The organism is Hyphomicrobium facile (genome assembly GCF_900116175.1).
In the GTDB taxonomy this organism is placed as follows: domain Bacteria; phylum Pseudomonadota; class Alphaproteobacteria; order Rhizobiales; family Hyphomicrobiaceae; genus Hyphomicrobium_B; species Hyphomicrobium_B facile.
Genome location: NZ_FPCH01000002.1, coordinates 855935 through 1086620 on the forward strand (window position 1 = coordinate 855935; position 230686 = coordinate 1086620).

A 230686-nucleotide genomic window follows, 5' to 3' on the forward strand; every position below is an offset into this window, starting at 1 on the left:
CGCGGCCCTGGACTTCCTCGAAAGCGCTGGTTTTGAGGTTATCGAGGCAAGTTGCGCTGACGAAGCTATACGAGTTCTGGAATCGCGCCCCGAAATCCATCTTGTCTTCACCGACGTCGAAATGCCTGGTTCGATCGATGGTTTAAAGCTGTCTCACTACATCAAGGATAGATGGCCCCCGATAAAGTTGATCGTGGTGTCAGGCCGGACTTTCGTTGAGCAGGGCCACCTGCCCCTTGGAGCAAGATTTTTCCCGAAGCCCTATAACGAAAACGCAATAATCGAAGCTATGCGCAGGATGCTTTCGGAAACGGATTAGCAGGCATTACTGGCTATCTTGGCTGCCGATATCTGATGCAATCGCCGAGAAGAAACGATCAGCGGCGTCGTCGAGTTCGCGGTCGGTTGAGCCCTCCGCCGTACGGCCATGAAAGTACTTTTTGACGTCCTCGCCGAAAGCGAGGATGTCCGTCGCGCCCTTGCCCGCTTCAAGCATGCGGTCGCGTAACATCAGGCCAACGACGCGCTCAAGAACCGTCATTCTTGCGACCATCTGAGCGCGTTGATGATTAGTAGAGTTGGGCATTGAAGTGTCTCCTTCTAACCCCAGTATAGTATGGCCAATCGTGTCATCGATGCTAATTCGATCCAGCGATTGTGGCCGCCGAACAAACTGGCTCTCGCATCATTGAGACCCTTTATGCATCCCAAAGGAGACGTACGAGCCGGCCACAGTGGCAGTTAGGACTTGCGAAGCCATTCGCGCCGGTCTTTCGACACCCCTCTGGTCCTTCGGAACAGCTCGACGCAATCGCAGTTTTCGGCCTGGAGGACGTGCCGGCCGCCGCGATCATTAATGATCCTGGATTGAGATCGTTGACCCTGCCCGGGGAACATATTCCGCGCGCGATCCGTTTCGTCTATGCACGCGTTCGGTGGCAACCGGCCGCAATAGGGATCGATGGACGTGGTCATTTTGCCGGTTTCTGATCGCGACAGCAACGCATTGGTACGCGTAGCAATCTAACCTATTCCGCGCGCGTGCCCTCTCCTCCAAGACCTGCGAGGATTAGCCCCTGGGACCTGATGGAAGAAATTGAAAAACAAACGCGCGATTATCTCAGAGCTCTTTACGGGCTCGGGAAGCCTTCAGTCGAGATTCTTCCTGTTCAAAACCTCCCCGCCGTTTTAGCTTTTGCTCGCTTAAAGAGGTGGATCGTTGAGGGTCCAGAAGGCGGCCACGGACTTTCGCCGCTCGGTGTCAAGGAGATCGGCGGTTAATATATTCGTTCCTACACCGCGCATCGCGTTGATGCGATGCCACGGCCGATTGCTGCCCGTGGCTGCGGACGTAATCGCGGCGCACATAACGTGACTTGGCCGGATCGAGCCCAATGCTGGCCACCCACTCGTGTACAAGCCGGGCATCTTGGCGAGTGGCGAGCCCACTTGAGCCATCGCCTCGACCCGCGAACAGAAACTGACCCGGCTTTTGTCCCGTCCATCGCAGATACTCATCAATCGCTAGACGGGTCTGGTCGGTTAGCTCGAAGCGCACTGGCCCGCCGGTCTTCTTCTACTTGATGGTCGCGCGGTCCAGTGCAAAGCCACTCGGCGCAACGTCATCGACGCGGACGGCTACGACGTCACAGCCACGCAGAATAAAGCCGATATCGAGAGATATCTCGGCGAGACGGCCGCTCTCGCCCGAGCTGTCAGCAGCATCAACACCGCCATCGAAGCCAAAAAAACGCAGGTGGCCTCGGTCACAAGCGAAATCGCGACACTTGAACGTTCCATCACTAGTGTCGAACCCACGGTCACCGAGATCAACGCTATCCTTGCCTCGTTCGGGTTCACGAGCTTCAGGCTTGCCACGGCAGGCGATCGCGGCAGCTTCTACAAGCTCGTGCGCCACGAAGGCACCGACGCGCTCAAGACCTTGAGCGAGGGGGAAAAGAGTTTCATCACCTTCCTCTACTTCTACCACCTGATCCGGGGCAGCGTGTCTTCGAGCGGCATGTCGGCTGACCGGGTCATCGTGTTCGACGACCCCGTCTCCAGACTCGACAGCGACGTCCTCTTCATCGTTAGCTCGCTCATCAAGCGGGTGCTTGAGGATGCCTGCGCCGGCAATAGCTTGGTGAAACAGGTCTTCGTCCTGACGCACAACATCTACTTCCATAAGGAAGTGACTTACGACGCAAAACGCAAACAAGACCTCCGTGCGCATAAAACCTTCTGGATCGTGCGCAAGCAGCGAACGATAGGAGGGTTTGAAGTCGACACACCCGACGACGCTGCAGCTGCCCCGGGCGTCATCATGCCGGACGCAATCGCATGAGCCGCCCTGCCGAGTGACCGGCTGAACTTCGCCAGCATACCGGTGCGGGCGAGTAGTTCATGGCATACTTTGTTGGGAAACTCATCGAACTCAGGTTCGAAGCCATCATGAGTATTGGGAGTGCGGTCGTCGAGAAAATGAATTCAGCGAACATCGCATATGTTTCAGCCATCGCGAGAAATGGCAGTCGTCTCGTTGGTTATCTCGGCTGGAATGACATTATCGGATCCCAAATATCCCTCCGTACACGCGACACTTGAATGGCGCTCCATACGGGAGCGTGCGCCTCGCCCACGAGGCCGGGAATATTGAACGCCTGCACATCACTCAATCTATCTTCTCCCGTTACTCGCCATACACCAAACGGTGAAACGATGAATGTTCAGTCTTACGATTTCTGACATCATACATTTCACTGCAGAATTCCGGAGCCTAACGCCATGATCGGCGGCAGCTTTGCGACAGCACAAACCGTATACGGAAGAATTGTTCGTGTCTCAGGCGCACCGCAGCATTCTTCCGCCGCGGCACCAAGAGTTCTCGCGCTGAGGCAAACGCCGTGTTTCTCTAAACGACGGTCAATCGCCGTAGCGGGCGCGCTGGCGACGGCCCAAGAGTTTCGGCAACGCAACCATCGAGCCAAAATCTCGGAGGCACCACGGCAATTGCCCGGCAGCTTTGGTTTGAACGCCCGCGGGTCCGAGCCGGTTTTGAGAAGACCGCCGGTAAACTCGCTGGGGCGGCCCGCAGGATTCGAGACGACGAAACATCTCTCGCTGAACTATTCGGAACCGACGCTAAGGAACGACTACGGATCTGTCGACTGACGGCCGTGCCAAGCCTTTCTGCGGCGGGCCGGGTCCTCAGTCGCGAGTTTGAGAGCCGGCAATCATGATCAATCGCGCAAATCTTCCGACCGACGCATCTGTCGCGAGTGAAAGCTGGCCCTCATTTCTCAGACGAACGCTTGCATTTGCATTTTATGGGGCGCGCGACGCCGTTCGAAACTCAGCGCTCGCGCCGGGTTTGGCTGCCGCACTCGTTATTCTGGCCCAAGGCGTAGCTCTTGCCGAAGATCCCGATCGCATCTTCGATAAGCGAAATGCGTTAGGCCTGAAAGACACGTCGTTGGTAGGCGGTCCCGGCGGCGGCGCATTCCGGGATATGTGTGCAACCGGCCAATATCTCACCGGGTTCGCCGTGCGTTCGGGTTCCGTCTTTGATGCGGTGATCCCGTTCTGCGGCACCTTCAATGACCGAACCGGCCTCATCGGAGCGCCCGGCGTCCCGGGCGATCGCCACGGCGGCAACGGCGGCGGCCTGCAAGGACCTGTGACATGCAATAACGATCAATACGTATCGGGTGTGATGTTCGGATATACGACCGAGCGCGATGCAGCGAAATACATCGCATCAATTTCAATGACGTGCGCGCCGATCAAGCCGGGCGGGCGCAGTAGTAAGGTGGATATCAGGTCGGCGGCCGGGCGCATCGGCCATGGCGGCTTCAGTTGCGGTGATGACAGAGCGGTCATGGGCATAAACGGCCGCGCGGGCATCTATGTCGATGCTCTTGGCCTGATTTGCGGTCAACGGCCCATCCAAACAGTTGCACCACAAAGACCTGCAGCCAATACGCAAGCTTGCAACACCTATGCGGCGATCGCGGCCCAGAAATCACAACTGAATGTGGAGCTTGCCTGTGGGGGGGCCGGACCTCGCTGGACCACAAAAAAGAGCGATCACTACAATTGGTGTCTCACACAAAACGGCAACATGACTGTCGCCAACTCCGAAGCACAGGCTCGTCTGCAGTACATCGCAAATTGCCAAAAGAGCAAACCGCCAGCCGGGCATACTTCTGGCGCCTCTCTCACCCCATGTCCGCCACCACGCATTCGCTACGACAGCGGCGTTTGCGGGTGCCCGCAGGGAACCACTGGCGCCAACTGTGAGAACCCGGTCGTCCACTGAATGTCTCGGGCACTCGTCGGCTCGATGAAGTGAAAAGGTAGGAGGACAACATGCAAGCACGGCAATGGATGATTGCTTTCTGCTGTTTGATCGGGCTTGCAACACTACCGAGCGCACCTACCCGCGCGGAGCAAACTGTCGAGAACGGCGTCAACCGGCCCGGCCGTGACTACAAGGACTTCGAGATGGAGCCCTCGATTGCTGGCTTCGCTCCGTGCCAGTCCGCGTGCACAAGCGATCACTGGTGCAGGGCTTGGACCTTTGTCGCACCGGGAATTCAAGGCCCAAAGGCCCATTGCTGGCTGAAGAAGAGTGTGCCGGACCCCGTAAAGAACAAGTGCTGCGTGTCGGGCCTCTCCGGCGTAATTGCCGGTCTCGAGTTCGACACCAACCGTATGGGAAGCGACTACCGCGATTTCCCCATCAGCAACGTTGAACTAAGGGATCAAGCGGAGTTGCTGTGCAAGACTGCTTGCGAAAAGGAAAGCCAATGTCAGGCTTGGACCTACGTCAAGCCTGAAAAGGAATTCGCCAACGCCCATTGCTGGCTAAAAAACGCGGCACCAAACAAGACGAGGAACAACTGCTGCATCTCAGGCGTGGTGGCACGCATGGATCCGCAGGAGGTGGCGGACCGGGATCCTACCGGCAAGACCGTCCAGCAGTGTCAGGCCGCCTTCGGCCGCAACCAAGCGCGCTGCCTGCAACGCTTCAATCCGATGCAAGTGGCAATTTGCTTGCAGCCCTATCAGCAGATACTCGCTGCGTGCGTCAGCCTAGCGGCGGCGAATGCCGGTGGCGGTGCCACAAGCCCGGTTCCTGCCATATGGCAGGAAATGCTCAAGGCGCACAACGACTTCAGGGCGCAGCATTGTTCGCCGCCGCTGCAGTGGGATGCCGCTTTGGCCGCCGCCGCTCAGGCCTACGCCGAAACCTGCCCCGAAGGGCACGGCGCGTCGAACGAAAACCTTGCCGCTGGTTGGGGTGTCATGAATGGCGTCGACACACAACCGGCCATGTCGGATTCCGACGCGTTCCAGAAAACCTGGGCGTGTGAGGAAAAATACTACGACTATACGGACCCGAGAATCTGTCCCGGATTCAAGTCGAGATGCGACGAGCCCAAGCCCGACTGCAAGAATAACAATCCAGTGACAGGGCACTACACCCAGGTCGTTTGGAAGTCGGCAACCTCAGTGGGGTGTGGGCGCGCCAAGTGCCCCTTTAAGGACAGCAGCACTGGGCAAACACACCAAGGCACGAAGTGGGTATGCCGCTACAGCAATGGCAATGAAAACATTCCGGCCGTACTGCGCCAGAACGTAATGCCACTCGGGTGCAAGCAATGAACGAAACGCTTTGTCTCAGGGAACATTCCGCATGCGATCTTTGTCCGAACTCAGTTGAAGGCGTATTCGATGGAGAGTTCGACGTCGGCGAAACAAAAGCGCGCCCTGCTCGCGAGCCTCATGGGCTTGACCGGGATCACCACAAGCTTGTCAGCACGTGCAGATTTCGTACAGCACGCCGCCGTATGCAGAAGCTACGCATCGAAGGCCGTCGAGCAGCAGAGGCGCAATCTCAACTCTGCCTGTGGATACAGGGGCATTGCCTGGAACCTTGATCACAAAGCCCACTACGGATGGTGCCTTACTCTACATGACGCTCCATATTTTTCGGGAGCATCGAATGAATCGAGCAAGCGTGAAAAGGCGCTCAAGAAATGCAATGCCGGAAAGGATACGACCGGCGGAGGCTCAATCGGCGGTTCGCGCTGTCAGATGTATGTGGCGGACGCACTCTTGAAAGCAGCCGCGAATATTGAGCACCATTGCGGCTATGCCGTCAAAGGGCGGTTCACGCAAGATGCCAACGCGCACCGCCGCTTCTGCGAGAACAATATGAAAGCGAACAATCTGGCCATTATCAACTCCGAAGAAGCAGCTCGGACAGCTGCTATCGATCAGTGCATCAAAAAGTGAGGAGCAGACGATTTCCGAAGTGCGGCTGGATTGTTTTTAGCCAAGTGCATCCCGATGTCCGCCGCTTCTGTGCTATGCCGACAAACTAGAACGCTACGATGTTCTCAGGCTGCTGCTTGACACAATGCTGGGCCGGCATCAGCTTCAGCCTAATTTGTCGTGGTTTTTTCAAGCCCAGAATGTTGGGGTATTCAAGCGCGAGTGTGCTCCATGCCATTTCAGGCGCTCGATTCAAGCCTACCTCTGAAAGACAAAATTTCCTGCTTGAAGGACAACGGCATTACCGCCGTAGGGCGATACTACACAAGCAGTAAGACCAACAAAAAGCTTCTGAAACCCGACGAAGCAAACGCCTTGAGTCGAGCTGGCATTCAAAGCAAAAAGGCTGCAGCCCCTTTCTTCCAAGACACGCTGCACGACAGACTCTCAGCCTCGGCGCAACCCACAGTCGGCGCCTTTCGTGCGTCGGAGCACCTTCCCGAGGCCGCCCCCACCCCAAGCTGATGCCCAATAGCTCCAGCGCGGCATCGGTGAAATCCCGTTGAGCGCAAATCGCAGCGCTCGACAATCGCTCGATCTCGCTTTCATCGAGGTCATCGCTGACGCGCTGATACCAGTTGAGCGGCGGTCGATGATTAAGAGGCTTTTTGGTCTGGCGATCTCTTCAAGCACCCGGCGAACGACTGGCAACAGCGCAATGGTCAGTCGTACAGCTATATGCGCTTCTCATCGAGGAGATGATTCTCGACGAGGTTTTCCTCTACTGCGTCTACTTTGCTCGGAAAGAGCGACTTCAAGAGCTGCGCCGTCATTACGACTTGGGTGAAATTTGTGCCGTCGAGGAGAGCGCTCCTGCACTTTTGAGTTCGCAACAACTCAGCCTTAGCGACGCCGGTCGCTTTCAGCGACTTTCCTGCCGTCCCAATCGCAGACCGCCGTCGCAACGGCCCCGACTGGAATTCCATCGCTCGCAAGGATCGAAAGCAGCGCGCTGCCCTCATCGAGCGGGCCTTTGAGAGCGCTGATAGTCCAGCAGCCGTCGTATTCTGCGCAGGCATCTTCGAGCCAAGGCCTTACGACCGGCCACGATGCGGCGTTGAATCCGGTTGGCGCTTCTCAGCGGAGACGTCAAGCGGCTGCGGTGCCAGCGGCAGCCGGATAATACGGCTTCAAACGAAGCTTTCTGGCAAGTTCGCCGCCAAGTCGGTTTGCTGGCGCTTCGATTGCTCGATGGATCAGCCAGCACACTGCAAAGCAAGCGACGATGTACAGAATGGCGATCGTATTCGAGGAGAGTCCGACCTCCCATAGCATCCGCATGAAGCACCAGCCCGCGTAACAGTGGAGGGCGTAGAGCGGATAACTTATGTTCGCTAGAAATGTGGTCGGTACGGTTGCCCGGAAGTGGTCTCGCAAGAGATAGCATGCCCAAAACACGGCGACCGCAGCAACGTACGACCACACGACGTAACGCGGCGATAGAATCGCGGGATCCGATAACAGATTCATCGCAACGAAGATCGAAAGCATCGCCGACACGATGGCGCAGAATGTTTTGTTGCCGATCTTGCGGGCATGATGAAATTGGAACGCGACGCCCACCATAAGGATAAGCAGAAAGTCGCCAAAGAAAACCAAAGACCAGAGCGTGCGAACGCCAAACAGGCCAAGATCATTACGGTTCGGGTAGAAATGCCATAAGAGGTATGGGCCAACGCTAACGGCGACCGCGATGGCGAACACCTTCAAATCAGCGCGCCGGAGTAAACCCGCGCACAAAGCGGCGAAGATATAAAACTTGAGCTCAACCGATAGTGACCACGAGATTCCGTCCAAGTACGGCACGCCGAAAGTTTCGTTTAGCCCGGGCCACAGATGAATGAGGAGTGAGAACTCGTCGAAGGGGAAGGCTCTGCCAAAATACCAGCCCGTCGCATTGATCGACAGCAGCATGATCGCGAAGCACGTGAGATACGTCGGCCACAAGCGGAAAAAGCGTCTTACGGCGAACTCGCCAACTGACGTCTTGGCGAGAGATATCGATATGACGAAGCCGCTGATGACGAAGAAAATGCCAACGCCGAATGAGCCGAGATCCAGGCCGATCGCATGAAGGTTGTGGCCCACGAACCAAAGCGCGCTCGGCATTTCGACAGGCGGGACGATTGCGTCGGCGTTGATCGTTTGCGCGACGAAGGCCGGTTCGCCCCAAAATCCGATCATGTGAGTCACCATCACACAAAGGGCAGCGATTCCGCGCAATGTATTTGCGAACTCGACTCGATCTTCCCGCATCCGCTTTTCTCCCCCGGCGGTAGATGTCAGCGCTGCTCCGTTCGATCAATGCAAGCCGCGCCGTTTTCCACGTCTTCGTGCTGCAGCCTCGCTGCAGGCAGCTTGCGCGGCTTCGGATCTCGCGAGAAGCGCGTCGTCGCGCCCGACACCTGCCGGCCGAACAGCCCCGGCGGCGAAACCGCGAGGGCTTCGGGACTAGGGCTCGTCGTCATGCAGGATCTTGGCGTCGAGAGCGGCTTCATCGACGCGCTTTTGAATCTCGCCGACAGTTGATGGCCGAGGATGTCTTCAATCCCGTCGCTGGAAACTCATCGAGGGTGTCACAACGCTGTGGATCACTCGATGTTATGTGCGCAAGACATGTCAGCATCGGCTACAAACGCCGTTCAGTTGAACTAACCGAACCGAGTCACGCACCAAAGCATGTTCCTTCACGCACTGTCTTCCTGGCGGCGCAAACAACGCCGCCGGTATCAACGGCGGTTAGTCCAGGGTGACGCTCTCGCCCGTACATGGCCCAAGAAATGCGCCGAATTCGATCCCCGCTCACAGCTGCGTTTCATCGGCGACACTGAGACAATCAACGGATTATCTCGTGCCTATCGATACGAGGTGAGACGTCAAATTCTGAAGCAAGGCACGGCTCACGCCGGCAGCAATCAGGTTCTGATTCTTGGCCAGCCGTGGGACTATCCACGACTGCTGGCAGAACCTCCGGACTGGTTCCACGATGCATATCGGATCGGCCTTTGGGTGTGGGAACTAGATCAATTTCCCGGCGACTGGAAGTTCGCCCAAAAGATCGTCCACGAGATTTGGACTCCTTCGTCATTCAGTGCAAAGGCCCTGCGGCGCGGTACCGACTTACCGATCAGAGTCGTTCCTCACGCCGTCGATTGTCCTGAGGTTTCTCCTCTGTCGCGCGCAGAGTTTGGAGTGCGAGAGGATCAGTTCCTCGGGTTGGCGATTATGGATCTTGCCGCCTGCCCGGATCGAAAAAATCCTTTGGCCCACGTTCGCGCGTGGACGCTCGCCTTCGGACACGACACGTCCTCCCATCTCTTGATGAAGGTTCGATTCAAGAAGAATACGACCTTCGCACGCCGAGAACTCCTGAGGGAAATAGGGAACACGAAAAACATAACTCTCGTGGAGCAGGTCTTCAGCGACAGAGATATGGCCGCATTTCAACGCATGGCCGACGTCTACCTTTCGCTGCACCGCGCGGAGGGCTACGGGTTGAATATCCATGAGATGCTCGAACTCGGTGTCCCGACTTTAGCCACGGCCTGGTCCGGAAACATGGACTATATGGAGCGCTACCCGCATTCCGTGCCGGTCCCCTATCGTCTGGTTCCTTACAAAGACAGAACCTTTGCCTATCAGGGAACGGACCTCGCTTGGGCGGAACCGGATATCAAGTTTTCCGCCGGCGCCTTACGTGAAGTCAGGGCGCGCTGGCAGGAAAAGCGTGCAAGTACGATGACCTCAGGGGATCCAAGCGATCTACCGCGCAACGTCATGTACGCTTCAAGGGGCAACAGCGCCACTTCTCCAAATATCAATCAGGGTCTCACGGCATGACTGTCGCTCACGACCGATACTGGCGAGACGCGGCGGCATTTGTTGCCAGCTGCGATATCGACGACAAGCTTGCAGTGGGACCTGCAGAATTCCGAACTTTGGTTTCCAGCATTCTTCCATACGATCAGCTGCCTGGTATCGGCACGCCGGATCTGCTCGTCGTTCATAAAGGTCAGATGGACCTTATCGGCGCAGATAGGTTGGAGAAATTGACAAGGGATCTCGGGCCCGCGTTTGCAAACGAGGTTTTTGTGATATTCGCTCGCGGCGGACACGATCGTTCGGTTATGAAATCCGATCACTTCAAAGCGTTTCGGCAAACGCTGTCCGCGATGCTCCGGCCGAAGGCGACACCAGTCGCGCAGGAGACGCGGCCAGCAGTTTATCTGGGACAGAACGTAGCGCTCACAAAAACGATCTATGGGCACAAGATCTACGTCGACACGCGCGACTGCTCATTAACGCCCCATCTTTTGCTCGATGGATATTGGGAGCAGTGGATCACGAACGTATTCCGAACTTTGGTACGGCCCGGGATGAAGGTGATCGACGTCGGTGCGAATGTCGGATGGTATTCGCTTCTAGCAGCCGATCTCATTGGCCCATCGGGGCGGCTGGTATCGTTTGAAGCCAATCCCGAACTGTCGGAGCTGACGTACAGGAACCTGATGGTGAATGGCTTCATGGATCGAAGCACGATCGTGCCTTCGGCTGTATTCAGCGAGTGCAAGCAAATCGACTTCAAAATTTGCAATCGCAACATTGGATCAAGCGGCATCTTTGTAACGCCCGAATCTGCTGCGGCATTTAATGACTCAGTCAGAGTGTTGTCCGTCAATGCAGTGACGCTGGATTCTTACTTTCCGGCAGGCACCAAAATTGATTTCATCAAGATCGACGCCGAGGGCGCAGAGCCGTTTGTATTAAAAGGCGCGACGCGTCTTCTTCGTGAAAACCCGCACATCCAGATCATGATGGAGTTCGCGCCTGCCATGATAACCGGCGCTTACGGCTCGATCGAGAAGTTCTACGATGAATTGAAAGCGTACGGCTTCACGATCTTTCGAATCGAGCATGACTCGTCTCTCGCGCAGGCCTCTCTGGAGGAATTAAGCGCCACGTCTCACTGCGATGTCGTTCTGAAACACTGATGCTTAGTCAAATGCAAAGCCGGCGGCCTCTTGTTCATCTGCACATCCAGAAAACCGGAGGGCAAACTTTTGGATTACGGCTAGCAACTGCTTTCCCTCCCGAAAGCGTTCGCTACATGGAGCCCGACCTCAGCGTATCTTCGGACGCCGAAACTTTTAAAGCACTGCTCAAGTCGAAGCAGTTCATTTCTGGGCATGTGCACGGTCATCTCCTTCAAGGACATACCGATTTAGATATCGTTTGCTTGGCACGCGAGCCCATTGCTCAGATCATTTCCTACTATCAGCACATCCGGAGAGAGCCCGCGCATCTGTTGTATACCGCGTTGAACAAGCTGTCCTTCTCCAGGGCTCTCACATTGTTGGACGATAGGTTCTTCAACTTCCAAGCGCGAAAATTGGTCGGCGCCTTTCACCCGTTACAAGAGCGCGATCTGGTAAAGCCTCTCGAACATTGGCTGTTGCCCCGCCTTTATGAGTCTCTCGACCGCATTAGATGGGTTGCTCCGACGGATCACCTGGATGACATGGTGGATTTCATTTCCATCGAATTGGGCCTGTCCTCGGGAGGAAAGCGAGCAAACATCAATCAGGCGCCAGACACGGATGCCGCTGAACATCAGAGGATGCAAGAGTGGCTGCGACGCCGCGCTGACCTGTTCGCCGTGGATCTCCTCTTATATTCCGAAGTGTGCCGAAGATTCGAGGCCTATCGCTGTGAGTTCATTCAGCGCTTATGTGCTCGCGACGGAGTTCCGGCCTATGATTCAAACGTAATACACAACGACAATGGAAGCACACTTCGTCTTGTATCTGGCTGGTACCCGCCGCGGTCGACCCCGAACTGGGGAACTGAAATTCGAATGGGCCCGAGCAAGGTTGCGTCAGTCGCTTATCGCCGGAATGAATCGCAAAAGTGCATCGCATTCAAGGCAGCATTCATTGCCGGGATTGCCGCAGAGTCTGTGACTTTCATCGATGGCCAAAGTCTCGAGAGATTAGACGCCAAAGTGCAATCCGGCGACCCTGTGAGAATATCCGTTTCACTTCCTCCTGATCGCCGGGAAGGACTGCTGATGATTGCAGTTCCTGAAATTTATCCGCTCTGCATGTATTCCAATGATTATTTAGACAATGATCGCGTGGCGTTTTCGACGGGCGACTGGTGCTTCTCAACCGGAGTTGAATGAAAGTTAAATGCTGAGTTCGCCAGAAGTCCGGCACGTGAGCGCGTCGCGAAGAATCGTTATCGACATCACCGACTGGAACCGGTTCCTGTTTGCCGGCAAGCCGATTTCCGGAGTTCACCGCATAGCCCTTGGGCTACTACGCGCGTGGAAGAAACTTGGATTGCCGTTTGTGATCATCCGGCACGATCCCGAAACTAACCGCCATAAGATCATATCGCACCGGTTTATCGAGGAAGATTTTTCAGAGCCGGTCCACATTGGTGGAAAAGGAATAGAGTATTCCTATAACAAGTACGCACAGCGCCGGACTCACTATTTCACCGAATTAGCAAAGGCGAAATTTCGCAGATTTGCGAAAAAAAAGGAGATAATGCACGAGGATTTCATCGAAGGAAATTACTACCCGCAAGCAGATGACGTGCTGTACTTCTGTGGAGCCGGTTGGGATGCTCCAGAAACGATGCATGCCGCACGCAAATGGAAAGCCCAGTATCCTGGCTTCCGATTTGTTGTGCTGGTCCACGATTTCATCCCTCTCATAAGGAAGGTCTACAGAAATCGGCTTGGCACCAGGCAGTTTCGGCGCTGGCTGCGGGATGCGGCAGGCTCTGCGGACGAGTTCATTTGCATATCCGACAACACTAAAGCGGACTTCATGCGGTTTTGGTTGCAGTACGGAGCGCAAAGCGCCCCACGGTGCCGGGTCGTAACCAATCCTCATGAATTCCTTTCCGTGTCCGAAACGCGTAAGCAACCGCTGCCGAACGAGGAGTTTTCTGCGGAGACGTTCCTTGCAAATAGAAACAGGCGCTATCTGCTGACTGTTGGTACGCTCTCCTCACATAAAAACCTCGAGCGCCTTTTGTCTGCCTGGAATGCGCTGAATTTTTTTCGCGATCCTGAAGCTGATCTCGTGATCGTTGGAGATAATGATCCCCGGCATGTAAAATCGCTATCTCCGCTCCGGCGCAACGTCATCGTTTTTCGAAAGCCGCCCGACGACGTTCTTAAATTGCTCTATATGAATGCGTTTTGCAGCATCTTCCCCAGTTTGTACGAGGGGTGGGGACTTCCTGTCGGCGAAAGCTTGTGGTTCGGAAAAGTGTGCCTGTGCTCAAGCAGCTCCTCGATCCCAGAGGTGGGCCGAGACATGTGCCCTTACTTCGATCCTTACTCTACAGAAGATATTCTGCTTGCCGTAACGAAGGCACTTTTTGAAAAAGACTACATTCCTTCCTACGAAAAGCGTATTGATAGGGGAAGGATGAAGTCGTGGGCTACTTATGGTTCCGAAATCCATACTGCACTATTGAATGTGACGTAGGGTTCGCTGTTCACGGAGCACCAGCTCACGTCGCACACATCTCGACGATCGAAATGAGGAAAGCGCTCCTTAAGGGAAATCGGCTTAGCGAGTTACCAGAGTACGCGCACTTTGGATCGTCCTTAGTTTGACTCTTCCTTTTTGGCGCGCAACGGTTGGGTCGTTAAACCGGCCGGCCGACCATCAAAGGCGGTCGCTGGACGGGTTGGGCTCGCAAGCCGCGTAGGGCCAAAAAGCCTCATTCTACGCCCTCATGGGCTGGCTCGCTCCGGCTCTGGCCCAGCCGGTAGGCAAAAAAGCGCCGGTGACGCTGAACTTCCGCGCAAGATTTTGATTTCTTTTACACGAGGTGGTTGGGGGCAGCGTTAGCCCAGGAAGACGTATCCAAAAATGTATGTATCAAACGAAAAGCGGCGTCAGTTCGTTGAAACACAAATCGAAGGCCGAGGGGTTCGTGACCCTCTCGTCCTCGACGCGATGCGAACAGTGCGGCGCGAAATGTTCGTTCCGCACGAACTCGCGGCGGCGGCGTATGATGATGCGCCCCTGCCGATCGGTTCGGGACAAACAATATCCCAGCCCTATATTGTGGCCTTCATGATCGAAGCCTTAGGTCTGCGTGGTGGCGAGAAGGTCTTGGAGATCGGTGCGGGCTCTGGCTATGCCGCGGCCGTATTAGCGCAAATTGCGGGCGAAGTTTACACGATCGAACGCGTCGGCGAACTGGCGGCGCGAGCTAACCAGAATCTGGCGGACGCCGGCTGCGCCCATGTGCACGTGCGGCACGCCGACGGTACGCAAGGATGGCAGCAGGAAGCGCCATTCGATGCCATTCTGGTGTCGGCTGGCGCGCCCGATGTGCCGACCACGCTGCTTCATCAACTAAAGACCGGCGGCCGGATGGTCGTACCCATCGGGGACAATCTGCGTTCCCAAGAACTGGTGCGCATTACGAGAACGGGCGAAGAAGATTTCGAACAGGAGGATATAGCCGACGTACGCTTTGTGCCGCTGATCGGAAAGGAGGGATGGGAGACTACGGAGGACGAATGGGAGGTGAAGCCACCGCGAGTCATTCGTGCGCGACCCGCCGTGAGCATCTCGGTGCCTTCCCTGATCGCCAAGAACGCGGAGATCTTCACGCAGATTCGAGACGCGAAATTTGAGCCGCTTCTCGATCGCATCGGTAATTCGCGCATCGTCCTGATCGGCGAAGCAAGTCATGGCACTTCCGAGTTCTACCGAATGCGGGCACGCATTACGCAGCGCTTGATTGAAGAGAAGGGATTCAGCTTTGTCGCCGCCGAGGCGGACTGGCCCGATGCGGCGCGCATCGATCACTATGCGCGGCATCGAGACGTGCCGCCGTCAGAATGGACGGCGTTTGCGAGATTCCCGACGTGGATGTGGCGGAACGCAGAAACCCGCAACTTCGTCGATTGGCTCCATAAGCACAACGCGACGCGCGCATACGATCAGCGAGCGGCTTTCTATGGGCTGGATCTCTACAGTTTATATAACTCGGTTCGGGTGGTCCTTACTTATCTCGACTCTGTCGATCCAAACCTCGCAGCGATTGCTCGCGAACGTTATGGGTGCCTTAGCCCTTGGGAGGCGGACCCGTCTGCTTACGGTCGCGCGGCACTGACCGGGGCTTATCGAAAGTGCGAGCAAGAAGTCTCGCATGTCTTGGTGGATTTACTCGAAAAACAACAGGCCTACGCGATGACTGACGGCGAGCGCTTCTTCGACGCCGCTCAGAATGCGCGTTTGATTTCGAATGCCGAGCGCTACTATCGCACGATGTATTATGGCTCGCGCGCATCGTGGAACTTGCGCGACAGCCACATGTTCGAAACCCTGAACCAGCTGCTGAATCATCATGGCGCAAGTTCGAAGGCGATCATTTGGGCCCATAACTCCCATATAGGCGATGCATCGGCGACGGAGATGAGCCGGCGTGGCGAATACAATATCGGACAACTCTGCAGACGAGAATTTGGGACCGATTGCTTCAGCATAGGCTTCGGCACGAACGACGGTACCGTTGCAGCTGCCTCGAATTGGGACGGGGCGATGGAGGTCATGAACGTACGGCCGGCGCACGCCCAAAGCTATGAGCGGCTCTTCCATCTGACGAACGCGCCGGGATTGATGCTTTCGCTTCAGGAAGAGACGGAGCTTCGCGAAAAGTTGATGCGACCACTCCTCGAAAGGGCGATCGGCGTCATCTATCGTCCCGATAGCGAGCTCGCGAGCCACTACTTCGAGGCAACCCTGCCCCTCCAGTTTGACGAATACATATGGATCGACCGAACAAGCGCCGTTAAGCCGCTGGCAAGCATCGAACTCGAAGGTATGCCCGAAACTTATCCGTTTGGCGTCTAGAAGGCGGACAAGAGGACACTGCACGTTTAACCGAGGCGGGTGATGCGTGATGAAGGCACTTGTCTATAAAGGCCCCGGCCTGAAGGCCGTCGAAGATCGGCCTATCCCTGAAGTTAAAGAACCGAACGACGCCATCGTCAAAATTTCCAAGACGACGATTTGCGGAACGGATCTTCATATCCTGAAGGGTGATGTTCCAACTTGCAGCCCCGGCCGGACACTTGGTCACGAGGGAACGGGAACTGTCGAGAAGATCGGCGCAGGCGTCACTGCTTTTCGACCCGGCGACCGTGTACTCATCTCGTGCATCTCAGCGTGCGGCCGTTGCGAATATTGCCGTCGGGGCATGTATTCACATTGCACGACGGGAGGTTGGATTCTGGGCAACGAGATTGACGGAACGCAGGCGGAGTTCGTGCGGATTCCGCATGCGGACACAAGCCTCTATCGGATCCCGGAAGGAGCTGACGAGGAAGCGCTCGTGATGCTCAGCGATATCCTGCCGACAGGATTTGAGTGCGGTGTCCTAAACGGCAAGGTCGCACCAGGCAGCACAGTCGCAATCGTCGGCGCGGGTCCGATTGGACTGGCCGCCCTGCTAACGGCGCAGTTCTATTCGCCAGCCGAAATCATCATGATCGATCCCGACAACAATCGCCTCGAAGTGACCAAGCGTTTTGGGGCAACGGCAACGATCAACGCGGCAGGCGTCGCGGCGGCAGAGACCGTCATGAAAATGACCGGTGGGCGCGGCGTCGATACTGCGATCGAGGCTGTGGGTGTACCCGCTTCATTTCTGACCTGCGAGGATATCGTCGCGCCAGGCGGAACGATCGCCAATATCGGTGTGCATGGTGTCAAAGTCGATCTGCACCTTGAGCGCCTCTGGAGCCAGAACATCAGCATCACAACTCGGCTTGTCGACACCGTCACCACACCGATGCTGCTTAAAACAGTTCAGGCCCATAAAATAGATCCGGCCAAGCTAATTACGCATCGTTTCAAGTTCGACAAAATCCTCGATGCCTACGACACTTTCAGTCGCGCAGCCGAGACGCGCGCACTCAAGGTCGTGATCGAAGCCTGAAAAAGCGCATTACGTACAATCGGGTGATTATCGCCCGCCGACCTTGGCTCGAATGTGCCTTAAGCGGTTTTGCATGTCCAAAGAACGAGATCCGTGATGACCTTGGCGAACACTTGATTGAGAGCCGCCACGGCGCTCGCTTCGTCCACGATGTTCGAAGGCATACGAGCTTCAAACAGCTTAGCACCGAGGATGTTGCCATTTTCGCCGATGATCTTTGCCGAAAAAGCGATCTCGGCAGTGGGCGTCGCCGACATCACGACCTGGAAGCTCCGCAAATCTATCAGCAGCTGGTAATCGATTTTGAGCCCTTCGGGCTGGCGTCCAAGGGTTTTCAGATAGCCGGCATTCTCGAAGCTTTGAACCACACGCGATTGCACGAGGCGGCTCAATGTATCCGGCCATTTGGCCTGGAACGCTGTGGAACGGTCGCCGGACGGCGTTACGACGGCAACCTGATCGTTGAAGACGCTGCCGACAACGTCCGGTTCGGGAATGACCAGCTGACCTTGCGGAATTCTTGCCAGTGCCGGAAACCCCTCCGCGGCTTTGAGATCAAAAACATGAGTCGAGGCTTTCTGCGTTCCTCCGCCGGTCATTCGCTCGAGCCCCGAAAGAATTCCGTCAACGCGATCCGAATTGCGGGCAAGCGCGCCGGAGAAGGTATTGATGTTTGCAATCAGCGAACGCAACGGCTCGGCATTATCAGTTACGACAGCGTCGATGTGGCGAAGAACGCTTCGCGCTGAGTCCGTCATGTTTTGACCTGCATCCGGATCGGCGGAAAGAAGCGGCGGCTGATTGTCGATCGATGTCACGGGCGGCGCGTTCGCCGCTCCACCGTCTAATGAGAGAACTGGTGAACCCGTGAGCCCCTGAAATGCAATCGCGACCTTCGTGTCGGCTCGAACGGGCGTATCGTGGTCAATAGACATGACCGCCGTCACCTCCTTTGGCTTTTCTGGGTTCAATTGCAGCGCAACGACTTCTCCGACGCGGATGCCATTGAACTGCACACCAGAGCCCTTCAGAAGCCCGGAAACCGTATTTTCAAATCGCACCCGGTAGAGCGTTTGCCTTGTCAGGCCACCGGCATGGTTCAGCCAGTAGACAAACGCAAAAGCTGCTGCGACAGCGAAAAGCGTAAAAATCCCGATCAACGTATAGCGCGCGCGGATTTCCATCCAGGTCCCCTCAAACAGACAATCGTGCGGATCCGTGTTCGAGCAGCCGCCCTCGCTGCCCACGGAAATAGGACATAACCCAGGGGTGCTCGCTGGAAAGCATTGCGGACATCGGACCATCCGCCACGATTTTACCCTCTGCCAGGACGGCGATACGATCGCAGACCGCATGCAAAGTGTTCAAGTCGTGGGTGATCATGAAGACCGTCAGACCGAGCGTCCTTTGGAGCGTCCGGATCAAAGCATCAAACTCGCCAGCCGATATGGGATCGAGGCCGGAGGTCGGTTCATCGAGAAAAACCAGTTCCGGATCGAGTGCCAGGGCGCGGGCCAGTGCCACGCGCTTCGTCATGCCACCGGAGAGCTCGGAAGGAAACTTGTTCTCGTCCTTCCTGGATATCCCGACCATGGCAAGCTTCGTCGCCGCCAACTCTTCGAGCATGGCTTCCGGGAGACGCAGGAATTCACGCATCGCAAATTGTACATTCTGAATGACCGTCAACGATGAGAACAACGCGCCGTTCTGAAATAGGACGCCCCAGCGCCGCTGGAACTCACGACGAGCCTCGTCATCGAGAGCATCTTGGTTTTGCCCCAGAACCTCGATCGTACCAGAGCGCTTCGGCAGCAGTCCTATGATCGTGCGAAGGAGAACGGACTTGCCGCTGCCCGATCCGCCGACGAGACCGAGAATCTCGCCGCGTCTGACGTCCAAAGAAATATGATCGAGGACGATCCGATCGGAGAAGCCGACGACCAAATCGCGGACACGGATCATCGGTTGGACTGCGGCAGCTTGCATGGCTCACATACCAATCGATGCGAAAAAGATTGCGAATAGTCCGTCGAGAACAATGACGAGAAAGATGGATGTCACCACGGAAGCCGTCGTCTGAAGCCCGAGAGATTCTGCGCTACCTTTGACTTTGAAACCCTCTGTGCATGCTACGATGCCTATGACGAGCGCCATGAAGGGTGCTTTGATCATTCCCACTTTGAAGTGCGTGATCGAGATTGCCTCCTTCAGCCGGGCAACGAAAATTTCAGGACTCATCCCACCGTACAACCAGGCGACCAGTTCGGCTCCGTAAAGAGCCGACATCGACCCGAGGAACGTCAGGATCGGTAACGCGATCACCAGGGCAATCACCCGAGGCAGAATGAGAACGTCTATGGGATTGAAGCCCATAGTCCTCAGAGCGTCGATTTCTTCCCGCATTTTCATCGACCCGAGCTCGGCCGTGTAGGAGCTTCCCGAACGCCCCGCCACCATGATGGCCACGATGAGCACGCCGATTTCGCGGAGGACGAGAATGCCAACCATATCGACGACGTAGTCGTCCGCGCCGAATTTCCGGAAATGGAAAAAGCCCTGCTGGGCAATGATCGCGCCGATCAAAAACGTGATCAGAAGGATGATCGGTACGGCCTGCCAACCGACCCGATCAAGATGGTGTACCGTCGATGTGAGCCGAAATTCCGACGGCCTGAGCAGCGCTCGCAGCGTTGATACGGACACCGCGCCAAGCATATTGAGGAGCAACAAGAAATTTTGCCAAGCGCGCGTCAACGCCTCGCCGACTGCCGCAACCCCTGAATATTCCAAACGCGCCTTTGGCTGCACACGATCGGCTTCGTCGCTCGATTTTTGCACGGCATCGAACAAGACGGCGAATTGGCTCTGAAGCCCGATAATCGTCACTTCGCGTCCCCGCGATTTCAACTCGCGAGCTATACGCGCAAGTTGCCACGCTCCGAAAGTGTCGAAGGCACGGACACCGCTCATGTCTATGGACGTAGCAACTTGTTGATCGGCTTCCGCCAACAAGGAGCTTACGATTTGATCGAGCGTTTTTGCACGCTCCGCGGTCCATTCGTTCGCTGCGGTAATCAGCGACGAATTCGCGTCTCTAACGGCCGTCAGCAGGGACGTGGAATCTCCGCTCAAGACACAGGTTCTGCCGGTTGCGATTGCTCCTTATCGTCAGGCGAATACACGACTAGGCCAGAGACCGGATCGACCCACGCGAGATGATTTCGAACCTCTTTGACGCCCGGAACATTTTCCGCGGCCACCACGGCTGCCCGGTCTTGCTGATAGGCCGTAAATGAGCCCCAAAGGTCGACGATTCCGTCCTTCACAGTGGGGGTGATGAACTCAATGGCCATCCACGGTAGCTTGCGCAGTTCCGCGCGCACCTGGTCTCGGATGGCGGTATCGTCCTCGCGAACGGGACCACTCCCGCGAGCCAAGCCTGCCAGCGCCTGCACGATATTGGCGCGGCTTACAATCCCGACGACGGCGTCGTCCGTCACGACAGGCAAGCGCTTGATCTGATGCTTCTCCATGAGATGAATGATCTCATCGAGATCTGTATCTTCGCCGATTGTGATCGGATCTGGCGTCATTACGTCGGCGACCTTGCGACCATGAGAACGAATGTATTCTCCAGCGAGCGTTGCGGGCGCCGCCAGAAATGAACGCCAGCCCGATCTCTTGGCCTCGGTGCCTGTCTCAGCGCGGCGCAGGCAATCTCCTTCGGTGACGAGGCCAACGAGCGCCCCGCCGGCGTTGATCACGGGCAAACCACTGACGCGGAACTTCTGCATCGTCGCCGCCATGTCAACGATCGAACACTCCGGTGTGACCGACACCACATTTTTGGTCATAATATCCCGCGCTTTCATGGTTCAACTCCTTGGAGCTATGAGCGGCAGACTTGTGCGCAGAGCACGTCCCACACTATTGGCGTTTGTCTGAGGAGAACGGCGCCAGTGGCCCGCGCGCTGCTTGCCAAGCCGTATCGGCGATAGCGGTAAAGCCCTTCCCATAATCATTGGCCGCCTGCTGCCAGAACTGCGCATAGGCCTGATAGACGTCGCCGACTGTCTTGCAGCTTGCGAGCTGCTGCGGGAAAGCGGCGTCCTTTGCAATGCGGTCGCCGACGAACCGGAGCCAGCTGTGCGCGATTTCTTCGGTAGCGTGCTGGACGTCTGAATTCCAAGCTCCGACATTTCCGGCCATCGGGTTCCACACTGACAGTAGGGGAAAAATGCCAACCACAGAGGCCGCATCGGGCGTCGCCCTGGGTTCTGAATATTGTTGACGATCAGACATATCAGTATCTCCTACGCAAAAAATGAACCCTCCCAACTTATTTGCTTCGCCCCACCTGTCATTTCCGCTTTGATCAAAATCAATAACTGTCACCCAGAGATCTTAACGCTGATAGACGTAGGTCCCCGGAGCATTTTCGAGGGGCTCAAGTCCGTCTCGCGATGCGCCCATTAATGGGGGCGCAGACTTTTTAGACGAACGCTCGCCGAGCCAATCCGTCCACGCCGGCCACCAGGAACCTTCAAATTTGGGCGCATTCGCGTGCCACTCGTCGGGACTTTCGAAGCTATCGTCTTCAAACTTCGTCGCCATCCGATAGCTGCGGCCTGGCGATCCTGGAGGAGACACGACGCCAGCATTGTGACCTCCGCTGGCCAGCACAAACGTCACATCCGTGTCGCTGAGGATGTTGAACTTGTAGACCGATCGCCATGGCGCCACGTGGTCGGTTTCGGTTCCGAGGGCGAATATCGGCATGTGCAGATCGGTGAGCGCAATCGCCCTGCCATCGACCGTGTAGCGCCCTTCCGCGAGATCATTGTTGAGAAAAAGGGAACGCAGATAGTCTGAATGCATGCGGTAAGGCATGCGTGTCGCGTCCGCGTTCCAAGCCAATAGATCGAATGCGGGCTTACGTTCGCCCAGGAGGTAACGATTGATGACATGAGACCAGATGAGATCATTCGAGCGTAGAAGCTGGAAGGCCCCTGCCATCTGTGTGCTATCGAGGAACCCCTGCTCCTGCATCATGTCTTCGAGGAATGAAATCTGGCTCTCGTCGATGAACAACGTCAATTCGCCGGCTTCCCGGAAATCCGCTTGGGCAGCAAGGAACGTCACCGTTTTCAGACGATCATCATTGTCGAGCGCCATGGCCGCCGCGGCAGTCGCCAGCAGCGTCCCGCCGAGGCAGTAGCCGGCGGCGTGAATTTTCTGTCCTCCCACAACTTTGCTGACCGCATCGATCGCGGCCATCACGCCAAGACGGCGGTAATCTTCGAAGCTCGTATCGCGATCCTCTTGCCCTGGATTTCGCCAGGAAACCATGAACACGGTGAAGCCTTGGTCCGTGAGATACTTGACCAACGAGTTTTCCGGCCGGAGATCCAGAATGTAAAATTTCATGATCCAGGCGGGAATGATGAGTATGGGCTCGGGATGCACTTCAGGCGTTGCCGGCGTGTATTGGATGAGTTCGATCAGGTGATTTCGAAAGATCACCTTTCCGGGCGTCACGGCGACGGTTTCACCGACCCTATAATTTTCTGAGCCATCGGGCCCCTCTCGGTCACGGAGTCGCTTCAGATCTTCGAGAAAATTCCATAGACCACGAACGAGATTGAACCCCGCTTCTGCCTGGGTACGGAGCAGGACATCCGGATTGGTGAGTAGAAAATTCGTCGGAGCATAGACGTCGAGCACCTGCCTCATCATAAAATCGAGACGCTCGGCGTTCTGCTTTTCCACGCCGCGCACTCCGGTAACCGCGGAATGCCACCACTCCTCCCAGAGTAGAAACGATTGGCCATAGACGTTGAAGGGAAATTCCTTCCAGCGCTCGGAGCGAAAGCGCTTGTCATTCAACCGTGGCAGAATGCATGGCGTTGCATCGGCACCCGCCAATGCCGCAGCTTTTGCGAAGTCCGCAAGCCGGGTCCATTGATGGACGGCTTCGCCAAAAAGCTCGAGTTGACGTCCCGGCGACGTCGCCAAGTGAATGGCCCAATCGAAGTAAGCATTGGCGCATGCTGCAGGGGACACGCCCGCGGTCGTCCGCGCGAGAAGGTAGTGCAAATGACGGTCAAGGTTATGATAAAATGCATCGTGATCGTGCGTGCGCAATGGTTCCGCGGCGCCGCTCTCAGATTTGGTCGTGCACGCGCTTGCGGGAGCACTCCTCAGCTCGGGCCTGCCGTCCTCCACCTTGGTCAACACGGCATCTTCTCCAGAGTGACTTTTTATCAGAATACAGAATAAGAACGCCCATGGCCAATGGAATTGACCCACGTCAAAGTGCCTAAGCGCGGCGTTCAGGTTTGATCCAAATCAGCTGCTGGCCGATCGTACCGACTAAAAGTCGGCCAGAACGCGCAACTGGCGAAGGAACGGGATGACCATACGCAACCTCACTCACATGATGGCTCCAAAATCGGTTGCATTGATTGGCGCCAGCTCAAAGCCAGGCTCGGTGGGGCTCACGGTGATGCACAATCTCTCGGCTGCTGGCTTTGCTGGGGGCATCAGCCTGGTTAATCCAAATCACTCCGAGATCGAGGGGCGCCAATGCTACGGCTCGGTGAATGATCTCCCCGCGCCCGCAGACCTAGCGGTCATCGCTGCGCCACCCGCCGCAGTGCCTGGCATAATTGCCGACCTTGGCCGCAATGGAACGCGCGCTGCCGTCGTTTTGACTGCAGGTGTCGGTCCAAGATCGAAAGAGATGCTCGAGGCGGCTCGTCCCTATTGTCTGCGCATCCTCGGACCGAACTGCATTGGCCTCATGGTTCCACAGATCGGCCTCAATGCGAGCTTCGCACATCGCGCTCCGCTAGCCGGAGATCTGGCTTTCGTATCGCAATCCGGCGCGCTGATAACTGCGATCATCGACTGGGCGGCAGCTCGTGACATCGGCTTCTCGCACGTGGTGTCACTTGGAGAAATGGCAGATATCGACCTTGGCGATATGCTCGATTATCTTGCCACCGACCGGTCCAGCCGCGCCATTCTTCTCTACATCGAGGCCGTTACGCACGCGCCAAAGTTTCTCTCTGCCGCGCGCCATGCTGCAAGATTGAAGCCCGTTGTCGTCGTCAAGAGCGGACGCCACGCTGGAGGAGCCCGCGCCGCCCTTTCGCACACGGGCGCGTTGGCTGGCTCAGATGCTGCCTATGATGCGGCGTTCCGCCGTTCGGGCTTGCTCCGGGTCAAGACGCTCGATGAACTTTTCGCAGCCGCCGAAATCCTCGCCCACGCACCAAAACTCAGCGGCGAAAGGTTGGCAATCCTGACGAACGGCGGTGGCGCTGGCGTCCTCGCTGCGGACGAATTGCAGGATGCCAAGGGCGTTCTGGCGAAGCTCGATATGAAGACGACGGCGGCGCTCGACAAGGTGCTTCCGGCAACCTGGTCACACGGCAATCCTGTCGACATCATCGGCGACGCCACAGCGAAGCGGTACACCGATGCGCTTCACGAGCTTCTCCGAGATCCGCAGTCCGATGCCGTCCTTGTCCTGAACTGTCCAACCGCGATCACGCCGGCGCGAGATGCAGCGACTGCCGTGATCAACGAAGTCAATCTCAATCGGCGCGACAGAAGCCCGTCAAAGCCTGTCATCACGTGCTGGCTCGGAGAGGCGGTTGCGAAGGAACCGCGCGAGCTTTTCAGAGCAAATAATATCCCGACATTCGCGACGACGTCGGAAGCCGTTACCGGTTTCATGCAGTTGGTCGACTATGCGCGAGCACAGACCGAGCTGATGCAGACGCCTCCCGTCGCCGCGGGTGAGCGGACGTACCACGCGGAAGACGCGGCTGAGGAAATTCAACATATCCTCAAAGCCGGACGCACGGTGGCGTCCGCACTCGAAACAAAGACGATACTCGCGGCCTATGGCATCCCAACCAACAAGGCCGTGCTCGCCAAGACCCCAATCGACGTTCGAAACATTGCTTCCGACGTGCTGAAGCAGGCGCAGGCATGCGTGATCAAGATCGCTTCGCCCGATATCTCGCATAAATCCGACGTCGGCGGAGTACGCCTCGGACTGGAAAGCGCTGCATCTTCGGAACAGGCGGCCGTGGAAATGCTGGCGCGCATAAGGACCAAGCTGCCGGACGCGCGCATCGATGGATTTACCGTTGAGCCCATGATCAGCAGGCCAAATGCGCGCGAAATCATCGTCGGGATGAACGTCGACGAGACATTCGGTCCGATGATGCTGTTCGGCGCCGGCGGCGTCGCGGTTGAAGTCATCGGCGACAGTGCCCTCGCCTTGCCGCCGCTCGATATGCTTCTCGCCCGCCAGATGATCGCGGAGACCCGCATCTCTCGCCTGCTCGCCGGATATCGGGACCGGCCTGCAGCCGACGTCAACGCCGTCGCTGATGTGCTGGTACGCGTGAGTGATCTCATTATCCGCCACCCCGAAATCCGCGAATTGGATATCAATCCGCTGTTGGTCGACGAGAACGGCGTGATCGCGATCGACGCCCGCCTCAAGCTCGCTGATGAGCGGGTCAGCCCAAGACAGGAGCTCGCTATCCGGCCCTATCCCTCAGGGTTGCAGAGGACGATCACCGTTGATGGTATTGGCGAGATTACGCTCAGACCGGTCCGGCCAGATGACGAACCGCGCTACGGACCATTCTTCGCGCGCATATCACCAGATGATATCCGCCTGCGTTTCTTTACGGGCCGGCGCGCGTTGCCGCATACGTTCTTAGCCCAGCTGACACAGATCGACTATGCAAGAGAAATGGCATTTGTCGCGATAAAGAAGGATTCCGGTGAACTGCTCGGTGTGTCACGCCTCATTCTGGAACCTGACCGGACCCGAGGTGAGTTCGGCGTGATCGTAAGATCCGACCTGCATAGCCACGGCCTTGGCCGGAACCTCATGAACGCGCTGATGAGCTACGCGCGGTCCGAAGGGGTGACGGAGGTATTTGGGCTTGTGCACATCGAGAACCGGCAGATGCTCGCGATGGCGGACGAACTCGGATTCAAGTTGCGCATAATCCCGGACGATCCGTCTGTTCGCGAAGTCGTCTGGCATCCCCAAGACGTCACGGCTCATGCGAGTCTGTCCTAGGCGGTCGAGAAATCGATATTCATTTCTCTGTTTCGGCTAATTCAGTCTTCGCGGACTGTGCAGCCTTGAAATTTCGTAGCAGCGTCACCAGCAGTGGCAAGACGACCGCCGACACAAACGCTTCGCCGATTGTAAATGCAGAGGCATCAGCTCTGCCGGCCGTCGGTGAAACGTCCTGCTCCAGTGACTGGATTGCCGATTTTCGCACGGTGAGCGCGAATGAAAATTCGCGGCCAGGTTTGAGCAATACCGCAACTGCAAAAACCAAAAGCGCCACGAACACGTTGACGGCGCCCAGAACAGCCACGGCTCCAGCCGGACTCAAGGTTGGCTCAAGAAGCCAAAACGAAGCGAGCTCTAACAATCCGAGGCCGCAAATCGCTATAAATGCGGCGAGCGCGCAGAGGGCGGATTTTCTCAAGATATAACGCGCATAACTGTTTAGAACGACAGCGTCAGCTGCCGACAGCTTATCGATATCCTGAGTGAGACTTCGCAGGTTCACGGGACACAGACCTTCGATTTTGCAACGCTCTCATCTCTTTAAAAGATGGGCCACTCCGACACTAGAGCCTTCATCCGTGTTAACCGGCACTGCTCCTCGATAACCTTAAGCGGATTTCTTCGGCCGTTGGGGCGAGACAGCGGCGTGCTTCAACGCTTCTGCGCTCGCAAGATAGAGCAGGGTCACGCCGGTAATCGCGGCAAGAATTGAAGCCGGCAGGGGCACGAAGCCGACGATGCCGCCCAGCGGTGTCAACGCCACGACGAGGGCCACGGCCAACGCCCCAAGCGACGTGGCGACGAGGACCGGATGAGGCCGACTCGCCCAGAAAGGCTGCGCCGTGCGGATGATGAAGATGACAAGGATCTGTGTCGCGATCGACTCGACGAACCATGCCGTCCGAAATTCGCTGACGTTCACATTGAAGCCAATCCGCAACAGCGCAAAAGTCGCCGCATCGAATACGGATGATAGAAGGCCCATGATCAGAGTGAAGCGGAGCACGGCATTCATATCCCAGGTCTTCGGCCGAGCGAGATCCTCTGCGTCGGCGGAATCGAAGGGGATACCGATTTCGGAAAAGTCATAGATGAGATTGTTGAGAAGAATCTGCACTGACGCCAGCGGGAGGAATGGCAAGAACAGCGAAGCGAAGGCCATCGACAGCATGTTGCCGAAGTTCGAACTCGTTCCCATCCGGACATATTTCATGATGTTAGCGTATGTGCGCCGGCCTTCGGCCACGCCGTCCGCAAGCACGCCAAGGTCGGGCGCAAGCAGGATGATATCGGCAGCTTCGCGGGCCACTTCCGTTCCGCCTTCGACTGACAGACCGACGTCGGCCGCATGAATGGCGGGCGCATCATTTATTCCGTCGCCGAGGAAACCAACCGTATGGCCGCTGGAACGTAAGGCCTGAACGATACGGCTCTTCTGTTCCGGCGAAACCCGAACGAAAAGATCGACTTCCTTCGCCTTCGAGATAAGAGCCGCTTGGCCCAGGGCAGCTATCTCTTCGCCCGCGATCATGCCGCGAGCCGGAAGCTTCAATGTTTCGACGAGATGCTGAACAACGGGCGCTGCGTCGCCCGAGATGACCTTTACGCGTACGCCTGCCTCTGCGAGACGGGCAACGGTCTTCGTCGCCGACAACTTGGGCGGATCGAGGAACGCGGCACATCCGACGAATATGAGATCGGCCTCATCGGTGAGATCGATATGATCGCGATCCATCGCCATAGACTGCCGCGCCACGCCAAGCAGGCGGATACCTTCCCGGCCCTTGGCCTCCATGAGGTCGATGATTTTCGCCCTCAACGGGGCATCGAGCGGAACGATAGCACCCTCTGCAGTCTCCGCTTGGCTGCACAGCGAGAGGAGCGACTCCGGGGCGCCCTTTGTGATCATCTCATGTTCGTTGCCGCGAGCGATCAGGATCGAGCATCGGCGCCGGTTGAAGTCGAACGGAAGATCGTCGACGTGGCGCCAGTCTTGGACGGAAACGCACGTGCCTGCCACGAGAGCATCGTCCAAAGCACTGCGCATGCCACTCGCGAAGTGACTGTTAAGCCGTGCCAACTCGGTGACACGATTGCTTTCTGCACCGTTGATGCCAAAGCTGCCGGCATGCGCGATTTTCGCCTCCGTTAGCGTGCCGGTCTTATCAGTGCAGAGGATGTCCATCGCGCCGAGATCGTGGATAGCCGACAGCCGTTTGACGACGACCTTACGGTCAGCCATCCGCAACGCCCCGCGCGAGAGCGTGACAGTGATAACCATAGGAAGAAGCTCCGGCGTCAGACCAACGGCCAGCGCCACAGCGAATAAAAAGCTTTCGAGAGACAGCCCGTGTTTGACGAGCTGGGTTAGCAGCACAAAGAGGACAAGAAAGCCCGTCAGCCGCAGGATCATCATGCCGAGCGCATGAACCCCCTGCTCGAAGGCCGTCGGCGTCTCCATCTCTTGGATCGAAGCCGCAATAGCGCCGAAGCGCGTCGCTCCGCCCGTCGCCACGACGAGCATGACGGCTTCACCACCGACGAGGCTGGTTCCGCCAAACAGCGCATTGAAGGCGTCCGCGGGCGAGAGGCCGTCGCATGGTCCGAGCCGCTTCTCGACGGGATAAGGTTCCCCTGTCAGAATAGCCTCGTTGGCGAGCGCTGCCCGGGTGCCGATAATGATACCATCCGCAGGCACAAGATCGCCGGCATGAAGTTCGACCACATCGCCAGGGACGATATCCGCAACCGGCAGTTCAACCGTGCGTCCGTCGCGACGGACGGAGGCCCGGACGGCGACCGAGCGCTTCAGCGCGTCGACTGCGAATTCCGCCTTCTGCTCTTGCACCATGTCCAGACTGACGGAAAACAAGACGATGACTAGGATAATGGCGAAGCTTTGCCAGTCTCCTATCGCACCCGAAATCGCCCCTGCGATGAGCAGAATTGCGATCAGTGGCTCAGTGAGCCGCCTCACGAACTTGAGGACGAGGCTCCGTCGTGTGCTGGCGACCGCGATGTTTGCGCCGTAGCGCGCGAGCCGCTTTTCGGCTTCTGCCGAGGTCAGGCCTTCAGGACGCGCACCAAGCGTGCGCAAAACGTCATCACTGGGAGAGGTCCAAAAACTCGGCTGATCGCCCCTTCGATCGTCCCGAGGTACCCGTTCATGCCTCACGTCCGTTTCTCCGTCCAGCGCTCTTCACCCGTTGACTATAGCTGTTGGCGGTGCGGCTCAATTGGTTCCATGACAATCATCTGTTAGCCGACTAACAACAGAGTTGCACAGACGAGCAAGTGACGAACACTGCCGGTGTAAACAGGTGATCTCCCTCTGGCTTCGCGCCCCGAGGTGCCCCGGCAATGTTGCGCGCGCGGTTCGCACTCACCGGCGCGCGTAGGAAGAGTTCTAGTTACGCGTGATGCGCGGATACGACCATTATGACTTCGCTAGAGACGCTACGAGGCACCGCGTGAGAAACATCCGCGAGGCAGAGCATGCGCGACCACGTCGACCAAATTCACGACGAGACGGTCAAGCGGTCATCGACCCATAGGACTCCCGGGACTGACCACGCAGCATTCTCGACGATGTCGTGATCTTCCCAACTGTCGACAATACCTTCGAGGCTCACTCGATTACCGTTCGAGACGTTGATGCGAATGGCGTTGGCCTCAACCTGCGCGCTTCTGGCCAAGGCGGCCTCGATCTTCCTCTTGATATCCGCCGGCTGAACCGACGTCTTGATGGATATGGAATTGGTGATACCGATGACGCCCTGTAATTTCCTAATGGCGTCTTCGACGGCTTTTTTCTGATAGTGCCAGTCCACGGTGCCGCCGAGGTTTACCCATCCTTTTTCGACGGTCACCTTCACTTCGTCGTGCGGGATCATTGCGTGCCATTTCAGAACACTGAGGACGCGCTTCGCAATTTCCTCATCCGACGTCGTGTCCTCTCCGGGATAGCGGACCTCGATTTCCTGTGCCACAGCTCGCACACCTTTGACTCGGCGTACGGCCCATAGCGCGGCAACCTTCTCGGCATAGCTTCGCACGTAGCCGGTCAAAGTCACGATACCGTCGTGAGCAGCGACTCCAATATTTGTTGCGTCGATGCTGGGTTCGAATTCGAGCTCGTCGATGACGAACTGCCGAAGCTGAATATCATTCATCGAAGTATCCTCCTCAAGGCGCTTGATGCTTTTGAAGATAGTACGTGACGTTGTCGATTACCTCGTCTGCGTGTTCCGGCGGGGTGTCTTGCCGGAAATAGCGCTCCCACGAGAGCAGACGCATTGTGCCGTGGCCGCTTACCCCGCCATCGCGAATGATGGCTTTGACGCGCTCCTCGGGAAACATTCCGCCATTTCTCTTGGCTATTTGGGTAAGATCAGGCGCGGGCTTTTTCAGCGCGTCGGCGAATAAGCCGGTATCTGGGGCCATGCCGTGACACAAAGCACAATACGTTCTGTACGTCATTTTGCCGAGTTCGACGCGATAAGCGTCAGCATCCTCGGCACCGACATCGGCCGCGGGAAGAAGTACAAGTGAAACAAATATCAACGATAATACGCGCACAGTCGTCATCTTCAGAATTAAAACTAAAAACGATTTTTACAAACGATTTCGGCAAGGCCGGAGCGAGCCAGAACGGGCTCACGCAAAAACACACTTTCATCTACCGCGTTGGACATTGCCTGAAACAAGCGAAAATCGGTTTGATCTAGCGCAAGGTGTGCAGAAACGGCGAACTTGCAGATAAGGCATCAAGAAGGAATGGTCCCATGCAGCCCAAAGGAACCTCGATACTTGTCGCCGATGGTGGTCGTGCGTGCGTACTCGAAGCAACCGGTGTAGGTCACGGACTACATGATGACGACGCAAGCGAAGCGGACAATCCCGTGCCGCCAACGCACGAGTTAGGTCGCGCACCGCCGGGCCGCGTCTATGAGACCGTTGGTCATCAGCGGCGATGTCAATGATGGCTCGGCAAGATCAGAGCGAGGTCATTGCGTTCCTCTCAAGTCTATCGGATGTCGCCGAACGACACGACACTCATATCTCCATCATCATCCTGAGTGGTCGACGCGCCTATAAGCTCAAGCGTTCGGTATGCTTCCCCTATTTGGATTTCTCTACCGCCGGCCAGCGACTGGCTGCATGCCAACGAGAACTAGAACTTAATCGGCGCACCGCACCCTCCCTTTATGTCGCCGTGAGACGCATTACGCGCGAAGATGGCGGCCGCCTGACATTCGACGGGAGCGGAGAACTCGTCGATTCCGTTGTTGAAATGGTGCGCTTCGATCAGCGCGATCTCTTCAGCCAAATCGCGGAGCGGAACGAACTCGGCCCTGCCCTCCTCACCAAGACGGCACTCGCGATCGCCGACTTCCATCGAGAAGCCGCAATCGATCACCGGCGACCCGGTAGCGAGATCATGGCGACTGTCCTGCGTATGAATTCCGAATCTATCAGGGCCGCCGGAATATTCAGCGCTGACGAGGTGCATGCCCTTGAAATGGCGTTCAAGGCGACGCTTGATCGATTGGCGTGGTTGCTGGATGAGCGGGAGAGATCGGGCAAAGTGCGTCGTTGCCATGGAGATCTGCACCTCCGAAACATCTGCTTGCTCGATGGCTATCCCACACTTTTCGACTGCCTGGAATTCGACGAGGATCTCGCCACCATCGACGTGCTCTATGATCTCGCTTTCCTGCTCATGGACTTATGGAATCGAGGGCTTCGTGCTGAAGCCAACTGGGTGTTCAATCGTTATTTCGATGCCGCCGATGAAGACGACGGTGTTGCTCTCTTGCCTTTCTTCATGGCTGTTCGCGCGTCCGTTCGCGCGCATGTCTGCGCCGTCCAAGTCACGGATGGAAACGCCGCTGCATTCAAGGAAGCCGGCGCCTATTTTGAGCTTGCAGGCGATCTCTTGAAATTCGGTCCACCGCAGCTCGTTGCGGTCGGTGGCCTGAGCGGTTCCGGCAAGTCATCCGTTGCCGCAGCGGCCGCCCATCGGTTGGGAAAGCCACCCGGGGCCCGCGTGCTTTCGAGTGATCGAATTCGCAAGCGCTTATACGGCGTCGCGGCAGAGACGCGTTTACCGCCTGAAGCATATCAACCGAGCGTGTCGGAACGCGTTTATGCCGAGCAAGCCAGGACAGCGGCAACGTATCTGAAAAGTGGTCACTCTGTTATCGCCGACGCCGTCTTTGATCGCCCTGAAGACCGGCAACGGATTGAAGCGGCGGTTCCCGACACCGTTCCCTTCAATGGCTTCTGGCTGGATGCGCCGCTCGAGCTGCTTATTGATCGTGTGAGTCATCGGGTTGGAGATCCCTCCGATGCAACGCCGAGCGTCTTACGACAACAGGCAAACAGGGCAACGCAGACGGAATGGCAATCGCTCAGCTCCGGTGAAGCAGTATCGAATACGGCTGAGATGTTGATCCAGCGCGTGCAAGCCGCGCCGGATATGGCGGAGCGTTAAGCCCGTTCCTCAACTTCATCGACAGATCAAGACCGACGTCGCGCTCTGCGTCACGACGCGATGAGCTTGGCTGCCGAGCACGAGGCGCATCAAGCCCCTGTGGCCATGCGATGCCATCACGATCAAGTCGCAGCCGCGCGCGCTCGCAGTTTCGACAATGCCCTCGGCGGGATATTGGTCTTTGACATGAACCGTCTCGCAGGCAATTTGTAATTTCATCCCAGCGGCGGCTGCATCGTCCAAGATCTTTTTCGCGTTCGCCGCGGCAGCCTGCTCGTATTCGTGGACCGGATAGACCACCGCGACTTCGGGGGGAACATTCATTCCCCAGGCCTCCGTCACGGTTACGATTGTCACTTTTGCATCGACAGCTTTCGCCAAGTCGAACCCCTGTGTGATAGCCTTTTGCGCGAGATCGGAACCATCAGTCGCAATAAGTATATGTTTGAACATGTTGCTTCTCGTAGCCGAAACAGATCACCGATTAATCATCGTGCATCGTATCCATCGGATCGGCGGTCGCCAATACAGGCGAGGCAGGCTTTGGCAAAGAAAAAGGCGGTGATCGAAGTTCGAATTCGAGAGCTTGCGTAGCTCTTCAATTCGCTCGATCCCCTCCTTCTTAAAGGACTGACGCAATGAGACCAGCCAGAGCAAGCAGGCCGACGACGCTCCAGCTAGGCAGCTTCCAAACCGTCAGCAACAAGAATCCCGCTGCGGCTATCGCGAAATCGCGCGGCGAAAGCACTGCACTGGTCCACACCGGATTGTAGAGCGCGGCGGCAAGAATGCCGACGACGGCAGCATTGGCGCCTTTCATGGCGGCCTGCGCGCCGGGCTTGGAGCGAAGGTCGTCCCAATAGGGGAGCGTTCCGTAGACCAGCAGCAGGCCCGGAAGGAAAATGGCGACGAGCGCCAGGACGGCTCCGGCAATTCCATTAGGCCATTGGACAGCTACCGCGCCGAGGTACGCCGCAAAGGTGAAAAGCGGTCCAGGCACCGCCTGAGCCAGGCCATACCCGGCGAGAAAATCCTGATTGTGCACCAACCCCGGTGCGACGACAGCGTTCTGCAGTAACGGCAGGACCACGTGGCCGCCGCCGAACACCAAAGCGCCGGAGCGGAAGAACGCGTCAAAGAAGCCGACCGCAGGGTCGCCCGTTGCTGCTGCGATGACCGGTGGCACGACGAGAAAGCCGGCAAAGAGCGCAAGCCCGATCGCGCCACTGCGGCGCGATACTGGAAAACGCAGCGCACCTTGAACCGTCTTGCTGTCGTCCCTGCAAAGCCAAAGACCACCGACTGCGCCAAGCGCGATCGCGGCGATCTGCGCGAAGGAATTGTTGAGAAGAACGACAAGGAAAAGCGCGCACAGTGCGATGGCGGCACGGCGGCGATCAGGCGTCAGGCTCTGGGCCATGCCCCATACTGCCTGCGCAACCACCGCGACCGCCACGAGTTTCAATCCGTGAATAAAGCCTTCCGCCATAGGCCCCGTGAAGGCATTAGCGCCAAGTGCAAAGGCTAGGAGGATGAGAGCCGAGGGCAACGTGAAGGCGGCCCATGCAGCCAATCCTCCCAAGAGACCGTTGCCGCGCAACAGCCCGAGCGAAAAGCCTACCTGGCTCGACGCCGGTCCCGGCAGAAACTGGCATAGGGCAACAAGCTGGACGTAGGTTTCCTCGTCGATCCAGCGCCGACGCACGACCAGTTCATTATGGAAATATCCCAGATGGGCAATGGGTCCGCCAAACGACGTCAGGCCAAGCTTCAGGAAGACGCGGAAAACCTCAAAGGGCGAACCGGTTGCGTTGGCTTTTTCGACATCGCTCACTGCAGACATCTTCCCCCAACCCTTCGGCCATCGGATAACGCTATCGCATATCGACATTGAGGGTCGGTCGCAAGTTCACGGCGGCTGCGGCTGGGCCGTATAATATGGCCAAGTCATCAAGCCCACAGTGCCGTTCCACCTGGAGATAGCGAACGTCAAGCTGAATGTGTTCGCATACCCCGATCGCCGCGCGATGTCGTTCCCCAATATTCTTGGGATAGCCGATCTCGCTGCGTTGATATGTTGCGCTGCCGGGCGTACCGTCCACCCTCATTGTCAGGGGAGTAGATTGAACCCGATCGATGCCGCCGCCTGACTGAGATCGCCGCCCGCAGCTTCCGCGAAGCTTCATGCCTCGCGCTTATAGTGCGCAGGGCTTTTTCGATTTAGAGCACGGACGCTACGCCAACGGAATGAGCAATGGGCGCTAATCGGCCAAGAGCTTCGGAATCTCGCACCGCTAAATTGGCTTCAGGACGATCACCTCGAATTCGGCGTTTTCTGGAAGATAGTCGGACGCTATTTTCCGTTGCGGCGCCATCAGAACTTGTGCCAGCGGAACATTTTGTAGGCACCGATGTCCTCCGAAATCGTTTCAGCTTCTATGGCGAGAGCATCGAGCTAGGAGACGGTATCGATTGGGATCGCAATCCCGGATCGCCACACTGGGGGCACGACCTCAATCGCTTCGGCTTTCTAGTTCTCGACGACCAGAACCCAAGCCAAGCGCGGGCGATGGAAGGCCTCATCCTCGATTGGATCCGCAAGAACGATCAGCCTCGTTACCGGTACACACCTTATGCGTGGCAGAATCTGCTCAATATTGCGATCCGCATCGAGAACTGGTTTCGGTTCCTTGCGGCTCGCTCGCAATCAGGAACATCCGAACTCGATGCCGAAAACTGGATACAGATAAAGAGCAGCGTTTTTCGTCAGCTCATCGTCCTTTTGAGACTTATCCGCAAGCGCGGTTTCGAAAGCAATTGGGCGCTGATCGGCCTCCGTTCCGCTTTGTATCTGCTGTTTTCCATAGATAGCTTTCCTCATCGCGAAAAACTCATTCAGATCGCTTGGCATGATTTGCGCAAAGCCATCGAACTGCAAATTCTCCCGGACGGAGTTCAGCAAGAGCTTTCCCCTCACTATCATTGGGTAGCGCTTGAGATTATTTGGTCGATCAGCGTCATGGCGAAGCAGTCGGGAAGGCCCGAACAAGACGATCTGAGCGCGACGATCGCATCCATGGCTGATTTTTTGAACGCCCTGATCCTCCCTGATGGAGGCATTGTCTCGTTGGGCGACAGCGACTTCGATTACGGCCCGCGCATTCGCAACTTCTTGTCTCAGATCGATTCCGAAAACGACACTCAGCCAAATACGACATCCGTGAAAACGTATCCCTACGCCGGTATCGCGATCGTGCGGGATTTGAAGGCTGGGCACGTCCTCGCATTCGATGCGGGCCCCCTGGGCACGGCTCATCAACATGAGGACGCGTTGTCCTTCTGGCTGACGGCATTCGGCGAACCCTGCTTGATCGATCCGGGACGATATCTCTACGATTACAGCGCCGGCAGCATGTATTCCTTCCTATGTTCGAGCGCTGCGCATTCGACCATTCTTGTCGATGACCAAGGGCAGAATGCAAAGCGGCATCCGGATCGTTGGCGACGCCGCGCGGGCGGAATGCCGGTGGTCGACCGCGAGAGCGACCTTATTCGGCTGGTTGGCCGGTATAGCGACGGCTACGGAAAGAAGACGGCAGATGTCGAGCATCAGCGCACAATACTTTGCGACATGAAAAATGCGGCGTGGACGATCGTCGATCGCATCGAAGGGACCGGTCTGCACTCCATTGAAGCGCGCTTCCAATGCGCACCTTGCGCGTGGTATCGGGGCGATGGCTTCATCTCGCTTCTACGCGGACACACGAAATTCCGCATTGAGTATTCGAGTGACTGGAACGATGTCACCGTATTGGAAGGTTCCCGCTCGCCGATGGGTGGATGGTTCTCTCCTGGAGTGAACAAGCTCGTTCCCGCGCCCTGCCTTTCGCTCAGGGGGAGTTTTGCACTCCCCTTCGAGACACGGACGGTCATCCGGGCGAGCCGCGATTTGGCGTAGCCTGAGATTTCGCTTAAGAGATTTCGCAGAAACCACCCAAAGGCAGCCGACCGCATGATCGAATTTTCGATTGTAGTTCCATTCTATAATGCAGAGGAAACGCTAGACCTCTGCCTGCAAAGCCTCAAGAAACTGGAATATCCAAGTTCGCAGTACGAGGTGATCCTCGTCGACAACAATTCAACCGACGGTAGTGCAGCTATCGCTCGAGAGTCGGGATTTCGATGCCTAAGGGAAGTCGACTATCAAAGTTCATACGCTGCCCGCAACACAGGCATCAGGGCCTCAAAGGGCACCTTCATTGCCTTCACGGATGCTGATTGCATCGTCGATCCAAAATGGCTTACTGCGTTTCACGAGCAAGTGCACAAGGATTCCGCAGGCTGCTTCGCAGGCGAAATACTTCCCTATGAACCCGGTTCGCTCATCGAGCGTTTTTCCGCCCGCATCGGCCTCTTGCGCCAGAAGGGCCCGTTGTCCGGTTGGCATTTCAAGCCATTCGCCCAGACGGCCAATGCAGTGTACCGGCGCAAGGTTCTGGATGAGATTGGATACTTCGACCCCCAGCTGAAGTCTGGAGGGGATGCAGTACTTTCCTGGAAGATGCTAGACAGCACCTCCTATGGCATCGAGTTTGTGCCGGATGCGATAATCCATCACAAACACCGGACCGATATTGACTCGCTGTGGGAGCAATTTCGCAAATACGGGACCGCAAAGGCCCGATGGCGGGACGCTCAGAAGAAATTCGTTCCACCTGTCGTCACCGAGTTGGAACGCAATATTTTGGCGCAGGCCACTCAAGCGATTGAGCAGTTGCAGTCGGCAAAACTGGACGAGAGCAAACACATCGACCCGGTTCTGAAAATTGTCACGCAAGCCGCTCACCTCAACGGTTACCTGCAGGAACTTCTGCTTCGCGCCACTGGGACATCGGATTTAACCTCGGCAGTCAACGAAGCTCTCAACAAGCCAACGCATGGCCAACAAGGCGGCGAGGTCAATTTCTGGCGCTCAATATCGCAGAGGATCAGGGGCGACCGCTGAGTCGCCCAGATCGGATTGGAGCTCAAGAACTGATGAGTTTCAGGAAGGCAATTGTGAGAAAGTCATCTCTCAATCGCTCCAGACGATCGGCTTGATGAGGCCCGCTTCGACGAGGCTTTGGCTTCCGGAAAACTCCCGGCTGACTTCGCTATGAAGCGTTAGTTTTGGGTCTTTCTCGAAAGCCGACAGATAGCAGTGATATTCTATACTGTCGTTCCAGTAGCTCTTCTCCCTGACAGCCGTCTTTATGCGATCAGTGACACCCGGAAGAAATTTGAAGTGCAGAATTCCAATATAGCAATCCGAGACGAAGTTTTGCTCATAAGGCCAAAGGTAATGCGGATTGGCAAAAAGCTCACTCGCCGACATCTTGAACAACGGATATTTGGTAAGCTCGGGATTGAAGTTCACATCGATGTGCCCGAATGCGCGCTTCCGCGGTCCACCTTTCTGCGAGATTATCTCCGGATATTTTGCTTCTTTATAGGTTCCCGCATCGAAATAGGGAGAGTGCGTCCACAATTCCCCCTCTACCGAAGACGTATTCTCCAAAACTGGCCCGGCGGGATACATATCGATGAGCATGCCACGGCACCGCCTGATGCCTTGCAAATCCATTTGCCGCGCAAGATCTCCGAAATTCTTAGGGCCAATGCCGTCAAAGATCATGAGTTCATCGGCATCGGCATATAGAATCCAAGCCCCTTCTGGCCCGGCATCCTCGATAACACGATTGATCCAACCCTGCTTCCGTCGCCAGTCGAATGGCCCTGGGGCTTGATAGAGCTCCACATCGTGCTGTTCCCGAAGGAATTCGAACGTCCCATCTTCAGATCCGTTATCAATGAATATGAAGTGTTGGATGCCCGCAGCCCGGTAGTGCTGCACAAAGGCTCGAATCGTCAGAATTTCATTCTTCAGAACGCAAACAAGCGAAGGGACGCTAGAATCCCGGGCACTCTCCGAGTTCCGGATCTTGACGAGTTGCGCATCGGACATCTCGCGTCGCACACGGACCACATACTCCGGAGCGTAATCCTTCATATTCCAACGGTGCACTTTGGCTATTTCATCGATCGACCGATCTTTCTGAAATGCGGACGTTCCAATGTCCGTATCCGTCAGCGACTGGATCGCCAAGTTCGGAAAGGTAACGAAGCACCGGGTTGAGAAATCGCGCGTGATGGCACTGAGCGCGCCAATATCGAACGGCATCTCCATCATCTTCAAGCGGTCAAGGAGGTAGACCATTGCCTCAAATCGGAGGCCGACCGCATGTGAACCAACGGCTCCGCAAGAAGAGTAAAGTGTTGGTGAGCGCCACGCTACCCATGGCTCATTCCAGTTGTATTGAAGAGTGCCAAGCTGCAGCACGAGCCAGTCGCTGGGCAATTCTTCGATCAAGCGGCCGAATATATCTTTGGTACCGCGATGAAGGAGAACGTCGTCGTCGAAAACCAAAAGCGTTTCGATGCCATCTTGTATGGCCCGTTCGAGAATCTGTTCCCAGCCTCGTAGATACGCCCATGCACCGGCCGACCGTATTGCTTTCGCGCCATGCTTTTGTTCGAGTCTAGCCACTCTCGAGGCTTGGCTCTGATAGTGCAGATAGAAATCCTGCTCGTACCGCAACGTCCGCACTTCTTCCGAGACCGTACGTAGCGGCTGCTTGACATAGGCTTCATACTCGGCGCGGACGGCTGGATCGTTGCCATCGATTGCTGCGAAGCGTTCGGCACGAATGCCATGAAATGCCAGCTCCGCTTCGATAGACGCGCGCCTGTCGCTACGCCGGTCGAGATTGATATAGACGATGCGGTCGAAGAGATCGTTCAACGTCTTATGCTCGACCGTTTTGACCTCTGGCTTCGTGTCAACGGCCAGCGTGGAAGCGTCGTTACAATGAACCCATTGAGCGTTCATGCCTGCCAGCTTCGGAAGGCCCGAAGTCGACTCGCCGTTGGACGAAATGCCCTCCGCAAAAAGTCTGCTGCCCTGTTTCGCGAAGCTACGGAGACCAGCGAGTGTCGCTGTACACTCAGCGTTGTAGCCGATGCAGGCGATCTTCTGATTTCCCGGCCCTCCGCCAGTATCCGCGCCAACGGCAAGAAAGCCTGCCCCCCCAGGATACCGGGATAGAGAGGCGATGATATCGCTGTCCCATCCGGCGCCTGCGAAGCATAGATCATTTTGCGCCACGAAGACGTAATCCGGCGATATCGAACGCACGAAAGCTGCCGCCGCTTCCAACGCCGAAGCAAACTTTTCAGAGGCAGGCAGCACATGGATTTCGTGTTCTACCGCGAGAGCCTGCGCGGCACTGGCTAGTTCCTCGCAATTGCTTGCCGGCTGAACCACGAGCACCCAGTCGTAGCGAAGAGAAAGCGTTTGCTGCCACTTCTTTGCAAATTCGTTGAGCTCGTCGGCGTTCTGCACAACCGCAATCATGCAGAGCTTCGGGAGCAAACCTCGCTGCACTGTGAGCGGCTGGGCTCTTCTTATCGTCGCGTTTTGCACCAAAGAACTGTCAAACCGCGACCCGGATTTTTTGAGAGAGTGGGCATAAATTGTTTCCGTCTGCACGTCGCAAGTATTCTCACGGACCCAATGCTGCGGCCTTGCCGGCGTTATCATTGGAATGCGATGCCGCTGGGCGTAAAGCGCCAGCCAGATATCAGCTGAGTTGCAATAAAGGAAATCCGCCGATCTCATCTTGACGGCGGAGCTGTGAAAGCACAGCACGCCCGTACCTAAGATATGTACGGTCCGCTCTTCGGCGAGCGCATGAGCGAAATGGAAGGTTCGAGCCCGCGAAGTTTGCTCATGATAGGACCTCATTGGCTGCCGGATTAGAACGCCGTGCAGGCCAACGAGCACCCGATTATTTTGCTTGGCAACGCGGGTTGTAAGGACGCGCGCGAAGTCCGGCGGATAGATCAGGTCATCGTCGACGACAAGCCGATATCCATCATTTTCGACGGCATCAAGCCAGAAGAATTTCCCCGCATCGCCACGATCATCCCAGTCTTGGGAACGGCGAACTTCGATGCGTTCGTGCTTGAGAAAGTCAGGAACGGTATCATATCCGTTCAAGAAAACGCGGATTTTGTCGGATTGATGCAGCAGGCTCGCTACACAGTCCGCCAGCATATCGCGCCGGCTAGGGAGGCTGGCGAGCGAAGCGAATGTGACAGGTAGTCCCGCTGCCTTCTGCTCTAAAAAGACGGCATCCGAGTCGAGATGTTCGAGAGTGATCGAGTTAACCCGCCACGTCGCAGTGTTGCGCGTATCCTGAACCGCCAACCGCGCGGATATTGCGCGCGTCCTGAGCGGAGCGAAGGCAAGGATTTCATTCTTGCCCTCGCGGAGTACTTCTACCGGACCAAGAACGCGGGCGTCCCCGTCGAGCAAAGTCAAGATCAGGGGTTGCGAAGCCAGAACCTCGATTTCTATCGCAACTCGAACGAGCCCTCCTCGTTCTACTTCGAACTGGCCGATAACGTTGCCGGCATTTTTGCCGGGCATCGATGTGATCCACCCGTCCTTCCTTCTTCCGTCGATGACCGGCGGAATGTGCGTCGAAGGTACCGGCGCGGCAGTCGGAGGAACCATCGCGAGGGCCGACGCAGGCGATCGCAATACCGACCATTGGACGGCACTCAAGCTTCTAAGCCGCTTCAGCAGACGGCCCGATCGAACTTCGGATCGGGGTCCTCCGCTGTTCATTTTGCTTAAGAGAGGGGGCAATTTTTGGCCCAGCTTGAAACGCCGCCGCTGCCAGTGCTCCAGCGAAAGCGGGCGCATAATTTCGCGGCTTATTTTCGTATAGAGACGCTTTCGATGATCCCGTTTGAAAGGGCGCACCGCTTCGCGGATCAGCTTTCGCCGAAGTCGCTTCAACCGCCGTTCCGGCCGGACTTCGTCAGGCTTGGAAGCAAGAGCGGAAAGGCCCTGGAGCTGCATCTCCAATTTCTTGATCGAAGCCGCATGTGCCTCAATGGCTTTTGTCCACGCTCGTTGTTCCGCGAAGTGGTGACGAGCAGTGTTATCCAGACCGGTCACCGCGGCGCGTAGTCCCTCATAACGATCACGCAGTGCAGCTGTCTCAGTCGCAATCGATGCTTCGACCAGGTCGACCAGTTCTTTTTGGGCCGTCGCCGCCACCGTTTGACTGGCGATCTGATCATCGAGCCGCTGCGAAAACCGCTGCATTTCGCGGTTCCAAGCAGCTGTCTCACTCGCAATCGATGCTTCAACCTGGTTGACCAGTTCCTTTTGGGTCGTCGCCGCCGCCGTTTGACTGGCGATCTGATCATCGAGCCGCTGCGAAAACCGCTGCATTTCGCGGTTCCAAAATGAGTGTTGGGCGGCAAACTCACTCGAAAAAATGCCATTCGCCTGAGCGAGGTCGGCAACTTGAAAACGGAGGGTTTCAGTTTCCCGCGCAAGATCATCGTACTTCGCCGCCGCGGGAAGTAGCTCAGCGAGAGCGCTGACCTCGTCGCGCAGCCGATCGATTTCCGGAGCTTCGGTCGCTACCGGTAGCGCGAGTCGGCTTTCCAATCGCTCTATCCTGCCCAGCAGCTGCTCATGCGCCGCCGCGGCCGAAGCTTGCGCTGCGGCGATATCGCGAAGCTGGCGTTGAGATCGATGAATTTCGTGACCGGTAGAAATATATCGAGTAGCAAGGTTGCAACACAGGGCTGCGATCTCTGTATAACTTGCAATCTCTACGGGCACAAAAATGTGCGTGGCCGTATAGTTATGCGATCCTGTGACGATGTATTTGAACTCGGCTAAGTAGTCGAAAATTATGCGGAAGCTTTCGACGTCATCGCACTCCACGCAGACCACGGGACGGTCTCGTCGAATAATCTCGCGTGCCCCCAACAGGACATCGAGCTCCATGCCTTCGACATCAATTTTCACGAGTTTGACGGGGCCGCCAACATCGACCTTGTCCAAAGGAACGGCCCGAATAGCGCCTTCCTGAGCGGGTCGAATCCGAAAGGCTCCGAGGTTGTTCCGTGTCGACGAGGTATCCGCCGAAAAATGACGATCCTCAGGGCCAACGGCGACTGGCAACACATCGATTCGCCCGCCAAGCCCATTAGCGAGAATGTTGTGCCGAAGTAGTTTCACCGCCTCCGGGTTCGGCTCGAAGCATTTAACCCGGCACCCCACAACTCCCGCGAAGAACAGTGCATGGTTTCCGATGTTGGCGCCAACATCAAGTACGAGATCGTCTTCCCTCAAGAGCTTTGAAAGCGCTCTTAACAGCTCTATTTCGTAAAATTCGCCAGTTTTACTGATTGTCAGAAAAATATGGTCGTCAGCGTTGTCATGGAATACGTCAAAATCTTTGTTGGCCGACAAGAACCGATGATGCGCCAACGAAGCCCGCGCAACAGGGTTGGATCGACAATCATTCATAAGCTCTGCCCCTTCGAGCTTTGGTCCGCAAAATTATAGCAGTGCCCGCAGCCTGGGGGATTGTGCCGCAGGTGCCCAACGATGAGGAAGTTCAACCCCTTCATTTTGGATTGTGTACTAAAAAGCAGCGGCCATCAATTTGTCAATCTTCAATATCGTCCGGATAAAGACCATCCGAATACGTCCATATTGCCCTGAAGCTGCTCACGTCGATGAATGGCAGGACAGCAGTCGATTGTCTGGCACACAATAGCCGGCGGATAATTGGCGCAGATTTCGGTTGAAGTCTTAGCTCGGGCGGGCCCAATAGCATCTTTGGAAAACCACCGGATGCCGCGCTCTGAAGCGATCGACGCTCCGAATGCGAGGCATTTTCGCTGTCTCACTACGTCGACTCGCAACTTTTCGCGGCGGTTATATATGGCTCCCAACGTCGATGTGGTTCTCCCTGTGCGCAACGGCGCGAGGTATTTGCAGAGCGCTATTGAAAGTCTTCTCGCCGAAATAAAAATGATCTCGCGCATTATCGTTATTGATGATGGCTCAACAGACGACACCCCTGCCATTCTCTCCGGACTCGCTCTTTCGCCAAAAATCCACGTCATACGGCAACAGACTTCAGGGCTGATAGCCGCACTCAATCGCGGGCTCGAAACGTCTGACGCTCAGTTTGTAGCTCGCATGGATGCCGATGATGTTTCTTTAGTTGGGCGCCTCGAAAATCAAGTGCGGTTTCTTGAAACAAATCCGGGCGTCGCGGCCGTGGGCTGCCAAGTGGACTATATCGACGAGGACGGACATTCAACCGGCAGCAGAACTCATTACCCCACTGACCCAAAAGACATTCGAGAACAGCTTTGCAAAAGCTGCGTCGTTTGCCATCCGACCGTCCTAGCAAGGCGTGACGCTTTATTGTCTATTGGCAGATACCGGAACGTCTTCCAACACGCCGAGGATTATGATCTCTTTCTGCGATTGAGTGAGCAGTTTCAAATAGCGAATCTACCGGAGGTGTTTTTCAAATATCGGCGACATGGCGATCAGGTATCCAATTCGGGAAATATTCGCCAGTCGTTTTCACGAGACTTGGCCCTTTACGCCGCAAAAGAGAGACGGGCTGGCCGATTGGACCCGACAATAGGATGGACCGAGCCTCCGCGCTATAATGATGAGATTTTGCGGGGTAGCGCAGACCCAATGCTCCGCGATTTAGGGATTACGTATGAGGCAATCGAACAAATAAGCCACAAGCGCCCGGAACTGGTTTCCCGGGATGCAATTCTCAAGGTGCTTGATCTCGCGCGGCGGCGATATCTTGGCGAAGGTCGAAAGCAGCGCTACGGACTTGTCCGCAGGGTGGGGCGCCTCGCCTTCGAGCGTAATCATCTCTTATTGGCCGGCTATGCCACATGGGCGTTGTGGCAAATCCGAATAGCCGATAGCCGATGGTTTCGGCATGAGGGCCTCAAAATTTTATCCGCCGTGACGGCGTACTTTTTCTGCGATGCCTTCTTGGATGTTTCGGCCTGAACCCTGACAGCAGGTCACGGTCACCCCGAGCTTGATGATGTGCCCGCCTCCAGGATCGAGACGATCGAGAACAGCGTGAAGCACACCGCGCCGAGTCCGACCATTACGCGCGAGGGCACGAAGTAGCCGGCATTGGCATCCGTCGCTTCGAACAGGAATGCTGCGGCGAACAGACAGGTCAATGCGGTCAGAATCGGCAGCAGGGGAATGCGATTGGCCAGCGGAAAGCTTCGGCGCCAGACGAGCGCCAGAAGAAGCGCCTTCGACAGAATGCTGTAGCAGATGAGGCCCAGTCCGATCAGCACGATGCCCGGAGCGAGGCGATAGTCGTGATCGTTGCTGATCAGCACATAGATGCCGAGCAGGATGTTGACCGAGCCCATGACGACCACGATCCAGCTCCACATCATGCGCTCGCCCTCCGTGAACTCGTTGCGGATCTGGCGGACGATGGTTGCGACCAGGGCGGTCAGACTGAGGCAGATCGCAGACAGGCCAAACATCACATGGCCGGCTACATAGCCGGGCTGATCGCCTCGCATCAAAAGCCAATACGTCAACACGAATCCGACGATCGCGCAGATCACAGGAATGGCGATCAGCTGCAAGGCTACGTGTTTGGTGTGCGCGCCTTCGGGGGGCCCATCTTCCGGCTTTCGCCCAGCACTGACCGGAATAAGCGTGAAAACTGTGGACGCCGTGGCGACGGTGCTTACGCAGATCGCGACCAATCCAACTCCGATAGCGATGTGTCCGGCGACGATATGTTCTCCTGAACCGATCGAAGCGGTTAGGGCAATGCCATAGGCGACGGCGACGAGCGAAGCGATATATCCGGATGCCGGCAGGGCCAGGCGCCAGAACTCGCTGTAGCGATGTATCAGCTGGCGGATGATCGTCGCCGCCGTGGTGAACAGCGCGTAGCAGATCGCCGTCAGCGCAATATTGACGTGACCTGCAATGAAATGATTGGAGTCTGTCGCGCCGGACAAAATGTAAAGGCCAAATGCGAGACAAATCGCGCCCATTATCAGCGGGATGGCGCGGAACAGCACGCTAATCTCGAGGTTCATGATGACCTCTCGGGGTATCGTGGCGGAAGTGATCTGTAGGCGTCGTATTACAACATCATCCGCAAGCCGCAGTTCCTGCGCTGCTTAGCCCCCGCCAACTCGATTTTCGAATATGTCTACGATGACGAGATCACCCCGACCTCGCGGATAAGACACGAGCATGTCTGAGCACGTGGGTATGCGGCCGCACTCAGTGGCTGAAGACTGCCAATAAGCTCAGCGTTTTGCGAATAATTGACCTATACTGACTTCAAGTGCGCAGCTGGGGCTACGGGATCGGGCTTCATCGGTCTCGCGGCGGCACTCGCCACCAACGGCACGATAGGCGTGAACGCGATGGCGATCATATTAGGCATCGATCGCTGCAGGCCTTAAGCGCGCGCATTGACTTACCTTATCAGCGTCCGTCGCGTCGACGCGTGGTTCGGAAATCTTGATGCGAAGCTCCGCGCGCAAGCCGCCCTCCGAGCGGTTTAAAAGTGCGAAACTTCCCTTCGCGCGAGAAAGCGCAAGATCGACGATCGTGAGGCCGAGCCCGCTTCCGATGGCAGTCCGATTTCGCCCTCGAAAAAAGCTATCCCTCACATTGGGAAGCTCGTCGACGGGTATCCCGGGCCCCTCGTCATCGATGCGGATTACCGCGACGTTACCCTCTCGCTCGGCCGAACACCGCACGATGCCGGAAGGCGGTGAATGCAGGATCGCGTTCTCGAAGAGGTTACGAGCAGCCATCGCAAACACGATGGGATCAATGTTCAGCCGAATGCCGTCGAGGCTGCGATCGAAATGCACCTGCGCCGATTGCGATAGCTGGTAGCGTAGTTGCTCATCGACGAATTCCAAACTCTTGCGAAGCTCAATGCCATCCTCCGGCGGATAGACTTCACTCGATTCCGCCGCCGTTATATCCATCAGCTGGCGAAGCAGGCGGGATGTGCGATCGACACCGAAAGCAACCTGCCGAAGCGCATTATTGCGCACGGCCGCATCTTCGCTCGAAAGCGCTATTTGTGCTTGCACTTTCAAGCCCGCGATCGGCGTTCGCAACTCGTGGGCGGCGAATGCCGTAAAGTTTCGCTCGCGCTCGCGCGCCGCGGTGACGCGATCAAACAGGCCGTTGAGCGATTTGTTGACCGGCAGGATTTCGGACGGCGCTCCATTCTCGTCGAGCGGACTGAGATCAGACGCACTGCGAGTCTGAAGTGCGCGAGCCATCCGGTTCAAAGGGTCAAGTCCCCGGCCAACGCTCAGCCAAATGAGGGTGGCCATGATGGGGGCGATCAGCAAGAGTGGAATCAACAGCCCTTTTATTACGCCAGCGACGAGCCGCTCCCTCACCCGCACGTTGTCGCCAACAAGCACCCTAATTCCTGCCGCCTGGTTCTCGACGGCATAGACACGCCAGCGTTCGCCACCGACGCTGTTTTCCGAAAATCCCGACGCATCTCCAGTCAGCGGCGCCTCAGGTGCATCATCCGATCGCCCGACGAGCGAGCCGTCGAGGGCCCAAATCTGACAAGACAGCTGCCGCTCATACAGCGTGCGGTTTGCGGCTGGGTTGAGCAGGCTTTGCCCAGGACGATCGGAATGCTTCTCCTGATTGGTGATCAACGAACTCACCATTCGCGCCGCTTCGATCAGGCGGGCATCAAGCGCCCGCTCCACCTCGGCGCTCGTGCTGAAATAGATCCAACAGGCTGCACCCGTCCACGCGCCGCCAGTCGTCAGCATCAGAATGAGGAACAAGCGCGCGCGGATGGACCTCATGATGCGTCCTCATACAGCCGATAGCCGATTCCACGCACGGTCTCGATCACGTGATTGCCGAGCTTGGCGCGCAGGTGATGAATGTGGACTTCGACCGTGTTGCTTTCGACATCCTCCTGCCAGCCGTACAGCTTTTCCTCTAGCTGGCGTTTCGACAGGATTTGTCCGGGTCGATCCATCAAGACTTTCAGAATGGAAAACTCGCGCCGGGAAAGCCGCACCTGATCTCCGGATTTTCTGACAGTCATCGACGCGGGCTCGATCACAATATCCCGCCAGGCAATGGCTTCCGTCGCGCGCCCCGCGGCGCGCCGGATCAGCGCTCGCAAGCGGGCGGCCACTTCGTCCAGGTCGAACGGCTTTCCGAGATAATCATCGGCGCCGGCATCGAGACCCGTGATCCGGTCGACGACAGTATCTCGCGCCGTCAGCAACAGCACGGGAACGGTATTCCCGCGTTGGCGCAATGATCCCAACAGTTCCAAACCGGAGCCGTCCGGCAACATCTGATCGAGCACGATCGCATCGAACTCGCCAGCGCGCATCGCCGTCTCAGCGTCAGCGTAGTTCGCCGCGATCTCCACGGTGAAGCCGCTGAGATTCAATCCCACCTGCAAACCATCGAGCAGAATGGCATCATCCTCAACAACGAGGATCCGCATCGATCTTCCCATCCTCTGCTTCAGCGCAAAGCGCTCAGGTGCCGCTCGCCAAGGTCCCGGCAAGACCATCATCATGGCATCAGTTAGACGCCGCTTAAGGCTGGCTTAAGAAGCGAAAGATCTGCGACGTTTTCTACCCTCCGCGCGAAACGCGACATCAGCTGACACCTTGGCTCTTTGTCACTTGGACATCGACCTTATCACCCTCCCGCAAAAGCGCATTCGGACTGATAACAACACGATCTCCGGTAGTCAGCCCTGACGTAACGACGACGCGCTCGCCCAGATCGCGATCGACGACAATCGGCTTGACGCGCACCACGCCCTGATTGTCGACGACGATAACCGCCTGACGACCTGCGCGCGTAACGATCGCGTTGGTCGGCACCAGCACGGAACCCTTGGCGTCACTCACATCAATCTTCACTTGGCCGATCAATCCGGCGGGGATGCGCCGCTCAGGATTCGGCATGAGAAATTCCACCCGCATAGTGCCCGAGGACGGATCGATGAGACCCGACGCACGCCCGACGCTGGCGGCAAACGTTTCGCCGGGCAACTCCGCAAACGCGACGCGAGCACGAGTCCCCGCGCCGACCTTGAGCGAGGACGATTGCGGGACGTCAATTTCAAGCCTCAGTTCGTCGAGCCGACCGATCCGAAGCAGATAGCCTTCGGATTGGGTTTGATTGGCCGTAACCTTGTTGCCGCGCTCAACCTGGCGCGCGATGATCGTGCCGGCGAAGGGTGCGCGCACGGTCTGGAAACTCTGAATTTCCTCGAGCCGTTTCACCTCGGCGTGCGCCGCTGCAAGATCTGCCTCGGCCGTCAACTTTGCTGCAAACCGCTCATCGCGTATCTGCACCGAGACATGCCCTTTCGGCGTCAGGACCTCTGCACGCTCGAATTCCAATGTTGCGAGGGTAAGCCGTGCTTCGATCTGGCGGACAGCCGCGCGGGACCGCATCAGCTCCTGATCAACCTCCGGCGCGTCGATGCGCAAGAGCACGTCACCTGCTTCCACGCGATCGCCGATGTCGACTTTCCGCTCGGCGACGACGCCGCTCACGCGCGATAGGATGTAGGCCTGCTCTGCGGGCGCAGTCCGCGCAGACAGTGTGAGCGTGGATGTCTCGGCAGCGGGCTCGGGTTTGACGATACGGACCGAGCGGAGGGCTGGGCCTTTTCCGTCGCGCGAGGCGCCATTGGCAGCTTCAGCCGCACGTCCCAAACCGACCAGTCTCTTGGCCTCCGCGAGGAAGCCAGCGCCGCCCTCCCGGGACATCCAGACGCCAACGCCTGCGCAGGAGGCAAGGAGAATGGTCGCGGCGATAAACTTCTTCGGGGCCATTCAATGTGCTCCTGCACTTTTCGCGATGGATAAGGAAGCGCCACTGTCCGCATCAGCGACGGGCCGATTTCTCGTTCGGCGTTGACGTAACGAGATCAGCGTCGCGAAGAGAAACGGCACGAACGTCAACGTGGCGCCCGTCCCAAACAAGAGCCCGCCAACAACAGCGCGCCCGAGCGGCGCATTCTGTTCTCCACCTTCGCCGAACCCGAGCGCCATCGGGAGAATGCCGACGATCATCGCCGTCGCCGTCATCAGCACTGGCCTCAGCCGCGTTCGCACGGCATCGAGCGCCGCCTGAGCGGGCGTTTCGCCCTCATGCAAGCGATCGCGCGCGAAGCTCGTGACCAGCACGCTGTTTGCCGTCGAAACGCCGATGACCATGATGAGCCCCGTAAGAGCCGGAACAGAAAGCGGTGTGCCCGTCACGTAGAGCGCAAACATTGCCCCGGAAATAGCAACCGGCAGACCGCCCATGGCGATCAGCGGCATCAGCCACGATTGGAAATTCACGACCATCACGAGATAGACGAACACTGCCGCCATCATGAGACCGGAAATCATCTCGCCGTAGGCCTGCGCCATCGACTGAGCCTGACCGGCGATTTCGATACGATTGCCGGGCTTCAGGCGCGGCCTCACCGCGTCCACCGCGTGTCCCACGTCTTGGTAGACGCCGCCGAGATCGCGCCCCTCGGTGTTGGCCAACAGGGTCGTCATGGGTTGCAAGGTGACGCGGTCGATGTTGGCCGCCAATGTTCTAAGCTGCAGGGAGGCAAACGATCTGAGCGTGACCTGCTGGCCGTTGATCGCAGTTTTCACAGGCGTATTGAGCAGCTGCTCCAACGAGCTGAGATTTGCGGGCGGCGCGACGACCTGAACCGTATACGACATGCCCTGACTGGGATCGCTCCAGAAGTTCGGCGACACGGTTCCGGAGGCGCCGAGAACAGCCAACAACGCCGTCGCTGCATCCTGCGGCGTTACACCGAGCTGCAGGGCGCGCACCCGGTCGATTTCGAGGTAATAGGACGGCAGGTCGCGCACTTGTCGTGGCGTGACATCGACTGCGCCGGGAATCTCCTTCATGCGCGCCGTTAGATCCCGAGCGATCTCGGCGTTGCCGGCAACGTCGCGTCCAATCACGCGCACCTCGATCGCGGTCTGGGTGCCGGCCGCGAGCGTCTGAGCCGTCGCGTCCGCCGGACGGAAATAAAACGCCAGTTCAGGGAAGCGCTCTTTGAGTTTCTGGCGAATTTGGCTGACGTATCCTGCGGTCGGCGCGTGCGCACCGGCAAGCTGCACGAGGATCTCGCCGTCGAAGGAGCCGATGACGCCGCTTTCAACCCACGCGAGATTGATCGGCTCCGGACTGCCGATGGTCTCGGCAATGAAGCCGACTTCGCCTTCGGGAATGATGCTGCGAATCTCGTGCTGCACGTCGGCGAACTTGCGCGCGGTTTCTTCAAGTCTCAGTCCGGTTTGCGCGCGGACATAGAGCCTGATCATGCCGGCATCGGCTTCCGGAAAGAACTCACGGCCGACGTTCGTGCCAGCGAACGTACCGAGTGCGAGTGCGAAGACAAGGCCCGCAACGGGAAAGACTTTCCAGCCAAGCAAAAACTTCGCGATGCGCGTTATTCGCCGTTCGAGGCAGGCGAGGCTGCCTTCAACGGCGCGTGAAGCGAGGCCAGGATGATGGGGCTGATGCGGGTCATGCGCGCTCAGCATGAGCGAAGCGAGTGACGGCACCAGAGTTCTCGATAGTATGAAGGATGCCGCCATCGCGAACACGACGGCGAGCGCCAACGGAACGAAGACGAACGCCGCGATGCCCGTCAGCAGGAAGAGCGGCGAGAAGACGATGCAGATCGCAACGGTCGAGACAAATTCCGGAAACACGACCTCGCCGGCGCTCTTCAGGATTGCATCTCGCAACGGAAGTCCTGCTTCGAGGTTCCGGTTGATGTTCTCGATCTCAACGAGCGCATTGTCCACCAGGATGCCGATGGCCAGCATCAAGCCGCCGAGCGTCATCAGGTTGAACGTATTGCCGGTCAGAGCCAGCCCTGCGACGGAGGCAAGAAGCGCCAGCGGGATGGACGTGAGAACGATCAGCGACGACCGCCAGCTCCCTAGGAACACCAGGACCACAAAGGCCACCAGAAGGCCGACGATGATTGCCTCGATCGCAACGTTATCGATCGCGCGGCTAACGAATAGCGACTGATCGAATACCGGCGCGATCGTCACGCCCTCGGGCGCCGCTGCCTGCAGCTCTCCCATGCGTTGCTTGATCTGCTGGACGATGCCGAGGGTCGACGCATCTCCAAGCTTCAAAATCGAGACAATGACGGCGTTTTGTCCGTCAAGGCGGGCGATATTCGTCTGCACGGCCTGTCCGTCTCGTACGCTCGCCACATCGGAGACGCGGATCACGCGGCCATCCACGGACCGCAACGGAAGATCGGCGAAACTCGCGACCTGCTCGGGGCTCGCGTTCGTCGTGATGGCAATTTCGCGAGTATCGATACGCAGCGCGCCGGATGGAAGCGTCAGGTTCTGCGTGGCCGTTGCCCGCGCGACCTCGCTCGGCGAAATGCCATAGGCTTGCAACGCCTCCGGCTTCAGATCGATCATGACTTGGCGCGACGCGCCGCCATAGGGCAGCGTCAGCCGGATGCCGGGGATGGACTGAATCTGCGCGCGGAGTTGAAGCCGCGCATAATCGTAGAGCGCGCCGTCCGACAGCGTATCGGAAGCGAGTACGAGTTGTAGGATCGGCACGCTGGAAGGAACATAAGGCACGATCAACGGCGGGCTCGTTCCCGGCGGCATGCGCCTAAGAATGGTTTGGCTCACCGATGTCACCTGAGCGAACGCATTGGTCACATCGGTGCCCGGCTGAAAAGAAACCCGGATGATTGCGACGCCGTTGATCGTTTCGGAGCGGACCTCGCGAAGATTATCGACGTTGTTCATGATCGCGAGTTCGCTGAAGGAGGTCAGCTTGCTCGCCATCTCTTGCGGATTGAGTCCCGGATACGTCCAGATGACGTTGATCGCTGGAATGTTGACCGCGGGGAGAATGTCGGTCGACATGCGCCGGGCAGCCATACCGCCGACAAGCAGCAGAAGCATGGCGAGCACCCCGATGCTGTGGCGATGGCTGATCGCGTAACGAACAATCCACATGCGTTCCTGCCCTCTGACGATTTTCCAGGGCAGCAACCCCGTGCAGCATCCCCCATGCCTCTCCAATCCGGTGTACCTTAAGCCAAGCTTAAGTTCGTAATCTCAGGACTTGGAGCGGCTGCGTCATTTTCGGCGGTAAACTTCAACGTGCCATTTGCTGACCGGTCAGGCGCGGCAGCTCACAACAAAACATAGCCGACGGGCTGTAGTTCATCGGGCAACGGACCCATGCCGAGAAAGTCCATTGTCTCTCGCTCCATCGTCCTGACCAGCGCCCGAATAGGAAGGCTGTTGTCGGCCGATCCGAAGGGTTCGGCCAAATCATCGCCGATCGCATCCAGGCCGAAGAACGTATAGCTGATGAATGCGACGATGACTGGCGTGCCCCAACCAAGCTGCGGCGCAAGAGCGAACGGCAGCAGGGCGCAAAACAGATAAACCGTTCGATGAATGAGGAGTGTGTAGGCAAATGGCAACGGCGTTGTCTTGATGCGTTCACAGGCTGCTTGCACATTGGAAATTGCATTCATGCGGGTAGCGACAGATGTATACCGCCAGTCCGAGAGAACCCCTGTTTTGTTGAGAGCGAGGAGCTCGGCTCCAATCTGCCTGAGAATGGCATCGCAGACGTTCGGACCAGCTGAGGGGATTATCCCCCAAGTCCGCGCTGCGGCAATCTCATCTTCATCGCGAAGGCGCGCCGAAAGAGCGTGCACGAAGGCTATCAGCGGGACGAAAATGCGTTTCTTGGCCTCATCGTCTAAATCCGACAATTCTCGGCTGAGCGACCGGACCTGCACCAGAAGCTCACCCCACTGCTTGCGTCCCTCCCACCAGCGATCGTAAGCCGCACTGTTCCTGAAACTCATGAATACGGATATCGCGATCCCAATCAGACCAAACGGGGCTGTGCCGAGATGCGATAGCGGCTCGAAGTGAAAATTGCCGACGTAGACGACCAAACACGCCAACACTGTAATGAACAGGCATCGCCAAGCGACCCGGCCCGCGATCGAACCGCGAACCGCGAAAAGAATATCGAACAACGATGCTTTCGGTCTGACGATCAAAGCAATTTCTCCTTGGATGGCAAGCTTGTCGCGAGAGACCTAGCGGCCGCATGGATCCGTGTCTGTGTTTAGAACATTTCCCGGCGCGCGGACGTGCCGATTCGACTCATCGGCCGGAACTTGGCCTATACTCCCCGAAAATCCAAAGCCTTTGGGGGAGTTCGAAACGATGTTGCTGACTGCGCCGCCAGGCGATGAGCTGCCTGAGGCTTCGTCCAATAGGCCTTTCTATTCCCACCTCTACGTGCAGGTGCTGAGTGCCATCGTAGCCGGCGTTCTGCTGGGTCACTTTTATCCCGATATCGGGGTACAGATGAAGCCGCTCGGGGACGCTTTCATCAAGCTCATTAAGATGATCATCGCGCCGGTCATCTTCTGCACGGTGGTGCATGGCATCGCGTCGATGTCGAACCTGAAGGCCGTCGGCAGTGCGGGTATAAAGGCACTCGTCTACTTCGAGATCGTGACGACGCTGGCGCTCATCATCGGCATGACCGTCGCGAATATCGTTCGCCCAGGCGCGGGCATGAATGTAGATCCGAGCCAGCTCGATGCTTCCGCGGTGGCGAGTTACGTCACCAAGGCGCAGGCGGAAGGCACCGTCGAGTTCCTGCTCGATATTATTCCGAAGACCGCCCTCAGCGCCTTCGTCGACGGCAACATTCTGCAGATCCTGTTCTTTGCGCTGCTGTTCGCCTTCGCGCTCCAGGCCATGGGCCAACGCGGCAAGCTTGTGCTCGATCTCGTCGACCAGACTTCGCATGTGCTCTTCGGCATCGTCGGCATCATCATGAAGGCGGCGCCCATCGGCGCTTTCGGCGCCATGGCCTTCACGATCGGGAAATACGGCGTTTCGGCCCTCGGCTCCCTCGCAGCCTTGATGGGCACGTTCTATCTGACGTGCATCATTTTCATCGTTTTCGTTCTGGGTTCAATTTCCTGGTTCGCGGGATTCAGCATCTTCAAGTTCATCCGCTACATCAAGGATGAGCTGCTGATCGTGCTTGGCACCTCATCCTCCGAGTCTGTTCTGCCCAGGATGATCGCTCGGATGAAGCGGCTTGGTTGCGATGAGTCCATCGTCGGGCTCGTCATCCCGACAGGCTATGCCTTCAATCTGGATGGCACCTGCATCTACCTGACGATGGCAACGCTGTTCCTCGCGCAGGCGACCAATGTCGATCTATCGTTGGCGCAACAGCTCGGCATTCTCGGAGTCCTGCTGCTGACGTCGAAGGGCGCCGCCGGGGTTACGGGATCGGGCTTCATCGTGCTCGCGGCGACGCTTGCCGCTAGCGGTACGATAGACGTGACCGCGATGGCGATCATACTCGGCATCGATCGCTTCATGTCGGAAGCGCGCGCATTGACCAACCTCATCGGCAACGGAGTTGCGACGGTCGTCGTCGCGAAGATGGAGGGAGCGCTCGATCTCGAACGGATGCATGCCGAGCTTGATCGACACGCAGGGCCGAGCGTGAACCAGGACGGCCAGGGCCTTGAGCCGTCCCGAGTGTCGTAATCCCGGCAAGGCAAGGGGCCCCAAGTCCGGATGGGGTTTGGCAACAAGTCCCTTGCTTGGATTGACGATTGATCATTGTGCCTGCGGATCAGGCGGCCGGATCACAATGTGGTTCCAGTCAAGGGCTCACCTCCGGGTGTTGGCGAAAAATTGCCATTGCGGTAACTGGGCCGCTTTGCTTTATCTGTCAGGAAACTTCATTCACTACTAAGATCGATCGCCACGCCACTCGCCACACCACTGGGGTTAAGGATACAGACCGGGAATCCTGTTTGCACAATGACATTGAGTTCCGTTCGGTCACCAAGAACTATGGTGCCGTAACGGCGGTTTCGGATGTCGATCTGCAAGTGCCGAAGGGGGCGTTTCTCGCGCTCCTCGGCCCTTCGGGTTGTGGGAAGACGACGTGCCTAAGGATGATCGGGGGCTTCGAGCAGCCCACCTCCGGTACGGTATTGATCAGCGGACGGGAAATGAACGGCATCGCGCCGTACCGCCGGCCCGTCAACATGGTGTTCCAGCACTACGCTTTGTTTCCGCACCTCAATGTCGAGCAGAACGTCGGCTACGGCCTGAAGCAGATGCGCCCTCGCATCGAGGCATCCGAGATTGCACGGAAGGTGGCCCTGGCGCTGGAGATGGTGCGCCTTGGCGGCTTCGCGCAGCGGCGCGTCCATGAGCTATCCGGCGGCCAGCAGCAGCGGGTTGCGCTGGCGCGGGCCATTGTGAACAAGCCCGCCGTTCTCTTGCTCGACGAACCGCTGGCGGCGCTCGACAGAAAGCTCAGAACCGCCATGCAGATCGAGTTGCAGACACTGCAGCGCGAACTCGGCATCACCTTCGTCCTCGTCACGCACGACCAGGAGGAAGCCTTGTCGATGGCGGACCTGGTTTGCGTGATGAATACCGGCAGCATCAGGCAGCTCGGTACTCCGCAGGAGGTTTACGACCGCCCGACCGACCTGTTCGTGGCGGATTTCGTCGGCAAGACCAATCGCGTCACGGCGATGCTTGAAGCCGACGGCCGAACCTTGCGGCTCGCGGACGGCTCGGCACTCAACGTCGGTGAGCGGCGCGGCCTGGCGGCTGGCGATGCGATCCTGGCCATTCGCCCTGAAGCCATTCGTGTCGATCGCCATGCCAAGCCTGGGGCCACCGGGTTCCAGGGCACCGTGACAAACCGGATATTCCTTGGCTCGACGGCCGAGTATTCAGTCGCCGTTCCGGGCCTCGGCGACTTCCTGATCACGTCCGACCGCCGCAACCTTCACGAAAGCGAACTTGTCGAGCCGGGGCAGACGGTCTTCCTCGGCTTCGATCCCACCACTGCTCATCTCTTTCCTGTTTCAAGCACCGCCTGACCAGAAGGGAACACGCACATGACCAAGAAGCACAGGGAAAACCTGCCGATCTCGCCCGACGACTTCATGCACGAGTTCATGCGCTTCAAGCGTGGCTCGGTGACCCGGCGCCACTTCCTGGGCGTTACCGGTCTCGGCCTTGCAACAGCTGTGATGGCGCGTAGCCCAGGCGCGTTTTCGACCGCCGCATATGCAGCGGAAGACCTTGGCACGAAGATGTCGATCGCCACATGGCCGAACTACCACGATCCGGCGACATTCGAAAACTTCAAGGCCGCGACCGGCGTCGCGGTCGAGGTCAATGTCTTCGGTTCGAACGAAGAGATGTTGGCCAAGCTGCAGGCCGGCGCTACCGGCTGGTCGCTCTTCGTACCGACCAACTACACGATTTCGACCTATCACAAGCTGGGCCTGATCGACGAACTCGAACTGTCGAAGCTGCCGAACTTCAGTGCGGCGACCGAGAACCCGCGCTTCACCAAGGAAGGGCAGATCGACGGGAAGACCTACGCCCTGCCGAAGAACTGGGGCACCACGGGCTTTGCCGTCAACACCTCCAAGATCAAGACGCCGATGAAGACCTGGAAGGATTTCTTCGAGGTTGCTCAGACCGAAGCCGATCATCGCGCCATGGTGCACGATTACCAGCTCACCACGATCGGCAGTGCGCTTGTGGCGCTTGGCTATGGCTTCAACTCGATCAAAGCCGACGAGCTCGCCAAGGCGGAAGAACTGCTCATCAAGGTCAAGCCGCATCTATTCGCGATCAACAGCGACTACCAACCCGGCATGCGCGCGACCGATGCCTGGATGACCATGTGCTGGACCAACGACGGCGCGCAGCTCAATCGCGACGTACCGGCTATCGCGTACATTCTGGGTACGGACGGCGGCGAGATCTGGACGGATTACTACGCTATCCCCAAGGATGCCCCGAACAAGGCGGCAGGCTATGCGCTGCTCAATTACCTTATGGATCCGCAGAACGCGGTGAAGGAGCATATCGCCAACGGCGCTCCAACCACCGACAGCCGCGTGATCTCGCTGCTGCCCAAAGATATCGTGTCGAACAAAATCGTCTATCCGGATGAAGCCGCGTTGACGCCGCTCGAATTCGGCGCTGCCGTGACGCTGACCGACCCCGGCCGGGCCGAGCTGATGGCGCGCTTCAAGTCCGCCTGAGCAAGCCCGACCTAGTTGCCTTTGAGACCACAGTCCGGTCCTCGCCATCCCAGCGAGAACCGGACGGCCTCAGGGAAAGCACTTCCCGAAAGCCAAGATCACATGGCGGTTTCAGCCGAGAACAAGCGAAGGTTGGTGACCGCGGCCCTGGTTGGGCCAGCAGCGGTTTGGCTATTTACTTTTCTCGTGCTGCCCTTCACCGCCGTCGTCATATTTGCATTCGGCGAGCGGGCACCGGAGGGCGGCTATCAACCTGCTTTCACTCTTGCGCAGTTCGCCAATCTCGGAGCCCGCTCCGCAGCCTTTACAAATACGCTGACGCTCGCTCCGATCGGAGCCCTCGCCTGTCTGCTGATCGCCTATCCGGTCGCGTATTATCTGGCGATCAAGGCCGATCAGAAATACCGAATGTTCCTCATTTCGCTGATCGTCATACCGTTCTGGACGAGCATGCTCGTGCGCACCTATGCCTGGATGTATCTCCTTGGCGCGCGTGGAATTCCTCATCTTTTCGAACTCGCGGGCATCGACGATGTGCGGCTTCTGAACACGCCGGGCGCGGTGCTGCTCGGCATCGTCTACGGCTACCTGCCGCTGATGATCCTGCCGATCTACGTCAGTCTCGAAAAGCTCGACCGGCGTTTGCTCGATGCCTCGGCCGATCTTGGCGCAACGCCCCTCTCGACCTTTTTCGGTGTCACGCTGCCGTTGTCGCTGCCGGGCGTGATGACGGGGGTCGCGCTGGTCACGATCCTCCTGCTCGGCGAATATCTGATCCCTCAGCTCCTCGGGGGAGGCAAGGTTTTCTTTATCGGCAATGCGCTGGTCGACCTTTTCCTGCAATCGCGTAATTGGCCGTTCGGATCGGCCATTGCCGTCACGCTTGTCGTGGTCGTCGTCGCGGTGCTTCTGGTGGCCATGCGCATCGCGTGGCGTGTCTCCGGCTCACGTCAGGTGGATCTGATCTGATGCGTGCTCTGGTTTTCGCCCTGTATCTGTTCCTCTACGCGCCGATTGCACTGGTGGTGCTGTTCTCGTTCAATTCGGGCCGCAACGCGAGCGAGCTCGTCGGCTTCTCGACGCAATGGTACGGCCGGGCGCTTTCCAATCCATTTCTCATGGATGCCCTTCAAACCAGTCTCATTGTCGCCTTCACCAGCGCGAGCCTTGCCGCGATTTTTGGCACCATGGCGGCGATCGGCCTAGAGCGCCTCGGTCAACGGACGAGAGCCGTCTTCGATGGCCTCCTTTCGGCGGCCATCGTTGTACCGGGCGTCGTCATCGGCATCGCCACGCTGGTCGCGCTTGTCGAGCTGTTCTCGTTTTTGAATCCCGCGATCGCAGCCGTCTGGCCCGGTACCGATCCACCGAAGCTTGGCCTCGGCTATGGTTCTATCGTCGCGGCGCATGGGCTGTTCACCATGGCTCTCGTTACGATGATCGTGAGGGCGCGCCTCGCGAGCCTCGGCCGGGACATCATCGACGCGTCGAGCGACCTCTACGCGACCCCGCTGACAACCTTCCGGGAGATCGTGCTTCCGCAGATCGCTCCGTCCATCCTTGCCGGGTTTCTGCTCGCCTTCACATTTTCCTTCGACGATTTCATCATCGCGTTCTTTGTGGCCGGCTCAAAAACAACGCTGCCAATGTATGTTTTCGCCTCGATCAGGCGCGGTATCACGCCCGAGATCAATGCCATCGCAACGATCGTTCTCGTCGCCTCGCTCGTCCTCATCGTCATGGCCCGCTTCCTGACGCGCGAGAAGAAGCTCAAATCCGGCGATGTGGCTCAGAAAGCCTGAGGCTCAGCCCGGCCGCGAACCATACTTACGTGGCTCTCTGCGGCGCCCTCGCCTAACTCGATGGAACTGACGCAGGAAGATCAGCCAGACCGAGCACTTCTCTCACCGGCGCGAATGAACGGCGATGGATGGGGCAAGCGCCCAGCCTCTTGAGAGCAGCGAGGTGCTCGCGAACCGGATAGCCCTTGTGTTTCGAAAAGCCGTAACCCGGGTGTTCGGCGTCGAGCTTTTCCATCAACTCATCCCGTGCCGTCTTGGCGAGAATGGATGCCGCGGCGATCGTCAGACTTTTCGCATCGCCCCCGACGATGGCCTGCTGATCGACATCGATTTCCTTGATACGCCGCGCATCGATCAGAAGATGCTCGGGAGCCGATTGAAGCCCTTCGACGGCGCGGCGCATCGCGAGGATGCCAGCCCAGTAGATATTTATTGAATCGATTTCGGCGACCTCGGCGAAGCCTACCGACCAAGCGAGAGCGGACTCCTTGATTTGCACGGCAAGCCGGCCACGGGCCGCAGCGCTGAGCTTCTTCGAGTCATCGATGCCAGGGATCCGCGAGCCGGGTTTGAAAATTACGGCAGCTGCAGCGACAGGGCCTGCGAGAGGGCTCATACCCGCCTCGTCGACGCCGGCGACGTGCACGACGCCTTTCGTCCACAGCGCATTCTCGTACCGCAGCAAGTTCCGAAGACGCTGGCCCTCGGAGCGATTTGCAGAACGGCGCCGCGCAATGGCATCCAAGATGGCTTTGGCGCCTGGCCGCGGGTCAGCCGCGAGCGCCAACTCGGTGACTGCATCAAGAGGTTGCGCTTCGATCAAATAGCGCTGTCGTATGTAGGCGAGTGAGATGGTCATAACCAGATAAACATACTCAGAACGAGGGCCACGAGTTTAGCGTCATTTGGCTGCAAATTTCGGTCAAGTTTTGTTCTCCGGAGAAGTCTCAAATGCCTTATCCGAACAATAATAGCCTGCCACCGCCGGTTCGTGATCACCTTCCTGAACACGCACAGGATATTTATCGCGCCGCGTTCAATCATGCGTTCGAGGCGCACGTCGGTGATCCGAGGCAGGAGGAAGCCGCGCACCGCATAGCTTGGGCGGCCGTCAAGCGTGATTACGTGAAGGTCGGGCCCCGTTGGGTTGCGCGAAGCGATGTGGATTGACCGCATGCTCTCTTTCCCACGCCTGCCGCGCCGGAAAACCGATCGACACGCCGCGATGCATCTTCCCGGTGCGGACATCGAGAGATCAATTGTTCGAGACGCTAGCGTTTGCCATGAACGATGCGCGGTTTCGGCAGTTCTTCAATCAAGTTCCGGCCCAGGAGGCGCATCGTCGTGGCGATTACGCGCGATCAGCCGATCAAGAGATTTAGAAACTCGATGCATGAAGGGAGTTTACTGCCATGAAAGTGATGGAGGCAATGCACAAAGGTGCGGAATGGGTCAGCCCAGAAACGCCGCTAACCCAGATCGCGCAGATGATGAGAAACCTCGATATCGGCTGTCTGCCCGTCGGGAAAAACGACCGGCTCGTCGGCATGGTGACCGATCGCGACATCATATGCCGAGGGCTTGCCGACTCTTCGAATCCGTCGAAGCTCACCGCTGAAAGCGTGATGACCAAGGGCATCGTCTACTGCAAGGCGGAAGAGGACCTCGAGGATGCACTCCGCATCATGGAGGAGAAGCAAATCCGGCGCTTGCCCGTCATAGACGACAACAAGCGGATGGTCGGGATGTTGAGTATTGGTGATATTTCGCACTCTGTGCCTCGCGATCTTTCCGGCGAGGTCATCTCTGCGGTGTCTGCTCATCACCAATGATGGGCTCATCCGGCCCGCGACGCTGCGCGACCGGCCGACGCTTGGCACATATGATTGAGATTCCGCCGGTTGGCCGCCGTCAGATCGCGCTTGTTCTTGCGATTAACTCGTGCCGCGACTTATAGGGCTCTGAAATTCCCGCAACGCCTGAAAGTTTTTGCAGAGATAGTTGAGTTCGGAGTCCGCGATATAAAAATTCAAAAGCTTGCAAAGATATTGATTGCTGCGGGCGGCGTTCGGTCCCCTCGCCTGGCGGGTCAGTAGGAATGCACAGTCCTTGCACGTACCGAAGGGACGGCGCGGTTGCTCTCCGCCGATATTCGCCAACAGATAGCGCAGAACATCGCGAAGATGCAGCAAGTCAGCGCCGCTTAGATCGTCAATCTCCTGCCCGAGGTGCGCGAGCGGGTCTTCTTCCATGACCGCAAGTCCCGCTTCGGTAATCGTAAATACCGAGCTTCGCGCATCGCGTGTAGAGATATCGCGCTCAACGTAGCCAGCTTGTTCGAGATATTTGATCGTCTGCGAGGCCGTGCCCGCAGTTGTCGCCTGATACTGAGCCAGCCCCGTGAGGGTACGGCTGTACGCGTTGGATCGCGAGAAATAGCGGAGGGCGATCCACTGTGCAGCCGTCAATTGGTCTCCGTCGTTTTCTGCAAGCAGCGCACGACTCAACTGCAAAAGGACGTCAACAACCTCTTTCGCAACCATTCTTCCCCCGAACCAGCACAGCCTTCATACGCGAATCCTGCGTCCAAAAGTCAACAAAAAATATGGAGAAGAAACTGCGATCGAATTGGCCGCAACGAAAGCAACTTGTTTCGCATCGAAAGCATCGTCTTTCGTGCTGGTTCGATATGTCCAGCCGATAGATAGCGTCGACGCAAATTGCTCGCCGATTTAGAATTTGCTTCACCATATCACTCTCACACTGCACGTGGACTGCTTGCAGTGGGAATTGCCAAATGAGCTTCGATCCCGGAACAGAGCACCATAAGAAGAATAGAAACGTTCTCTCCTCCGGCGCATTGCCGAGCGATCTACAGCTTACTGTCGAGCAAGAACTCGCCGCGACGATCCTTTCGTGTACGCACGAAGCTGTCATCATAACCGATGCCAGCGGCACCATCATCAGCGCTAATGCGGCATTCTCGCGGATAACAGGCTACTCGGCTGACGATATCCGCAACCAGAACATGCGCGTTCTTCAATCCGGCATGCATCCAAAGTCGTTTTATGAAGGCATGTGGAATTGCCTCAAGGCAAACGATTATTGGCATGGCGAGATTTGGAACAGGAAGAAGAGCGGGGACATTTATCCGGCGCTGCTCACAATCAGTGCCGTCCGTTCCGAGGATGGCCAGCTGACGCACTATGTCGGCAGCAGCGCGGACCTCACTCCAATCAAATCATCGCAGCGGGAACTCGAGCGCCGTGCGCAACACGATGACCTGACCGGACTTCCAAATCGGCGCCTTCTCGCGTCGCGACTTGATCAAGCAATCGCGCGAGCACACGCCAATCAGTCAACGGGGGCCGTCATTTTCGTCGGTCTTGACCGATTTAAACTCGTCAACGACAGCCTCGGGCATTCCGCCGGAGACGAGGTTTTGATACGTGCGGCCGAGCGCCTTTCATCCTGCGTGCGAACCTCGGACATGGTTGCCCGGTTCGGCGGCGACGAGTTTGGGTTGCTTTGCGAAGGGACGCCACGCTCAATGCTCGGCGATCTCGTCAGCCGGATTTTAGATCAGCTCTGCCAGCCGTATTTTCTTTCCGGAGGACGGCAGGTGTGGCTCGGAGCGAGCGCCGGGATCAGCCTATTTCCAGATGACGGGCGGGATGCCGCGTCGTTGATACAGTACGCAGACGCGGCGCTCTATCACGCAAAGCGCGCCGGAAAGGGCACGTATCGCTTCTTCTCGACCCGCCTGACGGAAGCAGCCAACACACGGCTTTCGGCCGACCTGCAATTGCGGCAAGCGCTCGAGCGCGAAGAGTTCATTCTCCACTATCAGCCTCTCGTTTCGATGCCCGGCGGCAGGGTGACGGGTTTTGAGGCTCTCGTCCGCTGGAAGACTCCGGATGGCAAGGTCGTGCCGCCGGGGGATTTCATCCCGGCTGCCGAAGAGACGGGACTTATCGTTCCTCTAGGCGAATGGGTGCTTCGGACCGCGTGCCGCGATATGAAAGAGCTTCTTGCCGGCGGTGCGGACCTCAAGACGATGGCCGTCAACGTGTCGGCTCAGCAGCTTCGCCACGCCGGATTTGTCGATACGCTTCAAAGCATCCTGAAGGAATTCGATCTCAACCCTTCCGTCGTCGAACTCGAGATCACCGAAGGCACGCTCATGGGCCAAGGCAAAGCCCCTGTGGCCATCCTTCATGCTTTAAAGGCCTTGGGATTGCGCCTCGCCGTGGACGACTTCGGCACCGGCTATTCGTCGTTGGCGTATCTTCAAAAGCTGCCGATCGACAAGCTCAAGATCGACCGCAGTTTCGTTTCGGATTTGGAATCCGGAGGTGCCGCGCAGGCCATTGCCGCGGCCATCATCGGCCTAGGCCGGAGCTTGCGCCTCGAGGTTCTCGCGGAGGGCGTCGAAAACCGCTTCCAATTGGACTTTCTCGTGAAGAACGGATGCAGAGAAGCACAGGGATATTATTTCGGACTTCCTGTTCCCAAGGACGCACTGCCTGCCTTAGCCGCGATCAAGTGGAGGCGAGAGGCGACCGCTATGCGGCGTGCTGATTCACCGCCGGCAACACCGTATTCAAAGCAAGAAGGCTGATCATGCGGCCGTCGATCGGGATGACGCCACGCACGAACGACTTGGCCATGTCGGAGGCGACTTCAGGCGTAGGCTGAACTTGCGCCAAATCAATCGTCAGAATGTCGGAAACGCCATCAACGAGCAGGCCGATCACCTGCTCGCCCTGCTGAGTGACGACGATGGCGTGACGTGCGGTTGGCTCGGCAGGCGAAAATCCCAGCCGGGCCGCGAGATCGACTATTGGCAGCACGATGCCACGTAGGTTGACCACGCCGCACAGGAAACTCGGGGCATGGGGCAGCGGAGTTGCCGGTGTCCAGCCACGGATCTCCCGCACCGCCACCACGTCGATACCGAAGTCCTGGTTGCCTACGCGAAACGCCAGAACCTCGAGAGTTTTTGTTCCCTCAGTCATTTGGTTCTCGATCATTGTTCAGCCTCGGATCGGACTTCGATCAATCATGGTCATGCGTCGAGAAGAGTTAAAATTCCTCCCATCCTTCATCAGGCTTGCGCGCCGCGGATGAACCGCCAGGCGAGGACGGCGTTTTCAAAGCTGTCGCCCGGGCGTCGCGCCTCGACTTTGCCGCCCCGGGCTTCATGCTCGATTGCCGGGCCGCCGTCATTTGAGCCGACGTTTGCCTCAGCGCCATGATCGACGAGTTTTGATTGACCTTGAACTCGCTCATGAGGTCTGAAAGCTGGTTCGTCTCCTCCGTCAGCGAGTGGCAAGCCGCCGTCGTTTCTTCCACCATCGCCGCATTTTGCTGCGTGGTCTGATCCATGCTGGTGATCGCGGTGTTGATTTGCTGCAGACCGGTGGCCTGCTCTTCAGAAGCGCCGGCGATTTCGGCGATCATCTGATTGATGCCGACGACGTGGGAAATAATCTGCTCGAGAGTCTTGCCGCTTTCGGAAACGTAGCGTGCGCCCTGCTCGACCTGCCCACTCGATGTCGAGATGAGCGTCTTGATCTCCTTCGCGGCTTCGGCCGAACGCTGCGCGAGCGCGCGAACCTCAGAGGCAACCACAGCAAATCCGCGTCCTGCGTCGCCTGCGCGCGCGGCTTCGACGCCCGCGTTCAGAGCGAGCAGATTTGTCTGAAAGGCGATTTCATCGATCACACTGATGATCTGAGTTATCTGCCTTGAAGATTTCTCGATGTTGCCCATCGCATCGACCGCTTGGCGGACGACTTCGCGGCTCGATTCGGCGGCGTTCTTGGCTGCTGCGGCCGTATCGCGGGCATGGGCTGCGCCCTCCGACGACTTTTTGACGGTCATCGTGATCTCTTCGAGAGCCGCCGCGGTTTCTTCGAGGCTCGCCGCCTGCTGCTCCGTGCGGCGAGAGAGGTCGTCGGCGGCCGCCGCTATCTCGTGGGTTCCCGACGTCATCTTCTGCGAGCTTGCGATGACGGATTGCAAGGTCACATCGAACTGCTCGAGAGCGGCATTGAATTCTCTCTGCAGCTTGCGATAGGCGTCCGGAAGATCGTCGGTCAATCGGAACGACAGGTCCTTTGCGGCGAGTTTGGCGACAGCGGCCCCAATTGAATTGGATACCATGGCGCGTTCGCGTCCGATCGCCTCCTCTTCGGCCTTTCGCTCCGCCTCGCGTCTCGCCTGCTCTGTCCGAATGCGCTCGGCTTCGGCGTCCTCCTCGTACTTGCGTCTCGCTTCTTCGGCGGCCTCGGCATAGACCGAAATGGAGAAATCCATGTCGAGCATCATTGCCTTGACGAGCGCGCCTAGGCATCGCCCGACATCGTCGGCGTCGTTTTTCTTCCGGCCAAGCGAAAAGCCGGTGGGCCACATCTCGTTGACGACCGAACGAATGAGGTGTTCGACCACGATCGCATAGCCGCCGATATACCACCGGGGCTCAAGACCGATGCGGGCGTGCGTCTGGCCAACTCTACGCACATTGGAAACGTAGCGCGCATCGAAATCCGCATTGCTTATGGTTGCCCAGTGGTTGACCTGGGCCGTCTTGGCCGCAACCATGTGCGTGTCACTTTTGAAGAATTTCCGTGTTTCGGGAGTCTTGCGGATCGTTTCGTAAAACATGCCGAGCGCCACAGGCAGCTCGCGGTCGATGATGTGCTTAATACTGCGGATGCTTTTGCATCTCTGTTCGTCGAGTTGAATAAAGGACATGCGTTCGGCCAACCCGCCATCAGTTGCAGAAGCCGCGTTGTTATGCGCACCGTGACTCATATCGCCCCCCGGGTTTATGCCCAATGTCCGTTTGCAGTTCTCAATCTGATATCGCGCTCTATTGCCTTGTGGCTTCCCTCGCCCCGTGCATCAACAATTCGCCACGCATCAGTCGATTAGCCTCAGCACACGGATTGTGCGCTGATTTGCCCTTGAGCGCGTGCCGATAATGAGGATCGATAATATTTTGGTGGCGTTCGTTTGCGCCTGAAATGGAAGCCTGCGCGTTACGCAATCAGATGCTTTTTATTCGAAACTAACAGTAGGCGGAAAGAGGGGAGCGCAAGCACCTGCAGTCGCACAAACCCGCGAATCCATTCGCGGTGCGGTCCAACGGACCCGCGCCGCATTGCATGCGCGACCGAGACGCCCCGCGGCCAGTGTGGCCCTTGTCGAAGGCACTGACATCCGCCGCTCAATTTCCGGACCGCGCTCACCCGGCTTGTATGAGATCGCCTAGGCTGGAATGGCGCTTCGCTCGTGACGCAAACGGTTGCCGAGCGATATCCACCAGAAACCGTGGAGCAAAAGGTCGATTCCAACCACGAGGCCCAGAACCCACAAGCCGCTGACCGGCCATTTTGAAAGAATGACAAGGCCTGCTGCAATGCCGACTATCCCCGAGACCAGGAGCAGCCAACCGAACCATTGCCAGTACTCGACCGCCTGGACGATACGTACGGCGCCAGAGGCGATGAGCGACAGCGCGAATACCAGAGTGAGTATGATGGAGGCGCGTGCAGGATCGGTTACGAGCATCAGGCCGCAGAGGGCGTACAGAACGCCGATGAGGATCCTGAGAAAGAAGCCACGCCAATGCGGTGCCGAGAATGCCTGGATTGCCTCTGACACACCGGCGATGAGAAGCACGATGCCGATGACAACAGCGCTAATCACCGTGGCGGCAACGACGTCTCCCAACAGAAAGAGGCCGGCCACAACGAATACGGCGCCGAGAAGCATCGCTCCCCACCAGCTTGGAGTTTCTGTTCCCGAATGAGACTCTAGAGTTGGCCTGAATGTCATGGCTATCTCCTACGAACGAATAAAAAATGCCCGGTCGCGACCGGCGTCCCTGCTCGGCAGGAAACGCCGATCGCGTTCTTCAAAGAACGAACTCAATGGAGCGCGATAACATCCTACTTGTCCGGCGTGTCCGGGCTTTTCGGGCTAGTCATTTTCGGCACTTCGTTGCTCATTGAGTTCGTGGCGGGAAGTTTTCCTTCGTCGCCCATTCTATGAGACGTGCCTGTGGTGCCCGAGCTTGTGCCGGTACCAGCGCCCATTTCTGGAACTCGACTATTGACTGCGCCACCTGGCGGAAGCTTGCCTTCCTCGCCGAACGTGTGGCGCGCTCTGTCTGTGGTCGACTGATCTTCGGCAATTGCCAGTGTTGTCGCCGCGGATAAACAAAGTGCGGCGAATGCCGGAGCGATAACGTACTTCATCATATCTGGACTCCTTGGTGATCGGCGATTCCTCCAAGCGTCCCCCGTCTACTCACAGCATAGCGCGCCATGTACGCAAGCTGTCTTATGTTTGTATTTAAAAATCGCGATAATTTTTGATCAGTGCGGAGCGCATACCATTCCAAATCACGCGTCTCGGGCTGCATCGCTGATAGCGGCGAATTGTTAGCGTTAATCCAGTGAGCGGTTGGCAAATTAAAACAGCGAGCGTAATTCTCGCGTTATACGAGACTCTTTTTTCGTCAGACTATTTCGTCGAATTAGAGCGGCTGCCCAACTGCACTGACCGCATCTCGACTGACCGAATCCTACGCTTCCCAGATTTCTAGCCGATCCACGCGCTTGTTCTCACGAGGTGTCTCCCCAACCGCGAGGTATTCAAATGGAACGAAGAGCCTTCTTAGTCGGCACTGCGACTGCTGCTACCGGATTGGCTGCTCGGCCCGCCGCGTCTCAATCTCCTCCGGCTGCCGGCCAACCGCTTGCACCCAGTGACATCGAGGCGGCCGTCGCGCGATTGCGCAAGCAATACCTAGCCCAGTTCGATCCCGCGTACGTCGAGAATGTCATCGTTCCACATTTTCTCGTGAGCACATATCAGGGCGAGCGGCTGCATCTACCGATGATCGACGTGAAATTCACGAAGGAAAACGCCCTTCCCTATGACCTCTGGGGATTGCTGAGCGAAAGCTGGAAGCCTGCTCCGCAAGACGGCGTCACCGTCTTTCTTCAGGGACTTGAAAAGCGAGGCCCAGATAACCGCCGCAAGCGCATTTACATGTCGGCCCTGACTCCCGATTTGTATGGGCCGATGTACAGCGAGAAGGTCGACGCCTTCTTTGACAAGCTGCTCGACGAGCGCAACGCGAACCGGCCTCTCATGCGGCCGTATCTCGAAACGTATTTCGACCTCTACTGGGATTTGCATCTGGGCGTTAAGGGCGACGCCGTTCCGGCAAGAGTTCGCCAGATCGGAGAGAGCTTCAACACCGTTCTGGCGTATCGCGATCCGACGCAGAAGATCGTCTACGACAACTACATGGTCGTGCGTGAAAACCTCGCCTTTCTGAAATCGTGGATCGACCAGAAGATCACCGATCTCAACAGCGGCGCAACGGCCAATCCTGAGAAGACGTTCACCTACTATTGGATCAAGAACGCCGGCGACGGAGAACATTTTGCGCACCAAGATGTCGTCTTCGAAGTCTTTCACAACTTCGTGGCGCTGAGCCAATGGGGCAACACGCTTTACAACATCATGCTCAGGCTCGCGAAGGACAGCGGCGATCCTAATACTCAGGCCTGGTTCAAGAAGACGATGGAAGGTGATTTCGACAACGCCGGGAGCAACGCGTTCACACCGCTCGAGCGGTTCGTCATGGAATTATTCCGCACGATCACGCCGAACGGCGGAAGCATCTCGGCCATGAACGAGGTGAGGACGCCGCCCTATCAGCGATTTGGGTATGTCGTCAGCCCGCATTGGGACACGAGCTTCGATCCTGTGCAGTGGAAGAATCCCGATAAATTCGACCCCGATCGGTATATCGACGCGCCGACGAGTCATCAGATCAACGAAGCCAAATCCGAGCAAATTGGCTTTGCCAAATGTCCGTTCGACAGGACATCGTTCGAAGTTCGCGATGGCCGAAAGGCCACCATAAACAACAGCGCGTTTGGGACGGTCTACGGCATCGTAGAAAACAAGCCGCTGCCTGTGTGCGACCATGCAGGCTTTGCACCGTTTGGATTCGGCTATCGGCGCTGCCCCGGCGAGCAGCTGACCATTCAAGTCTTCGAGGACTTTCTGCGGAAGGTGTGGAAGAAGCGGATCGATTTTCAAAAGCTGGACGTCGCCAATCCGGAACCGCTTCCTATCGGTCCCACCACGGTCATCGCGGACAACGTCGGGTTTACCAGGATGGTCTAGCTCGAGGTATTGCAGGACATCGAGCGTTCCAACCATGTTAGTTTCGCGGCGCCACCGGTTCCTTACACGTTCGTATATGAAGAACGTCTAAAGGATGAACTGATTATCCGTCCGTGCGCGGAGGCGCGAATGCCGTCAGCACCGCGTGCGGACGGCATTCCAAACAGTCGATGCCAGGATGTTCAGCTAAAGGTCGGCCACTCGGAGATCAGCTGTCAACCGATGCGGTCATCGCCCAATTCCGGGGTCTGCTTTCCACCTCTTACTCCGCGGATGCATGTAAGCCCGGAAAATCCCGGGGACGAAGCGCGATACTCGCCAGCGTGTGCCGATCGAGTTCGTCAAGGAAGGCCTTTAGGGCATTGCGCAGCACGCGCTGCAGCTTGCAGCGTTGAGTAATGACGCACTGATTGCTGGTGCCAAAACATTCGACAAGCGCGAAGTCCGGCTCCGTCGCGCGCACGACATCACCCAATATGATCTCTGCCGGGGGCTTGCCAAGCCGGACGCCTCCCGAGCGTCCGCGCACGGGTTCGAGGTAACCGCTGCGTGTCAGGGCGCTCACGACCTTCATCAGATGCGCGCGCGAAATACCGTACGCGCGGGCCATCTCCTCGACTGTTACAACGCGCGCATCAGCGGCGTGCGCGAACATCAGCACGCGAAGCGCATAATCCGAGAAGAGAGTCAGCTGCATTTCGAGGCCTCACCAATTATTGATATCCCTTGATAGCATCTTTCGTTGACGTGCGATTGCTAAAAGATGCATTTTGCATGCATCTTAAAACAATATAATTGGGAGACAAGCAATGTTGAGATTTTTGTTCATAGGGACTGTCGCCGCACTTGCGGGAATCGCGCCAGTTCACGCCGACACCACCGCATCCAGCAAAGAGACTACGCCTGCTTACGCGCCTAACAAGACCTCCGATCGCACGCCGGATAACCGAGCTCCGGATCGCACTCCTGGGGCCTCCGCTACGGGTGCTGTCGGAACGGAGATCGCAAAGACGCCGGACGGCACATCCGACCGGACGCCCAGCAATCACTACAAGCCGCATGCTTTCTGAACCGTCGAGCGTGAACGCTGCACACTGCCTCTCCGCAGCGTTCATTCCGCCGAGTCTGGACGCAGTCAGAAAGACGAGACGCCAATGTCCAAACAACATGACTCCCGACGGAAAACTCGCACAGTGGAGAAACACAGTGACCTACAATCAAGCCCTGAAGTCCGAAGCTTTCCGACGGCGCTAAGTCGCTTCCCGGAGTTCCGGCTCAGGTCACCATTCCACTGGCCTGCGGCAAGATCGAGGTTGTGAAGTAGCTCCACGAGGTGTGCCATCGATGACATATGTCGTCACTGAGAACTGCATCAAGTGCAAGTACACGGACTGCGTGGAAGTGTGTCCCGTCGACTGCTTCTACGAGGGAGAGAACATGCTTGTCATTCATCCAGACGAGTGCATCGATTGCGGCGTGTGCGTGCCTGAATGCCCTGCCAACGCCATTTTTTCGGATGCCGAGCCGCAAGCAACCGAGGCATGGCTCTCACTCAATCGGCAGTACTCGGACGTGTGGCCGAACATCATAGCAAAAAAGCCTCCACTGCCCAACGCTGATGACGAAAACGGCCGCTTAGGAAAGCTCGCCGAACTGTCGCCAGAGCCGGCACCCGAGGCGGTTGGATGACGCTTGGGACATTGTTGTTGCCGCTGGAACGTAGCGGCTCAACAGCGTACTGTTCCTTAAATGGTCATAGCTGCGTTCGCGAGACGGAGGTGCGTCCCGGCAGGAACTATTCTATTCCGATTAGCGCTACGATAACTTCACGTTCTGACAGATGCGGAGGTTGATGCGATGTCCGAAACAGCGCAGCCAAGTGGGCCGGACTTAACGAAGGGCATCGCGGCCTCGGAGTTGCCCACCGGCGCGATGCTGCTCGGCCATGTCGGTGACGATGCGGTTCTGGTCGCTCGCCAGGGCGAAGAAATCTTCGCAATCGGCGCAATTTGCACGCATTACAATGGCCCCCTCGCCGATGGCCTTCTGGTCGAGGACACGGTCCGCTGTCCGCTGCATCACGCCTGTTTCAGCTTTCGCACTGGGGAGGCATTGCGCGCGCCGGCGCTCAACCCCGTTTCTTGCTGGCGCGTCGAGCGCGATGGCGACATGCTATTCGTGCGCGAGAAGATGAAAGTCGATCGCAGGCATGCGCCAAGCGGCGCCGACTTGGGCTCGGTCGTCATCATCGGTGGCGGTGCGGCCGGCAATGCCGCTGCGGAGATGTTGCGCCGTTACGGATATGACGGACGCGTCACCATGCTGAGCGCGGACGATGCGTTGCCTTATGACCGGCCCAATCTGTCGAAGGATTTTCTCGCCGGGACCGCCCCTGCAGATTGGATCCCGCTACGCTCGGCCGACTTCTACGAGAAGAGGAAGATTGACGTGCGCCTCGGTGCTCGCGTCGCTTCGATCGATACGACTGCCCGCATCGTGACGCTGGAGGATGGCGGACGCATCGAGTTCGATGCCCTGCTACTCGCGACCGGCGCCTCCCCGGTTCGACTCGATATTCCCGGCGCGGATCTCGCGAAGCTGCGCTACCTGCGCACGTTCGATGACAGCGTCGCACTGATCGACGAGGCAAAGACTGCTAAACGCGTCGCGGTGATCGGCGCCAGCTTTATCGGCTTGGAGACCGCAGCGGCGCTGCGCGAGCGCGGCCTCGAGGTGCATGTGATCGGGCCGCAATCGCGTCCGCTGGAACGTGTTCTCGGGCCGGAGCTCGGCGACATGATCAAGGCCATTCACGAGGAGCACGGCGTCAAATTTCACTTTGGTACGAGCGCGGCGGCAATCAACGAGAGAGGCGTCATTCTCAAGAGTGGAGAAGCCATCGAGGCGGATCTCGTCGTCGCCGGCATCGGCGTTCATCCCGATGTCGCGTTGGCGTCGCAAGCGGGCCTTCGTGTCGATAACGGTATAGTTGTCGATGAGTATCTGCGGACATCCGCGGACGGCATCTTCGCCGCCGGAGACATCGCTCGCTGGCCCGACCCGCATACGGGTTCTCCCATTCGCGTCGAACATTGGGTCGTGGCTGAGCGGCAGGGGCAAACGGCTGCGCGCAACATTCTCGGACAAAACGAGCGATTCGACGCCGTGCCGTTTTTCTGGAGCCAGCATTACGATGTTGCGATCCGCTATGTGGGTCACGCCGAACGCTGGGACAAGATTGAAATCGACGGCAACCCTGCGGCCCGCGATTGCATGGTCACGTACTTTCAAGCAGGGCGAAAGGTAGCGGTCGCTACGGTATCGCGCGATCTCGCGAACCTTCGTGCCGAGGTAGAGCTGGAGCAGGAAATCTTTTAGCGCGGCTAGCCGCAAGTACAGTCGATCTAACCCGTCAGTCCGGTTTTGCGTTCGATGACATCGATCGGGTTAGAGGAACCTTCCACAGCTCTCTCCTTGGCGCTGCGGTCAGCTTCATCATCCGCATAAAGGTTCTTGACCGCCTCTTCCTGAGCCTTGCTGACAGCAGCCTGCCGCTTCCGAGTTCGTTGAACTCCGTAGAATATCATAATGCCGAGAATGATAGGCGCCACGATGTAAGCCAAGACCTGGAACAGGTTGCTGACGCCTTGACTGGGTACGTCGGTCATTGCTCTGACTTTCGAAAGCGGGGCGATTTTGGGTAACCGTCGCTGGTGCCATGAGTTCCGTCATTATCGTCGACGCCCAGAGCGAAGCGTCACTGTTCAGCATGGACCGACCAGCATCCGGCGCGAAATGCATGATCGCGTGCTGAGCAAAAATCTCCAGGTTTTATTCAGAAAACATAAAGATGCTTGGCTAACACTGACCCCTCGCTTAAAGGCCCGGCACTCTGCGACAGGCTGCCGAACAGGCGGTACGCCAATCAGCGCCAAGAAGGGTGCTCGATCAGATTCAACCGAGCCAGAAGCCAAAATCGCGGCGCGGTACGAAGAGGCGAGCGCATCGCGAGATATGCTGTCCGGCCGCCGACCCGAAAACCATCGGATCAAAGCAACGAAAGGATCTCGTCATGAAACTGAGACACCAAGTTCCCTCAACACTGCGCAATGACATAACCCGCTCAGGCGCAGTCCTCTTCGGCCCCTTACACCGCGAGATCGATCGCTTGTTCGAAGATTTCTCGCAGGGTATCGCCTCGCAGCAGAAAATGATGCATCTGCTGCCAAACATAGATGTTGCCGAAAACAATAAGGAAATCGACATTTCCGTCGAGATGCCCGGACTAGAACGCAGCGATGTCGACATTTCACTCGAAGACAACGTGCTGACGATCCGAGGCGAGAAAAAGATGGAAACCCATCGCGACGACAAGAATGTTTATGTCAGCGAGCGGGCCTACGGAACGTTTCTTCGAACAATCGAACTGCCGGCTGGCGTCGATTCATCAAAGGTCAATGCGACGATGTCAGATGGTGTATTGAAGATCACCATTCTGAAGCCCGCCAACGTTGAAGCCAAGAAAATCGAGGTGAAAGAGGGCAAGAACGGCAAGCCATCTACGCGCGCTCAGTAAGTCACGCAAGTATACGACTACAGCGTGAGCACCTAAGCCCTGCCGCATTCCGGCGGGGCTTTTTCCCGGCAAGCGCGTGTTACGGAGCCGCCAACACACTGCCGACGTCGGTCTTCTTGGATCCTGGCGGCGGCGAAAATACAAAAGTATCCGGAGTGATATTGGGTGCCTTTTCCCAAGTAAATTCGTTGACCTGCGATGTCGCGGATGGATCGTCCACGTCGCCACTAACGAGCTTGCATGGCAGATGAGGCGCCGGCATTTCTAGCGACACATCCCATTTCTCAACCATCGATGTCATAATGAAGCGATCGCATTCGCGTCCGCCGACGGTTCCTGCACCCTTGGCGGTAATCTGGATAGAAGCTAGCCCGTCCGACGCCTGATCGAGCGCTGCGAAGAAATCGAAGATGCGCGCCTGAAAGCCCATGAGACCGGCAATCAAGGACATGTTTCCTTGAACTGTCGCGCGGGCCGCGACCTGCGCATACGTCTTCTGAGGAATGTTAAGAATCGTCAATACGGTGCCATCGGAGACGTATTCATAGGACGCGTTCTGGGCCGAAACCTCGATGCGAAACTGATTGGGCTTGCGGACCAGAAAGTGTGCCGACCCTTGCGATTCGATATTCAGGACATTGCTGGATGTGTGGAACGCAGTTTTAAAATCCATCGTCTGTTGGGCATCGATATAAGCTCGAAGCTCCTTGAGTGCCGGCGGAAGCGATGACGCGTCGCCTGGAGCAGACGGAACGTCTTTTACCGCCTCCGTCGCCGTCTGCGCCCCGGCCGGGGATACGATTAAGAAAAACACGACATAAACGAGCACGCGACTAAACATGGAACGACGCCCCAAATCTCTTATTGATATTTGCGCCAATTGCGAATTCAGCGCAGCTGCTCTGGCTACTCAAGAATGGCAGATGCGCATTAACATCGCTTAGATTTTGATTGTCTTCCGCAAACTTCTCGGCTTGTCGTCAATGCGATGTGAAAATCGCGCTTTACTATTAATCTGCATGCGTTCTTTTTAACCCCGACACCAAACGAACGCTCACGCGCGGGCCGGAACGCGGCGGCGGTTGCAGCATTAACAAGAGTTGGTTCTGCGCCCGCTCGGAGGGAACATGCATTTCCCAAAGATGCCTGTTCCCAGTCCTGATGTCTGGAAAGCCGGCCTACGCACGGCGGTCGCCGGTGGGCTCGCTTATGGTGTTGCGGAACTCTTCGCCCTACCCCAGGGCTATTGGGCCGTTGTAACGGCCGTTGTGCTCATGGCGCAGCCGCGGCTCGGCGCATCACTCAAAGCCGGCGCCGATCGCTTTCTTGGCACGATCGTCGGTGCATTGGCGGGCTTTTTGGTTGCCACGATAACTCCGTCGACGGTTCTCGGCACGGCGAGCGGCTTAGCCGTTTCCATTGGCATTCTCGGGATGCTGGCAGCGCGCGATTCAAGCTTCCGTGTTGCGCCAATGACTGCTGCGATTGTGCTCATTAGCCCAGCCAGCCATGCCGTGGCCTGGATCTCTGCGTTGCATCGCGTGATCGAGATTTTGATCGGCTGCATCATCGGCATCCTCGTGTCGCTCTTCGTCGCGCCGGCGCGGTCGGATACGGCAATGCGAGACGAGGCAAACCAAGCGCTGACCCTTCTCGCTAAACTGATATCGCTTTCCGTCGATCGCCTGGAAGGCAAGCCGGTCGACAACGAGATTTGGAAGGCGAAGAAAGATATCGACGGTTCCTATCGGAAGATTGAGACGCTCACGAAGGAAGTCGCGGAGGAGGAAGCCACCCATATTGCGCGAACCACTCTCGATCCCGCGCGCCTGCGGCATACTCTGATGGATCTGCGCTCGGCGGTATTCGTCCTTCGCAGCCTCTCGCGGAAGCCGTGGCCGGCGACGCTCGGCGACGCGATGATCGCCCCAACCCGCATGATCACGACTGAGATCTGTGACTACATGCTGGCGCTCGGAGCAGCCATTACCACCGCTCAGTCCGCGCCCTCCAAAGAAAATTTGAATACTGCATTTGTTACGTATTCTTCGGCCGCAGCTGCAGCTCTCGATGCGTGGCGAACAAGCGCCAGCGCGGAAGCGTCCGGTAAGGCCGGCAAATCCGCCCTGGCCGATCCGCCAGCTCTCGGCAAGTCCGGCCCCGACTACATTTCGAACGTCTCCTTTGCGCTGGAGCAGATTCGCTACGCGCTCGACGCGCTCGCCGACTGCGTCGATGGCCGTTCCGAAGAGGCGGCAAGTACATAACCACACGATAGTCCGAAGGAGATCACAATGACGGCTCTGGACGTGATGTGGGTTGGTCTTGGCGGCGGGATCGGATCATTACTGCGTTGGTGGGTTGGGCACGTTACTGGGCGCGTTTATCACGGCTCCTTTCCGCTCGGCACTTTTCTGATCAACATTACGGGTGCCTTCATCATCGGCTATCTGTCGGAACTCTTCTCCGTCGACTGGCGTGACCGGTACGGAGCAGCTTTGAATTCCGGTGTTCTGACAGGATTTCTCGGCGGCTACACGACCTTCAGCAGTATGGAACTCGATGCCGCCAAGCTCAACGGATCGAAAGGCGCGGGCTACGCCACGTACTATCTGGTGCTGTCGACGATCATTGGCCTGATCGCCGCGTGGTGCGGGTTCGCGCTCGCGCGTCTACAGGGATAAGGGAGACTGGCAATGATCAATGCCATCATTCTCGTATTCGCCGGTGGCGCGTTGGGCGCCATGCTTCGCGAGTTCATCATGTTGATGGTTCCACATGTGGAGGGCTTCCCGCTCGACATTCTGGTGGCCAATCTCATTGCTGCGTTTCTGCTCGGGTTGGTGACCGCGCTGCACAAGCGGGCAGTTTTAAACGGTGACGTCAACTCGATGCTCGGCACGGGCGTCATGGGTGGGCTGTCGACCTTCTCGAGCATGGTCTATGGCGCGCTCATTCTGATGATGACGTCGACGTCGGATCTGACGGTTGCCATCCTTTATCTCTTGGCCAACCTGATCCTAGGCTACATCGTCGTCATTCTCGGTTTGAAGCTCGGCGGCGACGGCGTGACACCAGCTCCGCGGCCCCGCATCGGGTGAGCGGCGTCACGCGGGTTTCGGCGGAGTGGGATCAGGCTTGGTATGAGCGTGCGGGAGTATCCAGGGCTCATCGACCGGCATGCATGTCGATTTGGCGATCAGGCGAATGCTCTCTTCGAATTCCGCGCGCAGCCTGACGAAATGGGAGCGGCACTCATCCCTATCGCTTTTCACCGGCAATCCTATTTCGACAAGCCTGTCGTAAAGGGTGTCGAAAGCCGCGATAAGCTTCGGATCGACACTCTGGGTCGACCAGGCATCAGCTGGAGTATGCGGATTTAGCTCCACGGCAATGTATTTGAGGCAGACGGTGCCGATCCGCCTGCAAATGCGCGCCGATTCCGTATCCTTGTCATGGAGGCAGGCCGCGAAGAGAGATGCGGAATCGAGTACGGCGGCGGCGGCGCCAACCCAACTCGCCCCGCGATAGATCGATGGTACGTAAGCAAGTATCGGCGCGATCGAATGCGTTTCAAAGACGCCGCGAAACCAGCTCTCCCATTCTTCCCAGACGCTGTCGTCCTTGAGGTGGCCGGTGCGATGCAGTGCTTCAAGCAGGCTGGATGTCGTGGGCCGGCGACCCGTCCGCGCGTAGAGCCAGCCGACCTTGCGCTCGCGGGCCTGGACGGCAGCCTGGTAGCCCGGAACGAAGGTGAACAAGAGGATGACAACGGCGAGCCCAATGCCAGCTTCGAAGATTGCGAGGTACTGACCGGGAAGATACGACGGTGTCTTGTAGCCAAGCGTGCTCAGGGCCGAGCCGCTGGAGCTAAAGTCTTCCGGAAATCCCGGCTCCAGCCTCAGCCCCCAGAGAATGAAGGTGAACGACATCTGGACAAGAAGGAACCAGCACACGACACAGATGAAGATGAAGACCGGCAGCACCCAGGCTTGCAGCCGTTGCGTTCGCGCATAGTCGCTATCTTTCCCTATGAGACTATAAATAAACGACACCGCCGCGGTGCGGGCGCTGATCTCAACGAAATCCGGTTCGCGCCGGTTGATGAGCATCACCCGGACGATCGAGCGAAAATAATAGAACACTCCAAGGGCGCCGATAATGACGGCCACTACGCGGAATACTGTATCCATCCGGATGCTCCGTGAACCGGACCGGCTCTTCCATTGGACCGTAGCGGGCCTAGGTTGGCGGCAGGTCCTGGGCCACCGGGTGTTTCGTGAAGATGCCGTTCTTGATCTCTTCGTGGGGGTGCGGTTTCAGCTTGGCCTTGGGCAGCAGGAACAGCCAAGTCGCGAAGACGAACGGCGCAGTAAAAGTCGGTATGCCGATCGGTGTCATCGCCGTATCGAGGGCGGCCTGAACGATGACGGTGAATATCGTTCCCAGCAGAGCATAGAGGGTGACGCGCCAAGACGGCGCGTAGAAGACGCAACCGAGCGCAACGGCTGTCAAAACGGGGCTGAAGCCATAGAGGCCATTAGCGATCGAACTCGGGCTGCCGCCGAAAATCAAGGCTATGATTATGCCGACTGCGGAGCCAACCAGGGCGAAGATGGCGGCGGCGCGGGAATTGATGAACAAGCCGATCACGACAAGAAGTCCGCTGATCGCATTGTTGATCAGGAAGACTTGCGCCGGTCCTTTGAACAAATACTCGAGGTAATTTCCCACCGTCGCATGAAGGTCTGTGACGTTGGCTGCTTGGGGGAGTGCTGGAGGCGACAAGCCCGCAATCGGAAGGCGATGGAAGGCATAGGCACTCAGCATCAGAAACCACGTTGTGAGGACGAACGGGAATGTGAGAGCCGGCACTCCCCATGTCTTCATGATGTTGGAAATCGCTAGCATAACGATAGTCGAGACAGCGGCGCCGATGATGAGCAGCAGCCACATCGTCCAATCGGTCCCGATGAAACTCGGCACGGCGGCTCCCACCAAAATTCCATTGAAGCCGAACAGCCCCTGCTTCAGCGATGGCTCATCGACATCGAGCAGGACCGCGGTGTAGGTCGCGATTATGAGTGCGATCGTGGCACCCACTGCGACCGCAATCTGCCCCGCCACGATTGAGCCCCACCAGATACCCGCCAGGAAGAATAATCCCGTCAGCGGATTGTTCTGGAAAATGACCTGGCCTGCACCGCGGAGGCATTGATCGATGAACCCAACGACGGGGCTGCGGTTCGCCATGTCATCCCACGCATTGATGTTCGTCGCGTTGGCCATGATCCACCTCTACGCCCAGAGGAATTTTTCCGGCGCGGGCACGCCGACGACTTGCTGGCGGACGCGCGACCAGAACTTCCGAATGGCTGCATTGACCGGCGCCGTCTCCATGCCGAGAACCTTGAATACCAGACCGGCATCGTTCGGCAGGCGACTGGCTCCGATTGCCAGGCGCTCCGCCTTGTCAAAGGCAGGATCTATGGCGTCGAGCAGGCGATCGGCGTGCTCCTTCGGGGTCAACACGATGACGTTTCCGAACACGTCGAACGAGCCCATCGCGCCTAAGCGCGAGACATTGGTCAGGACCGGCTCGATGATGAATTTTTCGGTGAAGAGCGATGTGCCGTCGGGGCGCGCCGCCGAGACAGTGGACGAGAATACGTCATACTGGAACAGCTCGCTCTTATGATATTTTCGCCCAGGCATCAGCACTTCCGAATAGATCAGCGTCGCCGTCGGATCGACCGAGATATGTGTGCGCTGAACGAAGCGGGAGTGCTTGTGAGGGATGATGGGAAACGGCATGTATTCGAGATAAGAATCTGCGCCCAGGGTCAGGTTTTGCGTCTGGGTCGCGTAGTTGGCATCCATCTCGTGAATGCGCGTCGCCGCCTGCGTATTGACGTGAGCTTGGGTTTTCGGCGCCATTTCGATCTCGACGAGATAGCGATCTCCCTGGAGGACGCCACCTGCATTGGAGGTGATGCTGACGCAGGGAAGCGCCGGCATTTCCTCATCCCAGTAGAGGGCCTGCTGAACGATCAGCGGCGCCCGCCGATGCAGTGTCGACAGCACCGTTCGTTCCGGGCGCGGCTCGAACCCAAGCCGCACCATGCCGACCTTACCGAAAGAGCCGCTGCGGAGCTGCGGTGGTTCGTTCTGGTAATTCGCCAGTTCACGCGCGGTGTCATGCACTTGCATCAAGCGAGCTGCTTCTGATCATTGACGTCGAACAGCACATTTTCCCGGATCAGTTCGACGAGGCCGGCGATGCCCTCATTGGTCTTACAGTTCGTGAAGACGAAGGGCTTTTTGCCCCGCATCATGCGGGAGTCGTCTTCCATCACTTGCAAGCTGGCGCCGACGTATGGAGCCAGATCTATCTTGTTGATGATGAGGATGTCCGACTGAGTGATGCCCGGACCGTTCTTGCGCGGGATTTTGTCACCGGCGGCCACGTCGATCACATAGATGAAGAAATCCACGAGCGCCGGGCTGAAGGTCAGGGTCAGATTATCGCCGCCGCTCTCTATCAGCACTATATCGGAGTCGGGAAACTTTGCTTCCATCTCCTCGACGGCGGCGAGGTTCATGCTGGGGTCTTCGCGCACGGCAGTGTGCGGGCAACCGCCCGTTTCCACGCCAATGATGCGCTCTTCCATCAGGATGCCGCGGAGGGTGCGCTGCACGTGCTTGGCATCTTCGGTCGTGACCACGTCGTTCGTGATGACCAGAACGCGGCTGCCCAATTTGACGAGAGCCGGCGTGATCGCTTCGATGATCGCGGTCTTGCCGGAGCCTACGGGGCCGCCGATGCCGATGCGGGGAATTTTTTTCATATTATTCGTTCCAATCTAATTCATGAACATGCGGACGTGGCCTTTGACGTGCACGGCGGCGAGGATGTCGACCATCGGCAGAAAGCTCGCCATGTCGTTCAACTCGGCGTCGAGAACCTTCTCATAGGCGGGCGCCACCGTTCCGGTCGCTTCGAGAAGGATTTTCTGGGTATCGACGAACGACAGGCGCATCAGGCGCAAGGCCGCGCCGAGAATTGTGGTGGCGATGCCGTATTGCTGTGCGCCGAATGCGTCCCTCGCTTCGACGCCGAGCGCTGCAAGCACGAGCGCGAGACTGACCGGATGCGTACCGGCGGTTTGCGCCCGCTTGATCCGGCCGAGCCATTCGTGATTGAGTGGGTCCGCCATGATGGCATCGGCAAGCTCAGTCAGCTTGCGCCCCATCCGCACGGTCATCAACCGCGTTTCCTCGTTGAGTTTGCGCTCGAATGTTGCCCGGTCGACGATCATCAGAGTTTCGATATCCCTCGACCTTGCGGCACGATGGGCGCAGAGCAAGGCGACGCCGTCGGACGTCGCGGATTGATGCATCACGGTCAGAACGAATTCCCTGAGACTGGGGGCGTCGCTCACGATCCCTTCCTGGATCGCCGACTCAAGGCCGTTCGAAAATGAAAAACCGCCGATGGGAAGTGCGGAATCTCCGAACTGCAGCAGATGCAGCACCTCCGGAAGGCGCCGATATGAATCCGTCAGGTCAGTGACCGTGGACGTGCGGTTGTTCGTGAGTATCGTCATGGCCGTCATGGTGATTTACCTCATGCTCATGACTGTGCGAATCGGGACCGTGCGAATGGGAGGCCTCGGTCGCGCCGCCGAAAAGCCGCCGGGCTTCATGCGGCGCCATGTAGGGGATGACCTCGGCGCCCGGCATGAATTCGTAGCGAATGCCCGGCAAAGCATGCGTTTTCATGACCGATGCCATCACCTTGCGATCGACGGTGAGCGGCACAAACACCCGAGAGCTTTTGACGACGGCCGGCCAATGCTGATTGCCAAGCGCATGGCCCAGTTCGAACATCGTCCGGAGGGCGGTCTCGGTCGGCTGTTCCATGATGGCTGTCAGGTCGATGACCATGACCTCTTTCAGATTTATCCGCGCGATGATCGCTTCGTGGTCCCGCTCGTTCCAGAGTAGGATGTCTCCGTCGTGAAGGTGGGTATTGCGATCCAACGATAGCGCGAGTTCGACATCGTTTTCGGTTGATTTGCGCAGCCGGCTCTTTTGAGCTTCCCATTGATCGAGCACGAGCCAGTCAACACGTGCACCTTCGAGACGAGATGCCCAATCCGGTTCGCCTGAATTGCCGACGATACCCTCAATGATAATCATGCTCAGTCTCCGTGTTGCAGGGCCTATTCCAATTCAACTGAAGAAATAGAGCTGGTTGAGTGCGATCGACCTTGGTGGGTCGACCGTGATGTGGACATCATCGACCATGACGGCGAAGGTTTGAGGATTGACCCAGATGTTCGGGAGATAGTCGTTGCGCACCATATGTCTCTTGCCGAGGACGCGGGTCTGCGAAACTGGGATGACCATGCGCTCGAGGCCGTAACGCTCAGCGATGTCGTTGTCATACGAGGCGCGCGAGACGAACGTGATCGAATTCTTGATTCCGGCCTTCCCGATTCCGCCGAACATCGGCCGGTAGTAACAAGGTTGCGGTGTTGGCAACGATGCGTTTGGATCGCCCATATTGGCCCAGACGATAAAGCCGCCCTTCAGAACCAATTTGGGCTTGGCGCCGAAAAATCCCGGCTCCCACAAAACGAGATCGGCGATCTTTCCAGTTTCGACCGAACCGATCACATCGGACAGGCCGTTCGTTATGGCGGGGTTGATGGTCACTTTGGCGAGGTAGCGCAACACGCGGAAGTTATCGTTGCCGTTGTTCTTGTCCTCGCCCAGCGGGCCGCGCGCCTTCTTCATCATATCCGCGGTCTGAAATGCGCGCAGGAACGACTCGCCGATGCGACCCATGGCTTGCGAGTCGCTACCGATCATCGAGATCGCGCCCATATCATGCAGAACGCTTTCCGCGACGATCGTTTCAGCACGGACGCGGCTTTCGGCGAAGGCAACGTCGGATGGTATCTTCGGATTGAGGTTGTGACAGACCATGATCATGTCGAACAGTTCGGCGACGGAGTTCACGCCGCAGGGAAGCGTAGGGTTCGTCGAACTCGGCAACACATTGCTCTGGCCGACGACCTTCAACAGGTCAGGCGCATGTCCGCCGCCGGCGCCTTCGCTGTGGTAGGTATGAATTGTGCGGCCGTTGAATGCAGCGATCGTATCTTCGACGAAGCCGGACTCGTTCAGCGTATCCGTATGGACCGCGACGGATACATCGTAGTCGTCCGCAATCTCCAGGCACGATCGGATAGCAGCCGGCGTCGAGCCATAATCCTCGTGCACCTTGAAGCCGGCGCAGCCGCCCAAGATTTGCTCGACGAGCGGGTCTTGAGCTGAACAGTTGCCCTTTCCACAGAGACCAATGTTGATTGGAAGGCCCTCGATTGCGCGCAGCATCATCTCGAGGTTGCGCGGGCCATTGGTCGTCGTGACGCCGTTCGTTCCGTCGGTCGGGCCTATGCCGCCGCCCCAAAGCGTCGTGATCCCATTCGATAATGCGGCGTAGACTTGCTGCGGCGATATCATATGCACGTGGACGTCCATGGCACCCGCGGTCAGGATCAAGTGCTCGCCGGAAATCGCGTCCGTTGCCGTTCCTGTTACCAGACCTGGCGTAACGCCCTCCTCGGTCGAAGGATTGCCCGCCTTGCCGATGCCGGCGATATGACCGTTGCGAACTCCGACATCGGCCTTGATCACCCCGAGCAACGCATCGACGATCGTGACGTTGGTGATGACGAGATCGAGACAACCGGCTTCCTGCGTCAGCAGGTTGTCGGATCCCATTCCGTCGCGCAGCGTCTTGCCGCCGCCGTACTGAATTTCTTCACCATAGACGCGAAGATCCTTTTCGATCTCGACATACAGATCCGTGTTGCCAAGGCGTATTTTATCGCCAACGGTTGGACCATAGAGGTCCGCATATTGTGCGCGCGAAATCTGTGTCATGGTCATATGCCTCGATGTGTCACCTGAACGACGGAGCCTGCGAGACTTGTCTGCGGGTCTTCACTTCTGCGGTGTCCCGGACTTGAAGCCGCGCTTTCCGGCGCGCCTGATGGCCATGTCGAAGTTCGGCCGATAGTCCGGGGTTGGACCGTCGCCGACCCATCCGTCGACCAGATTGTTGAAGCCGTACGCAAACTTCTTTCCTGCGAAAGGCACGAGCGTCACTTCTTTCTCATCGCCCGCCTCAAAGCGTACGGCTGTGTTTGCCGGGATATCGAGGCGTTTGCCGAATGCTTGCGCGCGATCGAATTCGAGATAGCGGTTGGTCTCGAAGAAATGGAAATGCGAGCCGATCTGCACGGGCCGATCACCCGTATTGCGAACCTTCAATTTCGTGCGGGGCCGGCCGGCATTTATTTCAATTGGGTCCTTCGCAAGAACGTAGCCGCCGATCGGCCTTACCGACTTGTGTTGAACATCGGTATGTTCAGGCTGTGGATGGACGGGTGCTTGCTGTTTGCTCGGAGTTTTAGCCACTGACGCCTCCTATGTTTGCGTCGAGCTGCAATTCGAATTCGGATATGGCTGTTGCCAATCAGGTAATGGGATTGTGCAGGCTGACCAGCCGGCTACCATCGGAGAAGGTCGCTTCGACCTGTATGAGCGGCAGCAGACTCGGCACGCCTTCCATCACATCGTCCGCCTTGAGGACATTGCGCACATTATCCATCAGCTCTTCGACGGTTTTTCCCTCGCGGGCCCCCTCCAGAACCCAGGCACAAAGCACTGCGACGGTCTCCGGATGGTTGAGCTTGATGCCCTTGGCTTTGCGCTTCAGCGCAATTTCCGAAACCATATGAATTATGAGCTTGTCGAACTCTCGGGGGGTGAAATGCATGATCAAAACCTCCGGTCGGATAAAAATACTTGCCGACGGCATCCAATGAGAAACTGACGAGGCCGGATTGGCATCGCGCAAAATCAGATTGGCAATTGCGTAAAATCAGATCGTGCGTATGGGAACAAAGAACGTGTTGCGTAAAATCCAGTCGACTATCGGACGTTCCACGCGGCGCCAAAAAAAGTCGATTGCGTTGCGCGTTGAGTGGCGACGCGGGCGGAGAACCTACAGAGGGGCCTTTTCTCTATCTCCCGCAGTCCTTCAACTTCGTTAGGCCCGAGTTACTGAGTGCGCGAGTGTGAGCGGTTCCGTTGCGGTGCAATCCGTCGGAGCGGGTCATTGGCGCGGCACGATCATCTCGAAGTCTCTATTCGTGTTTCATCGTGTCGGCTTTTTCACCAGCGGCGCACGGCTCGAAGGAGAGAAGCTTTCCTCGACATTCAGCGCGTCATATCCCATGGCACGATAGAGCACGGTCGATATGATCCAACTACCGATGAAGATACCGACCACGACGAATCCAAAATTCGTCAGGTTGTCGTTCAGGTCTCCGACAACGGCCCAAAGCCCTTCCTTGAGACCCAACTTGTCACCGATCAATCCGAGAGCTTCGATCCCGCCAATGAAAATCGCGACGACAACAGAGGCTGCGGTGATCGTCAGATTGTACCAGAGCTTCCGTAGCGGATTGACGAAAGCCCATCCGTACGCCCGCGTCATGAGAATGCTGTCTGTCGTGTCCATGAGCGCCATGCCGGCGGTAAAGAGTGCCGGGAACACCAGTATCGTCAAAAAGGACATCCCTTGTGCGGCCTGAGCCGCCGAGATGCCGAGCAATCCAATTTCGGTTGCCGTGTCGAAGCCGAGCCCGAATAGAAATCCGATCGGGTACATTTGCCACGAGGATGAGACAATACGGAACAACGGGCGAAAAATGCGAGCAAGAAGCCCCTGCCCCGCGAGCAACGTATCGAGATCCTCGTCGACGATCTTCTCTCCGCGCTTCACGCGCGTGAAAGCCGCCCAGACGCTCTTGAGGATGACAAGGTTGATGATGCCGATAATGAGCAAGAACAGGGACGACACCATCGTGCCGAAGACGCCGCCGATGTCGTGAAACTCCTCCAGCCTGCTCTGCATGGCTGCAGCGGCAATGGCGATGGCGATGGCGATAGAGGCGAGAACGACGACCGTCGAGTGACCGAGCGAGAAGAAAAAGCCCGCGGAATACGGCGCTTTCCCGTCCTGCATCAGCTTCCGAACGACGTTATCAATTGCCGCGATGTGATCGGCATCGAATGCATGCCGGAGCCCAAAAACATATGCGAGAAGCGCCGTTCCGAGCAGCGCCGGCCGATCCGAGAAGGCGATGAAGGCCCAGACCCAAGCGCCGATGTTGGCCACCGCCAGCACCGCGTAAATAAGCGCTGCCTTTGCATTGTCGCGATCCGGCTGGTCGTCGAAGGGATTTAGAGCGATGATCCGGAGTGCACCTCGATACAAGCTTGCCATGAGCGGGATGTCCTCAAGCGGTTCGTGCCGCAGCAAGCCGATGTCCGCCCGAAAAGCATGAAGATCTGATCTCCAGAATTGGTTGCAATATCGATTTCTGCGTACATCGAAATGAGCCGCGGGGCAGCAACGTGCTCCATTATTAGAGGACGTTGGCTTCGAAAAAATCCCAGCGCCCATGTTCCGCAGTCTCTTCTCTGGCCCTTATCCGGACCGGAGCAAATTTGCTGCTATTTTGCGGGGCATTGCGGCGTTCGCGGTCGAGAGCGCGCGGCAACGGTCGAGGCCCCCGACTGAACTGGGGCGTCATCTCATCAATCGGCGTCTGCGGTCACGATAGCTCGGACGTTTGGTCCGGCGTGATCGCGAAGGGTCTGCGATCGATCGGAAAGGGCATATAAATTTCTTCCGCGGGCACGGACTTGTGCCACGCCTTATAGGCTTCGCGATATTGCACGCGTGGCGACGCAAATTTCAACCACGACACCTCTGTCTCGGGACTTCCAGTCAGCGTGGTTCCGGAGAATTGTCCTATGGAAAGTATTTGAGAAAGCTCTTTCTCCGCCTGCGTCCCAAATCGTCGTTTAACTCTCTCGCGATACTCGCTGTCGCCCGATGTCCGCACACTGTCCCAATAACCGATCGCATCGAATACTTCCCTGCGAATGAGCAGGGAGGAATAATCCTCTTGAACAAAGCTTGTCAGACTCGTAGGCATCACGCGGCCACCGCGCTCCATCCGGATCCATCTGGAAATAATGGATGCGGAATTTTCGCCTCCCATAATACTCTGCATCTGAAGCGCCAGTTTTTCGGGATGGGCGATGTCGTCCGCGTCGTGGCATGTGATGAACTGGCCGGTCGAAACGGAAAGGGCCATATTGCGTGATATATATGTGCCGACGTTTCGATCATTGCGCCGAATTTTTACTCTCTCGTCCTCCTGTGCCAACGCGGCAATCAACGAGCCTGTCTCGTCGGTGCTTGCGTCGTCCGTGATAATGACCTCGACGTTGCGCCAAGTCTGATTCAGGATTGATTTGGCAGCGCGACGGATGGTCGATGCCGAATTGAAGGCACTCATCAGAACGGTCACCAGTGGACCGCTTTCGGATTTCTCGCACGTCCGGAATTCGAAAGGAATTTGCGCTTCGACCGCATCGAGACCGGCCGAGACGCCACTGGCCGCAAAGGCGTGTTCGAGCCAGTGTGACCGCTCGGCCGCGCGCGTCGATAAATTTGCAGCAAGTAGAGAAATATCTTCCCTGTTCGCGCTTTCTGCACGCCGGGTCCACGCGTCCGCGAGGCTGCGTCTCTTCACTCCATTGGCTGGTTGCCGGAACGCCCACTCATCGACCAAGGCGACCGGAAAGACCGCAATAATTTCTTCGATGCTGCAACCATTTGCGATCGCAAGGATATCGTCGAGCATCGGGCGCAGCGAGCCCCCGCCGCTATGAGCGATCACCCAACGGATATCTCGACCAAGCAACCGGCGCAGGCGCTCCAAGACGGCATCGCGGCGGACGTCATTGTCGAACAGGCGGCGAAGAACCAAAAGTGATTCACGGAACTCCATTTCCGTTTTGGCTTTTCGGACCGGCGTGTGAGCCAGGGAGGTCCGGAAGGTCCATTCTTCGGAAAGGCGCCGAAGAACCCCAGATCGTCGAACCGAGCCACGCACATCCACCTCAGAAGTTATTCGCATCGAGATCTCATTCAGAACTCGATACCGGATGTCAATGATTGAACAAACGCGGCGCGCCGCTATTGTTCGGTGTCTCATTCGAGTTTGAAACGATGTCGCCCCAACAAGAATAGCCGATGTGGTGATGCGAGAAGCTATCCACGGAATTTTGTGCTTGCGCCACTAACTTTTGTAGATACCTACTAAGGGACCGATCATGCTCGCGCACTCCCATCAGCAAAAACTGTTCCACGCAGTTGGGTCAGACGAGCGGAAAATTGCTGATCCGATACTGTAGATGGCGCGTTTCACAGTTACCGTATGCACCTCCAAGCGGCCCCAAATGCTTAGCCGCGCACTGGAGAGCTTGAGTCGGCTTTCAATCCCGGATGGTTCTTCTCTTACCATCGTCGTCGTTGAAAACGATCACGAGCAACGGTCGCTAAGCGTCGTCGATCAATTTCGCAGTTCTCATGCCATTCCCATAAATTATTATCTCGAACCGAAAATCGGCATCCCGCACGCTCGAAATCGCGCGATTGAAGCCGCGATCGCCGGGAATTGCGATTGGATCGCGATGCTCGACGATGACGAATACGCCGAGCCGGATTGGCTGCTTCAGCTGTTCAATGGGTGCACCCGATTCGACGCAGACGTGGCGACCGGTCCGGTAACGCAGGTGACCGATAGCGAGCCGCCCCACTGGTGGAAGCCGATTTCGCAATCGCGGCGGGTGACAGGTGAATTCCGGCGGGACGCTTATACGAACAACGTCCTACTCAATTCCCGCATTGTTGCCGGCGATGGGCTGGGCTTGCGGTTCGACGATCGTCTCACATTCGGCGCCGAAGACGTCGATTTCTTCAGGCGCGCGCATGCGAAAGGCGCACGCATCGTCTTCGTCGCGGAGGCGATGGTTATCGAAACCGTGCCCACCTCCCGGCTGACGCTCAGGCGCATTCTGGAACGCACTTACATGGTAGCGGCGGCGGCTGTTTTTCTCGACATCATGCGCGACGGCTACCCGAAAACCCTGGCCAGGCGTTTGCCGCATGGGGTGCGGCGGATCTTCATCGGTATTTTATTGATGCTTGCCGGTGCGTGTCTCTGGCCGCTCCGGAGATTTGCCGGTGAAAAAACAATGTTGAAGGGCATGATCAGCGTCACCAAGGCGTGGGGAAACCTTTCGGGCTTCTTCGGAAGAACATCGACCTATTACCGGCGTGTCGATGGCGCGTGAGCAGCAGCGTAACCGCCGCACACCGGCGGCTGCGCTCGCCCAGCTTCGCCGATCACCCCTGACCTCACGCTCTGGGTGCATCGTCTGCTTCGCACCAAACCTCCATGCTCAAAATCGCAGCATTTTTCTCAATTGCTTCAGGGCGATTTGCGGTTAGTGTGCAGCGCCGATTACGGGAATGCCATGCGGACCAATCTCAGCATCAATTCACGACGCCTGTGGGACAGCTTGATGGAGACCGCCAAGTTTGGCGGCACCGAAAGAGGCGGCATTCGCCGTCTCGCCCTCTCGGATGAGGACCAGAAGGTCCGCGACTGGTTCAAAGCCCAATGCGAAGCGCTTGGCTGCACGGTTCGCGTCGACGAGGTTGGCAATATGTTTGCCATGCGGCCCGGCCGCAACAATGACCTGCCGCCGATCGCCATGGGTTCGCATCTCGACACTCAGCCGACCGGCGGCAAGTTCGATGGCATTCTCGGCGTGCTAGGCGGGCTCGAGGTGATGCGTACGCTCCACGAACAGGATTATGAGACGAACGCGCCGATCGAGATCGTCAACTGGACAAACGAGGAAGGTTCGCGCTTTCCCCCGGCCATGATGGCATCCGGCGTCTTCGCGGGAGCATTCCCGGCGGAATACATCTACCAGCAGACCGACCGGGATGGCGTCACCTTCCTCGAAGAGCTTGAACGCATCGGGTATCGCGGCCCGATGAAGGCCGGAGACCACACGTTCTCGGCCATGTTCGAGCTTCACATCGAGCAAGGACCGATCCTCGAAAACGAGCAGAAGATGATCGGCGTTGTCACCGGCGTGCAGGGCATGCGCTGGTACGAGGTAACAGTCAAAGGCGTCGATGCCCATACCGGTGCTACGCCGATGTACCTGCGCAAAAACGCGCTTGTCGGCGCCGCTCGCATGATCGAAGCGGTGGACGCGATCGGACAGAAGCATCAGCCCGGCGTCGCAACCGTTGGCCTCATTGAAAACAAGCCCAACAGTCGCAACGTCGTGCCGGGCGAAGTTTTCTTCACCATCGACATGCGCCATCCCGACGAGGGTGCTCTTGACGTCATGGAAGCGGAGTTGCGCGCGGCGCTGGAGGCTGGCCTCCCTCCCCTGCAATTGAGCTACGAGGAAAAGCGGATCTGGTCGTCGCCTGCGGTGAAGTTCGCACCGGAGTTGATCGATTGCGTGCGCCACGCAGCCAGCAAATCCCGCTTCGCAATGCGCGATATGGTGTCGGGCGCAGGGCATGACGCAGCATACATCGCCCGCGTCGCCCCGACGACGATGATCTTCGTGCCGTGCGAAGGCGGCCTCAGTCACAATGAGGCGGAATCGACGAGCATGGACGAGTGTGCCGCGGGCGCGCAGGTGCTGCTCGATGCCGTGCTCGCATACGATGAGATACTGGCGAGCGAAACGAGAAAATGACCGAGTGTCCGGTGCCATGTGTGGGCCGGCATTTCGTTACACTCACTTGTCACAGAGTTGGGATAAGCGACCCCTAACCGATCATACGGTCGGCTTTCTTTGGGGGACTTACTCATGAAACTCACGACAGTGCTCGCTCTGGCGGCTTTCAGCTTCTGCGGAACCGGCTTGGCTGCGACCGATGCCTTCGCAAAGGCCAAGCCGCACAAAGCTGCGCATCATCACAAGGCGAAAAAGGACAAGAAGAAAGACTGCAAGGGCACCTTCAAGTACTGGAAGGGCGGCAAGTGCGAAGATTCGCGCAAGAAGAAGTAACGGCCAGATCGACCCCGGAGGCCACTCACGGGGTCGATCGACTTTTCACAACTGGCGGCGGAAGTGCCGCGCAGCGCCGGGCGCTCGTGTCTCCGCCGATCAGGCTCGCCACAGGGCGCCGAGAACGAAGCCCGCTGCTGCCGCCATGGCGAGCGTCGTATAGGGCTCTTTCTTCATCGATTTGTTGATCGCGCGCTTGAGCTCGGCGCCGACGCTTTGGACGTCGTCGAATGCTGAGACTGCAAAGTCCGCGCTTTGATCGATGTTTCGCTTGGCGGCGCTCGTTACGTCGCGGACCGTCGAAGAAACGTCTTGCTGAGTGTTAGCCATCCAAGTCTCTCCCTGACATTAGTGCCAGGAGAATGATTGATCCTGATGCTTAGTTCCTGATTGCAGGCCAGTTCTCACCAATATGGGTGGCGATGAGCCGTGAGCATCTGCGAATGCGTGAGCCGCGTAAGCGGGCTGTCGACGCGCTCCCTGTCCCTCTTCCTCTGAATTCCTCCAAACGCGCGAAATTGGGACTAGCACTTACGTGTTATATGCATTAACGCTGATGATCGCATCGCGAACAATCATCGTCATCGCGATCGTGGGTCGTCGTTGATCTGGAATTGAGTGGCCATCCCCAAAGCATGCGGTTTGGCGGCACTGATTTGAGCTGAAAAGCTTCCGAAAAAGTGTGTCGCGTCCGGCAGCAAATAATGGGGAATTGCCTTGGACAGGATTCGCTCGGGAGCCTTCGCGCTATCCGGAGGCCTATGCGTACGCGCCGCGCTGCTCGGTCTTGCCGTTTGCTCATTTGCCTCGCACGCGAGCGCAGCTGACCGTACCTATACGACCTTGAATTTCGGCGACTACAGCACGTTCCTCACCGGCATCCGCGGGAATACGATCGTCGGAAACTACGCGATGCCGAACTCGAGCGCGACCGGTGGTCTTCTCTACGATATCCCCAGCGGCACGTTCACGGCGTTTCCCATTTCGACGGACGATGGCGTCAATTATCCGGGTGCAATCAGCTCATCGCCCTACGGTCCGAGCTTCGGTTCCCTCGACGGAATCTTGCGCACCGTCGGCAGTTATCAGACCAGCGAATCCGCGCCTTACGATTTGAGTTATCTTTACGACGGCGCTTTAGCGCCAGGCGCGAACCTGACGACGCTCATTTATCCCAGCACGCAGATGAACCCGACCCTTTTCACAATCGCGCACAGCACGTTCGGCGACACCGTCGTCGGCAACTACGATACGCAGCTGGCGACGGGAAATGCCTTCATCTACTCGATCAGCACCGGAACCTATGTCACCAACAATTTTCCTGGCGCGATCAGCACCACGGCGTACGGCGTCTATGGCAACTTGATTGCCGGCGGTTACTCGCCGGTTGGCGTTGGCAACGGCCTCGGATTGGACCGCGGCTACATCTACAATATGACCACGGACACCTGGAAGACCTACAATCATCCGGATGCCGTCATCACGCATTTTGAAGGCATTACCGGCGGCGGACGCGCCGGGACCTACAATCTCGTCAGCGACTGGGTGGACATTGACGGGAACGTTCATGCAGCGGTCCTGCACATCGCGGCCAATGGCGACGAGACCTGGATCGAGCTCGGCGTCGGCGACTATCTGACCTCGGCCAATTCCATGTATGGCGAGCAGGTCATCGGGGTCTACGTCGACGACGATCATAAGATCAACGGCTACGTGGTCAACCTTCCCGAGTTCTACGATCCTATTCGCAATTCCACCATCATAGAAACTACGACCGCCGACAGCCCGGCGCTGTCGGGCGTCGAAGGCGACGACATTGTCAACGACGGCATCATTCTCACGAGCGGCGCAAATGCTCCGGGCATTCGCAGCGATACCTATGGCGTCGTCACCAACAACGGCACCATCTCCGTCACCGGTCCAGAAAGTGCCGGCGTCGAGATGAATGGCGACTACGGCACGCTTCTCAATGGCGGTACGATCCTGGCAGAACCGGGCGGCTATGCAATACGCACGGGTTCGACCGCGAGCGGCAGCGCTATCGCTAACGCCGGTATTATAAATGGAAAGGTTTCGGTCACTGGCGCTCTTCCCGCCCGTTTTGAGAACAGCGGCTGGATGGGCATCACCGCCACCGGCGCGGGCACGACGCATTCGATCAGCGGAACGTTCGTGCAAACGTCCTCGGGAACACTCGCTCTGCGGGTAGGGCAGGAAAACGATGCACTGAACATAACTGGCGCGGCGCGTATTGCCGGCACAGAATTCACGGTGTTCGACGCTGCCGGGTTACGCAATCACTACACGCTGATGACCGCCAGCGAGGGCTTAAGCGGGACGTTCGAGAAATTCACACAAATCGGACTTGGACGCTATATCTCGACCGATCTCGCCTATACGTTGAACGACGTGACGCTCAATCTCAGTTCTGAAATCACGAGCTTCGACGATCTATCGGCCAACCAAACTGCGGTGGGCCGAACGCTCGACAATGCTTTTAATTCCAACGGCCGCCTGCCGGGTCATCTCGCCGCGATTTATGGGCTGACAGACCGCCAGTTGCCCGGGGCGTTGAATGCACTTTCAGGCGAGGTGTACGCAAGCGAGCACTCTGTGCTGATCGATCAAGCGTTCTATAGCCGGCAAGCCGTGCTGTCTCGCCTCCGGCAGTTTGGCGGCGCGGATAGCGGCGGCGCCGATGGCGCGCTCGCTCATGTGGGTCCGGCATCGATGTCGAACCTCGGTGGGCCCGATCGCGGCGAAGGTTTCAACGCCGCGAACCAAGCAGCAGGTATCCCGCCGACGGGCCCTGCGACGACGTTCTGGACGCAAGCCTTCGGTGCGCGCGGCAGCATCGACGGCAACGGCAATGCTTCAAGCGCGCGTAGTAATCTCGCAGGAGTGCTTACCGGCGCCGATATTCAATTCGATGGAAATTGGCGCGCCGGTCTGGCGCTCGGATATTCTTCGTCGAACACCCAAGTCAGTGCGCAGCGAAGTGCAGCAGACGTCGACGGTGGCCTGATCGCCTTTTATGGCGGCACCCATTACGGCGCGCTGAACCTTCGGTTGGGCGCGACCGTCGGGTTCAACAGCATCGACACGACGCGCACGGTCGCATTCCAGGGGTTCGTGGATCGCACCCATGCCAATTATAGCGCGTCAACCGCTCAAGCGTTCGGCGAGCTCGGCTACGCCACGTCATGGGGCGCGGTTGCGCTCGAGCCCTTCACCAACCTCGCGTGGGTGCATCTCGACAGCGCCGCATTTACCGAGGCTGGCGGCGACGCTGCACTCGCAGGCGCGTCCAGCAGCGGGGACGTCGGCTACTCGTCGCTCGGCGTTCGGGCTGCCGGCAATTACTCGCTATCGAACGGCATGGCCTTCGTTCCGCACGTGTCGGTGGCCTGGCAATATGCCTTCGGCGACTTGGCGCCGGAAACGTCGCTGGCGCTGGCCAGTGTTTCGGGATCGAACTTCAGCGTGTCCGGCGTTCCGTTGGCGCGCAACGCCGCTCTCATCGATGCCGGGGCCGACTTACGCATCAGCACCGACGCCAAGATAGGTGTTTCTTATACCGGGCAGCTCGCGAAAGACGCGCGCGACAACGCGATCGCAGGCAACGTTCGGCTTAAGTTTTGAAACCGCGTTCGAGCCGTGAAATAGATCTGCGCGCCATTTCGTTGGCGCGCAGAGTTTTTCGCGGGCGTTGATACCGCTTATTCAGCGAATGAACTGATTGACGAAATCGGCCCCGAGACCGACCTCTTCATAGTGCTTGCGGCAAGCTTCTATGAGTTGGAAGTTGTCTTCGACAAGCGTGACTTTATCCTGCTCGTCGATGTACAGCGTCGCGCCCTGAATGAAGAACAAAGTCTGCATTTCCTCGCCGCTGTCGCACGTCAGCGTGTGCGTTTCGCCGGGCGGTTCCATAACGTAGGAGCCTTCCTCCGCGCGCCACGTGTGTTCGAGATATCGCCAGCTGCCCTTCAGGACGAAGCCGTGCACGGGCGAAGGGTGACGGTGACGCGATAGAACGCCGCCCTTTTTGACTCGCAGCACTTCTCCGTGTGCGCCGGAGTTCATGTCAAAAAACAGCGGGCGGAACCAGACGTTCGGCTCCAGCAGAACCCAGATGCGCTCGTCTTTCACCGGTAGCACGACCAGTTCCGGGATCATTCCGAGATGGGCGAACTGGGGCGGGTCGAACGTGACGTGTTCCGATTTAACCGGCGCGATAAGTGTCATCAGCAGAACCTCTCAGGAAACGCGTGGAATGTCGGCAACAATCGGATGGAACTCGCCGCGGAAGAAGACCAAGGGGTTACCCTCCGGAGCGCGGCGCATTTTCACAACTTCGCCGACGACGATTTCGTGATCGCCGCCATCGTATGTGGTCCACAGGCGGCACTCGAATGTTGCGATGGCATCCGGCAGCACGGGGCAACCCAATGATCCGCGATACCATTCGACGCCATCGAAGCGATCCGCGATCGGAGCCGCAAAGCGCTTCGCGAGTTCGACGTGCTCGTGACGAAGCACGTTCACGCAGAACGATCCGCTGCCCTTCACGAGACCGACGCTCGCCGCGCCTTTTCGTACGCTGTAGAGGACGAGCGGCGGCGTCAGGCTGACAGGCTGGAACGATGACGCCGTCAATCCGAAGCGCGCGCCTTCTTCCGTCGTCCCGGTGATGATCGTAATGCCCGTTGCAAAGCAGCTGAGCGCCTTGCGCAGGTCCAACGGGTCGTCGGGCGAGATCCAATCGTCGGCAGCCATCATTCTGCGGCGACCTTCTTGGACTGAAGCTCGGAATTGAGCTTCGCGATGATCCGCTCTTTGCCCGCGTCGTCGAGCTTGCCAAGCTCAGTCATCAAAACGGGCTCGTCGACCTTCTGATTCCACCAGTCGATGGCTTCCGAGCCGAACAGGCCCCATTTGCCAATGAGCTGGGCCGTGACTTCGTTGGACGGCGCCATGATCCAACCTGCCTTCGAGTCCCGCACAAGGCGCTCGAGCTCAACGTCGCGCATGTAGCCACGACCGCCGCAGGCCTGCAGCATCTTGTCAGAGACTTCGAATGCGAACCGCGTCGAAAGAAATTTCGCTTTGAAGCACCAGAGCGCGTATTCGGCGCGCGGCATCGCTTTGGGATCCTCGTAATAAATGTCCCAGCGGCCGCCGTCCGTTGCGTCGTCCAAGGCCTTTGCGACAGAATAGGCATACAAGCGCGAGGCTTGGGCATCCATGATCGCACGGCCGAACACGTCCTGAATCGTCGGATAGTCGGCAACGCGGCGGCCATATTGCACGTGGGCCTTGCGCGTCACGTGTCTTTTGGCGACGTCGATGCAGCCAAGCCCGACACCGTTATACGAGCCCGCGTACATGAGCATCGCGAGCGGATCGATCGCCTCGTCGTTGGACATCGCTCCGTCGCCCGGCCAGCCGACGATGCGGTTCAACGGAACGACCGTGTCGATCTCGACGGGGCCGGACTGGTTGCCGTGCATTCCCATCGCGTCCCACTTGCCGGCGGAACCCTTCACTTCATTCTTGTAAAAGAGGAATACGGAAAGGTTGCCGTAGTTGCCGTCGAAATCCGGGCTCGTCGTCTGAGAGATATACCAGTCGGCGTAGCCGGACGACGTTGTCCAAGCGGCTTTCTTGTGCACGTGCCAGCCGTCTTCGACGCGCTTCGCACCGGACATTTTTGGGTACCAGAAATGTCCGCCGGTCTCGGGGTCGGTGTATGACGCGGTGCCGATGAGGCATTCGCTGTCGATCCGCGACAGCAGGCTCTCGATCTCGGTGTTGCCTTTGGCGCGATAGACGAGCCCGGCGACGGCCACCATATGCATCATGTAGATCAGCGCGGTGGACGGACATCCGTACCTCGCGATCGTCTCGGCGATCATCGTGATGCCGACATGATTTTCGCCGCGGCCGCCCATTTCCTTGGGCACGATGGCAGCCAGAAGCCGAAGCTTGGCTAGCGCTTCGATGTTTGCGCGCGGATAAGCATTCGTCTTATCGCACTCGATCGCGTTCGGCCGGAGGACGTTGTGGCAAACCTCGATCAGCTCACGGCGAAGCTGTTTTTGCTCTGTCGTTAAAAACCAGTCCGGATTGAACTCTGCATCCAGTCCGAAATAGGCGCTATCGCCCCACATTGTCGTCATGCTCATCTCCCGCGAGCGGCCACCTCGCCCTTGCGGGGGGATGATGAGCGGGAGAAGAGGCGCCGGTCTCTCGGAATATTGCCAATTTTGCTCAGGAAAGGGCGCGGCGGCGCCATTCACGGGGCGGCATGCCAACGTGGCTAAGGAAAACCTGGCCAAAATGGCTCTGGCTTTCAAATCCGACGAGCGAGGCCACTTCGATGATTGTCGTGGTGCGGCTCAGGAGCAATTCCTTGGCTCGTTTGATGCGCAGCCCGACGAGCCAACGGTGGGGCGGCGTTCCGACGGCCGTCTTGAACGCTCGTACGAAGTGGAAGCGGCTCAACCCTGCGGCGCCTGCCAGGTCGTCGAGCGAGATATCTTCCGACAGACGATCCTCGACGAGCGACAGCACGCGGCGCAGTTGACGTGCCGTCAACGCACCAGCCGTGTTCGCGCCGGCCGTGTTCGCGCCGGCCTTTCCATCCTTCTGGCAATGGCGGAACAAGATGCGGCGCGCGATGACATCGGCGGCCATATCGAAGAAAAGCGGCGAAATGCTTCCCGGACGCTGCATTTCTTCGGTGAGTGCCAGGATTGTATGGCGAAGCGGCGTGTCCGTGAACGCGAGGCGATCGGAGATGTCCGCGCGGCCGTTGCCGGCCTCATCCGCAATCCTGTCGAGAAACTCAGCATGCAGGAATACGTGCGCTTCTTCCGTCGGCCGGTCCCAGCGCCACACGTTGCTGCGCTCCGCTGCCATGATCAGGGATTGACCGGGCAGAACACGGCCTTTGACCTTTTCCCCGCCGAGACACGCTTCGATGACCAACGGTCCGCCGAGCGCAACCGAGATGTAGTGAAAAGGGAGCTTCGGACATTCGACTTCTTCCGCCAAGCCATCGAAGCGGAAATGACCGATCGCTAGAACCGGCGAGGCCGCGAAGCTCTGAGGCCGCACTGGGCTTCCGCCGAGTTTGCCTATCCACGCCTTCGCCGACAAAATATCGGGATGGCCATCACGCGCGGGCGTAGAGCTATCGGACAAATTCATCATTGCGAAATTATGCCTTGCAAATTTCGCCTGACAAGCTGAAATTTTAGGCGTGACTAATCAATGGCCTGGGGGAACGCAAATGCCGGCGTCAAACGAGAAGGCGGCGACGGCTTCAGAGGACGAAGATCTGACGCCGACGCGCGTGGGTGCGGAAATTCGCGACCTACGAAAAGCCAAACGGCTGACGATAAAAGAGCTTTCCCTCGCGACGTCGCTGTCGATCGGGCATCTGAGCGAGATCGAGCGCGGTATCGCCTCCCCCGGCATCAAGACGCTGCATGATATTGCCAAAGCGCTCGGCGTCACCATCGGATGGTTTCTGCACAACGCGGAGGGCGGAGACCCGGATGAGCGCGATTATATCGTGCGCGCGGGCAACAGGCGCACGCTGCGCTTTTCATCGGGGATAACCGACGAGCTGCTGTCGCCCAATTTGCGCGGCCAGCTCGAGTTGCTGATGTCGCGATTTCCGCCCGGATCAACGGAAGCCGGAACGCCCTATACGCATAACGGCGAAGAGGCCGGGCTGATCCTCGCCGGGTCGCTCGAACTCTGGATCGGCGAACAATCGTTCACGCTGCGCGAAGGCGATAGCTTCAGTTTTCCTTCGACGACTCCTCATCGCTATCGCAATCCCGGCAGCGTAGAGACGGTCGTCGTTTGGGCAATCACGCCGCCGTCCTACTGACTCTCAAAACGTTGGCGCTCAAAAGATCGGCGGCGTGCACGCGCAGGCCACAACCGCTTCGGTCTTGCCGACGTTGCGTAACCAATAGGGCACGCGCCCGAAGAGCTGATAACCACCACCTTTGCGCAGGCGGTGGGTCTCGCCGCCGACTTCGACTTCGATCGTCCCTTCTATGACCAGAACTGCGGTTTCCCCGTCGTAAATGATGGGATCATCGCCGGTGCCCGCGCCTGGCTTATAGCGCTCAATAAACATTTGAAGCCTCTTATCCCGGCGCTCGCTGCCGAGAACGCGAAGGTCGGCGGCACCGCGGGACACGACGGCGAGATCATCCGCATTATAAAAAAGTGCGTTTTTCTGCGACACCGGCAACGCGAAGAAATCGGCGATTGAGATCGGAATCGCGGTCAGCAGACGATGAAGCGACGCAAGCGATGGCGCGTGGGTTTCCTGCTCTATCGTCGATACGGTCGCATTGGTGACGCCGGCACGCTTGGCGAGTTCGCGTTGCGAAAGACCTGCTGCTTCGCGCACCTGCTTGAGCCGCGACCCGACGGCAAGCTCGCTTGCCTCCGCGCGTGCGCGGGCCTTTGCGGTTGCCTCAACTACCGCTTTTTTTCGCTCAGCCATCGTCTTCCCATCCACGTGAATGTCCGTGTTTCGCAAATTCGTTCCGGCGCTTGCGCGTAACCCACGTCATCACGTTTGGATGCCGGGTCGTCAACGCTCCAGATTGACATCGCGAAGCGCGACCACGATCATATTTTTATGGCGCTGTGTTCGATAAATTTATACACTGAGCTTCTGAACTCAGCAACGGAGTAGAGACCAATGGCGGCTCTGGACGACTTCGCATTCCTGTCCGGCAAGATCTACGTCGGGGGCAAATATGTTGCCAGCCGCGCGGGCGAACATTTCGACGTCATCGATCCGGCGACGGAGGATAAGCTCGGGTCGATCGCCGACTGTCCCGACGACGAAGTCGACCGCGCCATCGACGTTGCGAATGACGCGCGCCGCGTTTGGATGGCTATGGACGCGCGAAGCCGCGCCGTCATTCTGCACGACATTGCGTCGGCGCTTCGCCAAGGCAGCCGCCCGTTCGCCGAATGCCTGACGCGCGAAGAAGGAAAACCCTTCAAGGAATCCACCGACGAGGTTTCCTGGTGCGCGACCGCAATCGATTATTACGCCGAGCTCGCACGACACGAGACCGGACGCCTCGCCGGCGCGACTGTTCCCGGGCAGTTTCATTTCAGCGTGAAGGAACCGCTCGGCACGATCGTCATCATCCTGCCGTTCAACTATCCGCTCGTTCTGTTGTGCTGGGAAGCCGCGGCGGCGCTCGCGGGCGGAAACTCCGTCATCATCAAGCCGCATGAACAGACGAGCCTGACGACGCTCAAATTCATGGAGGTTTTCGCGGGTCTGCCGCCTGGATTGCTGCAGGTCGTGACGGGTGGCGCGCGCGTCGGCCAGCAGCTCATCGCAAGCCCGAAAACGCATGGCGTTGCCTACACCGGTTCCGTTGCGGTCGGTCAGGCCGTGGCGCGGACGTGCGCGGAGAGTTTCAAACCGAGCCTCATCGAAGCTTCCGGCAACGATCCGTTCATCGTCATGCCGTCGGCGCCACTCGACATGGCCGTCAGAGGCGCTGCCTTCGCCGCGTATCTCAATTGCGGCCAGGTCTGCACGTCGGCCGAACGCTTCTACGTTCATGAAGACATTCACGACGCCTTCGTCGAAGGGCTCGTCGCCGAGGCACGAAAGCTTCGCATCGGCAACGGTCTCGGCGCTGTCGATCTCGGGCCGCTCGCGACCAGCCGTCAGCGCGATCGTTTCGAAGGTCTTATCGCTCGCGCGCGCCAACAGGGCGCCAAAGTGGAAACCGGCGGCGTCCGTCCCGCAGCGCTCAACCGCGGCTGGTTCGTCGAGCCGACCGTTCTCTCCGGCGTCACTCCCGACATGGAGATTCTCAACGAAGAGCCGTTTGGCCCCGTCGCGCCGATCTGCAAGGTGAAGAGCTTCGACGAAGCCATCACGCTGGCCAATCAATCGCGGTTCGGGCTCGGCGCCAATCTCTATTCGCTCGACATGGAGGAAGCTTTCCGGGCGGTGCGCGAAATCGAATCCGGCATCCTTTGGGTCAACGCACCTCTTCTCGACAATGACGCGCTCCCCTTCGGCGGGCGGAAGCTCTCAGGAAGCGGTCGACAGCTTGGACCGGAAGGCCTCGCGCAGTTCCAGAATACGAAGTTCGTCATGATCGATCCGAAAGCTTCGAACCAGGACTTCTGGTGGTTCCCATATTCGAAGGCGGAAAGCTTCGAGCCGGCCAAGTCGTAACATCGCGACCGCTCTTCTTCCTCGTTAACGGAGCGGGGGCTTCATGCGGCCGGTCGTTGCCATATTATGATGGCACGCCGGGCCCCGGGGCCCCCGCAGTCCTGTCCTTCACTTCACCGAGGATCATGCACGGATGAAAGTTCTTCTCGTCACCGCGCATCCGCGCTCTGACTCGCTCACGCATGCCGTAGCCAAGGCTTTCGCCGAAGCTGCCATCAAGAATGGGCATGAGATCGAAGTTGCCGATCTCATGGCTGAATCCTTCGACCCCGTTCTGCGTGAACCCGACGAGCCCGACTGGGCAAATCCCAACAAGGTCTATTCGGCTGCGGTTCAAAGCGAGATGGCCCGCATCGAGCGCAATGAAGCGACCGTGATGGTCTTTCCGGTATGGTGGTGGTCGATGCCCGCCCTTCTCAAAGGCTGGATCGACCGCGTCTGGAACAACGGTTGGGCCTACGGCGATAAAAAATATCCGCACTCGCACGCTTGGATGTTGGCGGTCGCGGGGACTTCGGCGGAAGCCTTCGCAAAGCGCGGCTATGACACAGCCATAAGCACTCAGCTGGAAACCGGTATTCTCGGGTATTGCGGAGTACCTGAGACGCGCCTCGAACTTCTTTACGGCGCCACTGAAGGCGCGCCCCATCCAGAAACTATACTCTCTAGGGCGCGCCAACTGGGTTCTGAATTCTAGGCTCTCAGTTCTGGGCGCTTAAGCCTTGACGCGCTCGCTCTTCGGGTCGTACCACGGCGCAAGCTGCGCGCGCGCCGGATAGCGCTTCCAGGCAACTTCGACTTCGAGCGGCGCGGCGGCGAGCCACGCGGCGTCGACGCCCTCTTCGCAGCGTACGTAGCCCATGCCGAGCGAAGCGCCGATACGGTGACCGTAGCCGCCTGATGTGATCGAGCCGATCACCTTGCCGTCCCGCCAGATCGGCTCCTCATGGTACAGCAACGGCGCGTCATCGCCTTCGAGTTGGATTTGCACCAACCGTCTCTTCAGCGGACCGCTTTCGCGCTGCTTCAGGAGCGCCTCGCGGCCGATGAAGCCACCCTTCTTGTCCCAGGCGACGGCGAATCCAAGCCCACCTTCGAGCGGCGTGTCATCCTCGCCGATGTCGTGGCCCCAGTGCCGGTAGCCCTTCTCCATGCGCAGCGAATTCATCGCGAAATAGCCGGCCTGCTTCAGGCCAAAGGCTTTTCCTGCTTCGACGAGAACGTCGAAGATGTGCTGGGCGAATTCGGCCGGCATCAGAATTTCGTAGCCGAGTTCGCCGACGAAGGTCACGCGGTTCACGCGCGCCTTCGCGTATCCGATCTCGATTTCGCGGCTGGTGCCGAACGGGAATGCGGCGTTCGATAGATCGGCGTTCGAGATGGAACTCAGGAGTTCGCGCGATTTCGGACCCATCACCGCCAGCATCGGCAGTCCGGAAGAGATATCGCGCGCGAAAACGTGCGCATCTTTCGGAAGGTGCCGCGTCAGCCACGCAAAATCGCGAACCTGCGATACGGCAATCGAGACCACCATGAAGGACGTCTCCGAGAGGCGCGTGACGGTGACGTCCGCCTCGATGCCGCCGTGCTCGTTCAGCCACTGCGTGTAGACGAGACGGCCGACCGGAACGTCGATGTTGTTGGCGCAAATGCGATTGAGCGCGGCGCAGGCGTCACGTCCATCGACTGCGAATTTCGTGAAGCAGCTGTGGTCGAACAAGGCGACCGCGTCGCGCGTCGCCCGGCACTCTTCCGCTGCCAAGTTGAACCAGTTCTGGCGACCGTAGCTGTATTCGATTTCGGGCTTCGTGCCGGGAGTACCGAAGAAGCCCGGACGCTCGTAGCCGGCGGCCTCGGTCATGAACGCGCCTTGCGCAATCAGCCTGTCGTGGAACGGGCTGCGCCGGACGTTGCGGGCCGTTTCGAACTGCCGATAGGGCCAGTGCATATCGAAAAGCAGGCCGAGCGTTTCAGTCGTCCGGTCGTAAAGATACTTGCTGTTCGACTGGAACGGCATCATGCGGCGAACGTCGACGTCGGTCAGCTCGACCGGCGGACGGCCATCGCGGATCCATTGCGACAATGCCTTGCCGACGCCGCCGGACGACAAAATGCCGATGGAATTGAAGCCGCATGCGCAGAAGAGGTTCTCGACCTCCGGCGTTTCCCCGAGCAGATACCGGTCATCGGGCGTGAAGCTTTCGGGGCCGCAGAAGAAGAGCTGGATGCCGGCATCCGCGAGCATCGGTACGCGGTTCATCGCCCTTTCCAAGATCGGCTCGAAATGCTCGAAGTCCTCGGGCAGCGAGTCGAAGCAGAAGTCGGGCGAAATGCCTTCATGTCCCCACGGCTTGGCGTTCTTCTCGAAGCAGCCGAGCAAGATTTTGCCCGCGTCTTCTTTGTAATAGGCTTCCTCGTCGGTGACGAAGAGAACAGGAAGATCACGCGGCAGGCTCGGCAGCTGTTCGGTGACGATGTAGAAATGCTCGGCAGCGTGGAGGGGAAGCGATACGCCGCTCAACGCGCCAAGATCGCGCGACCACATTCCGCCGGAGATGACGACCTTATCGGCGCGGACTTCGCCCTGATCGGTGATCGCGCCAACGGCGCGGCCGCCTTCGACGAGGATGCGTTCGACGCGGATGTTCTCGAGGATCGTGGCGCCGGCCTTGCGCGCGCCCTTTGCCATCGCGATCGTAACGTCGACTGGATTGACCTGACCGTCTTTCGGCGCCCAAAGGCCACCGACGAGACCATCGGTGTTCAATGGCGACCAGCGCTCCTTGAGTTCTTCCGGCCGCAAGACCTCAACGGGGAGACCGAAATTTCTCGCCATCGAGGCGCCGCGCTTCAGCTCTTCGAAGCGGCCTTCCGTTTTCGCGGCGCGGAGCGCACCGTTCTGACGGAAGCCGGTTGCCTGGCCTGTTTCGGATTCGAGGCTGGCGAAGAGTTCGCCCGTGTATTTCGCCAGTTCCGTCATGTTGCGCGTGGCGCGAAGCTGGGTGACGAGGCCGGCTGCGTGCCAGGTCGTGCCGCACGTCAGCTGCTTGCGCTCGCAAAGCATGACGTCGGTGATGCCGAGCTTCGCCAAGTGATAGGCGATCGAGACGCCGGCGACGCCGCCCCCGACAATCAGAACCTCAACACGATTCCGGAACGACGACATAAAACCTACCTATCGACTGATTTTCCCTCCGCAGATCTTCATCCGGCCGAGTGAAATTTACAACCGAAATTTTCACATATGTGATTTTTATGGGGGGCTTTATTTTCTGCCGCGGCGGGAAAGTCCGTACCAGACGTAGGCGAGACCGACGGCCGTGAACACCGAAGCAGCCAGTACGAACGATGCGACCGCGATCTGAGGCGTCGCACTCGAGCGGAGCGACAGCCAAAGCATGACCGGCAGCGTCTGCGTTTCGCGCGTCGTCAAGAACAGCGCCATGATGAATTCATTCAGCGACGTGATGAATGCAAACAGGCCTGCCGAGACGATGCCGGTCATCGCGACCGGCATGATCACATTGAAGAAGGCCTTGAGCGGCGGTGCGCCAAGATCGCCAGCCGCCTCCATCAAACTCTTGTCGAGCGTTTCAAACGTCGGCACGAGAACCGTGATCGCCAGCGGAAGCGCCCAAAGCGTGTGTGCGCAGGCGACGAGGAATTTGGACCCGAACAGATCGTAACCGAACAGACTGACCGAGCCGAGAGCCATAGCGACCGATATGCCGAGCACCACGCCCGGAACGAAGAGCGGCAAGATCAACAGCGTTTGCAAGACGGGCCGGGCTTTCTTGCCATTCGCCAGTGCGTAAGACGCCGGCAGCGCCAGTACCATCGACATGAAAGCGGTCAGGATCGCGATGTGGAGTGAATTCCAGGCGGCGTTGATCCACTGTGCGTCGTTGAAGAAATGCCCGAACCAGCGTCCGGAAAAGCCGCGGATCGGAAAGCGGATGACGTTGTCGTCGCTGAACGCCATGACCGCAGTGATGCCAAGCGGAATCAACACGTACAGAATGAAGAGTGCCGCAAAAGCGCGATGGAGATAGCCGAAGGCGCGATCCTCAAGCATGGCTCGATGCCTTTCTATGCCGGAGCCATTGCGTCACGAGCGCCGTCGTCGCGATGATCGCGATCAACACGACGGAAATCGCGGCGGCCATCGGCCAGTTGCGGCGCGTCAGCATCTGAAGTTGGATTTCGTACGGCATCGTCCAGAGCGAATCCGGTCCGAGCGCGTTCGTGGTCGCGTAGATGCCCATCGTGAAGACGAACGCCTGCGTGAACGCTGCTGCTATGCCGCCTTTTGAGAGGGGCAAGAGGACCGTGAAGAAGGTTCGCAGTGGCGATGCGCCAAGGTCGGCGCTGGCCGTTAGAAGATTGCGATCAATCCCGTTCAGAACGCTCAGAATCGAGAAGAAGCAATATGAAATCGAGATGTAGGATAGGCCGACGACTGCCGCGATCTGGGTGCCGAGGAGGTTGACCTTCTGATCGCTGAGCCCGGTCGAGATCAGCGTATAGGAAAGAAGACCGTTCGAGGGAAAGAACATCCGCCATCCGATGATGACCGAGACCTCGGAGATCAACATCGGCGCGATGGCAATGGCGAGCAGCATTAGCTTGTTGCTGCCTTCGCGCAGCCAGACATATTGCGCGAAGAAAAATGCGGCGACGACCGTGACGACGGCGGTGACCAACGAGATGTAGATCGTCCTGCCGATCACGGCGAGCATGTTGGGCTCGGTCAGCACGACCAGATAGTTTCGCAGCGACCAAGCTTCGACGTAAATCCCGCCTGCGGGATGTTCGTTGAAGCTCATGCGAAGCAGATAGAGCAGCGGCCAGCCGAAGGCGACCACGATGAACACGAGCGTCGGCAGCATCAGCCATGGGATGCTCGGCAGTGCAGCCGAGACCTTTGAGCGGCTCGGCACGATGTCAGCCTCGGCAGTCATGAGTTGGGAAAATAAGTTGCGTCGGCGGTCTTCCAACCGACCTTGACCATGTGGTCGGGGCCGACGGCCGGAGCGGCCGGGCTATCGAAGAAAAGATTGCCGCGATCCGTCTCGGCATGAATGCGATATGTGCCGCCGAGGTACTCCACCGATGTAATGCGCGCCACCACCTCGTTTTCGGCGCCGGCTCCGTTGACCAGTCCGAGGCTTGTCGGACGGATGAATACTTTTCCGGCGGCCACATCCGGGCCAGTTCCGCCGAGAGCGGGCGGCAGCCGCAGCGAACAGGACTCGCCGACGAAGGTGTAGACGAATTCGCTCGCGGGCCTTTCGAATATTTCGATGGGCGAGCCGATCTGCTCGATCTTGCCCTTGTTCATGACGGCGATGCGATCGGAGAGCGCCATGGCCTCGCTCTGATCGTGCGTCACGAAGACAGCGGTGTAGCCCAGTTCTTCATGAAGGCGGCGGATCTCCGAGCGCAACTCGAGCTTCAGCTTCAGATCGAGTGCGCTCATCGGCTCGTCGAAAAGCAATATGCTTGGTTCGACGACCATGGCGCGCGCCAGCGCCACGCGTTGGCGCTGGCCGCCCGACATCTCTGCCGGATAGCGTTGGCTGAAACTTTCCATTCTCACGACATCGAGGATGCGCTTCACGCGCGGGGCGATATCGCTTTTCGATACGCCACGCATCTTCAATCCGTAAGCGACGTTCTCCGCCACCGTGAGGTGAGGAAACAACGCCCCGGATTGAAAAACAGTGGCAGTATCGCGCTTGTGACTCGGCAGGCGATCGACTCTGCGCCCCATGATTTCGATGATGCCACCGTCAGGACGATCCATCCCGCCTATGAGACGGAGTGTGGTCGTCTTCCCGCAGCCGCTCGGGCCGAGAAGGGTGAGAAACTCACCCTTCTCGACCGAGAGATCGATCTCATCGACTGCGGCGTGATTTCCATAACGCCTGACGACACGTTCCAATCGAAGGGCACAAACCATATTCAGTCTTAGCCCTTTGAAGTCTTGAGCACTGCTTGCTGGAAGCGCTCACCCATCGCATCGAAGTTCGGCAACAGCTGCTCCAGGCCCTGCATCGTCATCAAGCGCACGTTCTTCACCAGGTCATCGTTCGACTTAGGATAGTTGTGCCAGAAGGCCGGCACCGTCACATCCTTACGCGACATCACTGACATCTGCACCTGAATGAAACGATCCTGCGTTTCTTGCTCAAGCAAATAACCGAGGAAGGCGTCTGCCAGCGCATCGTGCTGCGTGCCTTTAACCTTGATGTACCAGTCGCCGTAAGCGACGGTGCCGTCGGCAGGGATGCCGGTTTTGAAGGTTGCGCCGCCGTTCTGAGTGAGGCCGAGAGCGTCCGCCGAATAGATCTGCGCAAACGATGCCTGCTCTTGCAGCATGAGGAACGAGAGTTCCGCGCCGTCCTTGTAGTACTTGGCGGGACGCAGCCGTTCGACAGCCTCGAAGATGGGGTCGGACGCCATTCCGGGCTTCCATTCGTAGAAGGCATTGAAGTCTTTTTTAGCGCCCCAGATCGCCGAGATGGCGATGAGCCACCAGTAGGCTCCAGCATCGAGGGCGAGCTTACCCTCGAGGTCTTTGTCCCACATCGTCGACCAGCTAAGCGGCTTGTCGGCGGTGAGGGCAGTGTTCAACAGCGGCAGAGAGAAGCCGAGACCCAACGGCACGCCGTAGTCGCGGGCCGCTTCCGGCCGTGCGGTGAGGAAGAACGGCTGCACTTCGGAAAGCTGAGGAAGCTTGGACCTGTCGGTCTTCGCGTAGAGGTCTTCGGCGAGTGCGCCGAGCGTCGTATATTCTTCGGAGATGGTGATATCGAACGGAGGCTTGCCTGCCGGCGCCGCCTTCATCTGAGCGACCATCTGATCCCAGCCGCCGACCAACGACACCTTCGTGCCGTACTTGGCGTTGAACGGGTCAGAAATCGCGATCTTGAACGAGTCGAGGTAACCACCCGACCAAGCGCACACCGTCAACTCTTCGCCCTTGAAGGCGTCCTTGGCGTCGAGTGCATAAGCGCGCCCGATGATTGCGGGCATCGGCAAAAGCGCGGCGCCGGCTAGGACACTGCCGGTCTGCAGTATCTGGCGGCGAGATAGAGTCTTCTTATTGGTCTTACCGTCACCGTCATTCATTTCAGAAACTCCCGATGGCTGTTGGTGCTGTTGCGAAGTAGGTCAGGCGGGATCGCGTTTCGCCCGAGTTCGATGACCGGAAAAAGCCTCGTCGCGGCGGCGCCCAGACTGGCATGATGGCGAAGTCCGGTGCGCTGATGAGCCCGTGCGCGTTCGGCGGAGCGAAGAAGACGAATGGCCCGGGCTTTTGTGAAAGCCTCGGCCGGCGCGTTGCGCGGCCCCATCGCCACTTCGGCATTCCAAGAATGCATCGTGCCCCCGCGGCGCTTGGCCGACATTGAAGACCGTTCAATTAGTCCGTTCAACGCGCGTGCGTCTCACGTCCGTCGAATTGCGCCTCGGTTGTTTGTCCAAGTTCGAGGCAGGTTGCGCATCCGGCAAGCAGCAGCAAACCGTAAAGCGTATTTGAAAAGACTTTGACGACCGTATTTCGCAAATTGATCTAAGTCAACGACCCCCTTCCGCTCTCATGGGCTTTCTTTTTACAGTGGGTGCCCGGACACCGGCCCCGCGTCGTCACCCGATTTCCTTGACGCATCCTGTGCGGGACGACGCAGCGCGTCTCTCGAAATATTGCGCAATGGTGCAGGCAGGCCGGGTTATCCGCGCGCCGCCGGCTCAGGGCGCGCGGTCCGGCTCGACATTCCGAGGCTTACCGAGGCTTACTTGTAGTCGCCTTTCCGCATGCGCATGACGAGGAGACGCGTTACGGCGACGAACACGATCCCGGCAACGAAAGCGGCCGGGAGCGAAGCCGTCGTATATTCGTAAGGCCACCTGCTCTCGTATGAGACGGGATTCAAAAGATAGAGATAGGTTGAGAAACCTGCTGCCATCGCGAGCAGAGCGGCCGGATTGAAGCCGCCCCAGAATTCGTAAGGCGTGCCCGGTCCGTCTTGATAAATCCCACGGACGTTGAGCGAATTGCGGCGCAGCAAAAAGGTATCGGCGATTTGGATCGCGCATAGCGGCGCAAAGAAGACGCCGATGAACGCCAAGAACGTGCCGAAGCTCGAGAAGAACTCTTCAGGGATGAGAATGCCGACGGCCGCAACCGGCACGATCGAAAAGAGAATGAGCGTGCCCCAGCGCGCCTCTCCGAGAGCGGGTACGCGGCGCAGGCCTATAGCCGTCGAATAAACACCGGCGAGCGATGGCCCAAGATTGGCCGCCATGATCAACAGCAACGCAATGAGGCCATAGAGCGGGCCGCCGAGAGACACGAGCCACGCGGTCGGGTCCGGCACCTGCAGCACCAACATCGCCGCGAGCCCCACAATGCTGAGCAATGGCAGCGACAATCCCATCGCCAGCATGGACGGCAACACGGACTTCGACGGAGAGGGCGATTCACGGACGATCGTGCCGAAGTATGCCCAGAACCCCAGAAGCGAAACGATGCTGATCTCGACGCCCGTAACGTAATTCCAGGCCAAGCTCGGCGACGCCATCGACGGCTTCGCGACGGCCAGAGCTTCCGCGTTCGAGGAGAGCAGCTGGTAGAGCATCCAAATGCCGATGCCCACGACGACGACGAAGAGCAGGTTGGAGGCGGCCTCGAGGCCCTTAAGCCCGCGCAGCAGCACCAGATAGACGACGATACACGTCACCGCCGATACGATCCTGACGATCGTGAGCGAGCTTTCCGGATCGGCCAATCCCAGCGTGATCAGGGCTTGAGCAACGGCCTTTCCGAAGAATACGAGAAGCAGGGTATTCCAGCCGATGATCGACGCATATTGCAGGAAGACGGTGATCAACCAGCCACGATTGCCGAACTGCGGCTTCGACGCTGCGATCGAGTCGATGCCGTATTTCGTCGACATCGGCACGACGGCTAGCGTGAGCATCAGCATCCCGATCATCGATCCTGCGATCAATGCCGAGACACCCATTTTGAAATCGAGATAGAAGGCGACGTATTGGCCAATGAGGTAGGACCAGTTCCCGCAGGCGGTCACGAGCAGAACGACAGTCAACTGCCTTGTCGTCCACGTCCGGTCTTTGACTGTCAGCGGCCAGCCGGATTCGGCTACGCTGTCCTGCGTCGAACTCATTTTCCCCCCTTACGATTTCTTCGAGATTTTCTTGATTCCAAACTCCATCGAGAGAACCAGCACGGCACCGGCCAGCATGAAGACAGCCAGCAGCGCAATGGCATACTGAGATGACGCGCCGTGCTGCTTGGCCAAGCCAACCAGATACGGGCCAAAAAAACCACTGCTGTTTGCGACCGAATTGATGAGTGCGATCCCTGCTGCGGCCGCGGGCCCTGTGAGGATCGCAGCCGGTACGGTCCAGAAGACCGGGAAAATCGACAGCGTGCAAGCGGATGCGATCGTCAGCAGGACGAGCAGCAGAACTGGTGACGATACGAAAGCGCACAACCCAAAGGCCGCGGCGGCGACAAAGCCCGGGATCGCGATATGCCAAATGCGTTCGCCCGTTCGATCCGAATGCCGGCCCCATGCCCACATGAAAAGCGCGGAGATCACGTACGGCACGGCGACGACGAAGCCCGTTTCGGTATTCGTCAGGGACATGCTCTTGACGATTTGGGGCAGCCAAAAGCCCAGCCCATAGAGTCCTATCCCCGTGCCAAAGCATGACGCTGCGAGGACGAGCACGCGCCGATCCGTCAACGCCCCACGGATGGAGTGACTGTGACTTGGGATATCCACTTCGCGGTCGGCCTTGAGCCGGGCCAGCAGTGCGTCGCGCTCTTCTGCGGACAACCATTTTGCCTTTGCGGGCGTATCGACAAGCACGAAGAAGCAGATCACGCCAAGGACGACTGCGGGCACGGCCTCGAGCACGAACAGCCATTGCCAACCACGGAACCCCCAGACGCCGTTCCACGCATCCAGGATCCAGCCCGACAGGGGAGATCCGATAACCGTCGAAATCGGAACGGCCATCATGAAAATGGAGACGACTCGAGCGCGTTCCGCCGCCGGGACCCAGTTGGTGAGATAGTAGATGACGCCTGGGAAGAAGCCCGCTTCGGCTGCGCCAAGCGTGAAACGCAGAACTGCAAGAACGTTGACATCAGTGACGAATGCGGTCGAGGCCGACAACAGGCCCCACGTAACCATGATCCGCGATAGCCAAATTCGCGCGCCTACCTTCGACATGACGATGTTGCTCGGAACCTCGAAGAGGCAATAGCCGAGAAAAAACACGCCGGCGATGAAGCCGAACGCTTCAGGCTGGATCGACAGATCCGCATTCATCTGAAGGGCTGCGAAGCTAACATTGACCCGGTCCAGGTAGGCCGTGAAATAACCAGCGATCAGCAGAGGCAAGATTCGATACTGCACTTTGACGAGCGCACGAGAGAGCGGTGACGACATATGATGATGATCCGTGATGCGGGTTCCGAGCGATCAGCCGAGAGGCGATGTTCTGCTCGAACGGACTGGGTGGGATTGGCGGAGAAGCAGAACGTGCAGGGCCATCAGGCGCCCGCCCGTTCCTGCTGATCGGAGATCGCCTCATCGCGGATGGTCGAGAGACGCTTGTAGAAAAGATTGCTGTAGATCGACACTTCGAGCCGAGCGACGCCCTGAAGCGACCGGACGCTCTGGTCGATCACATCGAGCAGTTCGCGATCAGTCTGGCAGATGAATTCCGTCAGGATGTCATAACGCCCGGCGCAGATGACGATGTAGGTTGTATTCGCCAATCTAGCTAATGCATCGGCGACGTCCTTGACGCTGTGCCCGGCCGCCACGTTGATCCCGACCCAGGCCATCGACCGGAACTCGAGGCTCATCGGGTTGATCAACGCGATGACGCTGACGGTGCCGGTATCGGACAGATTCTTGAACCGTAAACGCACTTGGCCTTCGGAAACGCCGAGTTCCTCAGCGACCTGCAAAAATGGCTTGCGTCCATCCTCGCTCAGCGAGCGAATGATGCGAACATCCATTCCATCTATCTCGCGCGGCCGCACGCCCGTCTCGCTCGGGGCCTTGTTCTGCGCGGCCGCGAAGTGCGCGAGCTGATAGTGGAGACTGAGGTAGGGCACTATTTCGATCGTCTGAATGCCGTCGATTTTACCGACCTCGTTTTCGATCGTCGCCTGCAGGGCGGCGCGATCGCGACAGAGGACTTCGGCGAAAAGAGAAAAATGAGAGGCCGAAACGACGACGTAATCGATCGAGGGAATGTTCTGCAGCTGCCGTGCAATCTCACTCGCTGGACGGTCCGGCCGGTTCGTCATGCAGAGAAGCGCCGCTGAGCCATAGCCCAGCACCGATGGATCGGTAACGGCGGTAATCTGCATCACCCGCTGCTCGATCAGATCGAGGACGCGCGTGCGCGCGGTCTTCTCGGTCACTCCGACTTCGCGCGCGATGCGCGAAAACGGCATGCGCCCATCCGCTTGCAGCAGCGAAACGATGCTTCGATCGAGATTGTCGAGCGATGCGACGAGCCGAAGGTAATCCGGCGTCGTCATGGTTCTCTTCATTCAAAGTCTCCCCAGCCGGCAGGATGCACCGCTCCTGCGAAAGAGCCCGAACCTCGTCTTTGGATCAAGCCCGGAATGCGTTTCCCAGCCTTGACACGAAAGTTCGTACGAATTACAGCATTATCTAATGATATTTTGACGAATTACGGTTACGGGAGCGGCCATCGGTGAAAGTAGGGATCTTGCAGGAAGGCGAGGTGATGCCGGGCATGAGTTACGCCCAGCGCTACCGGGACATCATCGAAGAGGTCGCTCTGGCGGACAAGCTGGGGTTCTCGACCTGGGGTACTTCGGAACAGCATTTCAGCCCTCCCCGCTTCACCGTCTCCGCTCCCGAGGTGCTCTACGCCGCCGTCTCCCAGCACACCAAGCGCATCAAGCTCCGCGTCATGTGCTCGGTATTGCTGAAGTGGAATCATCCCATCCTCGTCGCCGAGCGCCTTGCGACGCTCAACATCGTTTCCAACGGCCGCGCAGAAATCGGCACCGCGCGCTCCAACAATCTCACGACGCTCGGCGCCTTCGGCGTGAAGCCGAATGAAACCGCCGAACAATGGAACGATTCGATGGAGGTGCTGGCCAAGATCTTCGCCAGCGACCAGCTCGAGCACGACGGCCCGGTCTGGAAAATTCCGCAGAGAACGATCGTTCCCTCGTTCGACAAAGACACGCATCCTCCTGTGTCCGTTGCCGCCTCCAGCGTCAAGACTCATGCTTCGGCAGGTCAGATGCAGATTGGCGCGATGTGCTTTGAGAACTACTTCGGGTTCGATTACCTGCAGGAATGCATCAACGGCTATCGCAATGCCTTTCCAACCGGCCGCAACCTGATGCCGAACCCCAATTCCTATATGGGGCTTTACGTTGCGACTTCGTTCTGCGGGCCGACGCGCGCCGAAGCGGCTAGGGTCGCTCGCGATGTCGCGCTCGGCTATTTCAAATTCATTCTCGATCTTTACGTGCCGCTGTCGAAGAACCCGAGCTACGAATACCTCGAGCGCATCCAGGTCTTGGAAGCCAACGAGACCAATCTCGACTTCCTGATGACCGAGACGCCTTCCGTGTTGATCGGCTCGCCGGCCGACTTCATCGAGCGGCTTCGCAAGCTTGAAGCCATGGGCATCGATGAAGTTTTACTGCGCATCGACGGCGTTCCTCACGAAGAGATCATGAAGAGCATCCACTTGATCGGCACCGAGGTCATTCCCGCTGTCGACCGCGACCACAAGATTGCAGCTGAATGACCCAAATCGATAGCACTCCAGAGCCGGCAGACATCGTCGTTCTCAGCCGTCGCATCATAACGATGGATCCTGAGACCGATCCGCGGATCGAAGCCGTTGCCGTGCGGGGCAAGCGTATCTTGCGACTGCTCCGCCGGGATGAAATCTCAGCAGTTACCGACGAGAAAACGCGGATCATCGATGTCGGCGACCGTCCCGTCATGCCGGGTTTCGTCGATCCTCACGCCCATATCGAAGTCGCCTGCCGTTCCTCTTACGGCGTTGTCGACTGCCGTGCACCGGAATGCGGTACGATCGAACAGGTCATCGCGGCGCTCTCGGCGAAAGCCGTCGAGACGCCACCGGGGGAGTGGGTTGTTGGTCAGGCCAATCTCTTTTTCGACCGCAAGCTCGCCGAGAAGCGCTTTCCGACGCGCTACGAACTCGATCGCGTGAGCACTGCGCATCCGGTCGCGCTGCGCGCCGGCGGCCATCTCACCATTCTCAACTCGAAGGCGCTTGCGGTCTGCATGATAGACCGCAACTATTCGCCGCCTCCCTACTCGATCACGGGGCTTCCGAGCGTGGAGCGCGACGAGTCGGGTGAGCCGACCGGCATCGTGAAGGAGATGGACAATCTTCTGCCGTTCTCGGCAATGGATCGCGAGCAGCTGGCAGCCGCCTTGCAGACCGGCATTCCGAAGCTCTTCACGCAGTTCGGCGTCACGACGATCGGAGAAATCTCCGAGACGGTCGACGGACAGCAGATCATGAACGACATGGCCGCTCGCGGTGACCTGCCGGTATCGGTGCGCACCTACCTCTGGGCGCCTGGAACGCTGGCGCTCGAGGCGGCCTGCAATTGGAAGAAGAGCATTTCCGTCACCGCGCCGGACGATCTCTTCCGTATCCAGGGCGTCAAGCTGTTCGCCGACGGTGGTTTCTCCGCGAAGAGCGCGGCCGTCAAATTTCCATATCTGGTGTGCGGATGCCGTGGCGGACACACATTCCGCGGCGAGGTCGCGCTCGATAAGGGCTTTGCCCAGCGCGCAATCGAACTGACGCAGAATGCGGGTTTGCAGTTGGCGGTTCACGCCAACGGCGACCGGGCGCAGGAATGGGTTTGCGACACGCTTCTCGAAATGGGTGGCGCTCCAACAGGGCGGGTCCGCACGCGTATCGAGCACGCGGGCAATCTCATGCCTTCGGAGGTGACGGCGGACAAATGGGCTGCGGCGGGCATCATCCCCGTTCCCCAGCCGGTGTTCCTCTACACCTTCGGCGAATATTTCCCCGATTACCTCGGCGAGCACGGCGCAATCGGCCGCTTCTCGTTCTCCACGCTGATGAAGCAGGGCTGGCGGTTGTCGGGCAGCTCGGACGTTTGGGTCGGCTCGGAACGCGACGCGACGAACCCGCTCTTCAGCGTCTGGTGCTGTCTCAAGCGGCAAACGTATTCCGGCGCAACGCTCGACGCCGACGAGGCGATTACACTCGATCAGGCGCTTAGGCTGCACACGCTCGACGCTGCATCCGTGCTCGGCGAAGACGACGTTCGCGGCAGCATCGCCCCGGGCAAGTTCGCCGATCTGATCGTCCTGGATCGCGATCCGCACGCCGTTGCCGTCGATGAGTTGCCGAAGCTCAAAGTCGATCTCGTGTTCAAGAACGGCAAGCAGATCTGGGACCGTACGAAGGCTGGAGGGAGTTGATGCTTCAGACTAGCGAACTCGCGATAAAGCGCCCGCGACCTGTCGATCCCGGTGAATTTCGCTCGGCGATGGGCGACATGCCAGGGGCCGTCACGGTCATCACATCGTGGGGACCCGACGGCGCGCCATCGGGGGCAACGCTTTCCGCTGTCGTTTCGCTATCGCTCGACCCGCCGCAGATGCTGGCGTGCTTCGATCATGGATCAAACACGCTCGCGGCCATCCAGTCTCATGGCCGCTTTCTGGTGCACGTGCTGGCACACGGACAGCAAAGCGTCGCAATGAAGTTCTCCGGCAAGGCGGCGGATAAATTCAACGGCGTGGAATGGGAGGCCGACGTTTTCGCGCTCCCTCGGATCGACGGCTGCGTCGTCGCGGTCGCATGCGAACTCGACAAAATCATCGCATTCGGTGACCACAAGATCGTCATCGGCCGGGTGGTCGATATCGAGCGTGCGGGCGAGTTGAACCCCATGGTCTATGCGCGCAGAAAAATGCTGCCATTCGAAAACGACGGAGCGAACCAATGATACGCCTCACGGTCATCTACAATGTCCCAGCCAATGCAGCGGCGTTCGATGCCCACTACAGAGACGTGCATTGCCCGCTGGTCGACAAGATGCCCAAGGTTCAAGGCTTCAGCTTTAGCCGCGGCGCCGTCACCAGCAGCGATGCCGCGAAGCCGGTGCATCTCGTCGCGTATCTCGACTATGCTTCCATGGCCGATCTCGAGGCGTCTCTCAACTCCGAAGCCGGCAAGGCGGCGGTGGCTGACGTCGCCAATTTCGCCGACGGCGGAGTGACGATCTTGACGGCTGAAATTTAAGGCGCAGCGAACACGGCAGGCGCACAAATAAAGGGAATCCGGCATGGGCGGCTTCGATCCAGAACTTGAACGGCGCATTCGCGCTTTCGAAAATGCGCCCGCCGATGACGCACGTTTCACCTTTTGGGATTGGCTCGCGCTCGTGGCGCTTGGAATCGTCTTTCCCGTCGGCCTCCTGATCTGGGGCTGGCCTTGGTGATACCCGCATCCCGGCAATTAGCGTTTTCTCGATGAGCAGCCATTCTCGCTCGCTCGCACTCAACCAGCGTAGGTGAACCTTTAAATGTCGAATTCCGCTTCGAAGCAGACGACTGAATTTCTGTCCGCACAGCATAAACTCGTCATTGGCGGAGCCGAGGTCGGCAGCGCATCGGGAGAGAGTTTCGAAACTTACGATCCAGCGTTTGGAAAAGTGCTGGCGTCGGTCCAGCACGCCAAGCAGGCGGACGTCGATGCGGCCGTCGCCTCGGCGCAAGCGGCGCAGCTGGTGTGGCAGAAAATGGCGCCGAGCGAACGCGCTGCACTGTTGATGCGGTTCGCTGACCTGATCGAACGCGATACCGCATGGATTTCAGAAGTCGAAAGCCTGGATTCCGGAAAGCCGAAGTTGCACATCGCAGCGGTCGACATTCCGTTGGCTGTCGGCGCGCTTCGCTATAACGCCGGCTGGTGCACCAAGCTCGCCGGCGAGACCATTCCCGTCAGCGCTCCTGACATGCACGTCTATACGCGCCGTGAGCCGGTCGGCGTCGTCGCCGCGATCGTGCCATGGAATTTTCCGCTCTGCCAAGCTTGCTTCAAGATCGCCCCGGCTCTCGCCGCAGGCTGCACCGTCATCCTGAAGCCCGCCGAGCAGACGCCGCTTTCGGCTCTCATTCTCGGAAAGCTTGCCCTCGAAGCCGGCATCCCGCCCGGTGTTCTCAACGTTCTGACGGGCGAAGGCGCGACGACGGGCCAGGCCCTCGTTGAGCATCCGGGCGTGGCCAAGATTTCGTTCACCGGCTCCGAAGAAGTCGGCAAGCATATCGCGCGCAGCGCTTCCAAGACGCTCAAGCATGTCTCTCTGGAACTGGGCGGCAAAAACCCGAACATCATCTTCGCCGATTGCGACGTCGACGCCGCTGCTTCAGTCGCTGCTGGCGCCATCTTCTTCTACAGCGGGCAGGTCTGCTCGGCGGGCTCGCGCCTCATGGTCGATGCGGCCGTCTACGACCGGGTCGTCGACCGCGTCGTATCGGAAGCAAAGCAACTCAAGCTCGGCCACGGTCTCAACGCCGACACGACGATGGGGCCGCTGATTTCCGAAGACCAGCTCGCGCGGGTCAACGGTTTCGTCGAACTGTCGCGCAAGGGCGGCATCGAAGTTGCCATCGGCGGAGCGCGCGGCAAGGGCGATCTGGCATCCGGTTCGTTCTACGAGCCGACCGTCCTCTGCGGGGCGGACGATAACGCCAGCGTCGTCAAGGAAGAGATTTTCGGACCGGTTCTCACGATTCAGAAATTCAATTCTCTCGACGATCTCGTGCCGCGGGCGAACAACAGCAACTTCGGCCTCGCGGCCGGTATCTGGACACGCGACATGGCCAAGGCCCACGCTGCTGCCACAGCAATCCAGGCCGGCACCGTTTGGATCAATACCTATAACCAGTTCGATGCGGCGGTCGGCTGGGGCGGCTTCAAGCAATCGGGCTACGGCAAGGACAACGGCCGCGAAGGCCTCGATAAATATCTTCAGACGAAGACCGTCTGGGTTAATTACGCGCAGTAGTCTAGAAGGCGATCATCATCGGTGCTCGCGCCGGGAAAATCCTGGCGCGATACATGGGAGTGAAAAAAAGCCAATGAAGAAGTACGTTATCGAACGGAACATACCCGGCGTCGGCGATTCAAGTGCGGAGCAGCTGAAAGGCGCAGCCGCGACTTCCAACGCTGCCCTCGCGAAGTTAGGGCCGGACGTGCAGTGGCTTCATTCCTACATCGCCGGCGACAGCACGTTCTGCGTCTATCTCGCAAAGGACGAGGAGACGATCCGCAAGCACGCAGAACTCAGCGGCTTCCCTGCGAACCGCATCATCGAGGTCAAGACGGTCATTGATCCTTCGGCCGCGGGCTGAAGAGCAGTCATTGGTTGGGGCACTACAGGGGCGCGCGGATGAAAGTCCGCGCGCCCCACTTCGTTTCGCCGGGTATTTTCAGCCAGGCCTTAGCCTGAACCCGCTTTACAATCTTTCATATTAGTGAAAATCTGCGTCCCGCTTCATAGGGGGCGAACCATGGTTGCTGGCTACCAAGCAGAGTCCGTGTGGGCCGAGCGAACTTTCGCTCCCCTGGCTTCCGACGCGCTGAAGCCAAGCGAAAAAGTCGATCTCGCCATCGTCGGCGGCGGAATTCTCGGTCTTTCCTCAGCCCTTCACGCAGCGCGTTCCGGCCTTTCCGTCCGTGTTCTTGAAGCGGCGCATGTCGGCGATCGCGCATCGGGCCTCAACGGCGGCCAAGTCATCCCCGGACTGAAGTACGACCCGGATTGGCTGCTCCAGCATTTCGGCGAAAAGCGCGGCGAGTCACTTGCTCGCTTCGGAGCATCTCTCGCGGACGGCGTCTTCGATCTCATTCAGCGCGAAGAACTCGACGTGCCCGTTCAGCGAGCGGGTTGGATTCAGGCAGCCCACTCGGAGGCGGCACTGCGCGCGATCGAACAGCGCGCCACGCAATGGATCGCACGCGGCGTACCGGCAAAGCTTCTGAGCGCGGCCGAAGTCACCCGCCTCACCGGTGCGCGCGGATACCACGGCGGTTGGCTCGACCCTCGCGGCGGCGCTATCCAACCGCTCGCTTATACGCGCGAGTTGGCGCGGGTGGCCGTCGATGCGGGCGCTCGCATTGCCGAAAACACGCGAGTAACGGCGCTAAAACGAGAGAATGCCGCTTGGGTTCTCAAGACCGCTGACGGCCGTTCACTCTCCGCGAAAGGCGTCATCATCGCGACGAATGCCTACGCGGATGCTCTCGTTCCGGGCCTTGCGCGGACGCTTCTGCCGCTGCATTCGTTTCAAATCGCGACTGCGCCGCTCTCCGATGCGCTTCTCTCGAGCATCCTGCCGGAGGGGCAGGTCGTCTCGGATTCCCGCCGTATCATCATTTATTATCGGAAGGGTCCGAACGGCCGTCTGCTGCTCGGCGGCCGCGGATCGATGTCCGATCCGGCGGACGCCTCAGCGTGGGCTCATCTCGAGCACGCCTTGAAGCGGCTCTATCCGGCGCTCACCAGTGTCCCGATCGAAAAGCGATGGTACGGACGTGTCGCGCTAACGCTCGATCACCTGCCCCATGTGCACGAACCCGAGCCGGGATTGCTCGTTGCAGCGGGGTGCCAGGGCCGGGGTATCGGCCTGATGACCGGCCTCGGTCCTCGCCTCGTCGAGTATTTCGTTACGAGGGACGCGGAGCTTCTCCCGTTTCCGCCGACGCCGATCCGGCCAATACCGTTCCACGCGTTTCGGAATATCGGAATCGGGGCGGCCATCGCCTGGTACCGCCTCGTGGACATGCTCGAAAAGTAAGTCGACGGATTGACAATTTCTCAAATGTGAAAAACTATCGCAAGAATTCAGGAATGCGCGCACATGTCCGTATCCGCCGAATCTGTCCTCGCGTTACCGGCCGCTTCCGAGCGCCAGCGGCGGCTTTTCGGATTTGGCATGACGGCACCGGGCGCGCTCGCAACATCGGTGCTCGTGCTTTTCGCGCTTGGCGTCGTTCTGTTTCTCGGCTTCCGCACGAATGACGGCTCGCTGCTCGGCGGCGCCTTCACGCTCGACAATTTCAAAGCTGCGCTGACGGACCCGCTCTACGCGACGGTGATATTGCGTTCGCTGGCAATTGCCGGATTGGTCACGCTCGCGACCGTCGTGACTGCCTATCCGGTCGCCTACTATCTGGCGTTTCACGCCGGCAAGCATCGCGCACTGTTGCTCTTCATCGTAACGCTGCCGTTTTGGACGAGCTATCTTTTGCGGGTTTTCGCGTGGAAGGTCGTGCTTGCGTTCAACGGCGTTTTGAACTCGGCGCTCATGACCGCCGGCATAACGTCGGAGCCGATCCTCGCATTCCTCAACACACCGGCGGCTGTCGTGATCACGCTCGCGCACGCTTACGCAGCGTTTGCGATCCTGCCGATCTATGTCGCGCTCGAGAATGTGCCCCGATCTCTGATCGAAGCGGCAGAAGATCTGGGCGCTCGTCCAACAGCGATATTCCGCAAGATCATCTTGCCGATTTCGATGCCGGGCGTCATGGCCGCGGCGCTCGTCGTATTCGTACCGACTGTCGGCGACTACGTGACACCGGCGCTCGTCGGGGGTCCGAACAGCACGATGATCGGCTCGATGATCCAGGCTCAATTTGGAAAGGCCAACGACTGGCCGTTCGGAGCCGCGCTCGCCGTCATCGTCATGCTCGTGATCCTTGCGGTCGTGATCGTCGCGCGCCTTGCCGACAAGCGTTTTGGGAGCAGAACGTGAACCCGGCACCCACATCAAAAGCGCCTTGGCTCACGGTCTACGTCGTCGCGTATGTTCTGTTTCTATATCTACCCATCGCGATCATTCCGCTCTTCTCCTTCAACAATTCGATTCAAGCCGCTTTTCCGCTGAGCGGGTTCACGCTCGAATGGTATCGAAGCCTTTTCGGCAATGACAACCTGCATCGTGCCTTTCAGACGAGCTTGATCGTCGGCGTTTCTGCGGCGTTCCTCGCGACATCGATCGGCGTCACGGTCGGCTACATGGAAGTCGCCGGAGGGACCCGTACGGCGCGAGTGATATCGGCGCTCTGCCGTCTGCCGATATTGATCCCAGGCGTCATCGTCGGGATCGCGCTTCTTGTACTCGTCAATCTCGCGGGCCTTGGGCCCTCGCGGATGGCCATCGTGCTCGGTCATACGCTCGTTGCGCTGCCGACCGCCGTCGTCATCATGAGAGGCCGCTTCTCGTCGCTGCCCCGAAGCTACAGCGAAGTCGCGATGGATCTCGGCGCGCATGAATGGACGACGTTCCGGCGTATCGTTCTACCGCTCGCCGCACCCGCCATCACCTCATCGTTCATGCTGTCGTTTTTGACGTCGTTCGACGAATTCATCGTCGCGTTTTTTCTATCGGGCGCGGAACCAACGTTGCCGCTTTACGTCTGGGGGCAGCTCCGTTTCCCGAAAGCACTTCCGAGCGTGATGGCGCTCGGCACCTTCATTCTGCTGGCGTCGATCGTCATCGCAACGGTTGCCGAAATCATCCGGCGGCGTGGCGTGGCGAGCGACGAACTTCCCGTCACTACACCAAGACCTCTGCCGATTTCTTGAGCGCGAACAGGGAGTATAAAGTCATGGACGGTTCGACGACACGTACAATGCTTCGCAGGGCCGCCAGCCTTGCGACGATCATCGCCTCACTCGCAACACCCGCACTCGCCGCCGACAAGCTGACGTACTTCACGTGGTCCGGCTACGAATTGCCGGACTTCAACAAGAGCTTCCTCGGCGCTCATCCCGATGGCGTCGAAGCTTCCGTCTTCAGCGATGACGACGAAGCCTTCACCAAGGTCAAGGCGGGCTTCCATCCCGACCTCGCGCATCCCTGCTACGACAAGATCGCACGCTGGAACAAAGAGGGCCTGCTGCAGCCGATCGATACGAAGCGCATCAAGAACTGGGATACGATTTTCCCGGTGTTCAAGAATTTGCCCGACATCCAGGCGGGCGACGGCAAAGTCTGGATGGTTCCGTGGGATTGGGGAAACACGTCCATTCTCTATCGCACCGATCTTGTGAAAGATCCGGCACCTTCTTGGAATCTCCTCTGGGACAAGCAATACAGCGGGCGCATCGCAACGATCGACGCCGTGCACGATACGCCGGTGGTTGCGGCACTTCTCGCCGGCGTCAGTCCGTTCGACATGTCGCCTGAAGAACTCGAGAAGGTTGCGGCGAAGCTGCGCGAACAGCGGCCGCTTCTTCGCGCCTACACAACGGACATGACATCCGTCGAGCAGTCGCTGGCGAGTGGCGAGCTCGTTGCCGCGATGACGTGGAATGCTTCGGCGACCACCCTCAAGAAGCAGGGCGTCAAGGTCGAATTCCTGAAGCCGAAGGAAGGCATGCTGACCTGGAGCTGCGGGTTCGTGATGCTGAAGGACGCCAAGAACGTCGATCTCGCCTACGACTTCATCAACAGCCGGCTCGAAGGCGCGTCGGGCAAAGAGCTGATCACGCAGTATGGCTACGGCAGCGCATCGAGTGCGGCGTTTGCCCTTGTTCCGAAGGAGGAACTCGACCGGCTGCAGCTTCCCGCCGATCCGGACGTCGTTTTGAAGAGCACGGTTTTCACCGGACCGATGAAGCAGAACGACGATCTCGCTAAAATGTTCGAGAAGGTGAAGGCCGGCGGCTAACCGACAGGCGAGCTGGTTTCGAGCATCCGCAGTCCAAAACTCTGAAACTTTCGAAGGAAAGGAAGCAACGTGGTTCGGACGAAAACGAGTGAAGGGCGTGCGGAAGTCTTGGAGCAAGTGCCACCAGAGGCTGATGTCCGTCTCGGCCGCCGCATCCGCGCGGCGCGTCTCGAGCGGAAATTGGGTCTCTCAGACGTTGCGCAGCGCGCCGGCATTTCCGTCGGCGCGCTCAGTCAAATAGAACGGGGCATATCTTCGTTGCGCGTGCGCGTGCTGTGGCCGCTTGCGGCGGCTCTCGGCGTCGAGCCGCATAGCCTGCTAGCGGAAAGCCAGGAAGACGGCGGCGATCTCTATGTCGTTCGGGCTGCGCATCGAAAGGACATACCCGTTCGATCGGAAGGCATTCACAAGGAGCTTCTTTCGCCGCCGGGTTCGGTGCTGACGGGGCTTCTCGTCTCTGTCGATCCCGACTGCGGAACCGGACATTCCTACAGCCACGCCGGCCACGAGTTCGGCATTGTGAGGAAAGGCCAAGTCGAATTGACCATCGACAGCGTCGTTTATCTGCTCAAGGCCGGTGATAGCTTTGCGTTCAAGAGCACGCTGGAGCACTCGTTCCGCAATCGCGGCAAAGAGCGGTGCGAGATCGTGTGGATCAATACTGCGAAGCCGAATGAGATCGCCAATGGTGCGTGATCCGCTCCTGCGCCTTGAAGCAGTTTCGAAGGTGTTCGACGGCGGCACGATCGGTCTCGACAACGTCGATCTCGATATCGGGCATGGCGAGTTCGTCAGTCTGCTCGGCCCGTCGGGTTGCGGGAAGACGACGAGCTTGCGGCTGATGGCGGGATTCGAGCAGCCGACGAGCGGGCGCGTGTTGCTCGATGGGCAGGACATCACTGCGCTTCGCCCCTATGACCGGCCGCTCAACACGGTATTTCAGGATTACGCGCTTTTCCCGCACATGGACGTATCGGAGAATGTCGGGTTCGGTTTGACGCTCCGCAAAATTTCGGGCGCAGAGATCAGCCGGAAAGTGAAGGAGGCGCTCGATCTCGTAGGGCTTGGCGACAAAATTCACGCGCGCGTTTCCATGCTGTCGGGCGGTCAACGCCAGCGCGTCGCCCTGGCGCGAGCCCTCGTCTGTTCGCCGCGCGTGCTGCTGCTCGACGAGCCTCTTTCGGCACTCGACGCCAATTTACGCGAGCAGATGCAGATTGAATTGAAGCGTCTCCAGGCGCGCCTCGGCACGACCTTCGTCATGGTTACGCACGATCAGACCGAAGCGCTTTCGATTTCCGATCGCATCGTCGTGATGAACCGCGGCAGAATCGAGCAAATCGCATCGCCCGCGGAACTCTACGACGCGCCGGCGACGCGCTTCGTCGCTCATTTCATCGGGACGATGAACCTCATCGAGGGCAAGGCTCTGGAGACGACAGGCGAGTTCCATCGCGTGGCGGCGGGACCGATGACGCTCGAAGTGCCGGCGGATGGAGCGGCCCCAGCGCCGGGGGCACCAGTTCTCGTCTGCATTCGCCCGGAGGAGTTGTCCGTCCTTGCGTCTCCCTCGGATGACGCCGTCGCGGCGCAAATCATGTCGACCGTGTTCTATGGGCCGATGTTGCGGTTGTTCGTGGAAATCGGCGGCGGCCAGAAACTGATGATCGATACGCCACGGCGCACAGCGGCGGGGACGTTCGAAGCCGGCGCACTCGTCCACGTCCGCCCCAACCGCGGAAGCGGGCGGATCTTAAGCGGGAGCTAAATGGATCTTTTTGGCCACGGCCCCGCCGCTTCGCGACCGGCGGGGGAACAATTCGACGATCTCCGGCGTCTTGCCGAGAGGTTGGCAGATAGCGGGCGTCCTGATGCCGTTTCCACGTGGGGTCATAGACAGCGAACACCTCGATATCATGCAGCAGGCGATGGACCTCGCGTGCAATGAACTCGCGATCAAAGAGACCGACACGGCCAATCGCGAGCGCGTCGCCTTTTTGGTGACGGGCTTTATGCGAGCGGGCGAACATGACCCCAAAAAGCTGACCATCTACGTGGTCGATCAGTTCAAGCTCCCGCTCTGAGCGACACGAATTTATTCGGCCGCGGCGGTTCCAGCGGCTGGCTCCAATTTCGGGTCGGTTGTTTCTGGCTTCGGCGCGGCGCCGGAAATTCGGAGCAGGCGGCCAAACCGAATAAGCGCTTCGGGCAATACGCCGAGATTGAGGAGCGTCGCCGTCGTCAAGCCGCCGAGCACGGTGATCGCCATCGGGGCTTCGATTTCGTGTCCCGGCCGGCCAAGACCCAAAGCCAGAGGCACAAGCCCGAGCGCCGCCATCAGCGCCGTCATGAAGACCGGCGCCATACGTTCGGACGCCGCGAGGCGGATCGTTTCGGGGCTCCAGCCCTTCCCTTCCGCGTCCGCCACATGCTCGACGTGCGCCAGCATCATGACCGAGTTGCGCGCGCCGATGCCGAAAACCGTGATCAGGCCCACGAGACTTCCAAGCGTCATTCCGATGCCGCTCACGACAATCGCCGCGATGCTGCCGATCAGACAGAACGGCAAATTGATCAGCACCAGCACCGCGAGGCCCCGGCGACGGAATGCCATCGTCAACGCCGCGATGATGAGCGCGGTGCTCATGGCGGTCAGACCGGCGAGCCTGATTTGCCCCTCGCGCTCCGCCTCGGCCTGTCCCGCGAAGGCGACGTAAACATCCTTCGGCAATTGAAGCGCTCCGACGCGCTCGCGCGCTTCGGCGACGATCTCGCGGAGAGAATGGCCCTTCGCGCCGTTGAAGGTGACGGCGACGCGACGTTGACCGCCGTCATGCTGAATGTTCGACCGGCCTTCGGTGATCTCTATCGTTGCGACGTTCTTCAGAGGTGTCCTGGTCGCGGCGTTGCCGACCATCAGCTTGTTGAGTTCGCTGATGCGGTTGCGGTTGTCCGGCGACAGAATGACGACGACGTCCACGGTGCGCGCGCCATCGTACGTCTGGCCGACGGTCGTTCCGGCGAATGCAGTCTGTATTGTATCGAGAGCATCGCGCGCGGAAAGGCCGTAGCTTGCGAGCGCGGCCGGATCGAGCTTGACCGACAACGTCGGCACCATCGCGCTTCTCGGCATTCTAAGATCGGTGACGCCCGGAACATCCGCCACGGCTTTCTGGATTTCGGCGGCCGCGCTTTCGAGCGACGCGAGGTCGGTTCCGAGAGAGCTAATGACGACTTGAGCCGTTTCGCCGCTCAGGCTTTCGCTGATGCGATCGCCGAGGAACGTCAATGTCTCGCTTCTGACCTCCGGGAAGCCGCGCAGCGTGTCGCGAATGATGCTCTGGGCTTCTTCCTCGCTCTTATCATGCACCGGCTTCAGCTCGATGTGAAATTCGCTCTTGTCGACGCTCCAGGTATCTTCGCCTGCTTCAGCGCGGCCGATCTGATGGCCGACGGTGTCAACGAACGGAAGTTTCAGCAGTGCCGCCGTCACGCGCTCGCCGACCGCCACGACGTCATCCGTCGACGTGCCGGGAGATGCCATCGACATCTGCAGTACGAAATGGCCTTCGCGGAACTGGGGGATGAGCTCGCTGTGGAGGAAGGGCACGGCCGCGGCGGCCGCCAGCGCGCTCGCCGTCAACAGCAGAACCGTCGTACCCCAAGCATGTTGAACGCGCGCCAAGACCCACCGCTGAGCGGCTTTGAGACTTTTCAGGAGCGGCGATTCCTTCGTGTCCTCGCTCTTCGTCAGCAGCAGCGCGCACAACGCGGGCGTGACGGTCAGCGCGACAAGCATCGAGGCAAGCACCGCGATTACGAACGTCAACGCCATAGGTCCGATGAACCGGCCCTGCACGCCCCCCGCAAAGAGCACCGGGAAGAACGCAAAGATCACCGCGAGCGTGCCGTAAAGCATGGAGCCGCGAATTTCTATCGACGCGTCCTCGATGATATTCAGCCGGTCGGCGTCAGGTCCCGCGAGGCGCAAGCGTCTCGCGATATTCTCGATATCGATGATTGCGTCATCGACGAGGACGCCGAGCGCGAGCGCGAAGCCGCCTAGCGTCATGGTGTTCAGCGACTCGCCGAATTCGCTCAGCACCACCACAGCGGCGAGCAGCGACAACGGAATTGCGAGAAACGAGATGAGCGACGCGCGTACGCTTCGGAGGAAGGCGTAGAGCACGAACAAGATCAAAGCCGATCCAAGGGTCAGAGCGGTCTCGAGGTTTTGCAACGCGCGAACGACGAACGATGCCGGGCGATGCAATGCCGGATATATCGTTATGCCGCGCCGTTCGAGCGCCGGCGTCAACTCGGCAAGGGCGGCCTCGGTGGCTTTGGTGGCTTCGAGCGTATTGGCGCCGAACTGCCCGGAAACCGTGATCAGGACTCCGGGCTGCCCCATGATCGTCGCATCACCGATTTTCGGTGCCGGGCCGATCGTCACCGTCGCGACATCGGCAAGGCGAACCGGCCGGTTGTTCTGCATCGTGACGACGGCTTGGGATATCGTGCGCGGGTCGGGCGCCGGAGGCGGCGTTGCGATGGTGATCCGTTGGGATGACGTTTCGACGATGCCGCCGCCGCGAAGCGCAATCGCTGCGCTGGCTGCGTCCATGACATCGGTTACAGTCAGGCCGAGCGCGGCGATCCGCTCGAGGTCAGGCTGAATCTGGACCTGTCTGATCGCGCCTCCATACACTGTGACGCGCGCAATTCCCGGCACGGCAAGCAGGCGCGGCTTGACCGTCCAATCGGCGATATCGCGAAGTGTGTAGGGATCGACCTGATCGGAGACGAGGCCGAGCTTCAGCACATCCATCGTGCTCGACGTCAATGGCGTCAGCTTAGGCGGCCCGATGCCCGCCGGCAATTTGCCATTGAGCGTCGTCAGACGTTCGGCGATGCCTTGTCTCGCGGCGGTGGCGTCGGCACCTTCTTCAAATGTGACGAGCACGACCGACAGGCCGTAGATGGATTCCGATCGAACCGTATCTATGCCTGGACCGCCGACGATCGCCGCCTCGATCGGGCGGGTGACGATTTGCTCGACCTGCTCAGGCGCGAGGCCGGGCGTCTCGGTCTGGATCGTGACTTGCGGTGGCACGAACTCGGGAAAAACGTCGAGCGGCGCCCGTAGCGCGAGAATGCTTCCGGCGATGAACCAGACCACGGAAAGCAGTGCGACGAAGCCACGATAGCGGATCGACCAGCGGATGAGCGCGTTCATGCCGGCTTAGTCCGGATCATTAGTTGGTGCGGAATGGCCTTGCGCCACGGACGACGCAGCCGGCTTTGCCGTTCCCGCTGTTGCAGGTGCTTGGGGCCGGGCGTCATCATCATCGTCGTCGTCGAAGCTTCCGGGCGCCGCTTCACGCGCGAGCAGAACGGACGCGCCTTTCACCACGACGCGGGTGCCGGGATCGAAGCCACTTGCTACGAAAAATCCATCGTCGACCGGCGCTTCCAACGACACGACCTTGCGTTCGTATTTGGCCGGTTCCGTTTCGACATAGCACCAGGATTTGCCGCCAAAGACGACCAGCGCAGAACTCGGAATGACGACGCCCTTCAGTCTCTCCGGACTGTCGGCGATCACACGCGCGCGATCCCCGGCGCGAAGCCCAGGGCCCGCGTTGATCAAGCCGAAGAAAGATACCCCGGGCATCGCGAGATTTCCCGAGGGTGCGGCCCACAGGACATCGACCTTCGTTTCCGAGCCCCCACGAAGAGGGACGACGCGAACATTCCGGGGCTCGTCCGCCGCCATGTCGGAGAAGTCGAGACGAAGCACGGCGCGCGAGCCATTCGCGATTTCGGCCATCAATGTCTGGCGGGCGTCGGCGTTCAGAAACGGGGCCTTATCGCCCCAAGATTGTTGAAGGCGCGTCAGCAACAGCTTCAGCTGGGACGCGTCGATGCCTTCCTGACGGACGGCGTTTTCGAGCGTCTGCCGCGACAGCATGGTTGACGCTTTAAAGCGCTCGAGCTGTCCGTGACTGAAATTGGCCGCGACTGTTGCAGAGCGGATGTCGGCGTCGAGTTGTAGGAGCGTGTCTGGATTGAGAACCGTCCCAATACCCTCGAGCTTCACAGGTTCGTTCGACGCGGCGAGTTCGATCGTGTGCACGGGAGGGGGCACAACGTCAGGAACGTTGTTTCGTTCTTCGGCCTCCTCGGAATGCGGTGCATTGCAGCCGGCAAGAAAGGCGACGCTGCCCACCATTAGTAGTGTTCTTATTATTGCGGGGACCTTCACGCTCGCCTCCGTCGTGTCCGGATTAACTCCCGCGGATATCGGGAAAAAATCCGCACGTTTTTTGGAGACAATGCTCCAAAGATCCGGCCCAGACTAGCGGTATTTGTGGGGGCGTGGTTTCCGGCGAAACCAAAGCTATTCGCTCCGGCCAAAAGTCGCCGATCGACGGCAAACGGGGGAGATCCCTGGGGATGGGTCGGCTACGAGATGGAGGCGTCAATGATCAGCGCGATCGCCCGAGCGCAGAGCCGAAGCAGCCCCAAGACCAGTCAGGTCGATGTTCTTCCAAGCAGAGACGTCGCCCAGCGCTCACTCATGTTGCGGGGCGTCATTTTAATCGAAAACGCGCGGTTCTCGAAGTTGTACAGCAACCTATAATTACGATCATCGAGATCTATACGGGCTGAGCCAAATGACCTAACGTCATCGCACCGCCTTTATCCAATTTCTTCTAACATTGTGGGTTTCACTATGGGTGACGAATCCGTACTGCGATCGTCCGGGCGCAGTTGCATGACACGAGCCATCACGCGGTCGCCGGGCTCCGGCCGGGGATGGCGCGCGACCGTGGCGTGCTTCGTTGCTTCAACACTCGCGCTTTCAGCGTGCGGCGATAAAAATACGTTCGTTCCACCGCCTCCCCCGAAGATCGATGTGGCACTGCCGTTGAAGGAATCGGTGACGCGCTATCTGACCACCACCGGCAGCACCGCGGCGGTCAACAGCACGACGCTGGTTGCCCGCGTTCAGGGTTTCATCCAAGCGATCAAGTATCAGGACGGCGACTTCGTAAAGACCGGCCAGGTACTGTTCGTCATCGAGCAACAACCCTATCAGCTTGCGCTTCAGCAGGCCGAGGCGGGACTTGCGAGTGCGACCGCGTCCACAACGCAGACGACGGCGGATTACAATCGCCAGCTGGATCTCGCCGCCAAGAATATCGCCAGCCAAGCCACGCTCGACACGGCAACTGCAAATAAAGCCGCGGCAGTCGCGAAGCAGCAGCAATCACAGGTCGATATCGATCAGGCGAAGCTCAATCTCAGCTACACGGAAGTTCGCGCGCCATTCGACGGCATCGTGACGTCGCGCGAGGTCTCGTTGGGGCAACTCGTCGGCGCGGGCAGCCCGACGACGCTCGCGACCATCGTTCAGCTCGAGCCCATTTACGTCAATTTCTCCATCAGCGAAGTCGACGTTCAGGAGATCCGCTCCGAGATGAGAGCCCGGGGCATAACCAGCGAGGAACTCAAGAAAATTCCCGTTGAAGTCGGTCTGCAGAGCGAGAAGGGATATCCGCATCACGGCACGCTCGACTACGTCGCGCCGAGTATCACGGCCGCGACGGGAACGCTCGCCGTGCGTGGCGTATTGCCGAACAAGGATCGCGGGCTGCTTCCCGGCTATTTCGTTCGCGTTCGCGTTCCCAGAGCCCAACAGCCGGACTCGCTTCTGGTTCCGGACCGCGTGATCGGCAGCGATCAGAGCGGCCGCTACGTGCTCATCGTCAACAAAGACGACGTCGTCGAGCAGCGCAAAGTCGAACTCGGGCAGCAGGTCGGCGATCTGCGCGTCATCGAGAAGGGCATCACTCCGGACGACCGCGTCGTCACATCCGGGTTGATGACGGTCGTCCCGGGCCAGAAGATCGAGCCGGAGCTCACGACTATCTCTAAGCCCGAAGCCGAGCGACAAGCGGATGGCGCCCAATGATCTCGAAATTCTTCATCGAGCGGCCGGTTCTCGCGAACGTCATCGCGCTTCTGTTCGTCGTGATCGGCCTCGTTTCATTGCTTCGTCTCCCTGTTTCCCAATACCCGGACGTCGTTCCGCCGACCGTGCAGGTGACAACGCGCTATCCGGGCGCGAGCGCGCGTACAGTGATCGATACGGTTGCGTTGCCGATCGAGCAGCAGGTGAACGGTGTGGAGCGGATGCTCTACATGCAGTCCTATGCGGCGTCGGACGGCAGCTACTCGCTGACCGTGACGTTCGACATCGGCACCGATCTCAACGCGGCGCAAGTTCTCGTGCAGAACCGCGTCTCGGCTGCGATGGCGTCACTGCCGCAATCCGTGCAAGTGCAGGGCGTCGTCGTTCAGAAAAAGTCGACGGCGATTTTGCAGATCGTCACGCTGACTTCGCCCGACGATCGATTTGATAGCCTTTATCTCAGCAACTACGCGACCATCCGGCTGAAGGACGAAATCGCGCGGTTGCCGGGCGTCGGCAACGTCAACGTATTCGGGGCCGGTCAATATGCGATGCGTATCTGGCTCGATCCGGAAAAGATGCAGGCGCGCGGGCTCAATGCGCAGGATGTGATCCAGGCGCTGCAACAGCAGAGCCAGCAGGTGACGGCCGGACAGATCGGTGCGCCGCCTGTCGCGGGCGCGCAGACGTTCCAATACACGGTCGACGTTGTCGGGCGCTTCGAAGATGCGGAGCAATTCGCGAATGTCGTCGTCAAAACCGGTACGGCCGGAGATTTGACCCGGCTGCGCGATGTCGGCCGCGTCGAACTCGGTGCGCAGACCTATGCGCAGATTTTCAAACTCAACGGAAAGCAAGCCGCCGGCCTCGCGATTTTCCTGACACCTGGGGCGAACGCGCTCGATGTCGCCACCGAAGTCGGGGCGAAAATGAAGGCGCTCGCGAAGGAATTTCCGGAAGGCATCGCGTACTCCATTCCTTTCGACACCACCGTTTTCGTGCAGCAGGCGGTATCGGAAGTTTACAAAACCCTGATTGAAGCCGGTTTTCTGGTGCTGATCGTCATCCTCGCGTTCCTGCAGGATTGGCGCGCGATGCTGGTTCCGGCCACCACGGTGCCGGTGACGATCATCGGTGCCTTCGCCGCCATGGCGGCATTGGGTTTTTCGGTCAATCTCTCGACGTTGTTCGCGATCGTCCTCGCTATCGGCATCGTCGTCGACGATGCGATCGTCGTCGTCGAGGGCGCCGCTCACAACATCGAGAAAGGCATGTCCGGCCACGACGCCGCGATTGCCGCCATGAATGCGTTGATGGGTCCGATCATCGGCATAACGCTGGTGCTGATGGCGGTGTTTTTGCCATCCGCCTTCCTGCCGGGGCTCACGGGGCAGATGTACGCGCAGTTCGCGCTCGTCATCGCTGCGACGGCATTGATCAGCGCCATTAACGCCGCAACGCTGAAGCCGACCCAGTGCGCGCTTTGGCTTCGCCGTCCCGTGCCGCCTGAGAACCGCAACTTCTTCTACCGCGGCTTCAACGCCGTCTATCAGCGCATGGAGGACCGCTACGCCGGCTTGATCGGCGGCATGGCCCGCCACAGCGGATTGATGTCTCTCATCGCGCTAGCGATCATCGGTGGCGCCATATACGGAATGTCGCGCGTCCCGACCGGCTTTCTGCCGATCGAGGACCAAGGATATATGATCGCCGCCGTGCAGCTTCCCGATGGTGCGGCACTCGGCCGAACGCAGAAATCGCTCGAGCAGGTCGAACAGCTCGCCAATGCGGTACCGGGCGTCGAGCGCGTCATTACCATTGCCGGCATATCGCCTCTCGACAACAGCGCTTCGCTCGCCAATGCCGGCGTTGCCTACATCATGCTGAAAGATTGGAGCGAGCGCGGTCCGGGCCAGGACTTGGCGTCCCTCTATAAAACTCTCAACCAGAAGCTCGCAGACATCCAGGACGGTCACGTTCTGGTCGTTCCGCCGCCGCCGATCCAGGGCATCGGCAATGCGGGCGGCTTTACGATGCAGATCGAGTTGCGCGACAGCAGCTTCGATTTGGCCAAGCTCGAGAGCTCGGTCAACGCGATGGTGCATGCCGCCAGCACTCAGTCGAGCATTCAGCGTGTTTCGACCACCTTCCGCGCCACGGCGCCCCAATACAGAATTACGATCGACCGCGAAAAGGTTCAGACGCTTCTGCTGACGACCGACCAAGTGTTCTCGACGCTCGCGAGCTATCTCGGCTCCAGCTACGTCGACCAATTCAACAAGTTCGGCCGCGTCTTCCAGATCTACGTGCAGGGCGACGCTGCATTCCGGATGTCGCCCGATGACATTCTTGCTCTCAGGGTGCGGAACCAGAACGGCGACATGATCCCGCTCGGCACCGTTCTCACGATCACGCCCCACATCGGGGCCTCACTCATCAGCCTTTATAATCTCTATCCGTCGGCGGCTATCGTCGGCGTGCCGGCCAAGGGCTTTTCATCCGGGCAGACCATCGCGCTCATGGAAGAGATTGCCGCGAAAACGCTGCCGCCCGGCGTCGGCTATTCATGGACGGCGCTGTCCTATCAGGAGAAGCTCGTCGGCGGCCAAATCTATTACGTGTTCGCGCTGGCGATGCTTCTCGTCTATCTGGTGCTCGCCGGACAGTACGAGAGCTGGTACGCGCCCATGTCGGTTCTGCTGGCGGTTCCGTTATCGCTTCTCGGCCCGGTGCTGGTGCTGACGTCGGTCGGCGTCGACAACAACCTCTATGTCCAGATCGGGCTCGTCCTTCTGATAGCGCTATCGGCGAAGAACGCCATTCTGATCGTGGAGGTCGCGCGTGAAATGCGGGCCGAGGGCAAGCCGATCTTCGATTCCGCGCTGGAGGCGGCGAGAGCCCGGTTCCGGCCGATCCTTATGACGTCGTTCGCGTTCATCCTTGGCGTCGCGCCGCTGGTGTTTGCGACCGGCGCCGGGGCATCGGCGCGCAAATCGATCGGCGTCACCGTTTTCAGCGGTATGCTCGCTTCGACGTGTCTCGCGGTGCTGTTCGTTCCCTCGTTCTTCGTCGTCATTCAGCGCTTCGAAGAATGGCGCCGGTCGCGGAAGAAGCCCGCGGAGCCTGCCATGATCGCACCGGGCACCAAATAACGTCGCTGACGGAAGGCCGCTTTGTCCGCGCCGTCAGCGCCACCACAACGCCGGGTTGGTCAGCAAATCGATGACGCTGGCCTTGTGCCCTGCGGTCGCGAGCGCCATTGCGGCCGTCGTACCTGTATCGCGTTCTTCGCGTTCGGCGATCCGAGAGTTCCGCGTCGCTTTGGCGAGGGCTTTCTGTGGAATGCGGTGCGTGTTCCCGTTGCCTTTTGTACGATCAGCGGGGGGAGCCTGCTTCGGCGGAGGCGCGTTCTTATCGGTCGCATCCTCCGCCGACCGGTTCGACGCCAGCATGATCGAGCGTCCGGACGGCGCTTCCGTCATTGGCGGCGACACTAGCTTTTCCGGATCGGCAATTGCGGGATCAGGCTCAGCCGGCTCAGGCTCGGCGGACTCTGACTTGACCGGAGCAACATCGTCGCTTTTAGAAATCGAACCGGTTGTCATTCCGGCAAAGAGGGCGCTGATTTTTTCCGCCTCCTGGCGCGCGGCGACAGTCTGGCCGCGATTGGCATGCAAGGCGGATGCATACTTTTCCTGTCCCGATGACGGGACGAATGACGGCAACGGTGTCGAGCCTTCGGATTGCGGCTCGGCCGCCGCGAATGCGGGATCTGCAAAAGCCGGCGGTCCATAAGCGGCGAGCAAGGCCACAACCGGTGCAACGACTGACGCAACTGATTTCATAACTGACGCCCTTTACTCCCCAGGGCCATTCAGCAATCCCAACGACGGCAATAGAAAGGCTGGAGTTCTCGCGGTGACACTAACGGGGGAACGCCGCCGTGCTCGTTGAGTCATGTGCTTCCTCGTCCGGCTCTTGACCTGTCCGGCAGGCGCAAATGCATTCGTTAACTTTTTTGACCGAGAGGTTACGCGCTTCTTCAATTCCAGGGCGCGCAAAATGAATAGCGTTTACCCAATCGGGCTGCATATAGCCTCAGTTAAGCTCAGAGTAACGCATTGGAAGGATGATATTCTGGGGGGTTGAATAAGCGTGCCCCGCGCTGTTGATGAAACAATCATTTGCCCCCAATGACATCTCCAAATCTCGATGCCTTGATTATCGACGAGGGCACGGTCCTGGATGCCGGAAAGCTGCTGCGTATGCGCGGCTATCTCGATCTGGTCAGCTTTCGCGATATTATCAGCGAATTCGAGACCGCCATTGAACAACGTCTTCTGAATCTCCAATCGCTGGAGCTCTCTCCGTCGCAAATTGAAGCGATCTGCCACGATCTCATTAACTTCACCGGCACGCTCGGAATGTGCCAGCTGACGTCGGCAGCGGAGAAATTGAGGGAATTCGCCCGGCATCATGCGCGGGCAGATATGCTTTCGGCGCAAGTAGAAATGAAATACGCCGGCGAACGCGCCATGGCCGCGTTGAGGGCGTATGTGGAGGCCGCCAGTGACTAAGCTGCGGCTTCATCGCGATCAATTGGCCGCCGTTGCCCGCGTCACGCCCTATGCAATGGCCGGCTATGGCGTCAATGTGGCGCTCGCTGCGGCCGCATTTTGGAACACCTTTCCGGCTCATCATCTTTTTCTTTGGCTTCTCTTCTCGTTCTCCGTTTGCGGCTTTTTGGGGCTGCGTTCGTGGCCTCGCGCGCCCTCCAGGCGCCGCCATAAGGCCAACACGACACGGAGCGCGCGGAACGCTCTCGTATTCGCAGTCCTACTCGCACTTCCCTGGTCGTTCCTGGCGGCGGCATGGGCCGGCGCCGTAAGCGGGACCAGCGAGGCGATCCTCACGGCGTTTGTCGTCGGCATGGCTGCAAGCGGCAGCATTCTGCTTGCGCCAATCCCCGCGGCCGCACTCACCTACGCAGGGACCATCCTTGGCCCGCTCATACTGAAACTGCTCATTCTCGGCGGTAGGGAAAATTTCGTCCTCTGCGCGCTAGCAGTGAGCTTTTTAGTTTTTCTGGTCGTGCTCGTCATGACAAACGCTCGCATGTTCATGGAGCGGCTCAAGGTTTTGGACCGGCTCAAAGTGTCCATTGCCGATGCGAAGGCCGCGAATGAGGCGGCGCAGCGCGCGACGTCGGCGAAGTCGGAATTCTTCGCGACGATGAGCCATGAAATCAGAACGCCGCTGAACAGCGTCATCGGCTATACGAGCCTCGTGCTGGCGCGACGGGGCCTCAATACCGAAGATGCGCGCGATCTCGAGATCGTGCGGGATGCCGGACGGTCGCTCCTCAACACCGTGAACGACATCCTCGACTTTTCCGCAATCGAAGCCGGGCGCATGAAGCTGCTGCTTGCGCCTACCCTGCTCCGTCCGATCATCGAGAGCTGCCTGTCGCTGATACTGGTCGACGCGCGAGCGAAGGGGCTAATCTTGAGCGCTGAAATCGATAGCGCGTTGGATGAAGTCTCAGTTTCGGCGGATGCGCAACGCGTCAGGCAGGTACTCGTCAATCTCGTCGGCAATGCCGTAAAATTCACGTCGGTTGGCCGTGTCGATGTCCAGGCCAAGTGGGTCAAACGGTCGGACGACGACGTCGTCGTTCGCTTCGTCGTCAAAGATACCGGTCCCGGCATACCGGAAAAATCGATACCGGAATTGTTCAACAGGTTCAGCCAGCTGGATGGAAGTTACGAGCGGCGCTTCGCAGGATCGGGCCTAGGGCTCGCCATCAGCAAGAGCATCGTCGTTGCCATGGACGGCCAGATCGGCGTCGACAGCGTGCTCGGCGAAGGGTCGGCTTTTTGGTTTGAATTGCCGCTCGCCGTCAGCCGGTCACAGCCTTCAACCGAGCGGTCTGCGGATTCGAAACCGGCTGGACCCGGCGGCCTGAATGTTCTGGTGGTCGACGACATGGAGCCGAACAGACGGCTCACGTCCACCGTGCTGCGACGTGCAGGGCATCGCGCGGTGACAGCCGCGAGCGGCGCCGAAGCCATTCTGCTGGTGCAGTCGGAAACATTCGATGTCATCCTCATGGACATGCAGATGCCCGGGATGAACGGCCTCGCGGCGACGAAGGAAATCCGGAAGCTGCCGCCAAATCAAAGCCAGGTTCCGATCATCGCCATGACGGCGAACGTTCTCCCCAACGAAATCGCGAGCTGTTATGCGGCAGGTATGACGGCACACATCGGCAAGCCGTTTGAGATCGATGTGCTGCTTCACGCAATCGAAGCCGTGTGCGACGGCAGCGGAATTAGCACGCGTCATCGCGTTCCGGTCGCCTCATCGGGCGGAAGAAATCCATTCTGATCATCGTCCACGACATCGCCAACGCATGGCGGACAGCACAGTTCGCGGGCGAGCAACTTTCAAAACGTGGCAGCTAAATCACAGCCTGTTACACGTTGCGTCGGATTGTGAATTGTTTGTGACCACAATTTTCTGTATTGGCTGCCTCCTTCAGCGGGAAGAGCGTCGCTGCTTGAACGGTCGGCACAGCGGGAGCCGATACCGCCAAGCGTGAGGGTGACGTGTTCCTGTCAGCCCTGCCAGCGATGGCAGGGCTCTCTATTTTTGCGGCTAGCGCGCATGAAAAAGCCCCGGATAACCGGGGCTTTTTCTTTTTCATCAATAGCCATAGCCATAGCCGCAGTAGCGCCGTCCGTAGCGCCAATAGCAGTAGTAATCGTCGTCGTAATAGCCGTCATAGCCGTACACGAAGAACGGGCCACCGCGTCTGAAATGACCGTGGTGGTCGTGATGTCCTCCGTGTTCTCCACGGAAATTTCCGCCCATGGGACCGCCGCGGAATCCGTGCCCTGCGAAGCCGCCGCCGCCCCAGCCGCCGCCGGGGCCCATGCCCATGCCGCCGTGACCCATTCCGCCCATGCCGCCATGGCCCATGCCACCGCCGAAGCCGCCACCGCCGTGACCCATTCCGCCCCCTCCCCCACCGCCTGCCGAGAAGCCGCCGCCTCCCATTCCACCGCCTCCTCCGTGACCGCCGCCGCCTCCCCCACCGCCTCCGCCGCCGCCACCGTGGGCGTCGGCAGAAATGGAGAATGCCGTCACCGCAAGCGCTGCGGCAGCGACAGTCGCCAACTTACGAAGTGTCTGCATTTGGGTTTTCCTCATTCTTTGAGGAGCTGAATAAGCTCCGATGAGATGGAAAACCTTCGCCACATGCGTTTGTTGCGCGCCGTCTTGGCACATGCTCGCGAATGATGTGATCGGCGCATTCGGACGAATGACCAGTCGCCGAGTTCAATTGAAAAAATTGTTTTTGAATCTGATGATCGGCCAGCGGCTTATGTTCGGACTGCGCTGTTGCGGGTCACTGCGCGCCTATCGAGAGCGATGCAAAATGTGAAAAGCACATGCGCATTGCGATCGCCTAAAACATACGCACCCTCGCCTCAAAAACAAAATGTGACGGAAATAGCGGAACTGGGCAGCCTTCCGCCTTTGGTATCGAGCCTGCTCACGCGCAGAAAGAGACTGAGAAGGCGATCGGCCTCGGCAGTCACGTCATTCACGATTTTGAATTCACGATTTTGACTGGGGTTCCCAAACGAGAAGACGCCGGCTTCGGGGGAAAGCCGGCGTCTTTTGGGACGGCGCTATCGGGGGGAGTAGCGCCTAGACTACAATCTTGGGGGAGATTGTATGTGGAAAACGACAACATCGATCTTAGGTTCCGCTTCGCGCGCCAAAATTTTTGCACTGAATCTCTGAGCATGAGAAGCGCCGCAATAGCGGGTTCTATTGTCCCGATCTGGCACGGCAAAGGCCTGTCTCGGCGGGCTTGTCTGGGCGGGAAGGAAACCGAAAGTTCTTAAAGCTTTCTCTGACATGGTGCCGAGCAATTAGGCCGGCCTCTCCCGCGCCTCAATCCATAGGATGGCGATGAAGGTCGGCGAGTTTGCACAGCGCGCACGTGCGCATCGGTTGCGTCTCAAAAATTCCCTTACAGCGGGTCTCGAAGTATCGCGCGTCGACCGGCGCGTAATCGATCATGAAGGTGCGAACCGCACCTCGGCCGTTAAATTTCATTCGCAGACGAAGTGTCGAACGGAAACTTTGATCCCTTACCCCAAAGCCGCCGCTTCACAGCGCGGGTAACCCGGTCGATTCCAGTGGCGCAGGAATGCGGCGCCTACTACCCTTCGGTGTTGTCTGCGTCTTTGAAGCGGCTGCCGTTGGCAATGCCGAGAACCCCAAAGTCCTGCGATCGGGAGTGAGCATCAGCCGCACCTGTCGGCGCGCTGGTCAGCCCGCGCTTCAGCAGCTCGCGTACGGCGGCGGCGCGGCTCGGCAGGCGGTATTTGTAGCGGAAGTCATCGACAGCTCTAAGCTCCTCCGGCTCTAGCATAATCTGGAGTCGTTCGTCCCTGTTTGCAGCTGCGCTCATCGCAAAACCTCCTCTCCTCGGGCGCTCGTTTTCGCCGGCTCATAGTTAGTAAGTCGCTCAGTTTGAGCTACGGCCCAAAATAACGAGGAACACACCAATCTCGTTCCCTACGCATGCTTACAATTTCGCGACTGCGTGGTAAGTTGCTGATTTATCGGATTGATTAATACCTGGAACGGAATGAACATCGCGTTTTCGGAGTTGACGGTATGACGTTTTCCGGTTCTGCACGCATGGTGGATACGAAGGTTTTCGGACATGTACGCTCGCCACGTGTGCTTCTTGTCGAGGACAACACGCTCGTTGCCCTCGACCTCGAAGACATCCTCACGGGATATGGCTGCCGGGTCATCGGGCCATCCGTGACGGTGCGAGAAGCGCTCGATGCTCTCGATCGCGAAGAGATCGACATCGCTGTGGTCGATTATCTTCTCAAGGACGGGGAAGCGGCACCGCTCGCGCGTGCGCTCAATGTCAAGGGCATCCCCTTTGCGATCTGCACCGGCGCAGGCGTAACCGAGCTCTGCTCGCTTTATCCGAACACACCGATCCTTGCTAAGCCCTACAATCCCGACGACGTTTCGATTGTTGTGAACAGTCTCATCGCCAGCCGGCTTGCCGGCAGCTGAGATTGGCCCGGTCCTAGCGAACCGACGCGGCGCATTCGCGTGCGAGCGTCGAAGATCATCCAGCATTAACCGCCGCACTCGAAGGTGCAGCCGTTTCACATCTATCGGATGATGAAACTACGCGCGGTGTCGAGGGTAACTCCATCAGCTAAACTGCTCGGTCCTTTTTTTGCGTCGTCCAGCACGCGCGACCAGCACCGCAACGTTCCAGGCGCGGCTTTTTCCGGAGCGCTGCGTGAAGAAACTTAGAACAACTTTCTCAGCGTGCTGACGTCAATTTCTGACGAGTCATGAGGTTTCATCCATGAATAATTTTAAGCGGATTGCGATTGCGGCTGTGGCGTCGGTGGCAGTCATTTCGATGACGCCGGTCGCGGAAGCTGCGCACGGAGGATTTGGAGGCGGCGGATTCCATGGCGGATTTGGGGGAGGTGGTTTCCATGGATTCGGTGGCGGCGGGTTCCGCGGATTCGGTGGTGGAGGGTTCCGTGGCGGTGGATGGGGATTCCGCGGCGGAGGGTTCCGTGGGTGGGGAGGACCGGGGTTCGGCGGTCGTGGCTTCGGGTTCCGAGGACCGGGTTTCCACGGTCCGGGGTTCGGATTCCGCGGTAGGTTCCACGGGCGACCATTCTTCGGTCGCCGCTTCGTTGGCGCTGGTCTGTGGTGGCCGTGGTGGTGGGGCCCGGGGTGGGGATGGACAGGCGGCTACTACCCGTACAGCTACTACGGCGGCGGTTATTACGGCGGCGGTTACGGGTTCTGTCGTCGCTGCCAGCGTTACTGCGGTGGCTACTGATGATTTGTTGAGGTGTTGAATAGTCGGCCCGTACCCTGCGCCAATGTTGGCGGGGTTCAGCCTGTGAACGAAGCTTCAGCGCCGGTGACGGCAGGCCGCGATCGACAGAGCGGCTCAGCGTTGCCGCGCCGGGGAACGTCAACTCTTGACCAGGGTTTACCTTCCAAATCTTGGAGGCAACTATGGCTATTACCCGCGATCCAACCTCGCTGGAAATGCTTCAAGAGGAAGGCATCGAGCATGCGGCTATAGAGAAGCAGCCATATGCGCCTGATGCGCAAGAATTCGAAAACCACATCGACACCTATCGCGGCTTTCTCCGTGGAGTGATGCTTTTCGTGGCTCACGTCGCGGTCATTCTGATCGCGCTGGCATATTTCTTTGGTTGATCGAGGAATGGCGCGGAAGACCCCAACAGAAGTTAGACAGGGCAGTTCGCGAAAGACAAATTTTCGCGTTCTTATCTTGTCGACGCTGATCGCCGTGCTGGTTCTCGGTGGCTTTACGATTGCGTTCATCATGAAGACTCCTGCCAGGATGGAGGGGGTCGAGAATCACGCGGCGCAGGATCATTCCGCGCACGGATCGCCACCGGAATCGAAGCCACTTCCGAAATAGCCGGCGCTTCCACATCGTTGTTAACTGTCGACATGCGGAGCCGCCTGGCGACCGTTGCCCTGCGCTTTTGAGAAAATTCCATCTTGAAATCGCGAGAACAGACATCGTGTCGTGGTGAAGCGACCAATCGCAATGTGCAAAGCGCGCTGGCACACTCGTGAAATCGCAAGCAAAATTTGAAGATGTTGCATACGTGCCGGAGGTATACCGATTTTTGAGGTACGCGTGCCTCCAAGCTGGCTGACCGCGAGGTCAAGTTGTTATATTCGTTCACCGTTGCTACGAGAGCGCGTGCCCGCAGGTTCGCGGGATTTTGCCTAGTTGGCCGGCGTTGTCAGCCGCCTACGCACGATCGTACTGTGGCCGCTGCTCCTGTTGAGCGCGTGTCGTTATCTGCATCGATGGTTGCCGGGGGCTTTTCTCAAGTTGGATGTCGCATGCGACCACAATGGATTTTAGGCACTGCCGCCGTAGCTATCATAGTGGTCGGCGTCACCAGATTGTCTCCCGCATACGCGGATGATGCGTGCCCCGCCGGCACGCTCGGCGTTTCAAGAACGATCGAGGTCGACACGACCGGCGGCCCGTGGATCGGCGCACCTCATGGCGATCCGAATTTTCTGGCTCAGGGCGAGGTCGTTCTCACATTTGACGACGGCCCTTCGCCCAAGGATACGCGTGCAATTCTCGCCGCCCTCGCGAAGGAATGCACCAAGGCGGTCTTCTTCATGGTCGGCGAAATGGTGGCCGTGCATCCGGAGATCGTCAAAGAAGTTGCTGACCAGGGACATACGATCGGCACGCACACTTGGTCTCATCCCAATCTTGCGCGACTTGCGTTGCCTGAAGTCACCCATGAGGTCGAAGCGACGTTCGACACCGTGCAAAAGTTTAGTCCTCAGCCGGTCGCACCGTTTTTCCGCTATCCCTATCTTTCGAGCAGCAAGCTCGCCGAGGACTACTTCAAGAGCCGAAACATCGCGCAGTTTGCTGTCGACATCGATTCATCCGACTGGCGCATGCGTAGCTCCGCACCTGTCATCGCGAGGGTTATGGCGGGCCTCAAGGCGCGCGGTCGCGGCATCGTCCTGATGCACGACATTCACAAATGGACAGCTGACGCGGTGCCCGGGCTGCTCGCGAAGCTCAAGGCGGGAGGCTACAAGGTTGTCCTACTGAAGCCGAAAACCACTCTTCAGCTCGTTGCAGACGTTACACCGCCGGAGCCGCAGAAGAGTTCGCTCAGATCTGTTTCGCGAAAAGCCAAGCACCAGAGAGCGTCATCACGCGCCAGAAAAGCGGTGCTTCTCAAGAGGTCAGCGGCGATCCAATAGGGACTGCGCCGTCTAGCCGGACGCAAAATGCGAGCGTGCTTATCGGCCGAGCCGATCCAGATAGAGTCACGGCGCCGACTGGTGAGCCGGCGCCGTGATTGAGAGTCTTAGGCGGCCTTTGCGACAGCGCCAGCCGGCACCGCGGAGATCGTCTTCAGGATCTGCGAAGCGATCTGGTATGGGTCGCCCTGCGAGTTCGGACGGCGATCCTCGAGGTAGCCCTTGTAGCCGTTGTTGACGAACGAGTGCGGCACGCGGATCGATGCACCGCGATCAGCAACGCCGTAGCTGAACTTGTTCCACGGAGCCGTCTCGTGCTTGCCGGTCAGGCGCATGTGGTTGTCCGGACCGTAAACCGCGATGTGCTCCTGGATGTTCTTGTCGAACTCCTTCATCAGCGCCTCGAAGTATTCCTTGCCGCCGACCGTGCGCATGTACTCGGTCGAGAAGTTGGCGTGCATGCCCGAGCCGTTCCAGTCGGTGTCGCCGAGCGGCTTGCAGTGGAACTCGATGTCGATGCCATACTTCTCCGTGAGGCGGAGCAGCAGGTAACGCGCGATCCACATTTCGTCGGCTGCCTTCTTGGAGCCCTTGCCGAAAATCTGGAATTCCCACTGGCCCTTCGCGACTTCGGCGTTGATGCCTTCGTGGTTGATGCCGGCAGCGAGGCAGAGGTCGAGATGCTCTTCGACGATCTGGCGAGCGATCTCACCGACGTTCTTGTAGCCGACGCCCGTGTAGTAGGGGCCCTGCGGCGCGGGATAGCCGGCCTCAGGGAAGCCGAGCGGACGGCCATTCTTGTAGAAGAAGTATTCCTGCTCGAAGCCGAACCAGGCGCCGGTATCATCGAGAATGGTTGCGCGCTTGTTCGAAACGTGGGGCGTCTTGCCATCCGGCATCATGACTTCGCACATGACGAGTACGCCATTGGTGCGAGCCGGATCGGGATAGTGAGCGACGGGCTTCAGAACGCAGTCGGAGCTGTGACCCTCGGCCTGCAAGGTCGAGCTGCCATCGAAGCCCCAGAGCGGCAGATCAGCGAGATCGGGGAATGCGCTGAATTCCTTGATCTGCGTCTTGCCACGCAGGTTCGGAACCGGCGTGTAACCATCGAGCCAGATGTACTCGAGCTTATACTTCGTCATTCTTTAGTGCTCCCTAAGTTTGACGTCTGAGAATTCCCTACTGCGTGCGCGGCCGCCGGCACGCTTGGCCGCGGGCGCCCGAAACGGCGGGGCGCGCCGCGAATGCGCGAGAAGCTGCTTCAACCGAGGGGCCGCCCTGAAGCTGCCAGCAGGCAGCAACGGTCGATCGAGAGACGCTTGCGAACGCTCGCCCGGGGTAGAGTCTCTTGCTCTCAACCTGAGCCACGTCGGTCAGCATTCATTCTCCCTCATGTGATGCAGGTTCATTACGAAGCCTGGCGAGATGTGGCGGAACACGACGGTTGCAAAGCGCGTTCACCACGGCACGGATGCTATCCAAAGACGCAAAACCAAGCATGCCCATAATATGTGCAACTGCTGATTTTTATTGAGGCATCAGCATAATCAGGCGAAAATGGATGCCGAACCGGTTGCGCCGTGCGGCCGGTGAGGCGCGGAGAGACAAGAATGACCGAGATACAGTATCGACAAACGGCAAAGATCTACCAATTCCCGCGAGGCGGACGTGCGTCCCTGCATGGAGAGCGGCTCGTCAAGAAAGCTTCCGCAATCGTGCCCTCGCGCCTTGCGAGACACGTCGAGTTCGGGAGCTGCTGGTATCACGAGGCGGCCATCGAAGAAGACGCCGAACTGGTGCGTTGGAGCTGAAGCTCGAAGTTCGTAGGCGTCATGCGTAACGTGAATTCCATCGACTGCAGACACTGATCGATACCGCGGGAAAGGCTTTTTTGGCTCTTCCCCGCGCGGCGGGCGATGATTGCCGCCCCGTTACAAAAACGGTTTATATTCTGGCCACTTCCGTCCTCACGGTTTTCGCAAATTCGGCCGCACCGAAAGAACATGCGCGCGAGAAAATTCGGACGCTTCGAAGCGCAATGCGTCGCGCCGGTCCGTCCCCTAATCCTCATGCACCGAAGATCGACCAGCCCATCCGGTGGGTAAGATGCTCGAGTGCAATTTGCCCCAGTCGCGAGTTGCCTGTCGTATCCAATCCGGGCGACCAGACGGCAATTGAGGCCTTGCCGGGAGCAACCGCCAGGATACCGCCGCCCACTCCGCTCTTGCCCGGCAGGCCCACGCGGTAGGCGAATTCGCCCGATCCGTCGTAATGGCCGCAGGTCAGCATGAGAGCGTTAATCCGACGCGCCCTCTCAGGCTGCACAACTGCGTGTCCCGTGGACGGATTGCTGCCAAATTGTGCAAGAAAGCGTCCGGCCATGGCCAATTGTCTGCAAGACATCGCTATAGCGCAGTGGTGGAAGTAGACCCCGAGCGTGAAATCGACGGGGTTATCGAGGTGCCCGAAAGACTTCATGTAATTGGCGAGCGCGGCGTTGCGGAAGCCGGTCCGCTGCTCGGAGGCGGCCACCTGCTGATCGATTGTTATGGTCGAATCGTCGGCCAGGAACTGCATGAACCTCAGAATTTCGCCCAGAGCCTCACGCGGCAAATGGCCGGAGAGGATCAGATCGGTCACGGCGATCGCGCCGGCATTGATAAAGGGGTTTCGCGGAATGCCCTTCTCGTTTTCGAGCTGGACGATCGAGTTGAAGGGGCTTCCTGACGGTTCGCGGCCGACCCGCTTCCAAAGCCTGTCGCCGACCTTCCCTAAAGCAAGCGTCAGCGTGAACACCTTCGAGATACTTTGAATGGAAAACGGCGTATCTGCGTCGCCTCCAACCGCGACGTTTCCTTCGGCGTCGATAACGGCGATGCCGAAAGCTTTGGGGTCAACGCGCGCCAATTCGGGAATGTAGGTTGCGACCTCTCCCCGTTCGGGCATGCGCCGCATCTCGTCAGCGACTTCTTTGACGACGTCGTCAAGCTTACTCACGGCATGCCTATCTCATGATTGCGATCCTCCCACGTACTAGCGGGCATTCACTCAATCACACAAGAAGGCGAAATTGCTTCCGGCTTCGAGATTGGCTCTGCTTGCTCCCACGTGCCACCTGGCGTTTCCTACGAGACGAGCAGATCGGATCGATCGCGATGATGGCGGCGCATGCGGATCGCTTCGCGCTTCGGCAGTGAAAAGCTGCTTCACTGCACGCGCGGAATATGCGCAAAAACGTTGAATGTTGAAATCAGAGAAAACCGGCCAAAATTGCCGCTAAATCGCGTGCGTATCGTCGCTCCGATCGGTGTCGGCGATTGCCGAATCGGAGCTGTTGTTTTAGGGTTTTCCTATTGTACGCTCCCGTACATTCATTAGATGATATTGTCTTGGCCCCGAAGCTTCCCACTTCGGGGCCTTTTTTAATTCGGCACTTTTAGGTGCTCTTAAAAATCTCCTCACCGCTACATGTGTGAGCGCATCTTCTCATTGAGATCTTTGGCCATCGCCAGATGATGCTCGAGTGTTGGCAACAATGCGACGGCAAAAGCCTTCACCTGAGGCGTCGGTCCGTTCGCGGCATAATCCTTGAACTTAGCAACCGCATCCTCGTGAGCTTTCAGCTGATCATGTGCGTAAGCGGAATCGAAGCCGTTTTTGGTCGTGAAGAGGCGAAGCTTCGCATATTTAGCTTCGTGCGTCATATCGAGTGCATTCTCGGGCGGTTCTATCTTGGCCTCTTCCAGGGCCTTCTTCAGATCCTCACCGGCCTTCGTGTGATCGGTGATCATTTGATGCGCAAAGTTTTGCACCTCGGGTGACTTTCCGTATTTCAACGCGAGCTCGCTTGTGTCGATTTCAAATTTATTGCCGACGGTCGCATTGGATACGAAGTCCTTGGTCTGCCTCGGGACATCGGCGGCCAGCACCGGCAATGCAAAGCCCATTGCGATGATTGCTAAAATTGCTCTCATATCGATCTCTCCTTTGGTCGCTTGACCTGTGGGCTCGTAACCGCCGCCGCGCAGCCAGCGTTCCCGGTTTTGACGGATGTGTTCGACGTCCGCCGCGCTAGCAGATGCTTCCCTGAGCCGAGCGCACGGACAGGAACTTTTGGGGTTTCTGTTGGGTTTTGTTGTCCGGGTGCGGAGATCTGGTCTGGAGATCTGGGCCGTGGACCAATATTTGAACGAATTGCTTTTGCTGCTGTCCGTCATTGCGGCGCCCATAATCCTCGGGGCGCTGCTATTTTACGGCATGACGATTTCCGAGCGGAGACACCACTCGGGACGGGACGATAACCCATCGGACAGGGTCGCCATCGGCAATAAACGCCGACAGGGATGAGCCCGCTGTTTTTACCGAGTTATCCGGTCGTCCGTTACTGAGGCCCCAGTCACCGGAGCCTCAGTTGGTGAGCCCTCAATTGGTCGCCTGAAATCGCCAGAAGGTTCCAGCCGCCGACTCCACCGCCAAAATGCTTTTCAGGCGTTTGTCCGGCGGCCGGATTCCCAATGAGACGAGCGCTTTGACGTCGTCGAGCAATGCGGGATTTTCCGCATAGCCCGAGTGGTTGAGGCCGAGCGCGTCCGTCGAAACGGCCGTTACGTCGATGGTATCGACGCCCGGAATGATCAACGGTCCGTCTTTTGGAATATCGCCGGCGCGCGGAACGCCGCCCCAGAAGCGCGCCGAATAACCGAGCGCGCGATCGTTGGATGCGGCGTAGAGCGTTACGCCCTTGGCGAAGCTCGAAATCTCGCGGGCGATGATATTGAACTTATCGCGGTCGACGTCGGGTGCCGCGAGAATGACTTGGCTGATCACCACACCGCTTGGAATTTTCGGCTTCAGCCTTTCCAGCACACGCAGCAACAGCTCGTTACCCATCGAATGCGCGATGAGGCTGATGGATTTCGCGCCGCTCTTCTGAATGACCATCGTCAGAAATTCAGCGAGCCTCGGCTCTGCCTGTTCGACGCTGCCGCGATCATAGGTATAGCTCGCGACCTTGCCGCCAGACGGCCAACTGTAGACGAACGGCACACCGTCGAAGCCGAGGTCGTAGGTGATCTGCGCGGTCCGATAGAGGGCGCAGTCGAAGGACGTGTTGAAGCCGTGTACGAAGACGAACGCGTGATCCTTGAACGTGGAGGATTTCGCGAGCTGCTCTTTGACGAGCGCGAGCATCTGCTCTTCGGTGAGGCTCTTGATTTCCTGCAGCGTGAAATGCTTGTTCGGGTCCTCTTTCTCTTCGTAAATCTTGTATTTGAAATACGGGATCTCGTAGACCGTCGGCCGCTCGATGTGGGGCACCTTATGGCTGAGAGGCACTGAGATCAGCGCGCGCCCCAACTGCAGTTTGTGCCCCCGCTCCGATCCGAATTGCAGGCGGGCCGGATCAGGCTCAATGGCGCGATCGGTTCCATAGAAGACCGGAACGACTTTGAACTTCTTCGAAGGATCGCTTTCGATAGCCGCGCGCGCGGCGGCCGTCGGCGCGACGGGCGGCTGCAGAACGGGAGCCGGAGCCGGCGGAGGCGGCGGCATGGCAGCCGATGGCGCGGGCTGCGCATAACTCGCGCGGGGCTTAGGGGCTGGTGCTTCAGCGGAAGCCGCTGGAGGTTCGGGCGGCGCGGCGCCACCGGAAGGCTCGGACGGCTCCGGCAGCGGAGGCGGAGCAGCGCCGACCGCTTTGGGCTCGACCTCCGTGGGTGGCGCAGCCGCTGATTCCGATTCTTTGGGTTCTTCCGCCGAGGGCGAAGGAGCACCAGCGCCGATGCGCCCTTCCCCGATAACGGACGGAATTTTCCGACCGGACCCTCCGTTTGTTTCCTGCTCGAACATCGAGCCAGAGTCGGGCGACGCCTCGTCCTTTTTGTAGGCGTCCCTCTGGGCGTCTTCGGGAGGCGGCGCCGCTTCCGGCGCTGCGGGCGCATTGGCTTCCGGCGGCTGGACAGTCGGAAAGGGTGGCGACTGTTGTGCGACCGGACGCTGTTCCTGGTCGACGGCTTTGCCGATTTTCGGAGCTTCGCTACAGGCTACGAGCAATCCGCAGGCTGCGAGTATCGTCAGCCCCAACCCCGTCCGGCGAGCTGGTCTACGCCAGCCTTCAGCAACCCAAATCACGCTACCCTCCCCTAGGACGCGGCCCGGCCACAAGCTAGGCAGCTTGAGGCCGCCAAGCAACCGGCTCTATGGCATGAGATTGTGACGGGGAAGAGCGTCGAATTCCCGGCTTGCGGGAAAGCGTCTTTCCTGCCCATCGTCTACGCCGATGAACGAACAGGATTCAGCTTCGCAGCCATGGCCGTTACAGCCCTCCCAGCCCACAAAATTTCCGTCGCCGACTATGTCTCCGGGATCGCCAACGGCGACCGGGCGCTTCTGGCTCGCGCCATCACGCTTGTGGAAAGCTCAAACCCTGCCCACGGCCGCCTCGCCCAGCAAGTGCTACAGGAGCTGCTGCCCAAAACCGGCAACGCCGTGCGGCTCGGCATCACCGGCGTTCCCGGCGTCGGCAAGTCGACGACGATCGATCAACTCGGGATGAACCTGCTCGCCGAAGGGCATCTGGTCGCCGTTCTCGCCATCGATCCGACCTCCAAACGCTCCGGCGGCTCGATCCTCGGCGACAAGACACGCATGAGTTCGCTGGCACAGGAGAAGAATGCGTTCATTCGGCCATCGCCTTCGTCCGGCACGCTCGGCGGCGTGACGCGGCGTACGCGCGAGACCATGGCGCTGGTCGAAGCGGCAGGCTTCGATGTCGTCATCGTCGAGACGGTGGGCGTCGGTCAGTCCGAGGTTGCCGTCGCCGATATGGTGGATTTCTTTCTGGTGCTTCTGCTTTCGGGCGGCGGCGACGATTTGCAAGGCATCAAAAAAGGCATCATCGAGCTTGCCGACATGATCGCCATCAACAAGGCGGATGGCGACAACATCAGGCGCGCCGAAAGCGCGGCGGCCGAATACAAAAACGCGCTGCAGATTTTCACGCCGCATGGCGCGACGTGGTTTCCGCCCGTGTTGACCGTATCGGGACGGGATAACCGCGGGCTCAAGGAGCTCTGGGCAAAGGTTCTCGACCATCGGAAGAAGATGACGGCGACGGGCGAATTCGAAACGCGCCGACAATCTCAGGCCGTGTCCTGGATGCGCGATATGCTTGAAGACCGGCTGATGGGCGCTTTGAGGGCTAATCCGAGCGTCGCGGCGGAGCTTCCAAAGATCGAACAATCCGTTCGCGACGGCACGCTTCTGCCGACGCTCGCTGTGGAACGCATCATGACGATGATGGGAATTTGAGATTTCGGACAATCGGGCCAGTCAAGGCCCGACGGTGCGTTGGTCTCGGATAAGCTTGCTCGCGAAGGCGGCTAACGTCGATTCTTATCGCGCGATGCTACCGGTCACCATGGAACTCTGACGAGACTTGACCCCGGACAGCGAGATTTCGATTTCCGCATTTCGCGCGGCGGCGAATTCCGCTTCCCGGCGCGCCGTCTCGACTGCGGCCAATGTCGCTTCGATCTCGGCATTGCGTTCGGCCGCGAATTTGATGTCCTCGCAGACGGCCATGGCGGCATCAATTTCGCGATTGCGGTCCCGTTCGAACTCCGCTTGCTGAATAGCCGCAACGCGAGCCATCGAGGCGTCGGCTTCGGCGTTCTGCTGACGTTCGAATTCGGCTTCCGCTACCTCCTGCTCTTCCCGAGCACGCATGTTTGCAACCGCGGCCAAGGATGCGTTGATCTCGTCGTTGCGTTCGCGCTCGAACTTTGCCTGCTCATATGCAGTGAGCGCCTTTTCGTTTTCGGCCTTCTGGGCGCGTTCGAATTCAGCAATCTGCAGAGCTTCGACGCGAGCAATCGAGGCATCGATTTCGGCGTTGCGCTCACGCGCAAACGCGGCATCGGATGGCGACGGCATAGCGTCTTCAGCGAAAGCGGAAATCCCCTCGACGGGGAATGCAAGTCCTGTCAGGACAATTGCAAGCATAATGCGCATGTATGACATTGGAGATGATCCTCGCTTGGCGATTTATTTGCGATTGTCTCAGCGCCGGCAGGATCGTATTTGAATCCAGTATGCTTAAAATTGCGTGCATTAAATGCGACGAAAAACGCCAGATATATATGCTCATTCTGGGCATCACAGCGATATAAGGCGATTGCAAACCGTGACGGTTTTATTTCAGCCGGTCACAATCTCTTTTTTGACTTTCCCCGAATATCAGGAGGCGAGATGAGTCTCGAAAAATTTCGCTATTTCGGCGAACGCCTCTTCCGACTCGGGCAATGACGGGGTCAGATATTGGGCGTGGCTCTGGCCTTCAAAAACCTGAAGCTCAGCGACGACGTCAGCCTGGCGAAGCTTTCGATGCGTGCGCACCGTATCGCTCAGAAACAAGTCGCGCGTTCCCGATGTCAGGATCGCAGGCGGGAAGCCGCTGAAGTCACCGAAGATCGGCGACAGCATAGGATCGCGCAGATCGCGCTCTCCCGCATAGATGGCGCTTGCCCCGGTAGCCCAGCTCCGTCGCGAAACCAGGGCGTTATCGACAAACGCGTTGGCCATGATCGTATCTCCCGACCACGTGAGATCGGCTAGAGGACTGCCGGGTCCGATGGCGCCGGGGAGCGCAAGGCCTTCGGCCTTTGCCCGGAGCGTCGCGCACAAAGTCAGCGCTCCACCGGCGGAGGTTCCGAAGATCGCCATCTTGCGAGGGTCGTAGGCGGCCATCAACACGCGCCACACGGCCATCACGTCGTCAAGCGCCGCGGGATAGGGAAAATCCGGCGCCATCCGGTAATCGATCGAGACGACTTTGAATTTGCCGTGGCCCGCCATCATCATGCCTTCACCGGCTCCGGCTTCGCCCGGAAAGAGGACGTAGCCGCCGCCGTGAACGTGAACGAGAAGCCGGTCGCGGTTCCGCGGCGCGATCTCTTTCGGAGTGATGACGAAGACAGGGACGCCTGCCATCGTTGTCTTCTCGACCGTCAGGCCGAAATGTTCGCGAATTGCCGCAATTGCCGGGGCCGCGCTTTCCGCGCTCTTGGCCGCAAGATCTTTCCAGGCTGCGGAATCCTCGGGGAGTGCATTCCATTCGGGCGCATATGGAGCGGCAATGACGGCTTGCAGTTCCTTGCTTACTGTCGTCGGCACCGGCAAGCTGCGGGCCGGAAGCTGGCGAGGCTCTAGATTTCCAATTGGCGCTGCTTCTTGTGCTCGCGCGACCGCGGGTAGCGTAGCGGCTGCTAGCGAACTTCCAAGAAACATCCGGCGCGAGAGCGATAGCTGTTTGTTGATCGCGGCAAACGAGAGATCGCTCATGTGATTCGTATTCTCCATCTTGGCGAGAGACGAAGGGACTCGTGTATTCGCCTCCGGCGGTCAAGACTGATGTGCGTGAAGCGTCCACTTGATGGCAATCGTCGCGGTCAAATGGTCGCTCGACGTTCTCGCTTCGATGCAGGAAAATTTCCTGCATCGGGCAGGTCTCGTCGCTCAAGCGACTGCACGCGACTTTTTCAGCTGCGCGGCTTGATCATGCGTGATGGGTTCGAAGCGGCCGTCGCCTTCGAACAGATAGGCGAACTGATCGGCGGAAGCATGCCAAGTGCCGAGGTCGAACAGATGGAACTTGTAGCGTTGATCTCCGATCGGCAGAACATCCACATCGGGGCGCTGGCGAGGGTCAGCGAGCCCGGCCACCGGAAGATAGATGGTCTTTGCCGACGAGAGCCAGCAGCCAAGCCACGCAAACGAGCTTACGGATGTCGCGATGTGCGTCGCGCGCCTCAGAATTTCGAAATCAAAAACAGGTGACGCGCGCGGCGAGAATTCCGCCCCCGCATAGCGCGCACGAAGCCTCCGGCAATATTCATTGTCGTCGTGCGTCTGGCCGATGAATACAGGCCTCAGACCCGTCTCATTGATCAGCTTATCGAAATAGGCAAAAGGCAGAGGCCAATAATTCTTATGGCTTCCGTCGAGGATGTCTTCTGCACGAATGTGGATGACGAGCGTATCGTCTCCATATCGCGGCGCGCTTATTTCGCTTCCGTCAAAGAGCGGTTGAACCCACTCTCTATCGTAATACTCGATCCGAAAGGCGAAGCCGGACCATTCTATGGCGCGGTATCTGCCCTCGTGGAATTCGCGCACGATCGCGTCAATGTCGAATTCATGACCGCCTTCGACCCTGAGCGTACGGTTTCGAGACACGTCTGGACGGCCGGCCGGTATGGACCATTCCGGCATGTCCCCATTGAATACCTCAGCGCCCGGTATCCGGTGGGCCAGGGCCGTGCAGAACATATACTGAAGCATTCTATTGCCGAGACGTGCCTTCGGACGCACGATGACCGGGATGCGACGCCTCTTCAGACCAAGAAATTCCAACACGTGCATACAGATTCCCCCGGGACGCGGACCAAGCGTAACCCGGGCGAAGATTCAGTGTCCATTGCGCTGCGTGCTGCTATCCACGCTCGAGCGGCGTTGGGACAATCCTGCCAGATTGTAGGGGCCCACAATTCGGTGCCCGGGAATTCGGCTTCGTCTGACGGGGCGTGAACTGCTTTTGCAATTCCCACCGTGAGGGAGGGAACCCCGAGGGCGAGCTGATTATTGAAGTGCTGCCCGCAATACATGATCCAACGGCTGCGAGCCGGACGTCATGCCTTGCTCGTCGGCAACCGCTTTGAGCGCTTTCAGATCTTTCAAGCGCAGCCCATGGGGCGGAGCCGCTTCGATCAGTCCGCGCGCTTCGAGCTTAGTAAGCGCGAGCGTCAACGCCTCGATGTCGAGGCCGAGAAAATCGGCGATGACACCGCAGTTCACGGTATCGTCGATGAACGTCGGATCGCCGCCTTCCGCGTGGCTGCGCTGCGAGACAGCCGTCAGAAATGCCGCGAGGCGTACCATCGGCTGATTGCGCGAGGATCTCGCCAGGCCTTCGCGGCGGAAAACGAACTCGCGCTCCACCGCTTCGTCGAATCTCGCCTTGTTATGAGCGTCGCTGGCGATCAGCTTGTCGGTTGAATCGAGACGAAAACAACGGACGACAGTTTTCACAGAGGCCCGCGCGTTGCAGGCATGCCGCTCCAAAAAGCCCATGCCCACGAGATCTCCGGCAAGCGCGTATTCGACGATCTCCGTCGTCCCGTCATTGCGGGTGCAAGAGATGCAAAGCGCACCGGCTTCGACGCGATAAACGTTCGCCTTGAGATCGCCTGTTTCAAAAAGGAATTCGTCGCGTGCGAGGGTACGGACCTTGCCCGCCTCGCGATGGCGCCCAGGCGCTTTTCGAACGAGGATTTTGCTGCCGGCGTCGCCGGATCCTGGTCGCAGCATACTCAAACTCCACACAACACAAACTCGAACGCCTCAATCAACACGAGGCGCAAACTAGAAACGGACGTTCGCAGAAGGAATTTCAGCATCCGCCGAATTACCGGCGTCGTGAACATCACGATGTAGAAAAGCTACTATAATCTGTCTCATTTCTTCAAATATGTCCAATTGTTTCAGGACCCCGTCCGTCAACGCCCCATTTTTCGGGGAAGCTTCCGCCTCCCCAACCCGCTCAAACTTCTTGCGGCGCCAACGGGTTCCGAGGCGGACATAAGTCTAAGATGGGAGGGCTATGGCCTGAGGTCGCGCCATGCCTGGGCTATGGCCCGATGGTCAACCCGCTCACCGAAAAGGATCGTCCGGGCTGTATTGAGGAGGATCAGCATATCGAGCGCGAACGACGCGTTCCTGATGTACCACAGATCCAGCGCGGTTTTATCCTCTATGGAGAGGTGCCGGCCGCCTTTGATTTGCGCCCAGCCCGTCAACCCGGGCCGAAGCTGCAAGCGCGCCGCGGAAGACGACGGCTGGTCAACGGGCAACAGCGGACGCGGCCCCACGAGCGACATATGTCCGAGCAGCACATTGTAGACCTGGGGCAGCTCGTCGAGCCGAAGGCGGCGAAGTAGGGTTCCGATCTTCGAGACACGCTCCGCATCGGTCAGCGCGCGTCCATTCTGGTCGCGTGCGCGCCCCATGGTGCGAAACTTCAGTATCCGTATCGGCTTCCCCAATGCCCCCGGCCTCTGCTGCCAGAATATCAGCGGATATCCGACATCCAGCATGACGATAATGCCGATGACCACCATCGCAGGCGCCAGGCAAATTATGCCTATCAACGCCACTGACGCGTCGATCAGGCGCTTCCATCGCAAATACGAGCTTGGCGCGAGGTTGCCGCCACCGGAAACCGGGACCGGCGGGGTGTTGATCTGCGCGGATGAGACGTCATCAACGGTGGCCGGGACAGTGGATGTCAGATCACCCAAACCATATTGCGCCGAGAGATGGTCTACGCGAATGCCGTGGCTCTTTTCCAAGTGGGCCAGCGACCTCTGCGAGGCTGCAGACAGCTGATCCAACGGCGTTGCAAGCACGATGCAATCGATGCGGACACCGTGAACCGAAAGGTCATGAAAAACGTCTTCCACGGCTTCAGGGCGACCGAGGATCCTGCACGAGTGCAGCAATCGTCCGTGGTGCCGCTCGGCGTCGGATAAGATTCCGGCGACGTGAATGCGCTCATGTGCATTCTCTGCGGCGCAACGCAGGAAAAGATCAGCGACGGGGCTCAGACCGACGAGCAGAACGCTCTGCCGTCCATCGCGAGCGAGGAGTTCCCTCGCCAGCCGCGCACGACGTCTCAGCGAGTGGCGCAGACGCATCGCCGCCCGCACTCCCACGAGCAGGCATAGAATGAGCAGTCCGTGCATTACAGGCAATGAAAGGGGAATGGCCTGCACGTCATCGAAGGAAAAAACCGCAGCCGTCGCCAGCGCTACGATCCAAATGGCGACGGCCAGGATCGGTAAGCAATCGTTCAGCGACGTGAACCGCCAAACGGTGCGATTCAATCCGAAAATCAATAGTGCAGGGACTGCAACGGCCATCGTGAAAAGGAGATACGTCCCCACGAGGTCGGACGATGCCTGAGGGCTGCACAGAGCAATTGCCATCAGGGTCGAAATTGCAATCAACGCAACATCAACAGACAGCAAAGCGAAACGGTGCATTCAGCGGCTCCGGAGATGCGCGTCGCGTCGGTGGACAGCGCGCGACATGGACTAGTTCTTCTTGATCATTTCAGCAAGTTCGACATCTTGGGCGATTGTGGATAAGTGGCCGCCGCATATGGCTCCGTCACGCTCCGCAGTGCTAGTTCCTTCGTGCTACTTGCGGAGGTCCAAACATGAACTGCTTTGTTTCCGAACGCTGCTCCGATCCCATCTGGATTGCGGTGAACACTCATCCGAACCGGGAGCGAACGGCGGAGTTCAATCTTCGAAATCAGGGATATGATGTTTATGTGCCGCTGATCCGAAAGCAAATTCGGCACGCCCGGCGCGTGAGCGACGTGCTTCGACCTCTCTTTCCCGGCTACCTGTTTGTGTGCCTGGCGTCCACGCAAAGCCGCTGGCGCCCCATCCTATCGACCGTCGGCGTCAGATCCGTCGTCTGCACGCGCGACTTGCCTTGCATCCTTCCCAATCAATTCCTCGCCGATCTGATGGCGCGCGAGAAAGATGGCGTGGTCGCACGCCCTGCATCATCTCCCCGGGTCGGCGAAAGCGTGCGCGTCGGCCGCGGGGCCTTCGATGGCTTCGTCGGAAAAATCATCGACCTAGCGGAGAATGATCGTCTCGTCGTATTGATGGACTTCCTCAACAGACCGGTCCGGGTCAAGATTTCGGGTGACTTGCTGTCGGTTGTCTAGGACGCTCTCGAGCAGTTGGCTCCACGCGGCGATGGCTTGTTTCTTGCCGAAATTGGCCTCGCACATCGCTCGCGCGCGCTCGCCCATGGCGCGGCAACGCTTCGGATCGTTCGCCAAAATCGCGAGGGTCTCGGCGACGCCCTGCCCATCGCCTGATGCAATCGTCGCGCCGCATTCGAATTGATTTATCAGCCGCGCAACCTCTCCGTCGGCCGCTCCTACAAAAAGCGCCGGTCGCCCTGACGCAGCGATGCCGTAGAACTTACTCGGCACGATAAGCCCTTCGAGCTCGGGCTTCAGCACGACGATGTGGACGTCGGCCACCGACAAGCTTTCCGCGAGCTTTTCGCGCGGCTGATAGGGCCGGAACACGACATTGGCGATGCCTCGCCGTTCCGTCTCGCGTCTCAACTGTTCAAAACACGCGCCCCCGCCAATGAACAGCCAGCAGATCTCCGCCTCTTCACCGGCCTGACTGGTTGCGGCAATCGCATCGAGCAATGTCTCAATGCCGTGAGCGCGCCCAAGATTGCCCGAATACCCAACGACGAACTTTGTCGATAGTCCCCATTCGGCGCGCAATCGATTTTGCTTCGGAGGCATGGGCCGTATCACTTCGATATCGGACCAGTTCGGGATGACTGAAATGCGCGCTTCGTCGACACCGAATTCTCGAAGACGCTCGGCCATACGCGTGCCGATGGCAACGTTCATCGAGGCGTGGCGCAACGAGATATTACGCAGCAGGCGAAACGGCGCAAACAAAAGCGATGACCGCCTTCCAGCGACTTGAAGCGCCTCGGCAACCTCGGGGAAAATATCCTGAAGCCAGTTGACGGAGATCGCACCGCGGGCCCTGGCGATGACCGACACCAAAATCGACAGCGCCGGAGGATCCGTCATCGCGACGACGATGTCGCCGCGATGAGCGATGCGCGCCAACGCCCAGGCCGCGGAAATGTAAAACGTCAAATAATCGATCATTCGAAACGCGAGGCTCGCGCGGCCGAAGCGCGATGTCCAGACGCGCTCGATCTCAACGCCTCCTTGCTTTTCGCGCGACGGCAGGCGCGCGTCTGGCTCGTCGTAGCGCAGCCTGCTTGCAATCACGGACACCGCCTCGCCTCGATCTCTGAGACCGAAAGCCAAATCTGCCAGCATCTGGCTCGTCGCCGAATGGTCAGGATAGAAATAGCGATTGATGAAGATGATGCGCACGGCTGGCTCAATCATTGAATCGGGAGAGACGACCGCGAATGCGCGGCCTCGCGCAACGCGATCACTGATGATGACCGGGGACGCGATTTGATCGGCTTCGCAGGGTTTCCGCTGTTGATGCTCCACGCCGGGGTCGTTCGCGTCGCGATGCTGCCCAACGCAAGAATGCTGCCCTCCCCGATTGTGACGCCGGGAGCCACGACGCTGCGTGCTCCGATCCAAACGCTGTCGCAGATGCGTATCGGCTCCGCGCGGAGATCAAAGGCGACGGCTGCCCAATCGTGATTTCCGGAGCAGAGATAGGCCCCCTGCGATATGCAGCAATGCGAACCTATCGCGACGGCGGCGAGATTATCGATCCACACGTCTTCGCCGATCCAGGAATGGTCGCCGATCGTCAACCGCCACGGAAACTTTACGCGGACACCCGGCTTGATCGTTACGCCTTTGCCGATACGCGCGCCGAACATGCGCAGGATCAGGCGCCGCTGTGACGATCCCGGAATTTGAGACCGCAAGAAAGCCCATTGCGCGAATATCCAGAGGGCTTCGAACCAAGCCGGCTTGCCTCTCGAAAAGCCGCGGTTGTGATAGGCGTCAAGTCGCATTAAGCGCGCTCCCTCAGATGCGAACGCATGCAGGAGGTGTTCCTCCGTCAAGCAACCACGCGTAAACTTGCAGGAGCTGACCGGCGACGCTGCCCCAACAGAAGCTGCGCTCGGCGAGCCGACGGCCATTTCGCCCCATCTCTTGCTGCGCCTCCGGTGTCATTCCCATGAAGACACGAATCTCACGAGCAATCCGATCTGGTTCGAGCGACAGCCGGAACGCTGCCTTTTCGCGAAATCCCTCCGGCAGATTGCACGCTTCGGTTTGCAGAACCGGGAGGCCGTACGACCACGCTTCGAGGACCGCAATCGGCAAGCCTTCGCTGAGCGATGACAACACGAATGCATCGGCAGAGCGGAAGGCGGCGTCCTTTTCGCTGCCGAACATCGGTCCGAGGAAGTGAATGCGATCTTCGAGATGCCGCGCTTTTACAAGCTTGCGAAGGACTTCCGCATAGCCGCCTTCATCCCATCCTGCGATTGCAAGATGCCAATTCGTATTCGCCGCATCGGACGGCCACGCCTCGATGAGGGCTGCGATATTCTTCTTCGGATGCAAGCGACCGAGAAAGAGCATGACGCGATGGTCTTCGGGTACGATGCTTCGCCAGGGTGCCGGCTTACGTTCTTCGAACGATGGCAGCGCGATACCGTTCGGGATGACGCAAATGGGATTTCTGAATCCCAGCTCGCGGATGGCTTGCGCTTCGGCTTCGCAGAGCGCGTGGAAACAGCCCGCACGGCGAAGATGCGTGTTCTCGTAGAGCCGGGCGGCGATTTTCTTTTTCCAGGCTGAATGCTTCAGCGCCCATGCGTCCAACATGCCATGAGGCGACACGACATATGGCCGGCCAGTCGACGCCCCCCATTTCGCGACGGCGCGGGATGGATACTTCCAGATCCCGTGCGAGTGGGCGATGTCAGCGCCCGATCGCTCCAAACAGCCGCGCGCTTCCGGCGCGTATCCGATGGCTGACGGACCGAGAACGCGAAGCGGTGACGCCGGAATGCCTTGCCATTCCTCTGTGTCGCGCTCCCAACCACTGTCTCGCAAGCCGACGACGTTTACGTCTGCATTCGTCGCCAAGAGGCTTCGCGAAAGGGCTTGTACAGCGGTCGCCACTCCGCCGCCCGATCGCGAAAGGCTGCTGGTTACGAGCAACACCTTCATGCTGTGGTGAGCTTCAAACCCGAAGCGATAGCGCGGCGGCGACCGCGCTACTGATGTAGAGACGCCTGCGCGAACGCGATCGCTTAGCGATCCCGGCGGCCGTGACTAGCCCTGTCGCGAAACGGTCGAGATCCCAATTCGCAATGATACGCCAACTCGCGTCGCCCATTTCCTTCCGTCTGGTGGACGTCGCGATAACTCCCATCAGTCTCGAGAGTTCACCGACATTCATCGGATCGAAGACGAAGCCGTTCACGCCGCTGTCCACGAGGTCGCGATGGCATCCTGCGCCTTTAGAGACAAGCACAGGGAGGCCGGCCGCCATGGCCTCGTTCACGACGAGCCCCCATTCGTCGACGGTGCTCGCGAGGACGAATGCGCCAGCGCGGGCATAAGCGCCGGGCAGGTCTCCGTAGCTCTTTTGACCTAGGAAATAGACGTTGGACACGACAGAAAGCTCGGCCGCGCGGCGTGTGACCGCGTCGCGCAGAGGACCATCACCGGCGAGGACGAGGTCCCACGCACCTTCCCCGTGCTCGCGGCGATAGAGCGCGAATGCCTCCAACAGGCCGAGCAAGTTCTTTTTGGCGATGAATCGGGCGCTGCAAAAGAAGTACGACTGCGGGAGGTCGTATCGCTTCGGCGTATTATTCGCGCCCCTGCCGATGTTGGCGTTCGCGAAGTGCTGGTTGTCCACGACGTCAAAGCCGGTTTCGATTTTATCTTCCGGGAAGCCGAGGGACGCGAGGTATTCCGCGTGCAGCGAACCGGCGACGAGAGCCGACTGATAGAGAGGCAGCAGCTGCCGCTTCAATATTTCGCGGCCAAAATTTCCACGAGCGCTGCCCGCATGCGTGTCGCTCATCAGAACGGCCGGTATTCCAAGCGCGTGGCTCACGCGTAGGGCTGCCAAAGCAAACGGCTCGGAATATCCGGGAATAGCGATGACGTCCGCCGAGAACCGGACAAGTTCGTTAGCAAGATTGGCCATGAAAGAGGCGCCGGCGTTGCTCTTGCCTTCACCCTTGGATAGCGAGACGACGCGCGCGTCGCGTTTTTGCTCGATCGCGTCCCAGTCGTAATCAGGATCGACCGCGGAATGCTCCAGCGCGACGACCGGATGGCGTAGCCGGAGAGCCCCCAGGCGCGCGATGTGATACGGCCCATAGCTCCGAAAGAGCAGCGCTATTTTCACTGCCGCGCCTGACGCGTTTGCATAAGCGAATGCGCGTACCAAATCTGCGCCGGAGTTTTGCTTCGACGCCGCGCCAACATTTTCAGGACGAGCATCGCCGGCAAGCCAAAAAGCAAAGCTCTGAATAGCCATGCTTCTATGGTCTGCGTCAGAATGTATATCGAAAGCGCGGCGAGCACTGCGTATGCCGGCTGCAATCTCTCGTCGGCTCGGCTCGCACGCCAGAGCTTGCCGTAGAGCCATCCGATGGCCAACGCCGCGACAGGCGCGAACATTCCGAATTCCATCCAGAAGTCGCCCACTAAGCCCGGTGCCGCGCCGTTTGCTACTTTCCATCCGGTGACGGTCGCAATGCTTTCAACCGGAATGCCGGCCAGCTGCGTCAAGTCGATGTCGAGCCCAACCGCTGCGACGATGTCGGCGTATTTCGTTGGCCAAATCGCTGATGGAACCACTCGGCCCGCCATGTGCGCAAAAATGCGCTTGCCGTAGAATGGTTCGCCCACCTCGCTCACGTATCTGACTATGCCGGAAGAAAAGAGATATTCGTTGCCCGACCAGTTTTCGAGCATCTGAGATGCCGGGCTATCGAGCGGCTTGTCAGAACCCAGATAAATCGCGCCGCGATTGGCGACGAGCCATAGCATCAATATGCCGATTGCGAGCGCTGCCATCGACGCAAGCAGAAATGGGATGCGCGGGCGAAACGCGAGAACGTAACTTGCCGCCAGGCCCGTTATCGCGAGAAACGTCGGTCCTCGTCGGGCGCCGAGAAGGCCTTGGACGAGCAGAGGAAGAAGAAAGACGAACACGAGCATCCAGTCTTGCGTTCTCATTCCACCCTTGCGGCGCGACAGGACGAGCAAAGGCGCAGCCACGAACCCGAGCTGAGCCGCTTCACGAACGTAACCGCTATCGTCCCATCCGCCGCCGTAGGCCCGTCCATAGGCGACACCGAATCCGCCGACATTAATGATGCCGGCAATCCAGGCAACCGATCCCAGTGCACCGAGAAACACTGCCACGGTGAAAATGGCCTTCGCGTCCCGCTCCCCGATCGAGACCCGGACGCCGCCGGTATAGCGCGCGCCCCACCATATGCCGCCGACCAATGCCGTGCTCATGACGACGGCGATCAACTGGAACTCGATCAGTAGATCCCAGTAGCCGGCGCGCGATACGAATTCGAACTCGTCCGTCGCAAGTCCGAAGAGCGGCATCGCGACGTAGAGGAACAACAACTGCGGCACGCAAAATATCGTCGGATGGAAAACGTCACGCCAGCGCGTCCAATCGCGAAATATCGCGAACGCGCCGGCAGCTGCCGACAAGCCTAAGAGCGCGTAGTACACGCGATTACCGAAGGCCGGGCTTGAACAAAGCGGTTGCTCGCATTGTTTCTCGCGGCCTAATTGGTGGGCCGTAATTTGCAAAGCGCCGCAACGAGCCGGTCGCCATACCGCTCTAACGTAAATTCGGCGGCACGCTCCCTGGCATTGCGCGACATGGCTTCACGCAAATTGCGATCGGTCACGATGCGTTCGATTGCGTCGGCAATGGCGGTCGCCGATCGTATCGGAACGATGATGCCGTCAACGCCGTCGCGGACGACAGAGCCGCAATTCGGTGTTGTGACGACGGGAACGCCACATGCCATCGCTTCGAGATGCACCAACGCGGAGCCCTCACATAGCGTCGGCAGCACGAAGACGTCCGCGGTGGTGAATTCCTCTCTCACTTTGGTTCGGGGAATTTGACCAACATAGTCGGGACCAAAGAACAACGGATCGCGCAAAATGCGATGATCGACCGGGCCGACGACACGTACATCGCAGGAAACGCTTCTTTGCGTCAGCAAGCGAGCGGCTTCTGCGAGATAGTGGCTGCCCTTGCGCAGGCCGACGCTTCCGACGAACAACGCGCGTCCTTGCACAGGACGCGGATCGGCCTCAAGCCAACTTGCGTCGATGCCATATGGAACGACGTCCACCCGCGAGACGTCGGCACCCAGCTCGACGACCGCCCTTTTCACAAAGTCCGACGGCGCAATTATCAGATCCGCAAGCTGATACTTCATGCGGTCTCGTTCGCGCCCCGCATGCACCCGGTCAACTGAGAATGTGCCATGAAGGCGGCCCGGAAATCGCTTATGCTCTTCCTCCAGCCAGAGGCCGACATCGGGGCCGAGCATCGCCTCATGCACTATCGTGCGACTGCCCTCCTTCGCCTCGCGGCAGGCTTCGATATCTTCGTTCACGAGAACCGTATAGATGGCGTTCGCGCCACCGAAACGCTCCTTGCGCGCGACTGCGAGCATCGATGCGGCGTTATTCAGGGCGCCGTTCGAGAACAATCTCACCACTCGATCGCGAACGATGTCGGCGCGAACCTCTCTTACTTTCGAGCGCGGAATGTCCGCCGGAACTTTTCTGCCGAGCATGCGACGGACCGGCGCCGGCTGCAGCGAGCGCGGCAAGAACTTTTCCAAATGGCGCAAGGGGCCGACGTTGGCAAAGTCCGTATACAAGCGCTGAAGCATTCCGGCGCGCTGCAAAACAGCAGGCAGCGCATAGTGCAGGCGCGCGCCAGGTTGCAGCACCGCAAAACGCAAGGACGCCTGATCATGCATAAGACTTCATCCTTGCATATGCGTGCTGTTCCGAGCCGGACCAGATTGCCTGCAATTTCTGGACGGCAGCGGCCCAGGTGAATTCCTGGCTTCTCCCGGCGACCGCCTCGCGGAGCGCCCAATATCGATCGGGTTCCCGAACGTACGATTGGATCATGTCTGCGACATCGCCCGCATGCGCAGTTCGATCGAAAAGGTGACCGCATCCATCTGGTATCGAATCGGGGATTCCTCCGACGTCTCGCGCGATGACCGGCACTCCGAGCTGCAAGCTTTCCCGATTTGAGATGCCCAACGCTTCGGCGTTGGAAAAGAGGCATGTGAAATGGCAGGAGCGGATGAACCGCGCGATTTTTTTCATGTCGTGGCGTTTGTCGATGAAGCCCGCGGCTTTCATCAGGTGATGGCTCGGGCCGGTATTTGGATCGAAGCCGGCGGCCACGATTTCAACCGGGATGTGCCGCGCATGCAGAACGTCCGCGATCTCCAGCACGAACTGAAGATTCTTGCGCTTCCAATCTTTTCCCAAGAATCCCAATCGGACTGGGGAAAGCGGTCCGGCAAGACTTGGCGCGAAAGCGCCGCCACGATCCGAATGCAAATTCGCTCCCGGCGCTACGACGTATACTTTGCGGCGCGGAATTCGGTAATGCTCGACCACCGAACGCGCGGCCCAGGCGCTCATGCATACGATGCGCTCTGCCGCTTCGTATTGGTCGCGCTCTCGCGCTATGGCGTCGGCGACCATCGACTTTCCGACACCGCCTCGTCCGGCCAAGCCGTAGTCGCGGAAGTTCTGAGTGAGCGTCGCGTCGATGTAGTAGCTCGTTCTGCGCAGCCCGCTCTCGAGAGGCGGGAAGAGTGGAAAATGACTGATGATTTCGGCGGAAGGATCTATCGGTTCGACCTGCGCCATGAGACGGCGCAGGAAAGACGGGCTGTACTGAAAGCCGCCCATCTCGAAGCGCTGCATCGTTCGAGCGGCATTCCACGCCAAGCGATGATAGCGGAGGACGTTCGTATCCAAACGCCAGCCATCGTCGAGGAAGCCTGCACTTTTCCCGGCTTCCAACAGGAAGAATGGTATGTTGCTCCACGTATTGATCGACGTTGCATCGCCGAGGCACGTCAGAATGCGCATTGGAGATCCGGGACGGCGGCGGTAGCGGTATCCGGAAACAGCAGAGCTTCCCAACGCATGGCGCATTTTTGAATCGTGTATTCGCGCTCAACGCGCGCTGCGGCACCTTCGATTTTATTCGCGCGCATGGCAGGGTTCTGCAGGACTTCGACGATTGACTGAGCAAGTGCACTCGCATTTCCGGGAGGAACGAGAATTCCACCTTCGCCGTGGCCCAGAACTTCACGGCACGCGGGCACGTCGGACGCCACGACAGCAACGCCTGCCGCCATCGCCTCGACGAGCGCGATGCCGAAGCCCTCGTCGCATGTCGTACTGAAGGCGTAGACGTCCATTTGGCCCAACAGTTCGGGAATATCGGCGCGATCGCCAAGGAACTTCGTCCAATCCGCGATCCCGTAGGTGTGTGACTTCGATTCGAGCGCGCCTCTCAGTGCGCCATCTCCGACGATCCAAAGCTCACAATCCGGAATTCGTGAGCGGACGAGGCCGAATGCCCGCAAGAGCGTGTCGTGATCCTTGATGGCGTCCAGCCGCGCGACCATGCCGATAACCGGCGCCCGGTCCAACCTGGCTTGCCGCGAACGCGAGGCTCTCGCCGCGAGCGAAGCAATGTCGATGCCGTTCGGAAGCGCGCGCGAATTCTTGGGCATGCCGACGCTCAGCTTTCTGAGCGCTTCATCGACGGCCACAGAGCAGGATGCGATCGGACAGCGAAGCAGTTGTGAGCCCAACGCCACGGCTGCCCATCGCCAGCGCAGCGCCTTTTGCAACGGCGGCGGATTTCCTGCCTTCACCGCGAGCGACCTCACACCGGCGCTTCTTGCCGCCGACGCGGCGACCAAATGCGGAATGCCGAAGACATGGATGATGAGCGCGTCCGGTGATTTGTCCCTCACGATATGTCGTAGCCGCCGCCACATCGCGAGATGGTTCAGCGGGCTTTCGGCAGCGACAGTGATCTCGCTATTTGCGAGCTGACGAAATGCCGGTTCCAGCGCACGCGTCTCCGGACCCAACGCAACGATATGCTGACAAAATCGAGATTGCCAATGCTGCGCCAAGCGTAAGCACGTCATCTCGGTGCCTCCTGCGCCGAATCCGTTGACGACATGCATGAGATGCGGGCGAGCCGTCACGCCGTTTGCCCGATAAGCGCGGATGCCACAAATCTTTCGACTGGCGAGACGCCCAAGAATTCGCCGTATGCGCGCGCCATGGCCTGCCCGGAAAATTCCCTCATGGCTTTTTCGCGCGCACGAATTGCACGTATGCTCGCCGCATGTGGATCGGCACGCACCGCGTCGATCACGTCAGCGAGGGCAACTGGATCAGCGGGCGGGACAAGCAGCCCGAGGCTACCGTCGTCGAGAACTTCGCGGCATGCGCCGACATCGCTCGCAACAATCGGGACGCGCGCAATCATGGCTTCCGCGAGCGCTATGCCAAAGCCTTCGTCGGGCGTTGTCGCGAATGCGAAGAGATCGAGACCTGCGACGATCGCGGGCACATCGCGGCGCGCGCCAAGAAGGCTTACGATGTCAGCGAGGTTTTCGGTCTCAATCATTTGCTCGAGGACGCGACGTTCACTGCCTTCGCCGACGATCTCGATCCGCACGTTGCGGCCGCGATTCTTCAGTATTTTGGCCGCACGGATCAGCGTTGCTTGATCCTTGTGCTTTTCGAGCCGCGCCACCATGCCGATCGTGAACGGCTTGGCCGGGTCGCTTGGCCCTCGCGCTGCACCGGTAGCAAAAGTCTCGACCGGGACACCGTTGTAGACAACGGCCGTTTCGCTTACTCGAACGCCGAAGTGTTTCGTCGCGCCCTGTTGGACGTGGCGGCTGCAGCAAACGAGCCGATCGGTGAGAGGCCGGCCCAACTGGACCAGCATCTTGAACTTTGCAAAGGCAAGGCGGTTGGCAACGTTCGGATAATTGCCGACGTGCGCGACGACGTGCCGGACACCGCCTAACCGAGCTCCCAGTGCGATGAAGGTGTGCCATCCGAAGGGCATCGAGAGGACGCCTATCGCGCGATACTTGCGAGCCAGCGCAAACACGCGGGCGGCGAGAACGAAATATCGTCCGCGACCGGTTCGCGGAATGTCGAGCGTGATGCAATCAATGGCGAGAACGGCGAAATCCGGTGCGAGATCTGCCGGCTCGGCGTGCAGGATGACGACAACGGGGCGAATTCCCCACGACAGCCAATGCCGGCACAGGACGAGGGCCATTCGCGGCGTGCCTTCTGCCGCGAGGGACGACACCACGATGAGAAGCGATGGGCGTTCGTCCGCTCGACGCGCGTTGCGCTCGCCATTGCTTCCGCAGGCCGGGTGAAGGCCGACGGCTTCGATATGTTTATTGCTAGTGATCCTTTCGGACTAGCACTGCGCTGGTCATTTCACAATGACGTTCCTGCATCAGCTTGATCTTTTTGTGTGGAGCATCGGTCCGCGCTCTATCACTGCTCGTCTCTTTTGATCCTGAGATCGGCGAAGGCGAAAGATCCGGCAATGAAGGTCTCGGATGCCGAGCGAGCATCGAGAACAAGCCGAAGAACCTGAGATTTGCAGCCTGCGTGAACTTCAAAAGCTGCCGTGAATTCAGTCCAGCCGGAAGATCCAGCGAGAAACGGCTCGCTTTCGCCAACGGCCAGCGATCGCTTTTCGAGGCATGCGATCTGCCATTGCAAGCCACGTAGTCCTTTGAGGTGTCCTTTCGAGAGACCAACAAGGCGATAGCGGCCCGGCGCCAATAGCAGGAGTTGATATATCGGCCGGAAGTCGACACGGCCACCGCCGAGTTCCAACGACAGAGCATTCGTTTCATTCGGCCCTTGGCCGACTGCTATTTCCGCGATCGCACCGCTGCCGCCTTCAATCGTCCAGTCGAAAAGAAGCCCCGAGACCGGGAAACGGAAATTGCCATTGAAGAGCAGTCCCGCCGCTCCGAGCTGTTCGGAGGGCAAAAGTTGGAGCCAGGAATAATATGCAGCCTCGTAACTTCCGCCGTCTATCAGATAGCGGAGATAGGCGCCGATTTCACGCGCGGTCGGCGGATAAGCGGATTTCGTGAGACCCGAAAGCAACGTGAGCGGTGCCTCTCGATGGCGCGTTTTTCCGTTGAGAGCGTAAAGAACTTTTTCACGCCACGGCGGCCGCGTTGAGAGCGTGGCGATCATTTGATCCGCACCGCTTGGCATCTCGATAATCTGAGCGAACGTCGGCACCACGCCGGATATGGACTCCGGCCGAATGCGAAGCAACGCATCGCCATACGAGATCGCCGCCTCGGTGTCCCGCTCGAAGAATTTTTGATGCATCAGCCAAAGGAGTGCAGCCGGCGTCCTTCGTGATCTCGCCGAGGCTGCCTGCATGAAGGTGGTCGCCGCTGCCGTATCGTTGGCTTGTGCGGAAACAACGCCGAGAAGCTCAAATCCCGCAGCATTGAGCGGTTCGGCCGAAAGCGCCCGCAGAAGCCGTTGTCGGATCTGCTCAGTCGTTTCACGTACGTCGCCTCCGGGTTCTTCGGCACTTGCGAGCCTAATTCTTGCGAGCTTCAGCTCGGCATCCGCGTCGAAACTGCGGATGGATAGCGCCAAGTCGGGAGCGACGCGATTGAGAGAGGAGACGACTGTTCGCGTCAGCACGAGGTAGCACAGCAAAGCTGCCAATGCCGTCAGCGAAGCCCTCAGGCAAAGATGCGCCAAATCCGACATCGCTCGGCCGGATTTCGATTCGCCCTGCAAACCAGCGCTCACAGTGGCCAGATCCGCCTGCGAAAGAGGCTTCCGAAGCCGCCGGTAATCGTCCGCAACTGTGTTTGGCGATCGCCTCGTTGCCGAGTGGCCCCAAATGCGCGCTGTCGACAGCTCGAATTCGGGGCACGCATCAGATGCGGCGGCGAGGAATCCTTTTGGCCTTCGCGCGCACGCTTCCCGGCTTTCAGCTCATTCCAGGCAATAAGGACGCGCTGCGCGAGCCGCGCTTTATGCGGATCTCTGCTCAGGTCGGGATGGAGCCATTTGAGCAGATACGCCATATGGCGACGGAGTTCAGCGAGCGTCGCCGTATCGTCGAGGCCCAACACACGGTAGGAATCCGAATTAGAGGCGAGCAGAACTTGCTCGATGAAGAATATTGCGGCCTCACGATTGGCATCGGGCGCGCGGTTATTGATTTTCCCGGCTTCGCGCTCCGCCTCCAATTCGGAGGCGGCGAGGCGCAACAGCAGCAGCACGCCCGGGGGCAACGGCGCTGATCGCATGACGCGAACTTGCGACGGCATGCGGATCAGATCGAGCGCGGCCTTCAGTGCCTTAGCCTGACTTGCACTCATGCCGGACCGGCGATTGTCTGCGAGGCGCTGCGCGTGCTCGATAGCGACGCCCCGTAAGTGAATGCATCGGCTCCGTAACCGTAGCCGTATCCATATTCGTAGCCCGCCGTTCTCGCATCCAACTTGGTGATGACGCTGCCGATCAGAGGGCCCTTCGAAATCTCCAGACGCTTGAGAGCGCTTCGAACCGCGCCACCGCGCGCCAACCCGCTTCCCATCACAAAAATCGTCGCCTCGGACGCGCTCGACAACAATAAAGCATCGGCTATGCCGAGAACCGGCGGCCCGTCGATGATGACGAGATCGAACACTTCGAGACTTCCCGAGAGGAGCGACATCAGATGAGGGCTGCCGAGCAGATCGGCGGCATTCGGCGGCAGCGGGCCAGACGACAGGAAGGCCAGGTTCGGATCGGCCGTCTTCTGGATGGCGTCCGGCGGCGCACATGCACCGGCTAAACACGAGCTCAGTCCGACCGAGTTGTCCGCTTCGAGATATCTATGGAGCGATGGATTGCGCATATCGGCGTCAATAAGAAGAACCTTCAGCCCGAGCCGCGCGAAGTGCTGCGTGATCGCGATCGAGCTGATGGATTTCCCTTCTTTCGCCCCCGCGCTCGTTACGAAGAGCGTTTTCGGCATGCCCCGTGACGTCGTGAATTGCAGCGAGGTGCACAGCGAGCGATAGGCTTCGGCGATCGGAGACCTGACGTCGAGTAGTGCATCGGTTACACCGATGCCGGATTTGACAAGCGGGATGATGCCAAGCGTTGCTAGCCCTCCGACACGCTCGGCTTCTTCGACAGAATCGATAACGTCGTCGAAATTCTCAAGGACGAAAGCCAGCGCGATGCTTCCTCCGAAGCCGAGAAGCAGCGCGAGCAGCATGGATTTGAAAAGCTGTGGCGACGATGGCGACCCTGGCAGATTTGCAGCATCGACGACGAAGATGTTGTTGCTTCCAACGCCCCCGGCCACGTCGACTTCTTTATACCGTTGCAAAAGTCCGTTGTAGAGATCCCTGTTGGTGTCCACCTCCCGCTTCAAGATATTGTACTCGATGGATCGCTTCTGAAAGTCGAGAACGTCAGTCCGCAGCTTCGCGACGCGCGCCGCTATCTCGCTTTCCTGGCCGAGCGAGGATTCGTAGGCATTTTTCAACGAGGCGCGGATCGTCTTCACCTCGGCGTTAAGTTGCCGGTCCACTTCCGCGATCTTGTTTTTGATCTGAAGCATCGCCGGGTAGTTCGGCTTGAACGTCTGAAGCCGTTCCTGATACTCGGTCACGAGATCGTTGCGCTTGGCGCGCAATCCATCGACGGCGCCGCTGGCGAGGAATTGCGGAAAGTTCAGCGCATCGGACTTTTCCACCTGCCGCCAGAGCTGCTCATTCTTTATCCGCTCGCGCGAAATGTTGCCGAGCGCGGCGCTGGAGTTTGCGAGGTCTGTTTCAACCATCGATGAACTCGACCCGATAGAAACGATTTGTTCCTTCTCCGCGAAGGCCAGCAACGTTTTTTCGGACTGTTCCAAGCGCAATTTCAGCTGCTTTATCTGGTCTTCTAGAAACGCCTTGGCGTAGGCATTCGCCTCGAAACGCTTATCGAGGTTGGACGCAATAAAGGCGTTCGCGTAGGCGGCCGCAATTTTCTGACTGCGCGCCGGGTTCGGATCGGAGTAGACGATATCCACCAGCCGCGATCCCGGTATCGGCCGCACAGAGACGTTCTGCTGCACGATGCCGGCCGCGATGTCTATTAGCTCTCTCTGGCTTTTCGACGTGCCCGACTGGGCCGGCTGAAGGAAGCCCATGATCGCGTTCTGAAACGAAAATGAACGCGGAGCGAAGAAGTCCTTATCTTCGGCCAGGCGCGCCATTTGCGCCACTCTCTCCGACAAGCTCCGGCTGAGAAGCAGCTCATATTGCGTTCTCAAGAAGTCGGCGTCCGCTCCCTCGACGGGCGTGATGTTGCCGCCTTCGACAATCTTCGCGACGCTCCGATCAATTTGAAGCCGGATTTTGGATGTATAGAGCGGCGTCATCATAAACGTTCGTACGGTGCCAAGACAAAGCACGGCCATGGTGACGGCGAAAATCAATCCCTTGCGTCTGCGAAATAGCCGGATCGCCGCCCTTACCGTGGCGGCGAAGTGGGCGCCATTAGGTGACAGCTGATCGAGCGCTCGACCACCGTACATCTCATATGTGTCATTCGGCTCGAGTGCCCGGAAATCGGCATGCGTGAGGGGCGTACTATTTGCGTCGCTGGCAGAGGTCATGGAGCCGTCATCATCATTAGATGCGAAGAGCGCGGCGATCGTACCGCTTACAGGAACGGGACAAAAAAGTTGGTGACCGGGAGAACTTTCAGCAACGCCTGATAGGATTCCTTCATCGCCGAACTGCTGACGACGACAACATCGCCTTCGACGATGGCCGGATCCTTGGCTTTTCCGGAGCGAATTTCTCCGACGTCGAATTTTGCAGCGGACTTCGCGCCATTCGAGTTCCGGAATATCGCGACCGACGCATCGGCGGTTTCGGTGAATCCGTCGGCGGTCGCGATGACCTGCAGCAGCGTCGTCGGTCCACGGAGCGGATATACGCCCGGCTTTTTTACCGAGCCGTCGACGGTGACGCGCTGGCTGTTGTATTCCTTGATGTAGACATTCACCTGGGGCGACTGAAGGTAGTCACGGCCGAGCCGCTTCGTCAGGTCGCGCTCAACATCTCGCGGTGTCTTGCCTACTGCCTGGATCTCTCCAGCGAGCGGAAGATTGATCGTGCCGTTGGCTGCAACCTGAACTGTTTTGGAAAGTTCGGGCACCTGAAAAACTGAAACCTCGACGACATCCATCGGTCCGATTTTGTATCCGGCGTTGGCCGGGTTCGACATCGACGTCAGCTCTGCGGCTTGCCTCGATTCGGTTGCGCCAAGAGCGATAGCGGGATGAGATGACTCTGCCGACGCCTCACTTTTATTCGTGACCGAAGCAGTTCCCGTGAGATGCGCGCTTTCGCCCAGCGAGGCACCGCAGCCCCCCAGCATCAGCGCGAGCATCAACGCAGGAAACAACGCTCCGCGAGCCGATTTCCTGTCTTTTACGGAGTCGGAACGGTCAGGCGCTTTTCGGTATGGCATTCGATCCTTGAGCCAATGGCAAAGGAATACTTGATGGGGATTGGTTGGCAAGAATGGCGCGGGGGCGCGCCATAACCAGATTATTCGCTTCGTCTTCACCGACGCGCGCCGCGGCGGCGTCGCGCCCTCTCTTCAGGTCGGGTGCGCGGCGGTTCACGTCGTGAGCGTCGGTTGCGAGAAGATGCACAATGCCGTCATCCAGCAGCCTCTCCGCCCAATATTTTGCAGGCCGGCCGAACTTTCCGAGTAGCGATCCCGAGGTCAGTTGCAGCCAAACGCCAGTGCGGACCAAACGTTCAATCAATTTGTATTGGGCTTGGATCCAGGGAAGGCGCTCGGGATGCGAAAGTATAGGAACATAGCCCGCGACGATCAGTTCGAAGAATATTTTGTTCAGGAGTTCGGGGCGGACATGCATCGGCAGTTCGACCAACACGTAGCGGCTATCGGCGAGAGTGAGAATTTCTCCGCTTCTCAGCTTCGACACGAAGTCCAAGGAGACATGGGCGTCGGAACCACTGAACAGATTCAGCCGTAATCCGGCTCGGTCGAGGGCCGATCGGAGCTCCTCGGTCGCCGCGCGAATTTGTGGTCCGGTGTTATGATAGAGCCCTGGCAGGATATGTGGTGTGCAGACGACCGCCTCTACTCCGTCGTCAATCAGGGCGGCGGCCATCTGGAGGGATATTTCGATGCCGGCTGCGCCATCATCGATACCCGGAAGAATGTGGCAATGAAGATCGATCAAACGCCGCCCCCGCACCTGAGATTAGTTCTTTAGTATTACCCCTTTCGTCAGCTATCGGTATTTAGCCGGGCTGTGTCAAGGCATCGTAATCGCTCTGCTGTGGGCCGTGTCCTCCTTACATCATCGGCTTTCTAACGGGCATTTTCCCCGGAGCGATCGGCAGAGGCGCTTCCATTTGGGGACGACGCGTTGTAGTCCTATCGTGCTAGTCTGATGCTCGAGGGAACACATGATGCTATTGCGCGCCGGCTTATCGGTGGCTTCGCTCTTGGTCACGATTTCCGTGGCGCAGGCGGCGAGTGTGACCTTGATCCAAGGCGAGGCGCTGGTCAGTCGAGGCGACGGCTACGAGGCGTTGAAGGGACCCGCAATCGTCAATGCGGGGGACATTGTTGTCCCCTCGCCGGGAAGCTCGATGAAGGTCACGTTCTCGAATGGGTGCGCCGTGTTCCTTGGAGGCGGCATGGTATTCAGCGTGCCGGAGGTTCCACCATGCGGCGGCCCCACTGCGCTCGCCAGCAACGGCTTGCAATCAGCGGAGACCGCGATCCCTCAGGATTGGTCCGCCGTGACGCAAACGACGGCCTTCAACGCGACGCAGCCCGATTACGTGCCCTACCTCCTCGGCGCGGCGGCGATCGGGGGCATCGCTGCTGCCGTTGGCGGTCTTGGCGGTGGCAGCAATGACAGTCCGGCGAGTCCGTAGCGGCTCTCCGGAAAGCCATCGCGATGGCTTCACTTTGTGATCGATGATTTCAAACGCTGCAATATTCGGCTCGATATCTTCGCTGGTTGGCGGCTCTCCTCGGCGCGTCGCGTGGCGAGAGATTGTTTCCGAGCACGGGCTTGCGCGTCTTACGGGCGGCGTTTTAGCCGCGTCGATTGCGCTCGGCGGAGCGACGCGGAGTGGATATCCCGGAGATGCCCTGCTTCAATTCCTTGCCATCATCCTTCTGATCGTTGCGCTTCGTGACATCGTCATCTCCGGTTCTGTTCGTCATTTCAAATGGCCGCTGATCTTTTTGGGCTCGCTCGCACTCGTGCCGATAGTCCAACTTCTTCCTCTGCCTGTGGATCTATGGTCTCGGCTGCCCGGACGCGAGATCATTTCGCAAACGTATACCTTGATCGATCAGCCTCGTCCCGCCTTTCCACTGACCTTAACCCCATCCGCGACTTACCTTAGCGGTTTGGCGTTACTTCCTCCCGCGGCTGTGTTTCTAGGAACTTTGACGCTTGGCTACGCGCATAGACGAAGCGTCAGCTTTGTCCTTATCGCAATGGGAATAGCGAGCGTTCTTCTCGGTCTGTTGCAACTGGCACAGGGGCCGAACAGCGCGCTGCGGTTTTACGAGATAACCAATAAAACCGAGGCAGTGGGCTTCTTCGCCAATCGAAACCACTTCGCGGCACTGCTCTATGTCGCGACGCTCTTCGTCGCTGCCCATCTTATCGACGCGATAGGAATCATGGGGCAAAGCAAGCTTCGACATCGAGCAGACGCGAACATGGCCGTGCCTCTACTGACGTGGCTGACGGCGCTTCTGATGCTGACCGCCGCTCAGCTGATGGCCCGATCTCGGGCCGGACTGGTTCTGACGGACTTGGCCTTGGCCGCCGCAATCGCCATCGGCATGACCGATCGGCGGATCGCAACGTCGAACCCCGGCTTCGGCCGATTGATCGTGGGAACGGCTGCCGGAATTATTCTCCTTCTCCTACCGCTTGCGCTCTACCGCATTCTCGACCGGTTCGGAGCCGATCCCTTCGCCGACGCGCGCATCGCCTTCGCACGCAAGACGATCTCCGCCGCTCTTGCATACATGCCATTCGGTTCTGGCCTCGGATCATTCGTTCCTGTTTATCAGCTCTACGAACAGACTTCGGATGTCGGCCTCACTTACGCAAATCACGCACACAACGATGTTCTCGAGGTTTGGCTGGAGACTGGAATTTTCGGCATCGCGCTGATGGGTGTGTTCGGCGTGTGGATAGTCCGGCGCACCGCTTCGCTGTGGAAGGAGGGTTCCGCCGCGATCCACGGCGTCGACCTTGGGCTTGCGCGTGCAGCCTCGGTTGCCGCGTTATTGCTGCTCGCGCATTCGTCCGTCGATTATCCGCTTCGCACGACGGCGATGATGACTGTTGCGGCGGTGGCGCTCGCGTTCCTCATCAAGCCCGCAAAATCAGATGCGAGACAGAGCCCACGCCACGGAATGCGCCGGCGCCCGCGTCAATTGCAAGACGGCGGCAACGAGGGCTTGAGGCATGGCCGTTCCATGCAATCGCCGAGCGCGCGCGAAGCCTGGGTGGCCCAGGGTGACTGGCCCGAAGCGTGGCGACCCATGGCAGCAGATCCGACACGCCCCCCAATCCCGGCCCAACCGGACGACGCCGCGACATTCGCCGAACACCCCGAACGAGATTCAGCCGCAGGGTAATGCATTACGGAGCCGCGGCGTTCAGCGAGATACAATTAAGGCAATAATAACCCTTTCGGACTACGACTAAAGACGTGGAATAACGGGGGAGTTCTTCGATTCCCGCGCCTATCCGCAAGCTCCTGGGGGGAAGCCGATGCAGCCTCTTTCGCCGATGACCAGAGCGTTGTGGGCCGCCGGCGTCTCTGCCGCGTTGGCAGCGTCCCTTTTCCTCGCGATTGCTATCTCGTCCGACAATTTCGTCGCGTTTCTGCCGACGCACGCCGTTCTGCTGATGGCGCTTATCCTTTCATCCGACGCCAAGTTGCGCTTGGTGATGGTTGGGTTCGCAGCCCTCACCTCCATGATGATAAGTAGCACCCTCGGCGGATCGCTCATCGCCGCTGCGGCGTTTGCCATCGCGAACACGGGAGAGCTGTTGATCGCCGCCCTTCTTATCGAGAGACTTCGCCGCCCATCCGATGCGAAGACCGCATTGCAGGCCACGAAAGATCCGAAGATCGAGTGGCGGCCGCAATATTCCGCCGATCGCGATTGCTTAACCGGTCTCGCGAGCAGGGCACTCCTCATCGAGCTCATCGGCGCCGCGAAATCCAGAAGCGACGACGTTGCGCTTCTGTTCATCGATCTCGACAATTTCAAATCCGTCAACGACACCTTTGGCCATAACATTGGCGACTACCTGCTCAAAACGGTTGCAGGGCGATTGCGCGGTAGCGTGAAGGAAACAGACATTGTCGCGCGTCTCGGTGATGACGAGTTCGCCGTGCTGTTGGACAGGGGCACACAGCCTGCTGCGGCGGAGATCGTGGCAAGGCGAATTTCGGATTTATTGAATGCGCCGATGACGGTTGGCGGTCATGACATTCGTGTCGGCGCGAGCATTGGCGTGGCATGCTGGCAGCCCGACACGAGTTCGGCTTGGGAGCTCTTCAGGCGCGCAGACGCAGCTCTTTACAGCACAAAGTCGACGGGGCGCGGGAATTACAAATTCTTTGAACCCGATATGGACCGGCGACTGCAACAGCGGCAAGAACTCGAACAAGATCTTCGAAAAGCCGTCGCCGATCGCAGCTTTGACGTCCACTATCAACCGATCGTGCGGCTCGCGACGAACGAATTGATTGGGCTCGAAGCCCTCATCCGCTGGAACCATGCCAAGCGCGGGAGGGTGTCGCCCGCAGAATTCATTCCGGTCGCGGAGGAGCTTGGGCTGATTGCGCCGATCGGCGATTGGGTTCTTCGGCGGGCGTGCCACGACGCGGCCAGGTGGCCCGCGCATGTAAAAATATCCGTGAACTTTTCGCGGGCCCAGTTCGAATGTCCGCACGTTGTGGATCGACTGAAGTCGGCTCTGTCCGAAACCGGTCTTGCACCCAATCGGCTGCAACTTGAAATAACCGAAACGACAATCATGTCGGATTTTGCGAAGGCTAACGCGCTGCTCGGCGAACTTCGCGAACTCGGCATCGAGACCGCCATGGACGATTTCGGAACCGGCTATTCTTCATTGAGCTGCCTTCGAAACTGCTCTTTCGACCGGCTGAAGATCGATCGCTCGTTCATCAACGACCTGACCACGAGCCTGGAAGCGCGATTGGTTCTTTCGACCATCGTCAAACTGGCGAGGACGCTCGGGATGCACACGACGGCCGAGGGTGTCGAAACGATGGAGCAGTACGATATCGTGAAGGCCGAGGGGTGCTCTGAGATCCAAGGCTATTACTTCAGCGCTGCAAAATCCGCGGCCGAGGTATCAGCCTATTTCGAGTCCGGTGCGAACAGCGTCTCCGTAGCATCCGGCATCAAGCCTCAGAGTATTGCTCAATAGCGATTGTGACATTCTGATCGTCTCGGTTGGAAGAATGGTCTTTTATAACTAGTCTCCAAGGGCGCTCATGCCATTACAATTTAAGGTGGAATGCAGCCGGAACCGATTACGCCCGTTCAGTTCCCAATTGCAACAATGCGCCGCTAGCCTTGGCGACCAGGGTTCGCTAATCCCTGCTCGTCTATCCGGGAGGGGTGATTCTTATTCGCTAGTCACAAGCGAGTCCCGGATGCCACTGGTACGGGACCGCGATGAAATCTTCGACCTCGAGCGAACCACCCGTCTATGTCGTCCTCGTCGACAGCCGAGGCATAATCATGGACGTGAACACCAAAACCGGAGCGCAGGACGGCAGTCACAAGATTGCCCTCGCCCGGTACCCGGTCGGCGAGTCCTACTTCGATCACTGCGATGACGATAAACATCGCTCCGAAATTCAATCGCTTCTGAAGCGGAAGCGCAGCCTCATCTCATTCGTCGTACCTTCGCGGCCGAAGCAGAAGCAATGGTTTGTCGTCATCGGCGTTCCGGTCAGCCCGGACGTTGGCAGCGGCGCCGTTCTCATGCACGTCGATATCGCGTCGTGGGTGCCCGAGGCGAAAGAGGCCGACGCTCCGTTCAAGGAGTCGAAAGGGCCGGTGACGCTCAATCCGGGTCTTATCCAGGACACCATCACGCGGGCTCTCTTTCAACAATTCGGCCCGGGCTTTGGCGAGGCGCCGGCGGCGCCGATGCAGCATCCAGACGTCGATTCCTTGAGTCCGAGACAGCGTGAAGTTTTGATGCTGCTCGGGGCCGGCAAGAGCAATGCGGAAATCGCCGAGGAACTTTCCTGCTCCTTGAATACGGTCAAGCGACACGTAACGGCCGTATTGCAAAAGCTGCGTTTGCCGAACAGAACGCGCGCTGCCATGCTTGCAAATCAGCTGAATATCCGTGTCAAGGATTAGCTCCGGCGTCACGCCTGCAGACTCATTCTCGCTCTGACGTCGACGGGCGGCCTTGCCGTTGACCTTCGCTTCTTCCGTGCAGACGACAGCACCGTTTCGATAACGTCGGGCATTCGCGGCTCTTTCATCAGATGCACGATCGTCCTCGCGAAGGATGTATCAGCTTCGTCGGAACGATCAGTTGGCGGCGAGACGATGGACATTCGCACCCGCGGTGCCGTGGCCGCGCGCCTCGCGGCAAACTTGGCCGCGAGAAATGCCGTGGCGATCGGGATCGCGGCAGCGCCTGAAGCCGGCGCGACACACAGAATGTGCAGATCCTCGTTGGTATAGGGGAGCGCGGCGTCAAGGCAATGCAGCAAGCGGCGCGTCTCGAGTTCGATTGCTTTGTCCGTCGTCATCCTCTGCCGCTTCGGTTGAGCGAGTTCGAGGACGACGACGTCCAGCCGTTCGAACTGGGCGAATGCGATTTGAAAAAACTCGCTCACGGACTTCGGGCGATCCAAATCTATCGGCTGGCAGTAGACGCCCTCGCGGCCATCGATTTTTGCGTCGAGCGTTTCGAAATCGGCAGGTGATGTGCCGAGGGCCAGCCTGCCGCCCTGCTCCAGAACCAGTTCGGCGATCGCGTCGTCATACCGGGGGTTGACGGACGGAACCGCTATGACTTTTCCCCTCAATGCCCGAGCCGTCACGTCATATTCTTGTCTCATGCGCAGCTCGGACTCCCCACAACCTCAACTTGCATCATATCTGAGCTAAGTCCATTTATATGGCTATGGCAACCTTTAGTTGTGCTCAGTCGCCATTGTCCGGTGGATGGAATTCGAGAGGTGCTATTTGCTTTCTTTGAGGTAGCCCGCGTAGGCATCGGGGAAGCCGCGCGTCGAGAACGTGAAGTTGACTGCCTGCTTCGACGTGTCTTGAACGACGGCGGAAATTTTCGGCGCTTTGCATATCTGCCCAAGCAGTGGCTCAGTTAGATCGAAGGACGCAATACATCCCGTGCGCTGGCATACGGTATAGGAAACGGCGAACGAATTTTCTTTCTCAAGACCCACGACCACGCCTGCCGGCAGCGATACTCCGACGGGCAACCGGAAAGACCCTTTGAGTTTGCCAGCCTGATCCCTGCCTATCGTCAGCACGCCGACTGGCTTCTTGAGTTTGTCGCTCATGAGCGTCTGAGACATCACGCACGATTTGCGGCCCTTCACCGGGGGCGTGCATGCCAAAAGCCAATCACCGATGACCTGGCTCGTCGCCGGGGCGTTCGCGGCCTCGGCTGTGGGCGGAACCTCCGCGGCATTCGCAATTCCGAACACGGCCATCGACGCAGCACAGGCAGCGAAAAGCGACGCGTATTTTTTCATCCGAATATCTCCAGTTAAAGACAGCACTCATTGAAGATCGCCGAGTTTGAAAACCGGATCCTTTGAAAGCAGGATCCTTCGAAAGCAGGATGCCGGGCCGCCGTATTGCGGCACCGGAACCCTGTTGTGCGGCCGGAGAACGATAGGAAGGGTCTCGTTCTTCGGCCTCACCTCACCAGTCGACCCGGACGCCGAGGCTTCCGCCGTATCCGACGAAATCATCCTTTCCGAATTGTACATTGCCCTTCGCAAAAGCGCTGAGGCCATTGCCGGTAAGGCTGAACATGTTGACGCCGCCGGTGACTTCGCCGAGCGCGCCGGAGAGGTTGTCCGTCGTCTCGAGCACGTAATCTCCGCTCGTCACGTCTGCTGTGTTGTTGCCGAGGAATTCATAGATGGCGCCAACACCGATGAACGGCTCATACTTTGCTCGCTCCTTCGCAATCGTCGTTCCGACGCGCACACCGAGACGTCCGCGCAAACTGTCTCCGCTCGAGAAGTTTACGGAGGTATCGTAGATTTCCATGGTGTCGATGCTCGCGTTGACATACGAGAGCGTGGCGCCAGGCTCGATAAACGCGTTGTTATACGTCGCTCGATATCCGGCATCGATAACGCCGCCGACGGCAGTCAAGCCCGCGTGCTCGTTCGTGGATTGGACGCCGGAGTATTTGACGTTTCCAAGGTTGGCCATGAACTGGCCATCGATGAACCAGCCGCCTTGCAGGTAGGTCACGTACGCACCCACGGCGCCGCTCTGGAAATCGGCGCTGTTTGCGGAGCCGTCAAAATTGAGCTTGGATCTCAGATAGCCACCCATTACGCCGGCCATCCAGATTCCATTTCCGCCTTCAGTCGTGCGGATAACGTCGTAGCCGGCGATCACACCGCCACCGTCCAGCTGCGAATTGACCGAATGCCGCTCGACGGTATTCATCAGCGTAAAGGAGTGATTAGTCGATCGCGATTCCGAAGCGCCGAGAACCTTCGCCCAAGCGCCAGAAGCCGGCTTTGCGCATCCTGCGGTCGAATCCTTGAGGCTGACCGGCGCACACGTCGTATTTAGTGCCGTGCGCAAATCCGCCGTTCGGTCAAGCCACGCGTCCGACGCATTGTGCCATACCGACTGCGCCGCGGACGTCAGGCTTGGGAGTTCGAAGAATGAATGGCTCGGGCTGCTGGCAAGGACCCATTCGTTCGAGCCATTGAGATAGAGATCGTACTGGAACATTCCAGTTTTGATCGGGCCGTCGGCCAGGTAGAAACTGCCTTGCGGTAGAGATCCCGTGGCATTCACGACATCAATACCCGTCGGATTGTAGGCGCCAAACCCGGCGTTCACGTTGTTGACGTAGATCGCGGTAGAGCCCGTCACGTCGCCATTGATGACGAGCGTATCCGAGTTCGAGTTCGACGGGCCGGCAAGGAAGGCATCGACCTTCAATGCGCTCTGGCCATCAGCTCCGTGGAATGTCAGCGTGCCCCCATCAGTCGGAATGAGCGTAAAGGTATCGCCCGTATATCCATCCTGAAGATCGATCGTCCCGGTTCCACCGACGCCGCCGTTATTGAAGAATTCTACGCCCGCGAGAACGGTGGCGTCATTGTAGGATGGTGAGTCCGGATCAGTTGTATAAATCGTTCCCGTGTTGTTGAAGGCGTCCGCCAAACCGTCGCCAAGGTTACTGGTGCCGGTGAAGTGCCAGCTGTCGTTGCTGGTGTTATTGAAAGTGTTCGCTGTGTCCGTATTGCCTGCTTCCGACAGATCGATGCGCCCGATCATCGTGCCATCATTGTTTATGGTGACGGCGCCGCCGCGGGCATCAACAATGAGATCCGACGTCGACTCGCGAGAAGTGCGAATGAGACCGCCGGCGTAGTTGTTGATTGTCGCCCCGTCATCGGTCGAAAGATCGATCGTCGCATTGTGCTGACCGGAGCTTTCGATCAAGCCTGATGAATTGATCGTCGCTGAATCCGACGCGATCGAAATTCCGCTATTGCGGCCCTTGATCGTCCCGTCGTCATTATCGATGGTGACAGATCCATCCGCTTCGACATCGACGCCGGTGTCACGGCGGCCCTGGATAATTCCGCTGTCGTTGTCGACCGTCACATCGCCGTCAACATCCCGGATTTTGATGCCGTCGTCGTAGCCCTTGATCGAGCCTCGCCGATTGTAAATTTCAACGTCGCCTTCGACGTCCCTTACGTTGACGCCGTCGCCCTCTTCACCGCGAATCTTGCCGCCGTAGTTGTTGGCTATCGTTACGTCGTCATCCACGTTGCGAATTTTAATTCCGTCGTCATGCCCGGTGATCTTGCCGCCAAAGCGGTTGTCGATCTCCACATCATCATCTGCGTCCCGGATATCAACGCCGTCGCCGTGCTTGCCTTTGATGCTGCCGCCATAGCGGTTATCGATCTCGATGTCGCCGGAGGCGTCCTCAATGTGGATGCCATCGTCGTGGCCGGTGATCTTGCCTCCCTTTTTGTTGTCGATCTCGACGTAATCGACATCGTCCAGGTTGATGCCGTCCCCGCGTTTACCGCTGATGCTGCCGCCGGATTTATTGGAAATGACGACGTCGTCGGCGTCTTCAATTTGGATGCCGTTGTCACGTCCGGAAATCTTGCCGCGCTTGCTGTTATCGATGCGGACATCGTCGACATCTTTGATATCGATGCCGTCGTCTTTTTCGCCGGTAATTTTGCCGCCGTGGCTATTGGTGATGGTGACATCTTCGCCGACATCGCGGATCTTCACGCCGTCATCATGGCCCGTGATCCTGCCGCCGAAGCGATTGTCGATTTTGACGTCGTCGTTCACATCGCGGATATCGACGCCGTCGCCTTTCTTGCCAGTGATCCTGCCGCCAAACCGGTTGTCGATCTTCACATCATCATCGGTATTCTCGATATGAATGCCGTCGTCACGCCCGGTGATCCGGCCTCCGTGCTTATTTTCGATGCTGACGTCGCCGTCCGTATCCTCAACGCGGATGCCGTCACCTCGCCAGCCCGTAATTTTTCCGCCGTAGCTGTTTGATATTTCGACGTCATCGTCCACGTCTTCGATCTGGATGCCGTTGTCGCGTCCGGTGATTTTTCCGCCGAAGCGGTTATCGATACTGACGTCGTCTTCGACGTTTTTGATGTCGATACCGTCGTCGCGCTTGCCGGTTATGCTGCCGCCAAAGCGGTTATCGATGGTGACATGATCGTCAACGTCTCTGATGTGCACGCCGTCGTCACGGCCGGAGACTCTGCCGCCGAAGTGGTTATCGATCGAGACCCTGCCCTCGGCATCGTCGATGTAGATCCCGTCCGCCCCATGACCGATGATTTTGCCCTTGAAGCTGTTATCTATCGAGATTTTGCCGCCGACATCGGTAATCCTCACGCCCTCGTCGGAGCCCTCGATCCTGGCGTCGTCCCAGTGCCGACCGTAGCGGTTCTTCACCGACACGTTGCCGCTGATGTTGTCGATCCGAACTCCTGGCCCCTCCTCATTGGAGATGTGATCACGGTCGTTGTCGACCTTGGCTTTATTCTGGTCGTGAATGTAGACGCCGGTCGGGTCCGCCGCCACCACTCCGCTGCCGACCATCAAGCTCAGGGCCAACGCGGAGATAAAGCAGTGTGGCGGTGCGAACTGCTGAAAATGACGTCGCTGCGGGAGCCATCGCCCAATCCCGGATTGCCCGTCATTGCGATTTCGGCCGAGCCTCTGGAGCGCCGATGCGCGCTTACGATCCATGCAATAAGTCCCCTGAATGTTTGGACGCAGCACACGCAACGTCGCGTTCGGAAAAGCGGGCGCCGTCCGTTCGAATTGGCAGCGCGGTGAATGACACCACGAATCGCGAGTTGTAGTTCTTAGGTACTACATGAGTACTAGCCGTAAAAGGCGTCCGCGCACCTGAACTTGGTTCCGATTCACATAAATCTGCGCACTGATCGAATTTCTGGGAACAGTGACCTAATCACCTCAGCTGCGCGCGCTGCATGGGCGGGCGTGTCAGCACACAGGGATTAGAGAGTAGAGTTTTTATGGGAGCCTAGCGCCCTATCGCGGCGCCGGCGCCGATTATGGAGCAGCGGCGACGACCATCTGCATCAACATGGTCGCCTGAGAATCAGGCGATCGCGCGCCGTGGGCTACGCGAATGGAGCGGGCCGAAGATGGAGCCGCCTTCGAGCCGCTGAACGGCATCGGCCACATTGGCTTCGAGTGAACCGGATGATTTGCTTGCCTCGTAAGGCACCATCGACCGATGAGGATTCGGTGCCGCCGCGCTCTGTTCCGCCGGGCTCTGATATCCGATTGCACAAGGCTCCGTCGGCAGCGAGGCCAATGCAGCGCGCCATTCCTCAAGTTCGGAACAAAAGCGCCGGACATCAAACTCCAGCCCGCAGCGATGCTCGATCGCGCCTTCAGACTCGCGTGCATGATGCTCAGACACCGCAGCCCGCCGCAATCCCGGTTGACGGCGAGGCTGGCCGTTCGCTCGGTTTTTTGAGCTGTCTGGTGCGTTTTGGGGGATCGGCTCGTCCGCGTGTGCGCTCCATCGCGATGCGTGACGACGGACACCTTGAGCGATATTGCCCGTCATCTCGGCAATGCCTGCGCCGACGCGGGCGACGGAAGAAATAGAATTTTTCATCTTTTCATTTCCCGTCGCGAAGGCTGGCTACATTGCTCATGAAAGGCCGCACCTCATGGGAGACATTCCGAGACTGCCCTCACTCGCAGTATGAATGCTAGGATCGGCGGCGCACGCCGACGCTACATCTGCCGAAGCGGCTGATGGAAATCGTAACGGGCCAACTCTTCCGAGCTTTGACGATAGTCGCGGTCTTCGGCAGCCTTGATGGTGTGACGACTGACGACCTGCGATAGCTCCTGGATGGTCCGTTTGCGCGCCGCACCGGTTACGGCGAGCACGGTCAGAATTTCCTGGATCAATTGCTCTTCGACAGCGGCATCCTGCCGGTAGGCTTCAAGTACGGCCTCAAGTTCTGGTCGCATAAACTTCTCCTCGAATCGAGAGTATTAGCCTTAATTAACTAGTCCTTTGGGAGAAATGCAACGCTTTGTCGTGGCGGGCATTACGCGAAGGTGTGGAATGGGTCGCGCACGTCGGTTTTTCGGAATCATCGTAACGATCAAATAATCCTTATATAGTACTTTATAACCACTTTGAATCTTGTTCAGAGCAGCGGGCTACGACGCGGATAGCCTCTGCCGGCACGTTTTAAGAGTTCAACGACTGGTTGGGGGCGGATGCCGCAAATGGTTTTGTCACGAAATTTTTTGCGTAGACGGGATCCGAGGCGGCGGGTCAGCTTTACTGCAATCCTCGAATGCCGGGGTGTTAGTCAGAACGTGCGAGTCGTAGATTTTTCCGCATCCGATCTCCGCGTCGATGGAATTCGGGGTCTTGCAACCGGAGACTCCATTCGGATCTCTTTCTCTCCCAACATGGTTCTCACCGGCGAGATCGCGTGGTCCGTGTGGCACAAGGCGGGGATCAAACTCCTTCCCGCCCTCGGCGAGGCGGACCCGGCGTTCGTCTTCCTGTCGGACCAGGCAGCCGCCATCGAGCAACTGCGCGTTCGGGCGATCGCAGCCATCGCCAAGGAGCGGGCGGGCCGCGCCGGCCATTCCGGATCCGGATCGCACTAAGCCTGCGCGCGCGGGTGACAGTCTCGCGCATGGTTCCCGTTCTAAATCTCAAAACGCGCTCGGCGGCTCCGCTTTTCGGCGAGATCTCCGTTTGAACGTGTTTGCCCGGAGAACTCGATGGCGACGAATCAATGGCCTTCGCTGGCCGACCTGATCGATGACGGCGAGGACCCTGCGGAAGGACTTCACGGCAACGTCGCGGCATTCGATGCCGCTGCGGCCTCCGCTACGGAACTGCTGCTCGAAGGGTTGCAGGTGGCACGCGCTGGCGCGCTCGATGCCGCCGCAGAACTCTTCGCCAAGGCGATCGTGAAAGAGCCGGACGCTGCTGAAGCATACGAGGCGCTGGCGACGGTTCTTATCCCCATGGGCCAGCTCGAGTTCGCAGCGCGAGCCAAGGGAAAGGCCATCAGCCTCGGCTATAATTCCGCATCCTCGTGGGAAATGCTGGGCGACATATTCACCAATCTCGGCCAGTTCGACGGCGCCGCGGAAGCTTATTCGACCGCGCTCGGCCTCGAGCCGAACGCACTGGCGTTGCACAGCAAGCTCCAGTCTGCCGTTTCGCAACGGTCGGCTCGTCTCAAGTTCGCGTCCGCCGCGCCGCCGCCGGCCGTTCAACCGGCTGCGTTGCCCGATGCAGACTTGTTTGGTCTGGAGTTCCTCAGTAACGACCTCATCCCACCGGCATGGCGCCAAGTCACCATCGTGACGATCACGCCTGATGGCAATCCGCACTCGGCTGCGTTCGACGATCTCACACTCGGTTTCGAAGGCGCATTCAGATCGCTCGGCGTCGACGTTCAGCGCAAAACCAATGCGCTTGGAAACGCCGGCGTCAATCTGCTACTCGGCGCTCATCTCATCGACTCGCAGGAACTTGCGGACAGGATTCCGTCGAACACGGTGATCATCAATCTAGAGCAGGTCACTGGATTCGATGTGCGCTCGCGGCCCGTCTATTTGAGCCTTCTGAGCCGGCTCGCGGTCTGGGATTACAGCGTGCGCAACATCGAGGCGTTGCGCCGCCTGACCGGCAGCCGGTACGTCCGCCATTTCAGCATCGGCTACACGCCGGAGATGACGCGCGATCTCCCCCCAACAACGCAGACAACGGACGTTCTCTTCTACGGCAGCATCAATCCGCGCCGCGAAGCGATCCTTGCGGGACTGATGGCGGCGGGAATGAACGTCAAGCATCTCTTCAGCGTTTACGGAGAGGCGCGCGACCGGGCGATTGCGGAAGCGAAAGTCGTTCTGAACGTGCACTTCTACGAAGACAGCATCCACGAGATCGTCAGGACCTCGTATCTTCTCGCGAACCGGAAAGCGGTCGTGTCGGAGTGCGGTCCTCGGACCGAGATCGACGAGGACATCAGAAGCGCAATGCTGGCGGTTCCATATGACGATATCGTCAGGAGCTGCGTGGCGCTCGTTCGCGATGAGCCGAGCCGCCGCGAACTGGAGCGGCGCGGGTTCGAGGTGTTCGCGAGGCGCGATCAGGCGCAAATACTGCGCGAGACGATTGCCGCGACGGAAATGCCGAATTTCGGCTAGCCGCGCAGGCGCGGCGCTCAGCGGTATTAGGCGGCGTTACGCAATATGCCGCTCAACGGCCTGAGCTTCGACCAGCGTCCATCAAGCTCGGCAATGTCGGCCTGATGCTGCGCGCCGAAACCGTTCTTGACGTCGAAGCTATCGCGCCGGTCCGAAATCTGAAGCTTGCGCGCCTTGAATGCATTCGACCACGGGCTGAACCCGTACCACCTGATCGATCCGAGTTCGCGGCTGCCATTACATTGGCGCGGCAAATGCGAATTGTGACGGCCGGGCGTGTAGGCGCCGATCGCGTAGCGATGATAGAGCCTGCTTCGGGTCGGAAATGTCAGTCCCGGTATGGCGAGAGCGGCGAAGTCGATCTCGTCCTCCCAAATGCCCGTCGCCTTTTGCTCGACCAAAGGCCGTAACGGATCCGGCGGATTGTGCGGGTCGGTATCGACCATCACGGCGCCCGGCAGGCACACGCCGGTCAAGTCGTGCTGGGCGACCACGCGCTCCATCTTTGCCAGGCCCGGAGCGACGAAAAATTCCGTCGTGTTGAGCGCGAGCTTCCAAGCGTCCGGAAAGCGCTGCTCATGTTTCATCACTTCGAAATCGCACAGAAGCGCTGCGAACGTGGCGTTTTCGGAGGAGACGACTTCCCAATGGGGCACGAGTTCGCGGCAGATCGCGACGGAGTCATCCGTCGAATGATAATCGATCAGGACGCCGTGATCGAATATCTCGCGATGGTGGCGAAGCCACCAGGGCAACAGATAGGCTTCGTTGAAGAAATGCGAGACGACGACCCGCTTGGCCATTGAGAGTCACCCGATCTCGAGAAGCTTCGGAAAATAGATCACGAATTTCGGCGACGCGTCGCCGCTGTGCCGCCGGATCTTTGCGATCAGCTCATCGGCGAAGTTCCAGGCTCCGATCAGAAACGTCGTGTCGCCCGCGATGTCGGCCGCTTTACTGAATGGCTCGATCGCGTGCTCAGTGCCCGGAATGGTCAGCCCTACCTTCAGGGCTGCTTCGTCGAGATAGACGTCCGGAACAATGCCTGCGGCGCGAACGAACGTCAGGGCCTTCGCTGCGACACCGACGAGCGCAATTTTCCGGCCCGCAGCTCGATGCTTTTTGACGACGGCCGCGGCGGCGCTCATCGCGGTCTTCGCACCGTCGGCGAATGTCGCGTATGCGCTCAAGACCTCGGAGCCTCCAAGGTCGCGGGAAAGCGACGGTGGCGTCGGCGACGGCCACGCAACGGAAAATGGTTGGCCGCCATCAAATGCAAACGGCGCGACGTCGTCTTCCGATCGCCGGAGGAACGATAAGAGGCTTACGCCGTGCACCGAGGTGAGCTGCGAAGCTTCGACGCGCAAGCCGTTGTTTTCCGCGAGGCGCGCCATCGAAGCGACGGTGTAGAACGAATAGTGCTCGTGATAGACGGTATCGAACTCGCCGTTGGCGATCATCAATGCCTGGCTGGTCTGGATGATCGCGACGCCGCCCGGCGCCAGGCATTCGCGCACGCCACGCATGAACGTCGCCGGGTCCGGCGTATGGGCCGCGACGTTCATCGCGACGATGATGTCGAACTGTCCCTCGGGCCGGGCGTCCGGGAAAAATCCGGTGATCACTTTCCTGCCGGCCGCGGCCGCGATTTTGTTGAGGTTTTCCGCCGGATCGACGCCGACAGCGTCGAAGCCGCGTGCTTCCATGCACCCCAGGAGGCTGCCGTCGTTCGAGGCGATTTCCAGAACGCGCGCGCCGGGCCTACTCGCGCGCAGCAACGTGTCTGCGAACCACTCGAAGTAAGCCTTGAGCGTCCCGCTCGTGCCGCTCGCATAGAGGTAATGCTTGAAGAGCTTGGCCGGATCGACGAAGTGGGTCAGCTGGCCATGCGTGCAGGTGGGGCAGATCGCGAAACCCAGAGGAAAGGCTTCGTGCGGTTCGTCAGGCCCTGAGAGAAGAAGGTTGGCTGGCGGCTGGACGTCCAATTCGAGCAATGGCTTCGCTTCGCCGCCGCAAACGATGCACGTGCGCTGAGGTTCGCAATCTGCGGTCATGATGCTGCTTGTAGCTCAGGGTGATAGGCCTCGCGGAACCGCTCACAGCGTTCGGCGATGCTGATGGGTCGCGGCGCACCGCACAGCGACTGGATCTTTTGGCAGTTCATCTGGAAGGAGTAGGTGAGCGCGTTGCCGTGGTCGATGACCGGCACACCGTGGAACGCCGCTATACTGTCCGCCAGCTGGCCGATGCTGGCGTTGAGCGAGCCCGTGTTCAGGATCGGCGGCAGATCATGGCGAAGTTCGATAATCCTCAAGACGTAATGGGCAAGGTCTTCGAGGAAGAGGATGTTGCGATAAGACCTGCGATTGCGCACTTGAACACAGCCGTCGCGCATCGCTGCGATGTTCATCGCGTTGAAGATCAGCTCCGGCCGCAGCAACGGGCTCATTCCGCAGACCGTTCCGAGGCGCAGGCCCGTTATCCCGTTGGCGAAGCAGCGGGCGAGCGCATCCATCGAGACCTTGGAGCAGTCATACGGGTTGACCGGGTCGAGCCTCGTCTCGGATTCGTCGAGCGCGGGCGGCGCGATGCCGTTCTCCGACATCATCACCGAATAGACGCTCGCGGTGCTGGCGTAGATCAAGCGCGAATTGAACTGTTTGCGGCGCGCGAAATGGAGGAGATCCAGACAGTTGTTGGCGAGCGCGCCGTCCGGATCACTCAGGGACATCGGAACGCTCGAATGTCCGGCAAACCAAAGGATGACGGAAAAATCCGCGAGATCCGTGATGGTCAGTTCCTGATACCGGCACCGCATCGCGTTCGGGATGCCTGCGAGGCGATCGACGTTCTGATCGCACACGGAGACGTCATGTCCGGCCTGAACCAGGGCCGGCAACAGATAGGACCCCACGTAGCCATGTCCCACGAGAAGAATCTTCATGGCCGCCTCCGCATCACGCGCGCACTGTGGCTGATCTGTTTCAGGTTCGCCTTGCGCGTGCCTTGTGACGCTCACAGCGGCTTAGATGGCCGAAGATAGAGGCCACTTCGAACGGAAGGCGAGGATCGACCGGTCAGGCGGGCGCGCCGTGCGCCGCCGGGGTGCTGCTGCCCGCGGTGCAGCCGGCGCCGAGGCCACATGGGGCACCGTCGCTGACTTCGAATTGAAGGGTCGCGTGACGGATCCCAAATTCGTCGTGCAGCATTTTCGTCGCCTTTTCGATGAAGGCATCGCCCGGGTGCCCGTCCGGCATGACAAGGTGGCACGTCAACGCCGTCTCCGTCGTGCTCATGGGCCAGATGTGGAGATCATGGATGCTGACGACGCCGGGCAGCTGCAGCAGCCGGTTGTGCACGTCCACAGCATTGATATTCCCGGGCACTCCGTGCATCGCGAGCCGCATGGAATCCTGCAGCAGTCCCCACGTGCTCCAGATGATCACTGCAGCGATGATGAGACTGACGATGGGGTCCACCCAGTACCATCCCGTCAGCAATACGGCGATACCAGCGATTACGACGCCGACCGAGACGGCTGCGTCGGCCATCATGTGGAGATAGGCGCCGCGGATATTGACGTCGCGCTCGCCGCCCGACGCAAACAGCCAGGCGGTGAAGCCGTTGACCAGGACACCGGCGAACGCCACGACGATCATCATTCCGCCGGCTACGGGCGCGGGCTCGATCAGCCGCTGTACGGCTTCGAGCACGATGGCGCCGACAGCCACCAGAAGCAGAACCGCGTTGGCGAGCGCGGCCAAGATCGTCGATGATCCGAAGCCATAGGTGAAGCTCAGGGTCGGCCGGCGCTTTACGAGTACGCTCGCGCCCCAGGCCATCAGGAGACCAAGCACGTCTCCGAAGTTATGACCTGCGTCCGCGACGAGCGCCATCGAGTTGGCAAAGAAGCCGGCAATCGCCTCGATGAGGACAAAGCCGATGTTGAGGCCCGCACCCAGCGCAAACGCGAAACCGAAATCCTTCGGCACATGGCTGTGGCCGTGCGACCCGATCCCGTGATCATGGCCGGCGTGGTCGTGCCCGTCATGCGGCTCGTTACGCGTCTCTGACACTTCCGTCATGATCCACCGCTCGTGAGAGGATTACAGGGCAACGTACGCCTGCGCCGCCGGATAAAATGGGACGCGCGGCTTACAACGCAATCCCAGAACGCCGGGGGCCCGGATCCGATCCAATCGCTTCGGTCTACCTAGCGTTTATCGATGCCGCTTATGCGCTCGAGAAGTCGTGGACGATGAGGGGCGGGCGCGGGGCTGTCCGCGTTCTTGTCGGCTTCACCAGCGGCCGGCAACGGCGGAGGCCGGTCGGCTCTCTCGGGGGGCGCGTCACCGGGTCCGCCGCCAGCATTGCCGTTCAAAGCGCGCAGGTATGATCCTTGTCGCTGGTCTGGGCGCTGGTCGGGGCGCTGGTCGGGCGTTTCCGTGCCGTCGCCGTTCGAGGGCTTGTCGGCGACATTCCCAGCGGGTCGCTGCCCGCGAGGGGTCGAAATGCGTTCGGCAAGCGACGGCCTTGCGGGGTTTGCCCGGTCGGATGGCGTTTCGACAACCGGCTCCGGAGTTATCCGGCGCAGCTCTTCGTGGAAGCGGAGGGCCTGGCGTGACAGACGCTCCTGTCCGGCGGCGATCTCGGCGCGAAGTTCCGTAATAACGCGACGCTGGTTTTCGAGCTCGGCCTGCAGAGCGCTGAAGTCGGCCTTCTCCATCATACCGGGCGACGGCGCATCCTTCTCTTCGTAGACCTTGAGTGCGGCCCGGAGCTTCGCCATTTCGGTCGACTTGGTATCAACGGCTGCCTGAAGATCGGCAACACGATCCTCGAGCGCCATCCGCTCAGCGTCCTCGCTGCCGATGCTCGACTTCAGCGTGCTCAGCTCGGCTTCCGTCTTGGCGAGCGCCAGCAGAAGCCTCTTGATCTCTGCGTTCTGTTCATCGCGATCGGGAGACGTTTGAGCGACGGCGGCCGCACCTTTCAAGCGTTCGATCAGCGCTGCCTGTTCGCGCGTTTTCTCACGCATCGCCTCAAGCTCTGTGCGAAGAGCGACGTTACTATCGGCACTCGCGCCTGCAGCGGCACCACGATTGCGAATGGCTCGCGTGTCGAGCGTCGTACGCAGCTGCGCAAGCTCTCTCTCGCGCTGCTTGTTGAGTTGCGTTGCCTCCTCGAGCGCGGCAGCCTGCTTGGCGCTCGTTGCGGACAGCGTCTTGATTTCACGGTCGCGCGTTGCGAGCAGCTTTCGCGTTTCGGCGAGACGCTGCTCGACCTTCGGGAGCCTATCGAGGATCGCCTGTTCGAGAACGCGGCGGGCATTTTCATGCTCCTCGACGCTCATCTTCTGGTCGGCGATCGCCTCGGACAATTCCTGAATCTTCGCATCGCGACGATTGACCTCGACCCGCTGGCGGGCGGCCGAAAGGCCGGCTTCCTCAAGCTTGGATTCGAGGCGGTGCAGTTCCATCGCGAAGTCGGCGCGCAAGCGGTCCTTGTCGGCGCGAATTTCCGCTTCGGTGAGCGGCAGCGTCCGCTTCAAGGCTTCGGAGGTGAAGCGTTCGACGCGGCGGCGGTAGGCAGGCAAAAGCACAACCACGATCAGGGCCGCGATCAGAAAGCCCAACATCACGAGCATCGCGGCGGAAAGGGTTATCAAGAAAACTCGCCCTGCAATGAAAAGCTTCGCGGCCCCCGCCGACGGCAACGTTCCCAGACCGGCAGAGAAACCCCCTTTTGGGTCTCACTGCAATATCGAACCGGCACTGAGCCGACCACCGGCATCAGAAGGGGTTCCAGGTCGGACTCCTTGTATACTTCAAATAACCCACGTTGGCACCCAGTCGGAGGCCTACCCCCGCCCTAATTGGCGCCAACGAGACGTGGCCAGACTTCTGAAACTGCACGCTTACGCCGCCTACGAGGTAAGCCGACCCCTCAACGCCGCCGAATCGATCAAAAATGTCGTTCGGATCGCGGAGGTTGTAGACGAGCGTCATGACTTTAGATCCGTCGGCGCCGAAATCATAGCCGACCGAGGGGCCTTGCCAGTAGACCCTAAAGGAGCCGGCATCCTTCGTGTAGAGAGTTCCCTCTCCGTAGGCCAGACCGGCGACGAACGCTCCGCCCGCATCCTGTCCCAGAATGTAACCATTCGGCCTGCCAGCCTTCTGGAAGGCCCATTCGATAGCCGACGCCAGTCCGCCGCTGATTTTCCCGAAGAAGTTGTTCCCTGCGCGGATGATCTCATCCTCGGAATACGAACTTCTTTCGGACGCCCCTGGGGGCGGACCGGAATCATAATAGCGGTCATCCCTGCCCGCGTTTTGCGGCGGCGGAGCGTAGGGGTCGCCGTAGCCGCCCGGATCGCCACCCTGGTCGCCACCCTGATTGCGGGGGCCGTTGTAGGGGCCATAGGGATCGCCGCCTGCAGCGCCTCGGGGCGGCGGGGCGTAGCTAGAGTCAGGGGGCGGGGGAGATGCGCGGTACGTGTCGACGCCGCTTTGGCCGGTGTAGGTGTCGGCGGGCGGCCTATAGGCGTCGTCTTGCGCCCCGGCGCTCGAGCCTCCAACGATCAGGCACGCCATGAGACTGAAGATCGATGCAAATGCCGCATTCCTGGCCGCACCTTTAGTTCGCGCTATTCTGTCGAAGCCGCGGCGCCGCATCGGCGTGACCCCTCACTTGTTCTTATTCGCAACACTTTTTTGGCAGGACCAAGCTTTGGCAAGATCTGGCCGGGTCGTCGCACGTGATGCGTGCACCCTCCCGAAGATCGAGCGTGCGCCCGAATCCTATTCTACAGATTCGCCGCTATGTGTTGCTAAAGTATGGCCGCGTCGCGTTGCTTATGCCCTTGGCGCGGCCAATTCGGATTCGCCCCCGCGCCACAGCGGCTGGCGTCCCCAGGCAATGAAATAGGGATTGCGGTAGCCACGTTCGAAATGCCCGTACGTCAGTAGCGATCCGTCCAATTTCGTGACCGATCCTCCGGCACCCTCGAGTATGGCTTGGCCGGCGGCGGTATCCCATTCGTATGTTTCGCCAAACCGCGCGTAGAGGTCGCCTTCGGCGGCGGCGATGAGGCAGAACTTCATCGACGATCCGAGCGGTCTCGTGTCCTGAACCTTGAGCGTTGCCAAAAGCCCCGCGCTCGCACTTCCGACACCCCGGCTGTTGAACGCCACGAGTGCGGCCGGATCAGGCTTTCGTGTGACGAGGCGCTTGAACTGCATTGCTGCAAACGGCAATTCGTCTTTCTGGGAAAGCTTAGCTTCGTAAGAGAAGCCATCCGACCTCGTCACGAACAAGCGCTCGGACGGGGGCAGATAGATCAAACCAAACCGCGTCTTACCGTCTTCAACCAAGCCGATGTTGATCGAAAACTCCGGCTTGCCGCGTATGAACAGCCGCGTTCCGTCGAGCGCGTCGACGAGGAAAAATCGCTTCGCGTATTCGCATGTGGCACCGGCCGCGATCCGCTCTTCCGCAGCGACGGGCACATCCGGCGCAACAGACGCCAGCGCCGCCAGCAGAATGTCCTCAGCCTCACGATCGGCAGCCGTTACGGGCGACCTGTCGGCCTTTTGCTCGAACTTCACGCCATTCGTGAAATGCGACATCTCGAGACGCCCGGCCTCGCGGACAGCCGGAAGCAAGGCTGCGATCAGTGCATCGTGATCGTTGACGTCGATTGGCGACATCTTGAAGCTAACCCCGTTCGAATCAGTTGGCGCGGGGCGAGCCCGCGATTACGAATACGCTTTACCGCGCCCCAGTTCTTACCGTGGCGCGTAAGACCCATGTCTTCCATGAAAATCCGGGCCTGGACGGCCCACCGGCCGCGAGACTTGGCAACCGTCGTTCGGCGCATGTATCAGAGCATGGGGCATTATCGCAAGCCGCCTCCGCCGGTTCGCGTCGCGCTGTCGCGCTTGAGCTGCGGCACACTCTCGATCGAGAGAATCTCAGAAAAGGGTCACTAATGAACCAGCGCGTTCCGCCGACCGATCTCGAACTCGCGGCAATGATCTCGAGCAAGATCTGTCACGACATCATCAATCCGGTCGGCGCTATCTTCAATGGACTGGAAATCCTCGACGAGGAGGACGACGAACAAGCGAAGAGCTACGCGCTGAACGTCATCCGGAACGTCACGGAACAGGCGTCCGCGCGATTGGAATTTGCCCGTTTTGCATTCGGCGCCGCCGGATCGGCCGGGAGCATGATCGACCTGACGACCGCCGAGAAAATTTCTCGCGGCTTCGTCGCCATCACGCAGGGCAAGCACAAGCTGACATGGCGTGGCGCGCCGGGTCTCGTCGCCAAAGACAAGGTGAAGCTTCTTCTCAACCTCATTGCTTCCGCTGTCACTGCACTACCGCGCGGCGGAGAGATCGACGTTTCCATCGGCGGCTCATTCGAGCAACCGACGTTCCTCATCAGGTGCAAGGGCACGGCTGCACGGCCGCCGCAGTATCTAACCGACTTCGTCGCCGGCAAGCCGCTGGCGCTCGATGCCATCACTATACAGGCATACTACACGTGGCGCATCGCGCCATCGGCTGGGATGAGACTGGAAATTCTGAAGGATGGCGCGGACATTCTTCTCGTCGCGAAGCCGGCGAGCTGACCAGAAGGGATCGAGCCAACGCGATCGGCCATCCGATCGCGGCTGCCTTTCCGCCATACATCTTAAGAGCGCGTTAATATTTTACGTGCACTTTTCAGAACATCGTTTGCTCTGGTCGCCTTGCTGTCGGTTGGTGCAGCACTCTGCTTGCGAGACGCCCTCGATATGCTTCACTGCTTCATCATCGATGACTCCGAGATCGTCCGGAAATACACCCGGCTTATTTTCGAGAGCTTAGGCTTTCGTGTGAGCGAGGCGGACAGCCCGATCGCCGCGATTGAGCGGCTGGGCTCGGAAGCGCCGGATTATATTTTGCTCGATTGGCGCATGCCGGGCTCGAACAGTATCGAGTTCCTTGGGAAACTACGCGCGCTGCAGCTGAGCGTCCGGCCCTACATCATTTATCTGGTCACCGAGAATGATCCGCTCGAAATCCAGCGAGCGCTCACTCACGGTGCCGACAATTTCCTGCTGAAGCCGTACAATCGGCAGATCGTCGAAATGAAGCTGCAGGAAATCCGAACCGCCGCTTGATCAAAACGGCGGTTCGCGAAACAAGCCCGAACTTCAATCAGCCCTTGGCTTTACTGAGCTCCGTCGCCGTCCGTGGGCGGCAGCGGAGTCGGATAGCCTGCGTCGTCGGCATCCGCGTTGTGCGGAGCCGCAGCCGGGGCATCGGCCGGTGCCTTCTGCGCTTTGTGCTTAGCGGGCTTCGCCGGAATTTCTGGCAACGAGCCCGTCTCGACCTTGGATACGTTGTGGATCGGTTTGACGACTGCGTCAGACGACGCGGTGTCGGCGGCGGCTGCGCCGGTGTCGGGCGACGGCGCGGCGGCTTCCTTCTTCTCCTCAGGCTTCTTCGCCTTGTGAGCGAGGACAGATTTCGGATCGGGCACGGGCTCAGCGGTGGCTTTGTGAGCCGGCGCAGCGCCGTCTGTGTGGACCGTTGCTTCCTTCGTTACGCTCTTTTTCGCCGGTTTCGTTTCGGCTGGCGTGACGTCGGAAGCGGTTTTCTTCGCCGGCTCAGTAGCGACGTCGTCGGCTGAGGATTGTTCGGAACCGGGAAGCGACGAGCCGCCCCAGCACACGGTCGCTTCCGCGGTGCAGGTGTGCTCATCGAAAACGATGAAATTCAGAAACAGCTCGCAAGACACGGTCTTCTTGCCGGTACGGAAATCGCTGACGCCGCGCTCGGTCATTTTCGATTGAATGAGCTTGTCGAGCAGATCCTTGGCGTCTTTGGTCGGGCCGTCTTTGCCGTAATCGTTGACGGTGAAGCCGTAACGCTTGCACTCCGCATTTGCCGAGACGGTTGTCGCTACGGCGAAGGTCGCGGCCAATGCGAATGCGGAAACGAAGTTGACCGAGAAGCGCATAACGTTAGTTCTCCCTCAAAGCCCCACCCTGAGATCAGGCTGCCTTTCTATTGTCAGCACAATGGCAAGACGAGGGCGAGTGGCGCATCGGCACCAGTTGACAGGTTTGTCGCCAGGGAAGGAAAAAACCCACAGCATCCCGGCCGCCGGTGTGACCAGGCGGCCATTATGCTCAGCAAAGCCAATGACCTAGAGGGTCAGTGCATATAGGGCGCGTTGCCGCCCCAGATGCTGCCCACGCCCGTATTGAAGAAGAAGCCGTTGTCGAAGGGCCCAGCTATCGTCTGCTCATCGAATGAGGGCGGGCCGGGGGGGCGCTTCTTGTTGCGGTTGGTGCCGTAGGTGTTGATGGAGTCTGCCTTGCCGTAGGAGTAGCCGCCGCGCTTGTGGCGAAGTGCATATCCATCCGACGAAGACTGGCCGTCCGCAGCAATTGCGGGAGCGGCTATGCCGAAAAGCAAAGCACTGGCGAAGATGGCCGAAATAATCCTGATTTTCATCGCTGTAGCCTCTCTGCGCCATTCACGTATCGAGCAATTCTATAACCCATCAATACTGAAATTATCATTGCACGAGTTGAAGAAATGGTATCGCGTCGCAATTGGCGCAAGGCTGTAACTTCTTGACAACGGATCTGCGAGATTGGTGGCCTCTTCAAAGCGAGGCTTGGCGATTTATTCGCCCGGTGTGGTAAGATTCCCACTGTGGGAGCGCCAAACGGCGCGCGGCTTCTCCAATGCGGAAAATTGCTCGGCTTAAGCTGTTGTCCCACTGGCCTCGTGGAGACGGCGCATGGAATATCTTCCACTGATCATCCAGCTCCTCAGCGGTGCTCTTGGCGGTAACGCCACCGGCGCTCTGTTGAAGAACCTGAGCCTTGGGACGCTCGGCAACGCCATTGCAGGTATAGTCGGCGGCGGCATCGGCGGCCAAATTCTCGAACACGTTTTCAATACGGCAGTCGCTGGCGGCGCCATGGATCCGACTGCCATCATCACCCAAATCGTGGGATCCGGTGTCAGCGGCGGCATTCTGACTGCGATCGTCGGCGCTCTTCGGAACGCAATGGCGAAGTAACGTTCAGTCCAGAAAAAACTCGCCGGCGCGGCGGCCGGCGAGTCGTTATTTTTTCGAGGGCTCGTCTCAACTCGTTTCGGAAAGAATGGCGGCTCAGCCGCAAGCCTTCTGACGTGCGGTGCAGTGTGGCAAGCCGACCGACGACGTATCGCACTTGATCCTTACGACGCCGCGCGGGGTCCAGCCGTGATTTTCAATCGAGTGCTTGAGCGCCTGGCCAGCCATGAACTTCGCGAGATCTTCCGTCACCATGACGGACTCTCCGCCAGCGAGAACGCAGCCGGCGTATGCCGAGCTCGAAGCCATTCCAACAGTTGCCGCGAACGCGATGAGCCCCGTACGAATAAGTCTCTTCATGTCTTTAGTCTCCCCTGGACCGATGCGTGATACCGGCATCCGAAATCTCGCCGATGACGCGCGCATCATGTTGCGCGTCTGACGAGCCGCTCCCCATTCCGGATATTCGGCCTACGTCACACCTTTGTTCAAAGCCTCGGTTTCGAAGCTCTCAATGCGGAACAGACCAAATGCTTCGAAGTGCGTCCCCGAATCGTTCGGACTGACCGCACGCATCATAGCGCCAACGCACGCGCAACGCTGTTCCCCAACTGCGGCAAGCGACCAGCAAATCGCGAATGCGTAAGACACATCGCACGTCAAGGCGACGCGGAATTCGCGCGAGCCTGCCGTCGAGAATGCTCAAGCCAACACTTACCCAGCGCCGCGACCGAAGCCGAGACGCGAGCAAGTCAGTCTTCAAAGAACTTCAGCCTGCTCTTTGGAGATCGACGGCTTTAGGACCTTTGCCGCGCTTATCGGGCTCGGTCTCAAATGAAATTCGCATCCCCTCGTTGAGCTCACCAATTCCGGATCGCTCAACTGCGGTTACATGCACAAAAACGTCATTGCCCCCTGCATCCGGCTTGATGAAGCCGTAGCCTTTCTGGGAATTATAAAATTTAACGGTACCTGTCTGGCGCATACATCGTCTCCTGGCAGCCCGGCATTCGATGCAAGCTTGCTCTAAGCTTCGCATCGACACCGCGGCGAGCCTCGGAGCCGAATGATCCCAAGCGCCTGCTGCCGGATCGCACTAACTCGCGCCGGACCCGTAGAACGCATCGGGAGCTACCGTGCCGCTGCCCGCCTTAGCGTGCGGCAATTTATCCTGTAAATACGGGCACCTTGCAAGGTGAAATGCTGCACAGCAACTATATGACGGTTATTGAACGGCAGAGCGCAACTCGAAGCTCGCGCCCGAACCCTCCGCCAACAGATCTTTCAGAACCGGCAAAATCGCTTCGAGCTCGTCTTTGAGCCGGTACGGCGGATTGATGACGAGAACGCCGGACGCGGTCAGGCCAAGTCCCGCAAAAGACTTCGAGACTGCCAGCCTGACGTCGAGAAATTCGAGCCCTGTCCGCGATGTGACAGTCGCCACGAGGCGGTCCGCTGCCGCTTCATCCTTGAGCGGATACCAGATCGCGTAGGTGCCAGACGCGAAGCGCGTCATGGCCTCGCCGACGGCCGTCGCCAGATCCGCGAATTCGCTTTTTGCCTCGAAGGGCGGATCGATCAGCACGAGACCGCGCCGTTCCTTCGGCGGCAGCAGCGACTTCACGGCGTGGCGGGCATCGATGTTGAGGACCGTCGTCGCCTTGAAGCGGCGCAGTTCCTCCTTGAGCCTCGCAAAATCCGCGACGTTCAACTCGTTGGCGATCAGGACGTCATCGGCGCGCATGAGTTGGCGGGCGATCAGGGGACTTCCCGGATAATATCGAAGCTCATCGCCGTTCATCGCGCGGACGCATTCGAGATAGGGCGCCACCAATTCGGCGACGGCCGGGGGCAACTCAGCTTCGATGATGCGGGCGATGCCGTCGCGCCATTCGCCCGTCTTGCTCGCTTCCGTTCCTGCGAGATCGTAGCGTCCGGCGCCCGCATGCGTGTCGATCACGCGAAACGGCCGCGGCTTCTGCTTCATGTACGTCAGGATGCGCGCCAGTACGATGTGCTTCAGGACGTCGGCGAAATTCCCGGCGTGATAGTCATGGTGGTAATTCATGGTGCAGCGATCGAGTTCGGGGTGTGCGACAAACCGCAATTGCGCGGGCTGACTGCGTCAGGCTTTCTGTTCCCATCGCCCGGTTTCAGACTGCTGCCAATACGTGACCGTACAGCCTGCGGCTTTGGCGGCCTTCCATTGGGCACGCGCGATGGCGACGGCATCCGGATCATGTCCGTCGAAAACATAGACAAAGCGTTCGGCTCCCTTGAACTCGCGCGCTTCGGCGCCGTCGACGAGAAAGCGTACGCCCGCGCCGTTCGGTGTCTCGTCGGTCAGCGTCAGATAAACCGGCTGTTCGCTCGCGTGACCGATGCGCGCCGTGCCGTGCGGCAAAAAACTGTCGTCGGCGTAGGTCCACAACGCCTGATCCAGCGCCTCCAAACGTTCCTCGTTGCCGACTTGGACGACGGCTCGCCAGCCGCGCGCGAGTGTCTTGTCGAGGAGGCTCGGTAGAACGCGCTCCAGCGTTTGCTGCTCAAGATGGTAGAAAAAGACGTCCATCCCGCTTGCATGGCGCACTGGACGCCGGAACGCAACAATTTGCGGGGAGGTCTTGAACGGGGGTGCGAAGCACCTATCTAACCCCGTCCGGAGCGGCGCCAGTTGATGCGGCTGACGCCCGTGCGGGCGGTGAGCATGACGGCCTAGCCGCTTGCTCCCGCCCGCTGCGATCTTCTTTCAGATTTTACTTCTTCAGATATTTCGCCGGGACTTCGCCCGCATCGATAAGAGCCGTGACGCAGGTCGGCGTCAGGCCTTTTCTGTTGGCCTCAATGCAGCGGCGAAGCTCCACACTTTCAGGCGAATATTGCGAGCAGAAATTCTGGTAGTCGCCCGCGCAAGCCTGTCTGACTTTCGCGGTATAAGCAGCAGCAGCCACGCCGGCGAAAAGTGCAGTGCCTGCTGCCAAAACGACTGACATCAGGGCCGCATCAAACTTTCTCATTCGTCGATCCTCGAAGTTTCGTGGTTGGCATCCTCTACGCAAACGAATCCGATTCGAAAATTAACTTTTTTCGACTCTGCGAGCACGAGGTTTTGCTCGCTCGGCATCAATTTGCCGGACGGATGTTGCGCGGAACTGTCTACCGCTTGTCGGGAGCGAACGGGTTGTCGCTTTTGCGGAGGTGGAAGCGAACAGGAACACCGGGAAGATCGAACGTCTCTCGCAGAGAGTTCGTCAGGTACTTCACATACGACTGCGGCAATGCTTCCGCGCGCTGCGAGAAGGCGACGAACGTCGGCGGACGCGTCGACAACTGCGTGACATAGCGGATCTTGATGCGCCGTCCGTGCACTGCCGGCGGCGAGTGACGGCTCAGCGCCCCTTCGAGCCAGCGATTGAGATGCGCCGTCGAAACGCGGCGATTCCAGGTTTCGTATGTTTTCGCGATCGCCGACATCAGATGATCGAGGCCGCTCTCGGAACGTGCCGAGATCGCGATCAGCGGAACGCCTGGAACCTGAGCCAAGCTTTCGGCGACCTTGGCCTTGAGTTCGCGCAACGTCTTCTGCTTTTCGGGAACGAGATCCCATTTGTTGATCGCAACGACGAGCGCACGGCCTTCCTCGACGACGCGATGGCCGATCGTCAGGTCCTGATGCTCGAAGGGCCTTTCGGCGTCGATCAAGAGCACGACGACCTCGGCAAACCGGATGGAGCGGACGGCGTCGCTCGCCGACAGCTTCTCCGCCGTCTCCGTGATCTTGGCTTTGCGGCGAAGCCCCGCCGTATCGAACAGCCGGATCGCCTGACCTTTGTATTCGAAATCGCTCGAGACGCTGTCGCGGGTCAGCCCGGGTTCGGGGCCCGTGATCATCCGGTCTTCGCCGAGAAGCGCGTTCACCAGCGTCGACTTCCCCGCGTTCGGGCGGCCAACGATCGCGACGCGGATACGCTTTTCGCGCTCCGGCTTTTCCGCCGGCTTTTCATCATCCGCTGCAGTGTCGCCAGATCGCCGCTTCCTGGCGACCGTCGCCGGCTTCAATCCGAGCGCGCCCAGAACGTCGTCCGCGAGATCTCCGATGCCTTCGCCGTGCTCAGCCGAGATTGCTATCGGCGCCCCCAGTCCCAGTGAGAAAGCGTCGAGCACGCCGTCGGTGCCTTTATGGCCTTCGGCTTTGTTCGCGACGAGGACGACGGGCTTTCCCGACTGGCGGGCGATACGGGCAAATTCCTTGTCGGAGCCGGTAACGCCGGCGCGTGCGTCGATAACAAAAAGGATGAGATCGGCCGTGGCGATCGCCTGCTCGGACTGCTTGCGCATGCGGTCCGCAATCGAACCGCGCTGCGCCTCTTCGAGGCCCGCGGTGTCGACGAGGCGAATTTCGTTTCCGTAGAGGTCTGCGACGCCATCGCGGCGGTCGCGCGTCAAGCCCGGCAGATCGGAGACGAGCGCGGCGCGCGTTCCGGTCAGGCGGTTGAACAGGGTCGACTTGCCAACGTTGGGACGGCCTACGATTGCAACGACGGGAGTTTGAGCGGGGCGATTCAAAAGGGAGCCAAAAAGAAACTGATTGCTGGGGGAGCGCTGCCTTTCCGCATGCGAGCGGAGAGCCAACGCTGACCTCCTAGCCCAATTCTCAGTTGAGAGCGATGAGTTTTGCCGAATCGGTCAAAACGAACATGCGTCCCTGGGCCACGATCGGCGGAATATAGACCGTATCGCCGACGCTCATCTGGCCGCCGACCTTACCGGTTGCTGCGTCAACGCTCACGATATCGCCCTTACTCGACACCAGCCAGAGGGTTCCCGCGGCCATGACCGGGCCCGCATAGCTCTTTGCCGCGGGGAGCTGCGTCGTCCAGCGCGTTTTCCCATCCTTGCGGGTCAGCGCCATAAGCCGTCCTCCCGTATCGACGACGTAAACCGCGTCGCCGACGACGCAGGGCGGCTCGGAACCGGGAATGTTCGCAGACCACTGCCGGTCGCCTGTTTTGGCGTGGGTGGCGATCATGCGTCCGGCGTGGCCGATGGCGAAGACCGTGCCATCATCGATCGCGGGCCGCGCGACATCGCTCATCGAGGCGATCTGCGAAGTCTGGCGCGTGCGGGACAGATTTTCGGTCCAGACGGTCGAGCCGTCCGTCAACCTAAACGCCATGATGTCACCCGACGGGTACGGCACCACGACGACATCCTGGTCGACGGCCGGGCTCGCAGACGTCATCAGGCTTGCGCTTTGCGGCAGTCCGCGGGCGGACCATATTTCCGCACCGTCGACGCCGTTCAAGCAATAGAACCTGCCGTCGATCGTGATGACGTAGAGCCGGTCTCCAGACGCGGTCGGCGCCGCGCGAACGGGGACGTCGAGATTTTTCGTCCAGATCGATTTGCCGGTTGCCGGATCGAGAGCGGCGACAACGCCATATCCGTTCGCGACGTAGAGGCGGCCGTTTTCGGCAGCGAGGCCGCCACCGTAGCCGCCGAGGCCGACGGTCGTGTCAGGCTTCGTCGAGATCTTGAAGACACTGCTGCCTGACAGCGAAAAGGCTGCAACGTTCGCTGCCGCGTCGAGCGTGTAAATGCGGCCATCGAATATGATCGGACTTGCGGTGACGCGGCCGGTCTTCGATGAGCCTTGCCCAGAGCTCGCACTCCACGTCTGACGCAGGGCACCGTTCAGCGCGAGATTGCCCGGTGCGTTACCCGGTTCGCCGCCCGGCTGCGCCCATGCATCGTTCGTGCGGGGCGACGGGATGACGATCGGCGCGTTCGCGTCGGCCAGGTTCGCTGAAATGCTTTCCGTCGTCTCGACAACGGGGATGCGCCGGCCGGGCAACGGCGTCTGTTTTTCCTTGAAGGGATTGAGGTCGCTGATCTTGGGGAGAGACGGACCGTCTCCCGCACAGCCACCGAGCAACAGCGTTACGACGAGCGCGAAAAGCGATGACGCGCCGAAACGTGTCTGCGATCCCCCGTTGCCCAACCCCATTCTCCCCTCACCGCTTCGCGGTTTTTACTTCTTATCGGCCGTGCCGTCCGTGGCGGGCTGCGCTTCCGTCTTCGGAGGCTCGGCCGGCTTGGCTGGTTCGGCTGCCGCTGCCGGCGGCGTCGCTGCCGGTGGCTCCTTCGCGGCAACTTCAGTGCCGGCTATGCCGGACATGATGACCTTGACGCGTTCCTGCGTATCGCCAGGAACGTTCGGATCGACGAGCAGAGGTTCGAGATACTTACGCGCGTCATCGAACTTCTTCGCCTTGTAGGCAGCTACCCCGAGCAACTCCCGGGCGCTGTTCTGGAAAGGTGCGCCCTCGGCGACTAGAGGTGTCAGGCGATTCTGGATTTCGTCATAGTCCGCATCCGCCATCCGTAGGGAGGCTGCCTGCAGCTGTGCGAAGCTTTTCAACAGATCATCTGCGCCCGTCTGCTTCGCGAGCGAATCATAGGTTGCAACCGCATCGGCCGTCTTGCCCTCTTTAACCTGGGCGCCGGCCAGTTGCAGCTTTGCCAGGGCCGCGTAGCCGGCTGGGCCGTTGTCCGCGATCGCTTTGAAGGCTTTGTCTGCCTCGTCCTTCTTTTTCTGGTCGCTCAGGTTCTCGGCAGCCGCGAATTCGGCTCCGCCCGTCTCGGCGGCCGTGATCCGATGATGTTCGAGCATTTTATAGCCCGCCACGGCGAGCACGATGAGCACGGCACCGCCCAGGATCAGGCCGTTGTAGCGCTTCCAGATTTTATGCATCTGTTCGCGGCGGAGCTCTTCCTCGACCTCGCGGAGCAGACTGTCATTATTGTCGGCCATTAACTCTTAAACCTCATTCAGTCGCCGGAGCTGAGGAGAATATCCTCACGATCAGCCCGGCTGGCGGGGCATAGATAGCGGAGCGTGCGCTCCGAGCAAGCCCTGGCCCGAAGTTTCCTTTGTGTAAGCGTAGCCGAACCCCCAGTCCAATACGGTTAAGTGGTCGGAGTCTTGGGCTTTTTCGTGGCCCGGACGGCGTCGACCGGCGCCTCGGTCTCCGGGCTCTTAAGATTGTAAACGTGCTCCGGCGCGGGGAACGTCCTGGCGCGGACCTCTTCAGCATAGGAGGCTATCGCACGGTCGATGGCGGCTCCGATCGCGCCAAATTTCTTCACGAATTTCGGGACGTTCGGCGACAGACCGAGCATGTCCTCCATGACCAGGATCTGACCATCGCACCCGGGCGACGCGCCAATGCCGACCGTCGGGATCGGTATGGCGTCGGTGATGCGTTCGGCGAGCGGAGCCGTCATGGCTTCAAGAACGACGGCAAAGGCTCCGGCCTCTGCGACCAGGCGCGCGTCATCTTCTATCGCCTGCCAATCATCGACCGAGCGACCTTGCGTCTTGAATCCGCCCAGCACGTTCACGGACTGAGGCGTGAGGCCGATGTGCGCCATCACCGGAATGCCGCGGTCGACGAGAAAACGGATCGTCTCCGCCATGCGCCTGCCGCCTTCGAGCTTCACGGCGCCGCAGTCTGTCTCCTTCATGACTTTCGCAGCGTTGCGAAACGCCACGGACGGGCTCTCCTCGTAAGTGCCGAATGGCATGTCGACAACGACGAGGGCCTTTTTCGAGCCCCGCACGACGGCCTGGCCGTGCATGATCATCAATTCGAGCGGTACCGGCACGGTCGTTTCATAGCCGTGCATCACCATGCCCAAGCTGTCGCCCACGAGCAGGAAATCGCAGTGGTTATCGGCAATCGCAGCGGTGTGCGCGTGGTAGGCCGTCAGCGCAACGATGGGCTCGCCGCCTTTGCGGGCGGCAATATCGGGCGCCATGAGCCGGCGGCGCTTGACGTGAATGGACATTATACTCCGATCGGCGGTAACGCCGTCATTTCTCAAGTGAGCCGTTGGGCCGACGCGGGCCTAGGACATAGCCGTATCGGGCCAAAACGCAGTTTACGAAACCTCGGGCTTTGTCGCCAGCAGAGACGCCCGCTCAAAACCAAATCGTTTGGTAAATTTCTCCACTGACTATCCACAGTTAATGGCGCAATATCGCCGAAAGCGTTGAATTAGCGCCACATCGCAACCCCCGAATCATCGGCGGTGCGGCACTGTGGTTGCGCCTTCTGACTGGCCTCTGATAGCCAACTTATAGCGCAAGTTGAGGGTTAACTATCTGCCTGATGCTTGGCGCTCTGACGGGTGTGGGTCATTTCGCGTCGGGTGGGTCGCGTGCGTTGTTCGACCAAGTTCAAAGGCAGAGTTCCGCCGGCGTCGCGCTCCATCGCGATTAGCGCACTCATTTTGAGCATTTTCGGATTGAGCATGTTCGTCGGCCCGTCTGCGGTCGATGCAAAATCCAAAGCCGGCATTTTGAAATCCGCCCGCGATGCTGCGATCATCACGCCGCCGACGTCGCCGCTTCTGGTCGTCGTTTCGATCAGGCGGCAGAAAGTCCGCGTCTATGACGCAAATGGCGAAATCGCATCGTCTCGCATCTCATCCGGCCGTCCGGGCTTCGAGACGCCGACAGGTGTGTTCTCGATCCTCGAAAAGAATGTCTACCACACCAGCAACATTTACTCCGGCGCGTCGATGCCTTACCAGGAGCGCATCACGTGGTCGGGCATAGCGTTTCATGCGGGTGACATTCCGGGCTTCCCCGCGTCGCACGGCTGTATTCGCCTTCCCTTTGCTTTCGCAAAGAAGCTTTACGGCCTCACCAAGCTCGGCACTCGCGTCGTCGTGACGTCTGAAGAAGTCGAACCGATTGCTTTCGACAGCCCAAAACTGTTCCAGCCTCTTCCGGCCGACGAAGCATCGGCGATGAAATCCGATCGATCGAAGCCGGCACAGCTCGCCGTGAACGACCAGCCAGACGACAGTTCGACGTCCGACGCTTTGCAAGAATTGCCGCTGTTCATCGGCGTATCACCTGCACTCATCAGAGCGGTCGCGGATATGCCGCGCGATCCGCAGCGCCGTCCGACGACGCGCGCGGAAGCCGATCAGATCATGCAGGAGAAGCTTGATCGCGCGCGAGCATCGCTCAAGACCGCAGAGGCGGCACTAGCAACAGCACAAGAACGGGCCACCGCCACTGCGAAGGAATTCGAGGGTCCAAGCCAGCGCTATGAAATGGCGCGGCGTGCGGTCGAGCCGCTCCGTGAAAACCTCAAGGCTGCAGAAGCGCGCCAGCAGGACGCGATGAAGGCATTCGCGGCGTACATGTCGGGTGCGACCACGACCACAACGCTGCAGCTGGCATCCGCAGATGCGAACGTCTCGCTTGATCGCGAAAGTGCGCTCGAGGAGGCGTTGCTCGATCTGACTATCGAAGCCGATCGGGCGCGGGCCCAAGCAGCTCAAGGTGAGATGAGCTTCGCGGAAGTCCAGGCTGGTTATTCCGCGGCACAGACGGCTCGCGATACGGCGGCCGACGTGCTGCGCGATGCGCAATCGGATCTTACGTCGGCGCAGGCCGCACTCTCTGACGCCAACAAGGAAATGCGGCTCCGATCCAAACCGGTTTCGGTTCTGGTCAGTCTTCGCGCCAAGCGGCTCTATATCCGCCAGGGGATCGATCCGCTTCTCGAGGCGCCGATCACCGTCGCACCGCTGCCGCACAGGGTCGGAACGCACGTGTTCACCGCCATGCGGTACAGCACCGATCCCAATACTTTCGATTGGAGGCTGGTCAGCGCCCAGACGCCGGTTGCGGGGCAGCCGTTCGAAGACGGCAAGAAAAAGCGCAGCAGGACGGCGCTAGCGCTAGGACGCGCGCTCAATGTGCAAATGGCGACTGAGGCGCTCAGCGCCTTTACGATCCCGGACGATATACTTGCGACGATTACAGAGCTCGCACGACCCGGCTCGTCCCTGATCGTTTCCGACGGCGAGCTGCCGCTTCACGAAAACGGAAACGGCACGGAATTCGTCGTGATGACGCGATAACCACACTTCCGCGGTTGTTTTTCGAACCCGCGACGGCATTCGAGTTCAGTTTCGTTTCAGTGTCGTTGAACGGGGGGCTCTCTACAGCTATACCCCCGAACACGAATACTCCGGCGGGGACATAATTTTGCTGAAGAATGCCGGAACCAGGGCCCTCGCGACGTGGGCAACGCTTCTTTGCTCGGCCGGTCTCGTCGCCCTTCTATTCAACAAGATGTCACCACGAAGCGAGCCGTGGACCTTCGCGGTCAACGTTCCTGAACCGCCGGTGCGCGGGCCTCTCGAGACCCAAGCCGAAATCATCACGCCGGCGGATCAGAAAAAATTCGTTCATGGGGCTTCGGTCATCGCCATTCCAGACGGGCTTCTCGCCACTTGGTACAGCGCGACCTACGAAGGCGCCGTGGATGGCGAACTGGTTTCATCGCGCTTCGACGGTTCGCACTGGTCGCCGAACGCCGTCATCACGACGAGCGCGCGCGTCAGCCAGGACTTCGGCATCACGATCAAATCGGTCGCCAACCCAGTTTCATTCCGGCGCTCGGCGAACGAGATCTGGCTGTTTTTCGCAGCTTCGCGACTCAGCGGCTGGGCGACTTGCGAGATCGGACTGATACGCAGCTTCGACAACGGGCAAACCTGGGACCCGGCGGAGCGGCTTTACGCGTCACCCTTCTTGAATATGTCGCATCTGACGAAATCGGTACCGATACTTTTTTCCGACGGGCGCATCGGGCTTCCGGCGTATCACGAGATGAACCGGAAATATCCAGTCTTGCTCGTGCTCGACCAAAGCGGGCGCGTCGTTGACCGGCGACGCATGGGGCACGGCGGAAAGGTCGGGTATCAGCCGTCCATCGTGCCAACGGGTCCGTCGACGGCCATTGCCTTCGTGCGGCGGCTGAGGCATCCCAAAAACATCCTGATCACCCGCACGGCGGATGGCGGCCAGACCTGGACGCCGCCAGCGCCCATCGATCTTCCGAACCCTGGCGGACCGATATCGGCGATACGATACGACGCTTCCCACATCCTCATGGCATTCAACGACGATCCTGAGGTCGAGCGTAACATCACGCTCGCGCTTACCGATCTCGAAGGAAAAACCTATCAACGCGTCGGCGTCGTCGCGAACATGGATCCTGAGATCAAGAAGAGCACAGTGACGTATCCGTATCTTATCGCGTCCGCGCCCGGCCAATTCGATGTCGTCTATTCGCGACCGATAAAATCCATCAATCACGTCCGGTTTTCGAGCGCCTGGGTGCAACACGGCGCGCAACCTCCGGCGGCTGGGCAATGACAATGACCCTCGATTTTCTGCTGAACAGGTCGGGCGCCGTACTCGTGATTTTCACTTTGTCGGCGGTCGTTGCGGGCTTCTTCACCAAATCTCCGGCGTGGCGCACCGCTTTCGGGATCGCGGGCCTAGTTGGCGCGCTTCTCATCGCGATCTCGACACGATCCGCTTTCGAGTGGACCGCATCAGCACTCGAGCGGCCATCGCCGCCGGGGCTTCTGCTGCTTGTCGTTCTGGCGATCGCGACAGTCATGAACCGGCCGCTTGCAACATCAGCGGAATTCCGCTTCGGGACGCTGATGCTCGCCGTTGCGGGGCTCGTACTTTATCCCGCCGCAGTGGGCTTTCTCAATTACGACAGCTACGTGCTCGGCTATCGCGGATATCTGTTGCCGGCCGCGATTGCGGTCGTTCTCGCCTACGCGATCTACCGCGGGTATTTCATCAGTGCGCTGGCGCTGAACGCGGCGATCCTAGTGTTTCTATTCGGCACGCGACAAAGCCTCAATCTCTGGGACTATGTCGTCGATCCAGTCGCCTGGATCATCGCGACCGCAACATGGATTGCGATCGCCATTCGATTTCTCGTCGTGCGTGTCAGCACAAAAAAGGTATTGGCGCCGGCTTAGGCCGTAAGTCCCGGCATCGGCGCAACACCGATCAGCCACTGATGCCCGACCAGCAGTATCCATGCATAGAGCGCCAGCCCGATGACGATGACGAGCACGTCATTGAGTGCGCTGGACGGAGACGCCGCGCCTAACGGGCCCCTAGCTCCGCGCTTCTTCACCGAGATGCGGTCGTAAACCGCGAACGCCAGGAAGGATCCAAAAAGCAGAAGCGAGGCGAGATCGCCATTCGCGAGCAAATGCGCGAGCGCCCAGATCTTGATCGCGATGAGCATCGGATGGCGGGTCGCGGTGCGGATCCGCGACGGGATGAGCGACGCCACGAGCAGGATCATTGCCGGCAGCATCAAGGCCACGGCGAGGTGGCGCGTCCAGACCGGCGGCTCCCACAGAAGGGGATTTTTCCCCGGATGGAGTTGCAGCTTGTGGAAGCCGAGCACGATGACGACGATCCCCACGAGCGACAACAGCGAGAAGAGGATTTTATACGGCCCCTCGCCGATGCGCTCTTTCAGGCCGTCGCGAAGTTCGGGTTGCGTCGGAATGAGATGAACGCCCAGGAATAAAATCAATCCGACGATCAAGACCATCATGGCGTGCGCGCTCCCTCAAATTGGCTTGCCCGCATAGCATCAAAGAAGGCCCACCACCAAGCGCGCCGGCGTTCAGGGGATATAGCCTTTGTCGAGTTCGAGGGCCTGACGCGCGATGACCTTGCCTTCCGGGTTTTTATGAACGGCGGTCCACCCGAGGTCGGTGCCGCCTTCTTCGGACGAACTCGAGCGCAAATCTATCGAGACGACATCACTCGGACGGGCGTCGATCGGCGCGAGCAGCGGGAAGTACAGTTGTTCCCAATGTGTGCGCGGCGACAAAGGCCCCGTCGAAAATCCGATGCCGGGAACCAGCTCGACTTTCCACCACGTCGCAAAGCCGTAGATCTTTGCCGGACGCGGAAAACGCCACTCGGCATCGCCGCGCCGTTTCGATTTCGTTTCGGCCGTCAGGTCGACCTCGTCCCACACCATGGCGCTGCGGCAGCCGTCGAGAATTTCGTCCGGCTGCAGATGGCGGACGTAGGCATTGTTCAGCGACATCGTCTGCGCGACGGCGAGATCGAGGCCGTGGCCGACGCGCCCCCAGGCCCGGAGTTCTTCATCGATGCGCGGCGTCACGACCGGGGCGACGTACTGAATTATTCCATCGGGAATGACGTGGCCGCCCGGCTTCAGGAACCGCTGACGCGCATCGGCGAGCGTCGCGATGATATTCTCTTCGAGCGCGTAGTTGCCGAGCGTTTCCGAGACGATGATGTCGACTGCGAGCTTATCCTGGAACTCCGTCGAATGGCACGGGATCAGATGGCAGCGCTTCGCCTTGTTCGCCTTCAGCACAGCCGCCGCGACGCCCGCGACCTCAGCGGTCTCGAACAGAAAAACTTCGCGGGCTCCGAGCTTAGATGCCATCAGGCCAAGCAGGCCTGTGCCTGCGCCGATATCCGCGACGACCGATTTGCCTGGCACAATCACGGCCTTCAGCGCCGCGAAGAACGCTTCGTTGCGAACCTGATCGGCGATCAGCGTGCGATGATATTCGATGCGCATATCACAGCTTCAAATATGGGCCGCGGACCTGATAGAGCATCAGCGCGGTCGCGATGGCGAGGTTGAGGGAATCCAGATCGCCGGCCATGGGGATTTTGACGAGGTTCGTGCATGAGGCTGCCGCTCCCGGAGAGAGGCCCGGACCTTCGCCGCCCATCACAACCAACACCGGATTCTTGTATTCGACTTTGCGGAAATCCTCGCGTGCAGCAAGGTGCGTTCCGATGACGTCGCCCGGCCAGGACCGCGCCAACGTGACGAATGCCTGCTGATCCATCTTGACGACGGGGACGGCGAAGATGGAGCCCATCGTCGCGCGGATCGCCTCTATGGCGTAGGGGTCGCACGTCGTGCCGACGAGAATGACGCCCGAACAGCCGACCGCATCGGCTGTACGAATGATCGTGCCCAAGTTGCCGGGATCGCGCACTTCTTCGAGCGCCAGCCACGTCTCTTGGCCAAGCTTGCCCGGATCGGGCGGTTCGACAAAGCGCTGCCGGTAGACGCCGAGCAGCGTTTGCGGATTATCCTTCGACGCAAGCTTGCCGAGCACGGCTTCGGAAACTTCGAGCACTTCCGCGCCCGCATCAAGTGCGTGCCGGACGAGGCCGCGCGCGATGCCGCTCGTCGCGGTGCCCGATTGGTAGACGAGCGTTTCCGGCACGAAGCCGTTGTCGCGCGCCGTCACCAGCAGCGACGTGCCTTCGGCGACGAAGAGCCCCGTCTCCTTACGCACCTTGCGCATGTCGAGCGCGCGGATGGCTTTGATCCGGTCGTTCGTCAGGCTGGTGATGACCTTCGGCTCGTTCATGCGTTCTGTTTCCAGCGCACGAAGAGCGACGTCGGCACGAGCGGGCCGGCCCCTGAGCGGATCGCCAATTCACCGCTGTCGAATTCGCCGCTCCGTCCGTGCAATCGTTCGCGCATCAGTTGATCGAAGGCGAGCGACGACGCGCGGATGGCGTAGATCGTCAGCACCATCGCGGCGTTCTGAGGCGCGAGGAGCTTCGCAAGATCGCCGAGGAGCGCGGGCAGGTTCTGGAAGAGATCCCAGATTTCGCCTTCGGGGCCGCGCCCGAACTTCGGCGGGTCGACGATGATCATGTGATAGGTTTTGCCGCGGCGGACATCGCGCGCGGCGAACTTCGCGGCGTCGTCGAGCAGCCAGCGGATTTTCGCGGCGCCGAGCTTGGAAGCTTCCTGGTTTTCCTTGCCCCATTGGATGGCTTTTTTCGACGCGTCGACGTGCGTGACTTCGGCTCCGGCTTCAGCGGCGAGGAGCGAAGCTGCGCCCGTATAGCCGAAGAGATTGAGGACGCGGGGTGTCTCACCTTTCACGCTCGCCAAGTGGTCGAGCATCCAGCGCCAATGCGGCTCCTGCTCGGGGAAGAGCCCAAGGTGCCAAAGGCCTGCGAGCTTGCAAAGCATCGTTACGCCGTGCGTTCCACCTTTGGCGTTGTCCGATTTCGGCGAGCGCGGCAACGCGAGCCTGACGGGCCACGCGTCGGGCACCGGCTTGTCGATCCGCCATTTGCCTTTCTCGTCGTCCTCGCCGGACGCGGAGAAGACGGCGTTCGCTTTGGCCCACTCGGATTTTCCGAGCTTCGGCTGCCAGAGCGCCTGCGGCTCCGGACGATCGACGACGATTTTTCCGAAGCGTTCGAGCTTCCGCCCCAGCCCGCTATCGAGCAGCGCGTAATCGGGAAATCCGTCGGACGTAATGAGGTGGAGGTTATGGAGCGGTGGCATCGGGGGCGGTTTTCGAAGGAAACATCGGACCGCGCTTTAACACGAATGTCGCTTATGTCGAGAAATCAAACCTGGCCAGCCAGGCCCGTGCGGCGGCGTCAGGCGGAGATCCGAGCGATCCCCGCCTTTTCGATTCATCATGCCGCGAGGCCGGCGATGGTCGATTGGGCGGCCTGAATAGACTTGGCGCGCTGGTCGGGACCAAGGGCCACGCCTTCGGCGCGGATGAACGTCACGTCGGTGATCCCGAAGAAGCCGAAGATATTGCGGAGGTAGGTTTCCTGGTGATCGAGGAACGCAATCGGCGTTTGCGGGCCGTAGAATCCTCCGCGCGATGAGGCGACGATCACTTTCTTGCCCCCTGCCAGGCCTTCGGAGCCCTTGTCGGTGTAGCGGAACGTTTTACCCGCGACCGCCAGCCGGTCGATCCAGGCTTTCAGCTGGCTCGGAATGGCGAAGTTGTACATCGGAGCGCCAACTACGACGATGTCGGCAGCCAGGAATTCTTCGAGGGCCGCTTGGCCGGCCGCGACATCCTGGCGGAGCGGCAGCGCTTCGGCGGCGCCTCCCTGGGCGGCCGTAAGGTGGGCGCCCGAGAGATGCCCGACCGGCTCGCGGCCGAGGTCTCGGTAGACGACTTCAAGGCCCGGATGCAGCCGGCTCTCGGCGGCGACGATCTCTGCCGAGAGCTGACGGCTTACCGAGCCCGGGCCGAGAATGCTCGAATCGACATGCAAAAGTTTCATGGGATGTATCTCCCTCCAACGGTTGGAACCAACGGTTTGGCGAAGACCGGGAGCGATGGTTGACATGCGCTTCAGCCAGTCACATTTTGTGACCAACGCTAAAATGTTCACTGGCGGAAACAGCGCAAGGAGGCACGTTTTTGGAAGTCGGTAACAACGAAGGAACCGAGAACTGCCGTGCCGTCGCGGACGTGCTGGCCCGGATTGGCGACAAATGGACGGTCTACGTGGTCCAGCTCTTGTCGAACGGGCCGATGCGTTTCAATGAGATCCGCCGATCGGTCGGCAGCATTTCGCAGCGGATGCTGACGCTGACACTTCGGGGCCTGGAACGCGATGGCCTCGTCACGCGCACCGTCTATCCGACGATCCCGCCACGCGTTGACTACGAACTGACAGAGCTCGGCCGAACCCTCATCTGCATTCTGGTGCCGCTCGGCCAGTGGGCTATCGCAAATCGGGCGACAGTCGAGCAGGCGCGAGAACGGTTCGATGCCCGGGCCGATAACAACAGCGCGACTAAGACCGCGATCAAACGACGGCTGCCGGGCCTTTGGCGTAGCGCTTCCTGAAGGTGCGCCGCGCGCATAACGCATGCAGTCTTAGAGTAGTATCGAAGCAACACCGTTTCAAAAACAACGAGTTGGCCTAGATCCCTCCGCAAATTGCAGATAGCCGGGAACCCTAGGGTGCGCGTTACGTGACGATGCTGGAGGTTTCTTAATGCGATTTGATCGAGGTATTGCGGCCGCGGTCTTTCTGTCGATGCTCTTGTCCGCTGCCGGAGCCCAAGCTTTCGAAACGACGTCAATCGGCGGAACGAATGCGGATGGCTCGGCGCGCTATCAGGACCCGGACGAGGCCTCCGCGCTGCTGTCGCAGTTCGGCTCCGGCTCTACTCAATCGAGCACAGATCCCAGTTCAAACTGGCGGGGCTCTCTGGGCGCCGGTGTCGGCTCCGGGTCTGCCTTCAATTTCTCGTCGTCGCAGAACTCGTCGAACGAGCCGAGCACGCCCTTCAACACTCCCCTCCTGCGCGAACGCAACTAAAGGCGAAGCGCGCGACGCGTCGTCGAGGAGCCGCATCGGACGTTAGCGGCTACTCGAGATCTTCGACCGTGACAGCTTCTCCGCCGCCCTTGATGCGCTGCGAGAGAGCGGCTTCGATGAAGGGATCGATATCGCCGTCGAGAACTTCGTCCGGGTTCGTCGACTGAGCACCGGTCCGCAAGTCCTTCACCAGCTGATACGGCTGCAGGACATACGACCTGATCTGATGACCCCAGCCGATATCCGTCTTTGCGGCCTGCTCGGCGTTGGCCTTCGCTTCACGCCTCTTCAGCTCCATTTCGTATAGGCGAGCCTTGAGGCGCTTGAACGCGATGTCCTTGTTCTGATGCTGCGAACGCTGTTCCTGGGCAAAGATGACGATGCCCGACGGCTTATGGACGAGGCGGACGGCGGATTCCGTTCTGTTGACGTGCTGACCACCGGCGCCGGACGAACGCGCGAATGAAATGTCGACGTCTGCCGGATTGACGTCAATGTCGATCGTGTCGTCGATCACCGGATAGACGGTGACGGACGCAAAGCTCGTATGCCGGCGCGCGTTCGAGTCGAACGGCGAGATGCGCACGAGGCGATGCACGCCCGCTTCCGTCTTCAGCCAGCCGTAAGCGTTTTCGCCTTCGATCTCGAACGTTGCGGATTTGATGCCCGCTTCTTCGCCGGGGCTTTCGTCGATCAGCTTCACCTTGTAGCCGCGCCGTTCGGCCCAGCGGACGTACATGCGTGCGAGCATCGACGCCCAGTCCTGGCTTTCGGTGCCGCCCGCACCGGCGTGCACTTCGATGTAGGTGTTCATCGCGTCGGCTTCACCCGACAGCATCGCCTCGATCGACCGGCGCTGCGCCTCGTGATCGATGCGCTTCAGCGCGGTTTCGCCTTCTTGCACGCTGTCGTCGTCGTTCTCGGTTTCTCCGAGCTCGATCAGAAACAGCGCATCCTCATAGTCGCGCTGGAGGCGCTTGAACTCAGTTACGGCGCGCTCGAGCGATTGCCGCTGGCGCATGACTTTCTGCGCGTTCTTCGCGTCAGTCCAAAGATTGGGGTCTTCAGCTTTCGCGTTCAGCGAGGCGAGACGGTCTTCGGCCGTCTCCCAGTCAAAGAGACCTCCTCAGGAGGGCAAACGCCTCCTCGATGCCATCGGAAAGTTTTTGCGCTTCAGCGCGCATGGCAGCCTCCGGGACCGGCTCGCGCCGGCGAAAAATGATGGATCAAAAAAACAGGTGCGGACCTATAGAGATGTGCGGCGGCGCTGTAAACGATGGCGGACGCAGCGCGGCAATCGGCGCAAAGTTTACCTACCACATTCCATTCGGGGAAAGCGTCCCGCTATCCGGCCGCGAGGGAGGCGGCGCGGGGCGCGCCATCCGATCCCCGAAGGGCGGCGGCGGGGGTGGCGGAGGCGAAGCGTCGGCGGTGGCGTTTGCGATACCGATCATCGCGTAAGCGTCGTCCGGCTCTTCGTCGGGCTTGAACGCTTCCATGATGGAACTCGGGTCGTCGGCCGAGGCTCGTAGTCCGGTCTTCGGATTGATGCGCACGAACTTGATGCCGGGCGGCACGCGGAACGGTGCGGCCGGGGTGGCCCCCAGCGCGTCCTGCACGAACTCGCCGAACATCGGCGCCGCGATGGCGCCGCCCGTGTTGCCTTTTCCGAGCGGCTTCGGCGTGTCGTAGCCAACGAAAACGCCGACGACCATCGTGGGCGTATAGCCGAGGAACCACACATCCTTTTCTTCGTTGGTCGTGCCGGTCTTGCCGGCGACCGGACGATTGAGTGACTTCAACACCGTTGCCGTACCGCGCTGCACGACGCCTTCGAGGATACTCGTCATTTGATACGCAGTGTGCGGATCGATGATCTGACGGCGGCCATCGACCAGTTCAGGTTCGGGCTGTCCCGCCCACCGGTCGGCCATGCAGCCCATGCACTGGCGCTCGTCGTGCCGCCAGATCGTACGGCCGTAGCGATCCTGAATGCGGTCGATGAGGGTCGACGTGACTTCCTTGCCGCCATTCGCCAGCCTGCAATAGGCCGTCGCCATGCGAAGGAGCGTTGTTTCGCCGGCGCCGAGCGACATGGAGAGCACCGGCAGGAGATCGTCGTAAATGCCGAAGCGTCTCGCGTATTCGGTGATGACGGGCATGCCGAGATCTTGCGCAAGACGCGCAGTCATCTGGTTGCGCGAATGCTCGATGCCGAAGCGTAGCGTTTCAGGACCCGAGGTCGAGTTCGTCTCGTAGTTCTTCGGCTTCCAGACATCCTGGCCGGGGCCCTGGTCGATTTCGATCGGCGCGTCCAGAATAATCGACGTCGGCTTATAGCCGTTGTCGATTGCCGAGGCATAGACGAAGGGCTTGAAAGCCGATCCAGGCTGGCGCTTCGCTTGAATGACCCGGTCGAACTGGCTCATATCGTAGGAGAAGCCGCCCGCCACTGCGAGGACACGCCCGGTGTAGGGGTCCATCGCGACGAGGCCGCCGCCGACCTCCGGAATTTGCATCAGCGACCAGGCGCCCTGGATGTTGTTGGCATCCTTGGGCGCAACATACACGACGTCGCCGAGCTTCAAGATGTCGGCTGTCGATTTGGCGTCGATCCTCTTTGCGCCGGGACGCTTGGCCGCCCATTTCATCTCGTCGAGCGAGACCTCGACCGCCTCGCGGTCTTTGACGAGAGTCGCATCCTGCTGGCGCGCCGGCTTGAAGCCGATGATGGCCTTCGTCTTTTGCGTTTCAAGCACGACGCCGAGCCGCCATGGCTGAATGTCGGAAGGGCTCGGAATCTTGCCGAGCGCGATACCCCAGTCGCCAGAAATATCGATGTGGGAGACGGGTCCGCGCCAACCTTGCGAGCGGTCGAACTTCGCGAGGCCGTTGATCAGGGCCTTCTTGGCATATTGCTGCAGTTGCGGATCAAGCGTCGTGCGGACGGACAAGCCGCCGCCATAAAGCTTATCCTCGCCGTACTTGGCGAGAAGCGAACGGCGCACTTCCTCGGCGAAGAATTCGGCCGTCGAGATATGCACCGCGTTGGGGCGGAGATTGACGGTAAGCGGCTTCTTGCGCGCGGCTTCCGCCTCTTCCCTGGTTATGTAGCCGTTCTCGGCCATCTGCCCGATGATCCAATTCCGCCGCTCGGTCGCCTTCTCCTTCTGGCGGAACGGGTGGTAATTGTTCGGGGCCTTGGGAAGCGCTGCAAGGTAGGCGGCTTCCTCGATATCGAGATCTTTCAGCTCTTTGTTGAAGTAGGTGAGCGCGGCGGCGCCGACGCCATACGAGTTCATTCCGAGGAAGATCTCGTTCAGATAAAGTTCGAGGATGCGATCCTTCGAATAGGCGCCCTCGATGCGAACCGCGAGGATCGCCTCCTTGATTTTACGCTCGATCGACCGCTCGTTGGTCAGCAGGAAGTTCTTTGCGACCTGTTGGGTGATCGTGGACGCGCCCTGGGCTCGTTTGTTGGAGCCGTGAACCTTGGATTCGATTGCCGCGTAGACCGCGCGCAGAATGCCCTGAAGGTCGACGCCTCCGTGCTCATAGAAGCGGCGGTCCTCGGCCGAGAGGAAAGCCCCCAGAACGCGCTTCGGGACCGTGTTTATCGGGACGAAGATGCGCCGCTCGCGAGCGAACTCCGATATCAGCGATCCGTCATGGGCGTGGATGCGCGTCATGACCGGGGGCTCGTACTTGGACAAGCTCTCGTAATCGGGCAGATCGCGCGAGGCTTGCCAGATCAAGAACCCAGCGCCAGCAGAGCCCGCGATGAATATCAGTACGAAGGTTCCAAATGCGAACCCAAGGAAGTTGAGCAGCAGGCTCTTCCGCCGCTTTTTTCTTCTCTTTGGCGCCGTTGGTGGCGGCAGCGTTGGCGCACGCATCAAATTCGTGATTCCGTCAGTCTGGCGCTGGCTTAGTTTTATCGATTGGTCGGGGGCTACGTCTATTGCCGCACCGCAACAATGACAATACCCTCAGAGGCTGCGCACATTAGCACGGAATGTGGCAGCACGTCGTCCGTGCTCCAATGTTACGGCCCGTTGCCTCATGGCTTTGAGGCTGTTCTCTTGTTGAAGTAAATTTGCACCGCGTCCGTGATGGCCACGGCCACCTTCGATTGCCATTCGGCCGTCAACATCTGCTGTTCATCCATCTGGTTGCTGAGGTAGCCCAGTTCCACGAGCACCGAGGGCGCGTGCGTTTGTTTCAGCACCTTGAACGCCGCAGACCTTCGGGGAATGCGCGACATCGCGATCGCCTTGCCCAATCGCTTCGCCAAGACCTGCGAAAAATCTGCCGAGAAATTCGAAGTCTCTCTTTTGAGCAGATCTATCAGGATGTTCTTGACCTGATCTCCGCCGCCACGATCGATGTTTTCGATGCCGGCGATAAGGTCGGACGCGTTCTCTTTTTCGGCCATGATGCGCGCCTGCTCGTCGGACGCCTGGCTCGAGAGCGTATAAATTGTCGCGCCGCGGATCGTGTCCTTGGCGGTTTTCTCCTCGATTGAATCGGCGTGGAGCGAAATGAACAGGTCGGCGGCGTTATCGGCGGAAAACTTGAGCCGGTGATCGAGGGAGATGAAGACGTCGTCGGCGCGGGTCATTTTAACGTCGTAAAGGCCCGTTTTCGTCAGCGCGTCCTTCAGCTGAGCCGCGACGGCGAGGACGATCGTCTTTTCGGTCACGTTGTTCGCGCCGATGGCGCCCGGATCGATGCCGCCATGTCCGGGGTCGATCACGATGACAGGCTTGCTGTGCGGCTTGTGCTTCGCTTCGGACTCTTCGGGTGTCGCAGGCTCCGCATCCGGCTCGTAGGCCGCGGAATGGGTCATCGCTCCGGTCCCCGCGCCGAATGTTTCGGCATCGATCGGCATCAGCGCGATCGCGAGCTTCACGGCGGACGTGCCCTTGAGCCTCGTCATGGTGGCGGAGTTGATCTTCACCGGCCCCTTGGTGTCGATGACGATCCGCGATTTGTGCTGAGCGAACTGGCCATAGCGGAATGCGGAAACAAGCCCCGCCCCTTTTTGGCCGACCGATGGGTCGAGACGGAACGAAAGGTCCGGCAAATCGAGGACGACGCGGTAGGGGTTGGCGAGGGTGAAGACTTCAGCGGTCAGCCCCTCGCTCATCGTCAATTCGAAGATCGTGGACCGGCCGGTCACGGTCAGATGCGCATCCAGCGCCTCGGCCGCGTGCGCCGACATGCCGGCAAGCGTCCACAATAGGGTTAGCGCCGCCGCGAGGGCGTTCCGCAAAAGTTCTGCCGGGTGGCGCATCGCCGAATTGCTCTCCCTCGTCACCCCAATCGCCTCGTCCCCGGAGTATCGTTAAAGCTTTGTTTTCATTCGTATTATAAAATACTCATTGGCACTACTCGGGGACGTTTCGGCTCTAGGTTTATAGCACTTGCCAGGGCGGGGGCGACCTCGTACAGTTTGAATTGTATTCGGTGGCGTTCGAGACACACGCCTAGATTGGTGTTTGTCGAATGGGCGCTTGCGATACCTGATCGGCCTGCTGCGGGGATGAAAAACCCTGCTTTCCCAGGTAATTAGGTTCGCACGGATGACGCCTGCTCGAGGCTAGCGTACGAAGTATCACGTCGCTCAGCAGGTTGCACGGCCTCGGCTTCGGGACCCCCGGCGGTCTCTTTGACGGGGCGTTAAGACTTTGTGCCGGTCGCCCCGATTTGTCAGTCGGGAAAAAGCGCGGATTGCCGGGCGACCATTGTTGATCCATCGCGATGCCGGAAGGCGTCAAATTTTTTCATCCGGCTGGCCGTCCCCCAATTCTGGACATGCAGCCGGGCAATACACGACAGGCCATGACGACAGCTTGCATCATCCACCACGGCGCCGCCCAACGGACCTCGGTCCACACGGCACCCCTATGCGTTCCCGCGCGCGCTTCGCGCAGTTGCGGGACCGGGATGATGCAGAAAGCGGCGCGGTCCCCCATCACGTTTTCAGCGCCATCAACCAAAAGCACGCGCCGCCGCGCGAATCTCGCAATCCGCTCCGTTGTTTGCGGTTCGAGATGCGAGCCGCCGCCCCGGCGCGCCAAGGAACATAAGCAATGTCCAACACGAAAATGCTCATCGATGCCACCCACCCCGAGGAGACTCGGGTCGTGGTTCAACGGAATGGCCGGGTGGAGGAATTCGACTTCGAAAGTGCAGCCCGCAAGCTGCTTCGCGGAAATATCTATCTTGCAAAGGTGACGCGCGTTGAGCCGTCGCTTCAGGCCGCATTCGTAGACTACGGCGGGAACCGTCACGGTTTTCTCGCCTTCAACGAAATCCATCCTGACTACTATCAGATCCCGGTTGCCGACCGGCAGGCGCTTCTGGACGAGGAAGCAGCAGCCGAAGCAGAGCTCGAAGCCGCCGCAGACCGGCGTGCGGAAGCGCTTGCGCGGCGCTCGGCCTCGCGCGGCGGCACGGAAGCCACCCGCGGGAGCGAAGGCGAGCCAAACGGCGACGAAGACTTCGGCGACCACGGCTCAGATGAAGCCGGCGCGGAGACGGCGCATATCGTCGATGTCGAAGAAGACGAACACATCGAAGAGATCGGCGGCGACGAAGACGAGGAACCGGTCACCACTGTTGCTGCGTCTGTCCAGACCTCGGAAGACGACGTTCTCTCCGAGCTTCCCGCCAAGGAACGCCAGGACGCGCCGCCCGCTGCGCGCAACGACAACGACGCCGACGATGCGCCGGCTAGCGCGGACGAAGAAGCTCATCACGATGAGGCGTCCAACGACGAGGACGACCAGCCCGATCACGACGAGAGCGACGCTGACAGCGACGCCGACGACGAAGATCACATCGAACACCATCATCATTCGGACCACGACCATTCCGAGCAGCACGCCTTGCGCGACGAGCGCGGCGGAGACGCAGAAGAAAACGGATCGGGCCGGGAATATCGCGAGGAAGCTCCGCAGCGCCAGCGCCGCCGCCCGCGGAGCTACAAGATCCAGGAAGTCATCAAGCGCCGCCAGATCATCCTCGTCCAAGTCGTCAAGGAAGAGCGCGGCAACAAGGGCGCCGCTCTCACCACCTATCTGTCGCTTGCCGGCCGCTACACCGTTCTGATGCCCAACACCGCCCGTGGCGGCGGTATCTCGCGCAAGATCACCAACCCGCAGGACCGCCGCAGGCTCAAAGCCATCGCTCAGGAACTCGAGGTTCCGGAGGGCATGGGGCTCATCATCCGCACGGCGGGTGCTGCGCGGACGAAGCAAGAGATCAAGCGCGACTTCGAATATCTGCTCAGGCTCTGGGAAAGCGTTCGCGAACTGACGCTGCAGTCCACTGCCCCGAGCCTCGTTTATGAAGAAGGCGATCTGATCAAGCGGTCGATCCGCGATCTTTATAACAAGGACGTGGAGGAGATCGTCGTCGCCGGTGAAGCGGGGCATCAGGAAGCCGCCGACTTCATGAAGATGCTGATGCCGAGCCACGCGAAGAATGTCGTTCCCTACCGGGATCCGACACCGCTCTTCACGCGCTACGGTGTCGAGCGCCAGCTCAACGCCATGTTCCAACCGCAGGTGACGCTGCGCTCCGGCGGTTACATCGTCATCAATCAGACGGAAGCGCTGGTCGCCATCGACGTCAACTCCGGCAAATCGACCCGCGAATTCTCGATCGAAGAGACGGCGCTCGCGACGAACCTCGAAGCCGCCGATGAAATCGCCCGGCAGTTGAAGCTCCGCGACCTCGCGGGCCTCATCGTCATCGACTTCATCGACATGGAAGAGAAGCGTAACAACCGCGCCGTCGAGCGACGTTTGAAGGACGCCCTTCGTTTCGATCGCGCGCGCATCCAGCTCGGTCGTATTTCGCACTTCGGCCTCATGGAAATGTCGCGGCAGCGGCTGAGAACGGGCGTGCTCGAGGGTTCGACCTCGCAGTGCCCGCATTGCCAAGGCACCGGCATCATCCGTTCGACCGAGAGTATCGCGCTTGCGGTGCTCCGCGGTCTCGAAGACGCAATCACTGCGGGAGCAACCGGACCGCTGACGGCGACGACGACGCCTGCCGTCGCGCTTTACATCCTGAACAGCAAACGCGCCTACGTCACCGACATGGAAGTCCGTCACGGGCACACGATCACCGTGCTCGGCAGCGACCGCGTCCAGGGCGCGAACTTCACCGTCGAACGCGGCGGCGCGGCTGCACCTGTGCGGCGCGTCGAGCGAGCAGCCGTCAATATGGATTGGGGCTTCGACGGCGAAGAAGATGCGCCAACCTTCGAGGGCGGCGAGATCGAAATTGCGCCCAGCGCAGATGACGCCGACGAAGAAGCCACCGGCCGCGAAGGCAGCCGTGGTGAGGGCGACGAAAGTGGCGGCCGGCGCGGCCGGCGCCGCCGTCGTCGTGGACGCGGCGGACGGGATCGGGGCGAAGGCCGCGAGCGCGAGTCGTTCGAGCCACGCGGCGGAGATGGCGAAAGCGCAATCGCTGCCGGACCTCATTCCCATACGCAGGCCCATCCGCAGGGCGACGACGATGTCGAAGCGGGTGGCGGCGACGACGAAGATCACGACGGCCAGCCGTCGGTGGACGGCGCGAACTTCGGAGAGCAAGGCAACGGCGACAAGCCGGGCCGGCGCCGTCGCAGAGGTCGCCGTGGCGGCCGTCGCGGCAGAGAACGTGGTCGCGAGGGCTCGGGCCCGAGGACCGAGGGCAGCGAAGCCGTCAGCTACGGCGAAGAGCAGCCGGACATCGCCGATGTCGAGTCGTTCGAAGCTGACGTTGAGGACGGTGTCGAGGCTGGCGAACCCGCTGAGGCGAGACAAGCTCCTCGCAGCGCACCCGCGCGTGGAGAGGGCAGGACTGGTGGTTCGGGCGGTGGAGGCCATCGGCCGCGCCGTATCTGGGACGTTGCATCGGAGCCCTCGGGCGAAGGTGAAGGCGAACCGGTGGAAGCCGCGGCTTCTGCTCCGGCTGTCGCAGCACCTGAGGTCATTGCTCCGGCTGTCGAAACGAAAGTCGAGGCGCCTGTGGTCGAAACTCCGCGCGTCGCCGAAGAGAGCGCGCCCGCGGCTCCCGTAACTTCGCTTCGGCGCCGTCACGAAGTCGGGTCGAGCGAGCCGCGCATCGAGCGCGTTGTCGTACGGCCGGGCCAAGAGACAGATGATGCGGTTGCAGAAGCTCAAGCTGTTCCGCAGCGCAAGGGCTGGTGGCAGAGAAAGTTCAGCGGCGAATAATGATCGGGAGAGGCTGAAGCAGGTGCTTCGGCCTCTTTCCTTCTGCCGAACGTCACCCATTTGGCGTCAGAGATCGACGGCTCTGAAAGCGTTGGATAATGTCCATTCGGCTTTCGCTATTCTCACTTGTCACGCGAATGCCCTAAAGTGATGACTGATGCGGTAATCGTTTGCGTCGAATTTGACCCCGCCGGGCTTGCTGCCTAGTTTGACCGCGCGTGGCGTCTCGACAGGTTCATCGAGATCGGGGCACATCCAATGCCTGAACTTCCGAGGACATTTGCGGCGTTCTCGGCCGCCAAAAGCGGCTTGCTTCTGGCCGCGGTGTTTTTCGCTTCGCTCCTGACGTTTACTGGCGGCGTTCGCGCCCAAGGCCTTCCGCTCATCCGCGACGCGGAGATCGAGGCGTTGTTGCAGGATTATGCAAAGCCGATTTTCCAAGCGGCTGGTTTCGGCGGCGGGCGCGTCACGGTTCGCATCGTCAACAACGACGCCTTCAACGCGTTCGTTCTCGATGGCGGCAACGTGTTCGTGCATACCGGCACGCTGATGCAGGCCAACACTCCGAACGAAGTCATCGGGGTTATCGCGCATGAAAGCGGGCATATCGCCGGCGGTCACATGGCGGCGCTCAGGGCGCGGATCGCGAAGGATCAGACGCGCGCGTTGCTCACGCAGGTTCTCGGCATCGGCGCGATGGTTGCGGGCGGCGTGTCAGGCGGCACTGGCGGCCGCGAGACGATGCAGGGCGGCCAGGCGCTGCTGCAGGGCGGCACCAGCGTCATCATGAAGGGACTATTGGCGGAGCGCCGATCGCAAGAGTCGGCTGCGGACCAAGCCGGCATTCAGTATCTTACGGCGACGAAGCAATCCGGCAAGGGCATGCTCGACACGTTCGAGCGGTTCAAGGAGCAGGAATATCTAACGGATCAGTTTCAAGATCCGTTTGTGCGGTCTCACCCGCTTTCCGTCGACCGCCTGGCACGATTGAACCAACTCGCGACCACGAGCCCTTACTTCGCGCAGAAGGACCCGCCGTCTCTGCAGCTGCGCCATGATCTCATGCGGGCGAAGCTTTCGGGTTATCTCGAAAACCCGCAGACCGTTTTCAACAGATACCCCGAAAGCAATACTACGCTTCCGGCCCGCTATGCGCGGGCGATCGGGAAATTCTTCAAAGGTGGTCCTGGCGCTCTCGAAGCTGCCCTACAGGACACCGAAGCGATGATCCGCGAGAATCCGTCTTATCCGTATTTCCACGAGCTCAAGGCAGACTTCCTGATGAGGACAGGAAAAATGGCCGCGGCGATCCCAAGCCTGCGACAATCTCTCAAGCTGGCGCCGAACAGCCCATTAATTCGCGTCGAACTCGCGACTGCGCTGCAAAGTAGCGATAGCGCCGAGGCGCAAAAGGAAGCAGTGGAGCTATTGCGTAAAGCCCTCATAGACGATTCCGAGAACGGCCGCGCTTACAGGCTGCTCGCCAATGTATATTATAAGCAGGGTAAGTCCCCGGAGGCTGACGCCATGACGGCGCAAGCCTACTTCTACGAAGGAAATATCAAGCAAGCGCAGCTTTTCGCGAAACGCGCGCAACTCCAGCTACGGGCGGGTTCACCCGAGTGGCTGAAAAATGACGACATCATCAATTACAAACCGCAGACTTGAGCGGCTTTAAGTCTGCGACAACGCGAGATCAGATCAAATGACCTTGAAGACCACATTCTGGAAATCCCTCAACTTGGCCTCGACCGGCAAAAGGTGCGCCGCAGCCCTCCTCGGATTGGCCCTGCTGGGATCGGCTTTTTCTCCTGCAGTTCACTTCGTGTCCGGAGCCGCGCGCGCCGATGCGATCGCTCCGACGGCGGGTGGAACCGCTTTTACGGATGAGCAGAAGAAGGCTCTCGGCGACATCATCAAAGACTATCTCCTCAAGAACCCGGAAATCATGCTCGAGGTTCAGAACGCCTACGATGAGAAGTCGCAGAAAGAGCAGGAGGCTCGGACCAAGGCTTTCATGGCCGAAAATGCCAAGTCGATCTATCGCTCGCCGAATAGCTCGGTTGCGGGTAACCCCGATGGCGACATCACGGTTGTCGAATTCTTCGATTTCAACTGCGGCTACTGCAAGCACGGACTTCCCGAGGTGCAGAAGCTGATCGCCGGCGACAAGAATGTGCGCGTCGTCTTCAAAGAGCTTCCCATCCTGTCGAAGGGCTCGGAAGAGGCTGCGAAGGCGGCACTCGCAGCCAAGCGGCAGGGCAAATATTGGGAATTCCACCAGGCCATGCTCAGCTCCAAGGGGCAGGCCAATGAGGCGTCGGCATTGAAGGCCGCGGAATCGCTCGGCCTCGACATGAACAAGTTCAAAGCCGACATGGCGAGCGACGACGTGAAGAACGAGCTTATGGAAATGTTGAAGTTGGCCAAGGCCATGGGCGTCAACGGCACACCGCACTTCCTCGTCGGCGACAAATCGGTACCGGGTGCACCGGAGGACCTGCACGAACAGCTCGAAGCGCTCGTTACGGATTTCCGCAAGAACAAGTGCGCAACCTGCTGAGCCAGTCCGCTCGAAATATCGAGTTGCCGCAGCTAGTTACCATATTTTGCACGTCAAAGTGCGCGGCCACGCCCGCGCACTTTGCGCATTCGTAGAAAGCTGATAGACCCAGGGCTCCGCAATTGGCTCGGGCGTCAGTCCGGTGCCCGAACGGCCTCCAAAACATGACATCCCACGTTTACGTTCTGAACGGTCCCAATCTAAATATGCTCGGCGTCCGGGAACCAGAAGTCTATGGTACCGAGACGCTCGACGATCTTCGCGTCCGCACGGAGAAGGCGGCGGCGAAGAACGGGCTTTCCATAGATTTCCGGCAGTCGAACATCGAGGGGGAAATCGTGAGCTGGGTGCAGGAGGCGCGCGGCAAAGCGAAGGGCATCATCATCAACGCGGGCGGGTACACGCACACGTCCGTTGCCATTCTCGATGCCTTGCAAGCCGTCAGCCTTCCCGTCATCGAGGTTCACCTCTCGAACATCTTCCGGCGGGATCAGTTTCGCCAGCATTCCTACATTTCACTCGCAGCGACGGGCGTGATCTGCGGCCTTGGCGCCAAGGGCTACGAACTTGCCATCGAGGCGATGGCCAACATCGTGAACAAATCCACAAGCAAAGCGTGACGCCGAACCCCGAGCTTACGCTATAAGACGCACGCCAACAAAATCGAGGACACGGGACTGATGAGCGCAAAAGACCAAGGGCCGAAAGCAGCAAGCGCCGAAGGTCAGATGATCCGCGAGCTAGCCGAGCTTTTGAACGCTACGGGCCTGACGGAAATCGAGATCGAAAAGAGCGGTCTCAAGGTTCGCGTCGCGAAGACCATTTCGATTACGGCCGCGCCGCAGGCTTATGCCCCGGCTCCCGTCGCCGCTCCGTCGGCTGCACCAAGCGAAGCAAAGCCGCCAGCCGCCGCTTCCGGCGATCTGTCAAAGCATCCCGGCGCCGTAAAGTCGCCGATGGTCGGCACCGCCTACCGCTCGCCGGAACCGGGCGCTCCCTTGTTTTGCGAAGTCGGCAGCAAGGTCAATCAGGGCGATACTCTGCTGATCATCGAAGCCATGAAGACGATGAACCAGATACCCGCTCCGCGCAGCGGCACCGTCAAAGCAATCCTCATCGAGAACGCTCAGCCCGTCGAGTATGGCGAGCCACTGATCATCATAGAATAGAGCGCTACCGGTAGCCCCGGCAAAGACGCCCTGGAGTGCAAATGTTCGATAAGATACTGATTGCCAATCGAGGAGAGATCGCGCTGCGGATACAGCGCGCCTGCCGAGAACTTGGGATCGCAACAGTCGCCGTCCATTCAACCGCCGATGCCGACGCCATGCACGTCAGGCTCGCGGACGAAAGCGTTTGCATCGGGCCGCCTTCGGCGCGCGAGAGCTATCTCAACATTCCAGCGCTCGTCACGGCTTGCGAAATCACCGGCGCGGACGCCGTCCACCCGGGCTACGGATTCCTATCGGAGAATGCGCGTTTCGCGGAGATTCTCGAAGAGCACAAGATCACCTTCATCGGCCCGACGTCCGAGCACATCCGGATCATGGGCGACAAGATCGAGGCGAAGGAAACGGCGAAGAAGCTCGGGATTCCTGTCGTACCTGGTTCAGCGGGTGCGGTGACGAGCGAAACCGAGGCGATGAAGATCGCCAAGGACATGGGCTTTCCCGTACTCATCAAAGCGGCGGCAGGCGGCGGCGGCCGCGGCATGAAAGTCGCGACGTCGGCGGCAGACCTCGGCATGGCGCTATCGACCGCGCGGTCGGAAGCCAAGGCCGCCTTCAACGACGACGCCGTCTACATCGAGAAATATCTCCAGAAGCCGCGGCATATCGAAATTCAGGTTTTCGGAGACGGCAAAGGCGACGCCGTCCACCTCGGTGAGCGCGACTGCTCACTGCAGCGCCGGCACCAGAAAGTTCTCGAGGAAAGCCCGTCGCCCGCTCTCAACGCGGCCCAGCGCCAGAAGATCGGCACGACCGTCGCCGAGGCGATGAAGAAGATCAAGTATCGCGGCGCCGGAACTGTCGAGTTTCTTTTCGAGGACGGCGAATTCTATTTCATCGAGATGAACACCCGCCTGCAGGTCGAACATCCGGTTACCGAGATGGTCACCGGGACCGACCTCGTGCTCGAGCAGATCCGCGTCGCCGCCGGGTTGCCGTTAAGCTTCACGCAGGACGACATCGAACTCAAGGGGCACGCGATCGAGTGCCGTATCTGCGCGGAAAACCCGAAGGATTTTCGCCCGTCGCCGGGCCAGATCACGTATTGGCACCCGCCGGGCGGTCTTGGCGTCAGGGTCGACAGCGGCGTTTACCAGGGTTACCGGATCCCGCCCTTCTACGACAGCCTCATCGGAAAGCTGATTGTTACGGGCAAGACGCGCAATGACGCCCTGATGCGTTTGCGCCGCGCCCTGGCCGAGTTCGTCATAGACGGCATTGAAACGACGATCCCGCTGTTCCAGGATCTCGTTAAAGACCCCGACATCGTAAATGGCGTCTACGATATTCACTGGCTCGAAAAACATTTAGGGATGAAGTAGACTTTGCCTCTGCGCGATATGTTCCGCGCGCGTCCGAGAGTTCGCTTGGCAATTGGCAGCATGGCGTCGCGCGACGACCCAATGTTCGAGATCACGCCGCAGGTTCTCCTGAAAGCCTATAGCTGCGGCATTTTTCCAATGGCGGAAAGCGCGGACGATCCTGCGCTCTACTGGATCGAACCGCAGCAGCGGGGCGTCCTGCCCCTCGATGGGTTGCATATTCCCCGTCGTCTTCTCAGAACGGTCAGAACGACACCTTTCAGGGTCACGGTCGACACCGACTATGAGCGCGTGATCGATGGTTGCGCGGCGCCGCGCGCCGGCCGGATGTCGACCTGGATCAACACGCGCATCCGCAGCCTCTATCGCGAGCTGTTCGACATCGGCGCCTGCCACACCGTCGAGGTTTGGAACGGCGGCGAGTTGGTTGGCGGGCTCTACGGCGTAGCACTGAAAAGCGCATTCTTCGGCGAGAGCATGTTCTCGACTGAGCGCGACGCTTCCAAGGTCGCGCTGGTGCATCTCGCCGCGCGGCTGATCAAGGGCGGCTTCACGCTGCTCGATACGCAGTTCGTGACCGATCACCTCCGCCAATTCGGGACGATCGAACTCGACCGGAGCGCATTCCAGCGGCAGCTCGAAAAGGCGCTCGAGAAGAACGCCGATTTCTACGCGTTACGCCCTGACGCTTCGGGAGCCGAGGTCGCCGCGATCTTCTCGTCCGAGCACGCAGCCAGCAAATAGTCCGATA

General features: G+C 59.2%; 203 protein-coding genes (1 of these 203 only partly in view). 88 read left to right on the forward strand and 115 right to left on the reverse strand.

The window, feature by feature from the left end; all coding sequences use genetic code 11:
• Nucleotides 1–319, forward strand: the 3' portion of a protein-coding gene (locus BM399_RS10935; RefSeq protein WP_092867729.1) for a response regulator. Its footprint begins 56 nt before the window's first position; only the last 319 of its 375 coding nucleotides appear in the window; the start codon falls outside the window, past its left edge; its stop codon occupies nucleotides 317–319.
• Nucleotides 320–325: 6 nt separating this feature from the next.
• Here BM399_RS10935 and BM399_RS10940 read toward each other — a convergent pair whose 3' ends face one another.
• Nucleotides 326–586, reverse strand: coding sequence for a hypothetical protein (locus tag BM399_RS10940; protein ID WP_143117802.1), 261 nt, complete (start codon nucleotides 584–586; stop codon nucleotides 326–328).
• Between the two features lie 500 nt (nucleotides 587–1086).
• Here BM399_RS10940 and BM399_RS10945 point away from each other — a divergent pair, with 500 nt between their 5' ends.
• The 6 genes from BM399_RS10945 (at nucleotide 1087) to BM399_RS10985 (ending at nucleotide 6804) form a co-directional block, all read left to right on the forward strand.
• Nucleotides 1087–1281 carry a hypothetical protein gene (locus BM399_RS10945; RefSeq protein WP_092867731.1) on the forward strand — a complete coding sequence of 65 codons (195 nt, stop codon included), beginning with the start codon at nucleotides 1087–1089 and terminating at the stop codon, nucleotides 1279–1281.
• A gap of 391 nt (nucleotides 1282–1672) precedes the next feature.
• The gene (locus tag BM399_RS10955; protein WP_244531235.1) at nucleotides 1673–2344 is read left to right on the forward strand and encodes an AAA family ATPase; all 672 of its coding nucleotides are present in this window, start codon (nucleotides 1673–1675) and stop codon (nucleotides 2342–2344) included.
• Nucleotides 2345–3235: 891 nt separating this feature from the next.
• Entirely contained in the window at nucleotides 3236–4318 is a 1083-nt protein-coding gene (locus BM399_RS10970) for a jacalin family lectin (protein ID WP_092867735.1), read from the forward strand.
• 50 nt (nucleotides 4319–4368) lie between these two features.
• The gene (locus BM399_RS10975) at nucleotides 4369–5667 is read left to right on the forward strand and encodes a PAN domain-containing protein (RefSeq protein WP_092867736.1); all 1299 of its coding nucleotides are present in this window, start codon (nucleotides 4369–4371) and stop codon (nucleotides 5665–5667) included.
• Nucleotides 5668–5736: 69 nt separating this feature from the next.
• Nucleotides 5737–6300 carry a hypothetical protein gene (locus BM399_RS10980; protein ID WP_143117803.1) on the forward strand — a complete coding sequence of 188 codons (564 nt, stop codon included), beginning with the start codon at nucleotides 5737–5739 and terminating at the stop codon, nucleotides 6298–6300.
• A 210-nt stretch (nucleotides 6301–6510) separates the two neighbouring features.
• Complete coding sequence (locus BM399_RS10985) at nucleotides 6511–6804, forward strand: glycoside hydrolase family 25 domain-containing protein (RefSeq protein ID WP_092867738.1); 294 nt, start codon at nucleotides 6511–6513, stop codon at nucleotides 6802–6804.
• Nucleotides 6805–7428: 624 nt separating this feature from the next.
• Here BM399_RS10985 and BM399_RS10995 read toward each other — a convergent pair.
• A complete protein-coding gene (locus BM399_RS10995) occupies nucleotides 7429–8595 on the reverse strand; it encodes an acyltransferase family protein (RefSeq protein WP_092867740.1) in 1167 nt (388 codons plus the stop codon).
• Between the two features lie 48 nt (nucleotides 8596–8643).
• On the opposite strand from BM399_RS10995, the gene BM399_RS11000 reads away from it, so the two are divergent.
• The 7 genes from BM399_RS11000 (at nucleotide 8644) to BM399_RS11030 (ending at nucleotide 17319) form a co-directional block, all read left to right on the forward strand.
• Nucleotides 8644–8868: a hypothetical protein gene (locus BM399_RS11000; RefSeq protein WP_092867741.1), complete on the forward strand. Its 225-nt coding sequence runs from the start codon at nucleotides 8644–8646 to the stop codon at nucleotides 8866–8868.
• 339 nt (nucleotides 8869–9207) lie between these two features.
• On the forward strand, nucleotides 9208–10179 hold the full coding sequence (locus BM399_RS11005) for a glycosyltransferase (RefSeq protein WP_143117804.1): 972 nt from the start codon (nucleotides 9208–9210) through the stop codon (nucleotides 10177–10179).
• Nucleotides 10176–11330 carry an FkbM family methyltransferase gene (locus tag BM399_RS11010; RefSeq protein ID WP_092867743.1) on the forward strand — a complete coding sequence of 385 codons (1155 nt, stop codon included), beginning with the start codon at nucleotides 10176–10178 and terminating at the stop codon, nucleotides 11328–11330. Before BM399_RS11005 ends, BM399_RS11010 begins: the two co-directional genes overlap by 4 nt.
• Entirely contained in the window at nucleotides 11330–12520 is a 1191-nt protein-coding gene (locus BM399_RS11015; protein WP_143117805.1) for a sulfotransferase family protein, read from the forward strand. The genes BM399_RS11010 and BM399_RS11015 overlap by 1 nt, the downstream gene beginning before the upstream one ends.
• A 7-nt stretch (nucleotides 12521–12527) precedes the next feature.
• On the forward strand, nucleotides 12528–13844 hold the full coding sequence (locus BM399_RS11020; protein WP_092867745.1) for a glycosyltransferase family 4 protein: 1317 nt from the start codon (nucleotides 12528–12530) through the stop codon (nucleotides 13842–13844).
• Nucleotides 13845–14234: 390 nt separating this feature from the next.
• Nucleotides 14235–16232 carry a protein-L-isoaspartate(D-aspartate) O-methyltransferase gene (locus tag BM399_RS11025; protein WP_092867746.1) on the forward strand — a complete coding sequence of 666 codons (1998 nt, stop codon included), beginning with the start codon at nucleotides 14235–14237 and terminating at the stop codon, nucleotides 16230–16232.
• 49 nt (nucleotides 16233–16281) lie between these two features.
• Complete coding sequence (locus BM399_RS11030; protein ID WP_092867747.1) at nucleotides 16282–17319, forward strand: zinc-dependent alcohol dehydrogenase family protein; 1038 nt, start codon at nucleotides 16282–16284, stop codon at nucleotides 17317–17319.
• A 59-nt stretch (nucleotides 17320–17378) separates the two neighbouring features.
• Here BM399_RS11030 and BM399_RS11035 read toward each other — a convergent pair whose 3' ends face one another.
• Genes BM399_RS11035 through BM399_RS11060 form a run of 6 tightly spaced genes read right to left on the reverse strand, consistent with a single transcriptional unit; the run spans nucleotide 17379 to nucleotide 23556 of the window.
• Entirely contained in the window at nucleotides 17379–18503 is a 1125-nt protein-coding gene (locus tag BM399_RS11035) for an ABC-type transport auxiliary lipoprotein family protein (RefSeq protein WP_177228129.1), read from the reverse strand.
• A gap of 10 nt (nucleotides 18504–18513) precedes the next feature.
• Nucleotides 18514–19305, reverse strand: a complete 792-nt coding sequence (locus BM399_RS11040) for an ABC transporter ATP-binding protein (RefSeq protein ID WP_092867749.1) — start codon at nucleotides 19303–19305, stop codon at nucleotides 18514–18516.
• A 3-nt stretch (nucleotides 19306–19308) separates the two neighbouring features.
• Nucleotides 19309–20451 carry an ABC transporter permease gene (locus BM399_RS11045; RefSeq protein WP_244531195.1) on the reverse strand — a complete coding sequence of 381 codons (1143 nt, stop codon included), beginning with the start codon at nucleotides 20449–20451 and terminating at the stop codon, nucleotides 19309–19311.
• Nucleotides 20448–21191 carry a CBS domain-containing protein gene (locus BM399_RS11050; protein ID WP_092867751.1) on the reverse strand — a complete coding sequence of 248 codons (744 nt, stop codon included), beginning with the start codon at nucleotides 21189–21191 and terminating at the stop codon, nucleotides 20448–20450. Before BM399_RS11050 ends, BM399_RS11045 begins: the two co-directional genes overlap by 4 nt.
• A gap of 55 nt (nucleotides 21192–21246) precedes the next feature.
• Complete coding sequence (locus BM399_RS11055; RefSeq protein ID WP_143117806.1) at nucleotides 21247–21714, reverse strand: phasin family protein; 468 nt, start codon at nucleotides 21712–21714, stop codon at nucleotides 21247–21249.
• 9 nt (nucleotides 21715–21723) lie between these two features.
• On the reverse strand, nucleotides 21724–23556 hold the full coding sequence (locus tag BM399_RS11060; protein ID WP_092867753.1) for a PHA/PHB synthase family protein: 1833 nt from the start codon (nucleotides 23554–23556) through the stop codon (nucleotides 21724–21726).
• Between the two features lie 175 nt (nucleotides 23557–23731).
• Between BM399_RS11060 and BM399_RS11065 the strand changes: the two genes are divergently transcribed.
• Complete coding sequence (locus tag BM399_RS11065) at nucleotides 23732–26434, forward strand: bifunctional acetate--CoA ligase family protein/GNAT family N-acetyltransferase (protein WP_092867754.1); 2703 nt, start codon at nucleotides 23732–23734, stop codon at nucleotides 26432–26434.
• Between the two features lie 19 nt (nucleotides 26435–26453).
• Here BM399_RS11065 and BM399_RS11070 read toward each other — a convergent pair whose 3' ends face one another.
• The 4 genes from BM399_RS11070 to BM399_RS11085 form a co-directional block, all read right to left on the reverse strand.
• The gene (locus tag BM399_RS11070) at nucleotides 26454–26939 is read right to left on the reverse strand and encodes a hypothetical protein (protein WP_092867755.1); all 486 of its coding nucleotides are present in this window, start codon (nucleotides 26937–26939) and stop codon (nucleotides 26454–26456) included.
• Between the two features lie 105 nt (nucleotides 26940–27044).
• Nucleotides 27045–29612 (reverse strand): magnesium-translocating P-type ATPase, encoded by a 2568-nt coding sequence (gene mgtA / locus BM399_RS11075; protein ID WP_092867756.1) that lies wholly within the window; start codon nucleotides 29610–29612, stop codon nucleotides 27045–27047.
• A 343-nt stretch (nucleotides 29613–29955) separates the two neighbouring features.
• The gene (locus BM399_RS11080; RefSeq protein WP_092867757.1) at nucleotides 29956–30609 is read right to left on the reverse strand and encodes a BON domain-containing protein; all 654 of its coding nucleotides are present in this window, start codon (nucleotides 30607–30609) and stop codon (nucleotides 29956–29958) included.
• A 13-nt stretch (nucleotides 30610–30622) separates the two neighbouring features.
• Nucleotides 30623–31015 carry a c-type cytochrome gene (locus BM399_RS11085; protein WP_143117807.1) on the reverse strand — a complete coding sequence of 131 codons (393 nt, stop codon included), beginning with the start codon at nucleotides 31013–31015 and terminating at the stop codon, nucleotides 30623–30625.
• 403 nt (nucleotides 31016–31418) lie between these two features.
• On the opposite strand from BM399_RS11085, the gene BM399_RS11090 reads away from it, so the two are divergent.
• A complete protein-coding gene (locus BM399_RS11090) occupies nucleotides 31419–32933 on the forward strand; it encodes a bifunctional aminoglycoside phosphotransferase/ATP-binding protein (RefSeq protein WP_425284073.1) in 1515 nt (504 codons plus the stop codon).
• 15 nt (nucleotides 32934–32948) lie between these two features.
• Here BM399_RS11090 and BM399_RS11095 read toward each other — a convergent pair whose 3' ends face one another.
• Nucleotides 32949–33386, reverse strand: coding sequence for a universal stress protein (locus tag BM399_RS11095; protein WP_092867760.1), 438 nt, complete (start codon nucleotides 33384–33386; stop codon nucleotides 32949–32951).
• 169 nt (nucleotides 33387–33555) lie between these two features.
• Nucleotides 33556–34776, reverse strand: coding sequence for a chromate efflux transporter (gene chrA, locus BM399_RS11100; protein WP_092868182.1), 1221 nt, complete (start codon nucleotides 34774–34776; stop codon nucleotides 33556–33558).
• 540 nt (nucleotides 34777–35316) lie between these two features.
• Here chrA and BM399_RS11105 point away from each other — a divergent pair.
• Entirely contained in the window at nucleotides 35317–36891 is a 1575-nt protein-coding gene (locus tag BM399_RS11105) for an alginate lyase family protein (protein WP_177228131.1), read from the forward strand.
• A gap of 54 nt (nucleotides 36892–36945) precedes the next feature.
• Nucleotides 36946–37938 (forward strand): glycosyltransferase family 2 protein, encoded by a 993-nt coding sequence (locus BM399_RS11110; RefSeq protein ID WP_092867762.1) that lies wholly within the window; start codon nucleotides 36946–36948, stop codon nucleotides 37936–37938.
• A 69-nt stretch (nucleotides 37939–38007) separates the two neighbouring features.
• Here the strand turns inward: BM399_RS11110 and BM399_RS11115 are convergent, their stop codons facing one another.
• A complete protein-coding gene (locus BM399_RS11115) occupies nucleotides 38008–43371 on the reverse strand; it encodes an FkbM family methyltransferase (RefSeq protein ID WP_092867763.1) in 5364 nt (1787 codons plus the stop codon).
• Nucleotides 43372–43791: 420 nt separating this feature from the next.
• Between BM399_RS11115 and BM399_RS11120 the strand changes: the two genes are divergently transcribed.
• Nucleotides 43792–44901, forward strand: coding sequence for a glycosyltransferase (locus tag BM399_RS11120; protein ID WP_177228133.1), 1110 nt, complete (start codon nucleotides 43792–43794; stop codon nucleotides 44899–44901).
• A 20-nt stretch (nucleotides 44902–44921) separates the two neighbouring features.
• On the opposite strand, the gene BM399_RS11125 is transcribed toward BM399_RS11120, so the two are convergent.
• From BM399_RS11125 to BM399_RS11150, 6 genes are all read right to left on the reverse strand, one after another.
• Nucleotides 44922–45974, reverse strand: coding sequence for a DUF2776 family protein (locus BM399_RS11125; protein WP_092867765.1), 1053 nt, complete (start codon nucleotides 45972–45974; stop codon nucleotides 44922–44924).
• 348 nt (nucleotides 45975–46322) lie between these two features.
• A complete protein-coding gene (locus BM399_RS11130) occupies nucleotides 46323–47741 on the reverse strand; it encodes an ATP-binding protein (protein ID WP_092867766.1) in 1419 nt (472 codons plus the stop codon).
• Nucleotides 47738–48403 (reverse strand): response regulator, encoded by a 666-nt coding sequence (locus BM399_RS11135; protein WP_092868183.1) that lies wholly within the window; start codon nucleotides 48401–48403, stop codon nucleotides 47738–47740. The genes BM399_RS11130 and BM399_RS11135 overlap by 4 nt, the downstream gene beginning before the upstream one ends.
• A gap of 157 nt (nucleotides 48404–48560) precedes the next feature.
• Nucleotides 48561–49754, reverse strand: a complete 1194-nt coding sequence (locus BM399_RS11140) for an efflux RND transporter periplasmic adaptor subunit (RefSeq protein ID WP_092867767.1) — start codon at nucleotides 49752–49754, stop codon at nucleotides 48561–48563.
• Nucleotides 49755–52949 (reverse strand): efflux RND transporter permease subunit, encoded by a 3195-nt coding sequence (locus tag BM399_RS11145; protein ID WP_092868184.1) that lies wholly within the window; start codon nucleotides 52947–52949, stop codon nucleotides 49755–49757.
• Between the two features lie 179 nt (nucleotides 52950–53128).
• The gene (locus BM399_RS11150) at nucleotides 53129–54019 is read right to left on the reverse strand and encodes a bestrophin family protein (RefSeq protein WP_092867768.1); all 891 of its coding nucleotides are present in this window, start codon (nucleotides 54017–54019) and stop codon (nucleotides 53129–53131) included.
• 175 nt (nucleotides 54020–54194) lie between these two features.
• Here BM399_RS11150 and BM399_RS11155 point away from each other — a divergent pair, with 175 nt between their 5' ends.
• The 5 genes from BM399_RS11155 to BM399_RS11175 all read left to right on the forward strand — a co-directional run bounded on the left by BM399_RS11155 (nucleotide 54195) and on the right by BM399_RS11175 (nucleotide 59886).
• A complete protein-coding gene (locus BM399_RS11155) occupies nucleotides 54195–55541 on the forward strand; it encodes a dicarboxylate/amino acid:cation symporter (RefSeq protein WP_425284074.1) in 1347 nt (448 codons plus the stop codon).
• A gap of 272 nt (nucleotides 55542–55813) precedes the next feature.
• Nucleotides 55814–56902 carry an ABC transporter ATP-binding protein gene (locus tag BM399_RS11160; protein WP_092867770.1) on the forward strand — a complete coding sequence of 363 codons (1089 nt, stop codon included), beginning with the start codon at nucleotides 55814–55816 and terminating at the stop codon, nucleotides 56900–56902.
• A gap of 18 nt (nucleotides 56903–56920) precedes the next feature.
• Entirely contained in the window at nucleotides 56921–58084 is a 1164-nt protein-coding gene (locus tag BM399_RS11165) for a polyamine ABC transporter substrate-binding protein (RefSeq protein WP_092867771.1), read from the forward strand.
• 102 nt (nucleotides 58085–58186) lie between these two features.
• Nucleotides 58187–59053, forward strand: coding sequence for an ABC transporter permease (locus tag BM399_RS11170; protein WP_092867772.1), 867 nt, complete (start codon nucleotides 58187–58189; stop codon nucleotides 59051–59053).
• Complete coding sequence (locus BM399_RS11175) at nucleotides 59053–59886, forward strand: ABC transporter permease (protein ID WP_092867773.1); 834 nt, start codon at nucleotides 59053–59055, stop codon at nucleotides 59884–59886. Before BM399_RS11170 ends, BM399_RS11175 begins: the two co-directional genes overlap by 1 nt.
• Nucleotides 59887–59938: 52 nt before the next feature.
• On the opposite strand, the gene BM399_RS11180 is transcribed toward BM399_RS11175, so the two are convergent.
• Nucleotides 59939–60745: a ribonuclease HII gene (locus BM399_RS11180; protein WP_092867774.1), complete on the reverse strand. Its 807-nt coding sequence runs from the start codon at nucleotides 60743–60745 to the stop codon at nucleotides 59939–59941.
• A 92-nt stretch (nucleotides 60746–60837) separates the two neighbouring features.
• Between BM399_RS11180 and BM399_RS11185 the strand changes: the two genes are divergently transcribed.
• Together BM399_RS11185 and BM399_RS11195 are read left to right on the forward strand one after the other, a co-directional pair.
• On the forward strand, nucleotides 60838–61056 hold the full coding sequence (locus BM399_RS11185; protein ID WP_092867775.1) for a ChaB family protein: 219 nt from the start codon (nucleotides 60838–60840) through the stop codon (nucleotides 61054–61056).
• Nucleotides 61057–61298: 242 nt separating this feature from the next.
• Entirely contained in the window at nucleotides 61299–61718 is a 420-nt protein-coding gene (locus tag BM399_RS11195; protein WP_092867777.1) for a CBS domain-containing protein, read from the forward strand.
• Between the two features lie 102 nt (nucleotides 61719–61820).
• Here BM399_RS11195 and BM399_RS11200 read toward each other — a convergent pair whose 3' ends face one another.
• The gene (locus BM399_RS11200; protein WP_177228134.1) at nucleotides 61821–62354 is read right to left on the reverse strand and encodes a MarR family winged helix-turn-helix transcriptional regulator; all 534 of its coding nucleotides are present in this window, start codon (nucleotides 62352–62354) and stop codon (nucleotides 61821–61823) included.
• 329 nt (nucleotides 62355–62683) lie between these two features.
• Here BM399_RS11200 and BM399_RS11205 point away from each other — a divergent pair, with 329 nt between their 5' ends.
• Complete coding sequence (locus BM399_RS11205; protein ID WP_092867779.1) at nucleotides 62684–64507, forward strand: putative bifunctional diguanylate cyclase/phosphodiesterase; 1824 nt, start codon at nucleotides 62684–62686, stop codon at nucleotides 64505–64507.
• Here the strand turns inward: BM399_RS11205 and BM399_RS11210 are convergent.
• The 4 genes from BM399_RS11210 to BM399_RS11225 form a co-directional block, all read right to left on the reverse strand.
• The gene (locus BM399_RS11210) at nucleotides 64452–64904 is read right to left on the reverse strand and encodes a chemotaxis protein CheW (RefSeq protein WP_092868185.1); all 453 of its coding nucleotides are present in this window, start codon (nucleotides 64902–64904) and stop codon (nucleotides 64452–64454) included. The genes BM399_RS11205 and BM399_RS11210 overlap by 56 nt on opposite strands.
• A gap of 67 nt (nucleotides 64905–64971) precedes the next feature.
• The gene (locus tag BM399_RS11215) at nucleotides 64972–66705 is read right to left on the reverse strand and encodes a globin-coupled sensor protein (protein WP_092867780.1); all 1734 of its coding nucleotides are present in this window, start codon (nucleotides 66703–66705) and stop codon (nucleotides 64972–64974) included.
• A 456-nt stretch (nucleotides 66706–67161) separates the two neighbouring features.
• A complete protein-coding gene (locus BM399_RS11220) occupies nucleotides 67162–67731 on the reverse strand; it encodes an HdeD family acid-resistance protein (RefSeq protein ID WP_092867781.1) in 570 nt (189 codons plus the stop codon).
• Nucleotides 67732–67844: 113 nt separating this feature from the next.
• Entirely contained in the window at nucleotides 67845–68156 is a 312-nt protein-coding gene (locus tag BM399_RS11225) for a hypothetical protein (RefSeq protein ID WP_244531197.1), read from the reverse strand.
• A gap of 400 nt (nucleotides 68157–68556) precedes the next feature.
• Between BM399_RS11225 and BM399_RS11230 the strand changes: the two genes are divergently transcribed.
• On the forward strand, nucleotides 68557–70104 hold the full coding sequence (locus BM399_RS11230; RefSeq protein WP_092867782.1) for a cytochrome P450 family protein: 1548 nt from the start codon (nucleotides 68557–68559) through the stop codon (nucleotides 70102–70104).
• Between the two features lie 262 nt (nucleotides 70105–70366).
• On the opposite strand, the gene BM399_RS11235 is transcribed toward BM399_RS11230, so the two are convergent.
• On the reverse strand, nucleotides 70367–70801 hold the full coding sequence (locus BM399_RS11235) for an RrF2 family transcriptional regulator (protein ID WP_092867783.1): 435 nt from the start codon (nucleotides 70799–70801) through the stop codon (nucleotides 70367–70369).
• Between the two features lie 112 nt (nucleotides 70802–70913).
• Here BM399_RS11235 and BM399_RS11240 point away from each other — a divergent pair, with 112 nt between their 5' ends.
• From BM399_RS11240 to BM399_RS11250, 3 genes are all read left to right on the forward strand, one after another.
• On the forward strand, nucleotides 70914–71174 hold the full coding sequence (locus BM399_RS11240; RefSeq protein ID WP_092867784.1) for a hypothetical protein: 261 nt from the start codon (nucleotides 70914–70916) through the stop codon (nucleotides 71172–71174).
• Between the two features lie 274 nt (nucleotides 71175–71448).
• Entirely contained in the window at nucleotides 71449–71793 is a 345-nt protein-coding gene (gene fdxA / locus BM399_RS11245; protein WP_092867785.1) for a ferredoxin FdxA, read from the forward strand.
• Between the two features lie 168 nt (nucleotides 71794–71961).
• Complete coding sequence (locus tag BM399_RS11250) at nucleotides 71962–73482, forward strand: FAD-dependent oxidoreductase (RefSeq protein WP_092867786.1); 1521 nt, start codon at nucleotides 71962–71964, stop codon at nucleotides 73480–73482.
• Between the two features lie 26 nt (nucleotides 73483–73508).
• On the opposite strand, the gene BM399_RS11255 is transcribed toward BM399_RS11250, so the two are convergent.
• Nucleotides 73509–73772 (reverse strand): hypothetical protein, encoded by a 264-nt coding sequence (locus BM399_RS11255; RefSeq protein ID WP_092867787.1) that lies wholly within the window; start codon nucleotides 73770–73772, stop codon nucleotides 73509–73511.
• 404 nt (nucleotides 73773–74176) lie between these two features.
• Here BM399_RS11255 and BM399_RS11260 point away from each other — a divergent pair, with 404 nt between their 5' ends.
• Entirely contained in the window at nucleotides 74177–74680 is a 504-nt protein-coding gene (locus BM399_RS11260) for an Hsp20/alpha crystallin family protein (RefSeq protein WP_092867788.1), read from the forward strand.
• Nucleotides 74681–74759: 79 nt separating this feature from the next.
• Here BM399_RS11260 and BM399_RS11265 read toward each other — a convergent pair whose 3' ends face one another.
• Complete coding sequence (locus BM399_RS11265) at nucleotides 74760–75521, reverse strand: DUF2092 domain-containing protein (protein ID WP_092867789.1); 762 nt, start codon at nucleotides 75519–75521, stop codon at nucleotides 74760–74762.
• Nucleotides 75522–75807: 286 nt separating this feature from the next.
• Between BM399_RS11265 and BM399_RS11270 the strand changes: the two genes are divergently transcribed.
• Genes BM399_RS11270 through BM399_RS11280 form a run of 3 tightly spaced genes read left to right on the forward strand, consistent with a single transcriptional unit; the run spans nucleotide 75808 to nucleotide 77781 of the window.
• Nucleotides 75808–76947 carry an FUSC family protein gene (locus BM399_RS11270; protein WP_143117808.1) on the forward strand — a complete coding sequence of 380 codons (1140 nt, stop codon included), beginning with the start codon at nucleotides 75808–75810 and terminating at the stop codon, nucleotides 76945–76947.
• A 27-nt stretch (nucleotides 76948–76974) separates the two neighbouring features.
• Entirely contained in the window at nucleotides 76975–77364 is a 390-nt protein-coding gene (crcB, locus tag BM399_RS11275; protein ID WP_092867791.1) for a fluoride efflux transporter CrcB, read from the forward strand.
• A 12-nt stretch (nucleotides 77365–77376) separates the two neighbouring features.
• Nucleotides 77377–77781: a CrcB family protein gene (locus tag BM399_RS11280; protein WP_092867792.1), complete on the forward strand. Its 405-nt coding sequence runs from the start codon at nucleotides 77377–77379 to the stop codon at nucleotides 77779–77781.
• A gap of 6 nt (nucleotides 77782–77787) precedes the next feature.
• Here the strand turns inward: BM399_RS11280 and BM399_RS11285 are convergent, their stop codons facing one another.
• The 11 genes from BM399_RS11285 to BM399_RS11335 form a co-directional block, all read right to left on the reverse strand.
• On the reverse strand, nucleotides 77788–78873 hold the full coding sequence (locus BM399_RS11285; protein ID WP_092867793.1) for a hypothetical protein: 1086 nt from the start codon (nucleotides 78871–78873) through the stop codon (nucleotides 77788–77790).
• Between the two features lie 49 nt (nucleotides 78874–78922).
• Entirely contained in the window at nucleotides 78923–79969 is a 1047-nt protein-coding gene (yut, locus tag BM399_RS11290; RefSeq protein WP_092867794.1) for an urea transporter, read from the reverse strand.
• A 9-nt stretch (nucleotides 79970–79978) separates the two neighbouring features.
• Nucleotides 79979–80890, reverse strand: a complete 912-nt coding sequence (locus tag BM399_RS11295) for an urease accessory protein UreD (RefSeq protein ID WP_425284075.1) — start codon at nucleotides 80888–80890, stop codon at nucleotides 79979–79981.
• On the reverse strand, nucleotides 80890–81528 hold the full coding sequence (gene ureG, locus BM399_RS11300; RefSeq protein ID WP_092867795.1) for an urease accessory protein UreG: 639 nt from the start codon (nucleotides 81526–81528) through the stop codon (nucleotides 80890–80892). Before ureG ends, BM399_RS11295 begins: the two co-directional genes overlap by 1 nt.
• A 15-nt stretch (nucleotides 81529–81543) precedes the next feature.
• Nucleotides 81544–82287 (reverse strand): urease accessory protein UreF, encoded by a 744-nt coding sequence (locus tag BM399_RS11305; protein ID WP_092868188.1) that lies wholly within the window; start codon nucleotides 82285–82287, stop codon nucleotides 81544–81546.
• Nucleotides 82247–82882: an urease accessory protein UreE gene (locus BM399_RS11310; protein WP_092867796.1), complete on the reverse strand. Its 636-nt coding sequence runs from the start codon at nucleotides 82880–82882 to the stop codon at nucleotides 82247–82249. The genes BM399_RS11305 and BM399_RS11310 overlap by 41 nt, the downstream gene beginning before the upstream one ends.
• 33 nt (nucleotides 82883–82915) lie before the next feature.
• Entirely contained in the window at nucleotides 82916–84637 is a 1722-nt protein-coding gene (locus BM399_RS11315; RefSeq protein WP_092868189.1) for an urease subunit alpha, read from the reverse strand.
• 60 nt (nucleotides 84638–84697) lie between these two features.
• Nucleotides 84698–85174 (reverse strand): urease subunit beta, encoded by a 477-nt coding sequence (locus BM399_RS11320; RefSeq protein ID WP_092867797.1) that lies wholly within the window; start codon nucleotides 85172–85174, stop codon nucleotides 84698–84700.
• 58 nt (nucleotides 85175–85232) lie between these two features.
• Nucleotides 85233–85535 carry an urease subunit gamma gene (locus BM399_RS11325; protein WP_092868190.1) on the reverse strand — a complete coding sequence of 101 codons (303 nt, stop codon included), beginning with the start codon at nucleotides 85533–85535 and terminating at the stop codon, nucleotides 85233–85235.
• Nucleotides 85536–85916: 381 nt separating this feature from the next.
• On the reverse strand, nucleotides 85917–87017 hold the full coding sequence (locus BM399_RS11330) for a HoxN/HupN/NixA family nickel/cobalt transporter (protein WP_092868191.1): 1101 nt from the start codon (nucleotides 87015–87017) through the stop codon (nucleotides 85917–85919).
• 364 nt (nucleotides 87018–87381) lie between these two features.
• Complete coding sequence (locus BM399_RS11335) at nucleotides 87382–88482, reverse strand: glycosyltransferase family 2 protein (protein ID WP_177228135.1); 1101 nt, start codon at nucleotides 88480–88482, stop codon at nucleotides 87382–87384.
• 553 nt (nucleotides 88483–89035) lie between these two features.
• Here BM399_RS11335 and BM399_RS11340 point away from each other — a divergent pair.
• From BM399_RS11340 to BM399_RS11350, 3 genes are all read left to right on the forward strand, one after another.
• A complete protein-coding gene (locus BM399_RS11340) occupies nucleotides 89036–89977 on the forward strand; it encodes a glycosyltransferase family 2 protein (protein ID WP_092867799.1) in 942 nt (313 codons plus the stop codon).
• Between the two features lie 183 nt (nucleotides 89978–90160).
• Nucleotides 90161–91414, forward strand: coding sequence for a M20 family metallo-hydrolase (locus tag BM399_RS11345; RefSeq protein ID WP_092867800.1), 1254 nt, complete (start codon nucleotides 90161–90163; stop codon nucleotides 91412–91414).
• Nucleotides 91415–91528: 114 nt separating this feature from the next.
• Complete coding sequence (locus BM399_RS11350; RefSeq protein ID WP_092867801.1) at nucleotides 91529–91729, forward strand: hypothetical protein; 201 nt, start codon at nucleotides 91529–91531, stop codon at nucleotides 91727–91729.
• Between the two features lie 99 nt (nucleotides 91730–91828).
• On the opposite strand, the gene BM399_RS11355 is transcribed toward BM399_RS11350, so the two are convergent.
• Nucleotides 91829–92059 carry a hypothetical protein gene (locus tag BM399_RS11355; protein WP_092867802.1) on the reverse strand — a complete coding sequence of 77 codons (231 nt, stop codon included), beginning with the start codon at nucleotides 92057–92059 and terminating at the stop codon, nucleotides 91829–91831.
• 387 nt (nucleotides 92060–92446) lie between these two features.
• Between BM399_RS11355 and BM399_RS11360 the strand changes: the two genes are divergently transcribed.
• Nucleotides 92447–95371: an autotransporter outer membrane beta-barrel domain-containing protein gene (locus BM399_RS11360; protein ID WP_244531198.1), complete on the forward strand. Its 2925-nt coding sequence runs from the start codon at nucleotides 92447–92449 to the stop codon at nucleotides 95369–95371.
• A gap of 81 nt (nucleotides 95372–95452) precedes the next feature.
• Here BM399_RS11360 and BM399_RS11365 read toward each other — a convergent pair whose 3' ends face one another.
• The 4 genes from BM399_RS11365 to BM399_RS11380 form a co-directional block, all read right to left on the reverse strand.
• Nucleotides 95453–95977 (reverse strand): 2,4'-dihydroxyacetophenone dioxygenase family protein, encoded by a 525-nt coding sequence (locus tag BM399_RS11365; protein WP_092867803.1) that lies wholly within the window; start codon nucleotides 95975–95977, stop codon nucleotides 95453–95455.
• 12 nt (nucleotides 95978–95989) lie between these two features.
• Nucleotides 95990–96511: a flavin reductase family protein gene (locus BM399_RS11370; RefSeq protein ID WP_092867804.1), complete on the reverse strand. Its 522-nt coding sequence runs from the start codon at nucleotides 96509–96511 to the stop codon at nucleotides 95990–95992.
• Nucleotides 96508–97911, reverse strand: a complete 1404-nt coding sequence (locus tag BM399_RS11375) for an acyl-CoA dehydrogenase family protein (protein ID WP_092868193.1) — start codon at nucleotides 97909–97911, stop codon at nucleotides 96508–96510. Before BM399_RS11375 ends, BM399_RS11370 begins: the two co-directional genes overlap by 4 nt.
• A 91-nt stretch (nucleotides 97912–98002) precedes the next feature.
• Nucleotides 98003–98947, reverse strand: a complete 945-nt coding sequence (locus tag BM399_RS11380) for a helix-turn-helix domain-containing protein (protein ID WP_092867805.1) — start codon at nucleotides 98945–98947, stop codon at nucleotides 98003–98005.
• A gap of 79 nt (nucleotides 98948–99026) precedes the next feature.
• Here BM399_RS11380 and BM399_RS11385 point away from each other — a divergent pair, with 79 nt between their 5' ends.
• Nucleotides 99027–99635 carry a helix-turn-helix domain-containing protein gene (locus tag BM399_RS11385; RefSeq protein ID WP_092867806.1) on the forward strand — a complete coding sequence of 203 codons (609 nt, stop codon included), beginning with the start codon at nucleotides 99027–99029 and terminating at the stop codon, nucleotides 99633–99635.
• Nucleotides 99636–99653: 18 nt separating this feature from the next.
• Here the strand turns inward: BM399_RS11385 and BM399_RS11390 are convergent, their stop codons facing one another.
• Nucleotides 99654–100265, reverse strand: coding sequence for a helix-turn-helix domain-containing protein (locus BM399_RS11390; protein WP_092867807.1), 612 nt, complete (start codon nucleotides 100263–100265; stop codon nucleotides 99654–99656).
• Between the two features lie 201 nt (nucleotides 100266–100466).
• Here BM399_RS11390 and BM399_RS11395 point away from each other — a divergent pair, with 201 nt between their 5' ends.
• The gene (locus BM399_RS11395) at nucleotides 100467–101981 is read left to right on the forward strand and encodes an aldehyde dehydrogenase family protein (protein WP_092867808.1); all 1515 of its coding nucleotides are present in this window, start codon (nucleotides 100467–100469) and stop codon (nucleotides 101979–101981) included.
• Nucleotides 101982–102114: 133 nt separating this feature from the next.
• Nucleotides 102115–102678 carry an NAD(P)H oxidoreductase gene (locus BM399_RS11400; RefSeq protein ID WP_092867809.1) on the forward strand — a complete coding sequence of 188 codons (564 nt, stop codon included), beginning with the start codon at nucleotides 102115–102117 and terminating at the stop codon, nucleotides 102676–102678.
• An 18-nt stretch (nucleotides 102679–102696) separates the two neighbouring features.
• On the opposite strand, the gene BM399_RS11405 is transcribed toward BM399_RS11400, so the two are convergent.
• The 9 genes from BM399_RS11405 to BM399_RS11445 all read right to left on the reverse strand — a co-directional run bounded on the left by BM399_RS11405 (nucleotide 102697) and on the right by BM399_RS11445 (nucleotide 113589).
• Entirely contained in the window at nucleotides 102697–105147 is a 2451-nt protein-coding gene (locus tag BM399_RS11405) for a GcvT family protein (RefSeq protein ID WP_092867810.1), read from the reverse strand.
• Between the two features lie 99 nt (nucleotides 105148–105246).
• Complete coding sequence (locus BM399_RS11410; protein ID WP_092867811.1) at nucleotides 105247–106056, reverse strand: ABC transporter permease; 810 nt, start codon at nucleotides 106054–106056, stop codon at nucleotides 105247–105249.
• Nucleotides 106049–106921 (reverse strand): ABC transporter permease, encoded by an 873-nt coding sequence (locus BM399_RS11415; protein ID WP_177228137.1) that lies wholly within the window; start codon nucleotides 106919–106921, stop codon nucleotides 106049–106051. The genes BM399_RS11410 and BM399_RS11415 overlap by 8 nt, the downstream gene beginning before the upstream one ends.
• A gap of 17 nt (nucleotides 106922–106938) precedes the next feature.
• Nucleotides 106939–107943, reverse strand: a complete 1005-nt coding sequence (locus BM399_RS11420; RefSeq protein ID WP_092867813.1) for an ABC transporter ATP-binding protein — start codon at nucleotides 107941–107943, stop codon at nucleotides 106939–106941.
• A gap of 8 nt (nucleotides 107944–107951) precedes the next feature.
• Nucleotides 107952–109115 (reverse strand): ABC transporter substrate-binding protein, encoded by a 1164-nt coding sequence (locus BM399_RS11425; protein WP_092867814.1) that lies wholly within the window; start codon nucleotides 109113–109115, stop codon nucleotides 107952–107954.
• Nucleotides 109112–109366 (reverse strand): hypothetical protein, encoded by a 255-nt coding sequence (locus BM399_RS11430; protein ID WP_143117809.1) that lies wholly within the window; start codon nucleotides 109364–109366, stop codon nucleotides 109112–109114. Before BM399_RS11430 ends, BM399_RS11425 begins: the two co-directional genes overlap by 4 nt.
• A gap of 411 nt (nucleotides 109367–109777) precedes the next feature.
• The gene (locus tag BM399_RS11435) at nucleotides 109778–111172 is read right to left on the reverse strand and encodes a cytosine permease (RefSeq protein ID WP_092867816.1); all 1395 of its coding nucleotides are present in this window, start codon (nucleotides 111170–111172) and stop codon (nucleotides 109778–109780) included.
• A 9-nt stretch (nucleotides 111173–111181) separates the two neighbouring features.
• Entirely contained in the window at nucleotides 111182–112468 is a 1287-nt protein-coding gene (locus BM399_RS11440; RefSeq protein ID WP_092867817.1) for an MFS transporter, read from the reverse strand.
• A gap of 104 nt (nucleotides 112469–112572) precedes the next feature.
• On the reverse strand, nucleotides 112573–113589 hold the full coding sequence (locus tag BM399_RS11445; RefSeq protein ID WP_092867818.1) for an Lrp/AsnC family transcriptional regulator: 1017 nt from the start codon (nucleotides 113587–113589) through the stop codon (nucleotides 112573–112575).
• A gap of 167 nt (nucleotides 113590–113756) precedes the next feature.
• On the opposite strand from BM399_RS11445, the gene BM399_RS11450 reads away from it, so the two are divergent.
• From BM399_RS11450 to BM399_RS11510, 14 genes are all read left to right on the forward strand, one after another.
• A complete protein-coding gene (locus BM399_RS11450; RefSeq protein ID WP_092867819.1) occupies nucleotides 113757–114833 on the forward strand; it encodes an LLM class flavin-dependent oxidoreductase in 1077 nt (358 codons plus the stop codon).
• A complete protein-coding gene (locus tag BM399_RS11455) occupies nucleotides 114830–116524 on the forward strand; it encodes an amidohydrolase (RefSeq protein ID WP_092867820.1) in 1695 nt (564 codons plus the stop codon). The genes BM399_RS11450 and BM399_RS11455 overlap by 4 nt, the downstream gene beginning before the upstream one ends.
• Nucleotides 116524–117054: a flavin reductase family protein gene (locus tag BM399_RS11460; protein ID WP_092867821.1), complete on the forward strand. Its 531-nt coding sequence runs from the start codon at nucleotides 116524–116526 to the stop codon at nucleotides 117052–117054. Before BM399_RS11455 ends, BM399_RS11460 begins: the two co-directional genes overlap by 1 nt.
• Complete coding sequence (locus tag BM399_RS11465; protein ID WP_092867822.1) at nucleotides 117051–117350, forward strand: EthD family reductase; 300 nt, start codon at nucleotides 117051–117053, stop codon at nucleotides 117348–117350. The genes BM399_RS11460 and BM399_RS11465 overlap by 4 nt, the downstream gene beginning before the upstream one ends.
• A 43-nt stretch (nucleotides 117351–117393) precedes the next feature.
• The gene (locus BM399_RS21190) at nucleotides 117394–117549 is read left to right on the forward strand and encodes a hypothetical protein (protein ID WP_177228138.1); all 156 of its coding nucleotides are present in this window, start codon (nucleotides 117394–117396) and stop codon (nucleotides 117547–117549) included.
• Nucleotides 117550–117633: 84 nt separating this feature from the next.
• On the forward strand, nucleotides 117634–119118 hold the full coding sequence (locus BM399_RS11470) for an aldehyde dehydrogenase family protein (RefSeq protein ID WP_092867823.1): 1485 nt from the start codon (nucleotides 117634–117636) through the stop codon (nucleotides 119116–119118).
• Nucleotides 119119–119191: 73 nt separating this feature from the next.
• On the forward strand, nucleotides 119192–119464 hold the full coding sequence (locus tag BM399_RS11475; protein WP_092867824.1) for a DUF4242 domain-containing protein: 273 nt from the start codon (nucleotides 119192–119194) through the stop codon (nucleotides 119462–119464).
• A 159-nt stretch (nucleotides 119465–119623) separates the two neighbouring features.
• Nucleotides 119624–120910, forward strand: a complete 1287-nt coding sequence (locus tag BM399_RS11480) for an NAD(P)/FAD-dependent oxidoreductase (protein ID WP_092867825.1) — start codon at nucleotides 119624–119626, stop codon at nucleotides 120908–120910.
• Nucleotides 120911–120973: 63 nt separating this feature from the next.
• On the forward strand, nucleotides 120974–121870 hold the full coding sequence (locus tag BM399_RS11485; protein WP_092867826.1) for an ABC transporter permease: 897 nt from the start codon (nucleotides 120974–120976) through the stop codon (nucleotides 121868–121870).
• Nucleotides 121867–122703, forward strand: coding sequence for an ABC transporter permease (locus BM399_RS11490; protein ID WP_092867827.1), 837 nt, complete (start codon nucleotides 121867–121869; stop codon nucleotides 122701–122703). Before BM399_RS11485 ends, BM399_RS11490 begins: the two co-directional genes overlap by 4 nt.
• A 47-nt stretch (nucleotides 122704–122750) precedes the next feature.
• Complete coding sequence (locus BM399_RS11495) at nucleotides 122751–123791, forward strand: ABC transporter substrate-binding protein (protein WP_425284076.1); 1041 nt, start codon at nucleotides 122751–122753, stop codon at nucleotides 123789–123791.
• Between the two features lie 69 nt (nucleotides 123792–123860).
• Nucleotides 123861–124487, forward strand: coding sequence for a cupin domain-containing protein (locus BM399_RS11500; protein ID WP_092867829.1), 627 nt, complete (start codon nucleotides 123861–123863; stop codon nucleotides 124485–124487).
• On the forward strand, nucleotides 124477–125559 hold the full coding sequence (locus BM399_RS11505) for an ABC transporter ATP-binding protein (protein ID WP_092867830.1): 1083 nt from the start codon (nucleotides 124477–124479) through the stop codon (nucleotides 125557–125559). The genes BM399_RS11500 and BM399_RS11505 overlap by 11 nt, the downstream gene beginning before the upstream one ends.
• Before the next feature lie 103 nt (nucleotides 125560–125662).
• Nucleotides 125663–125875, forward strand: coding sequence for a hypothetical protein (locus tag BM399_RS11510; RefSeq protein WP_143117810.1), 213 nt, complete (start codon nucleotides 125663–125665; stop codon nucleotides 125873–125875).
• Between the two features lie 11 nt (nucleotides 125876–125886).
• Here the strand turns inward: BM399_RS11510 and BM399_RS11515 are convergent, their stop codons facing one another.
• Both BM399_RS11515 and BM399_RS11520 read right to left on the reverse strand, forming a co-directional pair.
• Nucleotides 125887–129027: an efflux RND transporter permease subunit gene (locus tag BM399_RS11515; RefSeq protein ID WP_092867832.1), complete on the reverse strand. Its 3141-nt coding sequence runs from the start codon at nucleotides 129025–129027 to the stop codon at nucleotides 125887–125889.
• Between the two features lie 6 nt (nucleotides 129028–129033).
• A complete protein-coding gene (locus BM399_RS11520) occupies nucleotides 129034–130023 on the reverse strand; it encodes an efflux RND transporter periplasmic adaptor subunit (RefSeq protein WP_092867833.1) in 990 nt (329 codons plus the stop codon).
• Nucleotides 130024–130569: 546 nt separating this feature from the next.
• Between BM399_RS11520 and BM399_RS11525 the strand changes: the two genes are divergently transcribed.
• Nucleotides 130570–131769, forward strand: coding sequence for an efflux RND transporter periplasmic adaptor subunit (locus BM399_RS11525; RefSeq protein ID WP_092868194.1), 1200 nt, complete (start codon nucleotides 130570–130572; stop codon nucleotides 131767–131769).
• A complete protein-coding gene (locus BM399_RS11530) occupies nucleotides 131766–134921 on the forward strand; it encodes an efflux RND transporter permease subunit (RefSeq protein ID WP_092867834.1) in 3156 nt (1051 codons plus the stop codon). The genes BM399_RS11525 and BM399_RS11530 overlap by 4 nt, the downstream gene beginning before the upstream one ends.
• 33 nt (nucleotides 134922–134954) lie before the next feature.
• Here the strand turns inward: BM399_RS11530 and BM399_RS11535 are convergent, their stop codons facing one another.
• Nucleotides 134955–135614 carry a hypothetical protein gene (locus tag BM399_RS11535; protein WP_092867835.1) on the reverse strand — a complete coding sequence of 220 codons (660 nt, stop codon included), beginning with the start codon at nucleotides 135612–135614 and terminating at the stop codon, nucleotides 134955–134957.
• Between the two features lie 372 nt (nucleotides 135615–135986).
• Between BM399_RS11535 and BM399_RS20935 the strand changes: the two genes are divergently transcribed.
• Together BM399_RS20935 and BM399_RS11545 are read left to right on the forward strand one after the other, a co-directional pair.
• Nucleotides 135987–136346: a hypothetical protein gene (locus tag BM399_RS20935; RefSeq protein ID WP_143117811.1), complete on the forward strand. Its 360-nt coding sequence runs from the start codon at nucleotides 135987–135989 to the stop codon at nucleotides 136344–136346.
• Nucleotides 136339–138156, forward strand: a complete 1818-nt coding sequence (locus BM399_RS11545; RefSeq protein ID WP_177228140.1) for an ATP-binding protein — start codon at nucleotides 136339–136341, stop codon at nucleotides 138154–138156. Before BM399_RS20935 ends, BM399_RS11545 begins: the two co-directional genes overlap by 8 nt.
• A gap of 318 nt (nucleotides 138157–138474) precedes the next feature.
• On the opposite strand, the gene BM399_RS21195 is transcribed toward BM399_RS11545, so the two are convergent.
• Both BM399_RS21195 and BM399_RS11565 read right to left on the reverse strand, forming a co-directional pair.
• The gene (locus BM399_RS21195; RefSeq protein WP_177228075.1) at nucleotides 138475–138966 is read right to left on the reverse strand and encodes a hypothetical protein; all 492 of its coding nucleotides are present in this window, start codon (nucleotides 138964–138966) and stop codon (nucleotides 138475–138477) included.
• Between the two features lie 1039 nt (nucleotides 138967–140005).
• Nucleotides 140006–140257 (reverse strand): hypothetical protein, encoded by a 252-nt coding sequence (locus BM399_RS11565; protein ID WP_092867840.1) that lies wholly within the window; start codon nucleotides 140255–140257, stop codon nucleotides 140006–140008.
• A 209-nt stretch (nucleotides 140258–140466) separates the two neighbouring features.
• On the opposite strand from BM399_RS11565, the gene BM399_RS11570 reads away from it, so the two are divergent.
• The 4 genes from BM399_RS11570 to BM399_RS11590 all read left to right on the forward strand — a co-directional run bounded on the left by BM399_RS11570 (nucleotide 140467) and on the right by BM399_RS11590 (nucleotide 143634).
• Entirely contained in the window at nucleotides 140467–140886 is a 420-nt protein-coding gene (locus BM399_RS11570; protein ID WP_092867841.1) for a response regulator, read from the forward strand.
• Nucleotides 140887–141190: 304 nt separating this feature from the next.
• Nucleotides 141191–141682, forward strand: coding sequence for a hypothetical protein (locus BM399_RS11575; RefSeq protein WP_092867842.1), 492 nt, complete (start codon nucleotides 141191–141193; stop codon nucleotides 141680–141682).
• Between the two features lie 182 nt (nucleotides 141683–141864).
• Nucleotides 141865–142071, forward strand: a complete 207-nt coding sequence (locus BM399_RS11580) for an aa3-type cytochrome c oxidase subunit IV (RefSeq protein ID WP_092867843.1) — start codon at nucleotides 141865–141867, stop codon at nucleotides 142069–142071.
• Nucleotides 142072–142800: 729 nt separating this feature from the next.
• Nucleotides 142801–143634, forward strand: a complete 834-nt coding sequence (locus BM399_RS11590; RefSeq protein WP_244531199.1) for a polysaccharide deacetylase family protein — start codon at nucleotides 142801–142803, stop codon at nucleotides 143632–143634.
• Between the two features lie 107 nt (nucleotides 143635–143741).
• Here BM399_RS11590 and BM399_RS11595 read toward each other — a convergent pair whose 3' ends face one another.
• Nucleotides 143742–144779, reverse strand: coding sequence for a glutamine synthetase beta-grasp domain-containing protein (locus BM399_RS11595; RefSeq protein WP_092867846.1), 1038 nt, complete (start codon nucleotides 144777–144779; stop codon nucleotides 143742–143744).
• A 468-nt stretch (nucleotides 144780–145247) separates the two neighbouring features.
• On the opposite strand from BM399_RS11595, the gene BM399_RS11605 reads away from it, so the two are divergent.
• Complete coding sequence (locus BM399_RS11605; protein ID WP_092867848.1) at nucleotides 145248–145448, forward strand: DUF2735 domain-containing protein; 201 nt, start codon at nucleotides 145248–145250, stop codon at nucleotides 145446–145448.
• Nucleotides 145449–145704: 256 nt separating this feature from the next.
• Here BM399_RS11605 and BM399_RS11610 read toward each other — a convergent pair whose 3' ends face one another.
• From BM399_RS11610 to BM399_RS11625, 3 genes are all read right to left on the reverse strand, one after another.
• On the reverse strand, nucleotides 145705–146634 hold the full coding sequence (locus BM399_RS11610) for a glutaminase (protein WP_092867849.1): 930 nt from the start codon (nucleotides 146632–146634) through the stop codon (nucleotides 145705–145707).
• 467 nt (nucleotides 146635–147101) lie between these two features.
• On the reverse strand, nucleotides 147102–147866 hold the full coding sequence (locus tag BM399_RS11620) for a DUF4142 domain-containing protein (RefSeq protein ID WP_092867851.1): 765 nt from the start codon (nucleotides 147864–147866) through the stop codon (nucleotides 147102–147104).
• 193 nt (nucleotides 147867–148059) lie between these two features.
• Nucleotides 148060–149766 (reverse strand): alpha/beta hydrolase, encoded by a 1707-nt coding sequence (locus BM399_RS11625; protein WP_092867852.1) that lies wholly within the window; start codon nucleotides 149764–149766, stop codon nucleotides 148060–148062.
• A 177-nt stretch (nucleotides 149767–149943) separates the two neighbouring features.
• Here BM399_RS11625 and meaB point away from each other — a divergent pair, with 177 nt between their 5' ends.
• Nucleotides 149944–150945, forward strand: a complete 1002-nt coding sequence (meaB, locus tag BM399_RS11630; protein ID WP_092868195.1) for a methylmalonyl Co-A mutase-associated GTPase MeaB — start codon at nucleotides 149944–149946, stop codon at nucleotides 150943–150945.
• Nucleotides 150946–151029: 84 nt separating this feature from the next.
• Here the strand turns inward: meaB and BM399_RS11635 are convergent, their stop codons facing one another.
• The 5 genes from BM399_RS11635 to BM399_RS11655 form a co-directional block, all read right to left on the reverse strand.
• Entirely contained in the window at nucleotides 151030–151656 is a 627-nt protein-coding gene (locus tag BM399_RS11635; protein WP_143117812.1) for a hypothetical protein, read from the reverse strand.
• Nucleotides 151657–151872: 216 nt separating this feature from the next.
• Nucleotides 151873–152976 carry an alpha/beta hydrolase gene (locus BM399_RS11640; RefSeq protein ID WP_092868196.1) on the reverse strand — a complete coding sequence of 368 codons (1104 nt, stop codon included), beginning with the start codon at nucleotides 152974–152976 and terminating at the stop codon, nucleotides 151873–151875.
• A 174-nt stretch (nucleotides 152977–153150) separates the two neighbouring features.
• A complete protein-coding gene (locus tag BM399_RS11645; protein WP_143117813.1) occupies nucleotides 153151–154050 on the reverse strand; it encodes an O-fucosyltransferase family protein in 900 nt (299 codons plus the stop codon).
• A 222-nt stretch (nucleotides 154051–154272) separates the two neighbouring features.
• Nucleotides 154273–155001 (reverse strand): Crp/Fnr family transcriptional regulator, encoded by a 729-nt coding sequence (locus BM399_RS11650; RefSeq protein WP_092867855.1) that lies wholly within the window; start codon nucleotides 154999–155001, stop codon nucleotides 154273–154275.
• Between the two features lie 290 nt (nucleotides 155002–155291).
• The gene (locus BM399_RS11655) at nucleotides 155292–156734 is read right to left on the reverse strand and encodes a sugar transferase (RefSeq protein WP_210186964.1); all 1443 of its coding nucleotides are present in this window, start codon (nucleotides 156732–156734) and stop codon (nucleotides 155292–155294) included.
• Nucleotides 156735–156910: 176 nt separating this feature from the next.
• Between BM399_RS11655 and nusG the strand changes: the two genes are divergently transcribed.
• Entirely contained in the window at nucleotides 156911–157435 is a 525-nt protein-coding gene (gene nusG / locus BM399_RS11660) for a transcription termination/antitermination protein NusG (RefSeq protein ID WP_092867856.1), read from the forward strand.
• On the opposite strand, the gene BM399_RS11665 is transcribed toward nusG, so the two are convergent.
• The 14 genes from BM399_RS11665 to BM399_RS11730 form a co-directional block, all read right to left on the reverse strand.
• On the reverse strand, nucleotides 157343–158653 hold the full coding sequence (locus BM399_RS11665; RefSeq protein ID WP_092868198.1) for a glycosyltransferase family 4 protein: 1311 nt from the start codon (nucleotides 158651–158653) through the stop codon (nucleotides 157343–157345). The genes nusG and BM399_RS11665 overlap by 93 nt on opposite strands.
• An 11-nt stretch (nucleotides 158654–158664) precedes the next feature.
• Nucleotides 158665–159261, reverse strand: a complete 597-nt coding sequence (locus BM399_RS11670) for a WcaF family extracellular polysaccharide biosynthesis acetyltransferase (protein ID WP_092867857.1) — start codon at nucleotides 159259–159261, stop codon at nucleotides 158665–158667.
• 13 nt (nucleotides 159262–159274) lie between these two features.
• A complete protein-coding gene (locus tag BM399_RS11675; RefSeq protein WP_092867858.1) occupies nucleotides 159275–160432 on the reverse strand; it encodes a glycosyltransferase in 1158 nt (385 codons plus the stop codon).
• A 13-nt stretch (nucleotides 160433–160445) separates the two neighbouring features.
• Nucleotides 160446–161627 carry a glycosyltransferase family 4 protein gene (locus tag BM399_RS11680; RefSeq protein ID WP_177228076.1) on the reverse strand — a complete coding sequence of 394 codons (1182 nt, stop codon included), beginning with the start codon at nucleotides 161625–161627 and terminating at the stop codon, nucleotides 160446–160448.
• On the reverse strand, nucleotides 161624–162979 hold the full coding sequence (locus BM399_RS11685) for an oligosaccharide repeat unit polymerase (RefSeq protein ID WP_092867860.1): 1356 nt from the start codon (nucleotides 162977–162979) through the stop codon (nucleotides 161624–161626). The genes BM399_RS11680 and BM399_RS11685 overlap by 4 nt, the downstream gene beginning before the upstream one ends.
• A gap of 56 nt (nucleotides 162980–163035) precedes the next feature.
• Complete coding sequence (locus tag BM399_RS11690) at nucleotides 163036–164256, reverse strand: glycosyltransferase family 4 protein (RefSeq protein WP_092867861.1); 1221 nt, start codon at nucleotides 164254–164256, stop codon at nucleotides 163036–163038.
• Nucleotides 164249–165397, reverse strand: a complete 1149-nt coding sequence (locus BM399_RS11695; RefSeq protein WP_092867862.1) for a glycosyltransferase — start codon at nucleotides 165395–165397, stop codon at nucleotides 164249–164251. The genes BM399_RS11690 and BM399_RS11695 overlap by 8 nt, the downstream gene beginning before the upstream one ends.
• Entirely contained in the window at nucleotides 165385–166476 is a 1092-nt protein-coding gene (locus BM399_RS11700) for a glycosyltransferase (protein WP_244531200.1), read from the reverse strand. The genes BM399_RS11695 and BM399_RS11700 overlap by 13 nt, the downstream gene beginning before the upstream one ends.
• Nucleotides 166477–166532: 56 nt before the next feature.
• Nucleotides 166533–167633 (reverse strand): glycosyltransferase, encoded by a 1101-nt coding sequence (locus tag BM399_RS11705; protein WP_092867863.1) that lies wholly within the window; start codon nucleotides 167631–167633, stop codon nucleotides 166533–166535.
• A gap of 230 nt (nucleotides 167634–167863) precedes the next feature.
• Nucleotides 167864–169162, reverse strand: coding sequence for a tetratricopeptide repeat protein (locus BM399_RS11710; RefSeq protein ID WP_092867864.1), 1299 nt, complete (start codon nucleotides 169160–169162; stop codon nucleotides 167864–167866).
• The gene (locus tag BM399_RS11715) at nucleotides 169159–169740 is read right to left on the reverse strand and encodes a J domain-containing protein (RefSeq protein ID WP_092867865.1); all 582 of its coding nucleotides are present in this window, start codon (nucleotides 169738–169740) and stop codon (nucleotides 169159–169161) included. The genes BM399_RS11710 and BM399_RS11715 overlap by 4 nt, the downstream gene beginning before the upstream one ends.
• The gene (locus tag BM399_RS11720; protein ID WP_092867866.1) at nucleotides 169737–172019 is read right to left on the reverse strand and encodes a GumC family protein; all 2283 of its coding nucleotides are present in this window, start codon (nucleotides 172017–172019) and stop codon (nucleotides 169737–169739) included. Before BM399_RS11720 ends, BM399_RS11715 begins: the two co-directional genes overlap by 4 nt.
• Before the next feature lie 47 nt (nucleotides 172020–172066).
• Nucleotides 172067–172882 carry a polysaccharide biosynthesis/export family protein gene (locus tag BM399_RS11725; RefSeq protein WP_092867867.1) on the reverse strand — a complete coding sequence of 272 codons (816 nt, stop codon included), beginning with the start codon at nucleotides 172880–172882 and terminating at the stop codon, nucleotides 172067–172069.
• Complete coding sequence (locus BM399_RS11730; protein ID WP_092867868.1) at nucleotides 172860–173630, reverse strand: tyrosine-protein phosphatase; 771 nt, start codon at nucleotides 173628–173630, stop codon at nucleotides 172860–172862. Before BM399_RS11730 ends, BM399_RS11725 begins: the two co-directional genes overlap by 23 nt.
• 229 nt (nucleotides 173631–173859) lie before the next feature.
• Between BM399_RS11730 and BM399_RS11735 the strand changes: the two genes are divergently transcribed.
• The 4 genes from BM399_RS11735 (at nucleotide 173860) to BM399_RS11750 (ending at nucleotide 178852) form a co-directional block, all read left to right on the forward strand.
• Entirely contained in the window at nucleotides 173860–174336 is a 477-nt protein-coding gene (locus tag BM399_RS11735; protein ID WP_092867869.1) for a hypothetical protein, read from the forward strand.
• A 43-nt stretch (nucleotides 174337–174379) separates the two neighbouring features.
• Nucleotides 174380–176071: an O-antigen ligase family protein gene (locus BM399_RS11740; protein ID WP_092867870.1), complete on the forward strand. Its 1692-nt coding sequence runs from the start codon at nucleotides 174380–174382 to the stop codon at nucleotides 176069–176071.
• A 136-nt stretch (nucleotides 176072–176207) separates the two neighbouring features.
• Nucleotides 176208–177902, forward strand: a complete 1695-nt coding sequence (locus tag BM399_RS11745) for a putative bifunctional diguanylate cyclase/phosphodiesterase (RefSeq protein WP_092867871.1) — start codon at nucleotides 176208–176210, stop codon at nucleotides 177900–177902.
• Between the two features lie 251 nt (nucleotides 177903–178153).
• Nucleotides 178154–178852: a response regulator transcription factor gene (locus BM399_RS11750; protein WP_092867872.1), complete on the forward strand. Its 699-nt coding sequence runs from the start codon at nucleotides 178154–178156 to the stop codon at nucleotides 178850–178852.
• Between the two features lie 8 nt (nucleotides 178853–178860).
• Here the strand turns inward: BM399_RS11750 and BM399_RS11755 are convergent, their stop codons facing one another.
• The 5 genes from BM399_RS11755 to BM399_RS11775 form a co-directional block, all read right to left on the reverse strand.
• On the reverse strand, nucleotides 178861–179565 hold the full coding sequence (locus BM399_RS11755) for an SDR family oxidoreductase (protein WP_092867873.1): 705 nt from the start codon (nucleotides 179563–179565) through the stop codon (nucleotides 178861–178863).
• A 123-nt stretch (nucleotides 179566–179688) separates the two neighbouring features.
• Entirely contained in the window at nucleotides 179689–180225 is a 537-nt protein-coding gene (locus BM399_RS11760; RefSeq protein WP_092867874.1) for an invasion associated locus B family protein, read from the reverse strand.
• A gap of 172 nt (nucleotides 180226–180397) precedes the next feature.
• Nucleotides 180398–183985: an autotransporter domain-containing protein gene (locus BM399_RS11765; RefSeq protein WP_092867875.1), complete on the reverse strand. Its 3588-nt coding sequence runs from the start codon at nucleotides 183983–183985 to the stop codon at nucleotides 180398–180400.
• A gap of 379 nt (nucleotides 183986–184364) precedes the next feature.
• The gene (locus BM399_RS11770) at nucleotides 184365–184892 is read right to left on the reverse strand and encodes a hypothetical protein (RefSeq protein WP_092867876.1); all 528 of its coding nucleotides are present in this window, start codon (nucleotides 184890–184892) and stop codon (nucleotides 184365–184367) included.
• 122 nt (nucleotides 184893–185014) lie between these two features.
• On the reverse strand, nucleotides 185015–185257 hold the full coding sequence (locus BM399_RS11775) for a hypothetical protein (RefSeq protein ID WP_092867877.1): 243 nt from the start codon (nucleotides 185255–185257) through the stop codon (nucleotides 185015–185017).
• Between the two features lie 357 nt (nucleotides 185258–185614).
• Between BM399_RS11775 and BM399_RS11780 the strand changes: the two genes are divergently transcribed.
• Together BM399_RS11780 and BM399_RS11785 are read left to right on the forward strand one after the other, a co-directional pair.
• Entirely contained in the window at nucleotides 185615–185914 is a 300-nt protein-coding gene (locus BM399_RS11780) for a PilZ domain-containing protein (protein WP_244531201.1), read from the forward strand.
• Nucleotides 185915–186031: 117 nt separating this feature from the next.
• Complete coding sequence (locus BM399_RS11785) at nucleotides 186032–187471, forward strand: hypothetical protein (protein ID WP_092867879.1); 1440 nt, start codon at nucleotides 186032–186034, stop codon at nucleotides 187469–187471.
• A gap of 26 nt (nucleotides 187472–187497) precedes the next feature.
• Here the strand turns inward: BM399_RS11785 and BM399_RS11790 are convergent, their stop codons facing one another.
• The 7 genes from BM399_RS11790 to BM399_RS11820 form a co-directional block, all read right to left on the reverse strand.
• On the reverse strand, nucleotides 187498–188274 hold the full coding sequence (locus tag BM399_RS11790) for a glycosyltransferase family 2 protein (RefSeq protein WP_092867880.1): 777 nt from the start codon (nucleotides 188272–188274) through the stop codon (nucleotides 187498–187500).
• Between the two features lie 6 nt (nucleotides 188275–188280).
• Nucleotides 188281–189525: a class I SAM-dependent methyltransferase gene (locus BM399_RS11795; protein WP_092867881.1), complete on the reverse strand. Its 1245-nt coding sequence runs from the start codon at nucleotides 189523–189525 to the stop codon at nucleotides 188281–188283.
• On the reverse strand, nucleotides 189522–190415 hold the full coding sequence (locus BM399_RS11800; protein ID WP_143117814.1) for an NAD-dependent epimerase/dehydratase family protein: 894 nt from the start codon (nucleotides 190413–190415) through the stop codon (nucleotides 189522–189524). Before BM399_RS11800 ends, BM399_RS11795 begins: the two co-directional genes overlap by 4 nt.
• A 133-nt stretch (nucleotides 190416–190548) precedes the next feature.
• A complete protein-coding gene (locus tag BM399_RS11805; RefSeq protein WP_092867883.1) occupies nucleotides 190549–191556 on the reverse strand; it encodes a cation diffusion facilitator family transporter in 1008 nt (335 codons plus the stop codon).
• A gap of 128 nt (nucleotides 191557–191684) precedes the next feature.
• The gene (locus BM399_RS11810; protein WP_092868200.1) at nucleotides 191685–193139 is read right to left on the reverse strand and encodes a hypothetical protein; all 1455 of its coding nucleotides are present in this window, start codon (nucleotides 193137–193139) and stop codon (nucleotides 191685–191687) included.
• A 124-nt stretch (nucleotides 193140–193263) separates the two neighbouring features.
• Nucleotides 193264–194148, reverse strand: a complete 885-nt coding sequence (locus BM399_RS11815; RefSeq protein ID WP_092867884.1) for a DUF1134 domain-containing protein — start codon at nucleotides 194146–194148, stop codon at nucleotides 193264–193266.
• Nucleotides 194149–194328: 180 nt separating this feature from the next.
• A complete protein-coding gene (locus BM399_RS11820; RefSeq protein ID WP_092867885.1) occupies nucleotides 194329–195183 on the reverse strand; it encodes a 3'(2'),5'-bisphosphate nucleotidase CysQ family protein in 855 nt (284 codons plus the stop codon).
• Between the two features lie 281 nt (nucleotides 195184–195464).
• Between BM399_RS11820 and BM399_RS11830 the strand changes: the two genes are divergently transcribed.
• A complete protein-coding gene (locus tag BM399_RS11830; protein ID WP_092867887.1) occupies nucleotides 195465–196112 on the forward strand; it encodes a histidine phosphotransferase family protein in 648 nt (215 codons plus the stop codon).
• 165 nt (nucleotides 196113–196277) lie between these two features.
• Nucleotides 196278–196646, forward strand: coding sequence for a response regulator (locus tag BM399_RS11835; RefSeq protein ID WP_092867888.1), 369 nt, complete (start codon nucleotides 196278–196280; stop codon nucleotides 196644–196646).
• Nucleotides 196647–196696: 50 nt separating this feature from the next.
• Here the strand turns inward: BM399_RS11835 and BM399_RS11840 are convergent, their stop codons facing one another.
• Together BM399_RS11840 and BM399_RS11845 are read right to left on the reverse strand one after the other, a co-directional pair.
• Nucleotides 196697–197488: a hypothetical protein gene (locus BM399_RS11840; protein WP_092867889.1), complete on the reverse strand. Its 792-nt coding sequence runs from the start codon at nucleotides 197486–197488 to the stop codon at nucleotides 196697–196699.
• 197 nt (nucleotides 197489–197685) lie between these two features.
• The gene (locus BM399_RS11845; RefSeq protein WP_092867890.1) at nucleotides 197686–197988 is read right to left on the reverse strand and encodes a hypothetical protein; all 303 of its coding nucleotides are present in this window, start codon (nucleotides 197986–197988) and stop codon (nucleotides 197686–197688) included.
• Nucleotides 197989–198280: 292 nt separating this feature from the next.
• Between BM399_RS11845 and BM399_RS11850 the strand changes: the two genes are divergently transcribed.
• Entirely contained in the window at nucleotides 198281–198565 is a 285-nt protein-coding gene (locus BM399_RS11850; protein ID WP_092867891.1) for a hypothetical protein, read from the forward strand.
• A 93-nt stretch (nucleotides 198566–198658) separates the two neighbouring features.
• On the opposite strand, the gene BM399_RS11855 is transcribed toward BM399_RS11850, so the two are convergent.
• The 9 genes from BM399_RS11855 to panB form a co-directional block, all read right to left on the reverse strand.
• Entirely contained in the window at nucleotides 198659–198922 is a 264-nt protein-coding gene (locus BM399_RS11855; protein ID WP_092867892.1) for a hypothetical protein, read from the reverse strand.
• Between the two features lie 409 nt (nucleotides 198923–199331).
• The gene (locus BM399_RS11860) at nucleotides 199332–199547 is read right to left on the reverse strand and encodes a cold-shock protein (RefSeq protein WP_013948788.1); all 216 of its coding nucleotides are present in this window, start codon (nucleotides 199545–199547) and stop codon (nucleotides 199332–199334) included.
• A 240-nt stretch (nucleotides 199548–199787) separates the two neighbouring features.
• The gene (locus BM399_RS11865; protein ID WP_092867893.1) at nucleotides 199788–200630 is read right to left on the reverse strand and encodes a 23S rRNA (adenine(2030)-N(6))-methyltransferase RlmJ; all 843 of its coding nucleotides are present in this window, start codon (nucleotides 200628–200630) and stop codon (nucleotides 199788–199790) included.
• A gap of 57 nt (nucleotides 200631–200687) precedes the next feature.
• The gene (locus tag BM399_RS11870) at nucleotides 200688–201134 is read right to left on the reverse strand and encodes a DNA polymerase III subunit chi (RefSeq protein ID WP_092867894.1); all 447 of its coding nucleotides are present in this window, start codon (nucleotides 201132–201134) and stop codon (nucleotides 200688–200690) included.
• Nucleotides 201135–201318: 184 nt separating this feature from the next.
• Nucleotides 201319–201579 (reverse strand): hypothetical protein, encoded by a 261-nt coding sequence (locus BM399_RS11875; RefSeq protein ID WP_244531202.1) that lies wholly within the window; start codon nucleotides 201577–201579, stop codon nucleotides 201319–201321.
• Between the two features lie 139 nt (nucleotides 201580–201718).
• Nucleotides 201719–203128 carry a ribosome biogenesis GTPase Der gene (gene der / locus BM399_RS11880; RefSeq protein ID WP_092868202.1) on the reverse strand — a complete coding sequence of 470 codons (1410 nt, stop codon included), beginning with the start codon at nucleotides 203126–203128 and terminating at the stop codon, nucleotides 201719–201721.
• An 88-nt stretch (nucleotides 203129–203216) separates the two neighbouring features.
• Nucleotides 203217–204569, reverse strand: coding sequence for an outer membrane protein assembly factor BamB family protein (locus BM399_RS11885; RefSeq protein WP_092867895.1), 1353 nt, complete (start codon nucleotides 204567–204569; stop codon nucleotides 203217–203219).
• 24 nt (nucleotides 204570–204593) lie between these two features.
• Entirely contained in the window at nucleotides 204594–205376 is a 783-nt protein-coding gene (locus tag BM399_RS11890) for a tetratricopeptide repeat protein (protein WP_092867896.1), read from the reverse strand.
• Nucleotides 205377–205531: 155 nt separating this feature from the next.
• Nucleotides 205532–206413, reverse strand: a complete 882-nt coding sequence (gene panB / locus BM399_RS11895) for a 3-methyl-2-oxobutanoate hydroxymethyltransferase (protein WP_092867897.1) — start codon at nucleotides 206411–206413, stop codon at nucleotides 205532–205534.
• 465 nt (nucleotides 206414–206878) lie between these two features.
• On the opposite strand from panB, the gene BM399_RS11900 reads away from it, so the two are divergent.
• The 3 genes from BM399_RS11900 (at nucleotide 206879) to BM399_RS11910 (ending at nucleotide 210436) form a co-directional block, all read left to right on the forward strand.
• The gene (locus BM399_RS11900; RefSeq protein WP_092868203.1) at nucleotides 206879–208507 is read left to right on the forward strand and encodes a L,D-transpeptidase family protein; all 1629 of its coding nucleotides are present in this window, start codon (nucleotides 206879–206881) and stop codon (nucleotides 208505–208507) included.
• A gap of 127 nt (nucleotides 208508–208634) precedes the next feature.
• Nucleotides 208635–209810: a sialidase family protein gene (locus tag BM399_RS11905; RefSeq protein ID WP_092867898.1), complete on the forward strand. Its 1176-nt coding sequence runs from the start codon at nucleotides 208635–208637 to the stop codon at nucleotides 209808–209810.
• On the forward strand, nucleotides 209807–210436 hold the full coding sequence (locus BM399_RS11910; protein ID WP_092867899.1) for a hypothetical protein: 630 nt from the start codon (nucleotides 209807–209809) through the stop codon (nucleotides 210434–210436). Before BM399_RS11905 ends, BM399_RS11910 begins: the two co-directional genes overlap by 4 nt.
• Here BM399_RS11910 and BM399_RS11915 read toward each other — a convergent pair.
• The 5 genes from BM399_RS11915 to BM399_RS11935 all read right to left on the reverse strand — a co-directional run bounded on the left by BM399_RS11915 (nucleotide 210433) and on the right by BM399_RS11935 (nucleotide 214535).
• Nucleotides 210433–211029 carry an NnrU family protein gene (locus BM399_RS11915; protein ID WP_092867900.1) on the reverse strand — a complete coding sequence of 199 codons (597 nt, stop codon included), beginning with the start codon at nucleotides 211027–211029 and terminating at the stop codon, nucleotides 210433–210435. The genes BM399_RS11910 and BM399_RS11915 overlap by 4 nt on opposite strands.
• A 72-nt stretch (nucleotides 211030–211101) precedes the next feature.
• Entirely contained in the window at nucleotides 211102–212040 is a 939-nt protein-coding gene (locus BM399_RS11920; RefSeq protein WP_092867901.1) for a 50S ribosomal protein L11 methyltransferase, read from the reverse strand.
• Nucleotide 212041: 1 nt separating this feature from the next.
• Entirely contained in the window at nucleotides 212042–212851 is an 810-nt protein-coding gene (locus tag BM399_RS11925) for a TrmH family RNA methyltransferase (RefSeq protein WP_092867902.1), read from the reverse strand.
• Complete coding sequence (locus BM399_RS11930; RefSeq protein WP_092867903.1) at nucleotides 212848–213789, reverse strand: class I SAM-dependent methyltransferase; 942 nt, start codon at nucleotides 213787–213789, stop codon at nucleotides 212848–212850. Before BM399_RS11930 ends, BM399_RS11925 begins: the two co-directional genes overlap by 4 nt.
• A 137-nt stretch (nucleotides 213790–213926) precedes the next feature.
• Nucleotides 213927–214535 (reverse strand): FMN-dependent NADH-azoreductase, encoded by a 609-nt coding sequence (locus BM399_RS11935; protein ID WP_092867904.1) that lies wholly within the window; start codon nucleotides 214533–214535, stop codon nucleotides 213927–213929.
• Nucleotides 214536–214675: 140 nt separating this feature from the next.
• On the opposite strand from BM399_RS11935, the gene BM399_RS11940 reads away from it, so the two are divergent.
• Both BM399_RS11940 and BM399_RS11945 read left to right on the forward strand, forming a co-directional pair.
• A complete protein-coding gene (locus tag BM399_RS11940) occupies nucleotides 214676–215107 on the forward strand; it encodes a winged helix-turn-helix transcriptional regulator (RefSeq protein WP_092867905.1) in 432 nt (143 codons plus the stop codon).
• A gap of 151 nt (nucleotides 215108–215258) precedes the next feature.
• Nucleotides 215259–215585, forward strand: a complete 327-nt coding sequence (locus BM399_RS11945) for a hypothetical protein (protein ID WP_143117815.1) — start codon at nucleotides 215259–215261, stop codon at nucleotides 215583–215585.
• 49 nt (nucleotides 215586–215634) lie between these two features.
• On the opposite strand, the gene prfB is transcribed toward BM399_RS11945, so the two are convergent.
• The 3 genes from prfB to BM399_RS11960 all read right to left on the reverse strand — a co-directional run bounded on the left by prfB (nucleotide 215635) and on the right by BM399_RS11960 (nucleotide 220881).
• Nucleotides 215635–216769, reverse strand: a protein-coding gene (prfB, locus tag BM399_RS11950) for a peptide chain release factor 2 (RefSeq protein ID WP_143117816.1) whose coding sequence is annotated in 2 segments (ribosomal slippage) — nucleotides 215635–216699 and nucleotides 216701–216769 — 1134 coding nt in all. Because the reading frame shifts where the segments join, the coding sequence is not laid out codon by codon here.
• Between the two features lie 129 nt (nucleotides 216770–216898).
• Entirely contained in the window at nucleotides 216899–219481 is a 2583-nt protein-coding gene (locus BM399_RS11955; protein ID WP_092867908.1) for a penicillin-binding protein 1A, read from the reverse strand.
• Between the two features lie 164 nt (nucleotides 219482–219645).
• Nucleotides 219646–220881, reverse strand: a complete 1236-nt coding sequence (locus BM399_RS11960; RefSeq protein WP_092867909.1) for an N-acetylmuramoyl-L-alanine amidase — start codon at nucleotides 220879–220881, stop codon at nucleotides 219646–219648.
• Between the two features lie 799 nt (nucleotides 220882–221680).
• Between BM399_RS11960 and BM399_RS11970 the strand changes: the two genes are divergently transcribed.
• The 7 genes from BM399_RS11970 to aat all read left to right on the forward strand — a co-directional run bounded on the left by BM399_RS11970 (nucleotide 221681) and on the right by aat (nucleotide 230679).
• Nucleotides 221681–224821: an Rne/Rng family ribonuclease gene (locus BM399_RS11970; protein ID WP_092867911.1), complete on the forward strand. Its 3141-nt coding sequence runs from the start codon at nucleotides 221681–221683 to the stop codon at nucleotides 224819–224821.
• Between the two features lie 258 nt (nucleotides 224822–225079).
• On the forward strand, nucleotides 225080–226489 hold the full coding sequence (locus tag BM399_RS11975; RefSeq protein ID WP_092867912.1) for a M48 family metalloprotease: 1410 nt from the start codon (nucleotides 225080–225082) through the stop codon (nucleotides 226487–226489).
• Nucleotides 226490–226526: 37 nt separating this feature from the next.
• Nucleotides 226527–227384, forward strand: coding sequence for a DsbA family protein (locus tag BM399_RS11980; protein WP_092867913.1), 858 nt, complete (start codon nucleotides 226527–226529; stop codon nucleotides 227382–227384).
• Between the two features lie 164 nt (nucleotides 227385–227548).
• Nucleotides 227549–228004, forward strand: a complete 456-nt coding sequence (aroQ, locus tag BM399_RS11985) for a type II 3-dehydroquinate dehydratase (RefSeq protein WP_092867914.1) — start codon at nucleotides 227549–227551, stop codon at nucleotides 228002–228004.
• A 60-nt stretch (nucleotides 228005–228064) separates the two neighbouring features.
• On the forward strand, nucleotides 228065–228553 hold the full coding sequence (gene accB, locus BM399_RS11990) for an acetyl-CoA carboxylase biotin carboxyl carrier protein (protein WP_092867915.1): 489 nt from the start codon (nucleotides 228065–228067) through the stop codon (nucleotides 228551–228553).
• Nucleotides 228554–228594: 41 nt separating this feature from the next.
• Complete coding sequence (gene accC / locus BM399_RS11995) at nucleotides 228595–229935, forward strand: acetyl-CoA carboxylase biotin carboxylase subunit (RefSeq protein ID WP_092867916.1); 1341 nt, start codon at nucleotides 228595–228597, stop codon at nucleotides 229933–229935.
• Between the two features lie 60 nt (nucleotides 229936–229995).
• Complete coding sequence (gene aat, locus BM399_RS12000) at nucleotides 229996–230679, forward strand: leucyl/phenylalanyl-tRNA--protein transferase (protein WP_177228157.1); 684 nt, start codon at nucleotides 229996–229998, stop codon at nucleotides 230677–230679.
• Nucleotides 230680–230686: the final 7 nt, after the last annotated feature.

Excerpts from the sequence above, each read along its gene's own strand:
- BM399_RS11250 (WP_092867786.1), top strand. The coding sequence starts at position 71,962 with ATGTCCGAAACAGCGCAGCCAAGTGGGCCGGACTTAACGAAGGGCATC.
- BM399_RS11790 (WP_092867880.1), bottom strand. The coding sequence starts at position 188,274 with ATGGCCAAGCGGGTCGTCGTCTCGCATTTCTTCAACGAAGCCTATCTG.
- BM399_RS11675 (WP_092867858.1), bottom strand. The coding sequence starts at position 160,432 with ATGAAGGTGTTGCTCGTAACCAGCAGCCTTTCGCGATCGGGCGGCGGA.
- BM399_RS11120 (WP_177228133.1), top strand. The coding sequence starts at position 43,792 with ATGGCTCCCAACGTCGATGTGGTTCTCCCTGTGCGCAACGGCGCGAGG.
- BM399_RS11850 (WP_092867891.1), top strand. The coding sequence starts at position 198,281 with ATGGAATATCTTCCACTGATCATCCAGCTCCTCAGCGGTGCTCTTGGC.
- BM399_RS11310 (WP_092867796.1), bottom strand. The coding sequence starts at position 82,882 with ATGATTATCATTGAGGGTATCGTCGGCAATTCAGGCGAACCGGATTGG.
- BM399_RS11785 (WP_092867879.1), top strand. The coding sequence starts at position 186,032 with ATGGCGACGAATCAATGGCCTTCGCTGGCCGACCTGATCGATGACGGC.
- BM399_RS11355 (WP_092867802.1), bottom strand. The coding sequence starts at position 92,059 with ATGGCTAACACTCAGCAAGACGTTTCTTCGACGGTCCGCGACGTAACG.
- BM399_RS11670 (WP_092867857.1), bottom strand. The coding sequence starts at position 159,261 with ATGCGACTTGACGCCTATCACAACCGCGGCTTTTCGAGAGGCAAGCCG.
- BM399_RS11050 (WP_092867751.1), bottom strand. The coding sequence starts at position 21,191 with ATGAAAGCGCGGGATATTATGACCAAAAATGTGGTGTCGGTCACACCG.
- BM399_RS11400 (WP_092867809.1), top strand. The coding sequence starts at position 102,115 with ATGAAAGTTCTTCTCGTCACCGCGCATCCGCGCTCTGACTCGCTCACG.
- BM399_RS11475 (WP_092867824.1), top strand. The coding sequence starts at position 119,192 with ATGAAGAAGTACGTTATCGAACGGAACATACCCGGCGTCGGCGATTCA.
- BM399_RS11090 (WP_425284073.1), top strand. The coding sequence starts at position 31,419 with ATGGCTCGGCAAGATCAGAGCGAGGTCATTGCGTTCCTCTCAAGTCTA.
- BM399_RS11830 (WP_092867887.1), top strand. The coding sequence starts at position 195,465 with ATGAACCAGCGCGTTCCGCCGACCGATCTCGAACTCGCGGCAATGATC.
- BM399_RS11180 (WP_092867774.1), bottom strand. The coding sequence starts at position 60,745 with ATGACCATCTCACTCGCCTACATACGACAGCGCTATTTGATCGAAGCG.
- BM399_RS11845 (WP_092867890.1), bottom strand. The coding sequence starts at position 197,988 with ATGAAAATCAGGATTATTTCGGCCATCTTCGCCAGTGCTTTGCTTTTC.
- BM399_RS21195 (WP_177228075.1), bottom strand. The coding sequence starts at position 138,966 with ATGCAGACACTTCGTAAGTTGGCGACTGTCGCTGCCGCAGCGCTTGCG.
- BM399_RS11910 (WP_092867899.1), top strand. The coding sequence starts at position 209,807 with ATGACAATGACCCTCGATTTTCTGCTGAACAGGTCGGGCGCCGTACTC.
- nusG (WP_092867856.1), top strand. The coding sequence starts at position 156,911 with ATGAACTGCTTTGTTTCCGAACGCTGCTCCGATCCCATCTGGATTGCG.
- BM399_RS11930 (WP_092867903.1), bottom strand. The coding sequence starts at position 213,789 with ATGCCACCGCTCCATAACCTCCACCTCATTACGTCCGACGGATTTCCC.
- BM399_RS11220 (WP_092867781.1), bottom strand. The coding sequence starts at position 67,731 with ATGACATTCAGGCCAACTCTAGAGTCTCATTCGGGAACAGAAACTCCA.
- BM399_RS11110 (WP_092867762.1), top strand. The coding sequence starts at position 36,946 with ATGATCGAATTTTCGATTGTAGTTCCATTCTATAATGCAGAGGAAACG.
- BM399_RS11365 (WP_092867803.1), bottom strand. The coding sequence starts at position 95,977 with ATGACACTTATCGCGCCGGTTAAATCGGAACACGTCACGTTCGACCCG.
- BM399_RS11800 (WP_143117814.1), bottom strand. The coding sequence starts at position 190,415 with ATGAAGATTCTTCTCGTGGGACATGGCTACGTGGGGTCCTATCTGTTG.
- BM399_RS11345 (WP_092867800.1), top strand. The coding sequence starts at position 90,161 with ATGCGGACCAATCTCAGCATCAATTCACGACGCCTGTGGGACAGCTTG.
- BM399_RS11690 (WP_092867861.1), bottom strand. The coding sequence starts at position 164,256 with ATGCATGATCAGGCGTCCTTGCGTTTTGCGGTGCTGCAACCTGGCGCG.
- BM399_RS11480 (WP_092867825.1), top strand. The coding sequence starts at position 119,624 with ATGGTTGCTGGCTACCAAGCAGAGTCCGTGTGGGCCGAGCGAACTTTC.
- BM399_RS11460 (WP_092867821.1), top strand. The coding sequence starts at position 116,524 with ATGCTTCAGACTAGCGAACTCGCGATAAAGCGCCCGCGACCTGTCGAT.
- BM399_RS11725 (WP_092867867.1), bottom strand. The coding sequence starts at position 172,882 with ATGCCATACCGAAAAGCGCCTGACCGTTCCGACTCCGTAAAAGACAGG.
- BM399_RS11270 (WP_143117808.1), top strand. The coding sequence starts at position 75,808 with ATGCATTTCCCAAAGATGCCTGTTCCCAGTCCTGATGTCTGGAAAGCC.
- BM399_RS11860 (WP_013948788.1), bottom strand. The coding sequence starts at position 199,547 with ATGCGCCAGACAGGTACCGTTAAATTTTATAATTCCCAGAAAGGCTAC.
- BM399_RS11225 (WP_244531197.1), bottom strand. The coding sequence starts at position 68,156 with ATGATGAAGTACGTTATCGCTCCGGCATTCGCCGCACTTTGTTTATCC.
- BM399_RS11095 (WP_092867760.1), bottom strand. The coding sequence starts at position 33,386 with ATGTTCAAACATATACTTATTGCGACTGATGGTTCCGATCTCGCGCAA.
- aat (WP_177228157.1), top strand. The coding sequence starts at position 229,996 with ATGGCGTCGCGCGACGACCCAATGTTCGAGATCACGCCGCAGGTTCTC.
- BM399_RS11280 (WP_092867792.1), top strand. The coding sequence starts at position 77,377 with ATGATCAATGCCATCATTCTCGTATTCGCCGGTGGCGCGTTGGGCGCC.
- BM399_RS11650 (WP_092867855.1), bottom strand. The coding sequence starts at position 155,001 with ATGCTGCGACCAGGATCCGGCGACGCCGGCAGCAAAATCCTCGTTCGA.
- BM399_RS11115 (WP_092867763.1), bottom strand. The coding sequence starts at position 43,371 with ATGAATGATTGTCGATCCAACCCTGTTGCGCGGGCTTCGTTGGCGCAT.
- BM399_RS11315 (WP_092868189.1), bottom strand. The coding sequence starts at position 84,637 with ATGACACAGATTTCGCGCGCACAATATGCGGACCTCTATGGTCCAACC.
- BM399_RS11295 (WP_425284075.1), bottom strand. The coding sequence starts at position 80,890 with ATGCAAGTGCATGACACCGCGCGTGAACTGGCGAATTACCAGAACGAA.
- BM399_RS11335 (WP_177228135.1), bottom strand. The coding sequence starts at position 88,482 with ATGCTCGACGATATCCTTGCGATCGCAAATGGTTGCAGCATCGAAGAA.
- BM399_RS11865 (WP_092867893.1), bottom strand. The coding sequence starts at position 200,630 with ATGAATTACCACCATGACTATCACGCCGGGAATTTCGCCGACGTCCTG.
- BM399_RS11510 (WP_143117810.1), top strand. The coding sequence starts at position 125,663 with ATGCCGTTTCCACGTGGGGTCATAGACAGCGAACACCTCGATATCATG.
- BM399_RS11205 (WP_092867779.1), top strand. The coding sequence starts at position 62,684 with ATGAGCTTCGATCCCGGAACAGAGCACCATAAGAAGAATAGAAACGTT.
- meaB (WP_092868195.1), top strand. The coding sequence starts at position 149,944 with ATGGCCGTTACAGCCCTCCCAGCCCACAAAATTTCCGTCGCCGACTAT.
- BM399_RS11165 (WP_092867771.1), top strand. The coding sequence starts at position 56,921 with ATGACCAAGAAGCACAGGGAAAACCTGCCGATCTCGCCCGACGACTTC.
- BM399_RS11015 (WP_143117805.1), top strand. The coding sequence starts at position 11,330 with ATGCTTAGTCAAATGCAAAGCCGGCGGCCTCTTGTTCATCTGCACATC.
- BM399_RS11750 (WP_092867872.1), top strand. The coding sequence starts at position 178,154 with ATGAAATCTTCGACCTCGAGCGAACCACCCGTCTATGTCGTCCTCGTC.
- BM399_RS11175 (WP_092867773.1), top strand. The coding sequence starts at position 59,053 with ATGCGTGCTCTGGTTTTCGCCCTGTATCTGTTCCTCTACGCGCCGATT.
- BM399_RS11580 (WP_092867843.1), top strand. The coding sequence starts at position 141,865 with ATGGCTATTACCCGCGATCCAACCTCGCTGGAAATGCTTCAAGAGGAA.
- BM399_RS11035 (WP_177228129.1), bottom strand. The coding sequence starts at position 18,503 with ATGGAAATCCGCGCGCGCTATACGTTGATCGGGATTTTTACGCTTTTC.
- yut (WP_092867794.1), bottom strand. The coding sequence starts at position 79,969 with ATGGCCAACGCGACGAACATCAATGCGTGGGATGACATGGCGAACCGC.
- BM399_RS11235 (WP_092867783.1), bottom strand. The coding sequence starts at position 70,801 with ATGCAGCTGACTCTCTTCTCGGATTATGCGCTTCGCGTGCTGATGTTC.
- BM399_RS11265 (WP_092867789.1), bottom strand. The coding sequence starts at position 75,521 with ATGTTTAGTCGCGTGCTCGTTTATGTCGTGTTTTTCTTAATCGTATCC.
- BM399_RS11715 (WP_092867865.1), bottom strand. The coding sequence starts at position 169,740 with ATGAGTGCAAGTCAGGCTAAGGCACTGAAGGCCGCGCTCGATCTGATC.
- BM399_RS11325 (WP_092868190.1), bottom strand. The coding sequence starts at position 85,535 with ATGCATTTCACCCCCCGAGAGTTCGACAAGCTCATAATTCATATGGTT.
- BM399_RS11440 (WP_092867817.1), bottom strand. The coding sequence starts at position 112,468 with ATGTCGTCACCGCTCTCTCGTGCGCTCGTCAAAGTGCAGTATCGAATC.
- ureG (WP_092867795.1), bottom strand. The coding sequence starts at position 81,528 with ATGAAAAAAATTCCCCGCATCGGCATCGGCGGCCCCGTAGGCTCCGGC.
- BM399_RS11025 (WP_092867746.1), top strand. The coding sequence starts at position 14,235 with ATGTATGTATCAAACGAAAAGCGGCGTCAGTTCGTTGAAACACAAATC.
- BM399_RS11065 (WP_092867754.1), top strand. The coding sequence starts at position 23,732 with ATGACCATACGCAACCTCACTCACATGATGGCTCCAAAATCGGTTGCA.
- BM399_RS10995 (WP_092867740.1), bottom strand. The coding sequence starts at position 8,595 with ATGCGGGAAGATCGAGTCGAGTTCGCAAATACATTGCGCGGAATCGCT.
- BM399_RS11935 (WP_092867904.1), bottom strand. The coding sequence starts at position 214,535 with ATGAAACTTTTGCATGTCGATTCGAGCATTCTCGGCCCGGGCTCGGTA.
- BM399_RS10985 (WP_092867738.1), top strand. The coding sequence starts at position 6,511 with ATGCCATTTCAGGCGCTCGATTCAAGCCTACCTCTGAAAGACAAAATT.
- BM399_RS11135 (WP_092868183.1), bottom strand. The coding sequence starts at position 48,403 with ATGCGGATCCTCGTTGTTGAGGATGATGCCATTCTGCTCGATGGTTTG.
- BM399_RS11795 (WP_092867881.1), bottom strand. The coding sequence starts at position 189,525 with ATGACCGCAGATTGCGAACCTCAGCGCACGTGCATCGTTTGCGGCGGC.
- BM399_RS11465 (WP_092867822.1), top strand. The coding sequence starts at position 117,051 with ATGATACGCCTCACGGTCATCTACAATGTCCCAGCCAATGCAGCGGCG.
- BM399_RS11130 (WP_092867766.1), bottom strand. The coding sequence starts at position 47,741 with ATGAGGTCCATCCGCGCGCGCTTGTTCCTCATTCTGATGCTGACGACT.
- BM399_RS11915 (WP_092867900.1), bottom strand. The coding sequence starts at position 211,029 with ATGATGGTCTTGATCGTCGGATTGATTTTATTCCTGGGCGTTCATCTC.
- BM399_RS11000 (WP_092867741.1), top strand. The coding sequence starts at position 8,644 with ATGCAAGCCGCGCCGTTTTCCACGTCTTCGTGCTGCAGCCTCGCTGCA.
- BM399_RS11505 (WP_092867830.1), top strand. The coding sequence starts at position 124,477 with ATGGTGCGTGATCCGCTCCTGCGCCTTGAAGCAGTTTCGAAGGTGTTC.
- BM399_RS11565 (WP_092867840.1), bottom strand. The coding sequence starts at position 140,257 with ATGAGCGCAGCTGCAAACAGGGACGAACGACTCCAGATTATGCTAGAG.
- BM399_RS11525 (WP_092868194.1), top strand. The coding sequence starts at position 130,570 with ATGACACGAGCCATCACGCGGTCGCCGGGCTCCGGCCGGGGATGGCGC.
- BM399_RS11875 (WP_244531202.1), bottom strand. The coding sequence starts at position 201,579 with ATGAGAAAGTTTGATGCGGCCCTGATGTCAGTCGTTTTGGCAGCAGGC.
- BM399_RS11410 (WP_092867811.1), bottom strand. The coding sequence starts at position 106,056 with ATGCTTGAGGATCGCGCCTTCGGCTATCTCCATCGCGCTTTTGCGGCA.
- BM399_RS11445 (WP_092867818.1), bottom strand. The coding sequence starts at position 113,589 with ATGAAGAGAACCATGACGACGCCGGATTACCTTCGGCTCGTCGCATCG.
- BM399_RS11390 (WP_092867807.1), bottom strand. The coding sequence starts at position 100,265 with ATGGCTGAGCGAAAAAAAGCGGTAGTTGAGGCAACCGCAAAGGCCCGC.
- BM399_RS11775 (WP_092867877.1), bottom strand. The coding sequence starts at position 185,257 with ATGCGACCAGAACTTGAGGCCGTACTTGAAGCCTACCGGCAGGATGCC.
- BM399_RS11755 (WP_092867873.1), bottom strand. The coding sequence starts at position 179,565 with ATGAGACAAGAATATGACGTGACGGCTCGGGCATTGAGGGGAAAAGTC.
- BM399_RS11735 (WP_092867869.1), top strand. The coding sequence starts at position 173,860 with ATGATGCTATTGCGCGCCGGCTTATCGGTGGCTTCGCTCTTGGTCACG.
- BM399_RS11955 (WP_092867908.1), bottom strand. The coding sequence starts at position 219,481 with ATGCGTGCGCCAACGCTGCCGCCACCAACGGCGCCAAAGAGAAGAAAA.
- BM399_RS10970 (WP_092867735.1), top strand. The coding sequence starts at position 3,236 with ATGATCAATCGCGCAAATCTTCCGACCGACGCATCTGTCGCGAGTGAA.
- BM399_RS11230 (WP_092867782.1), top strand. The coding sequence starts at position 68,557 with ATGGAACGAAGAGCCTTCTTAGTCGGCACTGCGACTGCTGCTACCGGA.
- BM399_RS10975 (WP_092867736.1), top strand. The coding sequence starts at position 4,369 with ATGCAAGCACGGCAATGGATGATTGCTTTCTGCTGTTTGATCGGGCTT.
- BM399_RS11605 (WP_092867848.1), top strand. The coding sequence starts at position 145,248 with ATGACCGAGATACAGTATCGACAAACGGCAAAGATCTACCAATTCCCG.
- BM399_RS11695 (WP_092867862.1), bottom strand. The coding sequence starts at position 165,397 with ATGCGCATTCTGACGTGCCTCGGCGATGCAACGTCGATCAATACGTGG.
- BM399_RS11635 (WP_143117812.1), bottom strand. The coding sequence starts at position 151,656 with ATGTCATACATGCGCATTATGCTTGCAATTGTCCTGACAGGACTTGCA.
- BM399_RS11520 (WP_092867833.1), bottom strand. The coding sequence starts at position 130,023 with ATGGTGGGCAGCGTCGCCTTTCTTGCCGGCTGCAATGCACCGCATTCC.
- BM399_RS11595 (WP_092867846.1), bottom strand. The coding sequence starts at position 144,779 with ATGACGAAGTATAAGCTCGAGTACATCTGGCTCGATGGTTACACGCCG.
- BM399_RS10945 (WP_092867731.1), top strand. The coding sequence starts at position 1,087 with ATGGAAGAAATTGAAAAACAAACGCGCGATTATCTCAGAGCTCTTTAC.
- BM399_RS11840 (WP_092867889.1), bottom strand. The coding sequence starts at position 197,488 with ATGCGCTTCTCGGTCAACTTCGTTTCCGCATTCGCATTGGCCGCGACC.
- BM399_RS11890 (WP_092867896.1), bottom strand. The coding sequence starts at position 205,376 with ATGGCCGACAATAATGACAGTCTGCTCCGCGAGGTCGAGGAAGAGCTC.
- BM399_RS11815 (WP_092867884.1), bottom strand. The coding sequence starts at position 194,148 with ATGCGGCGCCGCGGCTTCGACAGAATAGCGCGAACTAAAGGTGCGGCC.
- BM399_RS11455 (WP_092867820.1), top strand. The coding sequence starts at position 114,830 with ATGACCCAAATCGATAGCACTCCAGAGCCGGCAGACATCGTCGTTCTC.
- BM399_RS11920 (WP_092867901.1), bottom strand. The coding sequence starts at position 212,040 with ATGCGCATCGAATATCATCGCACGCTGATCGCCGATCAGGTTCGCAAC.
- BM399_RS11885 (WP_092867895.1), bottom strand. The coding sequence starts at position 204,569 with ATGGGGTTGGGCAACGGGGGATCGCAGACACGTTTCGGCGCGTCATCG.
- BM399_RS11420 (WP_092867813.1), bottom strand. The coding sequence starts at position 107,943 with ATGGTTTGTGCCCTTCGATTGGAACGTGTCGTCAGGCGTTATGGAAAT.
- BM399_RS11470 (WP_092867823.1), top strand. The coding sequence starts at position 117,634 with ATGTCGAATTCCGCTTCGAAGCAGACGACTGAATTTCTGTCCGCACAG.
- BM399_RS11515 (WP_092867832.1), bottom strand. The coding sequence starts at position 129,027 with ATGAACGCGCTCATCCGCTGGTCGATCCGCTATCGTGGCTTCGTCGCA.
- BM399_RS11900 (WP_092868203.1), top strand. The coding sequence starts at position 206,879 with ATGTTCGTCGGCCCGTCTGCGGTCGATGCAAAATCCAAAGCCGGCATT.
- BM399_RS21190 (WP_177228138.1), top strand. The coding sequence starts at position 117,394 with ATGGGCGGCTTCGATCCAGAACTTGAACGGCGCATTCGCGCTTTCGAA.
- BM399_RS11210 (WP_092868185.1), bottom strand. The coding sequence starts at position 64,904 with ATGACTGAGGGAACAAAAACTCTCGAGGTTCTGGCGTTTCGCGTAGGC.
- BM399_RS11485 (WP_092867826.1), top strand. The coding sequence starts at position 120,974 with ATGTCCGTATCCGCCGAATCTGTCCTCGCGTTACCGGCCGCTTCCGAG.
- BM399_RS11125 (WP_092867765.1), bottom strand. The coding sequence starts at position 45,974 with ATGAACCTCGAGATTAGCGTGCTGTTCCGCGCCATCCCGCTGATAATG.
- BM399_RS11805 (WP_092867883.1), bottom strand. The coding sequence starts at position 191,556 with ATGACGGAAGTGTCAGAGACGCGTAACGAGCCGCATGACGGGCACGAC.
- accB (WP_092867915.1), top strand. The coding sequence starts at position 228,065 with ATGAGCGCAAAAGACCAAGGGCCGAAAGCAGCAAGCGCCGAAGGTCAG.
- BM399_RS11340 (WP_092867799.1), top strand. The coding sequence starts at position 89,036 with ATGGCGCGTTTCACAGTTACCGTATGCACCTCCAAGCGGCCCCAAATG.
- BM399_RS11705 (WP_092867863.1), bottom strand. The coding sequence starts at position 167,633 with ATGGCCCTCGTCCTGTGCCGGCATTGGCTGTCGTGGGGAATTCGCCCC.
- BM399_RS11145 (WP_092868184.1), bottom strand. The coding sequence starts at position 52,949 with ATGTGGATTGTTCGTTACGCGATCAGCCATCGCCACAGCATCGGGGTG.
- BM399_RS11820 (WP_092867885.1), bottom strand. The coding sequence starts at position 195,183 with ATGTCGCCAATCGACGTCAACGATCACGATGCACTGATCGCAGCCTTG.
- BM399_RS11140 (WP_092867767.1), bottom strand. The coding sequence starts at position 49,754 with ATGGCCCCGAAGAAGTTTATCGCCGCGACCATTCTCCTTGCCTCCTGC.
- BM399_RS11640 (WP_092868196.1), bottom strand. The coding sequence starts at position 152,976 with ATGAGCGATCTCTCGTTTGCCGCGATCAACAAACAGCTATCGCTCTCG.
- BM399_RS11305 (WP_092868188.1), bottom strand. The coding sequence starts at position 82,287 with ATGACGATACTCACGAACAACCGCACGTCCACGGTCACTGACCTGACG.
- panB (WP_092867897.1), bottom strand. The coding sequence starts at position 206,413 with ATGTCCATTCACGTCAAGCGCCGCCGGCTCATGGCGCCCGATATTGCC.
- BM399_RS11720 (WP_092867866.1), bottom strand. The coding sequence starts at position 172,019 with ATGACCTCTGCCAGCGACGCAAATAGTACGCCCCTCACGCATGCCGAT.
- BM399_RS11350 (WP_092867801.1), top strand. The coding sequence starts at position 91,529 with ATGAAACTCACGACAGTGCTCGCTCTGGCGGCTTTCAGCTTCTGCGGA.
- BM399_RS11430 (WP_143117809.1), bottom strand. The coding sequence starts at position 109,366 with ATGCATTCTTGGAATGCCGAAGTGGCGATGGGGCCGCGCAACGCGCCG.
- BM399_RS11030 (WP_092867747.1), top strand. The coding sequence starts at position 16,282 with ATGAAGGCACTTGTCTATAAAGGCCCCGGCCTGAAGGCCGTCGAAGAT.
- BM399_RS11370 (WP_092867804.1), bottom strand. The coding sequence starts at position 96,511 with ATGATGGCTGCCGACGATTGGATCTCGCCCGACGACCCGTTGGACCTG.
- BM399_RS11855 (WP_092867892.1), bottom strand. The coding sequence starts at position 198,922 with ATGAAGAGACTTATTCGTACGGGGCTCATCGCGTTCGCGGCAACTGTT.
- BM399_RS11195 (WP_092867777.1), top strand. The coding sequence starts at position 61,299 with ATGAAAGTGATGGAGGCAATGCACAAAGGTGCGGAATGGGTCAGCCCA.
- BM399_RS11970 (WP_092867911.1), top strand. The coding sequence starts at position 221,681 with ATGTCCAACACGAAAATGCTCATCGATGCCACCCACCCCGAGGAGACT.
- BM399_RS11700 (WP_244531200.1), bottom strand. The coding sequence starts at position 166,476 with ATGACGTGCTTACGCTTGGCGCAGCATTGGCAATCTCGATTTTGTCAG.
- BM399_RS11495 (WP_425284076.1), top strand. The coding sequence starts at position 122,751 with ATGCTTCGCAGGGCCGCCAGCCTTGCGACGATCATCGCCTCACTCGCA.
- BM399_RS11395 (WP_092867808.1), top strand. The coding sequence starts at position 100,467 with ATGGCGGCTCTGGACGACTTCGCATTCCTGTCCGGCAAGATCTACGTC.
- BM399_RS11980 (WP_092867913.1), top strand. The coding sequence starts at position 226,527 with ATGACCTTGAAGACCACATTCTGGAAATCCCTCAACTTGGCCTCGACC.
- BM399_RS11960 (WP_092867909.1), bottom strand. The coding sequence starts at position 220,881 with ATGCGCCACCCGGCAGAACTTTTGCGGAACGCCCTCGCGGCGGCGCTA.
- BM399_RS10940 (WP_143117802.1), bottom strand. The coding sequence starts at position 586 with ATGCCCAACTCTACTAATCATCAACGCGCTCAGATGGTCGCAAGAATG.
- BM399_RS11040 (WP_092867749.1), bottom strand. The coding sequence starts at position 19,305 with ATGCAAGCTGCCGCAGTCCAACCGATGATCCGTGTCCGCGATTTGGTC.
- BM399_RS11620 (WP_092867851.1), bottom strand. The coding sequence starts at position 147,866 with ATGGGCGCCGCAATGACGGACAGCAGCAAAAGCAATTCGTTCAAATAT.
- BM399_RS11835 (WP_092867888.1), top strand. The coding sequence starts at position 196,278 with ATGCTTCACTGCTTCATCATCGATGACTCCGAGATCGTCCGGAAATAC.
- BM399_RS11870 (WP_092867894.1), bottom strand. The coding sequence starts at position 201,134 with ATGGACGTCTTTTTCTACCATCTTGAGCAGCAAACGCTGGAGCGCGTT.
- fdxA (WP_092867785.1), top strand. The coding sequence starts at position 71,449 with ATGACATATGTCGTCACTGAGAACTGCATCAAGTGCAAGTACACGGAC.
- aroQ (WP_092867914.1), top strand. The coding sequence starts at position 227,549 with ATGACATCCCACGTTTACGTTCTGAACGGTCCCAATCTAAATATGCTC.
- chrA (WP_092868182.1), bottom strand. The coding sequence starts at position 34,776 with ATGTCTGCAGTGAGCGATGTCGAAAAAGCCAACGCAACCGGTTCGCCC.
- BM399_RS11285 (WP_092867793.1), bottom strand. The coding sequence starts at position 78,873 with ATGGATACAGTATTCCGCGTAGTGGCCGTCATTATCGGCGCCCTTGGA.
- BM399_RS11385 (WP_092867806.1), top strand. The coding sequence starts at position 99,027 with ATGCCGGCGTCAAACGAGAAGGCGGCGACGGCTTCAGAGGACGAAGAT.
- BM399_RS11740 (WP_092867870.1), top strand. The coding sequence starts at position 174,380 with ATGATTTCAAACGCTGCAATATTCGGCTCGATATCTTCGCTGGTTGGC.
- BM399_RS11945 (WP_143117815.1), top strand. The coding sequence starts at position 215,259 with ATGCGATTTGATCGAGGTATTGCGGCCGCGGTCTTTCTGTCGATGCTC.
- BM399_RS11655 (WP_210186964.1), bottom strand. The coding sequence starts at position 156,734 with ATGCACCGTTTCGCTTTGCTGTCTGTTGATGTTGCGTTGATTGCAATT.
- BM399_RS11530 (WP_092867834.1), top strand. The coding sequence starts at position 131,766 with ATGATCTCGAAATTCTTCATCGAGCGGCCGGTTCTCGCGAACGTCATC.
- BM399_RS11375 (WP_092868193.1), bottom strand. The coding sequence starts at position 97,911 with ATGACGACAATGTGGGGCGATAGCGCCTATTTCGGACTGGATGCAGAG.
- BM399_RS11765 (WP_092867875.1), bottom strand. The coding sequence starts at position 183,985 with ATGGATCGTAAGCGCGCATCGGCGCTCCAGAGGCTCGGCCGAAATCGC.
- accC (WP_092867916.1), top strand. The coding sequence starts at position 228,595 with ATGTTCGATAAGATACTGATTGCCAATCGAGGAGAGATCGCGCTGCGG.
- BM399_RS11570 (WP_092867841.1), top strand. The coding sequence starts at position 140,467 with ATGACGTTTTCCGGTTCTGCACGCATGGTGGATACGAAGGTTTTCGGA.
- BM399_RS11975 (WP_092867912.1), top strand. The coding sequence starts at position 225,080 with ATGCCTGAACTTCCGAGGACATTTGCGGCGTTCTCGGCCGCCAAAAGC.
- BM399_RS11760 (WP_092867874.1), bottom strand. The coding sequence starts at position 180,225 with ATGAAAAAATACGCGTCGCTTTTCGCTGCCTGTGCTGCGTCGATGGCC.
- BM399_RS11380 (WP_092867805.1), bottom strand. The coding sequence starts at position 98,947 with ATGATGAATTTGTCCGATAGCTCTACGCCCGCGCGTGATGGCCATCCC.
- BM399_RS11215 (WP_092867780.1), bottom strand. The coding sequence starts at position 66,705 with ATGAGTCACGGTGCGCATAACAACGCGGCTTCTGCAACTGATGGCGGG.
- BM399_RS11260 (WP_092867788.1), top strand. The coding sequence starts at position 74,177 with ATGAAACTGAGACACCAAGTTCCCTCAACACTGCGCAATGACATAACC.
- BM399_RS11405 (WP_092867810.1), bottom strand. The coding sequence starts at position 105,147 with ATGTCGTCGTTCCGGAATCGTGTTGAGGTTCTGATTGTCGGGGGCGGC.
- BM399_RS11170 (WP_092867772.1), top strand. The coding sequence starts at position 58,187 with ATGGCGGTTTCAGCCGAGAACAAGCGAAGGTTGGTGACCGCGGCCCTG.
- BM399_RS11255 (WP_092867787.1), bottom strand. The coding sequence starts at position 73,772 with ATGACCGACGTACCCAGTCAAGGCGTCAGCAACCTGTTCCAGGTCTTG.
- BM399_RS11010 (WP_092867743.1), top strand. The coding sequence starts at position 10,176 with ATGACTGTCGCTCACGACCGATACTGGCGAGACGCGGCGGCATTTGTT.
- BM399_RS11770 (WP_092867876.1), bottom strand. The coding sequence starts at position 184,892 with ATGAAAAATTCTATTTCTTCCGTCGCCCGCGTCGGCGCAGGCATTGCC.
- BM399_RS11080 (WP_092867757.1), bottom strand. The coding sequence starts at position 30,609 with ATGAATGATATTCAGCTTCGGCAGTTCGTCATCGACGAGCTCGAATTC.
- BM399_RS11240 (WP_092867784.1), top strand. The coding sequence starts at position 70,914 with ATGTTGAGATTTTTGTTCATAGGGACTGTCGCCGCACTTGCGGGAATC.
- BM399_RS11185 (WP_092867775.1), top strand. The coding sequence starts at position 60,838 with ATGCCTTATCCGAACAATAATAGCCTGCCACCGCCGGTTCGTGATCAC.
- BM399_RS11925 (WP_092867902.1), bottom strand. The coding sequence starts at position 212,851 with ATGAACGAGCCGAAGGTCATCACCAGCCTGACGAACGACCGGATCAAA.
- BM399_RS11020 (WP_092867745.1), top strand. The coding sequence starts at position 12,528 with ATGCTGAGTTCGCCAGAAGTCCGGCACGTGAGCGCGTCGCGAAGAATC.
- BM399_RS11435 (WP_092867816.1), bottom strand. The coding sequence starts at position 111,172 with ATGAGTTCGACGCAGGACAGCGTAGCCGAATCCGGCTGGCCGCTGACA.
- BM399_RS11425 (WP_092867814.1), bottom strand. The coding sequence starts at position 109,115 with ATGAATGACGGTGACGGTAAGACCAATAAGAAGACTCTATCTCGCCGC.
- BM399_RS10980 (WP_143117803.1), top strand. The coding sequence starts at position 5,737 with ATGGAGAGTTCGACGTCGGCGAAACAAAAGCGCGCCCTGCTCGCGAGC.
- BM399_RS11745 (WP_092867871.1), top strand. The coding sequence starts at position 176,208 with ATGCAGCCTCTTTCGCCGATGACCAGAGCGTTGTGGGCCGCCGGCGTC.
- crcB (WP_092867791.1), top strand. The coding sequence starts at position 76,975 with ATGACGGCTCTGGACGTGATGTGGGTTGGTCTTGGCGGCGGGATCGGA.
- BM399_RS11575 (WP_092867842.1), top strand. The coding sequence starts at position 141,191 with ATGAATAATTTTAAGCGGATTGCGATTGCGGCTGTGGCGTCGGTGGCA.
- BM399_RS11535 (WP_092867835.1), bottom strand. The coding sequence starts at position 135,614 with ATGAAATCAGTTGCGTCAGTCGTTGCACCGGTTGTGGCCTTGCTCGCC.